Genomic DNA, 230686 nt, shown 5'->3' with positions numbered 1-230686 from the left:
GCCCACGACGAACTCCGACGTCTGGGCCACGGCCCCGGAGGAGTCGCGCTGGGCGGTGCTGGCCCGCAGCTGGCTGGAGATGGAGCGGATGCCCGGCCTCGTCGGTGCCCGCGACGCCACCGACAAGCCGATCACCGCGCTGTCCGACGGGCCGCGCAGCCTGACCGCGCCGCGGGACCGGTACCGGGTGCTGCAGACCCTCGCCGACCTCCCCGCGGGCACCGCGATCGGCTCGGCCGAGGACCTGGCGCGGGTGCTGGCGTGGGCCGCGCCGCGCCGGGGCGGGCGGCTGCGGGACGAGACGGTGGCCTGGAACGTCGCGGAGGCGACCACGATCGGCGTCGTGGCCCTGGACGCGATCACCACGGCCGGGCGGGTGCTGCTCGACCCGGTGACCCGCGACGCCCGCCACCCGACCGAGGCGGCGGCCGCGCTGCACGCGGCCCTCCCGACCCCGGTCGAGGAGATCCTGCTGCAGGCCGACCTCACCGCCGTCGCACCCGGGCGGCTCGCCGTGGACCTCGCGCAGGAGCTGGCGGTGCTGGCCGACGTCGAGTCCGCGGGCGGCGCGACGGTCTACCGGTTCACCGAGCGGAGCCTGCGCCGCGCGCTGGACGCCGGCCGCACCGCCGAGGACATCCGCGCCTTCCTCGAGGCCCGTTCCCGCACCCCCGTCCCGCAGACCCTGACCTACCTGGTCGACGACGTCGCCCGCCGGCACGGACGGCTCCGCGGCGGGGCGGTCGCCAGCTTCGTGCGCTCCGACGACGAGGTGCTGCTCTCCGAGGTGCTGGCCCACCCCGGCGCCGGGGAGCTGGGGCTGCGCCGGATCGCGCCCACGGTCGTGGTGAGCGCGGTGCCGCTGGCCGAGGTGCTGGACGGGCTGCGCGCCGCCGGGTTCAGCCCGGCCGCGGAGGACGCGGCGGGCGCCGTGGTCGAGCTCGGCGGGAAGGGCAGGCGGACCGAGGTGCGCCGGCGCGGACGGCGGGGGGCCGGCTACGCCGCCCGCGAGACCGTGTCCCCCGTGGCCGTCGCGGGCAACGGGGCCGAGGGCGGTGGGGCGAACGGTGCCGACGGGCAGCCCGACCGGACCGACGAGCTGGTGGAGCGGCTGCGGGCCGGGGACGCCCTGGCCGGTGTGCGGCACAGCGTGGCCGGGTCCCGGGAACCGACGGGGGCCACCGGCAACCTCGCGTCGCTGCAGGCGGCGGCGCGGGAGGGCCGCACGGTCTGGATCGGTTACGTCGACGCCCACGGCGTCGCCGGGGACCGCGTACTGGCCCCCACCTCGGTGGGGGGCGGGGTCGTCGAGGGCCGGGACGCGTTCGACGGCGAGCTCCGCCGGATCCAGCTGCACCGGATCACGTCGATCGCGCCGGTGGACATGCGCGAGTCCGGCTGACCGGCGGAGCCGGGGCTCAGCGGGCGCCGGCGGCCATCCGCTGGTGCATGGCGTGCTGGACCAGCGCGATCAGCGTCTCCTTGGTCGACTGCCGCTGACGGGCGTCGCACACCACCATCGGGATCGCCGGGTCGATCGACATCGCCTCGCGGACGTCCTCCAGGCCGTGCTGCAGGTGCCCGTCGAAGGCGTTGACGCCCACCACGTAGGGCAGACCGCGGTCCTCGAAGAAGTCGATCGCGGCGAACGAGTCGGCCAGCCGCCGGGTGTCCACCAGCACGACGGCACCGATCGCGCCGCGCACCAGGTCGTCCCACATGAACCAGAACCGCTGCTGGCCGGGCGTGCCGAACAGGTAGAGCACCAGGTCGGAGTCCAGCGAGACGCGGCCGAAGTCCATCGCGACCGTCGTCGAACGCTTGTGGGGCGTGGCCGTGAGGTCGTCGTGCGACGAGCTCGCCTCGGTCATCACCGCCTCGGTGGTCAGCGGCATGATCTCCGAGACCGACCCGACGAACGTGGTCTTGCCGACGCCGAAGCCACCGGCCACCACGATCTTGGCGGACATCGTCGCGGTACGGGCAGGCCCGGCGGGCCCGGCCGGACCGGCCGGGCCGCTCATGGGCTGGGGCGGCTGTGGCCTAGAGCCGACGGAGTCCACTCAACACCCTTTCCATCAGTGCGAGATCCGGCACGTCACCGGGGGTGCTCGCGGTCTGGTGAACGGTCACCGTGCCGCTCGAGGCCATGTCCCCGAGCAGCACCCGGGCCACGCCCAGGGGGAGCGACAGCAACGCCGCGACCTCGGCCACCGAGCGGGTCTGCTCGAGCAGGAGGTCGGCGACGGAGCGGTGCTCCATCGGCAGCCGTTCCAGCTGGCTACGGGCCCGGTTGCTGACCGAGACGAGGGTCTCGACCGCCAGCTCGTAGCCCGACTTGGTCCGGCCGCGCGTCCACGCGTAGGGACGCACGAAGGCGGCCCCACCACCGGTGGCCGGAGGGGGCGGCGCCGCTGCCGCCGGGGGTTCGACGGGAGCGGGCTGCTGCGCGGCGTCCCGCTCGGACGGTGTGAGCGGCATGCCGTACGCCGCCGATCCGCTGATCGGACCGGTCACCTCGGCCGGCGCGGGCGGGGGTGCCGGTGACGGCTGCCGATCGGCCGCCGGATCGGGCGGGGTCGGCTCGTCCTCGGGCCGGGAGCGCCCCCACCGGCGCTTCTTCGGCTTGCGCTTGGAGTCCAGGCTGAAACCGTTCATGACGTCGGCGAAGGTCGGCTCGGGGCCCGCGTCGCCCGGGTCCTGGGTCATCGGATCTCACCCGCTCTGGTCGATCCTCGGATGGGGTGCATGACGGTATCGGCTGCGGCAACCGGCGCGGTGTGTTCGCCGCCGGTGGTGTTCCGCACGCCCGGATCAGGGCCCGAACGAGCCCTGGAGCTCGGCGCGCAGCTCGGGGGTGAGCAGCTGGCCGACCCGGTCGACGAGCAGCGTCATCTCGTAACCGACCAGGCCGATGTCGCAGCTCGGCGAGGCGAGCACGGCCAGGCAGGACCCGTCGCTGATGGACATCAGCAGCACGATCCCACGGTCCATCTCGACGACGGTCTGGACCACGCCGCCGGCGTCGAAGCAGCGTGCCGCGCCCTGGGTCAGGCTGACGAGGCCGGACGCGACCGCGGCCAGCTGGTCGGCGCGGTCCCGCGGGAGGCGGTCCGACGAGGTCAGCAGCAACCCGTCGGCCGACACCACGATCGCGTGCGCGACGCCCGGGACGCGCTCGGCGAAGTTGGTGACCAGCCAGCCGAAACGGCTCTGGCTCGGCTGTGCCTGCGGTGCCCTCACTGGTTCTCCTCCGGGTCGGACTGGTTCGAACGGTCGGCGGACGGCTCGGGGACGCCGTCCGCGGTGGTACGGGAGGTGCGCTGCCTGCCGGCGGCGCTCTCCCGGCCCTGCCGCACGCCCTGCTGGTAGCTGGCGAGCCGGCCGCGCACGGTCTCGGCGTCGCGTGGCTCCCCGGACGGCGACGGGCTGAGCACGGTGGATCCTGCCGCACTGCCCGGGAGCAGCCGCGCCCGCGGGCGCCGCTTGGGCAGTCCGGCCGATGTCAACTCGTCCGGACGGTCGCCACCGGCCTCCTCGCCGACGGCCTCGCGGGCCTGCCGCCACACGTCGTCGGCGGGCGAGGTGAAGTCCTGGTCCTGCCCGGTGCCGGTCGCCACCGCGGAGCCGGTCGGCGAGGCCGCCTGCCCGGCCGGGGCCCCGGCCTGGGCGGGTCCGCCGTCCTGCCAGCGGACCGGCACCGAGCGGTTCGACCGGAACCAGGCCGACGCGATGTCGTCGAAGATCGGCGTCGTCTGGCCCATGTCGAACTCGGGGTTGCCGCGGGCCGACTCCACCCCACCGGGGCGGCGCAGCTGACCGCGGTCCCCCTCGACCGGGACCTTCGGGGCGAACAGCTCGTCCTGGCCCTGGTTACCGGGCGCACCGGCGCCGGGGACACCGGCCCGGGCGGGACCGCCCGCGGCCCCGCGGGGCGGCACCTGCCGCTTGGGCAGCGGAGCCGGTCCGCCGGTCGGGACCGGGGTCCCGTTCGGGCCGGGTGCCTGCGTGCCGGGTGCCTGCGTGCCGGGTGCCTGTGTGCCGGGTGCCTGCGGGGCGGCCGGCGCCTGCCCGCCGGGGATCCGCCGGGGCAGGCCGGAGTCCGGGCGGTCGGTGTCCCGGCGCTCGGTGGTCCGGCGCTGGGTGTCCCGGTGGTCGGTGTCCGGGCGGTCGTCCGCGGGCGTGGACGGCCCGCGCACCGGTCCGCGGCCGCCCGGCATCACCGGACGCCGGCCGGGGCTCGGCCGGCCGCCGTTCGTGCGCGACGCCGGCGGCCCGCCCATCGGCTCGCGGCCGGTGGGCCGGACCGTGGGGAAGGCGGCGGTCGCCGTGTCGTCGGTGTCGCCGTCCGTGCCGTCGCGCGGTGTGTCCGGGGCGGTCGTGCCGAGCCGGTCGCCGGTCTCGGCCGCGGTGCGGGGCTCGGCTGCGGTGCCGGCCTCGGGCGCGGTCTCGCGGCCGGTGCCGGTGGCTGTGTGGCCGGTGCCGGTGTGGCTGGTGCGGTCGGCGCCCGCCCCGACGGTGCTGATCCCACCGGTCTCTCCGGTGGCACCGGCTTCCCCGTTCGCCCCGGCCGGCTCGGCGCTCCCGGCCCCGGTGGGCTGCTCCGCACCATCGGTCCGGGTCGTGCCGGGCCGGGTGGCCGAGGTCGCCGCAGCGCCGCCCCGGTCCGCGTCGGCACCGGCGGTCTGGGCGCCGGTTGTGCCGGCACCGGTTGTGTCGGTACGAGCCGTGTCGGTGCCGGTTGTGTCGCTCGCGGCGGTGCCGGTCGAGGACACGCCGGTCGAGGGCGTGCTGGTCGACGAGGTGCCGGTCGCGTCCGTGCCGGTGCGGGTGGCCGGGGTCTGCTCCGTGTCGCCCCGGCTCGTGACGGCACCGGCCGCGGCGGCTCCGGCGAGGGCGGCCGCCCCCGCGGCCGCGGCCGTGCCGGCGCCGCTCGTCGTGGTACCGGCCTCGTCCGCGGTCGTCCCGGTGGGTGCTGCGGTCCCGGTCGCGGAGCTGTCCGGGGTGCCTGCACCGGGGCGGTCCCCGGCGGTGGCGGGGCGGTCGGGGGCCTCGCTCGAGCCCGAGCCCGTGCCCGTGCCCGGGTGATCGTCCGGCGTCGCACCGGTCGACACGGCACCGGTCGTCCCGGCGTCGGCCGGCGCGCTACCGGCGCTCGCGGCGGTCTCGGCGGTCTCGGGGGCGGCGGTGGTCCCGGCGGCGTCGCCGGCCGCAGCGGTCTCGATGCCGGCGCCGAACGCGGTCGACCGACCGGACCCGGCGGCCGGCACGGCCCCGGTCCCGGAGCCTGCTCCGGCCCGGGTGCCTGCGGCGGACCCGTTGGTCGTAGCGGAGTCCGGGGTCCGCGCATCGGCGAACGACCGCCGCGGAGCCCCGGGGGCGTCGGTGTCGGCGGCGGCGTCCGCGTCGGTCCGGGACCGGGCAGCCGGGTCCGTGCCGGACTCCCGGTCGGCACGGCCCGCGCCGGGCCCGCCTGCCGTGTCGCCGCCTGCCGTGTCACCGCCTGCTGTGTCGCCGGCTGCCGTGTCTCCGCCTGCCGTGGTGTCGCGGTCCGCCGTGGTGTCGTCGACCGCGGCATCGATGACGACGGTGTCGTCCAGCTCGCGGTCGGCGGGCGGGGCCTGGCGTCCGGTACCGGCCTCCGGGGCCGTCCCGGGGTCGGTGGACGCGGCGGCGGCCGCTCCGGCCGCGGCTGCGCCGGCGAGCCCCAGCGCGGCAGCGGCTCCGGCGCCGGCGGTCCCGGAGCGGGGGTCGGTCGCGGGACCGGTGTCGGTGTCCTCGGCGGCGGGCTCGTCGGAGCCGTCGCCCGCGGGAGCGGACGACCCGGGCGGGGCCCGGAACGCGTCCGGCCCCTCCGGCGGGCCGCCGGCGGCCGGGGCGTCGGTGCCGGTGTCGGCCGGTCCGCTCCCGGTGCCGGCCGCGGCCGAGCCGCTCTCCTCCGGCGGGGTGAAGACGTCGGCCGGGGTACGGCCGTCCGGGGTCTCCCCGTCGCGGGACGGCGCGAACGCCTGCAGGCCGTGCGGGGCGACTCCGTTCGCCGACGCTTCCTGTCCGTCCGGCGCATCGCCGGCGGCGTTCCGGCGGAGCGACGAGCCGGGCTTGCGGGTCGGCAGTGCCGCCGAGGAACCGTTGCGCGCACCACCGGTGACGGTCGTGCCGGTCTCGAACGTGGGCGTCAGCGGGCCGTCGGAGCCGGCCACCAGCGACGGCAGCGAGCTGCGGTCGGCGCCGTTCGTCGCTGCCGGGGCGGGTGCACCGCCGTGCGCCGCCGCGGGCGCCTCGGGGCCGGCCGGACCGCTCGGGGCGCCGGGCCGGCGCTGCGGGAGCCCGGCCTGGCCCCGGGGCGGACCGGCGGGACCGCCGCCGTCGCGGCGCTGCTCGGGCAGCTGGGCGGACGGGACGAGCTCCACGGGAACGGTCACCGAGGCGTTCAGCCCGCCGGTGCCGCCGCCACCCACCGCGGACGCCAGCCGGACGCCGACCCGGTGCCGGGCGGCCAGTCGGCCGACCACGAACAGGCCCATGCGCCGCGATGCGGACACGTCGACCTCGGCCGGGCCGGCGAGCCGCTGGTTGGCGTCGACCAGCTCGGTGTCGGTCATGCCGACACCGCGGTCGGAGATCTCGATGAGCAGCGACTCGTCGGCGGTCCGGGTCGTCGACATGACGACCTGCGAGTCCGGCGGCGAGAAGTTGGTCGCGTTGTCCAGCAGCTCGGCCAGCAGGTGGACGAGGTCGTTCGCGGCCCGGCCGGCGATCGTCGCCGTCGGCGGGGTCTGCACGACCACCCGCTGGTACTGCTCGACCTCGGACACCGCGGCCCGGAGCACGTCGACGACCTGCACCGGCGCCACGTTCCGCTTGGCGAGGTCGGTACCGGCGAGGACCAGCAGGTTCTCGCTGTTGCGCCGCATACGGGTCGCGAGGTGGTCCAGCTGGAACAGGTTGGACAGCTGGTCCGGGTCCTGCTCGTTGCTCTCCAGCTGCTCGATCAGCTGCAGCTGGCGCTCGACCAGGGCCTGGGAGCGCCGGGAGAGGTTGACGAACATGCTGTTGACGTTCTGCTGCAGCGCGGCCTGGTCGGCCGCCAGGCGGATCGCCTGGCCGTGCACGGCGTCGAACGCCCGGGCCACCTCGCCGATCTCGTCGCGGCTGTCCAGCGGCACCGGTTCGACCAGCGCGTTGGGCGCCTCACCGGACCGCATCGACTGCACGGCCGCGGGCAGCTTGCGCTCCGCGACCTCCAGCGCCGAGCTGCGCAGCAGGCGCAGCGAGCGGACCATCTGCCGGCCCAGCAGCAGGATGATGCCGCCGGTGAGCAGCAGCGTCAGCATCAGCAGCACCGAGTTCAGGCCCGCGGTGTTGCCCGCCTCCTCGGCGGCCGCGGCCCGGCCGTCGGTGAACGCCTGCTCGGCGGCCTGCGTCGACTGCTCCACGGCCTGCGCCGAGCGGTCGACGGCGCCGTTCCAAGCCGCCGGGTCGACCGGTGGCGCCCCGCCGCCCGCGGCCAGCGCCTGGTCCCGCAGGGCGTTGCGCTCGGCGTCCGCCGCCGGGGCGGCGAGGTCGCCGAAGGCCTCGGTCTGCTCCGGGGTCAGTGACGACCGGAAGTCGCCCGCAGCGGCCTGGAAGGCCGCCTCGGCGCCGGTCACCTGCGCGCGCTGGGCCTCGTCCAGCCGACCGGCGGCGATCGCCCCGTTGAGCACGGTGCGCTGGAGCTCGAGCGCCTCCTGGGCGTTGGCGCCGGCCCCGAGCGCGGAGGTCAGACCCGCGGTGTCGGCGGTCTGCAGCCGCCCGACCAGCGCACGGTCCAGGCCGAGCGTGCGCTCGACGACGGTGGTGTAGCGGGAGGTCACGTCCGTGACCGGGGCCGGGCCGTCGGACTGCGCCCGGATCGCCGGCAGCTCACCCAGCGTCGTCTCCGCCTGCCGGCGGGCGTTCGCGAGCTCCGGCGCCTGCTCCTCGGCCGCGTCGAGCTGCGCGGTGGTGTCCCGCAGCGCGGTGTCGGTCTCCGCCTGCGCGCGGTCGACGGCCGCCCGGTCGCCGGAGCGGTTGCCCCCGACGAAGGTGACGGTGGCGTTCCGCTCGGCCTGCAGCGCGCCGGTCAACGCCCCGATCTGGCGGTGGACGTCGACGAGGCTGCTGCCCCGCCCGAGCTCCTCGGCGACGTTGGCCTGGTCGACGACCCGCAGGGCGCCGATGCTCAGGGCAAGGACCGTCGGCACGAGACCGACGACCGCCAGCTTGGCGACCAGGCTCCAGTTCCGCGGGTCGAGTCGCTCCGAGAGGGTGCTCGGGCGTTCCGTGCTGGTCACGGTGGTCACGGCGAGGTCTCCCTGTCGGTCTCCGGTCCGGGCACGGGCGGCACGGCGGGCCCAGCAGGCACGGTCGCTCCCGGGTGTTCCCGGCGGGCGGCGGGCGGTCGGCCCGGCCGTGTGGCGTCGAGGAGGGGGAGCATCAGCTGGTCCGGTGCGCCTTTCGGGGTCACGACGGACCCGTTCGACCACTCCGCGCCGACACGGGGCGACGGTTGCCGCATCCCGGGGGAGCCGGGCGGATATGATCGTGCTGGGTCCCGTCTGTGCGTGACGGACGGCTCAGGAGTCTAGCCCCCGGAACGGGCATGTCCCGAGTGGCGTAGCGGCCCTCACGTCGCAGTCACGTGACGTGACGCACCTCGACCGCTCGTCTCCGTCCATCGTCCGGCGGACCCGTCCGGCACAGCTCACCGGCGTCGAAGGGATTCGTTCCGTGACCGACGGTCCTCTGATCGTGCAATCCGACAAGACCCTTCTGCTGGAGGTCGACCATCCCGACGCCGCGCAGGCGCGCGCCGGGATCGCCCCGTTCGCCGAGCTCGAGCGCGCGCCCGAGCACGTCCACACCTACCGGGTGACGCCGCTGGCGCTGTGGAACGCGCGTGCCGCGGGGCACGACGCGGAGCAGGTCGTCGACGCGCTCGTGCGCTGGTCCCGCTATCCCGTGCCGCAGCCCCTGCTCGTCGACGTCGTCGACACCATGGGCCGCTACGGACGGCTGCAGCTGTCCAACCATCCCGCGCACGGGCTCGTGCTCACCGCGGTGGACCGCGCGGTGCTCGAGGAGGTCCTGCGGCAGAAGAAGATCACGCCCATGCTCGGGGCGCGGATCGACGACGACACCGTCATCGTCCACCCGTCCGAGCGCGGAAGGCTCAAGCAGGCACTGCTCAAGGTCGGCTGGCCGGCCGAGGATCTCGCCGGCTACGTCGACGGCGAGGCGCACCCGATCGAGCTCGAGCAGGACGGCTGGTCGCTGCGGGACTACCAGCAGCAGGCCGTCGACGGGTTCTGGGAGGGCGGTTCGGGCGTCGTCGTGCTGCCCTGCGGCGCCGGGAAGACGCTCGTCGGCGCCGCCGCGATGGCCCGCGCCGGGGCCACCACGCTGATCCTGGTGACCAACACCGTCTCCGCGCACCAGTGGAAGCGCGAGCTGATCGCCCGCACGTCGCTGACCGAGGACGAGATCGGCGAGTACTCGGGCGAGCGCAAGGAGATCCGCCCGGTCACGATCGCGACCTACCAGGTCGTCACCCGCCGGACCAAGGGCGAGTACAAGCACCTGGAGCTGTTCGACTCCCGGGACTGGGGCCTGGTCATCTACGACGAGGTCCACCTGCTGCCCGCGCCGGTGTTCCGGATGACCGCGGACCTGCAGTCCCGGCGCCGGCTCGGCCTGACCGCGACCCTGGTCCGCGAGGACGGCCGCGAGGGCGACGTGTTCTCGCTGATCGGCCCGAAGCGCTTCGACGCCCCGTGGCGCGACATCGAGGCCCAGGGCTGGATCGCACCGGCCGAGTGCGTCGAGGTCCGGGTGACCCTGACCGACGGCGAGCGGATGACCTACGCGACGGCGGAGTCCGAGGAGCGCTACCGGGCGGCGGCGACGGCCCGCACCAAGCTGAACGTGGTCCGCGCGATCCTGGACCGGCACGCGGGTGAGCAGACCCTGGTGATCGGCGCCTACCTGGAGCAGCTCGAGGAGCTGGGGGAGAAGCTCGACGCCCCGGTCGTGCAGGGCTCCACCCGCAACAAGGAGCGGGAGAAGCTGTTCGAGGCCTTCCGCAACGGCGAGATCGACCGGCTGGTCGTGTCGAAGGTCGCGAACTTCTCCGTCGACCTGCCCGAGGCGACGGTCGCGGTGCAGGTCAGCGGCACGTTCGGGTCCCGCCAGGAGGAGGCCCAGCGGCTCGGGCGGCTGCTGCGGCCCAAGTCCGACGGGCGGCAGGCGCACTTCTACTCGGTCGTCTCGCGCGACACCGTCGACACCGACTACGCGGCGCACCGGCAGCGGTTCCTCGCCGAGCAGGGCTACGCCTACCGGATCGTCGACGCCGACGACCTGCTCGGCCCGGCGCTGCCCGACGCCGGGTGAGCGGCCGGGCCCGCCGGCGGCCGGCCGGTGTGCCGGTCACCTGATCCGGGCTCCGGCCCCGCACGGCACCGGTTCGGCGGGCACACTGGACGCCGTTGACGCCGCCCGGGGAGGGACGCATGACGACCGCCGCGTGGGTCCTCGTCGCCGTGGTCGTGTGGGTGCTGCTCGGCCTGGCCGTGGCCCTCGTCCTGGGCCGGGTGGTGCGGATGCGGGACCGGCAGGTCCCAGGCCGGCAGGCCCGGGCGGACGGTGACTCCGAGCCGGGGGCCCAACAGGGCCAGGACACCGGGGAACCCCCGGTGCGCCGACCGCGCCGGCCGTGATCGACCCCTGACCCCGGCCCCGGGCGGGTTCGGGGTCGCTCTCCGGGCCGATCCCGAGGTTCCCGGGTGGTTCGGGCGCCACTGTTGATGCATGGACATCGCAGCGCAGAACACCACCACTTCCTCTTCCACCGGTCCGGCCGCGGGCGCCGCCGGCGCGTACGACCCCACCGCCCAGGACGCCGTGGGGGCCGGCGGAACCACCGGTGCGCCCGAGGCGGCCGGCAGTCCGGGGACGTCCGGTTCCGCGGGGGGCGCGGCCGCCGGGCTGGGCGATCGGCTCGCCGCGTACCGGATGCGGCGCAGCACCACCGACAAGATGCTCGGCGGGGTGTGCGGCGGGCTGGCCCGGGACCTCGGGGCCGACGTGGCCCTGCTCCGGGTGATCGTGCTGGTGCTCACCCTGGTCACCGGCGGCGCCGCCGCCCTGGTCTACCTGGCCGCCTGGCTGGTCGCCCCGGCCGAGTGACGGCCGGGTGACGGCGGGCCCGGCCGCGCCCACCGGCGGACCGGCCGCGGGCGCACCGCCACTCACGAGGGGGAGTGGCGGCGCGCACCCGTGGTCACCCGGTGCGGTGCGCGGTGCGGACATGCCGCGGGGGCGGCACCGGCGAACCGGTACCGCCCCCGCGGGTGGTGCTGGGTGGCTGGGAGCCGACCCCTGATCAGGAGATCAGAAGTCCATGCCGCCCATGCCGCCGGTCGGGTCGGCGGGGGCGCCGCCGCCCTTCTCCGGCTTGTCGGCGATGACCGCCTCGGTGGTGAGGAACAGGGCCGCGATCGAGGCCGCGTTCTGCAGCGCCGAGCGGGTCACCTTGGCCGGGTCGATGATGCCCGCGGCGACCAGGTCCTTGTACTCGCCGGTGGCGGCGTCGAGGCCCTCACCGGTGGGCAGGTTGCGGACCTTCTCCGCCACGACGCCGCCCTCGAGGCCGGCGTTGATGGCGATCTGCTTGAGCGGGGCCTCCAGCGCGACCTTGACGATGTTCGCGCCGGTGGCCTCGTCACCGTCCAGGCCGAGGCCCTCGAACAGGCCCGCACCGGCCTGGATCAGGGCGACGCCGCCGCCGGCGACGATGCCCTCCTCGACGGCCGCCTTCGCGTTGCGGACGGCGTCCTCGATGCGGTGCTTGCGCTCCTTGAGCTCGACCTCGGTGGCCGCGCCGGCCTTGATGACGGCGACGCCGCCGGCCAGCTTGGCGAGGCGCTCCTGGAGCTTCTCGCGGTCGTAGTCGGAGTCGGTGCGCTCGATCTCGGCGCGGATCTGGTTGACCCGGCCGGCGATCTGCTCGTTGTCCCCGGCGCCGTCGACGATGGTGGTCTCGTCCTTGGTCACCACGACCTTGCGGGCGGTGCCCAGCAGGGACATGTCGGCGTTCTCCAGCTTGAGGCCGACCTTCTCCGAGATCACCTCGCCGCCGGTCAGGATCGCCATGTCGGCGAGCATCGCCTCGCGGCGGTCACCGAAGCCCGGGGCCTTGATGGCGACGGACTTGAAGGTGCCACGGATCTTGTTGACGACCAGGGTGGCCAGCGCCTCGCCCTCGACGTCCTCCGAGATGATCGCGAGCGGCTTGCCCGACTGCATGACCTTCTCCAGCAGCGGGAGCAGGTCCTTGACGGTCGAGATCTTGGAGGAGACGAGCAGGACGTACGGGTCCTCGAGCTCGACCTCCATCCGCTCGGCGTCGGTGACGAAGTACGGCGAGATGTAGCCCTTGTCGAAGCGCATGCCCTCGGTGAGCTCGAGCTCGAGCCCGAAGGTCTGCGACTCCTCGACGGTGATGACGCCTTCCTTGCCGACCTTGTCCATCGACTCGGCGATGAGCTCGCCGATCTGCTTGTCGGCGGCGGAGATCGACGCGGTGGCCGCGATCTGCTCCTTGGTCTCGACCTCCTTGGCGCTCTTCAGCAGCGCCTGGGAGACGGCCTCGGTGGCCTTCTCGATGCCCCGCTTGAGCGACATCGGGTTCGCGCCGGCGGCCACGTTGCGCAGGCCCTCACGGACCAGCGCCTGGGCCAGCACGGTGGCGGTGGTGGTGCCGTCACCGGCGATGTCGTCGGTCTTCTTGGCGACCTCCTTCACCAGCTCGGCGCCGATCTTCTCCCAGGAGTCCTCGAGCTCGATCTCCTTGGCGATCGACACGCCGTCGTTGGTGATGGTCGGCGCGCCCCACTTCTTCTCCAGCACGACGTTGCGGCCACGCGGGCCCAGCGTCACCTTGACGGCGTCGGCGAGGGTGTTCATGCCCCGCTCCAGGCCGCGGCGGGCCTCCTCGTCGAACGCGATCTGCTTCGCCATGGGGTGTTGCCCTCCGATAGAGGTGAGTCGAGAGATCGGATGCGGTGCCCGCGACGGACGGTCGGCTACCCTGCGCCGACCTCACCGACCCGACCTGGCACTCCACGGACACGAGTGCCAGTGGATGCTGAGCCCGTTTCTAGCACTCGCCCGTATCGAGTGCAAGCTGGTGGGGCAGGGGCCGGACGGCGACGGCGCCCGGGCAGGATGGTGGCATGAGTACCTGGTCGGAGGCCGGTCCGCGCACCGTCGAGCAGCATGCCGCGGCGGTGGCCGCGCTCCTGGGGCCGACCGGTACCGAGACCGTACCCCTGGCCGACGCGAGCGGGCGGGTGCTGGCCGAGGACCTGAGCGCCGGGGTGGCGCTGCCGCCGTTCGACAACTCGGCCATGGACGGTTACGCGGTCCGCGCCGCCGAGCTCGCCGGTGCCTCGGAGTCGGCGCCGGTGGAGCTCCCGGTGGCCGCGGACCTGCCGGCCGGCCGCACCGACGTGCCCGCGCTGGAGCCGGGCACCGTGGCGCGGATCATGACCGGCGCCCCGGTCCCCGAGGGGGCCGACGCGATCGTCCCGGTCGAGCGGACCGACGCCGGCACCGAGCGGGTCCGGATCACCGCGGCGCCGGAGCCGGGTGCCTTCGTGCGCCGGGCCGGGGAGGACACGACGGCCGGTGCCGTGCTGCTCACCGCGGGGACGGTCCTGGGTGCCCCGCAGATCGGCCTGGCGGCCGCGGTGGGACGCCCGGTGCTGCCGGTTCGCCGCCGCCCGCACGTCCTGGTGCTCTCGACCGGCTCCGAGCTCGTCGCGCCCGGCGAGCCACTACAGCCCGGCCAGATCTACGAGTCGAACGGGACGATGCTGGCCGTCGCCGTCCGCGAGGCGGGGGCGACCGCGGAGCTGCTCTCCTTCGTGCCCGACGACGTCGAGCGGTTCCGGGCGGTGCTCGCCGACCGCGCCTCCGGAACCGGCCCCGACCGTCCCGACCTCGTGCTGACCTCCGGCGGCGTCAGTGCCGGCGCCTACGAGGTCGTCAAGGACGCGATGACCGGGCACGGCGTCGAGTTCGGCAAGGTCGCGATGCAACCGGGCGGGCCGCAGGGCTGCGGGCGGCTCGACCTGGGCGGGACGAGCGTGGCGGTGGCGACGCTGCCGGGCAACCCGGTCAGCTCGCTGGTGTCGTTCGAGGCGTTCGTCCGCCCGGCACTGCGTGCCGCCATGGGCCACCCGGCGCCGGCGCGTCCGGTCGTCTCCGCCCGGCTGGCGGGCGAGCTGTCGTCGCCGGCCGGGAAGCGCCAGTTCCGCCGGGGTGTGCTCGACGCGACCACCGGGACGGTGGCCGAGGTCGGCACCGCCGGATCGCACCTGATCGCGGCGCTGGCCCGGGCCGACTGCCTGATCGACCTCCCCGCGGCGACCACGTCGGTGGCCGACGGCGAGCCGGTCGCCGTCTGGTTGCTGGACACCTGAGCCGGGTGCGGGACGACGTCCTGCTGCGGTGAGCGGTGCCACCCGGTCTCCGCGCCGGAAGCGTTGCGCGACAGTGTTATCACTCGCACGGCGCCCGGCTGGGCCGAAAGTGTGACCTGTTTCATAGGCAATGGGGGCAACGAACTCACCCCGCGCGACGTCTATCCCGGTGCGCGTTCGGCCGAACGAGGTAGATCACGGTCGACATCCGTTGTGATCTGGACTGCCGGACGCCGGGGAGGAATACTTCAGTTCGCGAGGGGGTAGACCCTTCGCAGCACAGGACCCACCGCCCGTCGCTGGGGAGCGGACGAGCGGTTCCACGGCCGGGGTCGTCGTCTCGGGGGACGACGGCCCCGGCCCTTTGCGTGGGTGGGGTCGTGCTCTCCCCGGCCGCCGATCCGCCTCGGCGTGAGGCGGTGATCGTGCCAGGCCCTGCCGCCGGATCCGCGAACGAGGTGTTCACCGGCGTGTCCCGGTCGTCCCGCCGGTGGTGCGGGCCGGGTCCCCGCGTAGCGTGGCGTTCCCCAACCGGAGCATCAGGAGTCCACGACCCGTCATGGCCCAAGGAACCGGGACCTCGCCGACCCACATCGCCCGTCTGGTCCGGGACGCGATCCCGCCCATGCACCCGGGAGGGCGGCCGATCGTGGCCGGAGTCGCGCTCGCCGCGGCCGGGCTCCGCGCCGTCAGCGGCCGCGGCACGCTGCCCGGCCTGCTGGCCACCGCGGCCACGGCACTGTTCTTCCGGGACCCGACGCGGACCCCGCCGCTGCGTACCGATGCCGTCCTGGCCCCGGCCGACGGCACGGTCGCGAGCGTCACCGAGGCCGTCCCGCCTGCCGAGCTGGACCTGCCGCGTGAGCCGCACACCCGCGTCTCGGTGTTCCTCACGGTGCTCGACGTGCACGTCCAGTGGGTGCCGGTGGACGGCCGGGTCGCCGCCGTGCGCTACCTGCCCGGGACGTTTCTGTCGGCCGATCTCGACAAGGCCAGCGAGGACAACGAACGCAACGCGCTCACCTTCGTCCGCCCGGACGGCGTGCGCGTCGGCGTGGTGCAGATCGCCGGGCTGCTGGCCCGCCGGATCGTGTGCCCGCTGGCCGGCGGAGACGAGGTCGCCGCGGGTGAGCGGTTCGGGCTGATCCGTTTCGGGTCCCGTGTCGACACCTACCTGCCCCCCGGTACCGAGGCGCTGGTCCGGCCCGGGCAGCGCACGGTCGGTGCGGAGACGGTGCTCGGCGTCGCCCCGGTGCGGGCGGGGGCCTGACGGGATGGGGATCGGCCGTCCGGCCAACGGGTATCCCGCCGGTGTGCGGCTGCTGCCCAACGCGGTCACCGTCCTCAACCTGTGCGCCGGGCTCTCGGCCGTCTACTTCGCCCTGCAGGGGCGCTTCGACCTCGCGATCGGCGCGGTCCTCGCGGCCGCGCTGTGCGACGCCCTCGACGGCGGCCTGGCCCGGCTGCTGGACGCCTCCAGCCGGATCGGTGCCGAGCTGGACTCGCTGGCCGACCTGGTGTCGTTCGGGGTCGCGCCGGCACTGGTGATCTACATCTGGGCGTTCGAGGACACCCGGGCCGGCTGGATCGTCGCGCTCGTCTTCGCGGTGTGCATGGCGCTGCGGCTGGCCCGGTTCAACACCCTGATCGACGACGACAGCGCGCCGCCGTTCGCCCGCGAGTTCTTCGTCGGCGTCCCGGCCCCCGCCGCCGCGATGACCGCCGGCATCCCGCTGTACCTGTGGCTGCACTTCGGCGAGGGCTGGTGGTCGGCCGACCCGCTCGTCGGGGTCTGGGCACTGTTCACCGCCGGGCTGATGGTGAGCCGGGTCCCGACCGTGTCGCTGAAGACGGTCCGGGTGCCGCAACGCGCGATCGCCCCGCTGCTGGTGGGGGTCGCGGTGATCGTCGCGGTGCTCCTGACGGTGCCGTTCCTGGGCGTCACGATCGCCGCGGTCGGGTACCTGCTGCTGCTGCCCTACACCGCCTACCGCTACCGCTGGCTGGCGCGCCACCCCGAGGCGTGGGACGTCCCGGGACGGCAGCGCCGTGCCGTCGCCCGGGCCGCCCGCTCGGCCCGGCGGCTGGGTCTGCGCCCGCCGCTGCGCCGCCGGGTCGCCGGCCGGGCCGGTGCCATGGCGCGCGGGGTGCGTCGGCGGCTGGACCCCGAGGGTGCCGCCCGGCGGGAGAACGCCGCCAACGGGCGGGCCGTGCGCGGCCCGGGAGTCGCCCCCGCCCCCCGCGGCTCGGGCCGGCGGTTGGGCCTGCGCCGCCGCTGACGCTCGCCGAGCCCGCGAACGCTCGCCGGACCCGCCGCTGACGCTCACCGAGCCCCGAGAGCTCGCCGGACCCGGCGCAGACGCTCACCGAGCCCGGAAACGCTCGCGGAACCGGGGAACGCTCACGGGATCGGGTGAGCGTTGCCGGGTCCGGTGAGCGTCGCCGGATTCGGTGAGCGTCTGCGCCGGCCGCGGGGAGGAGGTGCCGGGGCACACGGCCCGGGGGTGGGTCCCGTGCCCATGGCTCGGGCCGGCGGTGGGGCCTGTGCCGTCACTGATGCTTGCCGAGTCCGGGAACGCTCGCGGAGCCCGAGAACGCTCGCGGAACCGGGGAACGCTCGCGGGATCGGGTGAGCGTTGCCCGGATCGGGTGAGCGTCGCCGGATCCGGTGAGCGTCTGCGCCGGGACGCGGGGAGGGCCCCGGGGCGCGGCCCGGATAGCGTGGCGCCGTGGGAGATCCCTCGCTGACCCTGCTCGCCCGCCTGGCCCCGGCGGCCTCCGACGCCCGGCGCGGGGTGATCCGGTTGCATCCCGAGGTGCTCGCCGGGCTCGGCCTGCGTTCCTGGGACGCGGTCACGCTCACCGGGGCCCGGGTGACGGCGGCGCTCGCGGTCGCCGGCGACGGTACGACCCCGCACGGGCAGGCCCGGCTCGACGACGTGACCCTGTCCAACGCCGGGCTGACCGACGGGGCGACGGTCGTCGTCGCGCCGGCGTCCGTGTCCGCGGCCCGGGAGGTCCGGCTCCTGGGGTCCCGGCTGGCGACCGTCACGGTCAGCCCGGAGACACTGCGGCTGGCGCTGATGGGCAAGGTCCTCGTCCGCGGCGACGCCGTGTCGCTGCTCCCCCAGGACATCGAGCCGCCGCCCGGCTCGGACGTCGGTTCGGTGCGCCGCGCACTGGCCGCCGCGGTGGGCGGGGCGTGGACCTCGGAGCTGCTGACCGTCGCCGTCGCGGCCCCGGATGGCGGGCCCGTGGTCGTGCAGCCGTCCACAGTGGTCGGCTGGGAGGGCGGCACCGACACCGGGACGGTGGCCCCCGTGCCGGCGCGGGCCGGTTCCGGGGCTGCACCGGGCGGCGGTGCCGGGGCGCCGGACGGGGCCGGTGGGACCCACCGGCCCGGTTCGCCGGCCGGTCGCGGCCCGGCCGGATTCGTCGGCAGCCCCGGTGCAGGCGCCGCCGGCCCGGCCGGGGACGGCGGAGGCCTCCCGGGACCCGGGACGGCGCCGGATGCGGTCCGCGGTGCGGAGCAGTGTGCGCCGGGGACGGGACCGGGGTCGGGGGAGGCCGCCGCCGACCCACCGCCCGCGCTCGAGGACCTGGCCGCGGGAGAGCCGGTGGCCCGACGGCTCCTCGACTGGCTCGAGCTGATGTTCCGGCGTCCCGAGCTCCTGACCCGCCTCGGCGGGAGCGCCCGGCTCGGGGTGCTCGTCACCGGGCCCGAGGGCGCGGGCAAGGCGACACTGGTGCGCAGCGCGGCCGCGGCCGCCGGGGTGCGCTGCGTGGAGCTCGTCGCACCGGCGGTGGCCGCCGTGGAACCGGCGGCCGCCGCGGAGCGGGTCCGGGCCGCGATCGCCGAGGCCCGCTGCACCCCGGACGACCCGGCGGTGCTGCTGGTCCACGACGCCGACGCGCTCCTCCCGGCGTCGAACCCGCCGCCGCTGGCGACCCTGGTGCTCGACGAGCTGCGGGCCGCCACCGCGCCCGGCGGGCCGGCGCTCGTGGTCACCAGCGCCGCGCCGGAGGCGCTCGACCCGCGGCTGCGGGCGCCCGACCTCGTCGACCGTGAGCTCGCCGTCCCGCTGCCGGACACCGCGACCCGGCGCGCCCTGCTGGAGCGGCTGCTGTCGGGCGTCCCGCGGGCCGGTGACGTCGACCTCGGGGTGATCGCGGCCCGGACTCCGGGCTTCGTCGTGGCCGATCTGGCCGCGGTCCGGCGGGAGGCGGCGATCGCCGCCGCGTTGCGCGGTGGCGAGGCCGGGGCCGAGCAGGTCTGTCAGCAGGACCTGCTCGACGCGGTCGGGTCGGTCCGCCCGATCTCGCTCTCCGGTGGCGGCACGCTGAGCCACGGGGGCCTCACGCTCGCCGACGTTGGCGACATGGCCGAGGTCAAGCAGTCGCTCACCGAGGCGGTGCTGTGGCCGCTGCGCCACCCGGACTCGTTCGCCCGGCTCGGTGTGGACGCGCCCCGCGGCGTGCTCCTGTACGGCCCGCCCGGCGGGGGCAAGACCTTCCTGCTGCGCGCGCTGGCCGGTTCCGGGGACCTCAACGTGTTCGCGGTGAAGGGCGCCGAGCTGCTCGACAAGTACGTCGGCGAGTCCGAGCGTGCGGTCCGGGAGCTGTTCCGGCGGGCGGCCGAGGCCGCGCCCGCGCTGATCTTCCTGGATGAGGTGGACGCGCTCGCCCCGCGCCGCGGCGGCTCGACCGACGCCGGTGTCGCCGACCGGGTGGTCGCCGCGCTGCTCACCGAGCTGGACGGGGCGACGCCGCTGCGGGAGGTCGTCGTGGTGGGGGCCACCAACCGGCCCGAGCTGATCGACCCGGCGTTGCTGCGGCCGGGCCGGCTGGAGCGGCTGGTGTTCGTCCCACCGCCGGACGCCGAGGCCCGAGCGGACATCCTGCGTGCGGCCGGGCGTGACGTCCCGCTGGCCGACGACGTCGACCTCGACGCGCTCGCGTCCGATCTGGACGGCTACTCGGCCGCCGACTGCGCGGCGCTGCTGCGCGAGGCGGCGCTGACCGCGATGCGGGAGTCGCTCGATGCGGGCGAGGTGACGGCCGCGCACGTCACGACGGCCCGGGAGACGGTGCGGCCGTCGCTGGACCCGGCGCAGGCCGCCGAGCTGGAGGCCTACGCGGCGCGCCGCACCGGCTGAGTGCTGGAAGGACGACGGCCCCGGACGGATGCTGTCCGTCCGGGGCCGTCGGCGCGCCGGGGAGCGGGGTCGGGTCAGGCCGCCGAGAAGTCCTGCGTGACGATCACGATCATGCCGGGGGTCGCGTCCTGGATGCCCTCGAACCGGGGCTCCACGCGCATGCCGAACTTCTTCCCGACCTCCTCCGCGGCGGCCTTCTCCGGCGTGCCCTCGCGGTAGTAGACGGTCGAGGTCGGGATGACGCCCTCGGCGTAGTTCTGCACCTGGGACACGTCCCAGCCGCTGGTCCGGAACCGGCCGGCCGCCTTCTCGGCGAGGCCGCGGATCGTCGAGTTGTTGTAGATCCGCACGGCCGGACGGGCGGCGGTGTCGGCCGATCCCTCGCCGGCCGCGGCCCCCTCGGAGCCTCCGGGCGCGGCCGCCTGGGGCGGCGCCGGTACGGCCGGGCCCACTCCCTCGTAGCCGGGGGAACCCGGGGTCCCGGGCGCGCCCGGGGTGAACGGGGAGGCGTCCGCGCCGGGGGCACCCGGGGTGCCCGGTGCGCCGGGGGTGTCCGGGGAACCCGGCGCACCCGGGGCGCCGGGCGTTCCGGGAGCAGCGCCCTCCTGGCCCGGAGCCGGTGCGGCACCGTCCGCGCCGGGGGCGGGCGGTGCCTCGCCCGCACCGGGGGGCGGGGCACCGTTCTCGCCGCCGGGGTTCGGCTCGGCCGAGGCCGGCGGCGGGGCGGCCTGGGAGCTCTCGTCACCGTTGGCGAGGCCGGACAGGCCGACGATGCCGGCGACCGCGCCGGCACCGATCAGGGCGATGCCGGCGATCTTCAGCGGCGACGGTCCGCCGGATGCGGGTGCGGTCATCGTGACCTCCGGATGAGGCTCGAGCTGCGGATCACGGCTGTCTGTCGTCCGGTTCGCTCAGGGCTCGATGCCCAGGCGGCGGGCGGCGCGGGTGCGCTGCCGGCTGGAACGCAGCCGGCGCAGGCGCTTGACCAGCAGCGGGTCGACAGCCAACGCCTCCGGCTTGTCGACCAGTGCGTTGAGCACCTGGTAGTAGCGGGTGGCGGACATGTCGAACAGCTCGCGGATCGCCTGCTCCTTGGCTCCCGCGTACTTCCACCACTGGGCCTCGAACGCGAGGATCTCGCGCTCGCGGCGGTCGAGGTCGCGCGAGGGGGCGGCGGAGCGCCGGTGCGCACCGCGGTGTTCCGACAGGGACCCAGCGGACTCCATCACGCTCCTCGAGCGGCCGACGAACTCGACCGGCGGCCCTGGTCGGGGCGTTGCCGGCCCGAATGACACGTCTGTCATTCGCGGCTCGGATTGAACCACACCGGACCGACAGGAACCGGGTGCGACGCGCCTGATGAGGAGGAACGGTGCGGGCACCGTACCCTGCAAGGGTGACGGTTCTGCGCATCCGGATGGTCGGCGACCCCGTCCTGCACCGCCCCACCCGGCCCGTCGAGCGGGTGGACGACGAGCTCCGCACCCTCGTGGCCGACATGTTCGAGACGATGGCTGCCGCGCACGGCGTCGGCCTCGCCGCGAACCAGGTCGGTGTCGACCTGCGGCTGTTCGTCTACGACTGCCCCGACGAGGAGGCCCGCGTCATGCGTCGCGGGCACGTGCTCGACCCGGTGCTGGAGACCAGCGAGCGGCCCGAGGTCATGCCGCACCCGGACGACGACCAGGAGGGCTGCCTGTCGGTCCCCGGCGAGAACTTCCCGACCGGGCGCGCCGAGTGGGCCCGGGTCACCGGGACCGACCTCGACGGCAACCGGGTCGAGATCGAGGGCAAGGGGTACTTCGCGCGCTGCCTGCAGCACGAGACCGACCACCTCGACGGCCACCTCTACCTGGACCGGCTCATCGGCCGGAACCAGCGGGCGGCGCGCAAGATGCTCAAGCACAACGGCTGGGGCGGCGCGGAGGACTCGTGGGACCCGGCGACGACCGCCGCCGAGGACGTGCCGCGGGACTGAGCGGCGGGGGTGGCCCCTCGACCGAGGGGATGAGGCGCGGCTGCTCTGAACCGTACCTCCGGCTGATGCCGGTGACCCGGTCACAACGGCATCGTGGATCCCATGCTGCTGACGATCCTGGCCGTCGCCCCGGTGCTCGCCGTCCTGCTCGTGATGGCCGCCCAACCGCTGTTCGAGATCTGGGACGCCCGCGCGTCCGAGCGGGCCGCCCGGTCCGGAGCGGACGACCACCGCGCTGCGACGGAGCCCGCGCCGGAGCCGGTGTGGCCGGGCCCGACGGCCTACCCGGAGTCGCCGGGGCACGTCGCCGCGGCCCTGCGCATCCCGGCGCCGCGTCGGCCGCTCCCGGTCCGCGGCGCCCCGGCGACCCACTGAGCCCGCCGAGCCCGCCGAGCCCGCTGAGCCGCCGAGCCCGCTGAGCCCGCCGAGCCGACTGAGCCCGCTGAGCCGACTGAGCCGACTGAGCCCGCTCAGCCGACCAGCCGGTTCTCCCACGCCCACGCGGCGATCTCGACCCGGTTCCGAGCGTCCAGCTTGGACCCGATGTTGCCCAGGTGGGTCTTGACGGTGGAGAGCGAGACGAACAGGTCCCCGGCGATCTCGTGGTTGGTCCGGCCGCGCGCGACCGCGCGGACGACCTCCAGCTCGCGCGCGGACAGCCCGACCGGGTCCACCGGCCGGGCCGGTTCGGGCTCGGTGAGCCGTTCCAGCAGTCGCACCGTGATCGACGGGGAGACGAGCGCGTCGCCCGCGGCCGCGGCCCGCACGGCCTCCACCAGCAGCCGCGGGCCGGCGTCCTTGAGCAGGAACCCGCAGGCCCCGGAGCGCAGCGCCCCGTAGACGTACTCGTCGAGGTCGAACGTCGTCACCACGACGATCCGCGGCGGCGACGGGTCCGCCGCCAGCGTCCGGGTGGCCTCGATACCGTCGGTGCCGGGCATCCGGATGTCCATGAGCACCACGTCCGGGCGCAGCTCGCGGGCCAGCGCGATCGCGTCGTCGCCGGTCCCGGCCTCGCCCAGCACCTCGATGCCGTCCTCGGCGGAGAGGATCAGCCGGAAGCCGGTGCGGACCATCTCCTGGTCGTCGGCCAGCACGACACCGATGCTCACCGCGCCCCGCCCAGCGGCAGCTCCACCTGAACCAGCCACGCACCCGGGCCGTCCGGCCCGACCTGCAGCGTCCCGCCGAGCGCGCCGACCCGCTCCGCCATCCCCGCCAGGCCGAACCCGCCCCGGCCGAGCGCGGACGGCCGCCGGTCGGGCGCGCCGCCCTCGTTGCGCACGCTCACCCCGAGCGCCCCCTCCCGCCTGTGTAATCCGATGTGGACCGATGTCGCGTCCGGTGCGTGCCGGTGCACGTTGGTCAGAGCCTCCTGCACGACCCGGTACGCCGTCGCGCCGACCCCCGGTGGCAGGTCGTCGAGGCCGGGCCCGCGGTCGAGCGTGGTCCGTGCCCGGGCCGGGTCGAACCGGTCCACGAGCTCGTCCACATCGGATGGCCCGTGGGTGACGGCGCGACCCGCCTCCTCGCCGCCGCGCAGCACCCCGACCATCCGGCGCATCCCGGCCAGCGCCTCGGCCCCGGCGCGCTCGATCGACTCCAGCGCCGGACCGGCCTCCTCGGGACGGGTGCGGGCGACGGTGACGGCGGCCTGCGCGGCCACGACGATGCCCGTCACGTGGTGCGCGACGACGTCGTGCAGCTCACGGGCGAGCTCGAGGCGCTCGGCGGAGCGGGCCTGCGCCAGCCGGGCCTCGCGCCGCACCCGGACCTCGCGCAGCACGGCGGCGATCGCGACGGTGGACGCCCAGCCCAGCCCGGCGAGTGCAACGGCGATGTTCCGGTCGACCGCGCCGACGGGGAACCGCAGTGCGGGCAGGCCGACGATCACCACGAACGCGCAGGCGGCGGCCACGACGGCCGTCCCGCCCGCGGCGAGGCGGACCGTCGCGACGGTGACCACCGCCAGCGCGAAGAGCTCGGTCAGCGACACCACGGGAGGCCCGCCGGTGACCACCGCCGTCAGCGAGAGCAGCGCGGAGAGCACTGCCGCGGCGGTCATCACCGCACCCGCGGGCCTGCGGTACCGGGCCAGGACGACGGCCGCCACCAGCGCGCCGGCGACCGGGCCGGACCAGGGGAAACCCAGGGGGCCGGCCAGGCCGGGCCCGGCGAGCACGTCGATCCCGAGCCAGAACAGGTAGGCGAACACCTCGCAGGTGAACAGCAGCGCCCGCGGCCGGGCGGCGGGCCGCGCCCCGTCCCGGGGGACGACGGCGGTCGGTCCGGACATGGCGCTCACCCTAGGGCGGAGATCGGCGGGCCGGCCTCGGCCGGAAGTACGACCCGGGTACGGCCGGGGACCGTCCCGTGGTCCGATGCGCCGGGGCCGGTACGCGCGGCACCGTCATGACCGTGCTCGATGTGCTGATGAACATCGCGGCCGTCATCGGCGGCGTGGTGCTGTTCCTGATGTTGCTGACCATCGCGGCGCTGCCGCTGCTGCAGGAGTGGGGGGAGCAGCGGTGACGGCGCCACGGGTCGCGGCGGCCGCGATCGGCCTGGTCCGCGCCTACGGCGAGGGCCGCGGGGCGGTCCGGGCCCTGGACGGGGTCACGCTGTGGCTCCCGGCCGGCCGGTTCACCGCGGTGATGGGCCCGTCGGGATCCGGCAAGTCCACCCTGCTGCACTGCCTGGCGGGTCTGGACCGCCCGACCGCGGGGCAGGTCCTGCTCGGGGACACCGACCTCGGCGCGCTCGGCGAGGCCGCCCGCACCGCCGTGCGGCGGGACCGGATCGGGTTCGTGTTCCAGGACGGCAACCTGCTGGGGCACCTGAGCGCCGGGGAGAACATCGATCTCGCGGCGTCGCTGGCCGGTCGACGCCCGGACCGCGGGTGGCGGACGGAGCTGGTCGACCGGCTCGGGATCGGCGACCGGTTGCGGCACCTGCCGGGGGAGCTGTCCGGCGGCCAGCGGCAGCGGGTCGCCGTGGCCCGGGCGCTGCTCGGGCGGCCGGAGATCGTCGTCGCCGACGAGCCGACCGGTGCGCTGGACACCGAGTCCGGCCGGGAGCTGCTGGGCCTGCTGCGCGGCTGCGTCGACGACTACGGCCAGACCGTCGTCATGGTCACCCACGACCCGCTGGCCGCCTCGGTGTCCGACCAGGTGCTGCTGCTGCGCGACGGGACCGCCGCGGGCCGGCTCGCCGACCCGACGCCCGGCACCGTCCTCTCCGCACTCGGCGAGCTGGGCACCGGTGGGCGGCGCCCGGCGCCGGTGCCGTCGTGAGGGCGCTGAACCCGGCGACCCGCGCGGCCGTCGCCGGGATCCGCCGGAACCCCCGGCAGACGGTGCTGACCGGGCTCGCGGTGCTGGTCGCGACGGTGTTCTCGACCGGGTCGGTGGTGTTCACCGACACCCTGCGCGAGGCGCTGCTCGCCGGTGCCCCCGATCCGGAGTCGGTGTCCGCCACGGTGGCCTCGGTGCTGGCCGGGCTGTCGGTGTTCGTCGGGCTCGCCCTGATCGCCGCGACCGTGGTGGTCGGCTCGACGTTCCGGATCGTGCTCGCCCGCCGCGGCCGGGAGCTCGCGTTGCTGCGCTGTGTCGGTGCGAGCCGCAGCCAGGTGACCCGCTCGGTGCTGGCCGAGGCGGCCGTGACCGGACTGGTGGCGGGCGTCGGCGGAGCAGTGGTCGCCGTGGTGGCGGGGCACCTGACGATCGCGGTGCTGCAGATGTCCGGTGTGGACGTTCCGGGGCCGGTGCTGCAGCCGGCCGGGCCGGTGGGCTGCGTGCTGCTCGCCGTCGTCGCGACGGTCGTCGCTGCGGTGCCGTCCGCGCTCGCCGCGGGCCGGGTGCCCCCGGTCGTCGCGCTGGGCGAGGCCGACGGCGCCGAGGCGCGCGGACCGGACGCCCGGCGACGGGTGCCGCTCGCGGTGATGCTCGTCGTCGCGACGGTCGCGGTCGGCGCCCGTGGCCTGGCCGTCCCGGACGCGCTGGGGGCGCTGGGGCTGGTGGCGCTCAGCGGGATGGTCCTGTTCGCCGCGCTGGTGGTGGCCGGGCCGCTCCTGGTGGCGGCCGCCGCGACGGCGCTCCGGCCGCTCGCGGCACGCTCCGCCCCGGCGCGGCTGGCCGTCGCGAACGCCCGCCGGGTGTCCCGGCGCACCGCTGCGACGACGACCGTCCTGGCCCTCGGCGTCGGGCTCACCGCCGCGCTGCTGGTCGGCATCGAGGGCGCGAGCGCGGACGCCAGGGCCTCGATCGAGCGCAACTATCCGGCCGAGGTCCTGGTCCTGCCCGACGACCGCGCGACCGCACCCGACCGGACGGAGCGCCAGGCCGTGGCGGACGCCGCTGCGGCGCGGCTGGCCGAGCGACCCGAGCTGCGGGTCCGCACCGACGGGACCGAGGTGCTCGTCGACCCGGCACCGGGCGCCGATCCGCAGGCGGTCCGGGACGCGGTCGCGTCGGCCGGCGACGGTGCCGGCACCCAGGTGATCTGGACGGCGGAGCGACGGGCGGAGACCGAGCAGGTGCTCGGGACCGTCCGGGCCGTCAGCACCGGACTGGTCGGGGTGACGCTGGTCGTCGCCGTGCTCGGGATGGGGGTCACGCTCGCGCTGTCGTTGCACGAACGGACCCGCGAGATCGCGTTGCTGCGCGCGCTGGGCCTGACCCGGTCCGGCGCGCGGTACGCCGTCGCCGCGGAGGCGGCGATCGCCGGGCTGGTGGGGGCCGTGCCCGGCGTCGTGCTCGGAGCGGGCTACGGCGTGCTCGGCCTGCTCGCGGTCGGCATCCCCGTACCGACGCCACCGGCCGGGCAGCTGGCCGGGCTCGGGACCGGCATCGTCGTGGTCGCGGTGCTCGCCGCCGCCGCCTCGATGCGGCGGGTCGGCCGGGTGGCGCCCGCGCACGGGCTCGCCACGGGCTGACCCGGGACCGCCGGTGCCGCCCGCACGAGGGGGCGGGCGCGCACCGGCGCCGGTCAGGCCGCCTTCGGCTCGAGCAGGAACACCGGGATGGTCCGGGAGGTCTTCTCCCGGTACTCGGCGTAGGGCGGGAAGGCCGCGACCGAGCGGTCCCACCACTCCTGGCGCTCGGTGCCGGAGATCTCACGGGCGACGTAGGTGCCGGTCCGCGTCCCGTCCTGCACCGACACCTCGGGGTGCGCGAGCACGTTGTGGTACCAGGCCGGGTGCTCGGGGGCGCCGCCCTTCGAGGCGATCATCGCGTAGGCGCCGTCGTGCTCGACGCGCATGACCGGCACGTACCGCTTCTTACCGGAGCGCGCGCCGGTCGTCGTGACCAGGACGATCGCGCGGTCCAGCACCGTCACGCCGTCGGTCGTCCCGGCCTCGAGGATCTTCTCCGTCTGCTCGCGGACCCAGTCGGTCGGGCTCAGCTCAGCGTTCTGCGTCATGCCGGTGGACAACCCGGCACCCGCCGTGATCATTCCGCGCGTGCGGGTGAGAACCGTCGAGGGGCTGGCCCCCGGCGCCCGGCGGCGCCTACGGTGCGGGTGCACGATCAACTGAACACGCGGGAGCTCCGTCGCGCGGGGCTGAGAGGGCGACACACCGATCCACGGTCGCCGACCGCAGAACCGGCCGGGTAATGCCGGCGAGGGAGGACTGTCGTCATGACGGCTGCACCGGAACACGCGCGTCCGCAGGTCACCACCGGCCCGATCGCGGGTTCGGCGAAGGCCCACCTCGAGGGATCGGAGGGCCTGCGGGTCCCGGTCCGGCGGATCGCGCTGAGCAACGGCGAGCACCACGACGTCTACGACACCTCCGGCCCCTACACCGACGACTCCGTGGTGATCGACGTCCGCGCGGGACTGCCCGCGCTGCGCGCACCGTGGATCGCCGGCCGGGAGCCGGGGACCCAGCTGTCGTACGCCCGGACCGGGGAGATCACCCCGGAGATGCGCTGGATCGCCGTGCGGGAGCAGTGCGACGCCGAGCTGGTCCGCGCCGAGGTCGCCCGTGGCCGCGCGGTGATCCCGGCGAACGTCCACCACCCCGAGGCCGAACCGATGATCATCGGGAAGCGCTTCCTCACCAAGGTCAACGCCAACATCGGCAACTCCGCGGTGTCGTCCTCGATCGAGGAGGAGGTGGAGAAGATGGTGTGGGCGACCCGGTGGGGCGCCGACACCGTGATGGACCTGTCCACCGGGCGTGACATCCACACCACCCGCGAGCGGATCCTGCGGAACTCGCCGGTCCCGGTCGGCACCGTGCCCATCTACCAGGCGCTGGAGAAGGTGGACTCGGACCCGGCGCGGCTGTCCTGGGAGATCTACCGGGACACCGTGGTCGAGCAGTGCGAGCAGGGCGTCGACTACATGACGGTGCACGCCGGGGTGCTGCTGCGGCACGTCCCGCTGACCGTGAAGCGGGTGACCGGGATCGTCTCCCGGGGCGGGTCGATCATGGCTGCGTGGTGCCTGGCGCACCACCGGGAGTCGTTCCTGTACACGCACTTCGCCGAGCTGTGCGCGATCCTGCGCCGCTACGACGTCACCGTCTCCCTCGGCGACGGGCTGCGCCCGGGCTCGATCGCCGACGCCAACGACGAGGCCCAGCTCGCCGAGCTCGCGGTGCTCGGCGAGCTGACCGGGATCGCGAAGGCGCACGACGTCCAGGTGATGATCGAGGGCCCCGGCCACGTCCCGCTGGACAAGATCGTCGAGAACGTGCGGCTGGAGGAGGAGTGGTGCGACGAGGCGCCCTTCTACACCCTCGGCCCGCTCGCCACCGACATCGCGCCGGGCTACGACCACATCACCTCGGCGATCGGCGCCGCCCGGATCGCCGAGGCCGGTACCGCGATGCTCTGTTACGTCACGCCCAAGGAGCATCTGGGCCTGCCGAACCGCGACGACGTCAAGGTCGGCGTGATCAGCTACAAGATCGCTGCGCACGCCGCGGACCTGGCCAAGGGGCACCCGCACGCCCAGGCCCGCGACGACGCGTTGTCCCAGGCCCGGTTCGAGTTCCGCTGGCGCGACCAGTTCGCGCTCTCACTCGACCCGGACACCGCGCAGGCCTACCACGACGAGACGCTGCCGGCCGAGCCCGCGAAGACCGCGCACTTCTGTTCGATGTGCGGCCCGAAGTTCTGCTCGATGAAGATCACCCAGGACGTCCGGGACTACGCCGAGCAGCACGGGCTCACCAGCGTCGAGGCGATCGAGGCGGGGATGGAGGAGAAGGCCGGGGAGTTCCGTGACGAGGGCGGCCGGGTGTACCTGCCGATCTCGGCGTCGGACACCGCCGGGGACTGACCGGCGCGGGAGCGTCAGAGCAGCGCGTCGAGGTCCAGGTCGAGGGGAACGGCTGCGCGGCGGTGTGCCGGCCGGTGACGACGCCGCCGTCCGCGTAGCCGAACTCCCCGGCCGAGTGGCAGGCGAGCAGGGTCACCGGGTCCGCCACCGCGGGCTCGGAGGGCTGTGCGCTCGTGGACGACCTCCTCGGGCACACAGTGTTCTCGGGCACACAGTGTTCCACGCACCCCCGACGATCCGGCTGTCGCGACAGCCGGCGGGACGAGCGGATACCGTCCTCGCCGGAGGACGACGACACGCACGACGCGGGAGCTCGCCGGGGAGCGGGCTGAGAGGGCGGCTGGGTACGGCCGGGCGGAGCGCCCGGCACGGGCCGGCGTCGCCGACCGCGGAACCGGCCGGGTAATGCCGGCCAGGGAGGACGACACCATGCCCGATCCCACCGTCGGCACCACCCCGCCGCGGGTCATGACGATCGCCGGCACCGACTCCGGCGGCGGCGCCGGGATCGCCGCCGACCTGCGCGCGTTCGCCGCGTGCGGGGTGCACGGCTGCCTCGCCGTGTGCGCGGTGACCGTGCAGAACACGGTCGGCGTCACCGGCGTCCACACCATCGGGGTCGACACGATCGCGGGCCAGATCGGCACCGTCGCGTCCGACATCGGGCTGCAGGCCGCGAAGACCGGGATGCTGGCGAACGCCGAGATCATCGCCGCGGTCGCGGCGGCGTGCGACGACAACGGCATCGGCGTCGGCCGCGCCACCCCGCTCGTCGTCGACCCGGTCGCCGCGTCCATGCACGGCGACCCGCTGCTGGCGACCGAGGCCCTCGACGCCTACCGGTACACGCTGTTCCCGCGGGCCACCGTCGTCACCCCGAACCTGGACGAGATCCGGCTCCTGGTCGGTCACGACGTCCGGGACCGCGACGGTCAGTACGCCGCGGCGACGGCGCTGCACGCGCTGGGCCCGCGGGCGGTGCTGGTCAAGGGCGGTCACCTGCCGGACGGTGCCGGTGGGGCGGACGGCTGCCTGGACCTGCTCCACGACGGCGAGACGTTCGTCGAGCTGCCCGGGCCGCGGTTCGACACCGGCAACACCCACGGCGGGGGCGACTCGCTCGCCGCGGCGATCGCCTCCGGGCTGGCCCGCGGCCTGTCCCTCACCGACGCCGTCCGGTTCGGCAAGCGCTACATCGTCGAGTCGGTCCGGCACTCCTACCCGCTCGGGGCCGGGCACGGGCCCGTCTCCCCACTGTGGGCGGTCCGGCCGTGGTGGGACGAGCCCGCCCCCTAGCCGCGAGCCGTCCGCCGCCGGGTCGGCTCTCCGGATACTCGGACATCCGCGCGACGTGGTCGCCGCGTCTGCGGGACAACGCCATCGCCCGGCGGGTAAGGGTGCCCTGACCTGCGGATCGACATGCCACGGAGGCCTCGCCGCTGTCGGTGGCCGCGTATACGCTCGCGCCCGATGAGCATCTTGGGTACCCGCGTCGTTCGCACCGAGGATCCGGTCTTCCTCACGCGCGGCGCGACCTACACCGACGACCTGACCGACGAGCGGCTGACCGGGGCGTTGCACCTGACGCTCGTCCGCTCGCCCCTGGCCCACGCCGAGATCACCTCCATCGACACCTCGGCGGCGCTGGAGTCGCCCGGTGTCGTCGCGGTGGTCACCGGCGCCGACCTCGACATCGCGCCCGCGCTGCTGTTCCCCGGCGCGAACAAGGCGATGACCCGGCAGTTCCTGGCGTCCGACCGGGTCCGCTTCGTCGGCGAGCCGGTGGCCGCGGTGCTGACCGAGGAGTTCTACCAGGGCGAGGACGCCGCCGAGCTGGTCGACGTGGAGTACGAGCCGCTGACCGCGGTGATCGACCCGCTCGAGGCGGTGCGCGACGAGACCCTGCTGTTCCCCGAGGCCGGCACGAACACCGCCGCCGCCTACGGCCACGGGACCGAGCCGGACCCGTCCTGGTTCGACGGCTGCGAGGCCGTCGTCACCCAGGACATCGTGAACCAGCGCCTCGCCGCCGCCCCGCTGGAGACCCGCGCCGCGAGCGCGTTCTGGGAGGGCGACCGGGTCACGATCTACCTGTCCAACCAGAACGCCCAGGGCGGGCGGGACGAGATCGCCGGCTGGCTGGGCCTGGACAAGGACAAGGTCCGGGTCGTCCTGCCCGACGTCGGTGGCGGTTTCGGTGCCAAGATCGGCTCGGACCCGGAGTTCGCGCTCGTGGCGTGGCTGGCCCGCCGGCAGGGCCGCCCGGTGCGCTGGAACGAGTCCCGCTCGGAGAACATGACCGGGATGGTGCAGGGCCGCGCCCAGCGCCAGACCGTCACGATCGGCGGCACCCGCGAGGGCCGGGTGACCCACTACCGGCTCGACGTCGTGCAGGACCTGGGCGCCTACCCGCGCCTGGGCACCGCGTTGCCGGTGTTCACCCGGATGATGGCGCCCGGCACCTACGACATCGAGAACGTCGAGTCGCGGGCCCGCGCCGTGGTCACCAACACCACGTCGGTCGCGGCCTACCGCGGCGCAGGCCGTCCGGAGGCGACCGCGGCGATCGAGCGGGCGATGGACCTGTTCGCCGCCGAGATCGGCAAGGACCCGGCCGAGGTGCGCAGGCTCAACGTCGTCGCCCCGGACAAGTTCCCGTTCCAGACCAAGGGCGGCGCCGAGTACGACTCCGGTGAGTACGCCAAGGCGCTCGACCTGGCGCTGACCGAGGCGGGCTACGAGCGGCTGCGGGCCGAGCAGAAGGCGCGCCGCGAGCGCGGCGACGTCCGCCAGCTCGGCATCGGCGTCTCATCCTATGTGGAGATCACCGGTGGCGGGGCGTACGCCGAGAACGCCTCGGTCGAGGTGCACGACGACGGCTCGGTGACCGTGCTGACCGGTACGTCCCCGCACGGCCAGGGGCACGCCACGGCCTGGGCGATGCTGGCCTCGGACCAGCTCGGCGTCCCGCTGGAGAAGGTCACCGTCAAGCACGGGGACACCGACCTGGTGCCGCAGGGCGGCGGCACGATGGGCTCGCGCAGCCTGCAGACCGGCGGCGTCGCGGTGCACCAGGCCTCGGCCGAGCTGATCGACCTGGCCAAGCAGCGCGCCGCCGACCTGCTCGAGGCGAGCGTCGACGACCTGGAGCTCGACCCGGCGAACGCGGCGATCACGGTCAAGGGCGTGCCCGGCGCGAAGAGCGTGACCCTGGCCGAGCTGGCCGCCGCGGAGCCGCTCAAGGTGGACACCACCTGGGACGGCGAGAAGCCGACCTTCCCGTTCGGCGCGCACGTCTGCGTGGTCGAGGTCGACACCGAGTCCGGCAAGGTCACCGTCGAGCGGATCGTCGCCGTCGACGACGCCGGCCCGATCCTCAACCCGCTGCTGTGCGAGGGCCAGCGGCACGGCGGCATCGCCCAGGGCATCGCCCAGGCGCTGCTCGAGGAGGTGCTCTTCGACGAGGAGGGCCAGCCGCTCACCGGCACCTTCGCCGACTACGGCATCCCCTCGGCGGCCGAGCTCCCGAGCTTCGACCTGGTCGAGATGACCACGCCCACCCCGATCAACCCGATGGGGTACAAGGGCATCGGAGAGGCCGGGACGATCGGGTCCACCCCCGCCACCCAGAGCGCCGTCATCGACGCGCTGTCCCACCTCGGCATCACCCACATCGACATGCCCCTGACCCCGCTGCGGGTCTGGGAGGCCATCCACTCCGCTGCGGAGGGAAGCAAGTGAAGGTAGAGATCACCGTCAACGGCGAGGCGACCAGCGCCGACGTCGAGCCCCGGCAGCTGCTCGCGCACTACGTGCGCGACACCGTCGGGCTGAAGGCCACCAACATCGGCTGCGACACGACCTCCTGCGGCGCCTGCACGGTGCTGCTCGACGGCGAGGCCGTGAAGTCCTGCACCGTGCTCTCGGTGCAGGCCGACCAGCAGTCGGTCACCACGATGGAGGGGCTCGACGGCGCGGCCGACGGGCGCCCGGAGCACCCGGTCACCGCCGCGTTCCACGCCGAGCACGGCCTGCAGTGCGGCTTCTGCACCCCGGGCATGGTCATGTCCGCGGTGTCGCTGATCAACCATGACGACGAACTCGACGAGCGGAAGGTCCGCGAGGGCCTGGAGGGCAACCTCTGCCGCTGCACCGGATACCACAACATCGTCCGCGCGGTGCTCGTCGCGGCCGGCAAGGACCCGGACGCCGCGCAGCAGGCGGAGGCCGAGTCCGACGCGCTGCGCACCGCGCCCGGCTTCTCCCGTGGGGAGGGCGCATGATCCCCCTCGCCTTCGACTACGCCCGCCCGGACACCCTCGACGACGCGATCGCGCTGCTCGCCGAGAAGGGCGAGGACGCCAGCGTCCTCGCCGGCGGCCACTCGCTGATCCCGGTCATGAAGGTCCGGCTCGGCGCGCCCGAGTTCCTGATCGACATCGGCCGGCTGCCGGAGCTGTCCTACATCCGGCTCGACGAGGCCGCCGGGGAGGTCGCGATCGGTGCCGGGACCAAGCACCGCGACGTGGTGAACTCCGAACTGCTCGCGGCGGAGGTCCCGCTGCTGCCGGCCGTCGCGCGCACGGTCGGCGACCCGCAGATCCGGGCCCGCGGCACCCTCGGCGGCACGCTGGCGCACGCCGACCCGGCCGCCGACCTGCCCGCCGCGGTGCTCGCGCTGGACGGCACGGTCGTGCTGCAGGGCCCGCGCGGGAAGCGCTCGGTGCCGATCGGCGAGTTCTACACCGGAGTGTTCACCAGCGTCCGCGAGCCGGACGAGCTGATCGTCGAGATCCGGATCCCGCGCTGCGGCGACCGGGGCTGGGCGTACGAGAAGTTCACCCGGCGCTCGAACGACTGGGGCATCGTCGGCGTCGCCGTGTCCGGTGACCGGATCGGCCTGGTCAACATGGGCTCGACCGCGCTGCGGGCCACGGCGACCGAGCAGGCGCTGGCCGAGGGCCGCCCGATCGCCGAGGCGGCCGCGCTCGCCGCCGAGGGGACCGAGCCGCCGTCGGACACGCACGGCACCCCCGAGTACCGCACGCACCTGGTGCAGGTGCTGACCCGCCGCGCCCTGGAGACGGCGCACGGCCAGCGCTGACCCGCCGCCACAGGAAGTCCCGGGGGCGGGCCGTCAGACCAGGCCCGCCTCCTGGGCGGCGATGGCCGCCTGGGTGCGGGAGCGCAGCCCCAGCTTCGCCAGCACCCGCGACACGTGCGTCTTCGTCGTCGCCTCGGAGATCACCAGCTCCGTCGAGAGCTCCGCATTGGACAGCCCGCGGCCGAGCCCGCCGAGCACGTCCCGCTCCCGCGCGGTGAGCTGGTCGAGCCCCGGAACCGACGACGGCTGCGGGGCCCCGGCGTAGCGGGAGATCACCCGGCGGGTCACCTCCGGGGCGAGGACGCCGTCCCCGCGGGCGACCGCGCGGACCCCGTCCTGCAGCCGGGTCGCGTCCACCGACTTCAGCAGGAACCCGCTCGCCCCCGCGGCGAGCGCGCCGTCGACCAGCTCGTCCAGGTCGAACGTCGTCAGCACCAGCACCTGGGCCGAGCCCTCGTCGAGGATGCGGCGGGTCGCCTCGATCCCGTCGATGCCGGGCATCCGGATGTCCATGAGCACCACGTCCGGCCGGTGCTCGGTGGCCGCGCGCACGGCGTCCAGCCCGTCCCCGGCCTCGGCGACGACCTCGATGTCCGGTACCGACCCGAGGATGAGCACCAGCCCGGTCCGTACCGCCTCCTGGTCGTCCGCGACGACCACCCGCACCCGTTCCACGTCCGACATCCCAGCACGCGGCGCCGGCGCCCGCGTCCCTCGAAGGATGCAGGCGCCCGGTGCTCAGCCCGCGGCCGGGACCGGGGTGGCCGGGTCGCCGTCGAGCGCGGCGGTGAACCGGGGCACGGCCTCCTCGAGGGCCTTGGGCAGGCTGAGCACCGAGCCGAACGACAGGGTGCCGTTCAGCGTGCTGAGCTCGGGCATCAGCACGGTCCGGCCCTCCTCGACCACGCGCAGGCCCTGGGCCACCGGGTCGGTGGTGAAGCGTTGCTGCGCCTGGTCGCCGTACAGCCCGACGAGCAGCAGGTCGGCCTCCAACAGCGAGAGCCGCTCGCGGCTGAGCATCTGCGGCGCGCGCTCCGGGCCGGTGAAGATCGCCTCGGCGGCCGGCGGCATGGTGAGCCCGAGGTCGACGAGGAACCGGGGCGCGGGGCCCTCGGCGTAGAGGTAGTAGGAGCCGTCCTCGAGCACGGTGGCCAGCAGGGCGGTCTTCCCGGCGAACTCGGGGTGCTCGGCCCGCGTCGCGGCGAACTGCCCCTCCACCTCGCGGGTCAGCTCGGCGGCGCGCTCGGGCTGCCCGAGCGCGGCCCCGGTCATCTCCATGATCTTCTGCCAGGGCGCGCCGTAGTCGGCGAACTCGCCCGGCTGCGCGACGGTCGGCGCGATCCGGGACAGCTGGTCGTAGTCGGCCTGGGTGAGGCCGCCGCTCGGCGCGAGCACGACGTCCGGGGCCAGCCGCGCGATCTGCTCGAAGTCGATCTCCTCGACCGGCAGCACCTCGGGCACCGTCCCGCCGGCCCGCTCCTGCGCCCACGGCCACAGGGCGCCGGGGTGGCCGCCGAACCACTCGCGGACACCGACCGGCACGGTGCCCAGCGCGATCGCGTAGTCCTGGTCGGTGAGCCCGAGGGTGACCACCCGGGCCGGGGTACCGCTGACCTCGGTGCTGCCGAACTTGTGCGCGATCGTGCGTGCACCGGCGCCCGACCCGTCGTCCGCACCGGAACCGCCGCCGCCGGCACACCCCGCGAGCAGGGCGGCGAGGCCGAGGCCTCCGGCGGCGCGCAGCAGGGTGCGCCGTTCGATGGGCAGGGACACGAGGGGCCTCCGCGGGGCTGGGTGCCGGTGGACACCGGAGAAGTTAGCCAACCCTCAGCTCCGGCTCAACGTTTGTGATCAGTCCCTCCGGCGGGCTCGCTGACGGGCAGCCGCGCCCGGACCGTCCAGCCGTCGCCGTCCGGGCCCGCGTCGAGCGTCCCGCCGACGGCGGCCGCCCGCTCGGCCAGCCCGGCCAGCCCCGTCCCGGCCCGCGCACCGGGCGCCTGGGCGGCCGGCCGGGAACCGGCACCGTTGGTCACCTCGATCCGCAGCGGGTCCCCGGTGCCGTCGGTCGCCAGCCGCACCCGCACCGCCGCGCCGGGCGCGTGCTTGATCGCGTTGGTCAGCGACTCCTGGACGATGCGGTAGCCGGCCAGCTCGACCGGGGCCGGCAGCCCGGTCCCGGCTGCGCGGTCGTCGTCGAGCCGCACGGTGAGCCCGGCCCGACGGGCGTCCTCGACCAGGGCGTCCAGTTCGGACAGCCGGGCGGGTGCGGTCGGCGGGTCGGTCGTGTCCGCGTCGCGCAGCAGCCCGATCATCGTGCGCATCTCGCCGAGCGCGGCCACCCCGGACTCGCGGACGGTGGCGAGTACCCGGCGCACCAGCTCGGGGTCGGCGCCGGGCTGCAGCGCGGCCTCGGACTGCAGGGCGATCGCCGACAGCCGGCCCGCGACGACGTCGTGCAGGTCGCGGGCCATCCGGGCCCGCTCGGCGGCGATCGCGGCGTCCCGGTCCCGGGCCGCGACCCGGGCGGCCTCCTCGGCGCGGGCCCGCTCGGCGACGGCGAGGTCGCGGTGCCGGCGGACCTCGGTGCCCCACAGCAGCGGGATCCCGATGATCAGGACGAGGTTGAGCAGGTGCAGCGCGGCGATCCGGGTCCCCTGCAGGGCGAGCGAGACCAGCGCCAGCCCGGCGATGGCCACCCCGGCCGTGACGGAGACGATCCGTGCGGTGCGCCGCGGCGGGTACACCACCGCGCAGTAGAGCAGGTCGGTGACCACGGCGATGGTGCCGATGTCGGTCCGTCCGAGCCAGAACGGTCCCGCGAGCAGCGCGAGGGTCCCGATGAGCAGTCCGGTCGGGGCGTGCCGCCGCCGCAGCAGGGCACCGGAGCACCCGACGGCCAGCACCACCAGCGCGGCAGCGGTGCCGGGCGCGTCGGGGGAGCGCCACCACGTGATCTGCAGCTCGGGCAGCACCTGCAGGACCAGCACGCCGAAGGCGAACCAGGCCACCGCCGCCCCTGCGTCCCGCCACGGCGACGCCTCGTCGCGGTGGGCCAGGAAGGAGATCACGGGCCCATCCCAGCACGGGTGGCCGCCCGCTGCGTCCGACGAAGGAGGTACGACCGGATCGGTCGTGCGCCGGACGCCCGCGGGCCCGGGAGTCGGCAGGCTCTGCTGCCATGGGGGATTCACTGCTCGCCGAGCCGCTGCTGTGGCTGATCGGCGCATCCGAGATCGGGTTCTGGATATTCATGGTGGCCGGGCTGGCCGCGCGGTACGTGCTGCGCCGGGAGCGGCTCGGTGCCGCGCTGCTGCTCGGGGTGCCGCTGATGGACGTCGTGCTGATCGTCGCCTCGACCGTGGACCTGGCCGGTGGCGGGGAACCGAACCGGGTGCACGGACTGGCGGCGGTCTACCTGGGGCTCACCGTCGCGTTCGGACACTCGCTGGTGCGCTGGGCCGACGTCCGGTTCGCCCACCGGTTCGCGGGCGGGCCGGCGCCGGTGAAGCCGCCGCGGGGCGGGCCGGCACGGACCCGCTACGAGTGGCGCGAGTTCGGCAAGGTCGTGGTGGCGTGGGGGATCGCCGCCGCGGTCCTGGTGCTGCTGACCGTGGTCGGTGGCCGGGAGTTCCCGGGCCCCGCGCAGTGGCCCGCCGACCCGATGTGGTCGTGGCTGGGCACGGTGTCGGTGGTCGCCGGGATCTGGTTCGTCGTCGGACCACTGTGGGCCACCGTGCTCCCCGGCTCGGCGGACTCCGGCCGGGAGCGCACCCGTGTCTGAGCGCCGCCTGTCCGCACCCGACGTCCTGCGCGGCATCGCGATCGCCGGCACGCTCGCCACCAACATCTGGCTGTTCGCCGACCCCGGTGGACCGGCCGCGGCCCTGACCGGGTTCGCCGGCGGCTGGTGGGTCGACGACGTGCTGCGCGCGGCGGCGAACGGGAAGTTCCTCGCGCTGCTCACCCTGATGTTCGGGATCGGCATGGAGCTGCAGTACCGCTCCGCGGTGCGGCGCGGGATGCGCTGGCCCGGGCGCTACCTGGCGCGGGCGGCGATTCTGTTCGCCGAGGGGTTGCTGCACTACGTGCTGGTGTTCGAGTTCGACGTGCTCATGGGCTACGCGGTCGCATCGGTGCTGGTCGCATGGCTGATCGGGCGGTCGCGTGCGGTGCGGGTGACGGCCGGCGCGGTGGCCGGCGGGTTCGTGCTGCTGGTGGTCGGCGCGCTCACCCTGGCGACGAGCGGGCTCTCCGGGGACGACGTGCCGCTGCCGGGATACCCGCCGACCTGGACCGGGCAGGTGTGGGAGCGGCTCACCCAGCCGCTGCTGTACCGGATCGAGCTCGTGATGATCGTCCCGTCCGGGATCGTGCTCTTCCTGGCCGGCTCGGCCCTGCTGCGCGCCGGGGTGTTCGACGAGCGCGGCGCGCGGCTGCGCCGGATCCTGATGGCCGTCGGTGCGCTCGGCGCCGTGCTGAACGTGGCGACGGCGCTCGCCGGCCCGGACTGGTTCGTCGTCGAGCGCTACCTGGTCGCCCCGCTGGTCGCGGCCGGGCTGCTGGGGCTGGTCACGGAGCTGGTGCTGCGCCTGCGCGGACCGGCCGGGCCGGTGCGGCGCGGCGCCACCGCGGTCGGCCGGACCGCGATGACCTGCTACGTCGGGCAGAACGTGGTCTCGGCGGTGTTGTTCCACGCCTGGGGATTCGGCCTGGCCGGGGCGCTCACCACCCTCGCCCCGCCGGCCCGCACGGCGGTGGTCGTCGCGGTCTGGGCCCTGATCATGGTGGGGTCGGCGCTCGCGGCGTCGTGGTGGCTGCGCCGGCACACCCGCGGCCCGCTGGAGGCGCTCACGCACGCGATCCTCGACCGGGTCCCCGCGAGGGCGACCGGCGCCGGTGCCGAGCCGGTCAGGGATCGATCACCAGCCAGCCACCGTGGAACCCGGTGACCGTGAACGGCCGCCCGGTGCGCTCGCCGATCCGGTGCAGGACACCGGTGTCGAAGACCCGCACGTGCCCCCAGGCGGGGTTCGGCTCGTCCTCGAACGGGACCGCGACGACCACCCGCCGCCGTGCCAGCCGCAGCATCTCCGCGACGACCGCCTCGCCCTCGGCGGCGGGCAGGTGCTCGATCAGGTGCACGGCGAACACGGTGTCGGTGCAGTCGTCGGGCAGGGCGACCGCGCGGGCGTCGGCCACCTGGGTCGCCAGGCCGGCGCCGAGCTGCGGGGCCATCCGGGTCAGCAGCTCGACCGTGCCGGCGCAGCTGTCGGTGGCGGTCACCCGGTGCCCGTCGCGGGCCAGCTGCAGCGACAGGAACCCGAAGCAGCAGCCCAGCTCGAGCACGTCGTCTCCGGCGACGAGCGAGCGGGCCCGGGCGTGCACCGGCGCCATCTCGGCGTTGGTGCCGCCCGGCTCGGGCTCGCCCGCCAGCGCGTCGAGGGTGTTGCGGTAGAAGGCGAGCCAGGCGTCGTCGGGGTTCGCGGGATCCTTCGCCGCGCCCGCGACGCAGGCGACGAACGCCTCCTCGAACCGGTCCGGCGCCAGCAGCCCGGGGCGGACGAGGGTGCGGTCCAGCCAGCCGGCGAGGTCGTTGCTGAGCCGGTCGGTTCCGATCACGGGCGCTCCTGGGACGGGTGGGGGCGAGCCCCCGACGGTAGAGGACGGGGCTCAGGGATCGGGCAGCTGCAGCAGGCCCAGCCGCAGCGCGGCGACCACTGCGGACGTCCGGTCGTCGACCTGCAGCTTCTCGAAGACCCGGATCAAATGGCTCTTCACGGTCGCCTCGCCGATGGCCAGCTCGCGGGCGATCTGCGGGTTGGACGCCCCGCGGGCCACCCCGTGCAGCACCTGTTCCTCCCGGGCGGTCAGCGCGGGCGGGCGCGGGGCACGGACGGCGCGCGCCAGCCGGTCGGCGGCCTCCGGCCCGAGCACCGTCGCCCCGGCGGCCGCGGCGCGCACCCCGGCCACCAGCTGCTCGGACGGGGTGTCCTTGAGCAGGTAGCCGACCGCGCCCGCCTCGATCGCGCGCAGCACGTCGGCGTCGGTGTCGAAGGTCGTGAGCACCAGCACCCGGGCCGCCCCGGCCGCCACGATGTCGGCGGTGGCCTCCAGCCCGGAGCGGCCGGGCAGGCGCAGGTCCATCAGGACGACGTCGGGCCGGTGCTCCCGGGCGAGGCGCACCGCGGCCTCGGCGTCGCCCGCCTCACCGGCCACCACGACACCGGCCGCGGCCAGCACGCTGCGCAGGCCCTCCCGGACCACCGGGTGGTCGTCGACGAGGAGCACGACCGGCCCGGTCACGGGTGGCCCCCGGCGGGCTCGGCCGTCTCCCGCGAGGCCGTCTCCGGCGGGTCCGCCGCCTCCGGGGCCGTCTCCTGGGGAGCCCGGGCCTCCGTGCCGGGAGCGTCCGGGGCGGTGTCGGGGATCCAGGCGATCACCCGGCACCCGGCTCCGGGAGCGCTGAGCACGGTGAGCGTGCCGCCGAGCTCGGTGGCACGCCCGTGCATCCCGTTCACCCCGAACCGGCCGTCCCGCTCCGCGGCCGGGTCGAAACCGCGGCCGTCGTCGCGGATCTCCAGCCGGGTCCCGCCCTCGGCCCGGCGCAGCGTGACCGCGACCGCCGAGGCCGCGGCGTGCCGGCGCACGTTGGCCAGCGCCTCCTGGGCGATCCGCAGCAGCGCGATCTCCCGCTCCGGGGTGCACCGGCCCGGCCCGGGCGGGTCCCAGCCCGCGGTGTCGAGGGTCGCCCCGGCCCCCGCAGCTCCGGAGCGGTCGGCCTCGGACCCATCAGCCCCGCCCCCCACAGCCCCGGCCCGCATGGCCTCCCCGCACCGGGCGACCAGCCGGGACAGCGCCACCGGCAGCGGGTCGCCGGCCGGCGGGGCGGGGGGTGCGGCGCGCACCAGGGCCCGGGTCTCGGCCAGGTTCTCCCGGGCCGTCCGCTCGGCCAGGTCCAGGTGCCGCCGGGCCGCCGCCGGGTCCCGGTCGATCTCCCCGGCGGCCGCGCGGACCAGCAGGGTGAGGCTGGTGAACCCCTGGGCCAGGGTGTCGTGGATGTCGCGCGCCATCCGTTCGCGTTCGGCCAGCGCCCCCGCCTCCCGGTGCGCGGCGGCGAGCTCGCAGCGGGTCCGTTCCAGCTCGGCGAGCAGCGCCGCGCGCCGGTCGCTCTGCGCCGCGATCGAGGTGATCCACAGTCCGAGCAGGACGGCGGACAGGGCCGCCCCGCCGTAGAGCGCCAGGTAGCCGGGTCCGGGGGCGGCGCCGGAGAGCAGCATCCCGATCGCGGTCACCGCGGCGACCAGGCCCACGGTGACGACCACCGCCGCGCGGGTCCCGAGCAACCGCCACACCATCGGGAACAGCACGAACAGCATGACCGAGCCGACCGGGGTCAGCGCGAACAGTGCCACCGTGGCGGGCACCGTGACCGCCAGGTACGCCGCGCCCAGCCGGGACGGGGCGTCCCGCATCGCCGGTGGTGCCAGCAGGGCGTGCACCAGCCCGATCACGGCGAGCAGCGCCGTCCCCGCCACGGTCGGGGCGTCCGGATTGGTGACCACCAGGGCGGCGGTCACCAGCACGAACAGGGCGAACGCGGCGTGCCAGGCCGGTTCGAGGCGTTCCCACACGTGCGGGTCGGACCCGGTCATGTGCGCATGATCCATCGCCCGGTGGCCCGGCCGGCTCCACCGATCGGTGGAGGCCGGGACCGGACGGTCGCCGGTGCCGCGGGTGCGGGCGCCTCGGCCAGGCTCCGGGCATGCAGCAGAACGCACGCTCCGCCCCGACCGTCGCCGTCGTCGTGTCCATGGTGTTCGGACTCGTGGTCGCGTTGCTCGCGGTCCTCGGCAGCAGCTGGCTGACGGTCGTCGCGCTCGTCGGGGGCGTGCTCGTGGGCGTGATGTGGGCCGTGCTCGGCCTGACCGGGGCGGGGCGGAGCAGGGAGCCCCGCCCCTGACCCGCCGGTCACCGGCCGATGAGCTCACCGGCCATCTCGTTCGTCGTCGTCTCCAGGCCGGACAGGTCGCGCACGACCCGCACCCGGTCGCAGTGCTCGGCGTAGGCCGGTAGATCGCACCGGCCCAGCCCCCACGAGTACCGGGGCTCCGGCGTCAGCCAGATCGTCTCCCGGGCCCGCCGGGTGATCTCGACGAACGCCTCCATGTTCGGGTCGTTGCCGTTGCCCCGGCCGTCACCGAGCACGAGCACCGTGGTCCGCCGGGTGACGGCCGAGCCGTGGTCCTCCAGGAACTGCCCGAAGGCGAGCCCGTAGTTCGAGTTGGCGTCGACGTCGAGCTGGTCGCCGCCGAAGATCAGCCCGAGGGCGTGCTCGACCGGGTGGTCGGCGAACAGGTCGGTCACCTCGACCAGGTCGGCGACGAACGCGAACGAGCGCACCTGGCCGAACAGGTCCTGCAGCCCGTGCACCAGGTGCAGGGTGAACCGGGCGGTGGCCCGCACCGACAGCGAGACGTCGGCCAGCACCACCAGGCGCGGCTTGTCCTCCTGCCGCTGCACGGTCACCGGGGTGAACGGCACGCCGTCGTAGCGCATGTTCCGGCGCATGGTGCGTGCCGAGTCGATCCGCCCGCGCGGGGACACCCGGCGCCGGTGGGTCAGCGCGCCGTGCAGCGACTTCGCGAGGCGGCGCAGCGAGTCCTCCAGCTGCATCCGCTCGGCCTCCGAGGCGCGGTCCACCTCGGCAGCACGCTCGGCGTCGTCGTGCCCCTCGACGATCCGCTGCTCGATCTCGAGCAGCTTCTCCAGGTGCGCCTTGAGCAGCTCGGGGAGGTTCTCCAGCACCCCGGTCAGCCTGCGGCGCAGGGCCGCGGCGTCGTCCTCGGTGCCCTGCTGCTCGGCGAGCGCGTCCTCCTCGGAGTTGAGCCAGCCCAGCAGCGCGTCCTGCTGGGCCACCGACAGGTCCGCGTCGACTTTGGTGCCCTGGGTCTGGGCGATGTCGCCGGGTGCGCCGCCGCCGGAGAACCGGTCGGTCTCGATCTGCACCCGCTGCCCGTCGGTGACGTCGTCGGTCTGCTCCTGGGAGAGCACGATCTCGTCGGTCATCGAGGCCATGTCGATCTTGTTGGCCTCCTGGTGCAGGTTGTACTGCTCGGCCAGGTCCTCCGGGTCGAAGTAGTCGCGGATGTCGGCCGGTGCGCCGTGGTCGTGACCCTCCTGCGGGGTCTCGGACGGCTCCTCGGAGAGCGTGAAGTTCTCCAGCGGGGTGTCGTCGGACATGTCGCCGTGTCCGTGCCCGTGGCCGTGCCCCGTCTCGGACCCGCCGACCTTGACCAGGGAGAAGAACAGGTCGAAGACCTCGTCGTAGGTCGCCTCGTCGCGCCGGTCCTTCACCAGTGCGACGCGCAGGGCCTCCTTGAGCAGCGACCGGTCGGCGAGCACCCCGGGCTGGGCGGCACAGGCCATGGCGTCCAGTGCCTCCGAGACCGAGATGCGGACCGACCGGATCCGCAGGAGCCGGACGAAGCGGTGGATGCTCGCCTCCACAGCGAACCTCCTCGGTGTCGGGGGCGGTCTACAGCGGGCGCCTGCGGGCGCCGAACGACCGGGCGCCCTGGCCCGGCGTCACCGAACGGATCGACGGGGAGACCTTGCCGGCGGCGGCCGAGTTGCCGTAGCCGTCGGCGTGCCGGCCGGGCCGGTCCTTGGCCGCCCGCCTGGCACGGCCGTCGACGTCGCCGTCGTCGGGGTCGCCCCCGGCCGGACGTGAGCTGCGCGCGGGCGGGTCGTCGTCCTGCGGGCGGTCGTGGGTGTGGCCGCCCTCGTGCCCGTGGTCGTGTCCGTGCTCATGGCCGTGCTCATGTCCGTGACCATGACCGTGGCCGTGCTCCTCCACGACGGCGTTCGGGTCGACCAGGTGCGGGATCGCCTCGAGGGCCTTGCGCACGTCCTTGTCGTACTTGACCACCACCGACACGGTGTCGGAGAGGATTCGCGGGTCGAGCTCGTCGACACCGAGCACCGCCAGCGTGCGGGCCCAGTCGATCGTCTCGGAGATCGACGGTGCCTTGCGCAGCTCCAGCTCGCGCAGGCCCCGGACGACGGCGACGAGCTCCTCGGCCACCTGGTCGGCCAGCCCGGTCTTCTTCGACCGCACGATCTCCAGCTCGCGCTGGGCCGAGGGGTAGTCCAGGAACAGGTGAAGGCAGCGGCGCTTCAGGGCGGCCGCGAGGTCGCGGGTGTTGTTCGAGGTCAGCAGCACGTACGGGCGGTGCTTGGCGACGAACGTCCCCACCTCGGGGACGGAGATCTGGTACTCGCCCAGCGTCTCGAGCAGCACGGCCTCGAGCGCCTCGTCGGCCCGGTCGACCTCGTCGATGAGCAGCACGCACGGCTCGTCGGAGCGGATGGCCTCCAGCAGCGGGCGTGGGGCCAGGAAGCGCTCGGAGAAGAACACGCTCTCCTGCGCCCCGACGCGCTCCACGGCGGTGGCGAGGTCCGGGGCGTCCTCCACGACCTGCCCGATCTTCTCGCGCAGGATCTGGGTGTACATGAGCTGCTTGCCGTAGTCCCACTCGTAGAGGGCCTTGGTCTCGTCCTGGCCCTCGTAGCACTGCAGCCGCAGGAACCGGCGGCCGGTCACCAGCGCGAGCATCTTCGCCAGCTCGGTCTTGCCGACACCGGCCGGTCCCTCCAGCAGCAGCGGCTTGTCGAGCCGGGTGAGCAGGAAGACGGTCGTCGCCAGCCGGGTGTCGGCGATGTAGCCGTGCTCGCGCAGGGCCGTGACGACCTCGTCGACGGACTCGAACGGCCCGGCGTGGGCGACGGCGTCCGCCGCGACCTCGGCCTGGGACGGGGTGCGCTCAGCGCTGGGAACTGCCTCGGGCACGTGGAATCTCCTTCACGGAGGGGGCACCGGCGGTGGTGCGTCGGGGCGCGCACCCGACGGGCCCACCCCGTCCGAGTGTCCCCGGAACGGCGTGGGCCCGCTGGGTGCGAACGGGGGCGGCTAGCCGGTCGATCAGGTCAGGAGGTCGTCCAGGTCGCCGTTGATGGAGTGCTCGACGACCGGGCGGACGGTCTCGAACGTGCACTCCTTCGGGTTGCCCGGGGTGCAGGCGTCGCCGAGGACGTGGTGGGTGATCCGGTCGACGTCGGCGGCGTCACCGATGATCCGCGGCGAGTTCTCGTAGTACTTCGTCGGTCCCTGGCCGAGCCGGTTCTTCGAGTAGCTGTCCTGGGTGACGTCGGCGAAGCGCTCCGGGATGCCGACGTCGCGCAGCAGCCGGATCGACGCGGCGAGCGCCGCGTCGGCGGCCTGCGGCTTGGTCATCCCGTGGGTGTCGACGCCCATCGCCTCGGCGATGTCGGCGAACCGCTCGTAGCAGACCGGCATGTTGAACGCCCACACGCGCGGCAGCGCGATGGCGTTGTTCAGGCCGTGGTGGGTGTCGTAGAACGCCGACACCGCGTGCGAGATCGAGTGGATGATGCCGAGACCACCGGAGTTGAAGGCCTGGGCGGCGATGTACTGGGCGTACATCATGCCTTCGCGCCCGGGCAGGTCCTGCCCGTTCCACACCGCCTGGCGCAGGTTCTGCGCGGTCAGCTTCACCGCGTGCAGCGCGTTGCCCAGCGACGGCTCGAAGTTCAGCCGCGAGGTGTAGGGCTCCGAGGCGTGCGCGAGCACGTCGAAACCGCACTGGGCGGTGAAGTCGATCGGGCAGTCGTAGTAGAGGACCGGGTCGTCGATCGCCAGCGAGGTCACCGACGCGTCGTCGAACGCCACGTACTTGTGCGGGTTGTCCGGGTCGGTCGTGGTGTCGGTGATCACGTAGGCCCAGGAGGTCTCCGAGCCGGTGCCGGCCGTGGTGGAGACCGCGATGTGCGGCGGGTTGGCCGGGTTCTCCGACTTGTTGAAGCCCTCGAACTCGTTGACGTTGCGGCCGTCGTGGGCGACCGAGACCCGCGCGCCCTTGCAGGCGTCGTGCGAGGAACCGCCGCCGATCGAGACGAACGAGTCGCAGCTGTTCTGCTGGTAGAGGCCCACAGCGTCCATGACGTTGTAGTCCTTGGGGTTGGACTCGACCTGGTCGTACACGACGACCTCGAGACCGTGGTACTTCATCGACTCGACGATCTTGTGGACGATGTCGGTCCCGCGCAGGCCCGAGGTCATGACCAGCGTCTTCTTGAAGCCCATCTTCAGGGCCTCCGGACCGATCATCTCGTGCGCACCGGGACCCATCAGCGCCCGCGGGAACGGGTGGAACTCCTTGATGGGGAACGGCTTGAGCAGTTCGTCTACCTGCATGTCAGCCCTTTCGTCAGCCGGCCGGTGGGGTCGAGCACGGACGGTAGGACGGCTGTGGCCGTCCGCACAGGGGTGATCGCGATTACTGCTCGGGCGTCCGGGCAGGAAGCCCCTACGAACGGAGGGGGCGGGGTGAGGTCCGAGCGGGCCGGCCCGGTCCACGGCGCGTCGCGACCCCTGGCCGTTCCCGCACAGCTGATCTAGGGTCGGTGGTGCCGACGGTTCGTGCCGGCCCCGAGGGGCGCGGCACGAGGCAACTGGGAACCCGGTGCGAATCCGGGACTGCCCCGCAGCGGTGAGTGGGAACGACCGCCGTCATGAGCACTGGGAGAGATCCCGGGAAGCGACGGCCAGTAGGACTGTGAGTGGAAAGCGCGGTCGGAGCCGCGAAAACCACTCACGGGCGCCGGAGGCGCCCATGCCCACGAGTCCGAATACCTGCCGCCGGTGTGCGTGCCGACCGGCGCGCACCGATCCGTGGCCTCGAGGGCGGGCCGAGCGGACATCCGGGCACGCGTGTGCCCGCCGATGCCGTGCGACCCCCCTCGTCACGCCCGCGGATCACCACCGCGCTCGCGAGGAGAGAGGGCCGTGACGATCACATCCGAATCGGGCACTGCAAGCACCGTTCTGGGGTACCCCCGCATCGGGCCGGACCGGGAGCTCAAGCGCGCCACCGAGGCGTTCTGGGCCGGCCGGAGCAGCGCGTCCGCGCTGCACGAGGTCGCCGCCGGGCTGCGCCGGGAGACCTGGACCGGGCTGCGTGACGCCGGACTCGGCCAGGTCCCGGGCAACACGTTCTCGTTCTACGACCACGTACTCGACACCGCGCTCGCCGTCGGCGCCGTACCGGCACGCTTCGCCGGAGAAACCGATCATCTGGAGCGGTTGTTCGCGATGGCCCGCGGGCGCCCCGGTGCCCCGGCCTGCGAGATGACCAAGTGGTTCGACACCAACTACCACTACCTGGTCCCCGAGCTCGCCCCGGACACACCGCTGGCGCCGTCGTCGCGCAAGGCGCTCGAGGAGTTCCGGGAGGCGCTGCGCTCGGACGTGCTCACCCGGCCGGTCCTGGTGGGGCCGGTGACCTTCCTGCTGCTGTCCAAGCCGGCCGAGGGCGCCCCGGACGGCTTCCGGCCGCTGGACCTGCTCGGCCCGCTGGTCGAGGTCTACCGCGACCTGCTGGCCGAGCTCGCCGACGCCGGCGCCGAGTGGGTCCAGCTCGACGAGCCCGCGTTCGCCGCGGACCGGACCGAGGAGGAGATCGCGGCGCTGCGCAAGGCCTACGACCGGCTCAGCGCGGCGCCCCGCCGGCCGAAGCTCCTGGTCGCCTCGTACTTCGGTGAGCTGGGCCCGGCGCTGCCGGTGCTCGCCTCGACCGGGGTCGAGGGCCTGGCGCTGGACCTGGTCGCCGGGCGGTCCGACCTCGACGGCATCGAGTCGGTCGAGGGGATCGGCCGCAAGCAGGTGCTGGCCGGCGTCGTCGACGGCCGCAACGTCTGGCGCACCGACATGGACGACGCGCTGGCCACCGCGTCCCGGCTCGTCGGTGTCGCGGCGCGGGTGGAGATCTCGACCTCCTGCTCGCTGCTGCACGTGCCCTACGACCTGGCGGCCGAGCAGAACCTGCCGGCCGACGTCGTCGACATGCTCGCGTTCGCGCGGCAGAAGGTCGACGAGGTGGTGCTGCTGGGCCGGGCGCTGCACGAGGGGCGCGCGGCGGTGGCGGCCGAGTTCGACACCGCGAGGGCCACCCGGGAGCGGGTGGCGGCGGCGTCGCGGCGCAACGAGTCCGTCCGGTCGCGGCTCACCGCGCTGGGCGCCGACCACTACGGGCGCGGTGCCGGTGACGTCCGGGCGAAGGCGCAGCGCGAGGCGCTCGGCCTGCCCGACGTCCCGACGACGACGATCGGCTCGTTCCCGCAGACCCCGGAGATCCGCAAGGACCGTGCGGCGCACCGCAGCGGCCGGATCGACGACGCCGAGTACACCGGCCGGATGCGCCGGGAGATCGCCCGGGTGATCGAGCTCCAGGAGGGCATCGGCCTGGACGTGCTCGTGCACGGCGAACCCGAGCGCAACGACATGGTCCAGTACTTCGCCGAGAACCTGGACGGCTTCGCCACGACCGAGTTCGGCTGGGTGCAGTCCTACGGCTCGCGCTGCGTGCGCCCGCCGATCCTGCACTCGGACGTGTCCCGGCCCGAACCGATCACGGTGGAGTGGGCGCGCTACGCGCAGTCGTTGTCGACCGCCTACGTCAAGGGCATGCTGACCGGCCCGGTCACGATCCTGGCCTGGTCGTTCGTCCGCGACGACCAGCCGCTCGGCGACACCGCGCGGCAGGTCGGGCTGGCACTGCGGGACGAGGTCGTGGACCTGGAGGCCTCCGGCATCCGGATCATCCAGGTGGACGAGCCCGCGCTGCGCGAGCTGCTGCCGCTGCACGAGCGCGACCGGCAGGCCTACCTGGACTGGGCGGTGGACTCGTTCCGGATGGCCGTCGGCGGGGTCGCCGATACCACCCAGATCCACACCCACCTGTGCTACTCGGAGTTCGGCGAGGTCGTCGGGGCCATCGACGGCCTGGACGCCGACGTCACCACGGTGGAGGCGGCGCGGTCCCGGATGGAGGTGCTCGCCGACCTCGGTCCCGGCGTCCCGCGCGGGCTCGGGCCGGGTGTCTACGACGTCCACTCGCCCGAGGTGCCCGGCGCCGACCAGCTCACCGACCAGCTCACCGAGGCGCTGCGGCACATCGGCTCCGAACGGCTCTGGGCGAACCCGGACTGCGGGCTCAAGACCCGGGGCGAGACCGAGACCGTCGAGGCGCTGACCCACCTGGTCGCCGCCGCGCGGCGCGTCCGGGAGACGACGGTGGGCACCGGCTGACGACCGGCCGCGCACCGCCCGACCCACCGGCTCCGATGCCGGTGCGCTCCCGCGGCGTCGACCGGACCGGCCGTCACGGTGGACGCCGCGGGGGCATCCCTCACGTTCTGTTGATTGAACACCTGCTCAGATGTAGTCATACGGAGTGATCACGAGACGACGCCGTACCGGAGTCCCGGCCGTCCTGCTGGCCGTGGTGGCCCTGCTCGTGGCGGGCTGCGGCGGCACCGGCGGTACGCCGGACGCCGAGGGTGAGCTGGCGGTGGCCCTGCAGTTCCCGCCGCGGGCCGACTACGCCTTCGAGGCCGACGACGGTGCCCGCCTGCAGAGCCTGGGCGTCGCCGAGACGCTGACCACGGTGGACGACCAGGCCCGGCCGGCGCCGATGCTCGCCACGTCCTGGGAGCAGCAGGGCGACTCGTGGCGGTTCACCCTGCGCGAGGGCGTCACGTTCCACGACGGCACCCCGCTCACCCCGGAGGCGGTCGTCACCGCGCTGAGCCACATCGCCGGCGTCGAGGCGCCGCCCCGGGCGATCCGCGACATCGGGTTCGCGATCGAGGCGGACGGGCCGGACGCCGTCCGGATCACCACCGACGAGCCGGACCCGATCATGCCGCTGCGCATGTCCAGCGGGAACCTCGGGATCCTGGCCCCGGCCGCCTACGCCGGCGGCGGCGCACCCGACTACCTGCGCAGCGCGACCGGACCGTTCGTGTTCACCGAGGCGAACGGCACCGAGTCCGCGGTGCTCGTGCGCAACGAGGAGTACTGGGGCGAGAAGGCCGGCGCGGCCCGGATCACCGTCCGCTACGTCGAGGACCCGCAGGCCCGGGCGCTCGCGGTGCAGGCCGGGGACCTCCAGTTCGCCGAGGGCCTGCCGCAGGCCCAGCTCGAGCAGGTCCGTTCGGCCGGGGCCGAGGTCGTCGAGTACCCGAACGCGCGCACCGTGCCGTTGCAGCTCAACCAGGCCCGTCCGCCGTTCGCCGACGAGCGGGTGCGGCAGGCCGTCACCGCGGCGATCGACCGGCCGGTGCTGGCCGAGCAGGTGCTCGCCGGCGGTGCCGCACCTGCGGCCGATCTGTTCGGCGCCGCGGTCCCGTGGGGAGCAAGCGCTCCGCCGCCCGGCGCCGACGTCGAGAAGGCGAGGCAGCTGCTCGCCGAGGCCGGGTACGGGCCGGAGAAGCCGCTGACCGTGCAGCTGTGGACGTTCCCGAACCGCCCGGAGCTGCCCACCCTCGCGAACGCGATCCAGGCGATGCTCGCCGAGGCCGGGATCCGGGTGGAGATCACCGTCGGCGACTACCAGGCGCAGGAGCCCGAGGTGCTGGCCGGGAACTACGACATGTACCTCAACTCGCGCAGCTACCTGTCCGACTTCCCGGACGCGGCGAGCACGCTGACCTCGGACTACACCTGTGGTGGCAGCTACGCCATCGACCAGTACTGCAACCCGGCCTACGATGCGCTGATCGCGAAGCTGAACGGCACCGTGGACCCCGACGAGCGGCAGCGGATGTTCACCGAGGCGGCCGGCATGCTGACCGCCGACGCCGTCGGCGTGATGCTGGTGCACCCGCTCAACACCGCGGTGCTGCGCGGGGCCACCGGGTTCACCCCCGACCCGCTGCAGATCGCACCGATCCTCCCGCAGCTGACGCCGTCCGGGTGACCCGCGGGTGACCGCGCTGCTCCTGCGCCGGCTGCTGGTCGTACCGCCGGTCCTGCTCGCCGCCTCGGTGCTGGTGTTCGCGCTGCCCCGGATGGTCGGCGTGGATCCGGCCCGTGCGGTCCTGCGGGCGCGCACGGCCGAGGCGGTGCCGGACCCGGCGACCGAGGCCCGGGTGCGGGCCGAGCTGGGCCTCGACGCCCCGGCGGTGGAGCAGTACCTGCGCTGGCTGGGGGCGCTGCTGCGCGGCGACCTCGGCCACGGCTACGTCTCGCAGAACCCGGTGGCGGCCGAGGTGGGCTCCGCCGCCGCGGTGTCCGGCCTGCTCACCGTGCTGGCGCTCGCGCTGGCCGCGGTCCTCGGGGTGCCCGCCGGCGCGTACGCGGCCCGACGCCCCGGCGGGCGGCTGGACCGGTTCCTCGGGGCGGGCACGATCGCCGGGGTCGCGGTGCCGGAGTTCGTCCTGGCGCCCTGCCTGGTGCTGGTGTTCGCGGTCGGACTCGGCGTGCTGCCCGCGGTGGGCTGGGGCGATCCCGCGCACCTGGTGCTCCCGGTGCTGGTGCTCGCCGCCTACCCGGCGGCGCTGGCCGCGCAGCTGGTGCGGGCCGAGACCGCCGGGGTGCTGGCCCGCCCGCACGTGCTGCTCGCCCGGGCGAAGGGACTGGGGGAGCACGCGGTGCTGTGGCGGCACGGCGCGCGGCTGGCGACGACGTCGGTGACCGCGCTGGCCGGGATGTTCGTCTCCGGCCTGCTCGGCGGCGCGGTCGTGGTGGAGGTGGTCTTCGGGATCCCCGGCCTGGGCCGGACCCTGCACCGGGCCGTCGAGGCGCAGGACCTCCCGGTGGTGCAGGCCGGGACGCTGCTGGTGGTCGCCGTCGCGGTGCTCGCCGGGGTGCTGGTCGAGGTCCTCGCGACCGCGCTGGACCCGGTGCAGCGCGGCGCGGAGCGGGCGCGGTGAGCGTGTCCAGCGGCGCCGCGCACGGGCGGCGCCCGCCGGTGACCCGGCCGCGCACCGGACGGACACCCCCTCGGGCGGTGGCCGCCGCGGGCGTGGTCCTCGTGGTCCTCACGTTCCTGGTGATCTGCCCGCTGCTGGTGGCCGACCCGGACCGGGCCGACTTCGCGGGGCTGCTGGCCGGCCCGTCGGCGGGGCACCCGCTGGGCACCGACCAGCTGGGCCGGGACCTGCTCGCCCGGCTGGTCCACGGTGGACGGCTGACGATCGGGCTGAGCCTGTTCGCCGTGCTGGTCACCGGCGCCGCGGGGGTCTCGGTGGGGATGGCGGCCGCGGCGACCGGTGCGTTCGGCCGGGTCGTGATGCGGTTCGTCGACGTGCTCGCGGCGATCCCGGTGGTCCTGTTCGGACTGGTGGCGGCGGTGGCGCTGGGGCCGGGCGCGGCGTCGCTGCTGGTGGCGGTCACCGCGATCGCCTGGACGCCGTTCGCCCGCCAGGCCTACCTGCTGACCCTGGCCGAGCGCGACCGCGAGTACGTCACCGCGGCGGTCTCGCTCGGCGCGGGCCCGGTCCGGGTGCTGGCCGGCCACGTCGGGCGCAACGTGCTGCCGCCGCTGGCCGCGCACGCCTGTGTGCGCTTCGCGAGCACACTGCTGACCGTGTCCGGGCTGTCGTTCCTCGGCCTCGGCGTGCAGCCGCCGACCGCCGAGTGGGGAGCCATGGTCGCCGAGGGCCGCGAGTACCTGTTCACCGCGCCGCACGTGGTGCTGGTGCCCTCGGTCGCCGTCGTGCTGACCGCCGGGACCGCACTGTGGTGCGGGCGGCGCTGGGAACGGGCGGGTGCCCGATGAGCGACGTGCCCGGCCGGTGTACCGGGCCCGGAGGAGGGAGAGTGCTGTCATGGACGCCGTCATGGATGCCGTCGCGGAGCTGGTGACCGGACATTTGGCCGACCCGGACGCCGGCTGGAGCATGGGCGCCCCGGGGGCGATCGCCGAGTTCGTCCGGCTCCCGGACGAGCCGGTGCGGACCGGACCCGGCACCCTCGTCACCGACCGGGGCGGGATCCGGCTCGACCCGCCCGCCGGCACCCGGGCACTCGCCTACCGCACGCCGGTCGGCCCGGAGGACCACTGGAACCACGCGGTCGCGCTGTGCCTGCCCACCGGCGCGGCGCGGCGTGCGGCCCGCACCGTGGTGACCGGACTCGGGCCGGACCGGGGCGCGCTGCGCGCCGCCGACCGGGACGCCGAGCTCGTCGACCTCGGGATCGGGACGTCCACGGTGGACGTCTGCATCCGTACCGCCGACCCGGAGCTGCTCGCCCTCCTGCGCGCCGCGCAGGGGCGCCCGCAGGACGCGGAGCTCAACGCCGCGGTGGTCGCGGCCGGCCCGCACCGGGTGTTCACGACCGCGGTCGGCCGGGTCGAGGTCTACGCCCCGATCCCGCCGCCGGACGGGCGCTCACCGGACGGCCCGCACACCCACCTGCTCCCGCACGTGCTGCGGGCCGGGCGCACGCACGCCGCGACCGTCCCGGTGCCGAAGGGGTACCTGCCGTGCGCGCACCTACCCGGCACACCCGCTGACCGACCTGACGGGGCGCCCGGCGCCGTTCGACCCGGAGCGCCTGGCCGCCTTCGACCGGCTCCTGGAGCGGTTCGGGGACCCGGCCCAGCGGGAGATCACCGCGCGGGTGGACGCCGCCGTCGCGGCCGGTCACGGGCCGGACGGGCCGGCGGCGGGCGCCGTGCGTCCGGACGGGCCGGCGGGTCGCGCCGCGCAGGCGGTGGCCCTGCGCGTGCTCGCCCACCGGGGCGCGGACCCGGCCGTGCTCGCCGCCTGGCGGGGCCGGGCGGCTCCCGGGCCCGACCTGCTCGACCCGGACGGCGACCGCAACGGCGGGTGAGCGGCCCGCGGTCACGCGATGCCGGCGTAGCCCTCCTGCCCGCGCGCGCGGCGGTGCTCCACGCCGTCGAGCACCAGGGCGACCTTGTCCAGCACGTGGTGACGCGGATCGGTCATCAGGCCGCGCACCTCGGCCCGGACCGGTTCGTCGATCGTGGCCAGGTAGGCGCGGGCGGGCTCGGACAGGTCGCCGGGGCCGCCGTCCGGCCCGCGCACCCACCGGGTCTGCCGGATCCCGTCCGCCACGGTGTCGAGCACCGCGTCGGTGACCCGCACCGCGGCCGTGGGGCCGAAGCCCGCGTGCTGCAGGGTCGCGACGATCCGCCCGGCCCGGTCCCCGGCGACCGCGCCCAGGTCGGCGTCCAGGTCGCGGATCAGCCCGGAGCAGCCCAGCAGCAGGTCGAACGCGAGCCCGGCCTCGGCCTCGAGGAACGCCCGCCAGCCCCGGCCCGGATCCGGCAGCGGGGTGCGCGCCAGCACCAGCGCGACCGCTGCCGAGGCGATCTCGGTCAGGCCGTCGACGTAGCGGTAGAGGGTCCCGGGCGCGACGCCCAGGTGCTCGGCGACCGCGCCGACCGAGAGGCGGTCGACACCGACCGCGACCGCGGCCTCGACGATCTCCTGCCGGGTCAGGCGCGGCTTGGGGCCCGGCCGGCCCGACCGTGCGTGCGGTGTGGTCGGCACCGGGACACCGTACGTCGGCGACGATTGCGAACGTTGTTCAGGGATAGCTAAGGTTCACCTCATCTCTGGTGTGGACGAGGAGTTCCCGTGACGCAGCCCCTGCCCCCGTACGTGCTCGGCCGAGTGGTGCAGGTCGAGCGACCCACCCCGCGGCTGCGCCGGATCACCTGTGAGTCCGAGGGCTGGCGCGGCGCGCGGTCGATCGCCCCGGACCAGCAGGTGAAGCTGTTCTTCGCCCGGGACGGCGGCGTCCCCGAGATCCCGGGTGCGCCGGAGGACGGCAGCGGTGTCGCCGGCTGGTACGCCCGCTACCTCGCCGTGCCGGAGGAACGCAGGCCCTGGATGCGGTCGTACACGGTGCGCGCGCTGGACCCCGGCCGCGGCCGGATGGTGATCGATTTCGTGCTGCACGGCGACGGCGAGCACGGCGGCAGCGGCCACGGTGACAGCGAGCCCGGCGACAGCGGCCACGGTGACGGGGCCGCGCCCGCGAGCCGGTGGGCGGCGCGCGCGGCCGTCGGGGACGTCGTCGGGGTGCTGGGGCCCGCGGTCGCCGGGTACCGGGCGCCGTCCGGGCAGCCGGTCCGCCTGTTCGCCGGCGACGAGACCGCGCTCCCGGCGATCGCGGCGTCGCTGGAGGCCCTCCCGGCCGGGGTCCGTGCGGTCGTGGTGGTCGAGGTCGCCGACGCCGCCGAGGAGCAGGTCCTGACCTCGGACGCGGAGCTCACCGTGCACTGGGTGCACCGGCCGGGCTCGCTGCTCGACGCCGTGCGCGCGGTGCAGCTCCCGGGCGCTGTGGAGGGGGCCGAGGGTGCGGTGTTCGCCTGGGTGGCGGGGGAGGCGTCCGCGGTGCGGGCGGTGCGCCGGCACCTGGTCGGCGAGCGCGGCCTGGACAAGCGCGCGGTGTCGTTCACCGGCTACTGGCGACGGGACATGACCCAGGACGAGGCACCCACGGAGCAGGACATCGCTGATGCGGCCGAGCAGATGGAGGTATCGGACTACGCCGGGTGACGGTGTCGCGATGATCTCAGTCATCAATTCAGATGACGCTACCTCTTGTTAAGGCGAGGCTAACTTCATAGGTTCGTCGCAACAGCGAGGAACCTCTGGAAGGGGCCCGAATGTCGGGTAGATCATCTGTGCGCGCGTTGTCGGCCGCGCTGCTCGCCGTCCTCCTGGGACTGGTGACGGCCTGCGGGTCGGGAGCCGGCGAGGGTGGGGGCGGTGAGGCCGCCGGTACGCGGACCATCACCACCGACAAGGGTCCGCTGGAGGTCCCGGCCGATCCGCAGCGCATCGTCGTGCTCTCCGGCGGCCTCGCCGGGTACCTCTACGCGCTCGAGAAGCCGCCGGTCGCGACCGACACCCGCGTCCTCGGCATCACGAACTTCGACGGGGGGTTCCCGCCGGCCTGGGCCGAGCCGGCCCGCGCCGCCGGTACCGAGCAGCTGCCCGCGGGCGACTCGCTCTCCATCGAGGCCGTCGCGGCCGCGCAGCCGGACCTGATCATCGGTGGCGGCCAGGGCATCACCGCGGTGCAGGCCGCCGAGGCCTACGACCGCCTCGCCGAGATCGCGCCGACCGTGCTGGTCCCGCGCACCCTCACCGCCTGGCAGGACCAGCTGGGCGCCGTCGCCGACGCGGTGAACGCGACCGACGCCGTCGCGCCGCTGCTGGAGCGCTACCAGGACCGGGTCGAGCAGGTGAAGTCCGCGATCACGCTCCCGGAGGGCGAGTTCGTCTACATCGGATCGTTCGCCTCGGACAAGACCTACCTGGTCCCGGGCGACGCGGCGCTGCCCGCACTCGGCAAGGACGTCGGGATCAACCCGGTCGACGTCGTCGCCCGCGCCCCCGACGCCCGGCTGGCCAGCACCGGCGACACCCTGGAGATCAGCCCCGAGCTGCTGGGCGAGATCGCGGACGCGCCGAACGCGATCGTGGCCAACGCCGGCGGCCGGTCGGTCGAGGAGCTGAGGAAGGACCCGAACTACGCCCAGCTGCCCTCGTTCCGGTCCGGGAACGTGTGGGAGGTCCCCGCGGCCAGCTACCGGCCCGACTTCGACGGGGCGATGGCGACACTGGATCTGTACGAGCAGACGTTCGCCGGTCAGACCGGATGACCGCGGCCCCGAGGGTCGCGCTGGTCACCGGCGCGGCCCGGGGCATCGGCGCGGCGGTGGCGGCGGCGCTGGCGGCCGACGGCCGCCCGGTGGTCCTGCTCGACCGTGACCCCGCGGTGCGGGACGCGGCCGCGGGGCTCGGCCCGCCCGGCGGGCCCGCGGCCCGGGGGCTCGTCGCCGACGTCACCGACGCCGATGCCGTCGAGGCGGCCGTCGCCGAGGCGGAGGCCGCGCTCGGCCCGCTGGGTCTGCTGGTGAACGCGGCCGGGGTGCTGCGCACCGGGACCGTCCTGGACGCGGGTGCCGACGACCTCGCCGCCTGCCTCGCCGTCAACACCACCGGGGTGTGGAACACCGGCCGGGCCGCCGGGCGGCGGATGTACGAGCGCGGTGACGGCGCCATCGTCACCGTGGCCTCGGACGCGTCGCGGACCCCGCGGGCCGGGATGGCCGCCTACGCCGCGTCCAAGGCGGCGTCGGTGTCGCTGACCCGCACCCTGGGCCTGGAGCTCGCCCCCCACGTGCGGTGCAACGTCGTGTGCCCCGGCGCGACCGACACCGCCATGCAGCGGGACCTGTGGCCGGACCCGGCCGACGACGACGGCGCCGCCGCCGTCGTGGCCGGGGCACCGGAGCGCTACCGGCTCGGGATCCCGCTCGGCCGCATCGCCGACCCCACGGACGTGGCGGCGGCGGTCCTGTTCCTCGCGGGCGACGGTGCCCGGCACATCACGATGCAGTCCCTGACCGTCGACGGTGGTGCGAGTCTCGGCCTCTGACCGGCCGAGACACCGACCCGCGCCGCCCGGCGGCAACCGGAAGGAAACGTCAGGTGTCCAGCCCTGCTCCCGTACGTCCCCGCCCGGAGCACCTCCCGGGTGACCTGCTCGCCGCCTATCTGCCCGGCTCGTTCTTCCACCGCTCGCCGCGCGGCACCCTGCTCGCCGACGGCGTGCACACGGTGGTGCCGGGCGGGACCGGCTGCCCGGGTGACGCGGCCGCGGCCACGCTCGCCGCGGCCCGCGAGGCCGGGCACCCGGACCCGGTGGTGGTCGGCGCGATCGGGTTCGCCCCGGACGCGCCGCGCAGCCTGCTCGTCCCCGCGCTGGTCCGCCGGGCCGCGCCGGCCACGACCCCGGAACCACCGGTGCGGGTGCCGGAGCCGCCCGGCGGGGCGTGGTCCGTGCGGCACGAACCCGCCCCCCAGGTCTACGCCGACGGGGTCCGCCGGGCGCTCGAGCTGATCGACGCCGGTGGGCTGGAGAAGGTGGTGCTGGCCCGCGCGCTGGAGCTGACCTCGCAGGACCCGGTGTCGGTGCCGGACCTGCTCACCCGGCTCGTGCTGGCCGACCCGGGGGCCTACGCGTTCGCCGCCGACGTCACCGCGGCCGGGGACCCGGCGCCGCGCACGCTGGTCGGGGCCAGCCCCGAGCTACTGGTGTCGCGGGAGGGCGACACCGTGGTGGCGAACCCGCTCGCCGGGTCGCGGCCCCGCTCCGGGGACGCGGCCGAGAACGAGGCCCGGATCGCCGAGCTGCGGGCGTCGGCCAAGGACCGCGCCGAGCACGCCATGGTGGCCGACCAGGTGGCCGGGGTGCTGCGCCGGTTCTGCACCGAGGTCGACGCCCCGGACGGGCCGGACGTGATCGGCACCCCGACCATGTGGCACCTGTCCAGCCGGATCACCGGCCGGCTCGCCGACCCGTCGGTGAGCGCGCTGCACCTGGCCCACGCGCTGCACCCGACACCGGCCGTCTGCGGGGTCCCGGTGCCGGCCGCCCGGGACGCCATCCGGGCCATCGAACCGGCCGACCGCCGCTACTACAGCGGGATGACCGGCTGGGTCGACGCCGACGGCGACGGCGAGTGGGTCCTGGCCATCCGCGGCGCGGAGGTCTGCGAGCGCACCGTGCGGCTGTTCGCCGGAGCCGGTGTCGTCGCCGGGTCCGACCCGGAGGCGGAGGTCGCCGAGACCCGGGCCAAGTTCCGGACCCTGCTGCGGGCGATCGCGGTGGAGGCGGTCGCATGAACGGCCCCGAGCACACCCCCTGGCCGCCGGAGGTCGCCGCGCGCTACCGGGCGGCCGGGCACTGGCACGGCCGCAGCTTCGGCAGCTGGCTGTCGCTGCTGGCCGCCGCCTACCCGGAGCGCACCGCCGTCGTCGGGCGGACGGGCGAGACCGAGCACCGCTGGAGCTTCGCCGAGCTGGACCGGCGGGCGCACCGGCTGGCCGCGGGCCTGCACGGACTCGGCGTGCGGGCCGGGGACAACGTGGTGCTGCAACTGCCCAACGTGCCCGAGTTCCTGCCGGTGGTGCTCGCGCTGTTCCGGGCCGGTGCCCGTCCGGTGTTCGCGCTGCCCGCGCACCGCGACACCGAGCTGCGCCACGTCGCCGAGTGGTCGCAGGCGACCGCGGTGCTCACCGTGGACACCCACGCCCGCTACGACCACGGCGCGCTCGCCCGCGCGACCGCCGACGCGGTCTCCTCGGTGCGCGAGGTGATCGTGCTCGACACCGGTGCCGGGGGCAGCACGGCGAACACCGTCCCGCTGTCCGGGCTCGACGCCGAGCCGCTGGAGCTGCCCGACCCGGACCCGGAGGGGCTGGCGTTCCTGCAGCTCTCCGGCGGGTCGACCGGGCTGCCGAAGCTGATCCCGCGGACCCACGACGACTACCTCTACAGCGTGCGGGAGAGCGCCCGGATCTGCGGGCTGCGCCCGGACAGCGTCTACCTGGCCGCGCTGCCGGTGGCGCACAACTTCCCGCTCAGCTCGCCCGGTGTGTTCGGTGCGCTGCACGCCGGTGCCGCCTCGGTGCTGGCCCCCGCGCCGGACCCGGCGACCGCGTTCGCGCTGGTGGAGCGGGAGCGCGTGACGGTCACCGGGCTGGTCCCGCCGCTGGCCGCGGCGTGGGCCGATGCGGCCGGGCGCACCGCGCACGACCTGTCCAGCCTGGAGGTCGTGCTGGTCGGCGGCGCGAAGTGCGGCCCGGAGCTGGCCGGACGGATCGGGCCGGCGCTGGGCTGCCGGCTGCAGCAGGTCTTCGGGATGGCCGAGGGCCTGGTCAACTACACCCGCCTGGACGACCCGGACGAGCTGGTGCTCACCACCCAGGGCCGGCCGATCTCACCGGACGACGAGGTCCGGGTCGTCGACCCCGACGACCCGGCGGCGCCGTCGACGGCCGAGGTGGAGCCGGGCCGGGCGGGGGCCCTGCTGACCCGCGGCCCCTACACGATCCGCGGCTACTACCGGGCGGCCGAGCACAACGCCACCACCTTCACCACCGACGGCTTCTACCGGACCGGGGACCTGGTCCGCCGTACCCCGACCGGGCACCTGGAGGTCGTCGGCCGGGTGAAGGAGCAGGTCAACCGGGGTGGGGAGAAGGTGGCCCCGACCGAGGTCGAGGACCACCTGATGGCCCACCCGGACGTCCTGGACGCGGCCGTGATCGGTGTCCCGGACACCTACCTCGGTGAGCGGACCTGCGCCTACGTGGTGCCCCGGCCCGGCGGTGAGACGCCCGCGGGGTCGGTGCTGCGCCGGTTCGTCCGCGAGCGCGGGGTGGCGGCGTTCAAGATCCCCGACCTGATCGAGATCGTGCCCGACTTCCCGGTGACGGGGGTCGGCAAGACCAGCAAGCGCGAACTGCGCGACGCGCTGCGTGCGCGTGCCACGGAGGAGAGGTGAGCGAGATGTCCCTGCCCAGGATCGAGCCCTATTCGCTGCCGGAGCCCACCGAGCGACCGTCCGGCCGGGTCGACTGGCGGCCCGACCCCGCCCGGGCGGCCCTGCTGGTGCACGACATGCAGCGCTACTTCCTCGCGCCGTACGCGGGGTCGCCGATCCCGGACGTCGTCGGGAACATCGCGGCACTGCTCGCCGCCTGCCGCGACAACGGCGTGCCGGTGTTCTACACCGCCCAGCCGGGCCGGCAGGACCCCGCCGACCGGGGCCTGCTCACCGACTTCTGGGGTGACGGGATCGGCGCGGTGATCGACGACGACCCCACCGCCGCCGACGTCGTCGACGCGCTCGCGCCGCGGCCGGGCGAGGCGGTCCTGACCAAGTGGCGCTACAGCGCGTTCCAGCGCAGCACGTTCGCCGAGCAGCTCGCCTCGAGCGGGCGCACCCAGCTGCTGGTCACCGGCATCTACGCCCACATCGGGTGCCAGGCCACCGCGGTGGAGGCGTTCATGCGCGACGTCGCCCCGTTCCTGGTCGCCGACGCCGTCGCCGACTTCTCCCGGCACCACCACGACGCCGCGTGCGAGTACGTCGCCCAGCGCTGCGGTGTGGTGACCGGCACCGCGGACGTCCTCGAGGCGTTCGCCGGCGCCCCGGTAGGGGTGGGCGGATGAGCACGCTGACCCCGGAGCGGATCCGTGCCGACGTCGCCGAGCTGCTCGACTGCCCCCCGGACGGGATCGACCCGGAGGAGGACCTGCTCGACCGCGGGCTGGACTCGGTCCGGATCATGAGCCTCGTCGAACGCTGGCGCGATGCCGGCGCGGCCGGGCTGGAGTTCCCGGACCTGGCCGAGGAACCGGTGCTGCGGCACTGGATCGAACTCGTGCGAAAGGGAGAGACGTGAGCCGAGAAGATCGCAGCGACGTCGCGGGGAACCTGGCCGTCGCCTACGGGAAGCGGACCGGCGCGACGAAGGTGCCGTACCCGATCCTGCTCCGCGAGGTGGAGGTGGTGCGGACCGTCGCGGTGGGGCCGTCGCTGGTACGGCTCACCCTCGGTGGGCCCGGCCTGGCCGGTTTCCACAGCCACTGCGAGGAGGAGCACGTCCGGCTGGTGTTCCCCGGGACCGACGGCGTGCTGCGCCTGCCCGAGCCGGACGGCGACATGCTGAACTGGCCCCGGCCGCGTCCGGTGTCGCGGGAGTACACCGTCCGCAGGCACGACCCCGAGCAGGGTGAGCTCGACATCGACCTGGTGCTGCACGACGGCGGGCTGGCCGCCGACTGGGTGCGCACGGTGGCGAAGGGCGAGCGGATCCACGTGGCCGGCCCGCCCGGCGGGCTCGCGATCCCGCGCGGCTACGACCGCTACCTGCTCGCCGGGGACCTGACCGCGCTCCCGGCGATCGCACGGATCCTCGAGCGGCTGCCCGACGACGCCCGCGGCTGGGCGTTCGTGGAGGTCGCCGACGCCACCGAGGAGCTGCCGCTGACCGCCCCGGAGGGGATCGAGATCCGCTGGGTGCACCGGGGTGGCGAGCAGGCCGGGTACTCCGCGGTGCTCGAGCGTGCGGTGACGGCCGTCCGGCCGCCGGCGGACGCCCGGGTCTTCGCCTGGGTGGCCGGTGAGGCGACGTCGATCAAGCCGGTGCGCCGCTGGCTGCGCGACGAGCTCGGGCTCGGCCCGGAGGACCGCGACGTCACCGGCTACTGGAAGCGCGGGGTGGCCGACTTCGACGACCACGGCGACGACGACCACGAGCACGACCACGGCGAGCACGACCACGAGGGCCACGGGCACGGCCACGGGCACTGAGACGGACAGCTGACACGGGCAGCTGACACGGGCGAGCAAGGGAGAGCGGTGCGCACGGCGACCGTCCGGACCGGGCAGACCAACGGAGCCGCTGCGTCGGCTCCCGCAGAGCAGGCAGGGGACACCGCGGCCGCGGTGCTGGAGCTGACCGGGGCCCAGCTGGGCATCTGGAACGCGCAGCGGCTGGAGCCGGACTCGCCGTACTACGTCGTCGGTGACGTCCTGGAGATCTCCGGTCCGTCCGCTGTGGACGTCCCCGCGCTCTGCGCGGCGATCCGGGACACCGCAGGCGAGGCGGAGACGCTGCGGCTGCGCGTGACGTCCACTCCGGACGGACCGCGGCAGTGGGTGGACCCCGCCGCGGTGCCGCTGCCGCCCGTGGTGGACCTGCGCGACGCGACCGACCCGCAGGCCGCGGCCCACGAGCTCGTCGCGGCCGAGCGGGCCCGGATCGCCGCGGAGTGCCGGGACATGGTCGACCGCCCGCTGTTCCACCCGGTGGTCGCGGTGCTCGACGAGCGCACCGTGTGGTATCTGCAGCTCGGCCACCACCTGGTGTTCGACGGGTACTCGGCGACGATGCTGTGCCGGCGGATCGGGGCCCGCTACACCGCCGCCGTCCGGGGCGAGGAGCCGCCGCGCTGCCCGTTCCGGCCGTTCGCCGACCTCGTCGCCGCCGACCTCGAGTACCGGGCCGGTGAACGGTCCGAGGTGGACCGGGCGTTCTGGCGCGACCTGCTCACGCCGATGCCGGAACCATCCACTGTCGACGGCCCTGCCGCGGGCCCCGTCGACGGCCCCGCCACCGATACGGTCTCCGCGCGCCGCGAGCTGGGGCCGGAGGTGGTGGCACGGCTGAAGGCGGTGGCCGACGAGGCCGGGGTCACCTGGGGTGAGCTGGTCATCGCCGGGTACGCGGCGTTCCTGCACCGCCTGACCCACCGCACCGATGTGGTGTTCGCGCTCCCGCTGATGTGCCGCGTCGGGTCGGCGGCGCTGCGCACCCCGGCGATGATGGTCAACGTGCTGCCGCTGCGCCTCGACGTGCGGCCCACCGACCGGCTCGACGAGCTGGGCCGGCGCACCGCGGCCGCCCTGCGCGAGGTCCGCGCCCACCAGCGGCACCGCGGCGAGGACCTGCCGCGCGAGCTGCCCGGGGCCGGGGAGCTGCTGCACGGGCGCGGGATCAACCTGAAGGCGTTCGACTTCGCCGTCGAGCTGGGCGACGCGACCGGCGTGCTGGTCAACGTGGCCGGCGGCCCGCCGGAGGACCTCGGCCTGACCGCCACCCCCACCGCCGGCGGCGGCCTGCTGCTCGGCTTCGAGACCGATGCCCGGACCAACGACGCGGCGACCGTGCGGCGGCGGCTGGACACGGTCGCCGACCTGCTCACCGCGCTCGCCGCCCCGGAGCCGCCCGCGGTCGGCGCCGTCGAGCTGCTCGACCGGGCCGAGCGGGACCGGGTGCTGGCGGCCCTGGACCGCCCGGCGCCGGCCGGCACGCCGAAGGACCTGCCCGAGCTGCTCGACGACCTCGCCGCGCACCCGGCCCGGCCGGCGTTGGTCCACGAGGGCACCCGGATCGCCGCGGGCGAGCTGGTCGGCCGGGTCCGGGAGCTGGCCGCGGCGCTGCGCGGCCGCGGCGTCGGCACCGGTGACGTGGTGGCGGTGTCGCTGCCCCGCGAACCGGTGCTGGTGATCGCGCTGCTCGCGGTGCTCGACGCGGGCGCCGCGTTCCTGGTGCTCGACCCGGCGCACCCGCCGCAGCGCCGCCGGGAGCTGCTCGACGACGCCCGCCCGGTCCTGCTGCTCGCCACCGGCGACACCCTCGCCGACCTGTCCGGCGCTGCACCCTGTGGCTCCGCACCGTCGGGCGCTGCACCGCCCGCCACCGCACCGTCCGGGCCTGAACCGTCCGGCCCCGCACCGTCCGGCCCCGCACCGTCCGGCGCTGCACCGTCCGGTTCCGTCCCCGCCGTGCTCGACCCGACCGGACCGCTGCCGGCCGGGCCCGCGGCGTCCGGGCCGCTCGACCCGGACCGTCCCGCCTACGTGCTCTACACCTCCGGCTCCACCGGCCGCCCGAAGGGCGTGCTCGCCCGGGCGGGCGGGCTGGCCGCACTGGTGCACCACCACCGCGGCACGCTGGTCGCCGCGGCCGAGCGGGCCGCCGGGCCCGACCTGCGGGCCGCGCACACCTACTCGTTCGCCTTCGACGCCGCGCTCGACCAGCTGACCTGGCTGCTCGCCGGGCACGAGCTGCACCTCTACGGCACCGACCTGGTCCGCGACGGCGACGGCCTGGCCGCCGCCCTGCGCGCGGACCGGATCGACGTCGTCGACACCACGCCGTCGCTGGCGGGACCGCTGCTCGACGCCGGACTGCTCGACGACACCGGACTGCTCGACGACACCGGGCGCTCCGGGCACAGACCGGCGGTGCTGATCCTCGGCGGCGAGGCGACCCCGGCACCGCTGTGGCGGCGGATCGCCGCGTCCGGCATCACGGCGTACAACGTGTACGGACCCACCGAGACCACGGTGGACGCCACGCTCGCCCCGATCACCGGCGAGCAGCCCACGATCGGGTTCCCGCTGGCCGGTACCCGCGCCTACCTGCTCGACGCCGCCCTGCAGCCGGTCGCCGAGGGCGAGCCCGGCGAGCTGTACCTGGCCGGGCCGCACCTCGCGCTCGGCTACCGGGACCGGCCGGGGACGACCGCCGAACGGTTCGTCGCCGACCCGTTCCACACCGGACGGATGTACCGCACCGGTGACCGGGCCCGGCTCACCCCGGACGGGCTGGCGTTCCTCGGCCGCGACGACGGCCAGGTCAAGATCCGCGGCTACCGGGTCGAGCTGGGCGAGGTGGAGACCGAGCTGGCGGCCGTGCCGGGAGTCGGCACGGCCGCGGTGACGGTGCGGACCGAGGCCGGCCGGGACCGGCTGATCGGCTACGTGACCGGCGACGTCACCCCGGACGGCGTGCGGGAGACGATGGCGGCGCGGCTGCCCGGGCACCTGGTGCCGTCGGCGGTGCTGGTGCTCGACGCGCTCCCGACCACGGTCAACGGGAAGCTGGACCGGGCCGCGCTGCCGGCCCCGGCGCCGTCGTCGTCCGGGCGGTCGCCGGGCACCGATGCCGAGCACGCGCTGCACGACGTGGTCGCCGGCGTCCTCGGCGCCGACCGGGTCGACGTCGACGACGACTTCCTGTCCCTCGGCGGCGACTCGATCTCCGCGATCGCCGTCGGCAGCCGGCTGCGCGAGGCCGGGCTGGAGCTGCGCCCGCGGGACCTGCTGGCCCGGCGCAGCCTCGCCGCACTCGCCGCCGGCGCGACCCCGGCCGCCGCGCCGGAACCGGCCGGCCCGGCCGACGACCCGGCCGGTCCCGTGCCGGCGCCGCCGATCGTGCGCGGCCTGCTCGACCCGAACCCGGACCCGGCCACGATCGCCGGGTACGCGCAGTGGACGGCGCTGCGCATCGACACCCCGCTCGCCGTCGAGGACCTGACCGCCGCGGTCCGGGCGCTGCTGGAGCGCCACGACGCCCTGCGGCTGCGGGTGGGGGCCCCGTCCGGCCCCGCGCCGGCCGCGCTCGAGGTCCTCCCGGCCGGCGCCGTGGTGGTCCGTCCGGCGGCCGGGGTGGTCCGCGAGACCGTCACCGGCCCGCTCACCGCGGACCGGGTCACCGCACTGGCCGAGGCCCTGGCCGACGAGCTCGACCCGTCCGCCGCCGACCTGCTGCGGGTGCTGCTGGCGCGCACCGGGCCCGGCGAGCCGGACCGGCTGCTGCTCGTCGTGCACCACCTCGCCGCCGACGGCGTCTCCTGGCGGATCCTGCTGCCCGACCTGCACCGGGCCTGCCGGGCCGCGGCCGCCGGGCAGGAGCCCGCGCTGCCCCGCAGCGGCGCGTCCTGGCGGCGGCACGCGACCCTGCTCGACGAGCAGGGCCGGGCCGGTGCCCGCCGCGCCGAGCTGCCGTACTGGCGATCCGCGCTGGCCGCGTCCGCCCGGATCGCCGACCGGACGCTGGACCCGGTGCGCGACACCGTCGGCACCGACCGGCACGAGGTCACCGAGCTGTCGGACGCCGAGACCGCCGCACTGGTGGGCCGCCTGCCCGCGGCCTACCGGGCCGGGGCCGACGAGGTGCTGCTCGCCGCGCTCGCACTGGCGCTGCGCGTCGTCGCGGGCCGGGACGGGCGCCCGGACGCCGTCACGGTGAGCACCGAGGGCCACGGCCGCGAGGCCACCGGCGCCGACGTGGGTGGGACGGTCGGCTGGTTCACCGTCGAGCACCCGGTCCGGCTGCCCGTGGGCGAGGTCGGCGGCCCGGACGCGCTGGCCGACGCCCTGGCCGGTGGGCCCGCCGCCGGGCGGCTGCTGCGCGCGGTGAAGGAGGCCGCCCGCGCGGTGCCCGGCGACGGCTCCGGCTACGGCGTGCTCCGCCGGCTGGACCCGGAGACCCGCGACGAGCTGGCCGCCACCGCGCCGCCGGACGTGCTGCTCAACTACCTCGGCCGGTTCGCCGCCTCCCCCGGCGAGGGGTGGCGGATGCCGGAGGGCTCGGCGTTCGCGGTGACCGAGCCGCCCGGCAAGGCGCTCGAGCAGCTGCTGGCACTGAACTGCTTCCTGCACGACGGCCCCGGGGGCGAGCGGCTCGCCGTGGAGTGGACCGCGGCCGGCGCGGCGCTCGGCCCGGACCGGGTGGCCGCGGTGCAGCGGGCGTTCGGCGACGCCGTCGCCGCCCTGAGCGCCCACGCCGAGCGGCTCGGCCCGGACGGCGGCGGGCTCACCCCGTCCGACGTGCCGCTGGTCCGGCTCGACCAGGCCGGCCTCGACGAGCTGCAGCGTGGTGGCCCGCTCGCCGACGTGCTCCCGGCGACCGCGCTGCAGGCCGGGCTGTCGTTCCACAGCATGGCCATGGCCGAGGGCGACACCGACGTCTACGTCGTCCAGGCGGTCGTGACCCTGGCCGGCGAGGTGGACCCCGAACGGATGCGGGCGGCCGCGGCGGAGCTGCTGCGCCGCTACCCGTCGCTGCGGATCCACCTGGCCGCGCTCGCCGACGGGCAGGTCGTGCAGGTCGTGCCGTCCGGTGTGGACCTCGACTGGCGGTTCGCCGACCTCACCGGCGAGCCGGAGCGGTTCGCGCAGGTGGCGGCCGCGGAGCAGGCCCGCACGTTCGATCCCGCCCGCCCGCCGCTGATCCGGTTCCTGCTGGCCCGGCTCGGTCCCGGCGACCACCGGCTGGCGATCACCAACCACCACGCGCTGCTCGACGGCTGGTCGATGCCGCTGGTCGGGCGGGCGCTGCTGGGCATCCACGCCGAGCTCGGCGGCGCCGACCCGGTCCCGCCGCCGCCCCCGGTGGCCGACCACTTCCGGTGGCTCGCCGGACGCGACCACGACGCCGGGCGGCGCGCCTGGCAGGACCTGCTCGACGGCGTCGAGGAGGGCACCCGGCTCGCCCCGGCCGCGTCCGGGACCGCGGTGGCCCGCCCGCAGCGGCACCGGGTCGAGCTCGGCGCGGAGTTCAGCGCGGCGCTGCGCCGCTTCGCCCGCGACCGCGGCGTCACGCTCACCGCGGTGCTGCACACCGCGTGGGGGCTCGTGCTCGGCCGCGCCACCGGCCGCCGCGACGTGCTGTTCGGCCAGCCCGTGTCCGGCCGGCCCGCCGAGGTGCCCGGGGTCGAGCGGATGGTCGGCCAGCTCGGCAACACGGTGCCGGTGCGGGTGCGCTGGGCGCCCGGTGACACCGCGGCCGCCGTGCTCGCGTCGGTGCACGACCGGGCCGTCGCGCTGTCCGAGCACCATCACGTCGGGCTGCCCGAGGTGCAGCGCGCGGCCGGGGTCGGCGACCTGTTCGACACCATGCTGGTGATGGAGAACTTCCCCGCCGCGGAGCGCAGCCCCGCCGGCGGGGCGGGGGCCGGCCCGGGCGAGGGGCCGGTGCTGACCGCCGTCGAGATCGCCGACGCGACGCACTACCCGCTGACCGTCGTCGTGATCCCGGAGGACGCGATCGTCCTCGGCCTGGGCTACCAGCCCGCCGCGCTGGACCGCTCGACGGTGACCGCGCTCGGCGACGCGCTGCACACCGTGCTGCACGAACTCGTCGCCGACCCGCAGCGGCCCGCGGCCCGGCTCCCGCTGCTCGACGCCGACCGGCACGCCGCTGCGCTCGCCGCCGCCGACGGCGGTGCGCCGTGCACCGAGCCGCTGCTGGAGCGGTTCGCCCGGATCGCGGCCGCCCGCGCCGCGCACCCGGCCGTGCAGTGCCGGGACCGGGTGCTGAGCTACGCCGAGCTGGGCCGGCGCTCCGACGACCTCGCCCGGGCGCTGGTCGCGGCCGGGGTGCGCCCCGAGCAGCCGGTCGCGGTGCTGCTGGAGCGCGACGTCGAGATGGCCGTCGCGATCCTCGGCATCCTGCGGGCGGGCGCGGCCTACCTCCCGCTGGACCCGGCCTACCCGCCGGCCCGGCTGGCCACGATGGTCGCCGACACCGCACCGGCCGCGGTGCTGACCGTCGCCGCGACCGACGACGTCGGGGAGCTGCCCGAGCTGGTCGGGCTGCCCCGGCTGCGGCTCGATCGCGACACTCCCGACCCCGGCACCCCCGACCCCGGGGCGGTGGCGCTGCCCGGGCCGGACCCGGACCGGCTCGCGTACATCATCTTCACCTCCGGGACCACCGGGCGTCCCAAGCCGGTCGGGGTGACCCACCGCGGGCTGCCCGACCTGGTCACGCTGCAGGAGGACGTCTTCGGGATCACCCCCGGCGACCGGGTGCTGCACTTCGCCTCCACCAGCTTCGACGTCGCGTTCTTCCAGACCGTGATGGCGCTGCTGACCGGCGGGACCTCGGTGATCGCCCCGGCGGAGGTGCGGGACTCGGCCGAGGCGCTGCTCGACCACATCGAGCGGCAGCGGGTCACCGTGGTGAACCTGCTGCCCTCGTTCCTCGCGGCCATGCCGGAGGACCGGCCGCTGGACCCGTCGATCACCCTGCTGGTCGGCGCCGAGCGGCTGGACCCGGCGACCGCCGCCCGCTGGGGCGAGCGGCGCGGGCTGGTCAACTGCTACGGCCCCACCGAGGCCACGATCAACGCGGTCGCCTGGCGGCACGACCCGGACGACCCGGGCCCGCTGCCGATCGGCCGCCCGGACGCCGGCACCCGGGCCTACGTGCTCGACGCCGGCCTCACCCCGGTCGGCCCGGGCCGCGACGGCGAGCTGTACCTGGGCGGGCCCGGCCTGGCCCGCGGCTACCTGGGCCGGCCGGGTGCCACGGCGGCGTCGTTCGTGGCGGACCCGTTCGGCCCGCTTGGCGAGCGGATGTACCGCACCGGCGACCGGGTCCGGCTGCGCCCGGACGGGCAGCTGGTGTTCCTCGGCCGCACCGACGACCAGGTCAAGATCCGCGGGTTCCGGGTGGAACCCGGCGAGGTCGAGGCCGCGCTGGCCGGGCTGGACGGGGTGCGTGCGGCCGCCGTCGTCGTCCGGGACGGGCGGCTGGCCGGGTACGCGGTCCCGGAGACCGGCGCCCCGGCCGACCCGGAGCGCTGGCGGGCCGCGCTGGCCGCGGCGCTGCCGGCCCACCTGGTCCCGTCGTCGGTGACGGCGCTGCCGCGGCTGCCGCTGACCCCCGCCGGGAAGCTCGACCGGGCCGCGCTGCCCGCCCCGGCCGCGGCCGGCGCCGGACCGGCCCGGGAGCCCGCGACCGAGGCCGAACGGGCGCTGCTCGACGTGCTGCGCGAGGTCCTCGGCGCGGGTACGAGCGGCCCGGACGCGAGTGGCCCGGCCCCGATCGGCCTGGACGACGACTTCCTCGAGGCGGGTGGCGACAGCATCGTCTCGCTGCAGGTGATCTCCCGGGCCCGCCGGGCCGGGTGGCTGCTCAGCGCCCGCGATGTGTTCGACGGCGGTTCGGCCGCCGGGATGGCGGCCCGGGCGGTCCCGGCCGGTGAGGTGCCGGTCGGCCCGGCCGACGCGGGCCCGGTCAGCGGCGACGTCCCGCTGACCCCGGTGATGCGGGACTTGTTGCGCCGTGGCGGTCCCGGCCGGCCGGGCGACCCGACGGCGGGGTACTGCCAGTGGGTCGAGACCGTCGTGCCCGCCGGCGGGCACGAGGACCTCTGGCGGCGCGTGCTCGACGCCCTGCTCGAGCGCCACGACGTGCTGCGTGCCCGGCTCGTGGAACCCGGGGCCGGAGCCGAGCCGGTGCTCCGGGTGCCCGCACCGGGCGCCGTCACCGGCGCGGACGTGCTCGTGCGGACCGGGCTGGCCCCCGGGGACGATCCGCGACGGGTCGCCGACCGCAGGATCGCCGCCGCCCGGGCGGCGCTCGACCCGTACCGGGGCCCGCTGGTGCGCGCGGAGTGGCTGGACGCCGGCCCGGACCGGCCCGGCCGGCTGGTGCTGCTCGCACACCACCTCGTCGTGGACCCGGTGTCCTGGCGGGTGCTGCTCGAGGACCTGGCACGGACCTACCGGGCCGTCGGGGACGGCGAACCGGCGGCGGTGCCACCGCTCGGCCGGACCTGGGTGGGCTGGGTGCGGGATCTGCACGCCGCGACCGACGGCCGCCGCGACGAGCTCGCGCACTGGCGGGCGGTGACCGCGGTCGCCGACCCCGGGTGGGGTGAGTGCTCGCTGGATCCGGCCCGGGACACCGCGAGGACCGCGCGGACCCACGAGATCCACCTCGACCCGGTGACCACGGCTGCGGTGCTCACGACGCTGCCGGCGGCCTGCGGGACGACGCCGGACGCGGTACTGCTCACCGCGATCGCGCGCGCCACGCACCGCTGGCGGGGCCGCAGCGGTGAGCCGGAGCTTCTGGTGGACCTGCAGGGGCACGGCCGCCCCGCCACCGGACCCGGCGGCAGCGACCCGGTCGACCTGTCCCGGACCGTCGGATGGTTCACGACCGTCGCCCCGATCGTGGTGCGGCCGGGAGCAGCAGGGCCCGCCGCGGTCGGCGAGCAGCTGCGGGCGGGCGGGGACGCTCTGGGCTACGGCCTGCTCCGCGACGCCCCGGACCGCCCGCTGGGCGACGTCGTCCGGCCGCGGGTCACGGTCAACTACCTCGGCCGGTTCGCCGCGCCGAGCGGCGGGGACCGGGTGTGGGCCACGCCGTCCGACGCCGGACCGCTCGGCTCGGGGGAGCCCGCCGCGATGCCGTTCCCGCACGAGCTGGCGGTGAACGCCCTGGCCCGCAGCGGCCCGGACACCCGCGAGGCGACCCTCGCCGTCCGGTTCACCTGGCCCGCCGCCCTGTTCGACGAGGACCGGATCAGCGCGCTCGGGGAGCTCGTCCGGTCCGAGCTGGCGGCGCTCGCCGCGGACGCGGACGGGGAACGGTGAGCGACGCCGCGCGTCCGGAGGCGCCGGACCGGATCGACGCCCCGCTGGTGCGGGCCGCGTTCGTGCTGGTGCTGGGCACGTTCATGGCCACACTGGACGCGACGATCGTCGCGGTCGGGGTCAGCACGCTGGCGACCGAGTTCGACGCGACCCCGGTGGAGATCCAGTGGGTGAGCACCGCCTACCTGCTGGCGGTGGTCACGGCCGTGCCGACATCGGGCTGGCTGGTCGACCGCTTCGGCGGGCGCCGGACCTGGATCGTCGCGGTGCTCGCCTTCGTCGTGGCGTCGGCGCTGTGCGCGCTGGCCTGGTCGCTGGCCTCGCTGGTGGCGTTCCGGGTGCTGCAGGGCCTGGCCGGGGGGCTGCTCCCGCCGACCGGGCAGGCGGTGCTGGCGCGGCTCGCCGGGCCGTCGCGGATCGGCCGGGTGATCAGCATCGTGGCCGTGGTCCCGCTGCTGTCACCGGTGCTCGGCCCGCTCGCCGGGGGTGCCGTCCTCGGCGTCGCGAGCTGGCCGTGGCTGTTCTACGTCAACCTGCCGATCGGGATCGCCGCGGCGGTGCTGGCGCTGCTGCTCGTCCCGGCCGACACCGCCGCCGCACGCGGGGCGGCGTTCGACGTCCGCGGCGCGCTGCTGCTCTCGCCCGGCCTGGCCGTGCTGGTGCTCGGCCTGACCGAGGTCGAGCGCACCGGGGGCGCGCTGCCGGGGGTGCCGATCAGCCTGGCCGGGGTGGCGATGCTGGTGCTGTTCGTGGTGCACGGTCTGCGGACCCGGGGCACCCCGCTGATCGACCCGCGGCTGTTCGCCCGCAGCCCGTTCGGCCCGGCCGCGCTCGCGCTGGTGATCCTGGGGCTGTCGGTGTTCGGCGCGACCTTCCTGCTGCCGCTGTACCTGCAGACCGGCCGCGGGCTCGACGCGTGGGAGACCGGCCTGCTGCTGGCCCCGCAGGGCGTCGGCGCGCTCGCCGGGTCGCTGCTGGTGAACCGGCTGGTCGACCGGATCTCGCCGCGGAACCTGGTGCTCACCGGGATCGGCCTGGTGGCGCTGGGCACCGTGGTGTTCACCCAGCTCGCCCACGACCCGCCGGACACCCTGGTCGCGGTGTCCCTGCTGGTCCGCGGCGCGGGCGGGGCCCTGATCGGGGCGCCGGTGATGGCACTGGTCTACCGCACGATGGCCAAGGAGATGATCCCGCGGGCGGCGAGCGCGCTGAACCTGCTCAACACGCTCGGCGGCTCGGTCGGCACGGCGCTGGTCGCGGTGATCCTGCAGTCCCGGCTGTCCGTGCTCGGCCAGGACGCGAGCGCCGCCGCATTCGGCCAGACGTTCTGGTGGGTGCTCGGGTTCTGCCTGCTGGCGCTGGCCGGCGCGACCCGGCTGCCCGGGGTCGGACCGGCCGCCCGGCCGGGCGCCGGTCCGGCCCGGTGAACACGGCCGCCCGCTCACGGTGACAGGGGGCGGCTCGCCGCCCGCACCGTCCAGCGGTCCGGGCCGCCGCGCAGGTCGGTGACGGTCAGCGGGCCGGCGTCGACGCGCCAGAACCCGGACGGCGGAGCCCCGATGACGTGCACGACGGCGGCCCGGGCCACGACCGGCCCGCAGACGGCCAGCGTGTGCCCACCCGGCCGAGCGGAGAGCCATGTCGCCGTCCGCCGGATCAGCTCCTGCAGCGACTCCCCGCCGTGCGGCGCGGCCGCCGGGTCGTCGAGCCAGGCACGCAGCGCGCCGGGTTCCGCCGCGGCGACCGCGTCCAGGTCGCGTCCGGCCCAGCGGCCGGCGTCCCAGCCCCGCAGGGCGGGGTCCGGCACCGTGTCGAGGCCGAGCGCCGCGCAGGTCCCGGCGCAGGCCCGGTCCGGGGCGTGACGGAGTTCTCCGGCGCGGGGGACGTGGTCGCGGGCGGCTGCCGCGGCGGCGGTTCCGCGCCGTGTGGGCGGTTCGTCCACGGGAAACGCGGCCGATCGCGTCGCGGCGGTCTCGGCGTGCACCACGAGCGTGACGCGGGTGGAGACCCTGCTCACTTGACTCCCTCCCGGGGTGGGCGCAGCATTCCTCCGCGCATCTGTTCAGGTGTGCGTATCGTGCCGTGAGGAGCTGATCATGACTCAGGCCGCCGTTCCCGCACCCGGCGCCGTCCCCGCCCCGATCCCGCTGCGGGAGATCGCGCCGTGGGCGCTGTTCGCCGGGGTGGTCGCGCTCGTGCTGCTCTACCTCGTCGGCTTCGACCAGGGCGTGACCACGCTCGTGCCCGGTGAGGCGATCCACGAGTTCGTGCACGACGGCCGGCACCTGCTCGGCTTCCCCTGCCACTGAGAACGCGGGGAACGTCACGATGATGAGGACGTTGCTGGTCCGCGGGATGCTCGCGGGCCTGGTGGCCGGGTTGGTCGCCTTCGTGTTCGCCCGGGTGTTCGGCGAGCCCGCCCTCGACGGCGGGATCGCGTTCGAGGAGGCGATGGCGCACGCGGCCGGCGAGCACGACCACGGGGAGCTGGTGAGTCGCGGGGTGCAGGCCTCGCTCGGGCTCGGGGTCGCCTACGTCGTCTACGGCATCGCCGTCGGCGGGTTCGTCGCGCTGGCCTACGCGGTCGCGCGCGGCCGGCTCGGGCCGCTGGGCGCACGCGGGACCGCGGTCGTGGTCACGCTGCTCGGGTTCGTCGCCGCGATCCTGGTGCCGCTGGTCAAGTACCCGGCGAACCCGCCGGCGTCCACCGAGGACGACACCATCGGCAGCCGGACGGGACTCTACCTGCTGTTCGTGCTGATCTCCGTGGCGCTCGCGGTGGCGGCGGTCGTGCTCGCCCGGCGGCTGGCCGGGCGGACGGGCTGGTGGAACGCCGTGCTCGCCGCGACCGTCGGCTACCTCGTCGTGGTGCTGGTCGTCGGGTCGCTGCTGCCGGCCGTCGCCGAGACCCCCGCCGAGTTCCCGGCCGCGGTGCTCTACGACTTCCGGATCGCTGCGCTCGGTGCGCACGCGGTCCTCTGGGGTGTGCTGGCCGCGGTGTTCGGCACGCTGGTCGGCAGCCGGTCGAGCGCGCCGTCCGGTGCGGCCGACCGCGCGGCCGTCGGCTGAGTTGCGGTCCTCGCGGGAATGATCCTGGCCTCCGGCAACGGGCCCGACCGAGGGGGAGGGGGCCCCACCGCGATCGTCGGCCTACCGCGGACCGCGGTCGCGGCGGCGAAGGAGGCTGTCGACGTCGCGTTCGGGGCGACCCTCGGTGAGGGGGTGCGCTTCGAACGGCACGCGTTCCAGGCACTGTTCGCCACGCCGGACCAGGCGGAGGGGATGGCCGCGTTCCTGGAGGAGCGCACACCGGACTACGGCCCACGCTGATCCCGAGTCTCCTGCAACTCATGGGCAGGAGCCGCGTGGATGCTCTTGAAATGAGGTGTCGCCTGTGGTCCCGTTCAGGTGGACGACTCGGGAGGGCAACGGGTGCTGCGCGCCTTCCGCGGACTGACCGCGCCCAGCCGGATGCTGGTCGTGAACCAGCTCGGCATCAACCTGGGCTTCTACCTCGTCCTCCCGTTCCTCGCCGTGCACATGGCGGACCTGGGCTTCGCGGCGGCGACGATCGGCCTGGTCCTGGCCCTGCGCGTGCTGTCCCAGCAGGGCCTGTTCCTGGTCGGGGGCTCCGCGGCGGACCGCCTCGGCTGCCGTCCGATGATCCTGCTCGGTTGCGCGCTGCGGATCGTCGCGTTCGGACTGTTCGTGGTGGTCGACGAGCTGCCGGGGCTGATCGCCGCAGCGGCCCTGACCGGGCTCGCGGGCGCGTTCTTCAACCCGGCGGTGCGCGCATACCTGATGCACGAGGCCGGTGACCGTCGGGCCGAGGTCTTCTCCGTGTTCAACGTGTTCGGCCACGTCGGCACGCTGACCGGGCCACTGCTCGGCGCGGCGCTCCTGGCCGTGGACTTCCGCCTCGTCGCGGGCGTCGCGTGCGCGGTCTTCACGGTGCTGACCGTGGCGCAGTTGTTCGCGCTGCCCGGCCGGCCGGTCATCCCGCAGGACCGCGGCGTGCTGGGCAGCTGGGGCGAGGTCGCGGGGAATCGTCGCTTCCTGCTGTTCGCGCTCGGCGGCGCCGGCTACTTCGCCCTGTTCAACCAGCTCTACCTGGCCTTCCCGGTGGAGGCACAACGCGTGTCCGGGGTCGCCGGCGCGGTCAGCGCGGTGTTCGTCATCTCGACGCTGATCGGGATCGCCGGGCAGGTCCGGATCACCGAGTGGTGCCGCGCCCGGTGGACCGACGGCCGGTCGATGGCGGCCGGCCTGGCGCTGATGGGGGCCGGCTTCGTCCCGATCGGGCTGTCTGCACCGTTCCTCGCCACCGCTCCGGCGGGCGAGTGGACGCCCGCGGGCCTGCTCACCGTCGCACCGGTGCTGGTCGGGACGGCCGTGTTCACCGTCGGGCAGGCGATGACCAACCCGTTCTCGCTGGCCCTGCTGCCCCGGGTCGGGAGCGAGCAGCTCGTCGGGACCTACTACGGGTACTTCTACCTGGTCTCGGCCGTCGTCGTCGCGATCACCCACACCGCGGTCGGCGACCTGCTCGACCGTTTCCCGGACGGGCCCGGGCGCTGGGTGCCGTTCGCGGTGCTGCTCGCCATCGGGCTCGCGGGCGCCGCCGTCGTCGGCTGGATGCAACGTACCGGGCGACTCGAACCCCGTCCCGCCCACGCCCCGTGAGGAACCCACCATGCAGATGACCCGCCGTGCGGTGCTCGGCACCGCACTCGCCGCGATCCCCGCGCTGGCCGCCTGCGGCGGCGGGCCCGGCGGCTCGGGCGGGCCGCTGCGGGCAGCGTTCCCCGGTGGTGGCTCGCGCGAGTCGCTGGACCCGCACGTGGTGCCGCAGTTCGTGGACCAGGCCCGCGCGAAGGCCTGTTTCGACACGCTCACCGGCTGGTCGCAGGACATGACGGCGGAGCCCCGGCTGGCCGAGTCGGTCGAGCCGGACGCGACCGGTGCGCGCTGGCGGATCCGGCTGCGCGAGGCCACCTGGCACGACGGGCGTCCGCTCACCCCCGACGACGTCCTGTACACGTTCCGCCGGATCGCCGATCCGGCCACCACCGGCTCGGCCGCGGCACTGTTCTCCGGTGTCGACCACACGGCCGGCCGCGCCGCAGGGCCCCGCGACGTGGAGATCGTGCTCGGCGCGCCGGACTTCACGTTCCCGCTGTGGCTGGGCGCCCCCGGTACCGAGATCGTCCCGGCGGGCACCACCACCTTCGACGCACCGGTCGGGACGGGGCCGTTCCGGTTCGTCTCCTTCGCCCCCGGCGGGTCCGCCCGCTACGCCCGCAACGACGCCTACTGGGACGGCCCGCCGCCGTCGCCGGAGTTGGAGTTCGTCCCGATCGACGACGAACAGGCCCGGCTCGGCGCACTGCTGTCCGGTCAGGTCGCCTACGCCCACGACCTGCGCCCGGCGAGCGCCCGCCAGATCGAGGAGCAGGGCGATCGGGCGGCGCTGCTGCGGGCCCCGCAGTCGACCACCCAGTTCCTCAACCTGCGCATCGACCGGCCGCCGTTCGCCGACCCGCGGCTGCGCGAGGCCGTCCGGCTCGGCATCGACCGCGAGGCGCTGGTCCGGATCGTGCTGCTGGGCACCGGGCAGGTGGGCAACGACATGTTCGGCGGGGCGGACCTGCAGTACTACCCGGCCGACGTACCGCAGGCGACCCGCGACGTCGAGCGGGCCCGCGAGCTGGTCCGCGACGCCGGGGCCGAGAACACCGCGGTCGAGCTGCAGACATCGGGCAGCGACCCCAACTTCGCACCCGCGGCGAACCTGGTCGCCGAGCAGCTGGCCGAGATCGGCCTGCGGGCCACCCCGCGGATGCTCGACTCCGCCACCTACTTCACCACCGTGCGCGAGTCCGGGGTCGCCTCCTTCACCCGCACCGGCACGCTGCCGATCCCGGACTACATCGGACGCCGCAGGCTGTCCTCGGCGGACAACAGCAACTACACCGGCTACCGCAGCCCCGAGATCGACCGGCTCTACGCCGAGGCCGTGGTGCACCCGGACGAGCCGGCCCGGGCGGCGAACCTCGAGCGCATCCAGACGATGCTGCGCGCGGACTCCGGCGCCCTGGTGTGGGCCACCAGTGACTGGAACGTCGGCGTGGCCGCCGGCCTCACCGGCATCGAGGCCGCCCGCCCGAACAGTCACCTGTGGGGACGGTTCGACAAGGCTGTCGTCGGGTGAGCGCACCGCCGGCAGCGGCGCGGACTCCCGTCCTGCGCAGGCGACGGTCGTTCGCCGTACGGGTCGCGGTCGCCGCGGCCCAGCTGGCCGCCGCCACGGTGATGATCTTCGTGCTGACGACGTCGCTCCCCGGCGAGACCGCGGAGATCGTGCTGGGGCCGGACGCGACCGACGAGCAGGTGCGGGAGCTGTCGGTGCAGCTCGGCACGGACCGGCCCGCCGTCGAGCGATTCGTCGACTGGGCGGGCGGCGCGCTGAGCGGTGACCTCGCCGAGTCGCTGGTGACCGGCCGCCCGGTTCTCGACGAGATCGCCGACCGGTTCGGCTCGACGCTGCTGCTCACCGGATCGTCGTTGCTGGTCACGATCCCGCTCGCGGTGGTGGTCGGGGTGCTCGCGGGCCGTCGCCCGGGCAGCGGCGCCGACCGGGTGTCGACGACGACGGTGTCGGCGTTGCAGGCGGCACCGCAGTTCGCCGTCGGCCTGCTGCTGGTCGCGCTGTTCTCGTTGCAGCTCGGGTGGCTCCCGGCCACGGCGGGCGGCGGGGCCCTGCTCACCCCGGCGGTGCTGGTGCTGCCGGTCGTCGTGCTCGTCGCCTCCCAACTGGGCTGGCTGTCCCGCCAGGTCCGCCAGGGCGTGCTGCAGACCGACCGGTCCCCGCACGTCACCCACCTGCGCCGGCTCGGCCTCCCGGAGCGGGTCGTGGTGTGGCGGCACGTGCTGCCCGGCGGCGTGACACCGTCGCTGCAGCAGCTGGCCCGGATCGTCGAGGGGACGCTCGGCGGGGTCGTGGTGGTGGAGTCGCTGTTCGCGCTGCCCGGGATCGGGGCCGGGGTGGTCGAGGCGGTGCAGAACCGGGACCTGCCGCTGGTGCAGGGGTACGCGGTGCTCGCCGCCGTCGTCACGATCGGGCTGAACCTGCTGGTGGACCTGCTCACCGCCCGGCTCACGCCGGTCCGGGATGAGTCGCCGTGAGGACCGGGGCCCTCGGGACCGCGCTGGCCGGTGTGCCGCTGGCCTGCGCCGTGCTCGGCCCGCTGCTCACGCCGCTGCTGTCCGTCGGCGAGGCCGCCCCGGCGCTGGCGCCGCCGGGGCCCGACCATCTGCTGGGCACCGACGCGCTCGGCAGGGACGTGCTCGTCCTGGCACTGACCGGTGGGACCACCGTCGTCGGACTGACCATCGGGGCCCTGCTGCTGTCCTACCTGGTCGCCATGCCGCTCGGCCTGGTCCTCGCCGCGACCCGGCGACGCTGGGCGGCGACGCTCACCCAGCGGGTGCTCGACGTGCTGCTGGTCCTGCCGTCGCTGGTGGTTCTGCTGGTGCTGGCAGGGACCGGACGCCGCGGCGTGGGCTGGCTGCTCGCGGCGACCGCGCTGCTGCAGCTGCCCGCGATCGTGCGGCTGGTCCGTAGCGCGGCCGGGGCGCCGTCGCGGCGGGTCGCGCTGGAGACGATGGCGCAGAGCGGCGAGCCGTGGTGGCGGATCCACCTGGTCGAGACCGGCCGGTTCGTCACGGGCCCGGTCCTGGTGGACGCGGGTACCCGCGCGGTCATGGTGCTCGGGCTGCTGGCGAGCGCGAGCTTCCTCGGTGTGGGGCTGCCACCGGACACGGTGGACTGGGCCGTGGTGATCGAGCAGAACTCGGCGTCGTTGTTCCTCGCCCCGGCCGCGCTGCTGGTTCCGGCGGCACTCCTGGTCGCCCTGGCCGCCGGGGTGAACCTGCTGGTCGACCGGGTCGCGGACCGGACGGGGGCCGTGTCGTGAGCGGGGTGATGGCGGTGCGCGGACTCGGCGCCAGGACCGCCGACGGCGCCGTCCTGCTCGACGGGATCGACCTCGACCTGCCCGCGGGACGGGTGCTGGCGGTGGTCGGCCCGTCCGGTGCGGGCAAGTCCACCCTGGGCCTGGCCCTGCTCGGCGAGGCCGGCGGGCAGGTGCTGCTCGACGGGTCGGTGCGGGTACGGGACACCGAACTCATCGGGCTCCCCACGCGCGCGTTGCGGCGCGCCAGAGCCGGACGGGTGGGCCACCTGCCTCAGCATCCGGGCGTCGTGCTCGACCCGGTCCGCCGCACCGGGCCGGTGCTCGACGAGCTGGCCGCGACCGTGCACGGCCGCGGGCGCCGCCACCGGGCGGCCCGCGCCGCGGCCGTCACCGAGGCGGTGGAACGTGCCGGGCTGGGCGCCGAGCCGGGGCTCACCCGCAGGTTCCCGCACCAACTCTCCGGCGGCCAGCAGCAACGGATGGCGCTGGCGCTCGTCACCGCACCGGACGTCGTCGTGCTGGACGAACCCACCACCGGGCTGGACCCGACGACCACCGCCGAGGTGGTCGAACGGCTGGGCGCCCTCGCCCGCACCGGAACGGCGCTGGTACTGCTCACCCACGACCTGGACACCGCGCGCGTGCTCGCCGACGACGTGCTGGAGCTCGACGGCGGCCGACCGGTCCGCCGCGGGCCCGCGCGCGAACTCCTCGGACCGCCCTCACCGGAGCCCGAGCCGGTCCGGCGCCCGGCCGGTGCACCGCTGCTCGAGGTGACAGAGCTGTCGGTGCGCACCGCGGGCGGACAGCTCCTGCTGTCCGGTGTGGACCTGTCCGTGGAACGGGGTGGCTGCCTGGCCGTTGTCGGGCCGTCCGGGGCGGGCAAGACCACGCTCGGGCGGGCGCTGGCCGGCCTCGCCCCCAGCGACGGCCGGGTCCGGGTCGACGGCCGTGCTGCCGCCGGAAACCACCGCGCCGTCCAGTACGTGCACCAGGACTCCCGGTCGTCCTTCCTCGACCACCGCCCGGTGCTCGACCAGGTCGCCCGCCCGGCCGAGCTGCTGCGCGGCCTGCCCCGGGACGCGGCCCGGACCGAGGCGAGCGCGCTGCTCGACCGGCTCGGCCTCGCCTGCGAGGACGCCCGGCGGCGACCGGCCGGCCTGTCCGGCGGCCAGCTACAGCGGGCCTCGACGGCCAGGGCGTTACTCGCCCGGCCCGCGGTCCTGGTGGCCGACGAGGCCACGACGGCACTCGACGACCGGCACCGGGCGCTGCTGCTCGCCGAGCTCGCGCGCCGCCGCGACGAGCACGGCCTCGTCGTCGTCCTGATCAGCCACGACCCGTCCACCGTGGCCTCGGCCGACCGGGTACTGACCCTGGCGGGCGGCCGGGTCGTGCCCGGGCAACCGGGGTCTCGTCCAGGTGCGGACGGCCCGGCGGCTGAAACAGGTAGAGCAGGGCCCGGCGGTCGCGCCCGGAGTGGTTCGGGCCCGAGGAGTGCAGCATCAACGTCGGGAAGACAATGACGTCCCCGGGCGCTGCGTCCACGGTGACGGCTGCGGCGTCGCCGGCCCTCGGCCCCTCGCCGTCCGGGCGGGGACCGCCGCGGTGGCTGCCGGGGACCAGCCGGAGCGCGCCGTTGCCCGCGTCGGCGTCGTCGAGGAACACCATGGCCGTGACCGCCTCGGCGCCCGCCCGCGCACCGAGGAACGCTGCCAGGAACGAATGGTCCTGGTGCCAGATGTAGCCCGAGCCGACCCCGGCCCGCTTGTAGCTGATCTTGGACGTGAGCAGGGCGACGCCGTCCGTGCCGAGCAGGGTGGCCGCGGGCCCGGTCAGCCGCGGATCGGTCGCGCACGCGGCCAGACGGTCGTCGAGATGAGCCACCGGGCGCAGGTTGCGCACCACCTCGCCACCGGCCTCCCAGTGCACCGACGTGCCGGGCCCGCCACGCAGTGCAACGGTGCCGACGATCCGGTTCCCGGCAGCCGAGGTCCGTTCGTGGTCGGGTTCGGCCGCCGCGGCGACCGCGACCGCCGCCTCGATACCGGCCCGCAGACCGTCCACCTCGACTCCGTCGAAGACGTTGCGCAGCACCAGGCAGCCGTCGGCCTCCATCAGAGACGCTCCACCGATCCGTCGACGCCGGACCTCGGATGCTCACCTGCATCGCGACCGACGACATCACCGGCTGCCCGGGTCATCGGCGGATCGCTACCAGCATCCGCCGGTCGAAGGTCTGGGTGAGCGTCCCGACCTCGGCGAACCCGGCGTCGCGCAGCGCCCGCTCCCAGGCCGGAAGGGTCGAGCCTCCGCCGGCCCGACCGGCGAAACGCCGCTCCCGCTCGGCGAATCCGTCGGCGAGCGCCGGTTCGGCGGCGAGCGCGTCCCACCAGGCGCGGAAGTCCTCCCCCGTGGCGAGGCGCCGCTCGGTGTGCTCCTCGCGCAACCTGCGGGTCAGCTCCGCCAGCCGCGGGGCCGCCGGGTCGGCGAGCAGGGTGTCGACGTCGACGAAGACCCCGCCCGGGCGCAGCACCCCGGCGATCCGCCCGGCCAGCGCGGGCAGCGCATCCTCGGTCAGCCAGTGCAGTCCGGTCGCGGACACCGCGGCGTCGAACGGACCGCCGACCCGGTCCACCCACCCCGGCCCCGACAGGTCGGCGTCCACCCACCGGGCGCGGTCACCGCAGGTGCGGCGGGCGAGGTCGAGCATCACCGGGTCGACGTCGACGCCGACGATCTCCGCCCCGGGGAACCGCTGCGCGGCCCTGGCTGCGAGCGAGCCCGGCCCGCAGGCGAGGTCGAGCAGCCGCCCCGGGGCCGCGTCGAGCCCGGTCAGGACGTCGAGCACGAGCCCGAACAGCTTCTCGCGGTCGGGGATGTAGCGCTCCTGCTGGGCGTCCCACCGGCGCAGCCAGTGCTCGGCGTCGAGATCGGGGATGACGGACACCGGCTCCTCCTGCATTCAGGTTGCATCTGCCACCCCGACGCTAATCCGTTCGCGGGCCGCCGGGAACCAGGGGGCGGCCGGGGAGGGTGATGTTCCGGACATCCGGCACGGGTGGCGCCGCCACCGTCCGATGACATATGAACACCTCGTCAATTTTCGGTGTGTTGCCGAACGACGAGGAGCTGCGATGTCCGTCCGGTCCGTCATCCGCCGGTCGTTGCCCGTTGCCGTGCTGTCCGCCGCGGCGGTGGCCCTCTCCGCCTGCGGCGGCCCGCCCGCCCCGGAGGTCGCGGCGGACACCGAGGGCGCGGTCACCGAGGTGAACTGCGGGATCGAGGTCACGGTCCCGGCGCCCCGGAACGGATCTATGCCCTCTACCAGCCGGCGATCGAGATGGTCCACGCGCTGGGACTGTCCGACCGGCTCGTGGGCACCGCGTTCCTCGACGCGCAGGTGGTCGAGCCGTATGCGGCCGCCCAGCAGGGCAAGCCCTACACCGCGGACCTCCCGCAGCGCGAGGCACTGCTGGCGGCGAACCCGGACTTCGTGCTGGCCGGGTACAACAACGTCTTCACCACCACCGGGGACGAGTCGATCAGTACCCGGGCCGACCTGGCCGCCCTCGGTGTGCAGAGCTGGATCAACGCTCCGCTGTGCCCGTCGGCGGACGGGCTGTCCGACGAGGCGATCGACCCGGCCCAGGTGTCCATGGAGACGGTCTACGCCGACCTGCGCTCGCTCGGCCGGGTGCTGGGTGCGCAGCAGCGCTCCGAGGAGCTGGTCGCCGAGCTGCAGGCAAAGGTGGCAACCGTGCAGGAGCGGGTGGCAGGCAAGGAGAGGCCGCAGGTGGCGATCCTGCTCAACGACGACGACGGCAGCTACCGCGTCGCGTCCGGCATCGACTTCGGGACGCGCGTCCTGGAGATGGCCGGTGCCGAGAACGCGTTCGGAGACCTGACCGAACGGCGGCACGTCGCCGTGTCCAAGGAGGAGCTGATCGCGCGGGACCCGGACGTCATCCTCACCTCGACCTGTTGTGACGCCTCCTACACCGTCGCCGACGGCGAGCCGGACGTGCAGCAGATCCGGGCCGATCCCGCGCTGGCCGGCAGCACGGCCGTCCGGGAGGGCCGGGTGTACCCGTTCCTGTTCGCCGACCGGGCGGCAGGGATCCGCGCCCCCTACGCCGCGGAGCGGGTCGCCGATCTCGTCCATCCGGAGTGACCGTCGCTCTGCGGCCGCGTGCCGCCGCGCCCTGGGCGCTGCCCGGCGCCGTCGTCCTGGTCGTCGCGGGGACGGTGCTGTCGATGAAGGTCGGGGCCCGCCCGCTGTCCTGGGCCGAGCTGTCCGACGGGCTGCTGCACTTCTCCGGGGCTCCGTCGGACTTCGTGGTCCGTCACGTCCGGCTGCCGCGCACACTGTGCGGCCTGCTGGCCGGGGCCTGCCTGGGGTTGGCCGGGACGGTCGCCCAGGGCATCACCCGCAACCCCCTGGCGGGTCCGGACACGCTCGGCGTGAACGCCGGTGCCGCCGCGGCGATGATCGCGGTGATGACCGCCGGGATCGGCTCGCTGGCCGGCCACGTCTGGTTCGGTTTCCTCGGCGGCGCCGTCGCGGCACTGACCGTGTACGCCATCGGCGGATCCGGCCGCGACGGGGCGACACCGGTCAAGCTGGCGCTCGCCGGCGCCGCGGTGTCGGCGTTGCTCACCGCCGTCACCTCGGCGTTCGTGCTGCTGGACCGGGACCTGTTCGCCCGCTACCGCTACTGGATCATCGGCTCGCTCGCGCGGGCCGAGCTGCCCACGGTCGGGCAGGCGCTCCCGTTCGCCGTCGCCGGGATCGTTCTCGCGGTCCTGCTCGTCCGGCGGCTCGACGCGGTCGCGCTCGGTGAGGACGCTTCCCGCAGCCTCGGCGCCCGCCCTGGCCCCACCCGCGCGGCCGGGCTCGTCGCCGTCGTGGTCCTGGCCGGTACGGCGACCGCGCTGGCGGGCCCGGTCGTGTTCGTCGGGCTGGTCGCGCCGCACGCCGCACGGGCGCTGGTCGGTACCGCACACCGGTGGGTGCTGCCGCTGTCGGCGCTGCTCGCGGCGGGACTGGTCCTGATCGCGGACGTGGCGGGCCGTGTGGTGATCGCCCCGGAAGAGATCCACATCGGTGTGACCGCGGCGCTGCTCGGCGGGCCGGTGTTCCTGCACCTGGTCCGGACCCGGAAGGTGGCCGCGCTGTGACCGCGACCCTGGTCGTGCGACGCGGACCGGTGTCGGCCCGGATCGGTGTCCGGGGGCTGGTCCTGGCGACGGCGACGTGGACGGCCGCGGTCGCCGTGGGCATGGCGGCGATCACGATCGGCGAGTACCCGCTGCCCCTCGCGACCGTGCTCGACACCCTCGCCGGGAACGGCAGCCTGATCACCTACGACATCGTCGTCACCCACCGGCTGCCGCGGTCGCTGACCGGTCTCCTGGTGGGAGCCGCGTTCGGCGTCGCCGGGTGCGTGCTGCAGCGTCTCGCGCGCAACCCGCTGGTCAGCCCGGACGTGATCGGCATCAACGCGGGAGCCTCGGCGGGCGCCGTCGTGATGATCATCGGGTTCGGCGCCTCGGCGGCCTGGGTGACCGGGGGTGCGCTCGCCGGGGCCGTGATCGCCGCGCTGACGGTGTACGCCGTCGCGTGGCGGGGCGGCTTCTCCGGCTACCGGCTCGTGCTGGTCGGGATCGGCGTGGCCGCGATGCTGGGTTCGGCGGCGACGTTCCTGCTCAGCCGTGCGGAGATCAACGCGGCGTACGCGGCGGCGGTGTGGCTGGTCGGTAGCCTGTCCGGCCGGACCTGGCCGGACGTCGTGCCGGTCGCGGTGGGGCTGGGCCTGCTGCTCCCCGTCGTGCTCGCGCTGGTGCGACGGCTGCAGGTCCTCGAGCTCGGTGACGATCTCGCCCGGTCGCTGTCGCCGCGCGTCGGACGAGCCCGGGCCGTGCTGCTGGCCTGTGCGGTCGGCCTGTCCGCCCTGGCCACGGCCTCGGCGGGGCCGGTCGGCTTCGTCGCTCTCGTCGCCCCGCAGATCGTGCGCCGGGTGCTCGCCGAGCGCAGCCCCGGTCTGGTGGCCTCGGCCGGGACCGGGGCACTCGTGGTCGTCGCGGCCGACCTCCTCGCACGCACCGCGTTCGCGCCGCGCGAGCTGCCGGTCGGGGTCGTCACCGCCGTGGTCGGCGCCCCCGTACTCATCGCGCTACTGGTGCGCGGCAACCGGATCGGAGCGAGCGGATGACGCTGTCCGGCGAGAACCTCGCCCTCGGCTACACCCCGGGGACGCTGGTGGTCGACGACCAGTCGGTCACGATCCCGGCGGCCCGGGTCACCGTGATCGTCGGCCCGAACGCCTGCGGGAAGTCGACCCTGCTGCGGGGGCTCGCCGGGCTGATGCGCCCGTCCTCGGGGCGCGTCCTGCTCGACGGCTCCGAGATCGCGCGACTGCCCGCGACCGAGCTGGCGCGCCGGCTCGGGATGCTCCCGCAGCAGCCGAGCACCCCGGACGGCATCACCGTCGCCGACCTCGTCGGACGCGGGCGGCATCCGCACCAGCGCTGGTTCCGGCAGTGGTCGGCCGACGACGAGGCCGCGGTGTCCGCGGCGCTGCACGCCACGGGAACGGCCGAGCTGGCCGACCGGCCGGTCGCGGAGCTGTCCGGAGGGCAGCGGCAGCGGGCCTGGATCGCGCTCGTACTCGCGCAGGGCCCGGGGACGATGCTGCTCGACGAGCCCACCACGTTCCTCGACCTCGCCCACCAGCTCGACGTGCTCGACCTGCTGCGCGCCGTCAACGCCGAGCAGCGCCGCACGATCGTGATGGTCCTGCACGACCTGGAGCTCGCCGCCCGCTACGCCGACCACCTGATCGCGATGCGCGACGGGCGGATCGTCGCCGAGGGGGCACCGTCCGCCGTCGTCACCGAGGAGCTGGTGGCGTCGGTGTTCGGCGTTGACGCGCTCGTGACACCGGACCCGCTCACCGGGACACCGCTGGTGCTGCCGCGCCCGGGTGCGCGCCGCCACGCGGACGCCGCTGGACTCCGCGATCAAGAAATATGACGATATGTTCAGACAAACTGGAATTATTGCGTCGCGGATCGGTGTCCGGCACTCGCCGGACGTGATCGGGCGACCTGGACTGGAGGGTTCGTGATCCCCTGTCGTACCGCGGCACGGCTGCTCGCGGCCGTGATCGCCGTCCTGCTGACCGCCGGATGTGTGCAGACGACCGGCGGCGGCGACGCCGCGGGTGCGGGGCCGCTGTCGCTGACGGTCGCGACCGGGTTCTCGATCGATGACCTCGATCCCCTGGAGAACGGCTTCTGGGGCGTCGAGTTCGGTTACGTCGAGCTCCTCATGCGCCCCGAGCGGGGTGGCGAGCCGACGCCGTGGGTACTGGAGGACCTCACCTCCACCGGCCCGACGACCTGGCGATTGACGCTTCCCGAGGACGTGTCGTTCGTCAACGGCCGGGCCCTCGACGGGGCCGCACTGGCCGAGCTGATCACGTTCCAGCTCGCCGAGAACGCCTCGCTCGGCGCGGCGTTGCCCGGTGCGACCGCGGCGGCGAGCGGCCCGCTCGAGGTCACGCTGACGACCTCGCGGCCCACGCCGAGTGTCCCGGCGATTCTCGCGGACGAGGCGATGGTCCCGATGTACGACGTCGCCGCCTACCGTGCCCACCGCGAGTCCGGAGCCCCGGCGTCGGAGTTGATCGGTGCCGGCATCTACACGGGTCCGTTCGTGGTCGACTCGCTCGACGGAGCGTCCGCCGAGCTGTCACCGCGCGGCGACCACCGCGACGGGCCGCCCGCGCTGGCGGACCTGAGCATCAAGTTCGTCCCCGAGGCATCGGCCCGGATCCAGGCGGTGCAGGCCGGTGAGGCCGACATCGCGCTGTATCCGCCGACCGCGACCGCGCCGACGCTGCAGGGGCGCGACGATGCCTTCTTCGTCACCGGCGAGCCGACCGGGCCGACGTTCCAGTTCGTGCTCAACCAGCACGAGGCGCCGTTCGACGACGAGCGGGTCCGGCGAGCCGTCTACGCCGCGGCGGACTACCGGGCGATCGCCGAGGACGTCATGAACGGGCTCTACCTCCCCGCCACCGGCCTCTACATCGAGTCCCAGCCGTGGGCGGAGAAGACCCAGGTCACGGATGTCGCGGCCGCCGGGCGGCTGCTCGACGAGGCCGGCTGGACCCGCGCCGGGGACGGGCCCCGCACCCGCGACGGTGCCCACCTGCGCTTCTCGGTGCTGACCTACCCTCAGCAGCCGGACTCCGACGTCATCGCCCTCGCGCTGCAGGCGCAGCTGGCCGAGCTGGGCGTCGGGGTCGACATCCGGCAGGTGCCCGACCTCGACGACGCCATGGAGCCGGACACCGGGTGGAACGCCGCGGTCGCCGGCAACGGGTTCCTCTCCTACGGAGGCGACTACGTGAGTCCGCTGAACCGCTACGTCCGCAGCGACGGCGAGCGCAACCACAGCGGTATCGCCGATCCGGAGCTCGACGCCCTGATCGACCAGGTCGCCGTCGAACTGGACACCACGGCCCGCGACGACCTGCTGCGCCGCATCCAGCACCGGATCGCCGACCGGGGCCACCTCGCCTACGTCGGGCTGCGCAAGCCCGGTGTCATCACCGCGCCGCCCTGGCGCGGCTACGAGATCGTGGGCTCGAACCTGTGGGTCGCGCACGACACGGCTCCGACCGGCTGAGCGGTGTCCGCCGTCGTCCGCCGCCTCGGCCAGGCGGTGATCACCCTTGCCGCGGCCGGTGCCCTGGTGTTCGGCATGCTCGCCGTGACCCCGGGCGACTCCGCCCAGCGGGTGCTCACCGCCCGCGGCGTGCAGGAACCGACGCCCGCCGCGGTCGCCGCGGTCCGCGCCGAGCTGCGGCTCGACGACCCCCTGCCGGTCCGGTTCGGGCGGTGGGCAGGCGACGCCGTACGGGGCGATCTCGGCGTGTCGTGGCTGACCGGGCGACCCGTCAGCGCCGAGTTCGCCGAACGGCTGCCCGCGACCCTGCGGCTCACCGCGGCCGCACTCGCGCTGGCGGTCGGGCTCGCGCTGGTGCTCGGCACCGCCGCCGCGCTCGGGGCGGGCCGGTGGCCCGACACACTGTCCCGGACGATCGCGCTCGTCTTCCTGGTCGTGCCGAGCTTCGTGCTGGGCGTGGTCCTGCTCGACGTCCTGGTGGTCCGGGCCGGTCTCGGTCGGGTGATCGCCGACGGCACCTGGGCGACCGTGTTCCTGCCGGCCCTGGTCCTCGCCCTCGGCTCGGTCGCCACCTGGTCGCGGGTGCTGCGTACCAGCCTGCTCGAGGCCGGATCCGCAGCGCACCTGCGGGTGGCCGCCGCGCGCGGCACGAGCCGGACCCGGCGGCTGCTGGTGCACCAGATGCCGAACGCGATCGCTCCGTTCCTGACCATGGTCGGGCTCGGTACCGCCTCGCTGATCGGTGGTGCCGCGATCGTGGAGAGCGTGTTCACCTGGCCGGGGGTCGGCCGGTTCACCGTGGAGGCGATCAACGCCCGGGACATGCCGGTGATCGTCGGGTTCACGATGGTCGCGGTCGTCGCGTACGTGGTGGCGAGCCTGGTGATCGACCTGGTGTGCGCGTGGATCGATCCCCGGCTGCGGGAGCCGCGATGACCGGGGCCGGCATCCTCACCCGCGCCGCCGACACGGCCGGGCACCGGCACGTCGACCGCGGGGTGCTGCGCGCGTTGCGCGCACGACCGGCCGCGCGGGTGGGGTTCGTGTTCGCCGCGGTGCTGCTGCTCGCCGCCGTCGCCGGGCCGTGGGTGCTGCCCGATCCCGATCTGCCCGACTACACCCGCCAGCTCGCACCGCCGTCCGCGCAGAACCTGCTCGGCACCGACCAGTCCGGTCGGGACCTGCTGGCCCGCAGCGTCGCCGGCGCGCGCAGCTCGCTCGGCGCGGCCGTGGTGGTGATGGCGCTCTCGGCACTGATCGGACTGGTGCTGGGCACGATCGCCGGTGCGGTCGGCGGGACGGCGGACGCGGTGCTGACCCGGATCACCGACGTGCTCCTCGGCCTGCCCACGCTGGTGCTCACCCTCGCCGTCGTCGGCGTGCTGGGCCCCGGATTCGCGAACCTGCTCCTCGCGATGGCGGTGACCAGCTGGGCAGGCCTGGCCCGGATCGCGCGCAGTGCCGCGCTGGGCGCCTGGCAGCGACCGGATGTCATCGCCGCCCGGATGGCCGGCATCGGACCGGCGCGGGCCGTTCTGGGACATGTCCTTCCCGGCGTCACGGCACACGTGTCGGTCGCCGCGACCCTGGGTCTGGGCGAGGCGGTGCTGGCGCTGGGCGGGCTGTCGTTCCTGGGGTTGGGTGCGCAGCCACCCACAGCGGAGTGGGGGACGATGCTCGCCGCCGGTCGCGAGACGTTCGCCCACGCCCCCTGGCAGCTGGTCGGACCCGGCGTCGGGCTGGTACTGGCCGTCGCCGCCGCGACGCTGATCGGCGATGCGTTGCGCGACGTCACGGACCCGGAGCGACGCCGGTGACCGCCCCTCGAGCCATGCCGGCACTGTCGGTGAAGGACCTCACGGTCACCTACGCCGACGGGTACACCGCCCTCCGCGACATCGACCTGGAGATCCCGGCCGGCGAGCGCTGGGCCGTCGTGGGTCGCTCCGGCAGCGGCAAGACCACGCTGGTCCGCGCGGTGCTCGGTGTGCTCCCGGCGGGTGCGACGGCGACCGGGAGCATCCGGGTCGACGGTCAGGAGATCCTCGGCCTGTCCGAGTCGCAGCTGAGTGCACTTCGCGGTCGTGCGGTCGGGTACGTACCCCAGGATCCGTACGCCGCCTGCGACCCACTGCGGACGGTCGAGCACCATGTCGCCCAGGCGTGGCGGGCGCACCGGCTCACCCCGCCGCCGGGCCGGATCGTCACCGACCTGGAGGGCGTCGGGATCGACGATGCCGCGCGCCGCGCCGGCCGCCACCCGCACACCTGGTCCGGTGGAATGCTGCAGCGCGCGACGATCGTCGCCGCGACCGCGCACGCTCCGCCGCTGACCCTGGCCGACGAACCCACCAGCGCACTCGACGCCGAGCTCGCCGACGACGTGCTGCGCCTCGTCCGCGCGCGCAGCGGGGCCCTGCTGCTGGTCAGCCATGACCTGACGCTGGTGGCCCGGCACGCCGTCCAGGTCCTCGTGCTGGCCGACGGCCGGGTGACCGAGCGCGGACCGGCCGCCAGGCTGCTGGCCGCCCCCTCCGCACCGTCGACCATCGAGATGCTCGACGCCGGAGCCCCGACGCCACGGCGAGCGCCCACCGGCACGTCCGGCCCGGTGCTGCTCCGCGCCCGCGACCTGGTCCGCCGCTACGGCGCCACGACCGCCGTGGACCGCGTGTCGGTCACGCTGCGGGCCGGCGAGGTGCTCGGGATCGTGGGCCGGTCGGGGTCCGGGAAGTCCACGCTGGCCCGGCTGCTGGCCGGGATGGAGAGTCCGGACGCCGGTACCGTCGTCCTCGGTGATGGCGGTCGGCCTCGGCCGGGTTTCGTCATGCCGGTCTTCCAGGACCCGGTGGCCTCGCTGAACCGGCGGTGGCCGTTGTGGCGCACGCTGACCGAACCACTACGTGCCCGCGGGGAGCGGTTGCGCCGCGCCGCGGCGGAGCGGGCCGCGACGGACATGCTGCAGCGGGTCGGCCTGGACGGGGTCGACCCGGCCCGGCGGCCGGCGACCCTGTCGGTGGGGCAGGCACAGCGGGTGGCGATCGCTCGCGCGCTGGCCGCCCGGCCCGGCCTGCTCGTCGCCGACGAGCCCACCGCCGCACTCGACGTGGCCACCACCGCGGCGATCACCGGGCTCCTGCGTGAGCTCGCCGACGACGGCACCGCGGTGGTCGTCGTGACCCACGACCGGGAACGGATCACCGGCTACGCCGATCACGTACTCGCCCTGCGTGCAGGGCGCGCCGAGGAGTACCCACTCGTGGACAGGAGTACCGCAGTTGACTGAGTCGTCCCTCCGTGCCCTCGTGCTCGTCGCCCGGCCGACACCGTCCGGAGTGGACGAACGCTCGCTGGCCCGGCTGGCCGCCGACGTGGCGGGTCGGGTCGGCGCTACCGTGCGGATCGCCCACCTGGACCAGCTGGACCCCTCGATCCCCGCAGTACTCGACGAGCTGGTCGGCGCCGGCGTCGACGACGTGTTGTGCGTGCCGCTGGCCGTGCCCGCGGACCGCTACCTGCGGACGTGGATCGGCCGGGCGGTCGCGCACTGGCGCTCCGTCGCGGCCGAGCCGTGCGAGGTGCGGATCGCGCCCGGGCTGACCGACGTCGCTGTCGACGCCGTTGCCGGGCTGGCCACCGCCGAGGGAGAACCGATCACCGCGTCCCCGGCCGGGTTCACCAGCCCCGCCTGGTCGGTGCTCGACGTGCCGCAGCGGCACCTGTTCGTCTGCCGGGGGCCACGGTGCCTGGTGTACGGGGCCGGGGCCACCCACCGGGCCATGGCGGCGGCCGCACGCGGGACCGGCACGCAGGTGACCCCGTGCGGGTGCCTGGGTCCGTGCAACCTCGGCCCGCTGGTCGTCGACGGGGGCACCTGGCACACCCAGGTCGGGACCGCCGAGGCCGACAGGCTCGTCTCCGGGGAGGGGCTCGACACGGCATCGACCGGGCGGCACGGGCACCGGTAGTCGACAGTTCCGGGCTGCTTGTGACGAGATGTGCCGTGGAACTCAGCGAAACGCGCGCACGATGTCGTCGAACTCCAGCATGTGTTGGACCGGGTCCGACTCGTGTGCGGCCCGCCGGACCTCGCCGTAGAGAGCACCGATATGCCGGACCACGGCGTCGCGTGCACTGGCTGCGTCCCGGTTCCGCACAGCTCGAAGGATGTCCCGGTGTCCCGGGTCGAACCTTTCGTCGGCGCGTTCGAGCATCAGTGTCTCCCGTCGGAACTCGCGCAGTCCCGGCACGAGGCTTGCGTACATCGAGTTCAGGAGCTCGTTGTGCGCCGCATCAATCAGGGCTTGGTGAACCCGCTCGTCGGTACCGACCAGCTCGTCGGGATCGCCCCGCCGACGAGCTGCCTCGTGTTCCCGGCAGCGTGCAGCCATCGCATCCATGTCCGAGCCGGAGGCACGTAGACACGCCAGCGACGCAGCGGCCGTCTCGATACCGAGTCGGACCTCGAGCAGCTCCGCTGCGGCAGGGCCTGCCGTCGTGCTGAACTCGACGAAGCGGGGCGAGGGCGATGGCGCCGCCGCCGGGTCCCGTACGAAAGTGCCTCGTCCTCGGACGACCTCGAGGACGCCCAGGGTGCCGAGCGTGCGGATGGCTTCGCGCAGCGACGTGCGTCCGACTTCCAGTTGCCGAGCCAGCTCCGGTTCGGACGGAAGTTTGTCGCCGGGGCGGAGTGTCCCGGCGTTGATCTCTGCGGTGATCAACTCTGCGATCACCTCCGGCACCGGTCGGCGCCCCACCAACGGTGTGGCCTGGCCCTGACCGAGTCCCGCGCTGCTCCTCGTCACGCTCTCATTCTTGCATGCCTGTTGACTGATGTCAGACATCTGCTTAATGTCGACGCCACTCGAGTGAAGCGAATCGCGACCCGCGTTCGGCCGAGGTGGCAGAGCGCGGACGGCACAGCCCTTCCGGTCGGGCTTCGGCCCCCGACGCGCCCCGTGGAGGCGTCATGGTTGGCGAGACCACCCACCGCAAGACCACTGCTCGTAAGGTGACCGTCGCGAGCCTGGTCGGGACCACTATCGAGTGGTACGAGTTCTTCATCTACGGGACGGCGGCCGCACTGGTCTTTCCCGCGCTGTTCTTTCCATCGGAAGATCCACTCGTCGGGATTCTGGTCTCACTCTCGACGTTCGCCGTCGCGTTCCTGGCGCGTCCGATCGGCGGTGTCGTATTCGGGCATCTCGGTGACCGGGTCGGCCGAAAGGCGACACTGGTCCTGACGCTGATGCTGATGGGCGGCGCGACCTTCGCGATCGGTCTGCTGCCCACCTACCACAGCGTTGGTGTGGCGGCACCCGTCCTGCTCGTCGCGCTCCGAGTGATTCAGGGATTGTCGTTGGGTGGGGAGTACGGTGGGTCCGTCCTGATGGCGGTCGAGCATTCCCGCGGTAGGCGACGAGGATTCTTCGGGTCGGTCGTGAACATGGGGGCCCCGGCAGGGCTGCTCTTGGCCAATGGGGTCTACCTCGGCCTGTCCGTCCTGTCCGAGGACGCCTTCCTCTCCTGGGGATGGCGGGTTCCCTTCCTGCTGAGCGTCATACTCCTGGTGGTCGGTACCGTGATCAGGCTCCGGCTCAGCGAGAGCCCCGAATTCGCGGGCGCGGACTCCGCTTCTGCGCCGCGTACGCCGTTCATGACGGTGATAGCCAGTCACCTCGGCCCCGCTCTGCTGATGATGCTCGCCTACGCGTCCGCCGGTGTCACCTTCTACATCGGCACGGTCTTCTCGCTCAGTTTCGGCACTACGACGCTCGGGATCGAGCGCGATCTCCTGCTTCTCCTGGTCGTGGTGGGGAACCTCGTGGCGATCGTCGGACTGCCCTTCTTCGGTTGGCTCTCCGATCATACGAACCGACGCGCCATATTCATTGCAGGAATCCTCGGCATGGGGGTGCTGGCATGGCCGTGGTTCGGGGCGCTCGCCAGCGGGTCGATCGGCTGGATGGTGCTCGGATTTTCCGCCTTGTTCATCCCCTATGCGGCCACCTACGGAACGATGGCCGCGTTCTTCGCGCACGTGTTTCCGCCGGCGGTGCGCTTCACCGGGATGTCGCTGGGCTACACGCTCGGGACGGTCGTGAGCAGTGCCATCGCCCCGCTGGTCGCTACCGGACTGCTCGGGATGACCGGGTCCTGGACTGCAATCGCGATCTACATGAGTGCTACCGCCGCCATCTCCGCGGTCGCGGCGTTCTTCCTGTCGGAGCGATTCGCGCCTTCCGACATGCTGCGCAGCGGCAGCACCGGCCGGGCGGGCGCGCGCCAGGATGCCCACTGATCTCCGACGCACAGGGAGTGGAACCATGCCCACATCGCTGACCTTCGGCGCACCCATATCGGTCCATCCCGACGTCGACCCGCTCGACGACCTTCAGTGGGCCGATGCGCAGCCCGACATCGACGCCGCCTGGCTGATCGACCATCTCCAGGGCTGGTACCCGCGCGGAACGCGGAGAGGGGCTCTGGCCGATCCGCATCGCCTGCTCGAACCGTTCAGCGTTCTTGCAGCCGGAGCCGCACAGACTCGACGCGTCTCCCTCGGTGTGGCCGTGACGGACCCGCTCCGCCGCACGGCTGTGGCACTCGCACAGGCGGCCAGCAGCATCAGTTGGCTCGGCCGTCGTCCGATGAAGCTGGGAGTCGGCGTCGGGGACCCTGGGCAGCTCCGCCCCTTCGGCGTCCATCCCGGCGTGGAAAGGACGGGTCGGCTCGGCTACTTCCGACCGGCACTGCAGCAACTCGACGGTTTCCGGCGTCCGCCGGAGACGGGCCCTGACCTGGCATTGGCCATCGACGCTCCGTACGAGTTGCACGTTGCAGCGCACGGTCCGCGGATGCTCGAACTCACCGCAGCTCACGCAGACGGTTGGATACCGAGCAGTCTCAGCCCTGCCGACTACGCGGACCGGCTCACCACTCTTCGTCGTCATGCGGTTGATTCCGGACGCGATCCCGAGGAGATCACCCCCACCCTCTTTGTCTGGTCCGCTCTGGGGTCCACCCGCGAAGAGTCGGAACGCTTGCTTCGGCACCCATCGGTACGAGCCGTAGCGCTTTTCCGTGGACGTGCTGCGTTCGAGCGTCACGGGGCCACCTATCCGCTGCCCCATGGCTACATCCCCGACGAGATTCGACCGGAGCAGGCGGACTCTCTGCTCGAATCCATTCCGGACGCTGTCGTTGCGGACGCCGTTCTCCACGGTTCACCCGAGGACGTCCGCGAGACTCTCGAGAGATATCGCGAAGCGGGTTGTGAGCACGTCATCTGCCACGACATCGGCCGGTTCGTCGACCCGGACGGCACCGCCCGTTTCCGCGAAGGGCTTCTCGCCGTGACCAAGAGTTGATCAAGAACGGGGTCCTCGTCACACCGCTCGAGCCTCCGGGACCAGCGCACGGCACGGGCAACCCGGCCGGCGGGTCACCCGGCCGCGGCCGCGGCGGCGGCCAGCGCCGCGACCCGGGCGGTCGACCTGCCGCGTCGGCGGCACAGCACCCAGCGGACCGGGGGTGCGCCGGCCGTGAACGGCACCATCGCCAGCGTGGGGCGGGCGAAGTAGTCGGCGGCGTGGGCGGCCAGCGGGCACACGCCCTCGCCGGCGGCGACCCTGGCCAGCAGGTCCAGCAGGGTCGCCGCGACCGGCTCGGGCTCCCGCCGGTACGGCGCCGCCCGCCGCCCGGCGCGGAACACGGTCTCGTGGTCCAGGTCGTCGAGCGTGATCTCGGCCCGCCCGGCCAGCCGGTGCTCCCTCGACACCGCGAGCACCACCGGCTCGGTGTACACGGCGGGCCCCTGGTGGAGGTCGTGCTCCTCGACGGGCGCGTTCGTGACGGCGACGTCCACCTCCCCGCTGCGCAGCAGGTCGAGCGGGTCGGTGAACCCGGTCTCCCGGAAGACCAGCTCGATGCCCGGGTTCTGCGCGCGGAAGCGACCGAACACCGGGGCCGCCAGCTCCGCGACGGCGGGCGCTTCCAGTCCGACGGAGAGGGTGCCCGCGATCCCGCGCCCGGCCGCGACCGCGGCGGCGATCCCGCGCTCGATGCGGTCGTGCCCGGCCCGGACGTCGGCGTAGAGCGCGGCTCCGACCGCGGTCAGGGCGACCCGGCGGCTGGTCCGGTCGAACAGGGTCACGCCGAACCGGCGCTCGAGTGCCTTGACGGCGTGGCTGACCCGGGCCTGGGAGATGAGCAGCCGCTCGGCCGTCCGTCCGAAGTGGAGTTCCTCGGCGAGCGTCAGGAAGATCTCGATCTCGCGGCGCTCCATGACACCCAGGTTATCGGCCGGTGCGGGATCCGTCGTTGTTCGGCCTGGTCGATCGGCCGATGCTCGGTACATGACCGATTACCTCGTTCCCGGCGACTCCGGATACGACGCCGAGCGCACCGGCTACAACCTCGCGGTCGAGCACAAGCCGGCCGTGATCGTCTCGGCGACCGGTGTCGCCGACGTCGTCGCGGCCGTCCGCCACGCCACCGCGCACGGGCTCGGGGTGGCCGTGCAGGCCACCGGGCACGGCCCGTCCCGGCCCGCCGACGGGCAGCTCCTGATCACCACCGCGCGGATGGACGGCATCACCGTGGACCCCGTCGCCCGCACGGCGCGGCTCGAGGCGGGCGTCCGCGGTGGCGCGCTGGTGGCGGCGGCCGCCGAGCACGGCCTGGCGCCGGTGAACGGCTCGGCGCCGGACGTCGGCGCCGTGTCCTACCACCTGGGCGGCGGGCTCGGGATCCTCGGCCGCAGCCTCGGGTGGGCCGTGGACCACGTGCGGGCGATCGAGGTCGTCACGGCGGACGGCACGCTGCGCCGGGCCACCGCCACCGAGCACCCGGAGCTGTTCTGGGCCCTGCGCGGCGGCGGCAAGGGCACGCTCGGCGTGGTCGTCGCGCTCGAGATCGCGCTGCACGAGCAGCCCCGGCTCTACGGCGGCGGCATGCACGTCGCCGCGGACACCGCGGAACGGGCGGTGGCGACCTGGGCCCGCTGGACCCGCGCGGTGCCCGAGACGATGAACTCCTCGGTGCTGCTGATCCGGATTCCGGACCTGCCCGCGCTGCCGGAGGTCCTGCGCGGCCGCTACGTCGCGCACCTGCGGTTCGCCTTCACCGGCAGCGCCGCCGAGGGGGAGCAGTGGGTCCGTCCGTTCCGGGAGCTCGGGCCGCTGACCGACACGGTCGCGGAGATGCCCTACGCCGCGGTCGGGTCGATCCACGCCGAACCCACTACGCCGGTGCCGTTCCACGCGCGCAACCTCGTGCTGCGCTCGCTGGACCCCGGCGCCGTCGCGGCGCTGCTGCGGCACGCCGGTCCGGGCGCGGACGCGCCGTACCTGGTGGAGCTGCGCCATGTCGGCGGCGCGCTGGCCCGCCCCGGTGCGGTGTCGAGCGCGCTCGCCCGGCGCGACGGCGAGTTCGTGCTCTACGCCGGGGGCGTGGCCGAGGGCGCCCGGGTCCCCCGGCTGCGGACCGCACTCGACCGGCTCGGTTCCGCGATGGCGCCCTGGTCCACCGGCGGGGTCTGCGTGAACTTCCTGTCCGGCCCGGACGTGACCGCCGGCGAGCTGGCGTCCGGCTACCTCCCCGGCGACGTCGAGCGGCTGGCGGCCCTCAAGCGTGCCGTCGACCCGGACGACGTGTTCCGGACCCACCACGGCCGGGCCTGACGGCAGCACCGAACCGGCGGGCGGCGCGGGGCAGGCCGACAGGACCACGAGCGGGCAGTCCGCCGTGGGGTGGTCCAGCACGGTCGCGGTGACACCGTAGACCTCGCCGATGCGTTCCGGGGTGAGCACCTCGGCAGGGCTCCCGGTCGCCACGGCGCGGCCGCCGTCGAGCAGGCACAGGCGGTCGCAGTACCGCGCGGCCAGGTTCAGGTCGTGCAACGCGACGAGCGCGGGCAGGCCCAGCTCGCGGACCAGGCCCAGCAGCTCGAGCTGGTGGCGGACGTCGAGGTGGTTGGTCGGCTCGTCCATCACCAGCAGGGACGGCCGCCCGACCAGGGCCCGGGCCACCAGCGCGCGTTGCCGTTCACCGCCGGACAGGGTGCCGAAGCGGCGCCCGGCCAGTCCGGTCAGGTCGAGCAGTTCCAGGCCGGCGTCGACCAGGGCGTGGTCGACCGGCTCGTCCGCGGCCAGCGGGCGCTTGTGCGGGGAGCGCCCCATCGCCACCACCTCACGCACGGTCAGCGGGAAGTCGGTGGGCATGTCCTGCACGACCACCCCGACCCGCTGCGCGACCCACCGGACCGGGCGGTCGCGGATCTCGGTGCCGTCGACCAGCACCGTCCCGGAGGCCGGCGTGTTGACCCGGTACACGGTGCGCAGCAGCGAGGACTTGCCACTGCCGTTGGGGCCGAGCAGGCCGACGACCTCGCCGGGCCCCACGGTCAGCGACACCCCGCCGACCAGCGTCGCCCGCCCGGCGGTGACGTGGACGTCGCGGATCTCGAGCGGGGTCACCGGGGGTCCTCCCGGCGTCCGTCGCGGCGCAGCAGCCACACGAAGAACGGCCCGCCGACCAGCGCGGTGACGATCCCGACCGGCAGCTCCTCGGGGATCATCACGGTCCGCGCGACCAGGTCGGCCAGCACGGTGAACACCGCGCCGACCAGGACCGCGACCGGGAGCCCGCGCCGGTGCCCGGAGCCGACCATGAACCGCACCACGTGCGGGAGCATCAGCCCGACGAAGCCGATCACCCCGCTGACCGCGACCGTCACGCCGACCAGCACCGCGACGACCACGAACATCACCTGCCGGAACCGGTGGACGTCCAGCCCCAGCGCGCCGGCGCTCTCGTCACCGGCGAGCAGCAGGTCCAGGTCCCGGGAGCGGCTCAGCAACAGGCCCAGCCCCGCCACCAGCACCACGGCGGGCACCACCAGCAGGCTCCAGCGTGCGCCACCGAACCCGCCGAGGGTCCAGAACAGCACCTGCGAGGCCAGCGTCGGGCTCGGCGCGGTCAGCACCAGCAGGCTGGTCAGCGCGGACAGCACCGATCCGACCGCGACACCGCCGAGGATCAGCCGCAGCACGGTGATCCGCCCACCGGAACGGGCGATGGCCAGGACGACGGCGAGGGTGGCGAGTGCCCCGGCGAACGCGGCCACGTTGAGCGTCAGCGCGCCCGCGCCGAGCAGCCCGAACCGCATGACGACGACCGCGCCGGTCGCCGCCCCGGACGACACCCCGATCACGCCGGGCCCGGCCAGCGGGTTGCGGACCACGGCCTGCAGCACCATCCCGGCCACGGTCAGCGCGGCGCCGACCAGCGCCGCGAGCAGCACCCGGGGCAGCCGGGTGTCGGCGACGATGAGGTCCTGCGCGCGGGTCCAGTCCGGGGCGGGGACCAGGGCGGTGCCGCCGAGCCGGTGGGCGAGGATCCGCCAGGTCTGCGACCAGGGCACCGACACCGACCCGACCATCAGCGCCAGGCCCGCGGCGACGACCAGCAGCCCGACCAGCCCGGACACGACCAGCGGCATCGGCAGCCGGCCGCCGTCCTGCGGGGGCCGCCGCCCGGCCGGGAGGTCGGGGACGACGCCGTCCGGCCGCAGGGCCGCGACGAGCTCGGCGCGCCGGCTCACCGGAACCGGTCGGGATGCAGGTCGCGGGCGAGCTGCTCGACGGCGTCGACCGACCGCGGGCCCGGCTGGGCCTCCGACAGCGCCACCGTCGGGAAGGCGTTCGCGGCCAGCGCGGGGACGTCGGCGATGGCCGGGGTGGCCCGCAGCGTCGCGATCTTCGACTCGACGCTGGGCTCCAGGTAGTCGTAGATCAGCACGACGGCGGGGGCGCGCTGGGCGACCTGCTCCCAGGAGACCTGCGGCCAGCGCTCGTCGACGTCGGCGAACACGTTGCGCCCGCCGGCCCGCTCGATCATCTCGGTGAGGATCGCCGCGCCGCCGGCGGTCCGCGGGGAGTCCGCCCCGCTGTTGTAGACGAATACCGGGACCGGTTCGACCGTGCCGAGCCGCTCGGCGACCGCGTCGAGCCGCCCGCGCATGTCCGCGACGCTCGCCCCGGCCCGCTCCGGCACGCCGAAGATCTCACCGATCCGCAGCGTCTCGCCGAACAGGTCCTCGAAGCCGGAGCGGCCCCCGCTGCACGACTCGGGGTTCAGGTGGGTGTCGATGCCGAGCTCGGCGAGCCGGGGCCGGGTGTGCCCGTTCGACTCGGAGAAGCCGTCCGGATAGCCGGAGTAGACGAAGTCCGGCTCGGCCGCGACCAGCTGTTCCAGCGACGGCTGGCCCGGTGCGAGCACCGGCACCGAGGCGTAGGCCTCGGCGTAGCGCTCGCCGATCGGCCGGTTCTTCAGGTACGACGTGCCGACCATCGAGTCCGCGAGGCCGAGCTCGAGCATCAGCTCGGTGGCGTTGGAGGTCAGGGTCACGGCGCGCGCGGGCGGGGCCTCGTAGGTCGTCGTGACCCCGCAGTTGTCGTCGACGACGGGGAAGCCCTCGGCCGTGCCACCGGCTTCCGGGGCGTCCTGGACGGCGGCACCGCAGCCGGTGAGCAGGAACGTCGCGGCGACGACGGCGGCGACGAGACGTGGTCGGATCACCCGATCAATCTATGAAAGTCTGCTCAGGTGTCCAGTATGTCCTGGGGTGTCCTCTCCCACGCGGCCGGCCCGCGGGACCCGGCGTCGGAACTGGACGACACCGTCCGGCTGGCCGTGCTCGCCGAGGAGCTGGGGTTCTCCTCGTTCTGGATCGCCCAGCACCATGTCGGCGCGCAGCAGGGGCACGCGTCCTCGCCGCTGGTCGTGCTGGCCGCGGTCGCCGCCCGGACCGCGCGGATCCGGCTGGGCACCGCCGTCGTCGTCGGGGCGGTGGAGCACCCGGTGCGCCTCGCGGAGGACGCGGCCACCCTCGACCTGCTCAGCGGCGGCCGGCTGGAGCTGGGGCTGGGAGCCGGCTCCGACCCGGGCGTGCTCGAGGCGTTCGGGGTGGACCCGGCGCGCCGGCACGTGCGGCTGGCCGAGGTGCTCGACGTGCTGACCGGGGACGCCGGCATCCTTCGGGCCGCGCCCGGCCTGCGCGACCGGATGTGGCTGGCGACCTCGTCGCCGCAGGGTGCCGCGACGGCCGCGCGGCGCGGTCTGGGGCTGCTCTCCGGGCGCCGTTCCGGGCCCGCCGGGCCGGACGACCACCGCGCCGCCGGGGTGATCGCGCGGTTCCGCGCGGCGGGCGGTGGGCGGGTCGGGCTGTCCCGCCCGGTCGTCCCGGCGGAGTCGCGGACGGCCGCACACGCGCTGCTCGCCCCGCACGTCGCCCGCGGTGGCCGCGACCCGCAGGTCTGGCTCGGCGCCGGCAACGTCTACGCGGGGGCCGACGACGAGGTGCTCGGCGGACTCGCCGCTGATCCCTGTCTCGGCCACGCGAGCGAGCTGCTCTGCCACGTGCAGCCGGCTCGGCTCACCCTCGCCGAGTGGGCGCCGCTGCTGCGCCGGCTGGCGGGCCTGTCCCGCGCACCGACCTTCCGCGATGGCGCACCCCTGACGAAGTCAGCGGGCTAACCACGTTTCGGTCGGGTGCGACTACGGACCTGGTGATAACGGCGTTAGGCGTATTGCTACGTCCTCGGTTCCTGGTTAGCGTCGCGGGCGTCATCCGATCCGGTGCCGCGGTGCCGTGGGGCGGGTGGCGGCGGACGAGGAGGTCCGGTCGGCCGGGCGCATACCGGTCCGGGTGCCGACCGGCGACGTGCGACGACGCTGTGGTCGTCGCGAACCGGAAGGGGCTGACCGTGTCGGCTGCACTGCGTGGACTCGAGGGCAAGAACGTCCTGATCACCGGAGCGGCGAAGGGGCAGGGGCTGAGCCACGCCCTCGCCTTCGCCGAGGCCGGTGCGGACGTCGCCGCCCTCGACATCACCGATCCGATCCCCGACATCTACCCGCTGGCGACCGCGCAGATGCTCGAGGACACCGTGCGCGAGATCGAGGGCCGGGGCCGCCGGGCGATCCCGCTGCCGTGCGACATCCGCGACGAGTCGCAGGTCGAGGCGAACGTGGCCAAGGCGCTGGACTTCTTCGACGGCCGCATCGACGTGCTCGTGTGCAACGCCGGTGTCGCCGCGCTCGACACGATCCAGGGCATGCGCTCCCACGTGCTGGACGCGGTGGTCGACACGATCGTCAAGGGCCACGCGTACGTGGCCAAGTACGTGGTGCCGAACATGATCGGCCGCCGCGCCGGAAAGATCATCAACATCTCCTCGGGGGTGACCGGAGCCGGGCACGCCCAGCTGTCGCACTACGTCGCCGCGAAGCACGCCCTCCAGGGCCTGACCTCGGCCTGGGCCTTCGAGCTCGCGGAGTTCGACATCAACGTCAACTGCATCGCCCCGGCCACGATCAGGCCCGGTGACGGGCAGGGTTCCGGGATGGTGTGGGGTCTCGCCGGCGAGGCCGGCATGGCGCCCGACGAGGCCTACGAGATGTTCTCCGCGGCGGGCAACATGCCGGGCCCGAAGTGGCGGACGGAGGTGGCGCACATCACCGACGCGGTGCTGTTCCTGGCGTCGGACAACGCCGACCAGATCACCGGGCACGTGCTGCGCGTCGACGCGGGCATGGGCGCCAAGTAGCCGCCCCGGCCCGGTCGCGCTCGACCGCACGGCTGCACCTCGTGCTGTCCGTGCTCGTGCCGTCCGGGCCGGGCAGCACCGCCGGGCGGTGTGGTTCGCCTTCGCCGCCCAGGCCGTCGTCGACACGGCGCTCGCGGCCCGCTACCAGGAGCTGTGGGGCCGCACCCGGGCCGGCCTGGCGGACCGGATCGCCCGGCGCCGGGTGGACGAGCTCCTCACCACGCTGCGCGGCTGACGCGCGGGCGCCCGGCCGTCAGTCCCACTCCAGCGAGCCGCCGCTGCGGTACTCGGTCACCCGCGTCTCGAAGAAGTTCTTCTCCTTGCGCAGGTCCATCGCCTCGCTCATCCACGGGAACGGGTTCTCGGCCTGCCCGAACAGCGGCGCCAGCCCGATCTGCTCGGCCCGGCGGTCGGTGATGAACCGCAGGTACTGCTCGCAGGTCTGCGCGGTCAGGCCGAGCATCCCGCGGGGCATGGTGTCGTGGGCGTAGGCGACCTCCAGCTCGCACGCCTCGTGCAGCATCGCGCGGATCTCGAGGATGAACCCGTCGGTCCACAGGTGCGGATTCTCGATCTTGATCTGGTTGATGCAGTCGATGCCGAAGTTCAGGTGGATGGACTCGTCGCGCAGGATGTACTGGTACTGCTCGGCGACGCCGACCATCTTGTTCCGCCGGCCCAGCGCCAGGATCTGCGCGAACCCGGTGTAGAACCACATGCCCTCGAAGACCACGTAGAACGCGATCAGGTCGCGCAGGAACGCCCGGTCGTTCTCCGGGGTTCCGGTGTGGAAGTCCGGATCGGACAGTGCCTGGGTCCAGCGCAGCGCCCAGGAGTCCTTCTCGGTGATCGACGGGATCGTCCGGTAGGCGTTGAACAGCTCACCCTCGTCGAGCCCGAGCGACTCGCAGACGTACTGGAAGGTGTGCGTGTGCACGGCCTCCTCGAACGACTGGCGCAGCAGGTACTGCCGGCACTCGGGGTTGGTGAGGTGCCGGTAGACCGCGAGCACGATGTTGTTGGCGACCAGCGACTCCGCGGTGGCGAAGAAGCCCAGGTTGCGGGTGAGCATCAGCCGCTCGTCGTCGGTGAGCCCGTCCGGGGAGCGCCACAGCGCGATGTCGGCCTGCATGGCGACCTCGGTCGGCATCCAGTGGTTGGCGCAGCCGGCCAGGTACTTCTCCCACGCCCAGTGGTACTTGAGCGGCAGGAGCTGGTTGACGTCGGACCGGGCGTTGATCATGCGCTTGTCGTCGGCGTCGATCGGGGCGGCGCCGCGCTCGATCTCGCCGAGCCCGGTCGTGTCGGTGTCGTTCCCCGCCGGGTGGTTCCCCGCCCGAGCGTTGTCCACCGGATTGTTGTCCACTGTGGTCACTGGCAGGCCTCGCAGTCGGGGTCGTCGATCGAGCAGGCGGCGGCGGTGGGGTCCGCGGCCGGGGAGGCGGCCGGTGCGGGGCTGCTCGGCACGCCCGTCAGCCGTCCGTCGGTCCCCTGGAGCGTGGACTTCTCCACCGACGTCGCCGCCCGCGTCCGCAGGTAGTAGGTCGTCTTCAACCCGCTGCGCCAGGCCAGCCGGTACAGCTCGTCGAGCTTGCGTCCGCTCGGACCGGCCAGGTACAGGTTCAGCGACTGGGCCTGGTCGAGCCACTTCTGCCGGCGCGCGGCCGCCTCCACCAGCCGGCGCGGCTCGATCTCGAACGCGGTCGCGTAGAGCTCCTTGAGATCGCCGGGCACGCGGTCGATATCGGCCAGCGAGCCGTCGAAGTACTTCAGGTCCGCGACCATCACCTCGTCCCACAGGCCGCGCTCCTTGAGGTCGCGGACCAGGTGCGGGTTCACCACGGTGAAGTCACCGGACATGTTGGACTTCACGTACAGGTTGAGGTGGATCGGCTCGATCGACTGCCCGACGCCGCAGATGTTGGAGATCGTCGCCGTCGGGGCGATCGCCAGCACGTTGGAGTTGCGCATCCCCTGGCTGCGGACCCGCTCCCGCAGCGCGTCCCAGTCCAGGGTGGACGACCGGTCGATCTCCAGCTCACCGGCGCCGCGGGCGTCGGCGAGGTGCTGCAGCGAGTCGATCGGCAGGATCCCCCGGCTCCACAGCGACCCGTCGAACGTGGCGTAGCTGCCCCGCTCGGCCGCCAGGTCCGACGACGCCGCGATCGCATGGAAGCTGAGCGCCTCGGCGCTGACGTCGGCGAACTCCACCGCCGCGTCACTGCCGGGCGCGATGCGCTGGGTGAACAGCGCGTCGGAGAAGCCCATCATCCCCAGGCCGACCGGGCGGTGGCGCAGGTTGGACCGGCGGGCCTCCGGGATCGTGTAGAAGTTGATGTCGACGACGTTGTCCAGCATGCGGACCGCGGTGGTGACCGTGCGGCGCAGCTTGTCGGCGTCCAACCCCTCCGGGCCGACGTGGGCGGCCAGGTTGACCGAGCCGAGGTTGCAGACCGCGACCTCGCCGTCCTCCCCGGCGCGGGTGTTCAGCGTGATCTCGGTGCACAGGTTCGACGAGTGCACCACCCCGGCGTGCTGCTGCGGGCTGCGCAGGTTGCACGGGTCCTTGAACGTGATCCACGGGTGCCCGGTCTCGAACAGCATGGTCAGCATCCGCCGCCACAGCTCCACCGCGCGCACGGTGCGGTGCACCCGGATCTCGCCCCGCTGCGCTGCGGCCTCGTACTCCTGGTACCGCTCGGCGAACGCGTTCCCGTAGAGGTCGTGCAGGTCGGGCACCTCGTCCGGGGAGAACAGTGTCCAGGTGGCGTCGGCCTGCACCCGGCGCAGGAACTCGTCGGGCACCCAGTTCGCGGTGTTCATGTCGTGGGTGCGCCGGCGGTCGTCGCCGGTGTTCTTGCGCAGGTCGAGGAACTCCTCGACGTCGATGTGCCAGGTCTCGAGGTAGGCGCACGCGGCGCCCTTGCGCTTGCCGCCCTGGTTGACCGCGACCGCGGTGTCGCCGGCGATCTTCAGGAACGGCACGACGCCCTGCGAGACGCCGTTGGTGCCGCGGATGTGCGCGCCGAGGCCGCGGACCGGGGTCCAGTCGTTGCCCAGCCCGCCGGAGTACTTCGCGAGCAGCGCGTTGTTCCGGTAGCCACCGAAGATCGACTCGAGGTCGTCGTCGACGGTGGTGAGGAAGCACGACGACAGCTGCGGCCGGGTGGTGCCCGAGTTGAACAGCGTCGGCGTGGAGGCCATGAAGTCGAACGAGCTCAGCAGCTCGTAGAACTCGATCGCCCGGGCCTCCCGGTCGTCCTCGCGCAGGGCCAGCCCCATGGCCACCCGCAGGAAGAACGCCTGCGGCAGCTCGAAGCGGGTGCCGCGCTCGTGCAGCAGGTAGCGGTCGTAGAGGGTCTGCAGCCCGAGGAAGCCGATCTCCAGGTCCCGCTCCGGGCGCAGCGCGGCGGTGACCCGGTCCAGGTCGAACGTCGCGAGCTCGGGGTCGACCAGCCCGATGTCGATCGCCCGGCGCAGGTAGTCGCGGGTGTAGGCCGGGTAGCCGGCGGCCATCGTGGCCTGGTCGGGGGTCTCGGGCGCCCCGGCCAGGTGGGACACGGCCTCGGCGCGCAGCCGGTCGAGCAGCAGCCGGGAGGCGACCAGGGAGTAGTTCGGTTCCCGCTCGACGAGCGTCCGGGCCGCCATGACCAGGGCCTGGGACAGCTCGTCGGCGGTGATGCCGTCGTAGACGGTGCGGTCCAGTTCGGACAACACCGGCGCGGCCGTGACGTCGTCGATCCCGGCGAGTGCCTCGGCGAGCACGGTCTCGACGCGGGCGCGGTCCAGCGGGGCCCGGGTGCCGTCGGGCGCGGTGACGCGCACGTCCGGGCCGGAGCCGGCCTCCCGGTCGTCGCCACCCGTGCTCCGGGCCTGCGCGTGTTCCTCGCGGTAGAGCACGTAGGAACGTGCCACCCGGTGGTGCTCGCCGCGCATCAGGGCGAGCTCGACCTGGTCCTGGATCTGCTCGACGTGCACGACCGGGGCCGGGTGGCGGTGCAGTGCGGCGACGACCTGGTCGGTCAGCTCGCCGACGAGGTGGTGCAGCCGCGACGAGTGCGCGGCGTCCCCCGCGGTGCCCTCGACGGCGAGGAATGCCTTGGTCATCGCCACCGTGATCTTGGAGGCGTCGAACGCGGTCTCGGTGCCGTCGCGCCGGATGACGCGCAGGCCGGTCGTGGCCGCGCCGTGCGCCGGCGCGGGGGGAGCGGTGGATGCGGTCACGGGTCTCTCTCCTCGCGAGTCGCCGTCGGTCCGTGACCCGCGCGCGGAGGAGGCGGTGACAGGCCGACGCCGTGCGCGACCCACCACACCCTGGCGCCCGCCCGCGGGGCCCCGGAGCTGCACGCACCGGCGGTGCGCGCACCGGTGGCAGGTCTTCGGACTCACGGGCATGGGCGCCTCCGGCGCCCGTGAGTGCTTTTCGCGGTCAGGACCGCGGTTTCCACTCACAAGCCTAGTAACCGTCGCTTCCCGGGAGACGGGCTCCCAGTGCTCGTGACGGCGGTCGTTCCCGTTCACCGCTGCGGGGCAGTCCCGGACTCGCACCGGGTTCCCTCTTGCCTCACCGGCCCGTGCGGGACCGGTGAACCACCAGCACGGCGAACACTACATGTTGGGTTGCCACACGTTCGATACCCCCAATTCTGCCCGTGAGTGCTTTTCGCGGTCAGGACCGCGAAAAGCACTCACGGGCAGCGGAGCTGCACCTCGGCGCGGAACCGGGCGGGATCGAGCCGGCCCGCTCCCTCGGGCAGGGCGCCCAGCAGGCCGGCGGGGGAGCGGTCGAGCTCGGCGCGGTTCGAGCGCTCCACCTCCGACGGCGCGGCCGGCCAGGAACCGATCACCAGCCCGGCGAGCGCGATCCCGCGTCGGGTCAGGGCCTCCGTCGTGAGCGCCGTGTGGTTGAGCGTGCCCAGCCCGCTGCGGCAGACCACGACCGCCGGGGCGGACAGGGCGGCGGCGAGGTCGGCGAGCGTGCGGCCGTGCCCGTCCAGCTCGACGAGCAGCCCGCCCGCGCCCTCGACCAGGACGTGGTCGTGGTCCGCGGCGAGGTCCGCGACGCGGGCCACGTGCTCGGCGAGCTCGGGCAGGGTGGTCCCGGCCCGCCGCGCGGCCGCGACCGGGGCCATCGGGTGCGCCAGCCGGATCCCCTCCACCGCGGTCGTGACACCCGCCAGTTCGCGGACGACGTCGACGTCGCCCCGGCCGTCGTCCAGACCGGCCTGGGTGGGCTTGTACACCGCCACCGTCTCCCCGCGCGCGATCACACCCGCCGCCAGGGCCGCCGTGACGACCGTCTTGCCGACCCCGGTGTCGGTGCCGGTCACGGCCAGGACGCTCACCCGGGTGCCCCGGCGAGGGCGGCGGTGGACGCGGCGGCGAGGGCGGCGGCGTGGTGCGCGGCATCGGCGGCCCGGTCCGGGTCGAGGGTGGCCCGGGCGACGAGCCGCAGCCGGGACACACCGTCGGGCACGCTCGGCGGCCGGAAGCAGCCGACGACCACGCCGTCGTCGAACAGCCGGGCGGCGGCGTCGACGGCGGCCTCCGGGGCGCCCACCGGCAGCGACTGCACCGCTCCCGGGGCGTGCTCGACACCCGCCGCGCCGGCGATGGCCCGGGCGACCCCGTGCAGGGCCGCGACCCGCTCCGGCTCGCGGCGCACGATCCGGCAGGCCTGTGCGGCCGCCGCCGCGGCGGCCGGGGCCAGCGCGGTGTCGAACAGGAACGTCCGGGCCGTGTCGACCAGGTGCGCGCGCAGCGCCGGCGGCCCGAGCACCGCCCCGCCCTGCGCGCCGAGCGCCTTCGACAGCGTCGCGGTCAGCACGACGTGCTCGGCGCCGGCGAGCCCGGCGGCGTGGACCGCGCCCCGGCCGTGCCCGGCGACGCCCACGCCGTGGGCCTCGTCGACGACCAGCAGTGCGTCGTGCTCGGCGCACAGGGCGGCGATCCGGTCGAGGTCGGCGGCGTCGCCGAGCACCGAGTACAGCGACTCGACCACCACGACCGCGCGCGGCTGGGTGCGCTCGCGCAGCAGCCGCTCGAGCGCGGCGAGGTCGGCGTGCGGGCAGATCGCCACCGGCGACCGTGCGAGCCGGGCGCCGTCGACCAGCGAGGCGTGCGCGTGGGCGTCGGAGACGAACAGCGTGTCCGGGTCGCCGAGCGCGGTGAGCAGGCCGACGTTGGCGGTGTAGCCGCTGGAGAAGGCCAGGCAGGCGGGCTGCCCGGTCAGGCGGGCGAGCTCGGCCTCCAGCTCGGCGTGCCCGGCGGTGGTCCCGGTGACGACGCGGGACGCCCGGGCGCCGGTGCCGAACCGCCCGACCGCCGCGACGGCGGCCTCCCGCACCCGCGGGTCGTCGGCCAGGCCCAGGTAGTCGTTCGAGGCCAGGTCCAGCAGGCCTGGCCGGGACTGCGGGTTGCGCCGCACGTCGGTGGCCCGCACGATCCCGGCCCGGGCCCGGCCCTCCGCTGCCCGGGCGAGCCAGTCGGCCATGGCGGTCACCGGTGCACCTGCGCGATCGCGCCCGTGACGGCCGCCCCGATCGCGGCGATCTCGTCCGGACCGGTGATGTAGGGCGGCATCGTGTAGACGAGGTTGCGGAACGGGCGCACCCAGACGCCCCGCTCCAGGGCCGCCCGGGTCACCGCGCCGACGTCGACCGGGCCGGTCAGCTCCACCACCCCGACCGCTCCCAGCACCCGGACCTCGCGCACCGCGGGCAGCTCCGCGGCCGGGGCGAGCGCCGTGGACAGCTCGCGGCCGATCTCCGCGACCCGGTCGGTGACCGCGGGGGTGAGCAGTGACAGCGAGGCGGCCGCGACCGCACAGGCCAGCGGGTTGGCCATGAACGTCGGGCCGTGCAGCAGCGCCCGCTGCGGGGAGCGGGTGACGGCCTCGGCGACCCGCCCGCTGCACAGCACCGCGGCGAGCGTGAGGTAGCCGCCGGTCAGCGCCTTGCCCAGGCACAGCACGTCCGGTTCGACGCCGGCGTGCTCGACCGCGAACGGTGCGCCGGTCCGCCCGAAGCCGGTGGCGATCTCGTCGGCGACCAGCAGCACGTCGTGCCGGTCGGCGATCCGGCGCAGCGCGGCGAGGCAGCGCGGCGGGTAGACGTGCATCCCGCCCGCGCCCTGCAAGACCGGTTCGACGACGATCGCCGCCACCGTGTCCGCATGCGCCGCGACCAGCTCCTCGGCCTCGGTGATCCAGGCGTCGACCGCCGGGTCCGCCTCCGGCAGGAGCTTGCCGTGGTCGGTCCGCGCGGCGGGCGGGCGCGGCAGGAACAGCTGGTCGGAGACGAGCCCGGGGAACAGCGCGTGCATCCCGTCGACCGGGTCGCACACGCCCATCGCGCCGGTGGTGTCACCGTGGTAGCCGCCGCGCACCGCGACGAACCGCCGTCGGCCGGGGTGCCCGGTCGCGGCCTGGTACTGGACGGCGAGCTTCAGCGCGACCTCCACCGACACCGAGCCGGAGTCGGCCAGGAACACGTGCTGCAGCCGCGCGGGGGTGACCCGGACCAGCTCCTCGGCGAGCCGGACGGCCGGTTCGTGGGTCAGCCCGCCGAACATGACGTGGCTGAACCGGTCGGCCTGGTCGTGGATCGCGGCGTCGAGCACCGGGTGCCGGTAGCCGTGGACGGCACACCACCACGAGCTCATCGCGTCGATCGCCGAGAAGCGGGTCCCGTCGGTTGCCTCCAGGTCCAGCCGGGTCCCGGACGCGTCGTGGACGGCGTAGGGGGAGGGGCCGTCGAGCGGGGCGTAGGGGTGCCAGAGCAGGCCGCGGTCGCGTTCCAGAAGACCGGTCATGCGTTGGGTGCCTGGGTCGTGCCGGCGCCGCGCAGCCGGAGCGCGGTGGCGGAGCGGTCGGCAGCGGGGCCGGAGTCGGTGGCGGGGTCGGCAGCGGGGCCGGAGCCGGAATCGGCGCCGAGGACGGTGAACCCGGCGTCGGCGATCATCTGCAGGTCCTGCTCGGCGGCCTGACCCTCACTGGTGAGGTAGTCGCCGAGGAACAGCGAGTTCGCCACGTGCAGCGCCAGCGGCTGCAGCGACCGCAGGTGCTGCTCGCGCCCACCGGCCATGCGCACCTCGGTCGCCGGGGCGACCATCCGGGCCAGCGCCAGGATGCGCAGGCAGCGCAGCGGGTCCAGCAGCCAGGTGCCGGCCAGCGGGGTGCCCTCGAACGGCATCAGGAAGTTGACCGGGACCGAGTCGCTGCCGACCTCGCGCAGCGCGAACAGGGCGTCGACGAGCTCGTCGTCGGACTCGCCCATGCCCACGATCAGCCCGGAGCAGGGCGAGAGCCCGGCAGCGCGGGCCTTGGCCACGGTGTCGACGCGGTCGTCGAAGGTGTGGGTCGAGCAGATCTCCTCGTAGCGCGACTCGGCGGTGTTGAGGTTGTGGTTGTAGGCGTCGACGCCGGCCGCGCGCAGCCGCTCGGCCTGCCCGTCGCGCAGCAGCCCGAGGCAGGCGCAGACCTCGACGCCGGGGTGCTCGTCGCGCAGCTCCTCGACGATCGTCGCGACCCGCTCGACGTCGCGGTCGCCGGGCCCGCGCCCGCTCGCGACCAGGCAGACCCGGGACGCGCCGCCGCGGATCCCGGCGCTCGCCTCGCGGACGGCGTCGGCGGTCGGCAGCCAGGAGTAGGTGAGGATCTCCGCGGTCGAGCCGAGCCGCTGCGAGCAGTAGCCGCAGTCCTCCGGGCACAGCCCCGACCGCAGGTTCACCAGGTAGTTGACCTTGACCTGGTCGCCGAAGTGCGCGCGGCGCAGCCGGCTCGCGGCGGCGACCAGGTGCAGGACCTCCTCGTCGGGCGTGGCGAGGACGTCGAGGGCCTCACCGCGGTCGAGCGGGGCGCCGTCGAGCAGCCGGTCCACGATCACGTCATAGGTTTTGAACACCGTTCAAACGGTAGGCGGACGACGATCGCTCCGGCAAGACCCCCGATCGGATCGGTGCTGCCGGGGTCGGCGCTGCGACACTGATCGAGTGGGGCTCACCCGGGAGCGGATCGTCGACGCCGCCTACACCGTGCTGGACGAGCAGGGCCTGAGCGGGCTCTCGATGCGCCGGGTGGCCCAGGACCTGGACGTCCGTCCGGGTGCGCTCTACTACCACGTGGCGAACAAGCAGGAGCTGCTCGCCGAGGTGGCGACCCGGATCCTCGGTGACGGTCCGACCGCGCCGGACGCCCGCAGCGCCGCCGGTGAGCTGCGCGACGCGCTGCGGCGGGTCCGCGACGGCGCGGAGGTCGTCTCGTTCGTGCTGGCGTTCCGGCCGGAGGGGCTGGCACCGAGCCGCACGTTCCCGGAGCTGTTCGCCGACCGGCTCGGGCCGCGGCAGGCGCGCTGGGCCGCCCGCACCCTGGTGCACTACGTCCTGGGGGCGGTCGCCGAGGAGCAGAACCGGGCCGAGCTGGTCCGCACCGGGATCGTGGCCGACGAGCCGGGGCACGCCGTGGAGGCGGAGGAGGCCTTCCGGTTCGGGCTCGACGCCGTGCTGCAGGGGCTGGAGAGTGCCCCGGCACTCGGGCCCGGCGGTGCGGGCCGTGACCGCGGAGCAGAGCGGTGCGGCGCCCGGGCGCCGGGTTCGTGACGTCGACCGGGGTTGCGTGCGTGCTGTCAGCCGGCGACGACGCGTGCGGAGACGTCGGGCAGTTCTCCGAAGCGGGCACGATCATCGGTGGTGAGAACGAGGCGGCCGGTCGCTCGCGCCGTCGCCGCGATGATCAGATCGTGTGCGCCCCGCTTGTCGCCCGTGGTGCGGACGTGGGCCAGCAGTGCTGCGTGGTGCTCGGCGACGGTTCGATCGTAGTCGTGGACGGGCAGTACCTGAAGAATGTCGTCGAGGAACATGCGTTGGGCCGCGGCCCGTCCGGGGTCGGCATCGAGCAACGTCCCGGTGAGGTACTCGGCTACGGCGATCGCCGGCAGGGCCACGTCGTCGGTGTCCGCGAGCGCGGCCATGTCGAGCCGACCACGAACCCCGGCGATGACGACCCCGGTGTCGAGGATCAGGCGTACCACGGGTCGGTGTCCCACTCGGCCGGGGCCGTGTCACGTGCTGCACGCACCCGGGCGTCGAACGCGTCGTCCACTGCCCGTTCTCCCTGCCAGCGCTCGAACACCGCTCGCAGGGCGGCTCCGTTGGCGCGAGGCGCCGGCGCGATCACGGCGACCCGCTGACCGGCACGGGTGACCACGATCGTCTCACCGTGCTCGGCGGAGTCCAGCACCGCCGAGAAGTTCCGAGAGGCCTCGGATGCCGTCATCTCACGCACGGACTCAGATTATCTGAATCCGAGAATCGCCTCCAGGTGCAGGTTGGTCCGGGACGAGGGGGTGCTCAGCCCAGGCGGGCCCGGGCGAAGTTCGCCCAGGCGAACGTGTTGGGCCGGGCCGGGGCGATCCCGGACACGCCCGCGGCGACGCCGACGTTCCAGTCCCGCACGCCCCAGACGAGCCCGCCGGAGTGGGCGCGGAGGCGCTGCAGGACCCGGTGGAACGACTCCGTGCGGGCTGCCTCGTCGGCGGTGCCGGTGGCGGCGTAGTAGAGCCTGTCGATCTCGGGGTCGCGGTAGCCGGTGAAGTCGTAGGTCGGGGTGGAGGTCAGCATCCGGCGTCCGATGTAGTCCGGGATCGGCAGCGACCCGGTGCTGTTCTGGGAGAACACGCCCTGCTTGCGGATCGTCGAGAAGTAGTTCTCCGACGGCAGCGCCCGCGCGGTCACCCGCAGCCCCACCTCGGCCAGCTGCCGGGCGACGACCGCGGTGGCGGCGTCGAAGTTGGGGTCGGCCCCGCTGGTCTGCAGCTCCACCGCCAGCCCCTGCGCGCCGGCCTCGGTGACCAGCGCGCGGGCGCGCTCGACGTCCCGCACGACCTGGGGTTCGTCCGGGTAGTAGCGCAGGCCCTGGCCGAACATGTCGTTGCCGACCCGGCCGCGCCCGAGCAGCGCGACCCGCACCAGCTCGTCGCGGTCGATGCCGAGCCGCACGGCCTCGCGCAGCCGGGCGTCGTCGAACGGCGGGCGGTCCACCCGCAGCACGAGGAACTGGTGGGCCGACGCCGGCGCCGACAGCGCCGCGACCCGGTCGTCGCCGTCGAGCCGGGCGGCCCCGGCGGGGGTGAGGTCGTGGGCATAGGCGACCTGGCCGGACAGCAGTGCGCCGATCCGTGCCTCCTCGTCGTCCACCGGGAGGAACTCCAGCTCGCCGGTCGCCGGCCGGCCGTCCCAGTGGCCGTCGAACGCGGTGTAGAGCGCCGGGCCGCCCGGGGTGAACGAGGTGAACCGGAACGGTCCGGTGCCCACCGGTGCGTCGAAGCCGGTCGCGTTCTGCTGGACGATCTCGGTGCCGGGTGCGCCCCAGGCCAGCGGGAACAGGAAGTTCGGCCGGTTCAGGACGAGTTCCAGCTCGGTCGGCGAGACCGCTCGGGAGGCGGTGAGGTCGAGGTCGCGGAACAGCGCGGCGGCGATCGCGGTGGTGGCCGGGTCGGTGATCCGGCGGAACGAGTAGAGGACGTCGTCGGCGGTGAGCGTCCGGCCGTCGTGGAACGGGGCGGGACGCAGCCGGATCCGCCAGCGCCGCCCGGCGGCGTCGCTCTCCCAGGACTCGGCGAGCCGCGGCTGCGGGGTCATGTCCTGTGACCAGCCGGTGAGCGTGTCGAAGCAGGCCTTCGCCCGGGCCTGGTCCACGTAGAGCGGCAGCACGTGCGGGTCGAGCGACTCCCGGGACCCGCCTGCGGCGAAGGCGACCCGCAACCGGTCCCCGCCGGAGCCCGGCCCGGTGCCGCACCCGGCGAGGGCGAGCCCGGCGGCGCCGAGGCCCGCGGCGGCCAGGAACCCGCGTCGGCTCAGCGCGGCGCTCACCCGGCCGCCCGCGCCGCGTCCGACGCCTGCGCGCCGGGGACGAACACGTGCTCGTCGAGTGCCGCGGGCCGCTCCGCCACGCCCGGCCCGCCGGCGCGCACCCATCCGGCGACCGCGTCGGCGGCGGTCGCGTCGAGCACCCGGCGCAGCCAGACCGGCCGGGCGCCGGCCCGCCGGGCGGACGGCACCGGGCCGACCACGACGACGTCGGAATCGGTGCACGGGCCCAGGCAGTCGCTGGTCCGCAGCCGGGCGTGGCCGTCGGTACCGGTGGTGAGTCGCTCGAGGAGGGCGGCGTGGTCGACGCCGGGGTGCTTCCGGCCGGAGCCGCAGCAACACCCCCGGCAGACCGTGACGGCGGGGAGCGCGGACATGATCGTGACACTACGTCATGACTGAAGACCTGTTCAGGTGATGAGCACGACCGTACCTCCGGGGTCGGGGGCGACCCGCCCGCCGGCGAGCGCGAGCACCCAGTTGGCGGTGGCCACCACGGCCGGGTCGTGGCTGATCAGGACCACCGCCAGGCCGTCCTCCCGGCGGGCGCGGTCCAGCTCGCCCAGCAGTAGCCGGCGGTGCTCGCCGTCGAGCGCCGAGGTCGCCTCGTCGGCGACCAGCACCGCGGGCCGCGCGAGCAGCGCCCGGGCCACCGACGCGCGCTGCAGCTGCCCGCCGGACAGCTCGCCCGGGCGCCGGGCCGCGGTCCCGGAATCCAGACCGAGCCGCGCCAGCACGGTCCTCGCCGCGGCCCGGGCGTCGGCGCGGGGGAGCCGGCGCAGCAGCTCGGCCGGCCGGGCGACCTGGTCGAGGACGGGCCGGTGGTCGAGGAACGCCGACCGGCAGTCCTGGTGCACGTACTGGACGGCCCGGCGCCCGGTCACGGGGCTGCCGCCGACCCGGACCTCTCCGGTGCACGGCGCGAGCCCGGCGATCGCCCGGCCGAGGGTGGTCTTGCCGGCACCGGACGGTCCGACGACGGCGAGCAGGCCGCCCCGCGAGACCGTCAGGTCCACATCGGAGAGGAGCAGGGCCCCGGCCGGGGTGGACACCGACAGGCCCGTCACCGCCAGCAGCACGTCCCCGCCCGGACGATGTTCCCGGCCGGTGCCGGTGGCGGCCGGTGCGAGCAGCTCGGCCGCCGTGCCGCGGCGGAGCACCCGGCCGGCGTGGAGCTCGACGACCTCGTCGGCGAGCGCCGCGGCGGTGCCGGTGTCGTGGGTGAGCAGCACCAGTGCCGTCCCGGCGCGGGCGACGGCCGCCAGCCGCTCGACGACGGCGCCGGTGGTGTCCGGGTCCAGGCCGGTGGTCGGCTCGTCCAGCACGACGACGTCCGGGCCGGTGACCAGTGTCTGCGCCAGCGCCATCCGCTGCTGCTGACCGCCGGAGAGCTGGTGCGGGAACCGGCGGGCCAGCTCCGGTTCCCCGCCGAGCCCGGCCAGTTCGAGGGCCCCGGCCACCGCCGCGGCCCGGGCCTGCCGGTGTGTCCGGCCGCGTCCGTGCACGGTCGCGGCGAGCTCGTCGAGCACCGGTCCGGTGCGGCGCACCGGGTCCAGCACGACGCCCGGATGCTGCGGCAGGTGCCCCACCCGGCCGGCGCGGGCCCGGCGCAGCGCCGGGAGGGGCCGGCCGAGCAGCTCGGTGCCGTCCATCCGGCCCGGGCCCTGCAGCTGTACCGGGCCCTGCACCTGCACGGAGCCGGTGAGGTGGAGCCCGGGCGCCGCCTCGCCGAGCAGGGCCAGCCCGAGGGTGGACTTCCCCGCCCCGGACGCGCCGACCACCGCCAGGACCTGCCCGGGCGCCAGGTCGAGGTCGACGCCGTCGAGCAGCACGGCCCCGCCGGGGGTGCGGGCGCCCAGGCCGCGGACGGTGAGCACGCCGGTCACACCACCGCCCCCGTCCGGTCGGCGACCCGGTCGACCAGCAGGTTCGTCCCCGCGGCCAGCGCCACCAGCAGGGTCGCGGGGACCAGCAGGGCCGCCGGGGCCAGGAACAGCGCCGCCGAGTTCTGCTCGATCACCACCGCCCAGTCCACCGTGTCCGGCGGCAGCCCGACACCGAGGAAGCTCGCGCTGGCCAGCAGCCCGAGCACCATGACGCCGCGGGTGCCGGCGTCGACCAGGACCGGCCCGCCGACGAATCGGCCCGTCTCCACCAGGTGGATCCGCCACCACGGCTCGCCGCTGAGCCACATCGTCTCCAGCGCGACCCGCCGGGCCGGTGCGGCGGCCGCCGCGCGGACCAGCCGGACGACCGCGGGCAGCTGCAGCACCGCCGTCGCCACCAGCAGCCAGCCGACCCCGCGCCGGCCGGTCCCCGCCAGTACGAGCAGCACCAGCAGTGACGGCAGCACCAGCAGCACGTCGAGCACCCGCTGGGTGGCGCTCGCGGCCCACCGCCGGGTGGTCGCGGCGAGCACCAGACCGAGCGGCACCCCGACCAGGTAGGCCAGCGCCAGGGCCCCCAGGGTCAGCGCGACGACGGTCGTCCCCCCGGTCAGGGCCAGTGCCAGCACGTCGCGGCCCAGCGCGTCGGTGCCCAGCGGGTGGCCCGGGCCCGGTGGCAGCAGCGCACCGGATCCGGCGGCCGGCAGCAGCGGGGCGAGGAACGGGCCGAGGAGTGCGCACGCCAGCGGCACCCCGGCCAGCACGGCCCCGAGCGTCCCGCGCCTCACCGGGCGTCCTCCCGGACCGGGGTGAGCCGGGCGGTGAGCAGGTCGACGAGCAGGTTCAGCATGATCGTGACGACCGCGGCGAGCAGCGCGTAGCCCTGCACCAGCGGCAGGTCCCGGCTCTGCACGGCCTCGACGACGCCCGCCCCGACCCCGGGCAGCGCGAACAGCGACTCCACCACCACGACCCCGCCGAGCGTCCCCTCGGTGATCCGGGCCAGCTGCTGCAGCGACGGCGCGACCCCACCGGGCAGCACGTGCCGCCACAGCACGACCGGCTCGCTCAGCCCGAGCCGGCGCAGGTGCGTGACGTGCGGGGACCGGTCGGTCTGCAGCACCCCCTGCCGGACCTGGCGGGACAGCCACCCCAGCTGGGAGGCGACGAGCACCGCGACCGGCAGGACCAGCACGGCCGGGGTGAGCAGGGCCCCGCCGCCCGCCGTCGCCGGGAGCCACCCGAGCTGCAACGAGAACAGCGCGACCAGCAGCAGGCCGAGGGCGAACTGGGGTGCGGCCTGCAACGCCGAGACGGTCGCGGTCGACACCCGGTCGGCCGGGCTGCCGGGGCGACGCCCGGCGACGGTGCCGGCCAGCACGGCCAACGGGACCGCGACCAGCAGCGTGAGCCCGGTGAGCAGTGCGGTGCTCCCGAACCGGTCGGCGATCTCGTCGAGCACCGTGCGCCCGGTCACCAGCGACGAGCCCAGGTCGCCGGTGACCGCCCCGCCGGCCCACTCCGCGAACCGCACACCGGGCGGGCGGTCGGTGCCGAGCCGGGCGGCCAGCTCCCGGACCTGCTCGTCGGTGGCGTCCGGGCCGAGCACGACCTCGGCCGTCCCGCCCGGCAGCAGCGTGGTCAGCACGAAGATCGCCACCGTGGCGGCGGCCAGCTGGGCGAGCGCGACGACCGCACGCACGGTCACGCTCCGCCCTCGCCGCACGACACCTCCGCTTCCACCTGAACATCTGCACAGGAACACAGGCCGCGGGTGCGTTCAAGAGAGCCCGCTCACCGGGACCTCCGGCTCTCGCCGGACCGGTGCCCGGACCGGCACACTCGCCGTGCCGGCCGGCCGCGGCCGGCGACGACCTGAGGAGGAGCGGATGAGCGAGGCCGGGGACGCGGCGATCGTCGTCGGGGTGGACGGGTCGGAGTCGGCGGCCGAGGCGGTGCGCTGGGCGGCCCGCGAAGCAGGACGGCGGTCCGCCCCGCTGCGCCTGGTCGGCGTACTGGACTGGTCGGCGTTCCGTCCCATGGCGGGGATGGCCGACCTCGACCACCACAACCGTGATCGGCTGCGCGAGCACATCGGGGAACTGCTGCACAGTGCCGCCGCGGAGGCGCACGGCGTGGCCCCGGACGTCACCGTGGCCCACGTCGTCCGGAACGGGTCGGTGCCGGAGGGCCTGCTGGCCGAGGCCGAGACCGCGCAGCTGCTGGTGGTCGGCAGCCGGGGCCGCGGCGGGTTCAGCGGCCTGGTGGCCGGATCGACGTCCCGCGCGGTGTGCGCGCTGTCCCCGTGCCCGGTGGTCGTCGTCCGCGGTGAGGGCGAGCACGACGGCCCGGTGGTGGCCGCCTACGACGGCTCTCCGGTCGCGGCGAACGCGCTGGGGTTCGCCGTCGACGCGGCGGTGAGCCGGGGCGCGACCCTGCGTGTGGTGCAGGCGTGGACGCACGACACCGCCGAGTCGTGGATCATGGACCTGGTCCCGTGGGACCGGGTGGAGTCCGAGGTCGCCGCCGACCTGGAGAAGGCGGTCGCGCCCTGGCGGGAGCGTCACCCGGACCTGCGGATCGAGACCGAGCTGCCGCACTCGCACCCGATCCCCGCGCTGGCCAAGGCGGCCCAGGGGGCCCGGCTCGTCGTCGTGGGGTCCCGGGGCCGTGGCGCCCTGGCCGGGCTGCTGCTCGGGTCGGTCAGCCAGTCGGTGCTGCACCGGGTCGACTGCCCGGTCGCCGTGGTGACCGAGCACGGCGCGGAGTCCGCAGGCTGATCCTGCTGCGGCCCGGCCGGGTCAGCCCCACCGCACCCGGTGGAAGCGGGCCCAGGTGCCGGTGTCCGGGCGGGCCGGCTCGACCCCGGTCAGGTCCGCGGAGATCCCGACGTGCTCGTCGCCGACCGACCAGGCGGTGGCCTCGGGGCGCAGCAGCAGCTGCGCCCGGCGCAGGGCCTCGTCGCGGGCCCGCTCGTCCGGGGTGCCGGCGGCGGTGGTGAGCAACCGGCCCAGGTCGTCCGCAGCGTCCACGGTGCCGGCCTCGCCGGTGTGGCTCGCGAAGCCCACGCCGTCGGTGCCGCCGGCACGCGCGTCGCCCGCCCCGGCCTCCGCGTCCGCCCCGGCGGCGCGGTCGCGCGCGGTCGCCCGCAGGTGCAGCGGGATCGGGTTCGCGGGGACCCGGCGGAACCGGAGCCCGGGCGTCGGGTCGGCGTCCGGCGCGTCGGCCTCGTGGGGCTCGGGGCGCAGCCCGATCGCCTCCAGCTGCTCGCCGACGATCGTCGCCGCCGGCTGGGACAGCGGGTCGAACGGGTCGAGCACGAGCGGCACCGTCGCTCCGTCCGCGCCGGCCGCCGTGACCAGCTCGCGGGCCCGGACGACGTCGCGCGCGACGGGCGGCAGGTCGTCCGGGTGCCGGTCGAGCCCCGGGCCGAACAGGTCGTCGCCGGGGCTGCCCAGGTCCAGCAGGACCGTGCGCACCAGCTCGTCCCGGCCGATGCCGATCCGGACGGCCTCGCGCAGCCGCGGGTCCGCGAGCGGCTCGCCGACGAAGTCCAGGAACCGGGTCGCCGAGCCCGGCGCGGAGACCACCCTGGTCCCGGTCCGGCCGAGGATGCGGCGCACGCTGTGCGGGAACAGGTCGTGGACCCAGGCGACGTGCCCGTCGAGCAGCGACTGGTAGCGGTTCTCCTCGGCGTCGTCGACCAGGAACGCCAGCTCGGCCGACGGTGCCGCGCCCAGCCAGTGCGCGTCGTGGCGGGCCAGCACGGCCGGGTCGTCGCCCGCGGTGCGGAACCCGCCGGTGCCCACCGGGGCGTCGCCGCGGCCGTCGCGCACGATCCCGGTCCCCGGCGCGCCCAGGACCAGCGGGAACAGGAAGTCCGGGGTGTCCAGGACGATCTCCAGCTCGGTCGCCGAGAGCGCCCGGCTGGCCGAGAGGTCCACATGGGACAGCAACGGCGCGGCGGTCGCGCCGGTCGCCGGGGCGAGGATCCGCCGCCACGACGCCAGCACGTCGGCCGCGGTGATCGGCCGCCCGTCGTGCGCGATCGCCTCCCGCAGCCGGACCCGCCACCGCGTCCCGGTCCGGTCCGGCCCCACCGACGCGGCCAGGTGCGGTTCCGGGCGCATGTCCTGCCCCCACACGAGCAGGGTGTCGGCGACGGCCGCGGCGCGGGCCCGGTCCACCGGGCGCCACACGAGGTGCGGGTCCGGCGTCCCGAGCGGGCCGGTCCCGGCGAACGCCACGGTCAGCCGGGGTTCCGCGGCGTCGGCCGGGGCCCCGCACGCGGCCAGTGCCGGGATCCCGGCCAGCGCCGCGGCGGCACCGGTGGCGCGCAGGAAGGCCCGTCGGCTCAAGGACACCCGACCAGGGTGCCGGACGGGTCCGCACGCGCCGACGTGGGCCGCGTGCGGACCCGGCCGGACGGTCAGGGCCGCGCGGGGAGGGGCGGGTGCGCTCTCACCGCAGGAGCTCCGCGGCCCGGGCGACCACCGGGTCGAGGTCGGCCCCGGCCGCGGCCTCGGTCCGGAACGCGGTGATCATCGAGGGTGCCCAGAACTTGCGCAGGTGCGCCGCGATCGTCTGCGCGGCCTGCTCGGGTGGCTCGCCCGCGAACTGCCGGGCGATCTCGTGCGCCATCCGCACCTCGGGGGTGACGGTGGCCGGTTCGGGTGCTGCGGACATCGTCACTCACCCGCTCCCACACCGACCGGGGCGAGTGTGGAGGTCGCGGTGCCGGCCCGGGTCGTGTCGGCCCGCAAGGCCGGCGCGACCTGCACGGCGGTGACCTTGTACTCCGGGCAGTTCGTCGCCCAGTCGGAGTTCTCGGTGGTGACGACGTTGGCCCCGGACTCGGGATGGTGGAACGTGGTGTAGACGACCCCGACCGGCATCCGGTCGGAGATCCGGGCGTGCAGCCGCGTCGTCCCGACCCGGGAGGCGACCTCGACCAGGGCGCCGTCGGTGATCCCGCGGTCCTCGGCGTCGTGCGGGTGGATCTCCAGGACGTCCTCGGCGTGCCAGGACGAGTTCGCCGTGCGCCGGGTCTGGGCGCCGACGTTGTACTGGCTGAGGATGCGGCCGGTGGTCAGGATCAGCGGGTAGCGGCGGGTGCTGCGTTCGAGGGTCGGGACGTAGACGGTCTTCATCAGCCGGCCCTTGCCCCGCACGAAGCTGCCGACGTGCATGGTCGGGGTCCCCAGCGGGGCGGCCTCGTTGCAGGGCCACTGCACGGACCCGACCCGGTCGAGGTGGGCGAAGCTGACCCCGGCGAAGGTCGGTGTCGTCGCGGCGATCTCGTCCATGATGTCGGCCGAGCGCTCCCAGTTCATGGCGAAGCCCATCCGGGCGGCGATCTCGGCGACGACCTGCCACTCGTGCTTGCCGGTCCGCGGCGGCATGGTGGGGCGCACCCGGTTGATCCGCCGCTCGGCGTTGGTGAAGGTGCCGTCCTTCTCCAGGAACGAGGTGCCGGGCAGGAAGATGTGGGCGAAGCGGGCGGTCTCGTTGAGGAACAGGTCCTGCACGACCAGGCAGTCCAGCGCGCTCAGGGCGGCTTCGACGTGGTGGGTGTTGGGGTCGGACTGGGCGATGTCCTCGCCCTGGACGAACAGCCCGCGGAAGGTCCCGTCGACCGCCGCGTCGAACATGTTCGGGATGCGCAGGCCCGGGTCGGGGTCGAGGGTGGTGCCCCACAGGGACTCGTAGATCTCGCGCACGGACTCGGTGCCGATGTGGCGGTAGCCGGGCAGCTCGTGCGGGAACGAGCCCATGTCGCACGAGCCCTGCACGTTGTTCTGCCCGCGCAGCGGGTTGACCCCCACGCCCTCGCGGCCGACGTTGCCGGTGAGCATCGCCAGGTTGGCCAGGCCCATCACCATCGTCGAGCCCTGCGAGTGCTCGGTGACGCCCAGCCCGTAGTAGATCGCGGAGCTGCCGCCGGTGGCGAACAGCCGGGCCGCGGCCCGGATCCGGTCGGCGTCGACGCCGATGACCTCCTCCAGCGCCTCGGGCGCGTTCTCCGGGCCGCGGATGAACTCGAGGTACTCGTCCTGGCCCTCGCAGCGCGCGTCGAGGAACTCCTGGTCGACCAGGCCCTCGGTGACCACGGTGTGCGCCATCGCGTTGATCAGCGCGACGTTGCTGCCGGGCTGCAGCGGCAGGTGGTGCTCGGCCTCGACGTGCGGTGAGCGCACCAGGTCGATGCGTCGCGGGTCGGCCACGATCAGCTTCGCGCCGGCGCGCAGCCGGCGCTTCATCCGCGAGGCGAAGACCGGGTGGGCGTCGGTCGGGTTCGCGCCGATCACCATGATCACGTCGCTGTGCTCGACCGAGGAGAAGGTCTGGGTGCCCGCCGAGGTACCGAAGGTCTGGTTCAGCCCGTAGCCGGTCGGGGAGTGGCAGACCCGCGCGCAGGTGTCGACGTTGTTGTTGCCGAACGCGCCGCGGACCATCTTCTGGACCGCGTAGACCTCCTCGTTCGTCGTCCGCGAGGAGGTGATGCCCCCGATCGCCCCCGGACCGTGCTCCGAGCGCAGCGCGGAGAACCGCCGGGCGACCTCGGTGAGCGCCTCCTCCCAGCCGACCGGGCGCCACTCGTCGTCGATGGAGTCGCGCATCATCGGCGAGAGCTGCCGGTCGGGGTGGTCGGCATAGCCGAACGCGAACCGGCCCTTGACGCAGCTGTGGCCCTCGTTGGCGCCGCCGTCCTTGTGGGGCACCATCCGCACGAGCTGGTCCCCGCGCAGCTCGGCCTTGAACGAGCAGCCGACGCCGCAGTACGCGCACGTGGTCAGCACGGTGCGGTCGGGCATGCCGAGGTCGACGACGGTCTTCTCCTGCAGCGTCGAGGTCGGGCACGCCTGCACGCACGCACCGCAGGAGACGCACTCGCTGGACATGAAGTCGGCCGACCCGCCGGGCGCGACCTTGCTGTCGAACCCGCGGCCCTCGATGGTCAGCGCGAACGTGCCCTGCACCTCGTCGCAGGCCCGCACGCACCGCGAGCACGAGATGCACTTGCTCGGGTCGAAGTCGAAGTACGGGTTGGAGGTGTCCTTCTCCTCCTTCAGATGATTCTTGCCCTCGTGGCCGTAGCGGACCTCGCGCAGCCCGACGACACCGGCCATGTCCTGCAGCTCGCAGTCGCCGTTGGCCGGGCAGGTCAGGCAGTCCAGCGGGTGGTCGGAGATGTAGAGCTCCATGACGCCGCGGCGCAGGTCGGCGAGCTCGGGGGTCTGGGTGGTGACCTTCATGCCGTCCGTGCAGGGCGTCGTGCAGCTCGCCGGGGTGCCGCGCGCGCCCTCGATGTCGACCACGCACAGCCGGCAGGAGCCGAACGGCTCCAGGTTGTCCGACGCGCACAGCTTGGGGATCGCGATCCCCGCCTCGGCGGCCGCGCGCAGCACCGACGTCCCGGCGGGGACCTCGACGGCGTGGCCGTCGACCTCGACCGTGACCGTGGTCTCCGACGTGCGGGCCGGCGTTCCGAAGTCCGGTTCCTTCAGCAGGCTCATCGCTGCACCTCTCCGGCCATCAGCGCGGCGTTGCGCGCGGCGGTCTCCGCTGCGAACTTGTCCGGGACCGGCAGGCCGGCGGTGTCGGCCGGTGGCCGGTCGAAGTCCTCGGGGAAGTGCTGCAGCGCGCTCTGCACCGGCATCGGTGTCAGCCCGCCCATGGCGCACAGCGACCCCTTGGTCATCGTGGTGCACAGGTCGTCGAGCACCAGCAGGTTCCGCTCCCGGTCGACCCCACCGATGATCTTGTCGATCGTCTCGACACCGCGCACCGAGCCGATCCGGCAGGGCGTGCACTTGCCGCACGACTCCACCGCGCAGAACTCCATCGCGAACCGCGCCTGCCGGGCCATGTCGACCGTCTCGTCGAACACCACCAGGCCGCCGTGCCCGACCATCGCGTCCGCGGCGGCGAACGCTTCGTAGTCCATCGGCAGGTCGAACCGGTCCACCGGCAGGTAGGCCCCGAGCGGGCCGCCGACCTGGACCGCGCGCACCGGGCGGCCCGACGCGCTGCCCCCGCCGTAGCCCTCGACCAGCTCGCCGAGCGTGATGCCGAACCCGGTCTCCACGATCCCGCCCCGGCGGACGTTGCCCGCGAGCTGGAAGACCTGGGTGCCGCGGGACCGCTCGACGCCCAGGTCCTGGTAGGACGCCGGGCCCTCGGCCAGGATCATCGGCACGGTCCCCAGGGTCAGCACGTTGTTGACCACGGTGGGCCTGCCGAACAGCCCGGCGAGCGCGGGGATCGGCGGCTTGGACCGCACCAGCCCGCGCCTGCCCTCGAGGCTCTCCAGCATCGAGGTCTCCTCGCCGCAGATGTAGGCGCCCGCGCCCACCCGCACGAACAGGTCGAAGCCCAGCCCGCTGCCGAGGACCCCCGCCCCGAGACAGCCGTGCGCGTAGGCGACGTCGATCGCCTGCCGCATGATCCGGACGGCGTCGGGATACTCCGAGCGCAGGTAGATGTAGCCCTCGGTCGCGCCCACCGCGTACGCGGCGATGGTCATCCCCTCGATCAGGGTGAACGGGTCGCCCTCCATCAGCATCCGGTCGGCGAACGTGCCCGAGTCCCCCTCGTCGGCGTTCGCGCAGACGAACTTGAGGTCGCTCCCGGCGTCGTGCACGGTCTTCCACTTGATGCCGGCCGGGAACCCGGCACCGCCGCGCCCGCGCAGCCCCGACTCGGTGACCGCGTCGACGACGGCGGCGGGCGTCATCGTCAGGGCCCGCTCCAGGCCGGCGAAACCGCCGTGCGCGCGGTAGTCGGCGATGTCGAGCGGGTCGGTCACCCCGACCCGCCGGAACGTCACCCGGTGCTGCGAAGCCAGCCAGTCGATGTCGTCGGTGCGGCCGTGGCAGCCCTGGGTGGGTGCCCCGTCCAGCATCCCGGCCGCCACCAGCGCCGCCACGTCGCCCGCCTGCACCGGGCCGTAGGCGATCCGCCCGGCGGCGGTCTCGACCTCGACCAGCGGCTCGAGCCACAGCATGCCGCGCGAACCGTTGCGCACCAGCTGGATCTCCCGCCCGGCCGCGGCGGCGGCCGCGACCAGCTCGTCGGCGACCTCGTCGGCACCCACCGAGCGGGCCGCGGAGTCCGCGGGCACGTACACCCGTTGCACGCGGCCTCGTTGCGCGCGGCTCACCGCTGCGCTCCCGCGGGGCGCGCACCACCGGTACGCGCGCCGACCAGGACGTCCAACCGGTCCGGGCCGACCCGTCCGTGCAGCCGCCCGTCGACGCTGACCGCCGGGCCCAGCGCGCAGTTGCCGAAGCAGAAGATCTGTTCCAGCTCGACCGTGCCGTCCGCGCTGCGGGTGTCGACCTCCACCCCGAGCGTCGACGTGGCGTGGGCGACCAGCGCCTCGGCGCCCACCGCCTGGCAGGCCTCGCCCCGGCAGATCTGCACGACGCGTTCGGCGGCGGGTTCCCGGCGGAAGTCCTTGTAGAAGGTGGCCACGCCGTGCACCTCGGCCTCGGAGAGGTTCAGTACCTCGGCGATCACCGTGGTGTCCTCGTGCGTGAGGTACCCGACCTCGGCGACGACACGGTGCAGGATCGGCATCAGCGCCCCCCGCTCGCCCTTCAGGCTCGCGGCGATCTCCCGCACGACGGTGGAACGTTCAACTTCGTGAGTCGACCACGACATGCATACAGTATGTTGTCTGCGATCGAGTGTGGCAACAGTCTCCCCGGGAAACGGCGCGGCGGCCGGCTCAGGTGATCGTGGGCGCGCTGAACCCGTCCGGGCCGGGGGCGTACGGCTGCACCGACCGCACCGCGGTCGCCGGGATCGCGCCGTAGGCGTGCGGGAACCGCATCGCGTCCGGGTCGCCCGGCACGCCCGGTTCCCAGCGCACCTCGATGCCGGCCGCGGCGATCGCGGCCGGATCGAGCACGAGCAGCTGCAGGTCGGTCCGGCCCGCGAACAGGCGCTGGGCGGGCAGCGCGACCTGGTCGGGCGTGGAGAGGTGGACGAAGCCGGCCTCCTCGAGCGAGGGCGGCGCGATCTCGCCCAGCAGCTCGTACGAGGTGCGTTCGGCGGGGGTGCACAGGTGCAGCAGGACCGGCACGCCGGCGTCGGCGCCGGCCCGGTCGGAGGTGGTCGCGGGGGAGCTGTCGTTCGTCATGGGGTCAGCATGCCGCCCGTCCGAACGGACGGGCGTGGGCAGAGGACCTTGATTTCCGGCACCGGGTGCCAATAGCGTCGCCACCGCTGCCACCGCCGGCCGGCGGGGCGGCACATCACCTCTCTCGCCGAGAGTGACCCAGCGGAGGTAGCCCATGAGCGAGCACACGAACGAGGAGAACCTGGTCGAGGAGACCCTCGTCGAGGAGGTCTCCATCGACGGTATGTGCGGTGTCTACTAAGGCCGTCGACACCACGGTGCCGAGCACGAGCTCGGACGGGGCCGCGGGGTCGTTCGACCCCGCGGCGCCGTACCGCATCAGCGAGAGCGTCTCGCTGCGCCCGGAGCCGTTCGGCGCCCTGGTGTACGACTTCGTGACCCGCAAGCTGTCGTTCCTGAAGACCCCCGAACTGGTCGAGGTCGTGAAGGGCCTCGAGCACCACCCGGACGCCCGGGCCGCCGTCGAGGCCGCCGGTGTCCCCGAGGCCCAGCACGAGGCCTACCTGAAGGCCCTGGCGGGACTGCTGCGCTCCGGCACGATCGTCGCCCGGTAGAGCCCCCGCCGACCACCACAGCGTTGAATCCGAGGTGCCCGTGAAGCTGGTCGATCACTTCCAGTACGGCCTGAACTCGCCCATCTGCCTGACCTGGGAACTCACCTACGCGTGCAACCTCGCGTGCGTGCACTGCCTGTCCAGCTCGGGACGGCGTGACCCGCGCGAGCTGACCACCGCCGAGGCCAAGGCGGTGATCGACGAGCTGCAGCGGATGCAGGTCTTCTACATCAACATCGGCGGTGGCGAGCCGACCGTGCGCCCGGACTTCTGGGAGCTGCTGGACTACGCCATCGCCCACGACGTCGGGGTCAAGTTCTCCACCAACGGCGTCAAGCTGGACAAGGCCCGGGCCGCGCAGCTCGCGGCGACCGACTACGTCGACATCCAGATCTCGATGGATGGTGCGACGCCCGAGGTCAACGACTACGTCCGTGGCCCCGGCTCGTTCGACACCGCGATCACCGCGCTGGAGAACCTGGCCGAGGCCGGCTTCGAGAAGCCGAAGATCTCGGTCGTGATGACCCGGGAGAACGTCGACCAGCTCGACGAGTTCAAGGCGATCGCCGACAAGTACGGCGCCCAGCTGCGGATCACCCGGCTGCGCCCGTCCGGGCGGGGTGCCGACGTCTGGGACGAGCTGCACCCGACCCAGGCCCAGCAGAAGCAGCTCTACGACTGGCTGGTCGCGCACGGCGACCAGGTCCTGACCGGGGACTCGTTCTTCCACCTCTCCGCCTACGGCGATGCCCTGCCCGGGCTGAACCTGTGCGGCGCGGGCCGGGTGGTCTGCCTGATCGACCCGGTCGGTGACGTCTACGCCTGCCCGTTCGCCATCCACGAGAACTTCCTGGCCGGCAACGTCCGCGACGAGGGCGGCTTCAAGGAGGTCTGGGAGCACTCCGAGCTGTTCACCGAGCTGCGCCAGCCGCAGACGGGTGGGGCGTGCGCGTCCTGCGACTTCTTCGACTCCTGCCAGGGCGGCTGCATGGCCGCCAAGTTCTTCACCGGGCTGCCGCTGGACGGCCCGGACCCCGAGTGCGTGCGGGGCTTCGGCGAGCAGATGCTCGCCGACCGCGACGACGAGACCGTGATCCCGAAGTCCGACGTGGACCACTCGCGGTCGGCGCCGCGCAACTCCCGCGCGCCGAAGCAGCCGACGATGCTGTCCCTGGCCCCGCCGCCGCGCCGGCCGGACCGGGCGTGCGACGAGAGCCCCCTGGCCGGGTTCTCGCCGACGGCGGAGCAGGTTCCGGCCCCGGTCGCGGGGAGCTGACACGAACCTCCTGACGGGGCCCGTCGACCTGCGTGGTCGGCGGGCCCCGTCGCGTGTCCTGTTCGGGCCGCACGAGACGAACCTCGGCAACGCGGCCCGCGAGATCACCGACGACCACGTCGCCTACTACGCCGCGCGTGCCGCGGGCGGGGCCGGGCTGGTCGTGGTCGAGTCGGCCTCGGTGCACGCCTCGGACCATCCGTACGCCTACGCGCCCGCTGCGTTCCCGGTCGCGGGCCCCGCCGGCCCCGCCGGCCCCGCCGGTCCCGGCGGTCCTGCCGGCCCCGCCGGCCCCGCCGGCCCCGCCGGTCCCGGCGGTCCTGCCGGCCCCGCCCTCCCCGTCACGCGCCGCTCGGCGCCCGCCGGCCCTGCCCCGCGCCGCTCGGCGCCCGCCGTCCCCGTTACGCGCCGCTCGGCGCACCCCCTCTCCGCCCCGCGCCGCTCGGCGCCCGCTCTCCCCGCCGAGATGCAGTCCAGCGCGATATGTGGATCTCCACGGGACGCTGGGCTGCATCTCGGCGAGGTTCGTCCGGAGGCGGACGGCCGCACGCGCACCGCGGAGGACCGGGTCCCGGCCGCTGCGGGCTGGGCCGCGGTGGCCGAGGCCTGCCGCCCGCACGGGACGCTGGTGCTGGCCGGGCTGGCGCACGCCGGTGGCCAGGGCAGCACGGCGCACTCCCGGCACCCGCTGTGGGGGCCGTCGCCCGTGCCCGACGTCGTGTCCCGGGAGACCCCGGTCGCGATGGGCCCCGGCGAGATCGGCGCGATCGTCACCGCCTTCGCCGATGCCGCGCGATCGGCTGTGGACAGCGGTGTGGACGGGGTGGAGATCTCCGCCGGGCAGCACTCGCTGCTGCGCCAGTTCTGCTCCGGCCTGACCAACCACCGCGAGGACCGGTACGGCACCGACCGGTCGTCGCTGCTGTGCGAGGTGCTGGGCGCGGTCCGGGACGCGATCGGGCCCAGTCCGCTGCTGGCGCTGCGGCTCTGCGTCGACGAGCTCGCTCCGTGGGCGGGCATCCGGCCCGACGACGGCGTCGCCCTGGCCCGGGCGGTCGCGCCGATGGTCGACCTGCTCGTCCCGGTCGTCGGCAGTGCCCTGTCGGTCGGGTCGACGCGGCCGGACCTGCACACGCCCGAGGCGTTCCTGCGGGAGCGATGCGCCGAGGTGCGCAGCGCAGTGGCGGGTGCGGCACCCGTCGTGCTCGCCGGGAGCGTCGCCTCGGTGTCGATCGCCTCCGACGCGCTGACCTGCGGGGACGCTGATCTCGTCGAGATGACGAGAGCGCAGATCGCCGATCCCCGGCTGGTGGCGCTGGCCCGCGCCGGGACGCCGGAGCGCATCCGGCCGTGCCTGCTGACCAACGCCCTGGCCGCCGCCCGGGACCCGCGCAACCCGGTCGTCGGGGACGAGCTGGAGCCGCGGTCCGGGCACGAACGGGCCGAGCCGGACCCGGCTGCGGGGCGACCCGGCCGCGGGTCGGGCACACCGGGCACCCACGCCCAGGGCGGCTGGTCGCCCGAGGACTGGTCGCCCGAGGACCGGTTGCCCGAGCACGGGCCCCCCGAGCACTGGCCGCGCGAGGACAGGCCGCGCGAGGACGGGATGCCCGAGTACGGGCCGCTCGAGAATCGGCCGCCCGAGCACCGGCTGCTCGATCACCGGCAGCCCGAGCACGGGCTGCTCGAGGACCGGCCGCCCGGGGATCGCTGTGCCGGGCCGGTTCCTGTGCTCGTGGTCGGGGGCGGACCGGCCGGGCTGGAGGCGGCCCGGACCCTTGCCCTGCGCGGGCACCCGGTGACCGTGCACGAGCGGGCGGACCGCCTCGGTGGGGCGCTGCACGCGGCGGCCGCCGTACCCGGCCGCAGCCGGCTCGGGCTGCCGGTCGCGTGGTGGGAACGCGAGCTCGCCCGGCTCGGGGCCCGGGTCGAGCTGGGCTCCGAGCCGGACGCCGCCGCCCTCGCCGTCGCCGAGGCCCGTGGCGAGACGGTCCTGCTCGCCACCGGGTCCCGGCGCGCACCGGTGCGGTACGCCGCGGACGTGCCCGTCCTGCCGGCCGCCGAGCTGTTCGCCGCGGTCGCCGACCGGGGGCGCGCGGTGGGGGGTGGGCGCTCCGGCGTCGCACACGCACTCGGTGCCACCGGGGTCGCGGCTGGTGCGGCCGTGCTGGTCCGTGACCCGCTCGGCGACTGGACCGGGCCGGGGGCCGCGGAGCTGCTGGCCGCGGCCGGGTACGCGGTCACGCTGTCGACCCCCGACGCGGTGGCCGGGCACCAGCTCGGCCGGTGCGGTGACATGGCACCGGCGAACGCCCGGCTCGAACGTGCGGGCGTGGTGCGCGCCCTGTTCACCGACCTGCGCCGGGTCGCGGGCGGGGTCGCCGAGCTGGCCGACGTGCACACCGGCGCGGTCACGGAGGTGCCGTGTGCCGTCGTCGTCGACTGCGGGGCCCGGCTGCCGGACCGGACGCTGCCCGACGCCCCCGGCCGCCCGAGCGCGGGCGATCGGGTGGCACCGCGGACGCTGGCCGAGGCGGTCCGGGAGGGCCGCCGTGCCGCGCTGCGCATCGCCGGCGCGCTCCTGGCGGCGGGGTCATCGGGGCCGGAAGGGCCGGACGGCGGGCGGCCCTCCTCCGGTGCCGATCCGGTCCCCGGGCCCGCCGGTCGTGCTGCGGTGGGTTCGGCTCGCCCGGGCGCTGCGTCGGTGGCCGGGGCGGTGACACCGTCGCGGGAGGCGCGTGCACGTCCGGCGACCGGAGGCGCCGCGGGCCTCACCGACCCCGTGCGGCTCGGTCGCCACACGCTGCGGAACCGGATCGTGTTCACCGCGCACCTGACCGGATTCGCCGAGGACGGGCTGCCGGGTGAGCGGCACGCGGCCTACTACGCGGCGCGGGCGGCCGGCGGTGCCGGGCTGGTGATCACCGAGGAGCACGCCGTGCACCCGCACGACCGGCCGTACGAGCGGTTGATCCGCGGGCACGACCCGGCCGTGCTGCCCGGCTACCGCCGGATCACCGACGCGGTGCGCGGCCACGGCGCCGTCGTCCTCGCCCAGCTCAACCACAACGGCGCGCAGGGGTCCGGGATGTACTCGCGGGAGGCCGTCGTCGGGCCCTCGGCACTGCCCGACCCGATGTTCCGCGAGGTCCCGGCCGAGCTGGACGCCGCGGGCATCGCCGGGATCGTCGCCGGGTTCGCCGACGTCGCGGCCCGCTGCGTGGCCGGTGGTTTCGACGGCGTCGAGCTGCAGTGCTCGCACGCGTCGCTGCTGCGGCTGTTCCTCTCCCCGGCGACCAACCGGCGGACCGACGCCTGGGGCGGCGACCGCGCGCGCCGGGCCCGGCTGGTGCTCGACGTCGTCGCCGCCGTCCGCGCGGCGATCGGCCCGGAGCCGGTGCTGGGCCTGCGGATCGGTGTCGACGAGCGGGTCCCCGGCGGCATCACCCCGGACGACGGCGCCGACCTCGCCCGCCGGCTCGTCGCGACCGGCGCGGTCGACCACCTCAACACCTCGATCGGCGTCGCGACCTCGACCCTGCACCTGATCGAACCGTCGATGCACACGCCCGCCGGGTACGCCGGGCACCTCGCCGCGAGGCTGCGCCGCGCCGTCCGGGACGCCGGCTCGGACATCCCGGTCATCGGGGTCGGGCGGTTCACCACGCCCGGCGAGGCCGCCGCGGCGCTGGAACGTGGCGAGTGCGACCTGGTCGGTGTCGCCCGCGGACAGATCGCGGACCCGGAGTTCGCGGCGAAGGCCGCGGCCGGACGCCCGGTGCGCCGCTGCGTCGGGTGCAACCAGGACTGCATCGGCCGGGTCGGGCTCAACCTGCCGCTGCAGTGCGCGGTCAACCCCGCCGCGGGCCGGGAACGGCTGCTGGTCGCCGGCGCGCAGGTGCCGCTGCGCCGGGGCTCTGCTCTGCTTACCCCGGCGCACCACCCCGGAGCAGCGACCTCCGGAGCAGCGAATCCCGGAGCAGCGAATCCCGGAGCAGCGAACCCCGCGGCAGCGAGCCCCGGAGCAGCGAATCCCGGAGCGGCGAATCCCGGGGCAGCGGATTCCGGGGCGGCGGCTTCCGGAGTGGCGGCTTCCGGAGTGGCGAGTTCCGCGGCGGCGAGTCCCGGCGCGCGGGCCGCGGGCGGGCGGCGCACCGTTCTCGTCGTCGGCGCCGGACCGGCCGGGCTGTCCGCGGCCGCGTCCCTCGCCGCCCGCGGCGACCGGGTGCTGCTCGCCGAGCGCGCCGCCGGCCCCGGCGGCCGGCTCGCGCTCGCCGCGGGCGCGCCCGGCCGGGCCGAGCTGGGGCACGTCGTGACCGACCTGCTGCGCGCGGCACGGGAGGCCGGCGCGACGCTCCGGTTCGGACTCGCCGTGGACCCCGAGGTCGTCGCCGCGCAGCAGCCCGACGCCGTCGTCCTCGCCACCGGGGCCGCGTCGGCGGCCCCGCACTGGGACCCGGACGGCCTCACCGTCCCGGTCGACGACGTCCTGGCCGGGACCCGCCTCCCGGACGGGCCGGTGCTGGTCGTCGACGAGCTCGGGTTCCACCAGGCCACCTCGACCGCGGAGCTGCTCGCCGCCCGCGGGCACGACGTCGAGATCGTCACCCCGGCGCTGGTCGTCGGCCAGGACCTCGGGCTGACCCTCGACCGCGAGGGCTTCCGCCGCCGGGCGCACGCGGCGGGCATCCGGTGTTCGACCGACCGCGCCGTGCTGCGGGTGGTGCGTCCCGGTGAGCAGAGCAGAGCCGGGCGGATCGGGGTGCAGCTGCTGCACCACCCGACCGGCCGGGTCGAGCACCGTGAGGTGGCGGCCGTCGTCACCGCCCTGCCCGCGGTGCCGCGTGGAAGACTGTGGACCGAGCTGGTCGGCTCGCACCCGCGGGTGCACCGGATCGGGGACGCGCTGGCCCCGCGCCGGATGGACTCCGCGATCCGGGAAGGAGCAGCTGTCTTGACCTGAAGTCAGGTCCAGTTCCTAGCGTCGACGCCATGGATACCGAACCCGTGATCGCCACCGAGCGTGCCGGACCCCGCGCGTGGGCCGGCCTGGCCGTGCTCGCCCTGCCGCTGCTCGTCCTCGCCCTGGACGTCAGCGTGCTCTACCTCGCCGCGCCCGCGCTGACCGCCGACCTGCAGCCCTCGGCCACCCAACAGTTGTGGATCCTCGACATCTACGGGTTCCTGATCGCCGGGTTCCTCATCACGATGGGCGCGCTCGGCGACCGGATCGGACGCCGGCGGCTGCTGCTGATCGGGGCGGCGGCGTTCGCCGCAGCCTCGGTGCTCGCCGCGTTCGCGCCCACCGCCGGGCTGCTCGTCGCGGCCCGCGCGCTGCTCGGCGTGGCGGGTGCGACGCTGATGCCCTCCACCCTCGGCCTGATCTCGACGATGTTCCCCGACCCCGCACAGCGGCGGTTCGCCGTCGCGGTGTGGATGACGACGTTCTCGGCCGGTGTCGCGCTCGGTCCGCTGATCGGCGGCATCGTGCTCGAGACCTACTGGTGGGGCGCGGTCGTCCTGCTCGGCGTCCCGGCGATGCTGCTGCTCCTGGTGCTCGGGCCGTGGCTGCTGCCGGAGGAGACCGGGACCGGCGGCGGGCGCCCCGACCTGCTCAGCGTCGGGCTCTCGCTCGCCGCGATGCTCCCGCTCGTCCTCGCCGTGAAGAACCTCGCCGCCCACGGCCCGGACGGCGGGGTGCTCGTCGCCGCCGTCGTCGGTGCCCTGGCCGGGGTGCTGTTCGTCCGCCGCCAGCGCCGGCTCGCGGACCCCCTGCTCGACGTCACGCTGTTCACCCGGCCCGCGTTCACGGCGGCGGTGTCCGTGCTGCTGATCGGGCTGGTCGCGGTCAACGGCCTGTTCTTCCTGCTGCCGCAGTACCTGCAGCTGGTGGCAGGGGCGTCCGCGCTGACCGCCGGGATCTGGATGCTGCCGCTCGCCGCGGTCACCGTCGTGGGGTCGCTGCTCACCCCGGTGCTGACCCGGTGGCTGCGGGTGTCCACCGTGGTCGCCGGGGCCGCGGCGCTGGCCGTGCTCGGCTCGTTGCTCGTCGGGCTGGTCGGTGCGGGATCCGGCCCGGTCGCGCTCGTCGCGCTGATCACCGGCACCGTGCTCGGGCTGAGCCCGATCGGCGTCCTGGCCACCGACCTGGTCCTCGGGTCGGTCCCGAGTGCCCGGGCCGGCGCCGCCGCGTCGATCTCGGAGACGGCCGGTGAGCTGGGTGTGGCCCTGGGCGTCGCGATCACCGGCAGCGTCCTCACCGCCGTCTACACCGGACGGCTGGTGCCGCCGGCCGGGCTCAGCGGGGACGCCGTCGAGCGGGCGGGGGAGGGTCTGGCCGGCGCGGTCGCGGTCGCCGGGGAGGTGCCGGCCGAAGTCGCGGGCCCGCTGCTCGCCTCGGCCCGGGCCGCGTTCAGCGCCGGCGTCGGCGCGGTCGGGCTGGTCGGGGCGGTCCTGCTGACCGGGGCCGTCGCGCTGGCGCTGACCGCGCTGCGCCGGGCCGGGGGCTGACGGGGCAGGCTGTAGCGGTGATCCTCGCCGACCTCACCTGGACCGATCTGGCCGACCCGGCGGGCCGGCCGCGCACCGTCGTCGTCCCGATCGGGTCGACCGAGCAGCACGGCCCGCACCTGCCGCTGGGCACCGACACCGCCGTCGCCTCGGCGGTCGGGTCCGCCCTGCACGACGCCGACCCGGCGCTGGTGCTGGCCCCGGCGCTGCCCTACGGCGCGGCCGGGGAGCACGAGGGGTTCCCCGGCACCGTGTCCATCGGGGAGCAGGCGCTGCACACCGTGCTGGTCGAGTACGGCCGGTCCGCCTGCCGGTGGGCGTCGCGGCTGGTGCTGCTCAACGGCCACGGCGGCAACGTCGCGGCGCTGTCGTCCGCGGTGGGCCTGCTGCGCGAGGAGGGGCGCGACGCCGGCTGGCTGTCCTGCGTCGCCGACGTGGCGGGGGTGCCGCTGGACGCGCACGCCGGGCGCTACGAGACCTCGCTGCTGACCCACCTGCACCCGGAGCGGGTCCGGGCGGAGCGTGCCGCCGCGGGCGAGACCCGGCCGATCCGCGAGATCATCGACGCGTTGCGCAGCGACGGGATCGCAGGCCTGAGCCCGAACGGAGTGCTGGGCGACCCGGCCGGGGCGTCCGCGGCCGAGGGACGGGCCCTGCTCGACGCGATCGTGGCGGGGGCGGGGGCGGCGATCGCGGCCTGGGACCCGTCGCCGCGGACCGGACGGCTGCGCGTCCCGGCCGGGTGACCCGGCACGTCGTCCCCGGGGTCAGGAGTGCACGAGCAGCGGGACGAGCTGTTCGGCGGGCGTCAGCGAGCCGTGCTGCCCCGGGAACGTCGACAGGTACGGCTCGGCCTCCCGGCGGACCACGGCGGCCGTCCCGCGCAGCGCGACGACGACGTCGCCGATCCGGTCCCGCACCCGGTCCGGCACGGGGCCGAACCAGCTCCCGTCCACCGCCTCGTCGCGGGACACCACCCAGGCGTCGTCGCCGAGGGTGGAGCGCCAGGCCGCCAGGACGTCGTCGGTCGCGCCCGGGTGGACGTAGACGTGCCGGGCCCGCGGGTCACCGCCGAGCAGTGCGACGCCGTCCTGCAACACCGGTTCGGCATCGGCGTCGGTGATCCGGTCGACGGTGACCATGCCGTGGTCGCCGGTGACGGCCAGCAGCGTGCCGGCGGGCAGCGCCTCGAGGAGCATCCCGAGCAGCGTGTCGATCTGGCGGAGCTGCCAGCGCCAGGCCGGCGAGCCGGGGCCGTGCAGATGGCCCAGCTTGTCCAGGTCGGCGTGGTAGGCGTAGACCAGCCGCGGCCCGGGGCCGTCCGCCCCGGAGAGGATCTCCACGGCGAGATCGCCGAGGGCGGCCACCCCGCGGTACCGGCCGCCGCGCAGGCCGGACCGGGTCAGCCCGGACGTCCGGAACTCCAGCGGTGACACCGACCGCACCTCGACCCCGGCCGCGGCGGCCCGTTCCAGGACCGTGGGCTCCGGCTGGACCTGTTCGGGGACGAGCACGTCCCGCAGGTCCCGGCGCCCGGACGACCAGCCGAGCGCGTCGAGCAGCTCGCCGTCCACCCGGAACCGCAGGCCCAGCGTGCCGTGTGAACCCGGGGGCAGCCCGGTGCCGAGCGAGGTGAGGCTGATCGGGGTGGTCGAGGGGAAGCCGACCGTCAGCGGCCCGGCGTCGGCGAGCCCGGCCAGCACCGGGGCGTCCGCGGCGTGCGCGTGGAGCAGTTCGTGGCCCAGCCCGTCGATCAGCAGCAGTACCGCGGCCTGGGCCGGCGGGAGTGTGAACGCGGGCGGGCGGTCGTCGAGCGGGGCGCCGATCGCGTGCAGCAGCGACGGCAGGACGTCGGCCAGCGTCGCGGTGCCGTAGCGGGGAAGGAGATCCGGCATGACGACGAGTGTGCGTCGGCGGGCCGGATCCGCGCACCGCCGGTGGGAGTGGGGTGGGCGACGCGGAGTCGACCCGCGGCCGCGCCGGATGGAACGCTCGGGCGGTGACCGCCCCCGACACACGTCCCGACCACCCGGACCGTCCGGCCCGCCCGCCGCAGCCCGGGGGTCCGGAGCGCGGCGCACCGGTTGCGGCGCAGGGCGGCCCAGCCGGACGGAGCTGTGATCCTGCCGAACGAAGCGGCGATCCCGCCGAACGAAGCGGCGATCCCACAGCCCGGGGGCCCGCCGACCGGCGGCTCCCGGACGGGTTCCGGGTCCTGCTCGACCGGCGCACCCGGCGGATCGACGACGGCGCGGCCCTGCTCGGCGGCGCGCCGCCCCGGCTGGTCCACCTGTCGGCGACGGCGCGGGCCCTGCTGCCCCCGCCCGGGCGGCCGCTGGTGGTGGAGGGCCCGGTGCACCGCGCGCTGGCCCGCACGCTGCTCGACGCGGGGCTGGCCCACCCGGTCCCGGGTGCGGCGGCGTCCGCCCGGCCGGAGCAGGTGACGGTGGTGGTCCCGGTCAAGGACCGCCCGCTGGACCGGCTCCTGGCGGCCCTCGGCCCCGTCTGCGGGCCCGACGGCGACGGTGCCGTACCCGGACGGCTGGGCGGCCTCGTCGTCGTCGACGACGGGTCGGAACGGCCGGAACCGTTGCGGCGCAGCGTCGAGGGGGCCGGGGGCAGGATCCTGCGGCACGAGCACCCGCAGGGGCCGGCCGCGGCTCGCAACGCCGGGCTCGCCGCCGCGCGCACGCCGTACGTGGTGTTCCTCGACTCCGACGTGGTGCCCGGGCCGGGCTGGCTGGAACCGCTGCTCGCGCACCTGGCCGACCCGGCGGTCGGGCTGGTCGCCCCGCGGATCATCGCCCTGGACTCCGAGCACGGGACCGGGCTGCGCGGGACGGTCGGGCGCTACGAGGCGGTGCGGTCCTCCTTGGACCTCGGGACGGATCCGGCGCTGGTCGTGCCGCGCTCGCGGGTGGCGTACGTGCCGAGCGCGGCCGTGCTCGTGCGGGTCGACGCCGTGTCGGCGGTGGGGGGCGGCGCCTTCGACGCCGGGATGCACGTCGCCGAGGACGTCGACCTGGTCCTGCGGCTGCACGCCGCCGGCTGGGCGATGCGCTTCGAGCCCACCGCGCGGGTCGCCCACGACCACCGCACCCGGCCGGGGGAGTGGTTGCGCCGCAAGGCTTTCTACGGGACCGGTGCCGCACCGCTGGCGCAGCGGCACCCGGGAGCGGTGCCGCCGGTGGTGCTGTCGCCGTGGACGGCGGCGGTGTGCCTGCTGCTGCTCGCACAGCGCCGCGGCGCGACCGCGGTCGCCGGGGTGGTCTCCGTGGTCGCCACGGAACGGTTGTCGCGCAAGCTGACCCGGCTGGAGCACCCGCGGCGCAGCGCCGCCCGGCTCACCACGCTCGGGCTGGCCGGCGCGCTGTGGCAGACGGCGTCGGCGCTGACCCGCCACTTCTGGCCGGTCGCCGCGGTGGCGTGCGTCGTCTCGTCCCGGGCCCGGCGCGCGGTCGCGATCGCGGCACTGGCCGAGGGGCTGGCGGACTGGTGGTCGCACCGCGACCGCGACCCGCGGGTGCGCGTCCCCGTCGTCGTCCACCTGGTCGCGCACCGGCTCGACGACCTCGCCTACGGCGCCGGACTGTGGTGGGGCGCCTGGCGGCACCGCACGTCGGCCCCGCTGCGCCCGGCCGGGCCTGGCCGTCGGCGCTGATGCAGGTTAGGCTGCCCTGACTCGCGGGCCCGCGACCACTCCATCCGGGTTGGTCTGAACGGGTGATTCGTGTTGTCTCGTGGATCCGTTTCTGCGGTCGCGTTCGGTGATCTACTCCGCGGCTGCGACTCTCCTCGGGCGGTGTTCCCGGTCACGGGCATGCCGCCCGCGTACCCGCGGCGAGGGTCGATCGCCGTTCTCCTTGCACCCCTGGAAGATCGGGAGTGTGATGTGGGCGTCGCCACAGGACTGTGGCGGCTCTCGAGGCGCGCCGCCGCGGTCGCGACCGCGATCCGGTGCTCCTCGGGCGATGTCCCCGGTAGATCCCGCGCGGCCCGAGCGCGTGGTCGCGTACGAGGAGTGAGAGTTCATGACAGAGGTCCGGGTCACCGTCGACGGCGTGAACTACGCCGACGACGTCGAGCCCCGCATGTTGCTCGCGCAGTACCTGAGGGAGACGCTGGGCAAGACGGGGACACTGATCGGCTGCGACACCAGCAACTGTGGTGCCTGCACCGTGAGTCTGAACGGGCAGAGCGTGAAGTCCTGCTCGGTCCTCGCGGTCCAGGCCGACGGCGCCGAGGTCACCACCATCGAGGGCCTGGCCCGCGACGGCACGCTGCACCCGGTGCAGGAGGCGTTCCGCGAGTGCCACGGCCTGCAGTGCGGCTACTGCACGCCGGGCATGATCATGGCTGCGGTCGACCTGCTCGGGGACAACCCCGACCCCACCGAGCAGGAGGTCCGGGAGGGCATCGAGGGCAACCTCTGCCGCTGCACCGGCTACCAGAACATCGTGCGCGCCGTCCAGAGCGCGGCGAAGACCATGAAGCCCGGTGCGGCCCAGCCCACCGAGCAGGCCGCCCCGGTCGCCGGGGGAGGGAACTGAGTTGACGACCACCGCCGAGCCCACCACCGAGATCGGCAGGGCGCGGGTCCGCAAGGAGGACCAGCGCCTCATCACCGGCCGCTCCCGCTACACCGACTCCATCACCCCGTCGGGCACCGTCCACATCGCCGTCGTCCGCTCCACGATCGCGCGCGCGACGATCAACTCGATCGACAAGTCCGAGGCCGAGAAGGCGCCGGGCGTCTTCGGCGTGTACACCGCCGCCGACCTGGGCGCCGAGGAGGTCGGCCTGCCCTGCGCGTGGCCGATCACCCCGGACCAGAAGGCCCCGCAGCGTCCGGTCCTCGCGAACGGCCGGGTGAACTTCTCGGGTGAGGGCGTCGCCGTCGTCGTCGCGCGCTCGGCCGCCGCGGCCCGGGACGCCGTCGAGCTCGTCGACGTCGACTACGAGCCCCTCGACCCGGTCCTCGACATGGAGGCCGCGGCTCAGGACGGTGCCGAGCTGGTCCATCCGGACCTGGGCTCCAACGTCTCCGCGACCTGGGTGTTCGACTCGGCCGCGGCCGGCACCGGTGGCGACGTCAGCGAGGCGATCAAGGCCGCCGAGGCCGACGACGACCAGATCGTCGTCCGCCGCCGGTTCCGCCAGCAGCGCCTGATCCCGGCGTTCATGGAGCCCCGCTCCTGCGTCGTCGACCCGACCGGCGAGCAGCTGACCATCTGGGCCGCGACCCAGGTGCCGCACATCCTGCGCACCATGACCACGGTGACCCTCGGGGTGCCCGAGTCCAAGCTGCGCGTGATCGCCCCGGACGTCGGCGGCGGTTTCGGCGGCAAGATCGGTGTGCTGCCCGAGGAGATGCTCTGCGTGCTGCTGGCGCAGAAGCTGGGCAAGCCGGTCAAGTGGACCGAGACCCGCAGCGAGTGCATGCTCACCGCGCACCACGGCCGGGACCAGATCCAGGACCTGGTGATGGCGGTCCGCAAGGACGGCACGATCACCGGCTTCGACGTCCACCTCTACGCCGACATGGGCGCCTACCTCGGGCTGGTCGGGCCGGGCGTGCCGATCCTGGGCGCGTTCATGTTCAACGCCATCTACAAGATGCCGGCGCTGCGGTTCACCTGCTCCAACGTCTTCACCAACAAGACGCTGACCGACGCCTACCGCGGCGCGGGCCGTCCGGAGGCCACCTTCGCCATCGAGCGGATGATGGACGAGGTCGCCGTCGAGCTCGGCCGGGACCCGGTGGAGCTGCGCGAGCAGAACTGGATCAAGCACGACGAGTTCCCGTACGACACGGTCGTGGGCCTGACCTACGACACCGGCAACTACGAGCAGGCCACGCAGCGCGCGATGGAGCTGTTCGACTACGCCGGTCTGCGCCGCGAGCAGGAGGAGCGCCGGCGCTCGGGCGACCCGGTGCAGCTGGGCATCGGCATCTCGACGTTCACCGAGATGTGCGGGCTCGCCCCGTCGCGGGTCCTCGGCTCGCTGGACTACGGCGCCGGCGGCTGGGAGGCCGCGAACGTCCGGATGCTGGCCACCGGCAAGGTCGAGGTCACCACCGGAGCGTCCGCCCACGGCCAGGGCCACGAGACCGCGTTCTCCCAGATCGTCGCGGACAAGCTCGGTGTCGGGTTCGACGACGTCGAGATCCTGCACGGCGACACCCAGGTGGCGCCGAAGGGCCTGGACACCTACGGCTCCCGGTCGCTGGTCGTCGGCGGCATCGCGATCGTCAACGCCGCCGAGAAGGTGATCGAGAAGGCGAAGAAGATCGCCGCGCACCTGCTCGAGGCCTCCGAGGACGACATCGAGTTCGCGAACGGCCAGTTCACCGTCCGGGGCACCGACAAGGGCAAGGCGATCCAGGAGATCGCGTTCGCCGCGTTCATGGCGCACGACTACCCGGAGGGCATGGAGCCCTCGCTGGACTCCGACGCCGTGTTCGACCCGGAGAACTTCTCCTTCCCGCACGGCACGCACCTGTGCGCGATGGAGGTCGACACCGACACCGGCCGGGTGAACCTGCGCCGCTACGTCTGCGTCGACGACATCGGCAACGTGATCAACCCGCTGATCGTCGAGGGCCAGGTGCACGGCGGGCTCGCCCAGGGCATCGCGCAGGCGCTGTTCGAGGAGGCGAACTACGACGAGTCGGGCACCCTGGTGAACGCCACGTTCGTCGACTACACCCTGCCGTCGGCGGCCGACCTGCCCAGCTTCACCACCGAGACGGTCTCGACCCCGTCGACGACCAACCCGCTCGGGGTCAAGGGCGTCGGTGAGGCCGGGACCATCGCCTCCACCCCGGCGATCGTCAACGGCGTGCTCGACGCGGTGCGCCACCTCGGCGTCACCGAGATCGAGATGCCGACGACGTCGCAGCGGGTCTGGCGCGCGCTGCAGGTCGCGAAGGGCCACCAGGCCCAGCAGACCCCGAGCGACACCCATTCCCCGGGCGCAGGCCTGGGATCCATCGATCCGAACAACCCCAAGGGGGAGGTCCAGTGATCCCGGCGAAGTTCGACTACGTCCGGCCGTCGTCGGTCGAGGAGGCCGTCAGCGCGCTGCAGCAGGCCGGTGAGGACGCCAAGATCCTCGCCGGCGGGCAGAGCCTGCTGCCGGTGCTCCGGCTGCGCATGGCCGCCCCGAGCACGGTCATCGACCTGGGCGGGATCCCGGAGCTCAAGCGGATCGGCGAGGACGACCAGTACGTCATGGTCGGCGCGATGGCCACGCACCACGAGGTCATGCGCAACGACCTGATCAAGCAGCACGTCGAGCTGATCTCCCAGGCCACCGAGACGGTCGCCGACCCGCAGGTCCGCCACCGCGGCACCCTGGGCGGCGCGCTCGCGCACGCCGACCCGGCCGGTGACCTCGGGGCGGCCGCGCTGGCCCTGGACGCCGAGTTCGTCATCCTCGGTTCCGGCGGCACCCGCCTGGTCCCGGCGGCGGAGTTCTTCCAGGACTACTTCACGACCGCCATCGGCGAGGGCGAGATCCTCACCATGATCCGGTTCCCGAAGTACACCGGCTGGAAGACCCACTACGAGAAGTTCAACCGGGTCGCCCAGGCGTGGTCCATGGTCGCCGTCGCCGTCGCGCTCAAGGTGGACGGCGGCAGCATCTCCGAGGCCCGCATCGGCCTGACGAACATGGGCAACGTGCCGATCCGGGCCACCGGCGTCGAGCGGGCCCTGGTCGGCCAGGCGGCCGGTCCGGATGTCGCGAAGGCGGCCGCCGAACACGCGACCGAGGGCACCTCGGCTCCGAGTGACGCGGACGCCGCAGCCGACTACCGTGAGCACCTGGCGAAGGTGCTCACCGGCCGCGCGGTCCTGGCCGCAGCCGGCTGAGGGCCGACGAGCACTCCGAAGGGGCGTCTGTCCGGGAACCTCTCGGACAGGCGCCCCTGTCGTTTCCGCCCCTGACGAGGAGCAGTGAGAGAAGATGCAGCTGGAGAACAAGTTCACGATCGAGGCGCCGATCGAGGACGCCTGGAAGGCACTGAACGACCCGGAGCTCATCGCGCCGTGCTTCCCCGGGGCGACCCTGACCGAGTACGAGGGTGACTCGTTCCAGGGCACCGTGAAGGTCAAGCTCGGCCCGATCTCCTTGACCTACAAGGGCAAGGGCACCTACGTCGAGCGCGACGACGCCAACCACAAGGTCGTCATCGACGCGTCCGGCCGGGACGCGCGGGGCAACGGGACCGCGAAGGCCGTCGTGACCGGGACGATGGTCGCCGACGGGCCGGACAAGACCTCGGTGACCATGGTCACCGACATGACCGTGACCGGGCGTCCGGCGCAGTTCGGCCGGGGCGTCATCTCCGACGTCGCCGACAAGATCATCGGCCAGTTCTCCTCCTGCGTCGCGGACAAGCTGACCGGCCCGGGCACGACCGGGGCGGCGGACTCCAACGGCGCCGGCCCGAAGCACGCGGCCGACCAGACGAGCCCGCTGCCGGCCGTCCCGCCGGCGCCGGGCGAGACCGCGACGAGCACCCCGGCCCCGGCCGCCCGGCAGCCGCAGAGCAGCCCGGTCGAGGCCATCGACCTGCTCGACTCGGCCGGTGCGCCGGTGCTCAAGCGGTTCGGCCCGGTGCTGGGCGGCCTGGCCGCACTCACCCTGCTGTTCGTGGTCCTCAAGCGGCTGCGCGGCGGCACGGAGGGCAAGGCCGCGAAGAAGGCCGAGAAGATCGCGCGCAAGGCCGACAAGGCCGTCCGGAAGGAGAAGCCGGCGAAGCAGGAGAAGCTGGCGAAGAAGGCCGCGAAGGCCGCCAAGAAGGACTGAGGCCGCGAAGCAGCCCTGGGATCCGGGCTGCACGGCACGCCTCTCCCCAGCCCGGCGCGGGCCGGTTCCTCCCCGGAGGAACCGGCCCGCGCGGCGTTTCGGGGGACGGGCAGGATGGGCGGATGCGCAGCGGACGGGGCAACGGGCTGACCGATGTGGACGGGCTGCGGGTCGGGCACGCCGCACTCGAGGGCCCCGGGGCGCGCAGCGGTACGACCGTGGTGCTCGCCCCGCCCGGTGGCGCGGTCGCCGGGGTGGACGTGCGCGGGGCCGCGCCCGGGACCCGCGAGACCGACCTGCTCGCCCCGACCGCCACCGTCGCGCGGGTGCACGCGATCACGCTGTCCGGCGGGAGCGCGTACGGCCTCGACGCGGCGTCCGGGGTGATGGCCCGGCTGGAACGCGCCGGTGAGGGCGTCGCGATGCCGGGGGTCGTGGTCCCCATCGTCCCGGCCGCGGTGGTGTTCGACCTGGGCCGCGGTGGTGACCCGGCCGCGCGGCCGACCGCGGCGACCGGTGCGGCCGCCTACGACGCCGCCCACGACGGCCCGGTCGAGCAGGGCTCGGTCGGGGCCGGGACGGGCGCGGTGTCCGGTGGGCTGCGGGGCGGGATCGGGACGGCGTCGGTGGTGCTGGACGGCGGGACGACGGTCGCCGCGCTGGTCGTGCTCAACTCCGCGGGCACGGCCGTCGACCCGCGTACCGGCGAGGTCCTGGGCGCCCGGCACGGGCTGCCGGGCGAGTTCCCCGACGCCGTCGCGCCGGCGCAGCGGGTCGCCGACCTCTACGGGAGGCACGTCAACCCGCTCGGCACGGCGACGACGCTGGTGGTCGTCGGCACCGATGCGACCCTGGACAAGGTGGGCTGCACGCGGCTCGCGGCGATGGCACACGACGGGCTGGCCCGCGCCATCCACCCGGTGCACACCCTGCGTGACGGCGACTGCGCGTTCGGCCTGGCCACCGGCACCGCTCCGGCGCCGGACACGGACGGGACCTACGAGCTGCAGTCGGCCGCGGCCGACGTCACCGCCCGGGCCGTGGCGCACGCCGTGCTGGCGGCCGAGGCCGCGCCGGACCGGCCGTCGTACTCGTCGCTGGTGGCCGGCTGAGCGCGGACCGGCGCCGGGTCAGGGCCGCGCGCCCGCGGTGTCCCGGCGGCGGTCGAGGCCGGCCAGGAACTCCTGCACCTCGCGGGCGACGCGCTCCCGTGCCTCGAACTGGGCCCAGTGCCCGCAGCCGGGCAGCGTGACCAGCCGGGCGTCCGGCATCGCGGCGGCCGCGCGGCGCGAGTCGCCCGGATCGACCATCGGGTCGTCGGCGCCGTGCAGGAACAGGGCCGGGACGGTGATCCGCCCGACCACCGGCTGCAGGTCGTTGCGCATCGCCCGCGGTCCGAGCGTCGCCTGGTTGTACCGCGCGTAGCCCATGCCCGCCCGGGGCCGGCGCGCCTCCCGCACGAACTCGTCCACCACCTCGGCGGGCAGGCCCTCGGGGTTGCGCACCATCCGGCGGAGCGCCGAGCGGGCGAACCGGTTGGCGATCCGGGCGAGCGGGACGAGCACCGGGTCGGGCAGCTGCGCGGCCAGCCACGACGAGAACTGCAGTGCCCGGTTGCCGAGCAGCGGGGTCAGTCCGCCGGGCGCGACGAGCACCAGCGCCTCGACCAGGTCCGGCCGGCGCAGGGCGAGCTGCAGCGCCACGTCGCCACCCATCGAGATCCCGCCGACGACGACGCGTCGCAGCCCGAGCCGGTCCGCGACCCCGGCGACGACGTCGGCGAGGGCGTCCGGCCCGCCCACCGGCGCGACCCCGGTGCTGCCGCCGAATCCCGGCAGGTCCGGCGCGACCACCGGGCGGCCGGGCCCGAAGGTGGAGTACGCCTCGTACCAGGAGATCGCGGCGCTGTCGGTCCCACCGCCGTGGACCAGCAGCAACGGGATGCCCGGCGGGGCCGGGTCGGCGACCGAGTACAGGACGCGCAGCGGCCCGTGACCGAGGTCGAGGGTCCGCTCGGTGGAGCCGGCGGGCGTGAGGGCCATGACGACCTGCCTCCACCCGCACGGCGGGCATCGGTGACGGGATGACCGGATCAGTATATCCGGTCACGACGGGGGCCGGTGGTGTCGTCGGGCGCGCGGGCCGCCGAACTACAGTCGTCGGGGTGTCGACCATCAGCCCGGACGAGGGAGTGGCGCGCCGGCTGAAGGCGCTGGCCTGCACGGCGCCGCTGCACGACCTCGACGCCCGCAAGGGCCGTCTGGAGTGGGACGCCGTCGGCTACCAGATGGCCGAGATCGGGCTGCAGGCGATCGACCAGGTCACCCTCGCCATGGACTTCGACCACGGTGCCGACCACGGCGAGGTCGTGCGGCGGCTGCTGCCCTTCGTCGGTGCCCAGGTGCCGCACGCCCCGCGCGAGGAGCACGCCCGGGTGGCCCAGTGGGTGATCGACAACCTGGTCAACGTGGGCAGCATCGACCGCGGGTTCGCCGTGGAGTACGGCGGGTCCGACGCCGAGGGCAACTACGTGCGCCGCCGGTTCGACTTCAAGCTGCTGGTCGAGGTCGCCGCGCCGGACGGCGGCGTGTACCTGCGTGCCTCCGACGAGGCGATCAACGTGCTGGTCGGGGCGCTGGACACCGACGTCGAGTCCGCACAGGAGGCGGCCGAGACCAAGCTGGAGACCCTGATCGTGCGGGGCAGGCTCGGGGACGCCCGGCTCGCCGCCGAGCAGGCCCGCTACCGCACCGTGCAGTACGCCGAGTCGTTGCGCCGCAAGCTCGAGGCCACCCGGCGCGACGTCCGGTCGGTGGACTGGCTCGACGCCGTCCCGGCGCTGCTCAACGAGGCCCTGACCCACATCGAGGCCCGCTACCGGGCCGAGACGATGATCAAGGCGAACATCGCCGACGCCCGCGACGAGGCCACCGAGCCCGGGCGCCGCCGGCAGGCCGCGGAGCTGGTCGAGGTCGTCGACGACTGCATCCAGCGGCACACCCAGCTGCAGGCCCGGTTGCAGGAGGCCGGGGCCGCGTTCCGCGCCGAGCAGGACCGCCAGCAGTTCTCGGGCCGGCCGCAGCGCCCGTCGGTCGACGTGTTCGGGCAGCTGCTGCGGCCGTCGCTGGGGCTCACCGTGAGCGCGGCGCACGACCCGGTGGCGGCGTTCTTCACGGCCGGGACCGGGGTGTCGAACCCGGTGGTGCCCAGCCTGGGCGGGCTGGTGGAGACGCTGCTGACCCCGCCGACCGACCGCGACCCGTTCGGTTCCGAGGTCCCCGAACCGGAGCTGGCCCCGCAGCCCGCCGAGCGCTTCGGCGCGGACACCTGGGCGGCCACCGACGACGTCCTGCCCCGGGCCGGGCGGGACGGAGACACTGCCTCGGTGCGGCTCTCCGATGCGCTCGCGCGGGCCCGGACGGCGGGGGAGGACCTGCCGCAGCTGGTCGCGCTGCGCGCGGTGCACGCCGTCGGGACGGCGATCGGGACGGCCCGCACCCAGGGCGACCCGTCGGTGCTGATCGCCGTCGACGACGGCACCGTGCTCGCCGACCCCGAGTTCGGTGGCGCGGACCTGCTGCTGGCGGTCGCCGGCGTCACCGCCGGACGTGTCACCGCCGGACGTGTCACTGCCGGGCGTGTCACCGGCGGGCGTGTCACCGGCGATCGAGGGACGAGCGAGGAGTGAGCGGGCATGAGTGACGCGGAGGCCGCGGCCCGGCTCGTCGCGTTCGGCATGCGGCCCAAGGCGTTGCCCGGCCGCGATCCCGACTACGCCGACCTGGTGCGCCGCTACCGCGAGGACGACGACTACCGCGACACCGTGCAGCGGGTGGCGTCCGGGCTCGGGCTGGTGGTGCTGGCCGTCGACAGCGCGCCCGGCATCGTGCTGGCCGCGACCGAGGGCTCGGTGTTCGAGATCCGGATGGACTCCTACGCCCGCCGCACGGCGCTGGCGAACCGGCAGGCGGACAAGGTGCTGCACGGCATCGCCCACCTCGCCGTGGCCGCGCTGGCGTTCCCCCGCCCCGACGACCTCGGCGACGACTCCTACGTCGGGCGGGTCTCGGTGGAGCTCGTCGACGGCGCGGTCCGCGAGGCGTGCCGGGTCCTCGACGAGCGGGCGGCGGGGCCGGCCGACCCCGAGTCGGACGCGCCGCAGCTCGAGGAGGTCTGGCGGGTCTGGCAGCGCCGTCCCGAGGCCACGGCGACCAAGGACGGCCGGGCCGGGGAGTCCACCACCCGCGGCATCGTCGGCAAGGCCCTGCGGTTCCTCGCCGACCAGGGCTTCCTCGTCCCCGTCGGCGCCGAGGGCGCCTACCGGACGACACCTCGCTACCAGGTGCAGGTCCGCGAACTGGCCGCGCAGCGCACGTTCGACGAGCTGCTCTCGCTGAACGTGCTCCCCGCCGGCAGCGCGACCCCGTCGCTCGTGAGTGGCGATCGCGGTCCTGATGACGACAACCACTCACGAGCCGGAGGCGGCGCGGATGTATGAGCTCGCCCGGGTCCGGCTGTTCTCGGTCGGGCCGACCGCGGCCCGCTTCCAGGACGTCACGCTCGACCTGCGGGGCATCGGCCGTCCGATCGAGGCCGCGGTGCAGGAGGACCTGTTCGCGCCGGACACGCTCGACCGCAGCACCCCGCGGCGGCCCTCCCCGGCCTCGGTGCTGTTCCTGGAGAACGGCGGTGGCAAGTCCGTCCTGCTCAAGCTGATCTTCTCGGTGCTGCTGCCGGGGCGCCGTCAGGTCGTCGGCACGACCAGCACGACCGTGCTGGAGAACTTCGTGCTCGCCGAGGACGTCGCGCACGTGGTCTGCGAGTGGGTGCACGTCGGGACGGGTGCACTGCTGGTGACCGGCAAGGCGTCCGAGTGGCGCGGGCACGTGGCGTCGTCGGACCCGGAGAAACTGGCCGACGCCTGGTACGCGTTCCGGCCGGTGCCCGGGTACGGGATGGACGAGCTGCCGTTCACCCACGAGCGCAAGCGGATCACCCTCGCGGCGTTCAAGGACCGGCTGCACACCGCGCACCGCGACCACCCCGGGACCGAGCTGGTCTGGGAGACCGGGCACCGGGACTGGACGCGGCACCTGGTCGACCTCGGCCTGGACCCCGAGCTGTTCCGCTACCAGCGGGCGATGAACGCCGGTGAGGGCGAGGCCGCGGAGGCGTTCTCGTTCTCCAGCGACGAGGCGTTCGTCGACTTCCTGCTGCGCGCGGTGCTCGACCCGACCGAACCGCAGAACGTGGCCGAGCTCGTCGCCGGCTACGCCGACCGGCTCGCCCAGCGCGAGGAGCTGGAGTCCGAGCGCGAGTTCGTCGACGGGACGCTGTCGCTGCTGGAACCGATGGTCTCCGCGGAGGAGGCCGCCGCCACGGCCCGCGAGGCCGAGACGGCGGCCCGGGACGCGTTGCGCACGACCGCGTCGCAGATCGCGGCCCGCCGGATCGCCGAGCAGACCCGGTCCCGCACGACCGAGGGCGAGGCCGAGCAGGCGGTCGAGGCCGAGCAGACCGCCGCCCGGGCGTCCGAACGGCTGCAGGAGACCGTCGACGAGCTGCGCCGGCTGACCGCGGGCCTGACCGTCGAGGCGGCCCAGCGGGTCGCCGACGCGGCCACCCGGGAACGGGACGAGACCGCGGCCGTCTCCACCGCCCGCGACGCCGTCGAACCGGTGCTCGCCCACCGGGTCGCCGCGGCCGAGGCCGCCCGGCTGCGCGCCCGGGTCGACGAGGAGGAGCAGAAGGCCCGCCCGGCGCTGCAGGCCCGCCAGGACGCCGCCCGCGAGCTGTCCGCGGCGCTGCTGCGGACCGCGGCCGAGGCCGACGACGCCGCGGCGGTGGCGGAGGAGACCCGCTCCGCCGCCGAGGACCGCGCCGGCGCGGCCCACCGGGAGCAGGTCGAGCGCACCGCGGACGCCGTCCGGGCCGAGAGCGCGGCGTCCCAGGCCCGGGACTCGCTCACCGACCTGGACCGGCGGATCGAGGCGGCGGTCGTCGCCGGGCACCTTCCGGCCGGGTCCGGCCCCGGCGACGTCGAGGCCGCGGCGGACGCCGCCGACACCGCGGCCGGTGCGGCCACGGCCGCGCTGGCCGAGGCCGACACCACCGCCGCCACGATCCGCGACGAGCGCCGCGCCGCCGAGACCCGGCGCACCGCGGCCCAGGAGGAAGCGGCCGGCGCCCGCGCCGCGGCGGCGACCGCCGAGACCGCCCGGGACGCGGCCGGGGCGCAGAGCGAGGAACTCGCCGCGGAGCCCCGGCCGGCCGAGCTGCTCGGGGTGGACACCGTCCGCCCGGACGCCGACGCGGCGCTGGTCGTCGAGACCCTCACCGCCGCGATCCGCGCCGCGGAGCGGGAACGGACCGTGCTGCTCGGCGACCAGCGCCGCGACGAGCGCGCGTTGCACGCCCTCGGCGACGGCGGGCTGCTCCCCGACCCACCGGAGATCGAGTCGGTGCTCGAGGTACTCGAGAAGGCGGGGATCACCGCCTGGTCCGGTCGCCGCTACCTGGCGATGCTCCCGGCGGGCGACCGCGGAGGTGTGCTCGAACGGCTGCCGCACCTGGCCGGCGGGGTGCTGCTCAACGACGCCGGTGACGCCGCGCGGGCCCGCGCGGTGCTCGACGACGCCCGGCTGCTGCCCGCCTGCCTGGTCGCGGTCGGGGCCACGGCCGCGCTGAACGCCGACACCGCTGCCGCGCCGGGCATCGAGCTGGTCGTCCCGCCGAACCCGGCGTTGCACGACGAGGACGCCGCCGAGCAGGTCCGGGTCCGCCTGGCGGCGGAGACCGCCGAGCGCGCCGACCGGCTCGCGATGCTCGAGTCCACCCTGGACGACGACCGGCGGCTGCGGGACCGGTTCGCCGCGCTGCGGGACCGCCGGCCGACGCTCGACGAGCTCGCCGGTGCCGCGGCGGACGCGGTCCGTGCCCGCGACGAGGCGGTCGGTGCGCACTCCGCGACCGTCGCCGAGGTCGTGGCGCTCGACGAGCGCGCCGACCGGCTCACCACCGACCGGCCCGGGCTGGAACGGACCGTGGCCGAGACCCGCCGCCGGGCCGAGGCGCTCGCGGCGCTGCGCGGGGAGCTCGAGCGCCGCCCGGGGCTGGAGGAGCGGGAGCGGACCGGCACCGCCGACGCCACCCGGCTGCGGACCGAGGCCGACGCGGCCGGTGCGGCCGCCGAGCAGGCAGGGCGGGAGGCCGCGGCCGCCCAGCAGACCCGGGACCGGCAGCGCAGCATCGCCGCGAACGCCCGCGACGAGGCGGCGGCCCTGCCCGTGGACGGGGCACCGACGCCGGAGGAGTCGAAGGGGGCACCGACGCCGGAGGAGTCGAAGTGGACACCGACGCCGGAGGAGTCGAAGAGGACACCGACGCCGGAGGAGTCGAAGAGAACACCGGCGTCGGAGGAGTCGCCGGACCCGCAGTCCGCCCCGGACACCCCGCTGCCGGAACTGCGCGACGCGTTCCAGCGGGCCCGCGACGCCTACGCCTCGGCCGCCGTCGACACCGACCTGCGCGGGTCGCTCGAACGCGCCGAGGCCGACGCCGCCGCGAAGCGGGTGACGGTCGACGGGCTGCCCCGGTCGGTGGTGGAGGCGGCGACGGCGTTCCTGCACACCCCCGACGGCGCCGACGCCGCGAGCCGGCGGGCCGCCGCCGAGCAGGCCCGCTCGGCCTACGCCGACGCCGAGCGCCGCCGCGCCGACGCCGCCACCGAGCTGGCCGTGGCCCGCAAGGAGCTGGAGCGGTTCGGGACCGACGAGCGGCCGATCGACCCGTACGAGGCCCCCCGCGATGCCGAGCACGGCCGCGAGCTGGTGGCCCGGGCCGCGGCGGATCTGGACGCGGCCGGCACGACGCTGGAACGGGCCCGCCGGGTCCGGCAGGCCGCGGAGGAGGCGCACCGCACCGCGGCCGAGCTCGCCCGCGGGTTCGGCCATGTCGTCGACGGGCTCGAGGAGACCCCGGAACCGGGCGGTGTGCCGTTCGAGGGGGACGTCGACGACGCCGTCGCCGGGCTGAAGCAGCACCAGGCCCGCCTGCGGGAGGCGGCCGCCGACCGGTCCCGCGCCGAGCGGAAGGTGCAGGCCGGGGTGGACGCGGTCGCCCGCTTCGCCCAGGATCCGCGGTTCGCGACGCTGTCGTCGCCGGTGCACCGGCACATCGGCGGGGTCGACCGCTCCGAGATGCCCGCCCTGGCTCGGGAGTGGATCGAGGCCCTGCGTCCGCGGCTGCGCTCGCTCGACGACGACCTGGGCAACATCGACCGGCACCGCTCCGGAATCGTGACCCGGCTGTCCGGGATGGTCGGTGAGGCCCTGCGGACGGTGCGGCTCGCCCAGAAGCTCTCGCAGCTGCCCGACGGTCTCGGCGACTGGTCCGGCCAGCAGTTCCTGCGGATCCGGTTCGAGGAGCTCGACGACGCCGCGCTGCGGCACGAGCTCGGTGTCGTCGTCGACCGCACCGCCGAGGCGGCGGCCGGCTCGTCGCGCTCCCGGGACCGGCGCGACGGCATGTCGATGCTGCTGCGCGGGGTCCGGGCGGCCATGCCGAAGGGCGTGCGGGTGGAGATGCTCAAGCCCGACGCCGTGCTGCGCACCGAGCGGTTGCGGGTCTCGTCGATCAAGGACGTGTTCTCCGGTGGGCAGCAGCTGACCGCGGCGATCGTCCTGTACTGCACGATGGCGGCGCTGCGGGCGCACCAGCGCGGGCACGGCCGCCGGGGGCACTCCGGCGTGCTGTTCCTGGACAACCCGATCGGTCGGGCCTCGGCGGGGTACCTGCTGGAGCTGCAGTTCGGTGTCGCGCAGGCGCTCGGGGTTCAGCTCGTCTACACCACGGGCCTGTTCGACGCCGGCGCGCTCTCCGGGTTCCCGCTACTGATCCGGCTGCGCAACGACGCCGACCTGCGCGCCGGGCGGAAGTACCTGTCGGTCGACGAGCGCGTCGCGCACTCGGTCCCGGACCGCGCGGAGGGTGGCGGCCGGATCAGCGCGACCCGCGTCTACCGGCGTCCGGAGGCGCTCCCCGACACCCGGTCGGCCGGCACCGCGGGCGAGGGGGCGGAGACGTCTGGTGTGGACGACGGCGGCGCCGGGGCGGTCGCGGTCGAATCGTCCGATGCCGGTAGCGGGGTCGGTCGGACCGGCGGGTCCGACGTCGACGGGGTCGCTGTGGCTACGACCGCTGCGGTGTCTGATGCCGTCGGGTCCGATGTCGACCCGGCCGGTGCCGACCAGACCGACGCGGACACGACCGACGCGGATACGGCCGACGCGGACACGGCCGACGCGGACACGACCGGTGCGGACACGACGGGTGCGGACACGACCGGTGCGGACGCTGCCGACGCGGGCACGACCGGTGCGGCCGCTGCCGACGCGGGCGCTGCCGACGCGGACACTGCCGACGTGGGCGCTGCCGGTTTCGACGCTGCTGGTGCAGACGGTGCCGATCGTGCCGGTGCCGACGCGGACTCAGCGGGTGAAGACACGGCCGACGCCGACGCTGCCGGTGTGGACACGGCCGACGCGGACGCCGCCGGTTCCGATGCTTCCGGAGCAGACGCCGCCGGAGCAGACGCCGCCGGTGTCGGCGGTCCCGAGGTTGCCGATTCCGGCACGGACGGTGTCGAGGCGGATGCTGCTGACGGCGCCCATCGGCCCTCCACAGCGGACAGCGGATCGTGACCGCGCCCGGCGCCCGCGAGCTCGTGGCGCTCCTGCGCGCGACCGGCCGGACCCGGATCGACCGGGCCGGGTTGTGGCGGGCGTTCACCGAGGCGGTGCCGTCGGCGCACGGGTCGGTCGACGCCCGGCGGTTGCTCGCCGACGCGATCGCCGAGCTGGCCGCGGCGGGCGAGCTCGTCCCCTCGCGGGCGGCCGACGACGGCACCCCGCCGCTGCCCCGGTCGGTGAAGCTGACCCGTCCGGCGGCTGCGTCCGACAGGGCAGGGTCCGCCGGGACGGGGGCCGCCGAGCCGTGGCATCCCGAACTCGCGGCCGCGGCCGGGGTGCGCGCGCCGTCGGAGACGGTGCGGCTGGTCAACCGGTGGCTGTTCGCCGGCGGCACCCGGGCCGAGGTCGTGCCGTTGCGGGAACGGGCGCTGGAGATCACCGGCGACGAGAAGGCGTTCGACGCCGGGCTGCCCGCACCGCTGACGCCGGAGATCCTGCGGGCGGTGCGGGTGCGGCTGCCGCTGCACCGCGAACCGGTGGGCGAGGGCCCGGTGCTGCTGGTGGTGGAGAACGCCGACACCGTGCACTCCCTGGTGCGGGCGTTGCGCCCCGACCCCGGCCCGGTCGGCGCGGTGGCCTGGGGCGCCGGCACTGCGTTCACGTCCTCGGTGCTGTCCCTGGCGGACGCCCCGCCCGTGGCGATCCGCTACTTCGGTGACCTCGACGCCGCGGGTCTGCGGATCCCCGCCCGGGCGTCGGTGCTGGGGGAGGCGGAGGGGCTGCCACCGGTCCGCCCGGCGACCGGGCTGTACCGGGCGTTGCTCGAGCACGGCCGCCCGGCCCCGGCCGGCGCCGCCGATCATTCCGATGTGGACTGGCTGGAGCCGGCGCAGCGCGGGCCGGTCCGGGATCTGTTCGCCGCCGGGCAGCGGCTCGCCCAGGAGGCCGTCGGGCGGCGGGTGCTCGTGGCGGACCGGGACTGGCGCGCCGGCCTCGAGGTCGGCTGACCCCGGTCGGCCCCGGCCGTCGTGGTGACGGCCGGGGCGCCGGTCAGCCGATCCGACACCCGCCCGGCCCCGGTGCCGGAAGCGGATGCCGAGAGGGGATGCCGGGTGGGTCCGCTACGAGCCCGAGCCGGACCGGCGGCCGAGCTGGACCCGGAGGCCGGACATCCGGCGTGTGCGGGAGCGGGTACGTCGGGACGGGGGAGCCGATCGCCGGGGCGGATCAGTCGTCGTCGCGGTCGTCCCGGTCGTCGTCATCGCGGTCGTCGTGGTCGATGTCGTGGTCGAGGACCTCGCCGGTGGCGGCGTCGACGTCCACGTCGTGCTCGGCCGCCCCGTTGCGGATCTCGATCTCCCAGTGGTCGCGGTCGTCGCGGTCGTCCCGGTCATCGGCGTCGTCGCGGTCGTCGTCGGCACGGTCGAACTCGACCTCGACGATCTGCCCGCCGCCGGCCCGCTCGAGGGCGATCCGCTCGGCGGTGGCGCGGTCGACGATCGGCTGCGGGGCTCCGGCCTGCTGCGGCGCGGCCGCGGGCTGCGCCTCGGCCGACATCGATGCCGGGTTCACGGCGACCGTCGGCTCGTCACCGCCGAGTGCCAGGGCGGTCCCGCCGCCGACGAGCAGCAGGCCGGTGGCGGCGAGGGCGGCGACGGTGATCGGGCTACGCATCGTGGATCTTCCTCCGTGTCGTTCCGGTGCTCCGGGGCTGTCCCGGTGACAGGTACGACGATGCCGTCGCGCGCCCCAAGGCCGCGCTGCGTGATCCCTAAGGCAACGTTAGGACCTGCGGAAACGGTGTGATCGTGGTCGCACCCGGCGCCCCGGCGCCCCGGCGGGGACGGCACCGCTGCCGCACAGGTCCGGTGGGCGCCGCACAGGACCGGGCCGGTGCGGCGGCACCGGAACCTGTGCGGTGTGGGTGCGGGGAGTGCTCCTCACGCGGGGGCGGCGAGCTCCAGCTCGACGTGCAGGCCGCCGGTGGGCGGGCTGTGCAGGGTCAGCCGGCCGCCGCCCTGGTCGGCGGTGCGCCGGGCGATGTCGAGGCCGAGGCCGGTCGAGCCGCCGCCGCTGACCCCGCGCGAGGTCGGGTCGGCGCCCGGTGGCAGGCCCGGGCCCCGGTCGGACACGACCAGGCGCGCGCCGCCGCCGGAACGGCCGGTCAGCTCGACGCCGAACGCCGTGCCGTCCGGGGTGTGGGCGAAGACGTTGCCCAGCAACGCGTCCACGCAGGCCTCCAGGTCGCCGGGCGCGCAGCCCACCGGCAGCGGTCCCTCGGCGAGGTCCAGGGTCATCGCGCGGTCGGTGTCCTCGGCGAGCACCTGCCAGAACTCGACCCGTTCCCGCACGACCGCCGCCGCGTCCGCCGAGCGGCCCTCTCCGCCGCGCCGCCGGGCCTGCTCGATCGCCCCGGTGACGGCCCGCTGCACACCGTCCACACCGGACGAGATGCGGACGGCGTCGTCCGGGTCGCGCAGCGCCTCGGCGTCCAGGCGCAGCGCGGTGAGCGGGGTGCGGACCCGGTGCGCGAGGTCGGCGACGTTCTCCCGTTCCTCGCGCAGCAGCTCCGAGATCCGGCCGGCGAGCCCGTTGAGCGCGCCGGCGACGATGCCGAGCTCGGCCGGGGCGTCCGGGTCCGCGCGCGCGGCGAGGTCCCCGCGGGCCAGCCGCTCCGAGACCCCGGACAGGTCGGTGGTGGCGTCGACCAGGGAGCGGGCCAGCCGGTCGGCCAGCAGCAGCGCCCCCGCCAGCAGCACGACCGAGAGCCCGGCCAGCAGCAACCAGGACCGGGTCACGCCCCGGGTGAGCTCGTCGTCGGGGACGAACACCCGGATGACGCCGTTGCCGGCGGCCGCGCCCTGCACCGAGAACACCATCTCCCGCCCGCCCGGGGCGTCGGTCGAGGCGCTCACGCCGCGCAGGCCCAGCTCGACCAGGCTGCTGCGCGGCGCGGGCGCGCCCAGCACGGTGCCGTCGGCGAGGATCACCGAGACGTCGGCCGGATCGCGCTCGTCGGCCAGCTCGACGGTCGGCTGCATGGTGTTGCGGTCGGCGGTCGCGACGACCGGGGTCAGGCTCTGCGCCTGCGCGGTCGCGGCGGTCAGGGCGGTGTCCTCGGCGACGGTGCGGATCAGGGCGGCCAGCGGCACCGCGAACGCGACCAGCACCAGCAGCACCGTGGCCCCGACGAGCGCGAGGATCCGGCGGCGCATCAGGCCCCGTCCGTGCCGGCCGGGTCCGTGCCGGTCGGGTCGGGGGCGGACAGGCGCACCCCGACCCCGCGCACCGAGTGCAGGTAGCGGGGCTGCTGCGCGGTCTCACCCAGCTTGCGGCGCAGCCACGACAGGTGGACGTCGACGGTCTTGTCGGCGCCGCCGTAGGGCTGCTGCCACACCTCGGTGACCAGCTCCCGCTTGCTGACGACCTGGTCGGCGCGGGCGGCGAGGTGGTGCAGCAGGTCGAACTCGCGCGGGGTCAGCTCCAGGTCGGCGCCGTCGAGCTGCGCGCGCCGCGACCGCGGGTCCACCGAGAGCCCGCCGACGACGACGGTCGGATCCGGCGTGCCGTCCCCGAGCCGGCGCAGGACGGCGCGGATGCGGGCGTCGAGCTGGGCGGCGGCGAACGGTTTGACCAGGTAGTCGTCGGCGCCGGCGTCGAGCACCGCGACGATCTCGGACTCGTCGTCCCGGGCGGTCGCGACGATCACCGGAACCGTGCTCGCGCCGCGCAGCATCCGCAGCATGGTGGTGCCGTCCATGTCCGGCAGGCCGAGGTCGAGCACGACGAGGTCGGGGCGCTTCCCGACGGCCGCCTCGAGACCGGCCATCGCGGTGGGAGCGGAGTCCACCGCGTGCCCGCGCTCCCCGAGCCCCCGGATCAGGGCGCCGCGGATGGCGGGGTCGTCCTCGACGATCAGGATCTGGGCCACGACGCCGAACCTATCCGCGCGCCCGGGCGCGCGGGCGTTCCTGGGTGTCGCTTGTGTCCCCTTTAGGGCTGCGTTAACCGTCCCTCGGGGCATCCTGGAGGGTGTGAACCGACCGAGCAAGCGCACCACCCGCACCGGGCTCCTGGCCGGCCTGTGGGTCGCCGCCGCGGCCGGCGCCCTGCTGCTGGGCCTGACCGCGGTCGGTCAGATCGGCAGCGGCCTGGCCGGGGGCGACCCGGTGCCGCCGATGGCGGCCGAGGAGGTCGAGGCGTCGCTGGCCCGGCACGCCGCGGACCCGGCGCAGGCCCCGGCCGCACCGTCGCCTGCCCCACAGAGCCCCGCGTCGCAACCCGCGCCGGCGGCGGAGCCGTCACCGACCGGGGTGGTACCGGCCGGGCGGGCCGGGTCGGTCCTCGCCCGCTGCGAGGGGGACGTGCCGCGGGTGGTGTCGGTGAACCCGGCCCAGGGCTTCGAGCGCGAGGATGATGATGATCTCGCCCCGGGGCAGGTGCTCCTCGACGGTGACGACCTCGACGTCCGCGTCACGCTGAGCTGCGCGAACGGCACGCCGTCGGGCGAGGTGACGACCGTGGTGGAGGACTGAGGACCGAGGACTGAGGACTGAGGACCTACCCGTGCCGGCTCAGCTCGTGGAAGAACCCGTCGATCACCGTCTGCTCGCCGGAGCGGACGACCTCGTCGTGCACGTACCGCCCGAGGGCGAGGTCCAGCACGCCGAGCCCGAACGGCGAGAACACCACGGTCCGGTCGGCCGGCGGGGTGAGCCGCCCGGCCAGCACGTCGTCCAGCGTCCCGTCCAGGAAGTCCCGGTTGCCGGTGCGCTGCTCGGCCAGGTGCGGTGAGGTGTCGGCCTTGAGGCAGTGCTCGACGTCGTCGACGACGTTCGCCGACGCGAGCAGGATCTCCGGCGCGAGGTCGCGCAGCGACACGTTGAGCACCAGCGGGGCGTGGCCGAACCAGCCCGGGTCGTGCAGGTACGGCTGGGCGGCGACGGTGGCGAGGACGACGAGGTCGCTGGCGCGCACGAGCGACTCGGCGTCGTCGTGGGTCCGGATCCGGCCGGTCGTGCCGGAGCGTTCCAGGTACCCGAGGAAGCCCTCGGCGCTGCCGGCGGCCAGGTCGTGCACCCCGATCTCGTCGAACGTCCAGCCGGTCCCGGCCAGGAACGTGTGGATGTAGCGCGCGATCAACCCGGTGCCGACGAACCCGACGCGGGCCGGGCGGGCCCGGCCGGCCGAGAGCGCCTCCGCGGCCAGCGCGGCCGATGCGGCGGTCCGCGAGGCACTGATGATCGAGCTCTCCAGTACGGCGAACGGGTAGCCGGTCACCGGGTCGTTGAGGATCAGCACGGCGGACGCCCGCGGCAGCCCGGCGTCGACGTTGCCCGGGAAGCTGGAGATCCACTTCAGGCCGTCGGTCGGGGCCGGGCCGCCGATCGAGGCGGGCAGCGCGATGATCCGGGAGCTCGGCCGGTCCGGGAACCGCAGGAAGTACGACGGCGGGTTGACCGTGTCCCCGGCACCGTGCAGCCGGTAGGTGTCCGCGACCAGGTCGACGACCTCGCGCTCCCGGCCCTGCAGCACCCGTCGCACCTGACCGCCGGTGATCACGGTGAACGGCGGGACGGAGGCCGCCACCGGTACCGCGGCCCCGGCCGCGCGCACGTCGGTCATCGCAGGTCACCGGCCCGCATCGGGTCACCCAGCCCGACCAGCACCTCGCGCTCCCCCTGGTAGGGGTCCCGGCCGTGTGCGGTCGCGATGTTGTCGACGAGCAGCAGGTCACCGGCCTGCCAGGGCTCGCGCAGGGTGTGCTGCTCGTAGGTCTCGGTGAGCAGGTCGACGACGTCGCGGCCGATCGGCTCGCCGTTGCCGAACCGGGTCGTGAACGGCAGCCCGTCCGGTCCGTAGACGTCGATCAGGTACTCCCGCACCTCCGGCTCCATCGTCCACTCGTTCAGGAAGGCGATCTGGTTGAACCAGCACCGCCTGCCGGTCACCGGGTGGGTCACGACGGCGCGGCGGTGCTGGCGGGTCCACAGGCCACCGTCGGGCTGCCAGGCGAACTCGATCGCGTTCGCCCGGCAGTAGGCCTCGACGGCGCCGCGGTCGTCGGTGCCGAAGGAGTCGGCGACCGAGGCCCCGATCTCGGCGTTGTAGCTGCGCACCAGCTGCCAGCCCTCCCGCGCGAAGCGGTCCACCAGCGCGGGGGGCAGGGCGGCGAACACCTGCGCGGAGTCGGCCACGCCGGTCGTGCCCCCACCGTCGGGGGCGACCAGGCAGGCGAAGAGCATGAGGCCCGGGAACTCCCCGGCGTAGCTGAGCTCGTGGTGCATGCACATCTGCTGGGCCGCCGGCCAGGCCGAGGACGAGTAGACGCCGTCGGCGTAGGACGAGCGCGCGGCGAACGCCTCCCGCTCGGCCATCAGGCCGTCGGCCAGCCCGCGGAAGACGCCCTCGACGTCGGCCGGGTTCGCGAGCCCGAAGCCGCGGACCAGCACGGCGCCGTGCTCGAGGACCAGGCCGCGCAGCGCGGCCCGGAACTCGTCCCAGCCCATGCCGCGCACGGCGTCGGCCGGGAGCAGCGGTGGCCGGCCCGGGCGGATCTCGGCGGTGAGCCGGGCGGACGGGACGGAGGGGGTGGACATGGGGTTCTCCTGTCGTCGGGCGGGTTCGGTCAGACCGTGCGGCCGGTGTCCGCGGCGGCCTCCACCCGGCCGTCGACGACGGCGGCCAGGTCGGCGAGGACGGGGTGGCGGGCGATGTCGGCCAGCGACACCGCCCGGTCCAGCCCGACCACCACCCGGACCGCGGACAGCGACGTGCCGCCGAGGTCGAAGAAGTGGTCCCGGCGGCCGACCCGGCCGGCCGGGAGGTCGAGGACCCGGGCGACGACGCGGGCGATGCGCTGCTCGGTCGGGCCCACCGGCGCCTCGAACCCGTCGGCGGGTGCCGGGGGTTCCGCGGTACCGGGCCCGGCGGCCAGCGCGGTGAGCGCCTTCGTGTCGATCTTGCTGTTGGCGGTGAGCGGCAGGGCGTCGCGGTGGTGGAACTCCGAGGGGACCATGTAGGCGGGCAGCGACGCCGACAGCCGCTCGCGCAGCAGCCCCTCCTCGATCGGCGCGGCCGCCGCGTAGAACGCGACCAGGTGGGCGTTCCCGCCGGTCCGCTCGGCGACGACCACCGCGGCGTCGCGGACCCCCGGCACGCGGGCGAGGGTGTTCTCGACCTCGCCGATCTCGATGCGGAACCCACGGATCTTGACCTGGGTGTCGCGGCGGCCGAGGAACTCCAGGGTGCCGTCGGGCAGCCAGCGGCCGCGGTCACCGCTGCGGTACAGACGCCGGTCCGGCCGGTACGGGTCGGTGGTGAACGCCGCCCGGGTGCGCTCCGGGTCGCCGATGTAGCCGCGGCCCACGCACACCCCGGAGCAGACGATCTCCCCGGGCGCGCCGAGCGGGACCGGCAGCAGGTCCTCGTCGACGACCCGGACCGAGGTGTTGCGCACCGGACGGCCCAGCGGGACGCGTCCGTGCTCCGGCAGCCGTTCCAGCACGGCGTGCGTGATGTCGTCCGAGGTCTCGGTCAGGCCGTAGGCGTTGACCAGCCGCACGCCCGGCCGGGCGGTGAAGAACCGCGCCGCCGACTCGGCCTTGAGCGCCTCGCCGGTGGTCGACACCGTGTGCAGGTCCGGCAGCGGGTGCGGGTGGGCGTCCAGGTAGGACAGCACGACCTCGAGGTAGGACGGGACGACCTGGACCACGTTCACCCGCGCCGCGGCGAGCCGGTCGACGTAGCGGGCCACATCGAGGATCAGGTCCTGGGGGACCAGCACGGTCCGCCCGCCCACCAGCAGGGCCGCGACCAGCTGCCACAGCGAGATGTCGAAGCACTGCGGCGCGGTCTGGGCGACGGCCTGCCCCTCGCCGATGCCCAGGTCCTCGATCTTGGCGAGCAGGTGGTTGAGCATCCCGGCGTGCTCGCACATGGCGCCCTTCGGCACGCCGGTCGACCCGGAGGTGAAGTAGAGGTAGGCGAGCCGGTCCGGCCCGACGACGAGGCCGAGATCGGTGCCGGGCAGCGCGGCCAGGCCCGGGTCGTCGACGTCGACGGTGCGGATCCCGGGCAGCGAGATCAGCGCCCCGTCCAGGTGCGCCCGGCTCGCCGGCTCGGTCAGCACCAGCCGGCACCCGGCCCGGGACAGCGTGGTGGTGATCCGCTCGGCCGGGAAGTGCGGTTCGATCGGCAGGTAGGCCCCGCCTGCCTTGAACACGGCGAGCACCGCCGCCATCCACTCCAGGTTCCGTTCGGTCACCACGGCGACCGGGCCCTCCGGTGTGAGCCCGCGGTCGAGCAGTGCTCGGGCCAGCCGGTTCGCCCGGGTGTTGAGCTCACGGTAGGTCCACCGCCGGTCGCCGAGCTCGGCCGCGACGGCGTCCGGGTGCGCGGCCACCCGCTGCTCGAACAGCTCGTGGAACCGGTACGGCGGCAGCTCGCGGTCCGGGCCGTCGCGCCCGGTCACCTGGTGGTGCAGCTCCGCGTCGTCGAGCAGGTGCCCCTGCGCGGGCGGGGCGTCCGGGTCGGCGGCGAGCGCGGCCAGCGCGGCGAGGTGGTACCCGGCGATCCGGGCGGCGCAACCGGCGTCGACGACGTCGGTGCGGTGCCGCAGCCGCAGCACCGCGCCCCCGGTGGCGGACCCGGCATCGGCCCCGGCCGGCTGGACGAGCCCGACGGTCAGCACGACGTCACCGGCCGGGGCGCCGCCGTCACCGGCCGGGTCGAGCACGGTCTCGAACCCGGCCCCGTCGGCGCCCGGGCGCCCGGCCGCGGTCACGAGCTCGCGCCAGGTCGCGACGCCGGTGTCGAGCCGGCGGGCCTCCGGGGCCGCGCCGGCCCGGGGCCGGAACCCGGTGACGATCACCGGCTCGCCGCAGAGCGCGGCGAGCACCCGGGCGTGCGCGGCCAGCAGCGCCGCCCCGGCCTCGACACCGTCCAGGCCCGTGAGCACGCCGGGTGGCAGCACGGTGTCGTACACGGCGGTGTCCTGCACGGCGGTCCCGCCGACGGGCTCGGTGGACCAGCGCGGGATCCGGGTGACCGACGGGGTCGGGGGCGTGGGCCGGCCGGTCGCCGGTCGGGGCGGTCGGGTCTGCTGCGGCTTCATCGGCGGGTCCTCTTCACAGAAGGTGGGAACGGTGGGCCGGACCGTCATGCGGCCGGCAGGGCGGGAACGACGGGTGGTGCCGCCGGGGCGACGGCGGCGGGGGCGTACCGGTCGGCGTGGATCTCGCCGGCCGGGTTGCCGCCCCAGCAGGCCCCGGCGGGCACCTGCTCGCCCTTCATGAGGAAGGAGTCGGCGGCGAGCACCGCGCCGTCGCCGACGTGCACGCCGTAGTGCACGAACGCGGCGACCCCGAGCGTCACGCCGGCCCCGAGCACCGTGCGGTCGGACTTGAACGCGCCGTCCTCCTGCGAGTGGCACTGGACGATGCTCCCGGCGTTGAGCGTGCAGTCGTCGCCGATGGCGGTGAACGACCGCTCGGTGAGGAAGCAGCCGTCGTCGAACACCCGCCGGCCGATCCGGACGCCCAGCAGGCGCCACAGCACGGACTTGAACGGGGTGCCGTCGAACAGCGGGAAGTAGGACTCGGACGGGACCTTCCAGGCGCGCTCGTGCTGCCAGAACGCGCGGTCGTAGATCGAGCAGCCGTCCGGGGCGACGATCTGCAGGTGTTCGGTGGCCCGCTCGACGAGCACGTAGAAGGTGACCGTGAACAGCAGCGTCGCGGCGGGCAGCGGCAGGAACGCCCAGACGCCGACGGTGCGGGAGAGCTCCCACGCCCCGGTCGTCAGCAGCAGCGTGCCGACGAGGTGCAGCCAGCGGGTCAGCAGCCGCAGCCCGATGCTGGCCGCGTTGTGCAGGTCCTTGCCGGCCAGCCGGCGGCGCAGCTCGTCCGGCGGCAGCTCCAGCCCGGTGTCGCGCTCCACCGAGCGGGGGATCTCGAAGCTGGGCGAGCCGAGCAGCCCCACGCCGGAGCGGACCGGCCCGTCGATCGGGACCAGCACCTTGGTCGCCAGCAGGCAGTCGTCCCCGGTCCGCCCCTGCGCCGGGTAGGCGATGTTGTTGCCGAGAAAGTTCCCGGCGCCGATCGACACCGGCGACACCCGGAACGACGAGGCGGAGTAGTCGGCGCTGAGCATCGACAGCCCGTCCGCGACGACCGTCCCGTGGCCGACCGAGCACACGTACGGGTTCTCGTGGCGGACCGCCATCCCGAAGTTCGACCCGGTCTGCACGACCGGGGTGAGCCGGTAACCGACCCACCGCAGGTAGTCGACGATGAACGAGGAGTCCCCGAACAGCTCGGTCAGGGTCTTCCGGTTCGTCGTGCGGGCGATCACCCGGTGTGCCCAGTAGGCCGTGCCGTAGAGCCGGTACACCCGGTCGGTGCGCACCAGCGGCCGCAGCAGCCGCCCCACGGTGCCGGTCCCCAGCAGGCCGAGCACGGTCCCGGCGGCGAACAGCACCGCCGAGGCGGTCAGCACCTCGCCGTAGAACGCGGCGTCGGTGAACGCCGGCACGCCGGTGTCGACCAGCGCGGCCAGCTGCGGGACGTGCGTGAGCAGCAGGAACGCCGCCCCGAGGCCGAGCGGGCCTGCGATCGCGACCAGGTTGACCAGCTGCACCGTGGCGAACACCGCCCGCCGCAGCGGCGGACAGGCCGCCGGCGCGACGACGCGGTACCCGGTGTCGGTCGGCTGCGCCGGTGAGCCGTGCCTGCGGGCACCCGCGGGGACCGACTGACCGGCGTGCAACGACGACGTGTGCCCGAGCTCGCCGCCGTCGCCGATCGAGGTCCCGATGTCGAGCACGGTCTTCTCGCCGACGTACACGTCGCGGCCGAGGGTGACCGGCCCCGTCTGGAGGACGCCGTCGTGCACCCGGTAGCCGGACAGGAACGCGTCCTTGCGCACGATCGTGCCGTCCCCGATCGTGATCAGGTCGGTGCACACCGGTACGTGCCGGGTCAGCACGGTGACGCCGCGGCCCACCCGTGCGCCGAGCGCCCGCAGGTAGAGCACGAACAGCGGGGACCCGGCGAACAGCGCCAGCGGGTTCGCCCGCACCAGCGCCCGCGCCATCCAGAACCGCAGGTAGGCCAGGCTCCAGACGCGGATCTGCTGCGGCCGCCAACGGCCGATGATGATCCACTTGAGGGCGATCGGCAGCAGGCACAGCGCGAGGAAGCCGCCCCCGGCGACGGCGACCGCCCGCAGGTAGAGCTCGAGCAGACCGGCCCCGGCCAGCGCCCATTCCAGGCCCCGGTAGAGCACGAGCATCGGCAGCGCCGAGTACAGCAGGAAGGTGAGCGCCTGCAGGGCGCCGCACAGCGCGTGCCGTGGGGTGCCGACCGGTTCCGACAGCGGGACGGGGACGACCGCGTCCGGCAGCGGCGCCCCGTTCCCCCCGGCCGCGCCCGGCCCGGCCTCGCCCGCCCGACCGCCGGTCGTCGCGCCGCCGGCCACCCCGAGCCCGGTCGCGAGCGCGCGGACGGTGCTGTACCGGTAGACGTCCTTGATCGACACCGGGGGCAGGTCCACCCGCTTGCGCAGCGCCGCGCAGAACCGGGCCATGCTCATCGAGTCGGCGCCGAGGTCGTCGAAGAAGTGCTGGTCCGGCCCGACCTCGGTGTCCAGCACCTGCGCCAGTGCCTCGAGCAGGCTCCGCTCGGCCGGGCTGGACCCGTCGTCGGCGAGCGCCGCCGCCAGCGCCCGCAGCGTCGGGTACCGGTAGACGTCCTTCATCGACACCGGGGGCAGGTCCGCGCGCTTGCGCGCCGCGGCGCAGAACCGGGCCATGCTCATCGAGTCGGCGCCGAGGTCGTCGAAGAAGTGCTGGTCCGGCGCGGCCGGTGCGCCGAGGACGTCGGCCAGCACCTCGGCCAGCGCCGCGGCCGGGCCGGTGGGGAGCGCGTGCCCCGCAGTGCTCACAGTGCTTGCAGCGCCCGCAGTGGCCGTAGCGACCGCCGGTGCGGTGACCGGCGCGGCCGGTGCGGCCGCCGGTGCCGGGGCCAGGGCGGTGCCGGGCCCGTACCGCTGCTGCTCGCGGTCCCGGCCGTCGACCCGGCCCAGGTACTCGAGCTCGCCGTCGGTGTTCACCCGGCCCAGGTCCCCGGTCCGGTAGATCCGGCCCGAGGGGTTGCCGGGGATGCCGAGGAAGTCGCGGATGAAGACCTGCTCGGTGAGGTCGTCGTGGTTGAGGTAGCCGCAGGCCAGCCCGATCCCGGCGATCCCGATCTCGCCGGTGTGCCCGTGCGGCAGCGCCCGGTACGGGTCGGACACGTCGAGCACGACGGTGCTGTAGGTCGGCAGCGGGATCCCGATCGTGACCGGGCCGACCGGCCGGACCTGCGACCAGGTCGCGGTCACGGTCGCCTCGGTCGGGCCGTAGACGTTGAGGAACCGCCTGCCCGGGCGGCACCAGCGACGCAGCGCCTCCGGGCGGCCGTCCTTGCCGCAGACCAGCAGGAAGCGCAGGCCGGGCAGGTCGGCGTCGAGAGTGTCGAGCACGTGCGGCACGGTGCAGAGCGCGGTGACCCGGTGCGCCGCGAGGAACCCGCCCAGCGCCGGGCCCAGCAGACCCGGCCCGGGCGGGCGCGGCACGAGGGTGGCGCCGCTGACCCACGGCACCCAGATCTCCTCGACGGCGAAGTCGAACGCGAGCGCCATCCCCTGGTAGACCCGGTCCTCGGGCCGGATGCCGTAGGTCTCGGCCGCGACCTTGACGAAGTTGCAGATGCTCGGGTGGTCGATCGCGACGCCCTCGGGGCGGCCGGAGACCGAGGCGTAGCTGATGTAGGCCAGCGGGTTGTCGCCCACGCCCCGCTCGGCGTCGATCAGCCGGCGGCCGTCGAGCTCGTCGACCAGGGGAGCGACCACGTCGAGGTGCACCAGTTCGGCGCCGGTCGCGGCCAGCAGGTCGATCCGGTCGACCCGCTGCTGCAGGTGCGACAGCGCGAGCACGGTCCGGACCCGGGCGTCCTCCACGATGTAGACCAGCCGCCCGGTGGGGGCGGTGACGTCCAGCGCGACGTAGGTGGCACCGACCTTGAGCACGGCCAGCATCGCGACGTAGGCGTGCGCCGGCACGTCGATCAGCAGCGCGACCCGGTCCCCGGCGCGGATCCCGCGCAGCCGCAGGTAGCGGGCCAGCCGGTTGGCGCGGGAGTCGAGCTCGTCGTAGGTCAGGGACAGCTCGGGGGAGTCGACGGCGAGCCGGTCCGGGCGGCCGTAGCGGCGCACCCAGTCGCAGCGCTGCTCGAACAGGTGGTCCAGGCGCTCGTCCCGGCGGACCCGCCGGCCCTGGGCCTGCTCCCGGTCGACCAGCACGAGTTCGGACACCGCCGGGCCACCCGGGGCGGAGGGTCCGGCGTGCAGCGGCACCTGGCCTCCTCCGGGGGACGGGAGGACCCCGGCCGGCACCTCCCGGTCGTCGACGCAGGCGCGAAGGCTGGCACCGGTGTCCGCACCGGTCAACGCCGTACCGGGGCCGTCCGGGGCGCGATAGCCAGTTCTGACGACGGGTGATCGGTGAACGGTCGGTGCGGCCATGACGCTCCTCGCCGGTGTTCGCCGGTGTGCGCTGCCGGCGGGCTGCCGGTGCCCGTCGAGCATCCGCCGCCGGGCGCCCGCGGGGAGCCGGGCGGACCCCACGGCCGGGTCGTGTGGCCACCCGGGGGTTGACCCCACCCGGGGACGGGGGCGGCCTCCGCGGGAGCGGGTGCGGACACGATCGAGCGGGAGGCCGCCGGCCGCGACCGTTGACGGCAGTCGCAACGAGCGAGGAGGCGGTCCCGATGTCGGTCATCACCGGTCCCCAGCAGTTCAACCAGGACGACCTGTACGTCGACCTGTTCCCGACCCTCGGGCACGCGCTGTACCTCAAGTGCGAGGGCTTCAACTTCGCCGGTTCGGTCAAGCTCAAGGCAGCCACGGCGATGGTCGAGGCCGCCGAGCGGGACGGCATCCTGCGGCCGGGGTCGTTCCTGGTCGAGTCCTCCTCCGGGAACCTGGGCGTGGCGCTCAGCATGATCGCCGCGAACCGGGGCTACCGGTTCGTGTGCGTCACCGACGCCCGCTGCAACCTGGCGACCCGCCGGCTGATGGAGTCGCTGGGCACCGAGGTGCACGTGATCACCGAGCCGGACCCGGAGCTGGGCCTGCTCGGCGCCCGCAAGAACCACGTCCGCGAGCTGTGCGAGTCCGACGAGCGCTTCGTGTGGCTGAACCAGTACGAGAACCCGAACGCCTGGAAGGCCCACCACGCGACCACCGGGCCGGCGATCGCGGCCGAGTTCCCGGACGTCGACGTGGTCTTCGTCGGTGCCGGCACCTGCGGCACGCTGATGGGTGTCGCCCGGTACTTCCGGGAGAACGCCCCGCACGTCCGCATCGTCGCCGTCGACAGCGTCGGCTCGGTGACCTTCGGCGGCCCGGCGGCGCGGCGGATGATCCCCGGCCTGGGCAGCGGCGACCGGCCGCCCCAGCTCGACGAGTCCGTCGTCGACGACGTCGTGCTGGTCGAGGAGGCCGACACCGTCCGGACCTGCCACCGGTTGGCCCGCACCGGTTTCCTGTTCGGCGGCTCCACCGGCACCGTGGTCAGCGGGGCGGCCGCCTGGCTGGCCGAGCACGGCACGCCCGGGATGACCTGTGTCGCGCTGGCCCCCGACCTGGGCGAGCGCTACCTGGACACGATCTACCAGCCGCACTGGGTCGAGGACCTCTACGGCGCGGACGTCCTCGACGACGCGTTCGCCGCAGCCTGATCAGCCCGAGCAGTCCGGTCATTCCGGCCGGGCGGATCAGCCGGCGAGCAGCCGCTCGCAGGTCCGGACCAGCACCGCCGCCGCGGCCCGCACGGCCCCGGTCGACGCGGGGTTCCCGGCGAGGCGCTGCCACCGCGCCAGCTCGTGCCCGGCGGCCCGGTGCACCTCGCCGGGCGCCGCGCCGGGCGGGAGCCCGAGCCGGGCCGCCGGATCGGCCCCGCACCCGCCGAGCAGCCGTTCGGCGGACTCGCGCAGGTCACCGGCCAGCGCCCCGCCGGGACCGTGCAGCGCCGCCACGAGCTCGGCCTCGACCAGCTCGTACGCCTCGGCCCGCACCCGTTCGACCCGGTAGCGCAGCGGCTCCGCCCCGGGAGGTGACGGCTGCGCGGTCCGCAGCACCTCCTCCAGCGCCGCCAGCGCGGACCGGGCCGCGAGCACGCCGTCGTGCCCGGCCGCCGGCGGGACCCGGTCGAGGGTCGCGGCGGCACCGGCGAGCGCCGCGGAGTGCGGGGTGCCGGCGTAGACCTCGGCACCGGTACCCAGCAGCTCGCGGACCTGCTCGCGGACCCCGCCCGGCGCGGGCCGGCGGGGCCCGCCCGGGTCCGGGGCGGTCCGGTCGCCGGCGCCGGCGGGTGTGACGGCCGGGAGTCCGACGGTCGTGCCGTCCACTGCCTGCCCATCGGCTGCCTGCTCGCCGGTCGCCTGCCCGTCGGCTGCCTGCCGGTCGGCTGCCTGCCGGTCGGCTGCCTGCCGGTCGGCTGTTCGAGCGCCGGCCGTTTGCCCGCCGGCCGTTTGCCCGCTGGCTGTCTGCGCGCCGGCCGTGCTCCCGAGCGCGGTGTCGCCGGCCGCCACGGCCACGGCCACGGCCGCGGTCGCCGCCGTGGCGCCGACGTCGCCCGAGGGCAGCGGCAGCGACCACAGCACCGTCGTCCCCGCACCGGGGGCGGAGCGCACCGCGACCGTCCCGCCGACGGCGACCAGGCGCACCGTGAGGTTGCGCAGGCCCCGGCCCCGTGCCGGGGGCGTGCCCGGTCCCGGGTCCGGGACGAAGCCGGGGCCCTCGTCGCGGACCGTCATCGTCAGCGTGGCGTCCCGCTCGGCGATACGGACCGTCACCGGGGCGCCTGCGGCGTGCTTGCGGGCGTTGTTCACGGCCTCCAGGCAGCAGAAGTACGCGGTGTCGGCGATCTCGTCGGGGTAGCGCCGGTCCGGGGGCACGCCGTCGTGCTCGATCGTCACCGGCGGCTCGGAGCCGGCCAGGGTGTCCTGCAGGACCGCGACGAGGCCCTGCCCGGCCAGCACCGCCGAGGAGACCCCGCCGACGGTCTCGGCCAGCACCGCCTCGGCGCCGTCGACCTGCGCCAGCAGCGTGTCCAGCCGGTCCCGGGCCTGCTCGTGCTCCCCGGCCGAGACCAGGTGCTCGACCAGGCCGAGGCTCAGCCCGAGGCTCACCAGGTGGTGCTGGGCGCCGTCGTGCAGGTCCCGCTCGACGCGGCGGCGCTCGGCGTCCATCCGGGCGACCGCGTCCCGCCGGGCCGCCGCGATCCGCTCGCCGTGCGCCAGCGCGGCCCGCAGCTGACGCTCCAGCTCGATGGCCGAGCGGTTCGCGTGCAGCACCACGCCCAGGCTGTCGGCGATGTCGGGCAGCAGGTTCCGCCAGTCGCCCCGCAGGCCCTGCGCCGCCTCCCGGTCCACCGCGATCTCGCCCAGCTCCTCCTCGCCCTGCCGGACGGGCACCCGCACGAGCGCGTCGCCGTCCGCGGCCCGGCCGGCCTGCGGGTCCGACCAGGTGTAGGTGCGGTCGCGCAGCCCGGTCCGGTACACGGTCAGCCGGCACGTGGTGGCGCCCAGACCCCGGCCGACGCCCTCGGCCACCCGGTCCAGGTCCGGTGCGTCACTCGCCGGAGCGTGCGACAGCGCGGTCACCCCGGCCAGCACGCTGTACGGGGTCGGGCGGGTCCCGTGCAGCAACCGGTCGGCGAACGCCTCGGTCCACAGGTACAGCGGGCGGAACGCCACGGCCACCGGCAGCCCGGCCAGCGCGACGGCGCCCACCGGGCCCGCGCCGGCGGCGCTCAGCACCGCGACCAGCGCCGCGAGGGTCCCGCCGGCGACGGCCGCCACCAGCGTGACGGCCAGGGCCCGGCCGAACACGTGCTGCGCCGTCCGCACCCGGGGGCCGGATCCCGACGCCAGCAGCGCCGCCGCCCCGAGCGCCGTCGCGGCCACCCGGGCGAACCAGAACAGCAGCGCGACCGGCGGCCCGCCCGGTTCGAGGGTCAGGCCCGGGCGGTCGAGCGCGACCAGCAGCGCGGTGACCAGCATCAGCACCACCGCGATCACCAGCGTCGCCGCCGACGCGCACAGCAGCAGCCGGACCCGGGCCCGCGACGCGGAGTCCGCCCCGGCGCGCAGCCGGGCCCGCAACGCGACCAGCCCGGTCGTCGGCAGCAGGAACCCGAAGAACACCACGCAGCCGGTCGCCGCCCCGGCCACGGCGGTGCCGGCGACCCCGAGGACGGCTGCCGCGGCAGCCGTCGCGGCGGCCGCCCCGCCCCACCGGCCGGGCCCGGGCGAGGGGAACAGCAGCATCGCCGCGACGGCGGCGGCGCAGGCCACGGCGGTGAGCAGCAGCCGCGGGAGCGGCCCGGCCGCCGCGTCGAGCAACGCCGCGACCTGCAGGTCGAACGCCGCCGCCGTGGCCGTCGCGGCGACCGCGGCCAGGCGCAGCGACCACGACCGGCCGCCCGCGTACAGCAGGACGACCGCGAGCAGCAGCCCCAGCGCGCTGCACGCGTGGTCGAGCAGGGCCCGGGCCATCGGCTCGGTGCCGGGGACGGGGGCCGGCGGAGCGGTCACGGCCCGGATCCGGCCGCGGACACGGTGCCGGCCGGATCGACCAGCGGCTCGAGACGCTCCGGCAGCCTGCCGTGCACGACGACCGCGCCGTCGTCGGTGCCGAGGTCGACCGTGCCGCCGAGCGCGTGCAGCCGTTCGACGTCGATCGCCAGGGCGTCGCCGAGCGTCGCGGCGTCGGCCCCGGGCGCGGGGTCCTCGACCCGGACCGACAGTCGTCCACCGCCGAGGGCCAGCCGGACCAGCAGCTCCGGGCCAGCGGGCCGGGCGGCCAGGTGCTGCGCCGCCGCCGCGGCCAGGTAGTAGATGCCCGACTCGATCTCCCAGGCGAGCCGCCGGTCCACCGCCGACTCCAGGCGCACCGGGCGGGGCAGGTCGGCGACCAGCTCCTCCAACGCCGCGGCCGGGCCCTGGTCGCGCAGCACCGACGGGTAGACCCCGCGGGCGATCGAGCGGAACCGTTCCAGCAGCTCCTCCAGCGCGGTCCGGGTGTGGGCCAGCCCGGCACGGACCTCCTCGGGCGGGGTCCCGGCGGCCAGCGCGTCGCGGGCGCCGCGGAGCCCGTCCCGCAGCGTGACCAGCCGGCCGGCGGTCGCGTGCGACAGCTCCCCGACCAGGCGGCGGCGCTCGACGTCGCGGGCCCGGCCCAGCCGCTCCCGGGACCGCTGCAGCTCGTCGGCCAGCTCGTCCGCGCGCCGGACCCGCCGTTCCAGCTCGACGCCGTGCTGCACCTCGCGCAGCAGCGCACCGGCGCCGTGCGCGAGGTCGCGCAGCAGGCGGCGGTCGTCCTCGGTGACGGCGGCCCCGGCCTTCCCGATCGCCAGCGCGGCACGCAGCTGCTCGCCGTCCAGCACGGGGACGACGTGGTCGGTGTCCGGGCGGGCGAGGAGCACGGCCATCCCGGGGACGGAGAGCTCGCCGTCGTCGGTCCCGCCCCGACCGGCACCGTCGCCCCGGACCGCGCCCGGCGGGTGGACGGCGGTCGCGACGAGCCGGTCCTCGACCGCCAGCCACACCACGGCGCGGTGTGCCCCGGTGCCCTCGGCGATCGCCTCGGCCAGGCCGGGCAGCGCCGCCGGCAGGGTCCCGGCCCGGATCCGGGCGGTGGCCCGGGCCAGTGCCGAGTACGGCGTCCCGGTGCGGTGCGGGTCCAGCCGGCGCGCCCAGCGGTCCAGCCGCGGCAGCGCCGCCGCGGTCGCGAGCGCGGCCACCGCGGCGGCCGCGAACGGGAACAGCACGGCGACCGGCCCGGCCCAGGCCCGCGCACCGACGACGCCGACGACCAGCACGAACACCGCCAGCACCCCGGCCGTGACGGTCAGCGGGCGCACGACACGCGCCGCCAGGGCGGCTCCGGTCCTCCCGGCTCGACCCATCTCCACCACCCGCCCCGGATCCGAGCAGCGCAACGGTACGGCGACCCGGCCCCGGCCGGTACCGGTCAGCCGGCGTCCTGCGAGCGGAGGTAGGTCAGCACCGCGAGCACCCGCCGGTGCTGCTGGGTGGTCTCGGTGGTCAGCCCGAGCTTGCCGAAGATGTTCGCGATGTGCTTCTCGACGGCCTTGGGCGTCACGTAGAGCTGGGCCGCGATGCCGGTGTTCGACCTGCCCTCGGCCATCACCCGCAGCACGTCGAGCTCGCGTTCGGTGAGCACGCCGAGCGCGTTGCGGCGGTCGCCGCGCGGGCGCTCGACCAGCCGCTTGGCCAGCACCGGCTCGATCACGATCTCGCCGTCGTGGATCCGGTCGAGCGTGTCGGTCAGGACCTCGACGCTGCCGACCTTCTCCTTGAGCCGGTAGCCGATCGCGTCGGTCCCGATGTCGAGGATCCGCATCAGGTAGTGCGACTCCGCGTAGTGCGACAGGAACAGCAGGCCCATCGACGGGTACAGGGCCCGCAGCCGCTCGGCGGTGACCAGGCCGCCGTCGGGCTCCGGGGGCATCCGGATGTCGAGGACCGCGACGTCGGCGTGCACCCCGGTCAGCATCGCGACCAGCTCGTCGCCGCCCGCCGCGCAGCCGACGACCTCGTGCCCCGCGGCACGCAGCAGCATCTGCAGACCCTCCCGGAACAGGGCGCCGTCCTCGGCCAGCGCTACCCGCACGGGAACCTCGCCGTGATCGTCACCGGGTCGCCCCCGCCGACACCGACGCTCCCGCCCAGCGGCTCGGCACCCTCGCGGAAGTGCGCCGCGTGCGCCCGGGGAACGCCGTGCACCCGGAGCAGCAGGTCGGCGCCGTCCCGGTGGGCGGCGACGGTGATCCGCCCGGCCGGGCGGGCGGCCAGGCTCGCCGCGACGGCGAAGTAGGCGGCGCCCTCGGCGGTCGCCCCGAACCGGTTGTCCGGCACGTCGAGGGTGACGCCGACCCCGCGGCGGTCGGCCTCCTCACGCAGCGCCGGCCCGAGCCCGGCCTCGTCGAGCAGCGGCGGGTAGAGCGCGGCCGCGATCCCACGCAGTTCCTGGAGCACGGCGTGCAGCTCGTCCTGCATCCCGTCGACGGCCGCGTGCAGCTCCACGTCGTCCTCGGGGAGCCGGCAGCGGACGAGGCCCAGCCGCAGCGCGAGCGCCGAGACCCGTAGCGCCGCACCGTCGTGCAGACGGCGTTCCAGCCCGCGCCGCTGGGACCACTGCGACCATCCGGTCACGCGACCGGGCCCCGGCGGGGGCACGGCGTCCCCGTCCCGGCATGCGGGATCGACCGTCATCGGTCGAGCGTGCCGCCGCGCGCGGCGGCACGGAAGCGGGTGGGCCCCACCCGGTGGTAGGGACGGCACCCTTGTGCCCGGGTCGGGGGCGTGGGATGTAACGACACGACGGCTGTGGCGAGTGCCAAGTCGTCGGCGTGTCGTTCCGGCCGGGGCAGGTCCCGGCGGGCGGCGCGCGTCCCGCACCGGGAGGTGGGTCGGTGGGCTACAGCCTGGGAGTCGATCTCGGAACGACGTTCGTCGCCGCCGCGGTCGCGCACGCGTCCCGGGTGGAGATGTTCACCCTGGGCGACCGGAGCGTCGTGTCCCCGGCCGCCGTCTACGCGCGGGCCGACGGCGAGCTGGTCACCGGCGACGCCGCCGTCCGCCGGGCGGTCAGCCACCCCGACCGGGTCTCCCGCGAGTTCAAGCGCCGCCTCGGCGACCCCACCCCGGTGATCCTCGGCGGCGCGGCGTTCGGGGTGTCGACGCTGCTCGGTGCCGTGCTCGGCGACGTCGTCGCCCGGGTCGGCGACACCGAGGGCCGGGGGCCCGACCGTCTGGTGCTCACCCACCCCGCCAACTGGGGGCCGTACCGGCGCGAGCTCTTCGACGAGGTGCCGGAGGCCGCCGGGCTGCCCACCGGCAGCACGACGGTGCAGCGCGCGGTCACCGAACCCGAGGCGGCCGCCGCCCACTACGCCGCGTCGCGCAGCCTCGGCGAGGGCGACACCGTCGCCGTCTACGACCTGGGTGGCGGCACATTCGACGCCACGGTGCTGCGCAACCACCACGACGGCATCGAGATCCTCGGGACGCCGGAGGGCATCGAACGGCTCGGCGGGGTGGACTTCGACGAGGCGATCCTGTCGTTCGTCAACTTCCAGGCGGGCGGTGCGCTGACCGAGCTCGATCTCGGCGACACGCAGACGTCGGTGGCGATGGCGCGGCTGCGCCAGGACTGCGTGCTGGCCAAGGAGGCCCTGTCGGTCGACACCGAGACGACGATCCCGGTGTTCCTGCCGCAGCGGCACTTCGACGTCCGGCTCACCCTGGACGAGTTCGAGGACATGATCCGGGCCCAGATCGAGTCGACGATCGGTGCGCTCACCCGCACCCTGCAGTCGGCCCGGGTGGAGCCGGCGGACCTCAGCGCGGTGCTGCTGGTCGGCGGCTCGTCACGGATCCCGCTGGTCGCCCGGATGCTCTCCGAGGCGCTCGGGCGGCCGATCGTGATCGACACCCACCCGAAGTACGCGGTCGCGCTGGGGGCCGCGGAGCTGGCCCGGGCGGGCGCGGGGGAGGAGGGCGCGGCCGGAGCGCCGTCGGCGAACGGGCACGCCGTGGGGGTCGCGGGCGCCGGGTCCGCACGGCCCGGCGCGAGCAGGTCCAGGACACCGGGATCCGACGCAACGAGATCCGGCGCGGCCGGGTCCGGGGCGGTGGGGACGGGACCGTCGGAGGCCGGGGCTCCGGGTGCGGGGCGGTCGGGGGCGGCCTCACCGCCCGGGCCGGCCGGTGCCGGACCGCCGGGGTCGGCGACGCCGGGGACCGCCTCGTCCGAGGGGCCGCGTGCCACGACCCCGTCCGCGCCGGCCGCCCCCGGAGCGCTGCCCCGTCCGGCGAGCTCCGCCGGCTCATCGCTGTCGGGTGCCGGACCACGGGAGCCCGGGGCTCCGGGGCCCGCGATCCCGGGTGACAGGTCGGCGGACCCCGCGGCGGGGGCCGCCGGGGCGGCGGCACTGTCGGGCTCTACGGGCTCTACGGGCTCTGCCGGCTCTGCGGGCTCCGCGGTCCGCCCGGCCGCCGCGGCGAGCGGTCTGCCCCGCCCACCCGGCGGGCCGGAGGGGTCGTCGGCGCAGGCCCCGGCCGGGCTCCCGCGCCCGCCCGGGGCCGAGTCCGCCGGGATGCCGCGGCCGCCCGCGGCCGGTGCCGCGGGCGCGGTGGGCGCAGCCGGGTCGGCACCGCCCGGCGCCACGGCGCGGTCCGCGGCACCGGCCGCGGGGTCGCAGGAGTCCACCGGATGGCCCGTGCCGGATCCGGGGGCGCGAGGAAGCGACACCGGATCGCCGGGTGCCGGGCAGGCACCCGGCGCCTCGGCCCGCTCCGCGGGGGCGCGGGGGGCCACCGGGTGGCCGACGCACGGATCCGGCGCCGAGCCGTCGGGAACGACCGGTCGGACCGGCGCACCGGACCGGGTGTCCGGGGGCGACGGAGCGTCCGCACCGACCGGCGGCCCCGGCGCTCCGGGGGGCAGGTCCCGGCGCTCGGGGTTCCTGCCGTCCGGCCGGGGAGCGGGTGCGGGGGAGACCCTCGCCGCCGGTACCGCCGCCGGCGCGCACGACGCGGTGGGCGGGGCCGACGCGGCCAGGGCCCGCGCGGCGTCGTCGTCGGCGGCCGCACCGCCGTCGTCCGAGGGGCCGGGCACTCCGCCACCGGAACGACCGACGGTGGCCGGCCCGCCCCCACCGCCGCCGCGGGGCGACGGCCGCCGTGGCCGCAGCCGGCTGCTCGCCATCGCGGTCGTCGCGGTGCTGGCGCTCGGCGCCGGTGCGGTCTACCTGGTCACCGGCGGGTACGGCCTCCTCGTCGGGGACGGCATCGCCCAGCCCAGCGCGGTCGAGCCGCCCGCCGAGGAGGGGGTCGCCGTCGCGGTGCCGATTCCGACCCTCGGCCAGGCCGTGCCGGCCGGAGCGACGTCCGGGTTCGTCGCGGTGTCCCCGAACGGCAGGCTCGCCTACGTGGCGAACCGCGCCGCGGGCGTCGTCACCGTGATCGACACCTCGGTCAACCGGGTCACGGCCACGATCCGCGTGCCGGCCGGGCCGCCGCAGTACGTGGCCTTCGCACCGGACGGCGGGCACGTCTACGTCAGCGTGTTCGACGAGGCGCGCACGATCGCCGCCGTCGCGGTCCTCGACACGACCACGAACTCGGTCGTCGCGACCGTGCCGGTGCAGACCCGCCCGTTCGCGCTGGCGGTCACCCCGGACGGCAGCAAGGTCTACGTGCCCAACCACGACTCGGGCACGGTCTCGGTGATCGACACGGCCACGAACGAGGTCACCGCGGACATCCGGGTGGCGCCGAACCCGCACTGGGTGGCGATCTCCCCGGACGGCAGCCGGTTCTACACCGCGAACCACGAGTCGAACCTGATCAGCGTGCTCGACACCGCGAACGACGGCGTCGTCGCCGAGGTCCCGGTCGGCACGAGCCCGCACAGTGTCGCGGTCAACCCGTCCCGGCCGCTGGTCGCCAACGTCAACTACGACGCCGCCTCGGTCTCGTTCACCGACACCACGACCGACACGGTGGTCGCGACCGTCCCCGTCGGGGTGAACCCGCAGGCGATCGCCTGGTCACCGGACGGCCGGTTCGCCTACACCGCGAACGTCACCGACGACACCGTCTCGGTGATCAGTGCCGACACCTACACGGTGACGGCGACCCTCCCGGTCGGGGACGGCCCGACCAGCGTCGCGGTGCTGCCGAACGGCAAGCAGGCCTACGTCAGCAACCTCAACGACGGCACGCTGAGCGTCCTCGACATCGCCGGTTGACCGCCCCACGACGGTCACCCGTCCTGGAGCGGGGCGCGCGGAAGCTCCTCGGCTGTCGATCACCGGGCACCTGCCCGGCACACCCGGCCACGCCGCCGCCCGGGCAGAGCGAGAACGCGCTGATCGACGAGTGCGGTGCGGCTGAGGTGCGCCCTTCTGCCGTCTGTCGGGCGAGAACGCGCTGATCGACAGGTGCGGGGCGGTCGAGATGCACGTCAGCGCCCCGCGCAGGACGGTCGCGCGATGATCGACGGGCGCGGGGCAGTCGAGGTGCACGCTTCTGCCCTCTGCGGGGCAGTTGCGTGTTGATCGACGAGCGCCGGCGGGTGAGATGCACGTTCGTGCGCCCCGTGGCGCTCGGGCAGGGAAGCACCCCGGTCGATCAGCACGCTTCCGGCCCCGGCCGGGGCGAGATCGTGCTGATCGAGACGGGACCGGAGCGGGCGGGAGCCGGAGGCTCAGCCCCCGGCGAACGGCGGCAGCACGTCCAGCGTGGCGGCCCCGCCGAGGGCGGCGGAGCGGTCGCGCACCGCGACCTCGTCGAGCAGGAAGCTGCAGCGCTCCAGCACGCGTCCCAGCTCGGCGCCGTGCGCGGCACCGAGCGCGGCGACGGCGTCGGCGACGGTCGCGCCCTCGGGGATCGCGACGGTCTCCTCCGCCGTGCCCGCGGCGGCCTTGGCGGCGGCGAAGTAACGCACGGTCAGGGTGCGGGTGGCCGTGTCGACGGCACCGGTCGTCATGGGAAGGCTCATCCTCCGATCGCGCTCATCGGGCGCGCGGGTTGCAGGAATCCGGGGTCGTCGATGCCGTGGCCGGCCTTCTTGCCCCACATGGCGTCGCGCCAGACGTCGGCGATCTCGGTGTCGGACGCGCCGCCGCGCAGCATCGCCCGCAGGTCGGTCTCGCCGGTGGCGAACAGGCAGGTGCGGACCTGGCCGTCGGCGGTGAGCCGCGTCCGGTCGCAGGAGCCGCAGAACGGCCGCGTCACCGAGGCGATCACCCCGACGACGTCCGGCCCGCCGTTGACGAGGAACTTCTCCGCCGGCGCCCCGCCGCGGTCCTCGTCGGACGGGGTCAGCACGAACCGCTGCTCGAGCCGGTCCAGGATCTCCTCGGCGGTGATCATCTCCGAGCGGCGCCAGCCGTGCTGGGCGTCGAGCGGCATCTGCTCGATGAAGCGCAGCTGGTAGCCGTGCTCGAGCGCGAACGCGAGCAGGTCGGCCGCCTCGTCGTCGTTCACCCCGCGCAGCAGCACCGCGTTGATCTTCACCGGGCGCATGCCCGCGGCGTGTGCGGCGGCCATCCCGTCGGTCACGTCCTGCAGCCGGTCCCGCCGGGTGATCTCGGCGAACCGCTCCGGGCGCAGGGTGTCCATCGAGACGTTGAGCCGGTCCACCCCGGCCGCGGCGAGGGCCTCCGCACGCCGGGCGAGGCCGATGCCGTTGGTGGTCAGCGAGATGTCCGGGCGCGGCTGCAGCGCCGAGGCCGCGGACAGCACGTTCTCCAGGCCCTTGCGCAGCATCGGCTCGCCACCGGTGAAGCGCAGCTCCTCGATACCGAGCTCGTGCACGGCGATCGCGATCAGCCGGTTCAGCTCGTCGTCGGTGAGCTGCTCCTCGCGCGGCATCCAGTCCAGGCCCTCGGCGGGCATGCAGTAGGTGCAGCGCAGGTTGCAGCGGTCGGTGAGCGAGATCCGCAGGTCCGTCGCCACCCGGCCGAACCCGTCGATCAGACGCGGATCGCCGGGCCGGGCCGGGTCCCGGGACGGGCCGCCGCGCAGGGACGGCAGGCCGAGCTCCGTGGTCATGGACGCGAGGCTAACCCTCTCCGTCGCGCCCGGCCACGACGGATTCTCCCAGCTCAGCGGCATGATCCGCACCCGCGGGGGTCACTCCGGCGACGCCGTCGCAGATGCGGAACTAGTCACCGTGTACCTAGTCGAAAGGACAGGTACGCGGTGACTACCGACGGCTGAGACCGACGGCTGGGACCGGCTACCGGTGCGCCTTGAGCTCCTGGCGGGCGACCGAGCGGATGTGCACCTCGTCCGGGCCGTCGGCGAAGCGCAGCGCGCGGGCCCAGGCGTAGAAGTAGGCCAGCGGGAAGTCGTCGCTCATCGCCCCGCCGCCGTGCACCTGCATCGCGCGGTCGATCACCGTGCACGCCATCCGCGGCACGACGACCTTGATCGCCGCGATCTCGGTGGCCGCGCCCCTGGCGCCGTGGTTGTCGATCAGCCAGGCGGTCTTGAGCGTGAGCAGCCGGGCCTGCTCGATCTCCATCCGGGACAGCGCGATCTGCTCGCGGACGACGCCCTGCTCGGCCAGCGGCTTCCCGAACGCGACCCGGGCCTGCGCGCGCTCCACCATCAGCGACAGCGCCCGCTCGGCCATCCCGATCAGCCGCATGCAGTGGTGGATGCGCCCCGGGCCGAGCCGGGCCTGAGCGATGGCGAACCCGCCGCCCTCCTCGCCGAGCAGGTTCGACGCCGGCACCCGCACGCCGTCCAGGCGCAGCTCGGAGTGGCCGTGCTGGTCCTGGTAGCCGAACGTCGGCAGGTGCCGGACGATCTCCAGCCCCGGCGTGTCGCGGGGGACCAGGATCATCGACTGCTGCCGGTGGGGGGAGGCGTCCGGATCGGTCTTGCCCATGATGATGAAGATCCGGCAGCGCTCGTCGGCGGCACCGGAGATCCACCACTTGCGGCCGTCGATGACGTAGTCGTCGCCGTCGCGGCGGATCCGGGTCTCGATGTTGGTCGCGTCCGAGGACGCCACGTCGGGCTCGGTCATCGCGAACGCCGACCGGATCTCCCCGGCCAGCAGCGGCTCCAGCCACTGCTGCTTCTGCTCGTCGGTGCCGAACAGGTGCAGCGTCTCCATGTTCCCGGTGTCCGGGGCCTGGCAGTTGATCGCCTCGGGGCCGATCACCGGCGACCAGCCCGATACCTCGGCGACGGGTGCGTACTCCAGGTTCGACAGGCCCGAGATCGCCGGCAGGAACAGGTTCCACAGCCCGCGTTCGCGGGCCTCGCTCTTCAGCGACTCGACCACCGGCGGCAGGTCCCACTCCTGCGGGGTGCCGCGCCGCTCGGCCCGGAAGGCGTCGTACTCCGCCTCGGCGGGCAGGACCTTCTCGTCGAGGAAGGCGCGCATCCGCGCGGTGTAGTCGGTCGCCACGGCACTGGGTGCGAAGTCCACGCCGACGATCAGACCACACCCCGCTCCGGTGCGGCACGGGACGGCTGCGCGGGCGGACGGCCGGGGGAGCCGGTGGATCTGCGTGACATCCGGCGTGGCCCGACCGCAGGCGCGACCCTAGTATCCGGGTCGTGCCGCACTTCAGGATCTCCGAGGCCGCGCGGCTGCTCGGCGTCAGCGACGACACCGTCCGCCGGTGGGTGGATGCGGGGACGCTGCCGGTGCAGGCGGACGCGTCCAACCGCAAGGTCATCGACGGGGCCTCGCTGGCCGAGTTCGCCCGCGAGCACGCCACCGCCCCGCCCGATCCCTCCGTGGTCCAGCGTTCGGCCCGCAACCGGATGGTCGGCCTGGTCACCTCGGTCGTCGCCGACACGGTGATGGCGCAGGTGGAGATGCAGTGCGGCCCGCACCGGGTGGTGTCGCTGATGAGCAGTGAGGCCGTGCGCGACCTCGGCCTCGAACCCGGCGCGCTCGCCGTGGCGGTGATCAAGTCGACGAACGTCGTGGTCGAGACGCCGGGCGGCCATCTGTGACGACCGCCCGGACGACGGGGCCGCGGTCGGCGAGCCCGGCCCGGCCGCCGCGCCGGGAGGGGGTCGCCGACCGGCACGGCACCGGGGTCGGCCTGCCGGGCTGGATGTGGGTCCCGGCCGGGATCGGGTTCCTGCTGGTGGCGCTGCCCGTGGCCGGCCTGCTCTGGGAGGCCGACTGGGCGGCGATGCCGCAGCTGCTGACCAGCGACGCGGCGCTGTCGGCGCTGCGCCTGTCGCTGCTCACCGCGGCCGTGTCGACCACGCTCTGCCTGCTGCTCGGCGGCCCGCTCGCCGTCGTACTGGCCCGCGGGCGGCTCAACCGGTGGCCCGGCGCGCTGCGCGCGATCCGCTCGGTCGTGCTGCTGCCGCTGGTGTTGCCGCCGGTCGTCGGCGGGCTCTCCCTGCTGTTCCTGCTCGGTGCGAACGGGCTGGTCGGCTCCGGTCTGGACGCCGCGTTCGGGATCTTCATCCCGTTCACGACGGTCGCGGTGATCCTGGCCCAGACCTTCGTCGCGATGCCGTTCCTGATCGTGTCCCTGGAGGGTGCGCTGCGGACGGCGGGGGAGCGCTACGAGGCGACGGCGGCGACCCTCGGGGCGTCCCCGGGGCTGGCCTTCCGCCGGGTGACGCTGCCGCTGGTGCTGCCCGGGCTGGCGTCCGGCCTGGTGCTGGCCTTCGCCCGCTGCATGGGCGAGTTCGGCGCGACGATCGCGTTCGCCGGCAGCCTCGAGGGCACCACCCGGACCCTGCCGCTGCTGGTCTACCTGCAGGGGGAGACCGACGTCGCCGGGGCCGTCGCGCTGTCGCTGCTGCTGGTGGTGGTCTCGCTGGTCGTCATCGTGGTGGGCAGGCCCCGCGGTCTGGACGGCCGCGGGTGAGCGGGGTCGAGCTCACCGCCCGCCTCGAGCGGGCCGGTTTCGCGCTGGACGTGGATCTCTCGGTCGCCGAGGGCGAGGTCGTCGCCGTCCTCGGGCCGAACGGCGCGGGCAAGTCGACCCTGCTCGGCATCCTGTCCGGCCTGCTCCGCCCGGACGACGGGCGGCTGCGGGTCGCCGGGCGGCCCCTGCTCGACACCGCCGACGGCACGTTCGTCCCCCCGCACCGGCGCGGGATCGGCCTGCTCGCCCAGGAGGCGTTGCTGTTCCCGCACCTGTCCGCGCTGGCCAACGTGGCCTTCGGGCCGCGCGCGCAGGGCGCCGGGCGGGGTGCGGCCGAGGAGCGGGCCCGCGGGCTGCTGGCCGCCGTCGGCGCGGCGGAGCTCGCGGACCGGCGCCCGGCCCAGCTCTCCGGCGGGCAGCAGCGGCGGGTCGCGCTGGCCCGCGCGCTCGCCCCGGAGCCCGGGTTGCTGCTGCTCGACGAGCCGCTCGCCGCGCTGGACGTCGACGCCACCCCCGCGATGCGCACCCTGCTGCGCCGGGTGATCGCGGACGCGAAGCAGACGGCGCTGCTGGTCACCCACGACGCGCTCGACGCGCTGGTGCTCGCCGACCGGGTCGTCGTGCTCGACCGGGGCCGGATCGTGGAGCAGGGGCCGGCCCGCGAGGTGCTCGCGCGGCCGCGCAGCCCGTTCTCGGCCCGGATCGCCGGCCTGGACCTGGTGCCCGGGACCGCGGACGGCACCGGCCTGCGGACCGCCGACGGTGTCGAGCTGCACGGGCACGCCGTCGAGGTGGTGACCGGCGAGGCCGCGGTGGCGGTGTTTCCGCCGTCGGCGGTGTCCGTGCACGCCGAACGCCCCGAGGGCAGCCCGCGCAACGTGTTCCGGGTCCGGGTGGCGGCGCTGGAACCGCGCGGCGACACCGTGCGGGTGCGGGCCGCGGCGCCGGCGAGCGGCCCGGACTGGGTGGACGGGCTCGCCGCGGACGTCACCCCCGCCGCCGTCGCCGACCTGGGTGTCGAGCCGGGCCACGCGATGTGGTTCGCGGTGAAGGCGACCGAGGTGGCCGTGCACGGGATGAAGTGAGGCCTGGAAACACACTGTCACCCCATCGGTCACAGAAGTCACCCGAGCCACCATCGTGTCTCTCGCACCATTCGCCACAGCCGCATAGCGTCGCGTTCCGTGAACCCGTCGCGTTCCCGTGCCGCCCTGTCGGTCATCGCCGCCGTGCTGGTGACGGGGCTCGGTGTCCCGCTCGCGCCCGTCGCCCTCGCGGCGGAGAGCGTGCCGGGGGCGCCCACCGGATACCTGGTCCAGACGGCGTCGGCCGGCCAGACCCGGGCCGCGGCCGAGGCCGTGGGTGCCGAGCCGACCGCCACGTTCGACAGCGTGGTGCACGGGTTCGCCGCCCCGCTGGACCCCGCGCAGGCCGCCGAGCTGCGCGGGCGGCCCGGCGTCGTCGGGGTCGAGGAGGACCGGACGATCACGCCGCTCGACCCGCAGGCCGTCCACCAGGACGCACCGTCCGGCCGGGCGCAGGCCGAGCAGGCGCCGGGCAACTGGGGCCTCGACCGGATCGACCAGCCGGACCTGCCGCTCGACGGGCAGTACCGGCACAGCGCGGACGGCTCCGGGGTCGACGTGTTCGTGCTCGACACCGGTGTGGACGCGCGGCACCCGCAGTTCGGCGGCCGGGCCGAGCTCGTGGCGAACACGATCGACGACCGCGACGAGGACTGCGACGGGCACGGCACGGTCGTCGCCGGGATCGCCGCGGCGAAGGACCACGGCGTCGCGCCCGGGGCGAACATCCGCTCGGTGAAGGTCCTGGACTGCCACGGCACCGGCACCCTGTCGTCGCTGCTCGCCGGCATCGACTGGGTGGTGCAGCACAAGCGGGGCCCGTCGGTCGCGGTCATGTCGTGGAGCTACGGGAACTCGCCGATGCTGCAGCAGGCGGTGCAGCGGATGATCGACGGCGGGGTGTTCGCCGCGTCCTCGGCGGGCAACACCGGCGGCGACGACTGCTCCGCACTGCCGCGCGCGGTCAGCGGGGTGCTGGTCGTCGCGAACTCCACGATCGAGGACCGGCGGGCCTCGAACTCCTCGACCGGGTCGTGCGTGTCGCTCTACGCCCCCGGCAGCCGGATCGTCTCGCCGGTGCCCGGCGGCGGCACCGCCTCCTACAGCGGCACCTCGATGGCGGCGCCGTTCGCGGCCGGGGTCGCGGCCCTCTACAAGCAGGCCCGTGGCGACCAGCCGTCGGGGACGGTGAAGAAGTGGCTGATCGACAACGCGGTCGGCGGACGGATCGACGGCGGGGGCACCGGCGGGACGCCGAACCGGTTGCTGCAGACCGGCGGTCTGTAGGCGGCACGGCACCGGACGGGGCCGGGCAGGCCGCTACGGTCCCGGCATGTCCGGAGCCGATCTCGACGACCTCGTCGCCCGGTACCTGGTGCCGGGGACCCCGCAGTGCCCGACGTACCGGGACGACACCGAGTGGCACCCGATCGTCGACGGGGTCGAGTACTTCGCCGAGCTGCGCGCGCTGTTCGACCGGGCCGGTCCGGGCGACACCGTCCTGATCACCGGGCTGAACCTGGAGCCGGGGATGGACCTCACCGGCGCCGAGCCCGGGACCGACGGCTACGAGTCCCTCGCCGACCGGCTGGCCCGGCTGGCGGAGTCCGGGGTGGACGTGCGGGTGCTGCTGACCGCGGCGGTGTTCTCCGGGTCGGTGCCCGGCGTGGCGATCGGCCCCTTCCGGGCGAACGCGTTCGCGGTGCGCGAGCTGCGCCGCCGCCCGGCGCTGCACGGCCGGGTGCTGCTGGACTGGTCCGGCTCCGGGATCGGCTGCCACCACCAGAAGGTGGTGCTGGCCCACGTCGGTGGCGAGCTGACCGCCTTCGTCGGTGGCCTGGACCTGTCCTCGGACCGCTACGACGCCGAGCCGCACGACCGGCTCTCGGTCGGCACCGAGCGCTGGGGCTGGCACGACGGCGCCGTCCGGCTCCGGGGGCCGGCGGCGGCCCGGGTCTGGGAGCTCTACCGGGGGCGCTGGGCCGAGACGGTGACGCTGCCGCCGCGCCGGTTCATGGTGACGCCGGTGACCTGGGCGGAGATGAACCCCGGGCCGTTCCCGCCCGCACTGGCGCCCGCCCCGCCCGCCCCGCCGCGGCCCGCGCCGGGCACCGCGGTGCAGGTCCTGCGGTCGCTGCGGCCGTGGAAGATCGACCACTTCGGGACGCTGTACCGGCGGCACTGGACGGTGCTGCCCCGCTACGGCGTGCAGGAGGTGTTCCACGCGCTCGCCGCCGCGATCCGCGCCGCGCGGCACTACATCTACCTGGAGGACCAGTACTTCTACGAGGTCCCCGGCGGGCGCCGCGCGTTCCGGCTCTACGGCCTGCTGCGCGAGGCCGCCGCCCGCGGGGTGCGGATCGTGCTGGTCTGCTCGGGGCGCAAGGACCCGGTCGAGGCCGGGGTCAACAAGCTGCGGCGCAAGGTCACCGGCGACGTCCAGCGCGACGTGATCGACAAGCTGGCGCCCGCCGACCGCGGCAACGTGATCATGCACCGGATCGAGGACCTCACGGTGCACACCAAGCTGATGCTGGTCGACGACGTCTTCGCCGCCGTCGGCTCGGCGAACTTCTTCTCCCGCTCCATGCGCGGCACCGACACCGAGCTGAACACCGCGCTGGTCACCAGCGGCGACACGGTGCGCGACCTGCGGGTCCGGCTGTGGGCCGAGCACCTGCGGACCGAGCTGACCGACGAGTTGCGGCCGTACCTGGAGGACCTGGACCTGGCGATCGGGATGTGGCGGCCGCAGTGGCTGCCGCCGGACGCCCCGGCGGGGACCTGGCGGGTGCCCGGCTATCCGGCCGGCTTCGCCCCGGCCGAACGCGTGCTGGTCCCGGTCGGGCCGTGGCCGGAGCCGTCGCCGAAACCGCTGCAACGCGCCGCGCGCGGCGCGGCCCGCGGTGCGGCGCGGGTGGCGGAGTCCGGGAAGCGGGCCGGACGGCGGCTGGGCTCGTCCTGATCCGCCGGGGTCGCTGACTCACCCTGCCGCCGCCTCTTCTTTCGGAGGTGTTGGCAGCACGCGCCGGACGGGGCGAGGATGTGGTCTCGATCGCACGATCACTGTCGAGGAGAACAACGTCGTGACCTCCCCCGCCGCCGGAACCCCGGTCGTCCCTTCGTACGCCTCCGGGACCTCGGACACCCCGCTGCTCGGCGACACGATCGGCGCCAACTTCGACCGCACCGCTGCCGCGTTCGGCGACAACGACGCGCTGGTCGAGGTGTCGACCGGCCGCCGCTGGACCTACGCCCAGCTGCGCGAGGACGTCGAGAAGCTCGCCGGCGGCCTGCTCGCGGCCGGTGTGGAGACCGGGGACCGGCTCGGCATCTGGGCGCCGAACATGGCCGAGTGGACCCTGGTCCAGTACGCCACCGCCAAGATCGGCGTCGTCCTGGTCAACATCAACCCGTCCTACCGGACCCACGAGCTGGAGTTCGTGCTCAAGCAGGCCGGGATCTCGACGCTGGTCGCGGCGAGTGCGTTCAAGACCTCGGACTACGAGGCGATGATCGGCGAGGTCCGCGGGAACTGCCCGGACCTGCAGCGCGTCGTGATCATCGGCTCGGCGGAGTGGGACGCACTGGCCGCGGGCGGGGCGGAGACGGACCGGGTGGCCGGGATCCAGGCCTCGCTCACCGCGGACGACCCGATCAACATCCAGTACACGTCCGGGACGACCGGGTTCCCCAAGGGCGCGACGCTGTCGCACCACAACATCCTCAACAACGGCTACTACGTCGGCCGGCTGTGCGGGTACACCGCCGACGACCGGGTCTGCATCCCGGTGCCCTTCTACCACTGCTTCGGCATGGTCATGGGCAACCTCGGCTGCACCACCAACGGCGCCACCATGGTCATCCCGGCCCAGGGCTTCGACCCGAAGGCGACGCTGAAGGCCGTCGAGCAGGAGCGCTGCACCTCGCTGTACGGCGTGCCGACGATGTTCATCGCCGAGCTCAACGACCCGGAGTTCGAGTCCTACGACCTGTCCAGCCTGCGTACCGGGATCATGGCCGGGTCGCCGTGCCCGGTCGAGGTGATGAAGCAGGTCGTCGAGCGGATGGGCATGGCCGAGGTGACGATCTGCTACGGCATGACCGAGACCTCTCCGGTCTCCACCCAGACCCGGGTGGACGACTCGCTGGACCTGCGGGTCTCCACGGTCGGCCGGGTGCACCCGCACCTGGAGATCAAGGTCGTCGACCCGGAGACCGGCAGGACGGTCCCGCGCGGCGAGCCCGGTGAGTTCTGCACCCGCGGCTACTCGGTGATGCTCGGCTACTGGAACCAGCCGGACAAGACCGCCGAGGTGATCGACCGGGCCCGCTGGATGCACACCGGCGACCTCGCCGTCATGGACGACGAGGGCTACGTCAACATCACCGGCCGGATCAAGGACATGGTGATCCGCGGCGGCGAGAACGTGTACCCGCGCGAGATCGAGGAGTTCCTCTACACCCACCCGGACGTCCTCGACGCCCAGGTCATCGGCGTCCCGGACCCCCGCTACGGCGAGGAGCTGTGCGCCTGGGTCATCCTGCGCGAGGGTGCCGCGGAGCTGACCGCGGAGTCGCTGCGCGAGTTCGCCACCGGCAAGCTCGCGCACTACAAGATCCCTCGCTACGTGCTGACGGTCGAGGAGTTCCCGATGACGGTCACCGGCAAGGTCCGCAAGATCGAGATGCGGGAGCGTTCGCTCGGGCTGCTCGGCCTCGACGACGCCGTCCGGAACGCCTGACCGCGACCGCTGTCACGCGGTACCATGGCGACGACGCGTCCGGGGCCTCCGGCTCTCCGGGCGCGTTTGTCGTGCACGGATGTTTGTCGTGCACGGATGGTCGGAACGACGAGCCAGTCGCAGCAGCACAGCAGCAGAAGCAGCGCAGGAATCGAGGAGCACGGTGCCCACCGGCAGGGTGAAGTGGTACGACGCGGAGAAGGGCTTCGGCTTCCTCTCCCAGGACGGCGGTGAGGACGTCTACGTGCGCAAGGCGGCCCTGCCGTCCGGCGTGGAGGCGCTCAAGTCCGGTCAGCGCGTCGAGTTCGGCATGGCCGAGGGCCGTCGGGGCCCCCAGGCACTGTCCGTGCGCGTGGTCGAGAAGCAGGCGTCCGCGGTGGAGAACACCCGGCGCCCCGCCGAGGAACTGCACGGCCTGATCGAGGACATGATGCGGCTGCTGGACAACAAGGTCCAGCCGGCGTTGCGGCACGGACGCTACCCCGACCGGAAGACGTGCAAGCTGGCCGCCGACGTGGTGCGCGCCGTCGCCCGGGACCTCGACGGCTGACCCGCCCGAAATGCCCGGGCCCGGCCGGGCGTTGACCCGGTCGTGCGCCTGTCGTTGCTGGACCGCTCGCGGACCCGGGCCGGGGAACCGGACTCGGCCGCGCTGCGGCACACCGTCGACCGGGCCCGGCGGGCGGAACGGCTCGGCTACCACCGGTTCTGGGTGGCCGAGCACCACGCCGTGCCCGGGATCGCCTCCGGCAGCCCGCCGGTGCTGATGGCGTCGGTCGCGGCGGCGACCGGCACCATCCGGGTCGGCTCCGGCGGCGTGATGCTGCCCAACCACCAGCCGCTGGTCGTCGCCGAGCAGGCCGCGATGCTCGACGCGCTCCATCCGGGGCGCATCGACCTGGGGATCGGGCGGACGCCGGGCTTCACCGCACCGGTCCGCCGGGCCCTGCGGGCAGGCGCGTCGGACGACGCGGCGTTCCGGGCCGCGATCGACGAGCTGCGCTCCCATCTCGAGGGCACCGCGCCGGTCACCGCCCGGCCCCGCCCCGACCGGCCGATCCCGCTGTTCCTGCTGGCCACCGGTGCGGGCCTGGACCTGGCCGGGGAGCTGGGGCTGCCGGCCGTGGTCGGCGGGCCGGTGCTCGACGACCGGGCCGCCCTCGACCGCTACCGCGCCCGCGCCGGGGACGCCGCGCGGCTGCTGGTGTCCGCCGACGTCCTGGTGGGCCACCCCGACCTGGCGCTGTCCGAGGCCTGGGCACTGGCCGCGGCCCGGACGACCGGTGCGTTCCCGCCGCTGGAACCACCGGACCCGGACCGGGCCCTGACCCGCCGTCAGCGCGAGATCGTGGCGGCGGCCCGCGCCCGCACCATCGCCGGCGACCCGGACACCGTCGCCGAGGGACTCGACGACCTGGTGGAGCGCACCGGGGCCGACGAGCTGCTGGTCACCGCGTCGACCTGGGACCGCGACGCCCTCGCCGACTCCGACGCGGCACTGGCCCGGCTGCTGCTGGGGGCCCCGGCCGTCCCGTGAGTCAGGGTTGCGGCTGCTCGCCGACCAGCACCCAGGTCGCGCGGACCGGGAACTGCAGCTGCTGGGTCTGCGGGTCGATCGCCGGGGCCGGGCCGAAGAGCTGCACCTGGGCGGTGACCAGCTGATCCGTCGGCTCGGGCAGGTTCAGCGTGAACTCGGTGCGCGAGTCCGCCGTGGCGATCTCGCTGCGCTGCTGGACCGGTTCCGGGTCGTCGCCGCGGGTGAACGCGTAGGCCACCTGCCAGGGGCCGGACGACACCTCCTCGGGCACCGCGATCCGGATCGGGGTGCCCGGCGCGACCGCGGCCGTGACCCGCGCGTTCGGGTCGTCGGTGCAGTCCTCCATCGCGTTGTCGCAGAACTGCGTCGGGGCAGCGGTCAGCGCGTTCCCGGCGATCTCGAAGGTGACCGTCGGTGGGGCGCTCGAGCACCCAGTGAGCAGGACGGCGGCCACGGCGAGCAACCCGGCGAGCGCCCGGGCGGACCGTCGGCGGCAGGTGATCACACCGCCAGCCTACGGACCCCGCCGGCCGGGTCAGCGCGCCGTGGGCGCCGGCGCGGGCGGTGCGGCGCGGGGCCCGAGGCCCGGGACCAGCGTCGCGCCCCGCCGGATCGCCCCCGCCTGCGCACCGAACACCGCGACCACACCGGCGACGATCACGAACCCGGTGCGGAACGTGTCGTGCGGCGCCAGCACGCCGATCGCGCCGCCCAGCACCCAGGCCAGCTGCAGCACCGTCTCCGAGCGCCCGAACGCCGACGCCCGGGCGTGCTCGGGCAGGTCCCGCTGGACCACCGCGTCCAGGCACACCTTCGCCAGGGCGCTCGCCGTGGACGCCACCAGCGCCGCGACCACGGCGGCCGGGACGCCGGGCAGCAGCGCCGCACCGGCCGCGGCCAGCAGGGCGGCCCCCGCGGCCGTCAGCACCACCGGTTCGACCGAGCCGAACCGGCTGCGGGCGCCGACGGCGTTGCCGAGGAACAGCCCCGCCCCGGCCGCGGCGCCGACCAGGCCGATCACGATCACCTGGCGGGCCGGGTCGCCGTCCGGGGCGTGCTCGGTGCCCGACTTCACCACGAACGCGACGAACAGCGTCAGGAAACCGGTCAGCACGCGGACCGCGCTGGTGCCCCACAACGCGACCAGCACCGACCGGGTGGCGGGGACCTTCGGCCGGGCCGACCCGCGGCGCGCCGCCGGTACCGCAGCCGGGACCTCGCCGGTCGTGGACTCGACCCACCGCGGGATGCGCAGGCACAGCACCGCGCCCACGAGGCCGAGCGCCGCCGTCCAGTACAGGGCGCCGGCGGAGCCGAAGGTCCACGCGGCACCCGCGGCCACCGCACCGGCGACCCCTCCCGCGGCCATGCCGAACGTCGTCAGCCGGGAGTTCGTGGTCGCCAGGGTGATCGACGACGGCAGCACCCGCGGGGTCACCGCGGCCTTGAGCACCAGGAACGACTTGCTCAGCACCATGATCCCGAGCGCCGCCGGGTACAGCAGCCAGGTGTCGAGCTGGAACACCAGGACCACGGCCAGGGCGCTGCGCCCGGCACAGGACACCGCCATCGCGATCCGCCTGCCCCGCTGCAGCCGGTCCAGCGCCGGACCGATGACCGGCGCGACCAGCGCGAACGGGGCGACGGTGATCGCCAGGTAGAGCGCGACGTTGGCCGTCGACTCCGCGGTCGCGGCCGCGAAGAACAGCGTGTTCGCCAGGGCGACGGCCACCGCGGCGTCGAGCGCGTAGGTGAGCATCGTGGCGTAGGTGAGCGCGGTGAGCCCCGAGCGGTCCGCACCGTCGGCCGTGGCGGCCCGCCGGAACAGCGCGACCGCCCGCCCGCTCAGCTCCCGGGTGCGGTGCACGGCCACCCGGGTGACGGTCAGCTTCCGCGGCCCCGGCTGTTCCGGCTGCTCCGTGTGCCCTGCCTGCCCTGACTGCCCAGCCTGCCCCGACTGCCCTGCCTGCCCGGTCCGCCCGGCCCGGTCCGGGGCGGGTTCCTCCCCGCTCACGGGCCGCTCGCGGCGCAGCGTCGCGTCCGAGGCGATCGGAGTGGTCCGTGCGCCCGGAGGGGTCGGCCGGGACCGCCCGGTGGGGTCGCCGCGGTGCGACGGCCCGGCCGCGCGGGTCCGGCGGCGCCGGAACGGGTTGCCTGCCACGGGTTCATTGTGCCGAGCGGGACCGACAGTTCCGAGGGCAACCGGCAGGGCCGAGGGCAACCGGCACAGCCGACCGACACAACCGAGGGGAGCGGGCAGCGCCGGAACCCGGTCAGGCCCCGGGCAGCCGTACCCGGTAGGTCGCGGGCCACAGCTTCCCGGTCAGCAGGTACTCGTCGCCGGTGACGTGCGCGATGCCGTTCAGCACGTCGGCACCCGATCGCCGGGCCGGGTCCAGCAGCCCCGCGGCGTCGACGACGAGGTCGACCACCCCGGTCGCCGGGTCGATCCGCACGATCCGGTCGGTCTGCCACACGTTCGCCCACACCCGGCCGCCGACGCACTCCAGCTCGTTCAGCTCGCTCAGCGGCTCGCCGTCCAGGGTGACCGCGACCGAGCCGGTCCCGGCCAGGTCGGCCGGCTCGTGGAAGTACAGCCGGTCGGTGCCGTCGGACCGCACGACCCGGCCCGGCGCGCTCCCGTCCCCGGAGCCGGTGTGGCAGAGCCCCCAGCCCTCGCCGTCGACCGGGACCTCGCGGCGCGGCCGCAGGGTCGCCCGGTCCCACTCGATCGCCACCCCGTCCTTCCACGTCAGCTGCCAGATCCGGTCGTCGAGGACCGTGATCCCCTCCCCGAAGTACGACGGCGGCAGCGGGGTCGCCGCCCGGACGGCCCCGGTCACCGGGTCCAGGGCGCGGATCTCGGACTCGCCGACCCGGCCGGTGCCCTCGTAGAGGGTGCCGTCGTGCAGCTCGAGGCCCTGGCTGAACGCGGCCGGGTCGTGCGGCAGCTCGGCGAGCACCTCCGGCCGGACCACGGGGACGTCACCGGTCCCGGACGCCGGTGCGGCGGTGCCACAGGCGGCCAGCACGACGGGGAGCAGGAGCAGCAGTGCGACGGGACGGCCTCGGGCGCGGGTGGGCACCGGCCCAGGATGCCCGGGGCCGGGTGGCACACTGGTGAGGTGACTGCTGGTGAGGAGACGGCCTCCACCGAGGGGCCCGCTGCGCCCGAGCCGCGCCCGGCACCGTCCCAGCTGTTCGACGCGGTGGAGACCGCACGCTCGGCCGCGGCCGACGAGGCCGCCGACGAGCTGGGCGGGTCCGCCGCCGTCGCCGCCGTGGGCGAGTACCTGGGCGCCACCGCCGAGGACGACGGCTCGGTCACCCATTCGTTCGCCGCCGAGCTGGCCGGCTACCGCGGCTGGCGCTGGGCGATCACGGTGGCCAGCGCGGGCGAGGACGCGCCGGTCACCGTCTCGGAGTCGGTGCTGCTGCCCGGGGCGACCGCGCTCGTCGCGCCCGACTGGGTGCCGTGGGACCAGCGGGTCCGGCCCGACGACTTCAAGCCGGGCGACCTGCTGCCGACCCCGGCCGACGACCCGCGCCTGGTCCCCGGCTACCTCGACTCCGGCGACCCGGCGGTCGACGAGCTCGCCCGCGAGGCCGGGCTGGGCCGCGAGCGCGTGCTCTCCGCCGAGGGTCGTCGCGCCGCCGCCGAGCGCTGGCAGCACGGCGAGCGCGGGCCCGCCGCCGACCTCGCCCGCTCCGCGCCGGCGTCCTGCGGGACCTGCGGGTTCCTGGTGCCGCTGGCCGGCGCGCTGCGCGGTGCGTTCGGGGTGTGTGCCAACGGCTCGGCCCCGGCGGACGGCCAGGTCGTCGCGGTCGGGTTCGGCTGCGGCGCGCACTCGTCGGTGGGCGAGCCGTCCGGATCCCCGGTGTACGTCTCCGCCCTGGTCTACGACGACGGCGTGGACCTCGAGCCGGTCGGCGCGGGGTCCTGAGCACCCCCGACCCCTTCGGCACCGCGGCGCTGCGCGAGGGCGTGCTCGCGGCGTGGTCGTCGTCGCCGACCCGGTTCCGGGAGGACGTCAACACCGAGGACGACCTGCGCGGCGGCGGCTACGCCGGCACCTGGGTCGTCGAGCTGCTGCAGAACGCGGCCGACGCCGCCGTCGCCGCAGGGGTGCCCGGCCGGGTGCACGCCCGCGTGCACGACGGCGAGCTGCGGATCGCGAACACCGGGGCGCCGCTGGACGCCGCCGGGGTCGCCGCCCTGGCCGCGCTGCGGGCCTCGGCGAAGCGGGACGCCGCCGGTGCGACGGGGCGGTTCGGCGTCGGCTTCGCGGCCGTGCCGGCCGTCAGCTCCGAACCCCGCCTGGTGACGGCCGCGGGTGCGGTCGCGTTCTCCGCGTCCCGGACGGCCGCCGAGGTGGCCGCGCTGGGCGGCGCGGCGGCCGAGGAGCTGGCCCGGGACCCGCGGGTACCGGTGCTGCGGCTGGTCTGGCCGGTCGAGGAGGAACCACCGCCCGCCGGATACGCGACCGAGGTGCGGCTGCGCCCGGACTCCGCCGACCCGCACGCCCTGCTCGACGAGCTCGCGCGCAGCTGTGGCGACCTGCTGCTCGCCCTGCCCGGGCTGGAACGGGTCACCGCCGGGGCGGACGTGATCACCCGCACCGACCTCGGCGGCGGCCGGGTCCGGATCGACGACACCGCGTGGCTCGTGGCGGGCGGCGCGGGGGTCCGCTGGGCGCTCCCTCACGAGAACGACCGTCCGGCCCCGTTCGCCGCCGACGCCGGGGAGGTGCTGCACGCCCCGACCCCGAGCGCCGAGCAGCTGTCGCTGCCGGCCCGGCTGATCGCGCCGTTCCCGCTCGACCCCGACCGGCGGCGGATCCGGCCCGACGACCCGGCCACCGCCGAGCTGGTCACCGCGGCCGCCCGGGCCTACGCCGAGCTGGTCCGGGCGGTCGCGCCGGAGCACCGCACGGCGCTGGTCCCGGAGCCGGCGTTCCCGCGGTCCCCGCTGGACGGGTGGCTGCGCGAGGCGATCGGCGCCGAGCTCGCCCGCACCGCCTGGCTGCCCGCGGGCACCGGCGGTGCGGACCTCGCCCCGGACCGCGCCGAGTGGCTCGACCTCGGCGGCGCGGCCGGTGACACCCACGGCCCCGACGGCACGGCCGGGCTCCCCGGGCTGCTCGCCGCGGCCGACCCGGCCTTCGAGCGGCTCGTCGCGTCCGGGGTCGTCCCACCGCCCGGGCTGGACGTCGGCCGGGTCGGCCCGGCCGACCTCGCCGAGCGGCTCACCGGCGTCGACGCCGACCCGTCCTGGTGGCGGCAGGTCTACGCCGCGCTGGCCCCGGCCGTCGACACCGTCCCGGGGCTGGCCGCCGAGCTCGGTGCGCTGCCCGTCCCGCTCGCCGACGGGCGCCTGGTCCCGGGGCCGGCGTCGGTGCTCGTCGCCGGCGAGGACGCCCCGCTGGTCCCGGAGCTGCGCTTCGCGCACCCGGACGCGGTGCACCCGCTGCTGCGCCGGCTCGGTGCCGCCGAGGCCGACGCCGGGACGCTGCTCGCCGAGCCCGCGCTGCACGAGGCCGTCGCCCGGTCCGTCGACGACGCCGAGGCCGGGCTGGACACCGTCCCGCTGGCCCGCGCCGTGCTGGCGCTGCTCGACGCCCCCTCGGCGGCACCGGACAACCGCTTCGGGGCACTCGCCCTCACCGACGAGGAGGGCAGGCCGGCCCGGGCCGACGAGCTCGTCCTGCCCACCGCGGCCGTGCGCGGGCTCCTCGACCCGGACGCGCCGGTCGGGGTCCTGGGTGCCGAGTGGCGCGATGCCGGGACCGACGCCCTGGTCGCGGCCGGGGTGCTGGACCGGTTCACCGTCGTGGCGTTCGACCCCCGGGTGCTGCACGACGGTGACGTCTACGAGAGCGGTCTCGACACGCTCGACGAGAGCCCGGCCGTCCGCGACCTCGACCTCGTCGACGACGACCGGTGGCCGGAGGCGCTGGCCCTGCTGGCGGCGGACCGGGAGACCCGGGCCGCGATGCTCACCGGCTACACCGCGTGGTGGCTCGGGCGGAATGTGCGCATCGGCGGCCGGCTGCCGTCGACCTGGCGGCTGCGGTCGGCGTCGTCGCTGGCCGGGCTGTACGACCCGGTCCCGGACCTGGCCGGTGTCGACGAGACCGTGCTCGCCGCGATCGGGGTGCGCGCGGGGATCGAGCTGAGCGGGCCGGACGAGGCCGTGGAACTGCTCGACCGGCTCGCCGACCCGGACCGCCCGGTGACCGGGGACGTCGCCGGAGCCGCGCACACCGCGCTCGCCGCCGCCTGCACCGGCGGGGTGCTGAGCCTCGACGACCTGGACCCGCCCGGGCACGTCCGGGTGCTGACCGGTGCGGTCGCGCCGGCCGACCACGCCGTCGTCCTCGACGCGCCGTGGGTGCTGCCCGCGCTCGGCGACACCCCCGCCGTCCCGGGCGGGGACGACCCGGACACCGTCGCCGAGCTCCTCGACCTCCCGCTCGCGTCCGACCGGGTCACCGGAACGGTCCGCGGCGGCGGCCGGACCGTGATGTGGACCACACTTCCGGAGGTGGTGCTGGCCTGCCGTGCGGTCGGTGCCGCACCCCCGCAGGGCGCGCTGCAGGTGCACGACGAGCTGGTCGTCGACCTCGACGGCGGCGGGTCCGTCACCGTCGCGGCCTGGCCGGGCACCGACGGTGCCTGGCACGCGGCGGACCCGCTGCGGGCGCTGGTGGCCGCACTGGCCGCCGAGCGGCGTGCCAGGATGATCCCGTGACATCCGACGGCTCGATCGGGCTGCCGCGCCGGGTCGCAGTGCTCTCCGTGCACACGTCCCCCACCGAGCAGCCCGGCACCGGCGACGCCGGCGGCATGAACGTCTACGTCGCCCAGACCGCGATCAGGATGGCCCGCCGCGGCGTCGAGGTCGAGATCTTCACCCGCGCCACGTCGTCGGACCAGCCCCCCTCGGTGGAGCTCGCACCGGGGGCGACCGTGCGGTTCGTGGCGGCCGGCCCGTTCGAGGGCCTCGGCAAGCACGACCTGCCCAGCCAGCTGTGCGCGTTCACCGCCGGTGTCCTGCGGGCGGAGGCCCGGCACGACCCCGGCTGGTACGACGTCGTCCACTCGCACTACTGGCTCTCCGGCCAGGTCGGGTGGCTGGCCCGGGACCGCTGGGGGGTGCCGCTGGTGCACACCGCGCACACCCTGGCCCGGGTCAAGAACGCCGCGCTCGCTGCAGGGGACACCCCGGAACCGCGGGTACGGGTGATCGGCGAGGACCAGGTCGTCGCCGAGGCGGACCGGCTCGTCGCGAACACCGAGATCGAGTCGAAGCAGCTGATCGACCTCTACGACGCGGACCCGCGCCGCACCGTCACGATCCCGCCCGGGGTCGACACCGACCGGTTCCGGCCGGGCGACCGGGCGGCCGCACGCGCCACGCTGGGCCTGCGGCCCGACTCGGTCGTGCTGGCGTTCGTCGGGCGGATCCAGCGGCTCAAGGCCCCGGACGTGCTGCTGCGCGCCGCCGCCGAGCTGCTCACCCGGGCACCGTCGCTGCGTGACCGGCTGGTGGTGCTGGTCGCGGGTGGCCCGTCCGGGTCCGGGCTGGCCGAACCGACGTCGCTGCAGGAGCTGGCCGCCGAGCTCGGGATCACCGACGTCGTCCGGTTCCTGCCGCCGCGCGGCGGCGACGAGCTGGTGACGGTCTACCGGGCGGCCGACGTCGTCGCAGTCCCCAGCCACAACGAGTCGTTCGGCCTGGTCGCGCTGGAGGCGCAGGCCTGCGGGACGCCGGTCGTCGCGACCCGGGTGGGTGGGCTGCCGGTCGCGGTCGCGGAGGGCCGGTCCGGGCTGCTGGTGACCGGGCACGACATCTCCGACTGGGCCGACGCGCTCGGGGAGCTGGCGCTGGACCCGGACCGCCGCGAGCGGATGGCCGCGGTCGCCGCGACGCACGCCCACCACTTCTCCTGGGACCGCAGCACCGACGCCCTGCTGGGCGCCTACGACGAGGCCCGGGCCGAGTTCCGCGCCCGGGTGCAGGGGTGAGGACATGAGCGAGCACGGCACTGATCCGGAGAGCCTGGACACCGTCGTCGGCGGCGCGCTCCGTGACGCCGGGGTCGAGCACGTGCACCGCGGGCCGGGCCAGTGGCTGGTGACGCTGCCGGGGGAGGCCCGGCTGCAGACCCAGACCTGGCTGCTCGTGCGCGAGCAGACGATGGGCGTGCAGGCCTTCGTCTGCCGCAAGCCCGACGAGAACCTCGAGGGCGTCTACCGGTTCATGCTGCTGCGCAACGCCAAGCTCTACGGCGTGCACTACTGCCTGGACCGCGTCGGCGACATCCACCTGGTCGGGCGGGTGCCGCTGCACGCGATCACCGCCGACGAGATCGACCGGCTGCTCGGGCAGGTGCTCCAGGCCGCCGACGGCGACTTCAACACCTTCCTCGAGCTCGGGTTCGCCTCCTCGATCCGCCGCGAGCACGCCTGGCGGACCTCGCACGGCGAGTCCACGGCGAACCTGCAGGCGTTCGAGCACCTCTTCTCGTGACCCGCGAGTAACTTCTCCCCCCGTGGGCGGGCGCCGCCCGTCGGGGTGGGCATAGCATGACGGCGACACCGCGGGTGGTCCCCGCCGCCCCGCCCCCCGATGGCCCCTCGCGAAGGAGCGACGCCTTGTCGATGCGCAGCCCGTACCCCGACGTCGACATCCCCGACGTCTCGCTGACCGAGTTCCTGTTCGCCGACGGGTTCGGCGACCGCGCGGACGCGCCCGCGCTCGTGGACGGGACGACCGGTGACCAGCTGACCTACGCCGAACTCCACGGCCTGATCGAGAAGATCGCCGGTGGGCTGGCCGCACGCGGGATCGGCAAGGGTGACGTCGTCGCCCTGTTCGCACCGAACCTGCCGCAGTGGGCGGCGCTGTTCCACGGCATCCTGCGCGCCAACGGCATCGTGACCAGCGCGAACTCGATGTACACGGCGGGCGAGCTGGCCCACCAGCTCACCGACTCCGGCGCGAAGATGCTCATCACCGTCTCGCCGTTCCTGGACCGTGCCGTGCCCGGCGCGAAGGAGGCGGGGCTGTCCGAGGACGTGGTGCTGACCATCGACCGGACCGAGGGCCACGACTCGCTCGCCGACCTCGTCGCCTCCGGTGCGCCCGCCCCCGAGCGCACGACGACGGCGACCGACACCGCGGTGCTGCCCTACTCGTCGGGGACCACCGGCCTGGCCAAGGGTGTGGTCCTCACCCACCGCAACCTCGTCGCGAACCTCTGCCAGATCGCGCCGATGGGCGACGTGACGTCCGAGACGAAGATCATGGCGTTCCTGCCGTTCTTCCACATCTACGGCATGACCGTGATGATGAACCAGGGCCTGCACCAGCGCGCCACCGTCGTCACGATGCCGAAGTTCGACCTCGAGCAGTTCCTGACGATCACCCAGGACCTGCGGGTCGACCGGCTCTACATCGCCCCGCCGGTCGCGGTGGCGCTGGCCAAGCACCCGATCGTCGACCAGTACGACCTGTCCTGCATCGACGTCATCTTCTCCGGTGCCGCCCCGCTGGACGGCGAGCTCGGCCGGGCCGTGGCGAAGCGGCTGAACTGCACCGTGCTGCAGGGCTACGGGATGACCGAGTCGTCCCCGGTCAGCCACTGCATGCCCGACGACCGCGGCGACCTCGACCTCAACTCGTCCGGCTTCGCGCTGCCCAACATCGAGTGCAAGCTGGTCGACCCGGAGACCGGCCGGGAGGTCGGCGTCGGTGAGCGCGGCGAGCTGTGGATGAGGGGCCCGAACATCATGGTCGGGTACCTGAACAACTCCGACGCCACCGACGCCACCAAGGACGCCGAGGGCTACCTGCACACCGGGGACATCGCCGTCGTCGACGACGAGGGCGTCTACTCGATCGTCGACCGGGTCAAGGAACTGATCAAGTACAAGGGCTACCAGGTGCCGCCGGCCGAGCTGGAGGCGCTGCTGCTCACCCACGACAAGGTCGCCGACGTCGCGGTGATCGGGGTGCGCGACGCCGACGGCGAGGAGGTCCCGAAGGCGTTCGTGGTCAAGCAGGCCGCGGGCCAGGACCTGACCGAGGACGAGGTCATGGCCTTCGTGACCGAGCGGGTCGCACCGCACAAGAAGGTGCGCGTGGTCGAGTTCATCGAGCAGATCCCGAAGTCGGCCTCGGGCAAGATCCTGCGCAAGGACCTGCGGGCCCAGGAGAACGCCACGGCCTGACCCACACGACCGGCCGGGACGGCGTCGTGAACTGCTGAAACGCGGGGACGGCGCCGTCTTGTCGTCTGTGGGGGTGCGGGGCGGTACGGGGTCGTGCGGCAGTGTCCACGGGACATGTACGGAACGATCACGGGCGCTCGCCTCCACTGTGGATGCTGGGAGATCATGAGTCGAGCAGCCCCGAGATCCGGTCGTTGTAGGTGTCCTGCTGATCGGCGAGACACTTGGCGTAGACCGTGAGCAGCACCTTGACCGAGTTGCCCGCCCGGGCGGCGACCTCGGTGGGCGGGACCCCGGCGGCGAGCCAGCTGGACAGCGCGGCGTGTCGCAGGTCGTAGGGGCGGCGTGCGAGCGGGGACGCCTCCTGCACGGGGCTCAGACCGATGGCCCGGGCGTCGGCCCAGATCCGGGAGTACACCGACCACGGGATGCTCCCGCCGCTCTCGGTGGCCACGAACAGGCGGCCGTCCGGCGCCGGTGGGAACTCCGCGATGTGGTCACGGAGGATCGTCACAAGGTCCGGCGGGATCGGGACCGGGCGGACCTCCTCGGCGCTTCGGCGTTTCAGCGGGCGGTCCTGGTGCCGGGCACCGGGCGGGGCGTAGTAGGAGGCACTGACCTCGGTGCGCGATCCGACGAGCAAGAGCCGACCCCAGCCGTCGGGCGGGAGGTCGAGGTCGGTCGTCCGGAGGTTCTGTGCCTCGCCGGGGCGCAGGCCGCCGTAGTAGAGGCAGGCGAAGAACGCGTGCAGGCGGGCGCCACGGTTCCGATCGCGCCGGCGTCGGCCCTGCACGTAGGTGACGGCCGCGAGGAGCTGCCGGGCCTGGGCCGGGTTGACCACGACGCGCGGGTCCACGACCTGCGGGCCGGTGTGTCGGGCGAGGTGTCGACGGCCGGTGAGCGGGTTCGTGTCGGTCCAGCCTGAGGCGCGGGCGAACTCCACGGCCCGGTGCAGGACGGCCCGGCGCTTGTCCCACGTCGCCGTGGTCACGGAGCGGCCGGTGACCGATTTTCCGAGCCCGAGCAACAGCTCCGATGCGGCGATCTCGTCAGCCAGTTCGTTGATCGGTCGGGACGCTCGGGCAAGCCAGGTCGCAACGGCCCGATCCGCAGGGGATAGCTCGATCCGTCGTTGCGGGACGGGGAGCAGCCGGGTCGACAACAGACGTTGCGCAACTTCACGATCCGGGACGTGGTCGAGTTGCCGAACGAACAGCGGGACGGCGGCGGCGAGATTCGTGACGGCGCCCTTACGGGTGTTGGGCGGGGCGTCGCTCGTCCACAGCCAGTCCACGTATGCCGTCGCGACCTCCAGCAGAGTGCGGGAGTTGCGCTGCCGGGCCAGCGACACCGGGAGACCACTGGCGATCTCGAACGCCTCTCCGGCCCGCTGAGCCCGCAGGAGGTCCGAGCGGAACGACTCGGCGAGACGCTTGGTGGCGTACCACTCCGAGTGTTCACGATTGTCGGTCTTCCACCGGACCCCGTAGCGACGTCGACCTGCATGCCTGACGACAGCCCAGATGTTGACCCGGTAGGTAGCCGTCATGCGGCCCGCCCATGCTCACGCAGACCCTCCAACCAGTCGAGCAGATCACCCCTCCGAACTCGGAGGTGGCCGTTCGGGAGCCGGAAACAGGGCGGCGCGGCCTTCTTCTCCCGCCACTCGTAGAACGTGTCCCGCGAGACTCCACCGAGCAGTTCGAGAACCTGGCGAACGCTGAGCAGTTCGTCGCGGTCGATCTTCTGCATCATGCCGCTGCTCCCTCGGTTGCCGAACGGTCGTCGGGTGGCGCGTCGCTGGTGGCAAGGACGGCGGCGTCGTAGTCGGCGCGCCATCGGGAGCGTTGGTTGATCGCGTGCAGCAGCAACACCGTGCGGGGCGGCACGTCGGTGTCCCCGGGTGCGGTGGTTTCCCAGGTGAACGGGCCGTCGTCGACGGCGTAGGCAGGCTTGACCCCGGCCCGGCCGAGGAGTTGCCGAACGAACGCTGTCCGCTCGGCCCGGTGGTCGCTCAGGGACTTGTTGGACCACTTGCGGGAGACCAGGACGCGGCGGCCGGCGATGCCGAGGTGTTCGGGCTTGTGTGCTTTGCCCTTGCAATGCCCGGGCACCGTGCCGGGTCGGACGCCCTTGGGTTCGATCCCGTAGAGCAGCCAGATCGGGCACCGGGGCGAGCACGGCGTGACGGCCAGTTCGGCGGCCAGGCGGCGGGCGTGCTCGCGTTGGCGGGTGGTGGCGGTGTCGTTGAGGCCGGCGGCCTGTCCGACGGACTTGGTGAGGTATTTGGTCAGGTAGCCGATATGTCGTCCGGCTTCTTCGGTGCCGCCGAGGATGCCCTTGACGTGGACCTGTGGCCCGAACACCACCGTGTGCGCGGGCGTGGTCAGGGTGTCGGGGTCGGTGGCCTCGTCCCACGTCAGCAGCGGCGCGCGAGTCTCCGGGTCGACGAACGCCTTGTGGCGGTTGTCCCACCGCGGCAGCACATCGCCGCTGTAGACGATCTCGTCGTGGGGCGGCCACCACACCTGGTGATACGTCGCCGCCGTGATCGCCCGCAGCTCCGAGCGGGGGATCGTGCCGCGGATGGCGGCGTGGAAGTGCGGCGCCCCGCGCTTCTGCGGTTCGACGGTGCCAAAGTACTGCACGTCCCAGCCGACACAGCGGCGGGCGTTCTGCCAGAACCGGTCCAGCAGCTTCGGGAAGTGGATCGCGTCCCGGGCCGCGCGCCGGTAGTCGTACGAGTCCGGATCGATCGCGGCGCCGTGCTTGTCCACTCGCCCGTAGGTGTCGAGGGTGAGCGTGAGGAAGGTCGAGGGCCGGTACTTCCCGCCGAACACGCGCCCCACGGTGCGGTCCTCCACCGGCCGGCGGGGCAGGTTCGGCGCGTCCTGCCGACGCCGGGTCGAGCGGCGCACGGTCTGCGGCCCGGGATCGAGCGGGGCGAGCCGCCCCCGGACACCGAGAGCGCGTAACTCCTGGTCGATCTCGATGACGGTCTCGCGGATCTCGTCGCAGGCTTCCTCGTCGCCGGTGGTGCGGGCGTCGGTGTAGGCAGCGTGCAGGTCGGCCCGGGTGGCCATGAGGTCGTTCTGGGCGCCGGTCGGGTCCGCGGGCTTGCTGATCGGTTCGTCCTCGAGGTGCCAGCCCTCCCGGCACTGCACCATCCGCAGCCGACGGGCCTTGTCCGCACACGGGCGGCACTGGTCATCCCGCGTCGAGCCGCACGGCACGGGGACGACGTCGACGCGGCCGCTGCTCTGGTCGATCCGGCGCATCGCCAGCGGCCGGACACAGACGCCGTGATCTTCGGCGAGCTGGGTGGCGACGTCGTTGGACAGCGCGAGCATGGCTTTCTGGGCGCGGGTGAGCTGGTCCTGGTCGATCGGCTCGGCTGTGGTCTCCGGGTTGATCATGCGGCACCTCCGGCGGCGTGCTGGTCGGTGTCGGGTCGGAAGGGCAGCACCGGCGCCGACGGTCGGGCCGGGTCGGGGGTGGTGGTGACGAACTGCTCCAGGGCTTTGATGGCGTTGTCGGGGACCCAGGCGGCGCGGATGCGGAGGGGTTCGCGGATGCCTTCGCCGAACAGGTAGCCGACGCCGGGCTCGGACTCGCCGATGCGGTTCGCCCAGGCACCCCTGTCGTAGGCCTGGTCGCCCAGGACCATGCCGACGTGGCTCTTGCTGGCCACGCGTAGGCAGATGCGGCGGGGGAACAGTTCCCGGACGGGGACGGTCTCCTTTGTGGGTTCCTGGACGTAGCCGCGGACCGCGTACCCGAGTGCGCGGCCTTGGGTGGTGAGCAGGGCGATGCGTTCGGTGATGGCTTCGCGGGTTTTGCGGTCGCCGACGTAGCGGATCAGGGCGCCGATCTCGTCGAACTCCACCAGCTCCAGCGGTGTGTCCTTCGTGATCGGGACCAGGCGCACGCTGCCGGCGTGTTCGCGTTTGCGGGCCTCCATGCCGTCGATGAGCTCGTCGAGCAGTTCGAGGGCGTCTTTGGAGGTGACGGCGTAGCGGTGGAACAGGCGGCGCCCGTAGGCCAGCTCCATGCCCTTTGGGTCGATCCCGTTCACGCGCACCAGGCGGTCGCGGATCGCGGGTGCGATCGCCATGAGCGGTGCCCACATCAGTGAGCCCTTCCCGGCGCCGGTGGCGCCGCCGACGAGGGTGTGGCTGCCGCGCAGGGACTGGCGCCACTCGGTGCCGTACTCGGTGGCCCCGGACACGACCCGGTCCAGATCCACGGCGTCGCCGGTGAGGCCGGTCATCGCAGCGAGGTCGGGAGCAGCAACCACACCGGAGAGTAGGTTGCGGCGTTGGAAGTCGATGGACACTTCGTTGGGTGCCAGTTCGCGGACCTGGCAGCGGTTGACCCCGCGGGCCACCGCCAGGGTGCGGGCGGCGGCGTCGAAATCCTCCGGGGTCTGCCCGGGCACGAGCCGGACCTTGACTGCGTCCCAAGACGGGCCCGAGCGGACGCCAAGGATGCGCGGGATCTGGTCGCGGCGGGTGCGGGCCCGGGGTGCGGTGGCGGTGCGGCGCAGCGGGTTGACCTGGATGACCGTGGCCCCGGCTCGGTCGGGGACTGTCAGGTCGCAGGATCGCAGCCAGCGTGGCATCCGGAGCGCGTAGACGGTCCAGCGTTGCCACCAGGAGCGCAGGTGTCTCCCGGCGCGAGTGTCGAACGAGGGCAGCGACACCAGCCGCCACACCCCGAGCACCACGGCCACGACCGCGGCCGTCAGGAGCAGCGAGGGCCAGCCCCACCACCAGCACCAGGCCGCGGCTCCGGTGGTGGTGAGGGTGGTGCGCCAGTGGCGGAGCATCCAGCCGGCGGCGATGTAGGCGCCTTTGATCAGGAACCAGGCCGCGACGAACACGACCGCGACCGTGGCGAGAGCCTCCAGGACGCGGGCGAGGTAGTGCCCAACCTGGTGCAGCAGGTAGAGCCCGACGGCGGTGCCGCCGCCGAGGAGGACGAGGGTTCCGGTGGTGGTCATCGACGGCCTCCCTTCCGGCGCGGGGTGCGGACGGTGGTGAGTGGGACCAGGGCGAGCTGGTCGAGGTGATCGCCGCAGCGGCGACGTCGTGGGTCCGGGCGGTCGTGCAGCGGGGTCCGGCAGACCTCGCAGCGGGCCGGACGGTCGGGCTTAGCAGTCATGCGACGTCGCCCCCGACCAGCGGGGCGGTGATGGTCAGGCCGGCGCGGTGCAGGACCCGGCGCTCGCCGGGGGTGGTGCCGCCGACGACACCGAAGCGGTGGGCAGGCTCTTCGGTGGCGAGGGCGTCGGCCAGACACTCGGCCCGGACCGGGCAGCCCCGGCACACTCGACGCGGGGTCTCGACCGAGGTGGGGCGGTTGTCGACCGGGAAGAACAGCTCGGCGTCGAGCCCGAGGCACGCGGCGTTGTCACGCCACCGGTGACCGGCGGCCGTAGTGGTGGGGACGAGGTGCAGCAGCGGCAGCCGGGCCGCCCGCGGGCTCACCGGATACTCCCAGCGGGGGAGCTGGGCGCTGGAGGCTCGTCGGGCAGGCCCAGCTCGTGCCAGTTCGACATGGCCCCGGCCACGTCCGAGGTGGGCCGTGCCTCGATCAGTGCCTGCCAGTCGTCGGCTGTGTCGGTCCAGAACCGGGCCTCCCGGTCGGCCGAGCATCCGGCCTCGACCACGGCCTGGACGTAGACCAGCGGGATGTGGTGTTGGCGGACGGTGTCGCGTTCGAGGACGGCGAACCAGCGGGCCCGGCGGGCGTACAGCTTCGAGAGCCGACGGGACCGCGCGGCATGGGCGTGCAGGTCCTCCACCGGGGCCGGGGCGGTGTCGGCGATCGCATCGGTGACCCGGCGCAGGCCGGCCTTGACCAGGCGACTGACCGGGACCACCATCCCGGCGCTACCGGGGGCGGGTGGTGCAGAGGGCGTGTTCATCTAGGGTCGGTGTCCTTCCGAACTCTGTGCCTGGCTACGGCGAGGGGTGAGGGAGATCCGGAGGGAAGCCCGTTGCCGCGGGCTTCCCTCCACCTACGAGCAGTGGCCGGAAAAATGCTGGTCAGGCCGCCTCCTGGCTCTTCTGGCTCGACGCCGGCCGCTGGTGGGCCGGAGCGCGCATCCCGGCCGCACGGAAGCTGAAGGCCACACGCGGCCGGCTCCCGTTCTCCTGCACATACGGCGTGACGGTCAGCCCGTCGAACTCCACCGGGCGAAACGGCACCCCGGCCGCAGCCTCCGGCGGCACCGGCTGATGAGTGGCGGCGATCTTCACCGTCACCGTCTTATCCGCCCGCCGCGCCTCCGGATCGGCATCGAGCACCGACACCGACCACACCGGCAAACCGGACTCCTTGTCGTTCTGCTGCACCGGCCGCCCCGGAGTGGACTTATCGAAGTCCCGCACCGGCTCGACCTCCGACACGACGAACGCGCCGTGCGGGAACACATCGCCCATCGCGACGGGGAACTTGTTCTTGATCGCCATGTTGCTTCTCCTCGGGTTGAGCGGCGGGCCATCGGTCCGCCGAGGTCAGCCCGGCAAGGCGGTCTTATCCGCCCCTACAGAGGACTAACTAGACCTACAATGAGGCGAACTAGTCCGCTTGTCAAGGACTAGCAAGTCCTCCGAGGATGGGCACTGTGGAAATGGGCGAAGTGATCCGCCGACGCCGAGCGGATCTCGGCATGTCGCAGGCCGACCTGGCGCGCGTGGCCGGCGTCGACACCCGGCAGGTCCGCCGCTACGAAGCCGGCGAGCAACAACCCCTGCTGTCGGTAGCCCTGACCATCGCCGACGCGCTCGGCGTTTCGGTGACCGAGCTGGCCGGACGCACCCCAGGGCGGGTCACGCTGACCGGCGACTGGTGGGCGTCCTGGCAGACCACCCGCGATGGGGTCGAGAAGGTCGCGACCCAGCCCGTACACATGCGCCAGGAGGGCGACCTGGTCCACATCGCCGCCACCCAACGGGGACTCAGCCAGGACGAGGGCGGCTACCTGTGGACCGGCGAGCTACGCCTGTGGGACAACCAGGTCCTCACAGGGTGGTATGCCGCCGCCGACGGCGCCGTCCGCTCGAAGGGGACGATGTTTCTCGCCATGCACCCGCACGGCATCGAGTTCACCGGCCGGTGGGTCGGGCTCGGCTACGACGACCAGGTCATGACCGGATGGGCCACGATGGGCAAGACCCGAGACGACTCCGAACAGAGCATGACCGGCCTCATCGCCGCACGAGGGATCACACCGTGAGCGCTTGCAACGACGTCGAACTGTGCGAAGTCGTGATCACCGCACCCGATCCGGACTGGTTGCGCAACTTCACCCGCAGCCTCGTCTCCGAGCGGCTCGCGTCCAACGTGCACAACTTCGCGCCCGTTCAGTCGACCTACCGCTGGTCCGGCGAGGTTCACGATCGGACCGAAGGCCGTGCAGCCCTCCACACCCGCCGGAGCCTCATCCCGGCCATCGTCGAGCGGGCGACGGATGCGCACCCCTATGACGTTCCCAGTATCAGCGCGCGCCCGATCCACGACGGCAGCCCAACCTATCTCGCCTGGATCGGTGAGCAGACCGAGCCGTAGTAGGCGGCACTGGCCGGTTCGCATCGAGGTTCCGCGCGCGGTCGCCGCCAGGGGTGACTGTAGTGTGACCCGGCCAGGTCGGGGCAAGAAATCTGTCGCCGAGTGATCGATGCTGAAGGACGATCGCTGTGGAGGTGATCGCAGCGATGTCTGCCCTTAGCGACAACCAGGTCTCTCGCTTCATCCAGGATGGCTTCGTCCACGTACCGGGCGCGTTTCCTCGTCCAGTGGCCGACGAGTGCCGTGCGGTTCTATGGCACAAGACCGGTCTGAACCCCGACGATCCCCGTACGTGGACGCAGCCGGTCGTGCGGATCGACAGCTGCGTCGAGGAACCGTTCGTGTGCGCGGCCAACACAGCGACACTGCACGGTGCCTACGACCAGCTTGTCGGGACGGGACGTTGGGTCGCCCCACCAGGACTGGGGACCTTTCCCATCCGGTTCCCACACCCGGACGATCCGGGTGACGCGGGTTGGCACCTGGATGCCAGTTTCGCCGACGATCAGGGCAAGGGGAGGGTAAACCTGCGCTCGCGGGGCCGCGCGCTGTTGATGCTGTTCCTGTTCTCCGACATCGGCCCGGACGATGCCCCGACTCGGATCCGCATCGGCTCGCATCGGGACGTGGTGCCGTTGCTGGCACCGAGCGGCGACGCCGGTCGGGAGTGGATGGCGTTGTGCCAGGAGGCCGGGCGAGCCTCCCAGCACCGACCGAAAACGCTCGCCACAGGACGGGCTGGTGATGTGTACCTGTGCCACCCGTTCCTGATCCACGGTGCCCAGCCCCACCACGGAAGCGGCGTCCGCTTCATCGCCCAACCACCGCTGGAGCCGACAGGCGACCTCGACTTCGCCCGCGACGAAGGGGACTCTTCCCCGGTCGAGATCGCCGTGCGACATGGGCTGGACCAGGACAGCCTGTCAACAGATCTTGAAGAGTGACCCTTCTGGGGTCGGCGGGTTCTAACGCCAGCGGGTCGGGTTTCAGGATCCGTCGACAACGGCTGCGGCCGGCGCGGCAACCAACATGGGCGACCCTGCGCTCGACTCCGGGTTCGGCCGGATGTCGGCTGGCGACGGTCAGGCAACGATGCGGACACGACCGACCAGCAGATTTCGTTGCCGTCCTCCTGTTCGAGCCGACATCGCTGGCCGCGACCTACCGGCCGCTCTACCACGAGGACGTGGTCGTGCTCCGCGCTCCATCACTCGCTGACGCGCAGTCCGAAGCGGAACACTACGGCCAGTGTGCGGATGCTTACTACGAGAACGGCGCGGGCGAGACGATCACGAGTCGCCTCCTGCAGGTCGTCGACGTGGCTCCTGGGCTCAACGACGACCTGACCACGACGGCCGATCTCCTACAGCCGCCACTTTCGCGACATCACGGCATACCGGCAGTTCGAACCCCAGCCCAATGGTGACTCCGCTGTGACCGAATGCAAGCTGCCCTCGCGGAGCCGTCGGAGACGGCCTAACCACCGAAACGCCGCTGACCGACGGGGAGACGGTTCCCACTGGTCAGCGCCGTTTCAGTGCCTGTATTATGGCGGCCTGCTCGGTCTCCCAGAAAATCTTGTCGGTCTGGTATGTAGTCGCCACGACATCTCAGAGGCCCGGATGCCGGTCCCATTGGGCTCTACTGCGACGTTTGAGTCGCTGTGTTCTGTCGGGCCACCACCCACCAGCGACCGTCGTGCTTGACGAGGACGTAGAGCGCGATCATCGCGGGAGCGGTTGTGGTGCGCCGTCCATCCTCGATGGCCCATGCGTGCTTGTGGGCGACAGCGACGTCGGGCCGGATGAATAGCAGGTCGGCGAGCTCGTAGTCCGCGATCTCGTTGCGTAAGGGCCCCCGAGGCCGGCGCGGCTCGTGACCAATGCCGCGTCCCGGTCGGCGGTGTGCATCCCGACCACGTTCACCGTCGACGCGTTGCCAGCGAGCGGACTGGTGAGCAGATCTGCATCGTTGCTGTTGAAACCGCGTTCGATGTCGGCGATCAGTGCGGTGATGGCAGCTCGGTCGTCGGAGTGGTCGGTGCTTTGGTCCTCGATGATGGGGATGTCCATGACGACAGTGTCATAGCTGAACATAACTTGAGGTCAAGACAGATTCCTGACCTCCTCGCTGATGACACCCTGCAGAGCTGGACCGCTGTCGTAGACAACACCCCGATTGGGCAGGTCACCCTGACCAATGCTGGTCCGGTCGACGACGCTGTCCGGGTGTGGGTCGAGAAGACTGGCAAGTCACCGGCTGGACTCGCGATCGTCGTCCGACTCTTCGTCGACCCCGCCTATCGCTCTTCCGGGGTGGGACGTCGCCTGGTGACCACAGCGCTCGAACACGCCCACCAGAGTGGGTGCACCGTTGCGTTGGATGTCATGTCCAAGGATAAGGCCGCGATCCGGCTCTACGAACGACTCGGTGCCGACTGCATCGGCAAAGTCGTCCACCATCACAACGACGGACTCACCGAACCTGCCGTCGTCTTCGGGTTCCCACGGTCTGGCTCCGAGTAGCCGCTCAGGGCGGTGGGGTGACGAGTGCTGTGATAGCAGTCTGTGTGCGGAGGTGGACCATCACTCCTAGGAAGCTCGACGCGGGGCTTCGAGCATCAGAACGAGAGCGGCGATGCCGTGCGCGGCCGGGAAGCGCAAGAGCCGGCGGGAAACCACGATCGAGTTCCGCGTGACACCCGCTGACGATCAGTGCGTGCCGTTGGCCGATGGAATCCGGGGTATCCGGGTGGGCGGTGGTCGTGCGGCACCGGGATGCGGCCATCCGGATGATCTGTGCTCGCCGCCAGGTGATCGGATTCCTCCAAGCTGGCGCGCCGCGTGTTTGCCATGATCGCGACATGACCGTCACAGGACTGAGCCCCTATCTGTACTACGGCGACCCGGCCGCGGCCCTCGACTGGCTTTCTCGCCATCTCGGCTTCGGTCCCGATAAGCGCTGGACCACTCCCGACGGAGAGATCATGGAGGCCGAGATCGAGCTTGGCGGCGGTACCCGGGTCGCGATCGGAGGTCGGGCACCGATCGAGGGCGAGGGCGCTGGCCTTCTGCTGATCGTGCACGTCGATGATGTCGACGCCCACTACGAGTACATCCGCACTAGCGGTGTCGCGATCGACCCGCCACGAGATGAGCCGTACGGTCCGCGAGCCATCGATGTGACTGATCCTTGGGGTTACCGCTGGCACTTCTGGCAGGGCGAACCGTTCCCGCCAGCCGGATAGTCAGCAGCCGGGCACATGCGGTGGACCGCCGACGGCGAGGGACCATCGTTCGAGCTATGGGCCGTCGAGCACGGCCATCTCGCTCGGATCCACGAACAAACCGAGCGAGAGCGGCAGGGGTGTCAGGCGTCGTGTGCGCTGAGTTCGTCCAGGCGCGGCGGGTCGAGGAGCGTCCGCAGGTCCTTCACGGCGGTCGGCAGGTCACGTGTGCCGGCTCCGAGGAGTTCGTGAGCCGCGTCGAGCCCGGCGCCGTCGACGAGGCGCTTCTCGTTGAGGACCCATTCGCCTCGTCCGGCTTTGATCGCGTGCGCAGCCTGCACAGTGGCGCGCGCCATCATTCCCCACGCCAGAACATGATCTTCGCGTTCGGCGTACTGCTCAGCGAACAGCAGCGAGAACGCAGCGTTCCACCGCCATCTCGCCTCGGCTGCGCTGCGCAGGGCCGCCGGGTAGTCGACTTCGGGTAGCTGGCCGGCCAGAACACGGTTCACGCTGATCTCGCCCAGCGGTGTGTAGGTGGGCAGACCGGCGAGGTGGCCTTCGACATTGTCGATCTCGAATCGGCCCTGTTCGGCCTCGGCGTGCCAGCCGTCGATGACCTCAAGATCGCGCAGCAGCACGTCGACGGGTTGCTCGTCGACGGAGATCCAGGCTCCGCCGTTGATGATCCGTCCCCAGCCACCGGGCTGTACCACGTGTCCGTCGAAGCCCAGATCGCTGAGGAGCCGGGCGTCGAAGCTGCCGCGGTAGTAGACGCCGATGTCCCAGTCGCTGTCCGGCCGGTGGGTGCCACGGGCCCGGCTGCCGCCGAGTGACACGGCAACGACACCGGGAAGATCAGCAAGCTTTGGTACGAGTATGTCGGTAACTGACACGCCGCCAATCTTCGGTCGACTGTCAAGCACGTTCTCCCCGGGCTGCCTCGTGACCGTGCAGGTCAACCGCGCCTTCATAGAGACAACCCGCAACGCGGGTTCGGGGGCATCCCCGAGGTCCCAGACGGCCGCGCCCCTCAGACTCGCGACATGAGCGATCGCACCGACATGTCGAGCACCGCTGAGCAGATCTGGGAGATCCGTTTTGGCGTCTACTGCGGCCCGGAACAGGCGCGGGAGCTCGTCGACCGCATCCAACTCCTCCTCTGCCCCGACCCCCTCCATGCATCGCCCTGCCCGATCCCGTGGAGCTCGGCCCATTGGTCACTCGACGACGAGGAGGCCGCCGAGCAGTACCCCGAGATCCTGGAGCAGGTGCGCATCGAACACGGGCCGCGCAGCAGACCGCACGCGGAGTGAGACGAGCACGACGGTGAAAGGCCGCGGACGACGTACGGCAACCAGACTCGGCGAACCCCCGCGCTCGATTCCGGGTTCGGCCGGATGCCAGCCGGCGATGGCCAGGCGACGATGCGGACATGACCGGCCAGCAGATGTTCGTTGCCGTCCTCCTGTTCGAGTCGACATCGTCGGCCGCGAGCTACCGGCCGCTCTACCGTGAGGACGTGGTCGTGCTCTGGGCTCCATCACTCGTCGACGCGCGGTCCGAAGCGGAACGACATGGCCGCCGTGCGGAGACCTCCTACGGGAACGGCGTGGGTGAGACGATCACGAATCGCCTTCTGCACGTCGTCGACGTGGCTCCTGGGCTCAACGACGACCTGACCACGACGGCCGACCTCTACAGCCGCCACTTCCGCGACATCACCGCATACCGGCAGTTCGAACCCCAGCTCGACGGCGACCCGCTCTGACCACACGCCCGAATGCGTGGCCCGTGACCTCGAGCGACGGCAGGGGCCGAGACGCCGCCGCCGGGACCGGCTGCCGGCCGCCAGGGTCGTGCGTTTGTGTCACGTCGGTGTCTGCGCCCGCGATTGCCGAATCCGCCTCTTGAAGATCAAGGCGCCGCCTCCGGCGGCGCGGGGCCGGCCACGCCGGCCCCGTCGCTCGCTCACTACACCTCCGGCCCGTTCGCGGCGCCGGGGCCGGCTACCCGGCCCCCAGCCACGGAGAGGCGCCCGGATCCACGAGGCGATCGACGACGAGCACCAGGGCGACGAGCAGCAACCGCACGAGGACGTCAGGACGACGGAGCGTCACGGGATGCTGCCCCTCGGCCGGTGAGTGTCCACGCCGCAGAGACGGCCACCAGGGCGCCTACGGCGTCGCTACGCGATGGCGCAGGCGCCACCCTGGTCCCCGCCTCTACGACGAGCAGGCGGCCAGGACGAGGGGAAGCCGGGAGAATGGCAGCGGGATCAACTCACGGGTCACAGCTGCGACGGCGGGGATGATCACCTGTCAACGGGGATCAAGCAAACAGAACTCGTTGCCCTCTGGATCACGCATCACGATGCAGGCCGCGTCCTCCGGCTGACCGACGTCGGCCCTGGCGGCGCCACGAGCGACGAGCGCATCGATCGTCTCGCTCTGATCATCCGCGTACAGGTCGAGGTGCAGTCGATTCTTGATCTGCTTGGCCTCGGGCACCGAGAGGAAGAACAGAGACGCGGACTGTCGCTCGGGCTGGCGTACCTCCACACCCGCAGGGAGCCAGTCCACCACCTCCCAGTCGAGCGTCTGCGCCCACCACTGCGCGATAGACGACGGGTCGAGAGCGTCGACGGTCAGCGCCTCCCAGCGAATTGCCATGAATCGGACTTTACGCCACCTAGCGATTATGGCCCACGATCTCGCACAGGCATGCGTCGCGCGCCCACGAGCAGGAGCTGGCCGCAAGCGACGGAACCATGACGGAACAGCCCACCGGTTCACGCCGACCGTTCGCGCATCTTCCCAGCTCCCGCCCCTGGTCGTGCTGTCTGGGCTAGCGCTCCAAGAAGGCACTCGGTCCAGCCGCGGACGATACGCGGACGCGGGACCGTGGTCGGTGGCTCCGCCGCATGTCAGAGGAGGTTTGGTAGCTCTCTGTAAATCCGATCGCGCTCACCAGGAAAGTGGACGCTGCGGAACCATTCCCGGTCTTCGGTGCGACCTCACACAAGCTCGATATCCCCTGTGGCTTGGTCGTGGGCAACGCTGGCCGCGGTGTGCTCTCTCGGCGATATCGTCAAGCGCTGGACTCTGCTTCCTCGCGATGGCTCTGTTCGTCGCGTAGTGCCTTGCGTCGCTCGCGTTCGCGGTAGCCGTAGGCGGCCTCCCAGATCGAGTCCTCGCTCTCGAAACCCGACCCCACCGCGCCGGCCACGGTGGCTGCGGCGGTTACGAGGAGGATGACGATCATGTATTGACCGACACCCGGGTTGGGGCCGACGTACTGGCCGAACACCGCTGGAGTGAGCACGACCACCGCCGCAACCAGGTTGACCACGTACAACGCGGCGTACATGCAACCGACACCGATGGCCAGGGTGAGCACGGTGGACGCGTTGAACAACACCGCCTGCTCCCGTTCGCCGGCGGGCCTGTCCCTGGTCTGTTCCCACAGGCGGTGATACGCGATCAGCCAGCCGACCATCACGACCACCGACCCGAGCACCGCAGCCACTAGTTGCAGCACGGACATGGTGACAGCCAGTTCCCAGACCGTGGTGCTGATCAGATAAAAGGCGCTGAAGGCGAACGCCCCGACCAGCGGCCCGGTCAGGCCGAACACCAGCCGCCACGGGCGGTTGTCCCGGACCATGCCGATCAGCAGTCGGGCACCGCCTCGGGAGGCCACCACCCGCACGTCGACATTGTCAAGCGTCGGAGTGACCCGTCGGAACTGGCCGGCCAGCGCGGGCAAACGCCGCCGCCGGTGCTGCGCAGAGTCCTCGCTCGGGGTTCCTTGCCCACGCAGGTCGGCGATCAGCTGCGCGACGACACCCCGTACCCGTCGCCGCAGCGCCATCGCGCCGAACGCCGGCAGGGACACGACAATCACCCGGCGCCGGTTGCTGACATCGGCCACGATGGGCTGCTTGCCGTCTCGAAGCGGGAGATCCGTCACGCAGACCGCGATATCCCAACCGTGCTCGCGCATCCGGTCAGTGGCGACGTCCATCATCGCGGTGTGCCGACTGTCGCTGGGTGGCAACTGGTCTCGCTGCACCTCGACCCGCCAACACTCCTCGCTCAACTGCTCGGACAGCAGGTCCGGTAGGTCCTCGCGGAGCTGCTGTGCAACCTCGGTGGGCGTGGACACCGGATCGGCGATGACACCCACAGTCACCGGCTGTTGCTCGCTACCTCGCTCGACCACTGCTCCACTCCTCATCCCCCGCCTCTGCCCTCGAAGTAGCCAAGCGACTACCCGTCTCGACCCAAGCTCAACCGCTGCGCGAGCAGCCTCCACACGACAACGGACCTTTACGGCACGCCGTCGGAGGTAGCCAGCTCTAGTCGTGATATCGACTCGGGTCGAGGACCACACCGTCCAGTCGTCGCGTCGTTTACGGGACCTGTACGGAACGTCGTTGTCCGTGGCCGATCGCTGTAGTTGCGTTCCTGCTGCTCAGGCTGCCAGTCGCCCCTTCTCCTCAAGATCCTGCGCAAGGACCTGCGGGCCCAGGAGAACGCCACGGCCTGACCTCCGGCGACCGGGCAGCGGCCGACCGGGGAGGCGACGGGGTGAGCGGTCGGCGCCGGCCCGGCCCCACGATGGCCCCGACGACGGGGCGGCACGTCGCTCAGCGGTGCTCGGCGACGCCCCGCTCGTGACCGGCGGCCTCGTCGCGTTCGGCCGCAGCCCGGTCTGCCCCGGCGGCCTGCCGGTGGGCGTCGCCGCGTTCCCGGTCGCCGGACTCGTCGAGGAAGTCGGCGAACCGCTCGTGAGCCGCTGCCGCCAGGCGATGACGCTCGGCCGCACGGAGGTAGGCGAGACCGAGCGTCGCGTCGGCCGACCGCTGCCGCGCTCGAGCATCACGTACCTGCGCCGACGTCGAGCCCGTGCGCGTCGACGCCGTGATCGCCGTGGCGCGCGCTCGCAGTGCGCTGATGCGGTCGGCGATCTCGGCCTGCCGTCGCTCGTGGGCACCGATCGGGCCCGAGCCGGCCCCTGTGTGGTCGGCCGCGGCCAACTGATCATCGGTCACATCTGCTCCCGGGTCGGTGCCCCTGGCCACGACGCTACGCGCCCGGCGGCGGCTCCGGTGCCTCTCGGGAGGTGTAGCCGGTTGCCGGGCGGGTAGGAGGCTCGGACGGGAGGTGCGGGCAGCCGGCAGTCGTCCGGCGTGACGAAGGGAGCACGACCATCGAGCCGGCCGTGGACCCCGGGGAGCGGCTCGCCGAGATGGCCGAGCAGATCGGCGCGGCGATGCACCAGACCGCCCAGGTGCGGGAGACGCTGGCCCAGCGGTACGCCCGGATGGCGGATCATTGCACCGGTCCGGCCGCCGTCGACTACCGCCGTCGCGCAGACCGTCTGGTCGAGCTCGCGCGACGCGCGCGCTGCTTCGCCGAGCAGGAGCTCGCCACCGCCGAACGGAGCCGGTCGAGGCGCTGACCCTGGCACCATTGTCCGCGGAGCGCATCGACCATCCGGTTCGCGAGCAGATCTCGCCGCGTCCTTGTTGCCGATCAACCATCGGCTGAGAATCGGCTGCCCGGACGGTGCTCCAGGAGTCAGCAGCGGTCCAGAAGACGGCGGCCCACAGGACAGCGGTCCCGGGAGGCGGCGATCCAGGAGGCGACCCTGTGGCGCGGGTGACGGTGCGGACCGGGAAGCGGCAGTGACCGGTGCAGCAGCGGACGGGCGGGGACCCGACACCGGCCGGGCGCCCGATGCGAGCCGGGACACAGCATGCAACCACCGGCCCGAGGCACTCCCCGACGATGCCCGGATCCTCGTCGTCGACCGGCACGAACTCGTCGGCTGGGCACTCGCACGCAGCCTGCAGGCCGCCGACGAACCGGCCACGTTCTATCCGGCCCGGCAGATCCCCGCCGTCCTCGACCTGGCGCGGCGTACCGGACCGGGACTGATGCTCCTGGAGCTGCACCTGGGCCGGGACAGCGCGGGCACCGTGATCGACGCGATGGACGTGGTGTCCTCGATGCGGGACCACGGGTGGCGGGTGGTCCTGCTCACCGGGGCGGCGCCGGCCGAGGCGGTGGGGGCCGCGCTGGCCGGCGGTGTGTTCGGGTGGATACCGAAGACCACTCCGTTCGGCGAGCTGCTCGCCCTGATCGATGCCGCGCGGCGCGGCGCCCCGGTCACGTCCGCCGAGCACCGGGCGGCCTTCATCGACCGGTACCGGACGTGGGCCGCCGTGCACCAGCAGCACCGTGTCCGGCTGGCCACCCTGACCACGCGGGAGCGCACGATCCTGCGCGGCCTCGCCGACGGCCGTCGCGCCGTGGCCCTCGCCGACGACCACGTCGTGTCGGTCAGCACGGTCCGCAACCAGATCCGTGCGATCCTGGGCAAGCTCGAGGTCCACTCGCAGGTCGAGGCCGTCGCACTCTTCCGCGGGGCCGAACTCCTGCCGTCGTTGCCGAACCCGCCCCGGGCCCTCGACCAGGGCTGAGCAACCCGGCCCGGCCCCGCCGCTACCGCACCTCCCGGCCCGCGGCCCGCGCTACGGGGAGGGCGGACCGGACCCGGCCGGCGTCGTCGGCCCCCGCCCCGGCGCCGACGACGGTCAGTGCGGCGTCGACGGTGGGGAAGGTCCGGAGGTGTCCGAGCCGGGAACGCAGCGAGACCGACGCGGTGGTCAGCCCGACGGGGTGGCCGGCCAGGGCGAACTCGATCCCGTGCCGCGCGCAGGCGTAACGCGCGTGCTGCAGGGCCTGCGGACCGCCGCGTTCAAGAGCCTCGATGCCCGAGACGTCGACGATCACGGCGTCGAGCCGGTTGTGACCGCTGCGGGACATCGTCAGCTGCGAGTCGAGCAACCGCAGCAGCCGTGCTCCGCTGCCCGAGTTCAGGACACCGTGCACACGAAGGAGCCGGGTGCCCGGAGCGGGGGACTCGATCGCCAGCTGGGTCGGGCCGGTGGTGCGGGGGCCACTGTCCGGCCCCGAGGGTGCAAGAGTCATCGACGTTCTCCCGTGCCGAGCGGCCGGGCGCGCTGCAGCGAGCGTGCGCGGCCGGAAGAGGACGTTGAGCTGCTGTTCCACCCAACACGGTGCCGCTGCCGGACTACCCCGGCGGACGAGCCCGGAAACCCGGCCGGGGCGTCAGCGGGTCTCGTCGACCACCCAGGCCAGGTACCCGGCGCTGCCGCCGGTGATCGGGGTCGCGATGATCTCCGGCTCGTCGTAGGAGTGCCGTTCGGCCAGGTGGGCGGTGAGCGCGGCGACGCGGTCGGCAGCGGTCTTGATCTCCACCCGCCACTCCGGCTCGGTCTGGACCGCCCCCTCCCAGCGGAACACGCTGGTGATCGGTCCGAGGACCTGCGCGCAGGCCCCCAGCCGGGCCTGGACGGCGCCGGCGGCCAGTTCCCGGGCGGCAGCCTCGCTGTCGGTGGTCGTGAGGACGACGACGTGCTCGCTCATGCCCCGGATTGTCGGACGTGGCTCACCGGTCCCGCACGTGGCCGGCGTGGCGCGGGCGCGCGGCGACCGTCTGTCCCCAGGGGTTCCACATGGGGATCACCTGTGGACAACTCGGTCGTGGGCGGCGGCGGGGCACGCCTGCGGGGGCCGGGCGCGTGCCTCGCCTACGGTGGACCGAGCACCGGCAGACCTCGGGGGCGGCACATGAGTGGGCGGACGCTGGTCCGCGGCGACGGGACGCCGCTGTGGCAGCAGCTGCTGGCCGACCTGCGCCGCCGGCTCGAGGACGGCGAGTTCGACGCCGCGCTCCCCGGCGAGTTCGCGCTCGCCGCGGAGTACGGGGTCAGCCGCTACACCGTCCGCGAGGCGCTGCGGCGGATGCGCGAGGACGGCGCGGTCGTCGCCGGCCGGGGCCGGGTCGCCCGTCCGGCGGGACCGGGTGGGCGGGCCGGCGACATCGAGCAGCCGCTGGACGAGCCGTACTCGCTCTACGTCGCCGTCGAGGCCGCCGGCCGGACCCAGCGCAGCGTCGTGCGGACCTTCGAGGTCCGGGCCGACGGCGTGATCGCGACCCGGATGGGCCTGGAGGAGTCGACGCCGCTGGTCCACCTCGAACGGCTGCGGCTCGCCGACGGCGAACCGCTCGCCGTCGACCGGGTGTGGCTTCCGGAGGCCGTGGCGGCCCCGCTGCTCGATGTCGACTTCACGCACACCGGCCTGTACCCGGAGTACCGCCGCCGCTGCGGGATCCGGGTCGACGGCGGCGACGAGAACATCCGGGCGGTGATCCCCGGTCGCGGCGAGCAGGAGCTGCTCGGGATCGGCGCCGACGTCGCGGTGCTGTCGATCGAGCGGCTCGGGCTGTCCGGTGACCGGCCCGTGGAGTGGCGGCACACCCTGGTGCGCGGCGACCGGTTCTCGGTCACCGCCCGGTTCTCGGCCCACGCCGGCTACCGGGTGGACCTGGCCGAGTCGGGCACGGACACGCCGACCCCGCCGCGGGTGTCGACCCCGTAGCGCTCGATCTCGGCCGGCAGGTCGAGCCGCTCGGTCCGCATCCCGGTGTCCGCACCGAGCAGTGCGGCCGGGACCAGCCAGCAGACCTCGAACTCCAGGCCGTCCGGGTCGTGGGCGTAGAGCGCCTTGGTGGAGCCGTGGTCGGAGGCGCCGACCAGGGCGCCGGCGTCCTGCAGCGCGTGGCGGATCCGGTCCAGCTCGCCGAGCGTGTCCACCTCCCAGGCCAGGTGGTAGAGCCCGACGGTCGCCCGGCCGGCCTGCGAGGCGCCGGCCCGCTCGCCGACCCCGAACAGGGCGAGGTCGTGGTCGTTCGCCGAGTCCGGGGCCTGCAGGAACGCCCCGCGCCCGCCCGGGATCTCGGCGACCGTGCGGAAGCCGAGCGTGTCGGCGTAGAACGCGACGCTGCGGGCGACGTCGCGGACGTAGAGGACCGCGTGGTTGAGGCGCTGGACGGGCATCACGGCTCCCGGACTCGGCATATGGTTGAACGTTCAACTCAGGCTACCCGCGTGTGCGTGCGAGTTCAATGACATGCGAGTTCAGCGACATGCGGGTTCAGCGACATGCGGGTTCAACGACATGCCGGTTCGGTTCAGCGGGACACCAGCCAGGTGAGGACGACGGCGGAGCGGGTGTGGTCGACGCTGCCGGCCATCCGCAGCCGCTCGAGCGCGTCCTCCAGTGAGCGGACGTCACGCGAGCGCAGCAGCACCATGGCGTCGGCCTCCCCGGTGACCGTGCCCGCGGTGACGACCTCCGGGACCGCGGAGAGCATCCGCTGCAGCTCGCCCGGGGCGACCGTGCCGCGGCAGAACAGCTCCACGTAGGCCTCGACGCGCGGCTCGCGCTCGGCGTCCGGGTCGACCTGCACGGTGAACCCGGTGATCACCCCGCGCGCCCGGAGCCGGTCCACCCGCCGCCGCACCGCCGAGGCCGAGAGTCCGACCTGCTCGCCCAGCTCGGCCCAGCCGGCCCGGCCGTCGATCCGGAGCAGGTCCAGCAGGCGCCGGTCGGTCGCGTCGATCCCGTCCACGGCACCGGATGCTAGAACCGTGCGCGGAAAGGGTCCATGACGCGCGGATCGTGCGCTGAGATCCGGGAAACGCACGAGGTGTGCGCGGCACCATGGGGGCATGCTGCCTGTGAGTGGAAACCGCGGTCCCGACCACGAAAAGCGCTCACAGGCCCCGAAACTCCTCATGTGCCGCCCCGACCACTTCACGGTCAGCTACCGGATCAACCCCTGGATGCGGCCCGACCAGCCGACCGACAACGCGCTGGCGCTGCGCCAGTGGTCGAACCTGCACGCCGCCTACCGCGACCTCGGGTTCGACGTGCGGCTGATCGACCCGCTGCCCGGCCTGCCGGACATGGTGTACGCCGCGAACGGCGGCACCGTCGTCGACGGCATCGCCCTCACCGCACGGTTCCGCTACGCGGAGCGGGCCGCCGAGGGGCCCGCCTACGCGGCGTGGTTCCGCGCGGCCGGCCTCGCGGTCCACGAGGCGGACGCGGTCAACGAGGGCGAGGGCGACCTGCTGCTCGTCGGCGACACGATCTACGCCGGCAGCGGGTTCCGGACCGACCCGGCCGCGCACGCCGAGGCCGCCCGCGTCCTCGGCCGCGAGGTGGTGGGCCTGCGACTGGTCGACCCGCGCTACTACCACCTCGACACCGCGTTCGCCGTCCTCGACCCGGCGGGCGGTCCGGGCTCGGTGGCCTACCTGCCCGCGGCGTTCGACGACGCCTCGCAGGAGGAGCTGCGGTTCCGCTTCCCGGACGCCGTGATCGTCTCGGAGGAGGACGCCGCGGTCCTGGGCCTCAACTGCTTCTCCGACGGGCACACCGTCGTGCACGCCCCACAGGCCGAGAAGTTCGCCGCGGACCTCGCCGAGCGCGGGTTCGGCACCGTCGGCGTCGACACCGGCGAGCTCCGCCGCGGCGGCGGCGGGATCAAGTGCTGCACCCTCGAACTGCGGGAGGCGCCATGACCACCACCCTGCCCGGCGGGTTCGACCTGGCCGAGCGCCACGGCGTCCGGAACTACGCGCCGCTGCCGGTCGTGCTGAGCCACGGCGACGGCGCCTGGGTGAGCGACGTCGACGGCAAGCGCTACCTCGACGCGCTCGCCGGCTACTCCGCGCTCAACTTCGGCCACCGCCACCCGGCGCTGGTCGAGGCCGCGCACCGGCAGCTCGACACGCTCACGCTGACCGCCCGGGCGTTCCACAACGACCGGCTGCCCGCGTTCCAGCGCGACCTCGCCGAGCTCACCGCCACCGAGGCCGTCCTGCCCATGAACACCGGTGCCGAGGCCGTCGAGTCCGCGATCAAGGTCGCCCGGGCCTGGGGCTACCGGGTCCGCGGGATCCGGCCCGGAGCGGCCCGGATCCTCGTCGCCGGGGGCAACTTCCACGGCCGTACGACGACCGTCGTCTCCTTCTCCGACGACCCGGTCGCCCGCGACGACTTCGGCCCCTTCACCCCCGGCTTCGACCGCGTCCCCTACGGCGACGCCGCCGCGCTCGAGGCCGCGCTCACCGGGTCGGCCCGTGCGGACGAGACCGTCGCGGTGCTGCTCGAGCCCGTGCAGGGGGAGGCGGGCGTGATCGTGCCGCCGGACGGGTACCTGCGCACGGTCCGCCAGCTCACCGCCCGCCACGACGTGCTGCTGATCTGCGACGAGATCCAGTCCGGGCTCGGCCGGGCCGGCGCGACCCTGTGCACGGACCTGGCCGGGGTCCGGGCCGACCTCTACACCCTCGGCAAGGCGCTCGGCGGCGGGATCCTGCCGGTCAGCGCCGTGGTGGGCCGCCGCGACGTGCTCGGCGTGCTGCGCCCCGGTGAGCACGGCTCGACCTTCGGCGGGAACCCGCTCGCGGCCGCCGTCGGGTCGGCGGTGTGCGCGCTGCTCGGCACCGGGCAGTACCAGGCCGCGGCCCGCGACCTGGGGGCGTACCTGGGGGAGCGGCTGCGGGCGCTGCCCGGGCTGACCGCGGTCCGCGGCGCGGGCCTGTGGTTCGGCTGCGACGTCGACCCGCGGCTCGGCACCGCCCGCGACGTGTGCGTGGAGCTGGCCCGGCGCGGCGTGCTGGCCAAGGAGACGCACGGCGTGACCGTGCGTCTCTCGCCGCCGCTGGTGATCACCCGCGAGGAGCTCGACGTGCTGGTCGCCACGTTCGGCGAGGTACTGCGAGACCTGGGCACGCACTGACTGGCAGGCTGTGGCGCATGCCGACCCTCGTACTGCTGCGCCACGGCCAGAGCACCTGGAACGCGAAGAACCTGTTCACCGGGTGGGTGGACGTCCCGCTCTCCGAGCAGGGCGAGCAGGAGGCCCGCCGCGGCGGTGAGCTGCTGCGCGAGTCCGGGGTGGCCCCCGAGGTCGTGCACACCTCGCTGCTGCGCCGTGCCATCTCCACCGCGAACATCGCGCTCGACGCCGCCGACCGGCACTGGATCCCGGTGAAGCGCGACTGGCGCCTCAACGAGCGCCACTACGGCGCCCTGCAGGGCAAGGACAAGAAGCAGACCCTGGAGGCGTACGGCGAGGAGCAGTTCATGCTCTGGCGCCGCTCGTACGACACCCCGCCGCCCCCGATCGAGAAGGGGAGCGAGTTCTCCCAGGACGCCGACCCCCGTTACGCCGGGATCGACGCGCCGCTGACCGAGTGCCTCGCCGACGTCGTCGCGCGCTTCCTGCCGTACTGGGAGCAGGCGGTCGTCCCCGACCTGCGCGACGGCCGGACGGTGCTGCTCGCCGCGCACGGCAACTCGCTGCGCGCGCTGGTGAAGTATCTCGACGGCATCTCCGACGCCGACATCGCCGGACTCAACATCCCGACCGGCATCCCGCTGCTCTACGACCTCGACGACGACCTGCGGCCCACGACCCCGGGCGGGCGCTACCTCGACCCGACCGCGGCCGAGGAGGCCATCGCCGGGGTGGCGAACCAGGGGCGCTGACCCGGTCGGGGCAGCGCGGCCCGCCGTGCGTGAACCGCTGGTGAACGGGGGCCGAACACTGTCGCGCGAGCGGGTCGCGGGCGTCACCATCCGGGGTTCCGCGCTGGCCAGGGGGCACCCCCGCTTGCCTACGATGCAGCCGTGAGCACGCTCGCGTGGCTGATCGCGGCCGTCGCGCTCGGCCTGGGCCTGCTGGCCGGGGTCGCGCTGGCACGACGGCCGTGGTCCGGCCGCCCCACCCGCGGCACGTCCGGCGCCGCGACCGACCGGCAGACCGCCGGGGGACCCACCCTCGGTGATCTGCTGCACCGCACGTTCCGGCAGTCCGCCTCGGGGCTGGCCGTGGTCGGCGCCGGGGGCGAGGTGCTGCTGCACAACCGGCGGGCTGCCGCGCTCGGCGCCGTCACCGCCGAGCGGCTCGATCCGCGTGCCTGGGCCGCCTGCCAGCGGGTGCAGGCCGGCGACCGGCTCCTCGAGGTCGACCTGTCGCCGCTGGAGCGCACGCCCCGCGGGCCGGTCGCGGTGCAGGCGACGGTCCGCCCCCTCGGTGAGGGGTTCGCGCTGGTCGAGGCCGTCGACACCTCCGAGGTGGCGCGCCTGGAGGCCACCCGGCGCGACTTCGTCGCCAACGTCAGCCACGAGCTCAAGACCCCGGTCGGCGCGGTCGCGTTGCTGGCCGAGGCGCTGCTCGACACCCTCGACGGGGTGGAGCCCACACCCGGGACCGAGGCCGATGCCGCCGAGGTCCGCCGGTTCGGCGAGAAGCTCCTGCGCGAGGCGACCCGGATGGGCAACCTCGTGGCCGAGCTGATCGCCCTGTCCCGGCTCACCGGCGCCGAACGGCTGCCGGAGCTGGCCGCCGTCGACGTCGACGACGTGGTCGGCGAGGCGCTCGCCCGCAGCCGCAACTCCGCCGAGTCGCACGGCGTCGAGATCATCGCCGACGAGCCGTCCGGCCTGGTCGTCGACGGCGACCGGACCCTCCTGGTCACCGCACTCGCGAACCTGGTCGAGAACGCGGTCGCCTACTCGCCCGCCGACTCCTCGGTGTCGCTGAGCCGCCGCGAGGTGGACGGCTCGGTCGAGATCGCCGTGACCGACCGCGGGATCGGCATCGCCCCGGAACACCAGGAGCGGGTCTTCGAGCGGTTCTTCCGGGTCGACCCGGCCCGCTCCCGCGCGACCGGCGGCACCGGGCTCGGCCTCGCGATCGTCAAGCACGTCTGCGCGAACCACGGTGGCGAGGTGCGGCTGTGGAGCCGCCCCGGCACCGGATCGACGTTCACCATGCGCCTCCCCGCCCGGCTGGGTATCGGGAGCGCAGGGGACACCGCCGTGAGCGGCTCCCCCGAGACCGCCGGAACCGGAGGATGAGATGACCAGGGTGCTGATCGTGGAGGACGAGGAGTCCTTCGCCGACCCGCTCGCGTTCATGCTGCGCAAGGAGGGGTTCACCGCGGCCGTCGCGACGAACGGCAACGACGCGCTGTCGGAGTTCGACCGCAACGGCGCCGACATCGTGCTGCTCGACCTGATGCTGCCCGGCATGAGCGGCACCGACGTCTGCAAGGCCCTGCGCTCCCGCTCCGCCGTCCCGGTGATCATGGTGACCGCCCGGGACAGCGAGATCGACAAGGTGGTCGGGCTGGAGCTCGGCGCGGACGACTACGTGACCAAGCCCTACTCGGCACGCGAGCTGATCGCCCGGGTCCGCGCGGTGCTGCGCCGCGGCGGCGAGGGGGCGGCCGAGGCCGAGGGCGGCGCGGGCGTGCTGGAGGCCGGTCCGGTCCGCATGGACGTCGAGCGGCACGTCGTGTCGGTCGGCGGCGACGACGTCGCCCTCCCGCTCAAGGAGTTCGACCTGCTCGAGTACCTGCTCCGCAACGTCGGGCGGGTGCTCACCCGGGCCCAGCTGATCGACCGGGTGTGGGGCGCGGACTACGTCGGCGACACGAAGACCCTCGACGTCCACGTGAAGCGGCTGCGGTCCAAGGTGGAGGACGATCCGTCCAATCCGAAGCACCTGGTCACGGTGCGCGGGCTCGGCTACAAGTTCGATGTCTGAGCGGCGTCCACGCACACGATCATCGACTGTGGCCCCGTGGTCGCCGGACCGTCGATAACGGGTCGGTAACCTGTCCGGGTGCGACTGGCCGTCCTCGACGTGGGCTCCAACACCGTTCATCTGCAGGTGGTGGACGCGCACCGCGGTGCGTACCCGCAGCCCATGACCTCCGACAAGGACGTGCTCCGGCTCGCCGAGTACCTCGACGACGAGGGCGCGTTGAGCGCCGACGGCGTCAAGGCGTTGCTGGAGAGCGTGCACCGGGCCCGCGAGATCGCCCGGGGGGCCGGCTGCGACGACCTCATGGCGTTCGCGACCTCGGCGCTGCGGGACGCGGGCAACTCGGCCGACGTGCTGGCGCAGGTGCGGCAGGAGACCGGGGTGGCCCTCGAGGTGCTGCCCGGGGAGGACGAGGCGTGCTGGACGTTCCTCGCCGTCCGGCGGTGGTGCGGCTGGTCGGCGGGGCGCCTGCTGGTGCTCGACATCGGTGGCGGCTCGCTGGAGATGGCCGTCGGCCGGGACGAGACGCCGGAGGTGGCCGCGTCGGTGGCGCTGGGCGCCGGGCGGCTGACCCGCGAGGCGTTCACCGCCGACCCGCCCCCGCGCGCGGAGGTGACCCGGCTGACCGAGCGCGTCCGTGACGAGCTCGCCCCGGTGGCCGAGCGGCTGCGCGCCGCCGGGCCGCCGGACCGCGTGGTCGGCACGTCGAAGACCTTCCGGACGCTGGCCCGGCTCGCCGGTGCGGCACCGTCCGGCGCGGGCCCGCGGGTGCACCGCACGCTGACCCGGCAGAGCCTGCGGCAGCTGGCGGAGTTCGTGATCCGGATGTCCGGGCCGGACCTCGCCGAGCTGGACGGGGTCAGCCCGAGCCGGGCGCACCAGCTGGTCGCCGGCACCGTCGTCGCCGGGGCGGCGATGGACGCGCTCGGCATCGCCGAACTCGACATCTGTCCGTGGGCACTGCGCGAGGGCGTGATGTTGCGCCGCTTCGACATGCTCGACGGAGCGAACGGGGACGACCGCTCGGCGCAGATTTCCGCGGCCGGGCTTGGACCCTTGACAACACACAGGGCACGGTGGTCGTGATGAGTGTGGACAGCCCAGAGCCGCGCCAGCGGACGGTCGCCGAGCTGCTGGCCGCCAACGGCGGCTCCCAGACCGGTCGGCGCCGTCGGCGGCGCGCCGCGGAGGACGGCGACGACGCCGGTGGCGCGCCGCAGCCCGGCCGCGCTGCACCGGAGCCGGCGGCCGGCCCGGCCGCGGCGCGCGGGCCGGCCACCGCGGAGCGGGTGCGCCCGCCGGCCCCGGCGAACGGGTGGGCCGGCGGCGGCGCACCGCAGGACGACCGGCCGGGCCAGGCCGAGCACCCGTCCTTCCCGTCCCGCCGGCCGGAGCCGGCCGGAGCCCGCGGCGGGGTGAACGGCCGCCCGTGGGACGCGGGCACCCCGAACGGCGCCCCGGCCGACGGAGCGCCCGGCACCGGAACCCCGGCGAACGGGGCCCCCGCGAACGGATCCCCCGCGAACGGATCCCCGGCGAACGGTGCCCCGCCGCAGGGGTACGGCCCCCGGGCGTTCGCACCGCACGGGCGCCCCGGGCCTGCGGCGCCGAACGGGTACCCGGGGCACGGCCCCGACGGTCCCCACGGCGCCGGCGGCCCCTACGGCACGGGCGGGGCGGACGAGATCCCGACCAGCCGGCTGGGTGCCCGCCGCCCGGCGGGTCCGGACGACGGCGGCCCGCCGACCCAGATCGGCGCTCCGCCGCTGGAGGACCACGACGGTGGCCCGCCGACCCAGATCGGCGCCCCGCCGCTGGAGGACCACGACGACGGTCCGCCCACCCAGGTCGGTGCCCCGCCGGTACCGGACGGTGGCCCGCCGACCGGCGCCTACGACCCGTACGGCGGCACCGCGTACGACGGCGCCCCCTACGACAACGCCCCGTACGGCGACTGGTACGGCGACAGTGCGCACGGAGACGACCCGTACGGTGCGAATTCCTACGGTGAGAACCCGTACGGGGAGGACCGGGCCGACGGTGGCCGGACCGCCGTGCTCGCGCCGGCCGGGCCGGGCCCCGGGGGCCGAGCCGCCGAGGACTGGGCCGCCGAGGACCGGGCCGCCGAGGACTGGGCCGCCGAGGACCGGGCCGCCGAGGATCACGAGGGGATCGACGACCCCGCCGCGGACGCGGCCACCGAGGACGAGGCCGAGCCGCCCGCCGGGCTGGAGGACGCCGCGTCCGCCGGTGCCGCGGGCACCGGACAGGCGTGGGCGGTCGTGATCGCGCAGTGGATCGGCGGTGCCGTCGCCGGCGCCGCGATCTGGGTGCTGTTCCGCTACCTCTGGTTCTCGCTCCCGATCGTGGCGCTGGCCCTGGCCGTGGTGCTCACGGTCGGTCTGGTGCTCGGGGTGCGCGCCCTGCTGCGCAACGACGATCTCAAGACCACGTTGTTCGCGGTCCTGGTCGGGTTACTCTTGACGGTGTCCCCGGCGATTCTGGTGCTCCTGGACCGGTAACGATGAGCGACGGCATGACGACTCCACGTCCTGTGACGCCGTCGCCATCCGTGCCCGCAGCCGCCGCCCCGCGGGGCGTGCCGATCGCGTTGTCGACCGCCTCGGTCTACCCCGAGGGCGTCGCGGCCGGGTTCGAGATCGCCGCCGAGCTCGGTTACGACGGTGTCGAGCTCATGATCTGGACCGATCCGGTCAGCCAGGATCCGCGGGCGGTCGAGCGGCTCGCGCACCGGTACGGCGTGCCGATCCTCGCCGTGCACGCGCCCTGCCTGGCCGTGACCCAGCGGGTGTGGGGCGCCGACCCGGTGCACCGGCTGCGCCGCACCGTGGAGGTCGCCGCCCGGCTCGGCGCCGGGACCGTCGTCGTCCACCCGCCGTTCCGCTGGCAGCGCCGCTACGCCGACGTGTTCGCCGACGAGGTGAGCCGCGCCCGCGAGCACCACGACGTGACGCTGCCGGTCGAGAACATGTTCCCGGTCAAGCGCGGCGCGCTCCGGACCGTGCCCTACGCACTCGGCCACGACCCGACCGAGGTCGGGTTCGGCGCCTACACCCTCGACCTGTCGCACACCGCCGCCGCGGGTGTCGACGCACTGGAGCTCATGGCGCGGATGGGCGAGCAGCTCACCCACCTGCACCTGACCGACGGCTCCGGCGCCCCGCGGGACGAGCACCTGGTCCCGGGCCGCGGTGACCAGCCCTGTGCCGAGGTGTGCCAGGCGCTGGCCGACGGGCCGTTCGCCCGCAACGGCGGCACCGTCGTCCTCGAGGTCTCCACCCGTCGCTGCCGCACCCGGCAGGAACGGCTCGGCCTGCTCGCCGAGTCGCTGGTGTTCGCCCGCCTGCACCTGGTGGCGACCGCCGGCGCGCCCGCCGCCGCCGGCGCACGGTGACCCAGATCATCGGGACGTCCTCTACCCGCAGGTAACCTGTGCGCATGAGCAGCACGACGATCCGCACCGGGCGTCCGTTCGCCGACGCGCACGTCCTCGACGATCTCGGCGAGGGCCGGTTCCGCGCCGCGCTCGACGAGGTCTGGGCGGTCGGCCCGAAGGCGTTCGGCGGGCTGCTCATGGTGCTGATGGCCAAGGCGGGGATGACCCACCTGGGGGCCCTGGACGCACCCGCCACCGACCCGCTGGCCGTCTCCGCGGACTTCCTGCGCGCCCCCGATCTGCGCCCGGTCGAGCTGGAGGCGGCCCCGCTCAAGATCGGCCGCACGATCTCCTCGGTCGCGGTGCGGTTGCTGCAGGACGGGCGGCCGATGCTGCACTCGACGATCACCGCGGGCGTACTGCCCGAGGGGGAGCCGCGCTGGGCGACCCCGACCGCGCTGGCCCCGGAGCCGGGTGCGGACACGGTCGACCCGGCCGCGGCCGAGGGCGGTGCCCGGGGGCTGGCGACGGCGTGCGAGCTGCGCTACCCGCCGGACGCGCTGCCGTTCCTGCGCGGCGAGACCGGGCCGCCGGAGATCACGGGCTGGGTGCGGCCCCGCGGCGAGGACCCGGACGTGCTGTTCGCGCTGCTCTCCGGCGACATCCTGCCGCCGACCGTGTTCAACCTCGGGGGCACGCAGGGCTGGGCGCCGACCGTGCAGCTCACCGCCCTGCTGCGGGCGCGCCCCGCCCCGGGCTGGCTGCGGGTGCAGTCCCGCTCGCACACCGTGTCCGGCACCGGGTCCTCCGCCACCCAGGGCCCGTCCTCCGCTGCCCAGTGCCACTTCTCCGCCGCCCAGTGCCACTTCGATGAGGACGTGACCGTGGTCGACGCGGCCGGGCGGACGGTCTGCCAGGCCCGCCAGCTCGCCCTCGCTCCGCTGCGGGGGTAGCGGCTTCCTAGGCTGCTCCCCATGTCACGGATCGCGGTACTGGGCGGGGGACGGATCGGCGAGGCGCTGCTCGGCGGGCTGCTGGCGGCCGGGCGGGACCCCGGCGAGCTGGTGGTCGCGGAGAAGGCCGCGGAACGGGCCGGGGAGCTGTCGGCCCGGCTCGGGATCACCGCCACGACACCGGCCGGCGCGGTGCGCGGGGCCGGGACGGTCGTCGTCGCGGTGAAGCCGGGGGACGTCGTGGCGCTGCTCGGCGAGGTCGCCGAGGCGTTCGAGCCGGGCACCCTGGTGGTCTCGCTGTGCGCCGGGCTGCCGACGTCGCTGTTCGAGGGCGCGCTCCCGGCGGGCACGCCGGTCGTGCGGGTCATGCCGAACACCCCGATGTTGCTGGGCGCCGCGATGTGCGCGATCTCCCCGGGTGTGCACGCGACCGACGAGCACCTCGCCGAGGCCGAGGCGCTGCTGGCCACGGTCGGGTCGGTGCTGCGGATCGACGAGGCGAAGCAGGACGCCGCGACCGCGGTCTCCGGGTCCGGACCGGCGTACTTCTTCCTGCTCGCCGAGGCCATGATCGAGGCCGGGGTGGGGCTCGGGCTGACCCGGCCGGCGGCGACCGAGCTGACCGTGCAGACCGCACTGGGCGCGGCCCGGATGCTGCGCGAGACGGGCGAGCACCCGGCGGTGCTGCGCGAGAACGTCACCTCGCCCGCCGGGACGACCGCGGCCGCGCTGCGCGCACTGGAGCGGAACGGGCTGCGCTCGGCCGTCGCCGACGCGGTCACCGCGGCCCACGACCGCTCGGTGGAGCTGGGCCGGTCGTAGCGGTCACCGGCAGGGCCGCCGGCGAGGCCGGGTCACCGACCGGCCACCCTCCGTCGTCGCCCGGTCAGCGCATCGGATGACCGCACGTCGCCCGGACGCGCCGGACCGTGCCACGATCGGGCCACCCCTCTGGCGGACCGACCGTCACACCAGTCCCGGTAGACTGCACACGCACCCCCCACTACCGGGCACGCGGGGCCCGTACCGGGGGAGGAAGGCGGTGCCCGATGGTGGCGGAACGTCCCGAACCCTTACGGCCGGCCCAGGTCCAGTTCCTGACGGTCGCCGAGGTGGCCTCGATGATGCGGGTCTCGAAGATGACGGTGTACCGCCTGGTGCACTCCGGGGAACTGCCGGCGGCCCGGGTCGGCCGCTCGTTCCGGGTGCCGCAGCGCGCCGTCGAGGACTACCTGCGCAACGCCTACTTCGACGTCGGCTAGCGGACGCGGTCCCCGTCCGGTGGCCGGTTCGGGGTCCCCGGTAGACTGACGCACCGGCTGACGACACCCACCGGTCGCACGCCCCGCGCCGTCGGCACGGTGTGGGCGGCCCGCATCGAGGCCACCCGGTGGACCGGTCGCGGGCGATCTGCGTCGACACAGGAGGAGCACCCCATGGGCTCGGTCATCAAGAAGCGCCGCAAGCGGATGT

194 protein-coding genes, 3 pseudogenes and 2 riboswitches (2 of these 199 running past the window's edge) are annotated in these 230686 nt (G+C 74.7%); of the genes and pseudogenes, 116 read left to right on the top strand and 81 right to left on the bottom strand.

What is annotated here, in order from left to right:
- Positions 1–1402, top strand: partial view of a helicase-associated domain-containing protein gene (locus BM093_RS01820; RefSeq protein ID WP_245773232.1) — the 3' portion only. It extends 947 nt beyond the left edge of the window; 1402 of the gene's 2349 nt are visible here — the last part of the coding sequence; the start codon falls outside the window, past its left edge; the stop codon is at positions 1400–1402.
- A 16-nt stretch (positions 1403–1418) separates the two neighbouring features.
- Here the strand turns inward: BM093_RS01820 and BM093_RS01815 are convergent, their stop codons facing one another.
- The 4 genes from BM093_RS01815 to BM093_RS37795 form a co-directional block, all read right to left on the bottom strand.
- Complete coding sequence (locus BM093_RS01815) at positions 1419–1970, bottom strand: GTP-binding protein (RefSeq protein ID WP_093336595.1); 552 nt, start codon at positions 1968–1970, stop codon at positions 1419–1421.
- 73 nt (positions 1971–2043) lie between these two features.
- Entirely contained in the window at positions 2044–2709 is a 666-nt protein-coding gene (locus BM093_RS01810; protein WP_245773231.1) for a DUF742 domain-containing protein, read from the bottom strand.
- Positions 2710–2814: 105 nt separating this feature from the next.
- Positions 2815–3243, bottom strand: a complete 429-nt coding sequence (locus BM093_RS01805) for a roadblock/LC7 domain-containing protein (RefSeq protein ID WP_093336104.1) — start codon at positions 3241–3243, stop codon at positions 2815–2817.
- Entirely contained in the window at positions 3240–8321 is a 5082-nt protein-coding gene (locus BM093_RS37795; protein WP_177238214.1) for a sensor histidine kinase, read from the bottom strand. Before BM093_RS37795 ends, BM093_RS01805 begins: the two co-directional genes overlap by 4 nt.
- 427 nt (positions 8322–8748) lie before the next feature.
- Here BM093_RS37795 and BM093_RS01795 point away from each other — a divergent pair, with 427 nt between their 5' ends.
- The 3 genes from BM093_RS01795 to BM093_RS36930 all read left to right on the top strand — a co-directional run bounded on the left by BM093_RS01795 (position 8749) and on the right by BM093_RS36930 (position 11205).
- Positions 8749–10410 carry a DNA repair helicase XPB gene (locus BM093_RS01795; RefSeq protein ID WP_093336592.1) on the top strand — a complete coding sequence of 554 codons (1662 nt, stop codon included), beginning with the start codon at positions 8749–8751 and terminating at the stop codon, positions 10408–10410.
- Positions 10411–10529: 119 nt separating this feature from the next.
- Complete coding sequence (locus BM093_RS01790; RefSeq protein ID WP_093336098.1) at positions 10530–10736, top strand: hypothetical protein; 207 nt, start codon at positions 10530–10532, stop codon at positions 10734–10736.
- Between the two features lie 91 nt (positions 10737–10827).
- The gene (locus tag BM093_RS36930; RefSeq protein ID WP_245773230.1) at positions 10828–11205 is read left to right on the top strand and encodes a PspC domain-containing protein; all 378 of its coding nucleotides are present in this window, start codon (positions 10828–10830) and stop codon (positions 11203–11205) included.
- 204 nt (positions 11206–11409) lie between these two features.
- Here the strand turns inward: BM093_RS36930 and groL are convergent, their stop codons facing one another.
- Positions 11410–13038, bottom strand: coding sequence for a chaperonin GroEL (groL, locus tag BM093_RS01780; RefSeq protein ID WP_093336096.1), 1629 nt, complete (start codon positions 13036–13038; stop codon positions 11410–11412).
- A gap of 215 nt (positions 13039–13253) precedes the next feature.
- On the opposite strand from groL, the gene moeA reads away from it, so the two are divergent.
- From moeA to BM093_RS01760, 4 genes are all read left to right on the top strand, one after another.
- Entirely contained in the window at positions 13254–14504 is a 1251-nt protein-coding gene (gene moeA, locus BM093_RS01775) for a molybdopterin molybdotransferase MoeA (protein ID WP_093336093.1), read from the top strand.
- A gap of 559 nt (positions 14505–15063) precedes the next feature.
- Positions 15064–15774 (top strand): phosphatidylserine decarboxylase, encoded by a 711-nt coding sequence (locus tag BM093_RS01770; RefSeq protein ID WP_093336090.1) that lies wholly within the window; start codon positions 15064–15066, stop codon positions 15772–15774.
- Positions 15775–15817: 43 nt separating this feature from the next.
- Positions 15818–16783, top strand: a complete 966-nt coding sequence (pssA, locus tag BM093_RS01765) for a CDP-diacylglycerol--serine O-phosphatidyltransferase (RefSeq protein ID WP_425439089.1) — start codon at positions 15818–15820, stop codon at positions 16781–16783.
- Positions 16784–17233: 450 nt separating this feature from the next.
- Positions 17234–19660: an AAA family ATPase gene (locus BM093_RS01760; protein WP_093336085.1), complete on the top strand. Its 2427-nt coding sequence runs from the start codon at positions 17234–17236 to the stop codon at positions 19658–19660.
- Positions 19661–19734: 74 nt separating this feature from the next.
- On the opposite strand, the gene BM093_RS01755 is transcribed toward BM093_RS01760, so the two are convergent.
- Positions 19735–20514 (bottom strand): LytR C-terminal domain-containing protein, encoded by a 780-nt coding sequence (locus BM093_RS01755; protein WP_093336082.1) that lies wholly within the window; start codon positions 20512–20514, stop codon positions 19735–19737.
- A gap of 57 nt (positions 20515–20571) precedes the next feature.
- Complete coding sequence (napA, locus tag BM093_RS01750; RefSeq protein WP_093336079.1) at positions 20572–20886, bottom strand: nucleoid-associated protein NapA; 315 nt, start codon at positions 20884–20886, stop codon at positions 20572–20574.
- A gap of 170 nt (positions 20887–21056) precedes the next feature.
- Between napA and BM093_RS01745 the strand changes: the two genes are divergently transcribed.
- Positions 21057–21638: a peptide deformylase gene (locus BM093_RS01745; protein ID WP_093336076.1), complete on the top strand. Its 582-nt coding sequence runs from the start codon at positions 21057–21059 to the stop codon at positions 21636–21638.
- 102 nt (positions 21639–21740) lie between these two features.
- Positions 21741–22013: a hypothetical protein gene (locus BM093_RS01740; protein ID WP_093336074.1), complete on the top strand. Its 273-nt coding sequence runs from the start codon at positions 21741–21743 to the stop codon at positions 22011–22013.
- 95 nt (positions 22014–22108) lie between these two features.
- On the opposite strand, the gene BM093_RS01735 is transcribed toward BM093_RS01740, so the two are convergent.
- Both BM093_RS01735 and BM093_RS01730 read right to left on the bottom strand, forming a co-directional pair.
- Entirely contained in the window at positions 22109–22750 is a 642-nt protein-coding gene (locus tag BM093_RS01735) for a response regulator (RefSeq protein WP_093336071.1), read from the bottom strand.
- The gene (locus BM093_RS01730; RefSeq protein ID WP_093336069.1) at positions 22747–23934 is read right to left on the bottom strand and encodes a sensor histidine kinase; all 1188 of its coding nucleotides are present in this window, start codon (positions 23932–23934) and stop codon (positions 22747–22749) included. Before BM093_RS01730 ends, BM093_RS01735 begins: the two co-directional genes overlap by 4 nt.
- Positions 23935–24166: 232 nt before the next feature.
- Between BM093_RS01730 and BM093_RS01725 the strand changes: the two genes are divergently transcribed.
- Positions 24167–24931: an ABC transporter ATP-binding protein gene (locus BM093_RS01725; protein WP_093336066.1), complete on the top strand. Its 765-nt coding sequence runs from the start codon at positions 24167–24169 to the stop codon at positions 24929–24931.
- Complete coding sequence (locus BM093_RS01720) at positions 24928–26571, top strand: FtsX-like permease family protein (protein WP_093336060.1); 1644 nt, start codon at positions 24928–24930, stop codon at positions 26569–26571. The genes BM093_RS01725 and BM093_RS01720 overlap by 4 nt, the downstream gene beginning before the upstream one ends.
- A 53-nt stretch (positions 26572–26624) precedes the next feature.
- Here BM093_RS01720 and BM093_RS01715 read toward each other — a convergent pair whose 3' ends face one another.
- Positions 26625–27059 carry a nitroreductase family deazaflavin-dependent oxidoreductase gene (locus tag BM093_RS01715; RefSeq protein ID WP_093336587.1) on the bottom strand — a complete coding sequence of 145 codons (435 nt, stop codon included), beginning with the start codon at positions 27057–27059 and terminating at the stop codon, positions 26625–26627.
- A 219-nt stretch (positions 27060–27278) separates the two neighbouring features.
- Between BM093_RS01715 and thiC the strand changes: the two genes are divergently transcribed.
- The 5 genes from thiC to BM093_RS01690 all read left to right on the top strand — a co-directional run bounded on the left by thiC (position 27279) and on the right by BM093_RS01690 (position 34035).
- Positions 27279–28931 (top strand): phosphomethylpyrimidine synthase ThiC, encoded by a 1653-nt coding sequence (gene thiC / locus BM093_RS01710; protein ID WP_093336057.1) that lies wholly within the window; start codon positions 27279–27281, stop codon positions 28929–28931.
- 429 nt (positions 28932–29360) lie between these two features.
- Complete coding sequence (gene thiD / locus BM093_RS01705; RefSeq protein WP_093336054.1) at positions 29361–30227, top strand: bifunctional hydroxymethylpyrimidine kinase/phosphomethylpyrimidine kinase; 867 nt, start codon at positions 29361–29363, stop codon at positions 30225–30227.
- 174 nt (positions 30228–30401) lie between these two features.
- Entirely contained in the window at positions 30402–32672 is a 2271-nt protein-coding gene (locus BM093_RS01700) for a xanthine dehydrogenase family protein molybdopterin-binding subunit (protein ID WP_093336051.1), read from the top strand.
- Positions 32669–33214, top strand: a complete 546-nt coding sequence (locus BM093_RS01695; protein WP_093336048.1) for a (2Fe-2S)-binding protein — start codon at positions 32669–32671, stop codon at positions 33212–33214. Before BM093_RS01700 ends, BM093_RS01695 begins: the two co-directional genes overlap by 4 nt.
- Positions 33211–34035, top strand: a complete 825-nt coding sequence (locus BM093_RS01690; protein WP_093336045.1) for an FAD binding domain-containing protein — start codon at positions 33211–33213, stop codon at positions 34033–34035. The genes BM093_RS01695 and BM093_RS01690 overlap by 4 nt, the downstream gene beginning before the upstream one ends.
- A 33-nt stretch (positions 34036–34068) precedes the next feature.
- Here BM093_RS01690 and BM093_RS01685 read toward each other — a convergent pair whose 3' ends face one another.
- From BM093_RS01685 to BM093_RS01675, 3 genes are all read right to left on the bottom strand, one after another.
- Positions 34069–34719 carry a response regulator gene (locus BM093_RS01685; RefSeq protein ID WP_093336042.1) on the bottom strand — a complete coding sequence of 217 codons (651 nt, stop codon included), beginning with the start codon at positions 34717–34719 and terminating at the stop codon, positions 34069–34071.
- 54 nt (positions 34720–34773) lie between these two features.
- On the bottom strand, positions 34774–35808 hold the full coding sequence (locus BM093_RS01680) for an ABC transporter substrate-binding protein (protein ID WP_093336039.1): 1035 nt from the start codon (positions 35806–35808) through the stop codon (positions 34774–34776).
- Positions 35809–35873: 65 nt separating this feature from the next.
- A complete protein-coding gene (locus BM093_RS01675) occupies positions 35874–37103 on the bottom strand; it encodes a sensor histidine kinase (protein WP_177238213.1) in 1230 nt (409 codons plus the stop codon).
- A 110-nt stretch (positions 37104–37213) separates the two neighbouring features.
- On the opposite strand from BM093_RS01675, the gene BM093_RS01670 reads away from it, so the two are divergent.
- Entirely contained in the window at positions 37214–37816 is a 603-nt protein-coding gene (locus BM093_RS01670) for a hypothetical protein (RefSeq protein WP_093336585.1), read from the top strand.
- Positions 37809–38984, top strand: a complete 1176-nt coding sequence (locus BM093_RS01665; protein WP_093336033.1) for a DUF418 domain-containing protein — start codon at positions 37809–37811, stop codon at positions 38982–38984. Before BM093_RS01670 ends, BM093_RS01665 begins: the two co-directional genes overlap by 8 nt.
- Here BM093_RS01665 and mftM read toward each other — a convergent pair.
- The 3 genes from mftM to BM093_RS01650 are packed head-to-tail and all read right to left on the bottom strand — an operon-like array spanning position 38944 to position 41687.
- Positions 38944–39654, bottom strand: a complete 711-nt coding sequence (mftM, locus tag BM093_RS01660; protein ID WP_093336030.1) for a mycofactocin oligosaccharide methyltransferase MftM — start codon at positions 39652–39654, stop codon at positions 38944–38946. The genes BM093_RS01665 and mftM overlap by 41 nt on opposite strands.
- 51 nt (positions 39655–39705) lie before the next feature.
- Positions 39706–40338 (bottom strand): response regulator, encoded by a 633-nt coding sequence (locus tag BM093_RS01655; protein WP_218162619.1) that lies wholly within the window; start codon positions 40336–40338, stop codon positions 39706–39708.
- A complete protein-coding gene (locus tag BM093_RS01650; RefSeq protein ID WP_177238212.1) occupies positions 40335–41687 on the bottom strand; it encodes a sensor histidine kinase in 1353 nt (450 codons plus the stop codon). Before BM093_RS01650 ends, BM093_RS01655 begins: the two co-directional genes overlap by 4 nt.
- Before the next feature lie 110 nt (positions 41688–41797).
- On the opposite strand from BM093_RS01650, the gene BM093_RS35710 reads away from it, so the two are divergent.
- A complete protein-coding gene (locus BM093_RS35710; RefSeq protein WP_093336025.1) occupies positions 41798–41995 on the top strand; it encodes a hypothetical protein in 198 nt (65 codons plus the stop codon).
- Between the two features lie 8 nt (positions 41996–42003).
- On the opposite strand, the gene BM093_RS01640 is transcribed toward BM093_RS35710, so the two are convergent.
- From BM093_RS01640 to mdo, 3 genes are all read right to left on the bottom strand, one after another.
- On the bottom strand, positions 42004–43542 hold the full coding sequence (locus tag BM093_RS01640; protein ID WP_093336021.1) for a VWA domain-containing protein: 1539 nt from the start codon (positions 43540–43542) through the stop codon (positions 42004–42006).
- A 28-nt stretch (positions 43543–43570) separates the two neighbouring features.
- Positions 43571–44884, bottom strand: coding sequence for an AAA family ATPase (locus BM093_RS01635; protein WP_093336018.1), 1314 nt, complete (start codon positions 44882–44884; stop codon positions 43571–43573).
- 132 nt (positions 44885–45016) lie between these two features.
- Complete coding sequence (mdo, locus tag BM093_RS01630; RefSeq protein WP_093336015.1) at positions 45017–46309, bottom strand: NDMA-dependent methanol dehydrogenase; 1293 nt, start codon at positions 46307–46309, stop codon at positions 45017–45019.
- A gap of 202 nt (positions 46310–46511) precedes the next feature.
- A riboswitch (cobalamin riboswitch) is annotated at positions 46512–46769 on the top strand.
- Between the two features lie 131 nt (positions 46770–46900).
- Here mdo and metE point away from each other — a divergent pair.
- The 6 genes and pseudogenes from metE (at position 46901) to BM093_RS01600 (ending at position 53734) form a co-directional block, all read left to right on the top strand.
- A complete protein-coding gene (gene metE, locus BM093_RS01625) occupies positions 46901–49201 on the top strand; it encodes a 5-methyltetrahydropteroyltriglutamate--homocysteine S-methyltransferase (protein ID WP_425439088.1) in 2301 nt (766 codons plus the stop codon).
- 145 nt (positions 49202–49346) lie between these two features.
- Positions 49347–50873, top strand: coding sequence for an ABC transporter substrate-binding protein (locus BM093_RS01620; protein WP_093336012.1), 1527 nt, complete (start codon positions 49347–49349; stop codon positions 50871–50873).
- A 7-nt stretch (positions 50874–50880) separates the two neighbouring features.
- A complete protein-coding gene (locus tag BM093_RS01615; RefSeq protein WP_093336009.1) occupies positions 50881–51828 on the top strand; it encodes an ABC transporter permease in 948 nt (315 codons plus the stop codon).
- Positions 51825–52676, top strand: coding sequence for an ABC transporter permease (locus BM093_RS01610; RefSeq protein WP_143105217.1), 852 nt, complete (start codon positions 51825–51827; stop codon positions 52674–52676). The genes BM093_RS01615 and BM093_RS01610 overlap by 4 nt, the downstream gene beginning before the upstream one ends.
- A gap of 49 nt (positions 52677–52725) precedes the next feature.
- Positions 52726–53421, top strand: a pseudogene (locus tag BM093_RS38285) (DUF6925 family protein); the annotation flags it as partial.
- A complete protein-coding gene (locus BM093_RS01600) occupies positions 53411–53734 on the top strand; it encodes a DUF6925 family protein (RefSeq protein WP_425439095.1) in 324 nt (107 codons plus the stop codon). The pseudogene BM093_RS38285 and the gene BM093_RS01600, both read left to right, overlap by 11 nt.
- An 11-nt stretch (positions 53735–53745) precedes the next feature.
- On the opposite strand, the gene BM093_RS01595 is transcribed toward BM093_RS01600, so the two are convergent.
- Complete coding sequence (locus BM093_RS01595; protein WP_093335999.1) at positions 53746–54417, bottom strand: TetR/AcrR family transcriptional regulator; 672 nt, start codon at positions 54415–54417, stop codon at positions 53746–53748.
- An 87-nt stretch (positions 54418–54504) separates the two neighbouring features.
- On the opposite strand from BM093_RS01595, the gene BM093_RS01590 reads away from it, so the two are divergent.
- The 10 genes from BM093_RS01590 to BM093_RS01545 all read left to right on the top strand — a co-directional run bounded on the left by BM093_RS01590 (position 54505) and on the right by BM093_RS01545 (position 72850).
- The gene (locus BM093_RS01590) at positions 54505–55431 is read left to right on the top strand and encodes a siderophore-interacting protein (protein ID WP_093335996.1); all 927 of its coding nucleotides are present in this window, start codon (positions 54505–54507) and stop codon (positions 55429–55431) included.
- A 128-nt stretch (positions 55432–55559) separates the two neighbouring features.
- On the top strand, positions 55560–56543 hold the full coding sequence (locus tag BM093_RS01585) for an ABC transporter substrate-binding protein (protein ID WP_245773229.1): 984 nt from the start codon (positions 55560–55562) through the stop codon (positions 56541–56543).
- Complete coding sequence (locus tag BM093_RS01580; protein WP_093335990.1) at positions 56540–57322, top strand: SDR family oxidoreductase; 783 nt, start codon at positions 56540–56542, stop codon at positions 57320–57322. Before BM093_RS01585 ends, BM093_RS01580 begins: the two co-directional genes overlap by 4 nt.
- A 53-nt stretch (positions 57323–57375) precedes the next feature.
- Positions 57376–58572, top strand: a complete 1197-nt coding sequence (locus BM093_RS01575; RefSeq protein ID WP_093335987.1) for an isochorismate synthase — start codon at positions 57376–57378, stop codon at positions 58570–58572.
- Positions 58569–60236: a (2,3-dihydroxybenzoyl)adenylate synthase gene (locus BM093_RS01570; RefSeq protein ID WP_093335984.1), complete on the top strand. Its 1668-nt coding sequence runs from the start codon at positions 58569–58571 to the stop codon at positions 60234–60236. Before BM093_RS01575 ends, BM093_RS01570 begins: the two co-directional genes overlap by 4 nt.
- A 5-nt stretch (positions 60237–60241) precedes the next feature.
- Positions 60242–60907 (top strand): isochorismatase family protein, encoded by a 666-nt coding sequence (locus BM093_RS01565; RefSeq protein ID WP_093336575.1) that lies wholly within the window; start codon positions 60242–60244, stop codon positions 60905–60907.
- Positions 60904–61140 carry a phosphopantetheine-binding protein gene (locus BM093_RS01560; protein WP_093335981.1) on the top strand — a complete coding sequence of 79 codons (237 nt, stop codon included), beginning with the start codon at positions 60904–60906 and terminating at the stop codon, positions 61138–61140. The genes BM093_RS01565 and BM093_RS01560 overlap by 4 nt, the downstream gene beginning before the upstream one ends.
- 32 nt (positions 61141–61172) lie before the next feature.
- Entirely contained in the window at positions 61173–62051 is an 879-nt protein-coding gene (locus BM093_RS01555) for a siderophore-interacting protein (protein WP_245773256.1), read from the top strand.
- Positions 62052–62099: 48 nt separating this feature from the next.
- Positions 62100–71423 (top strand): non-ribosomal peptide synthetase, encoded by a 9324-nt coding sequence (locus BM093_RS01550; RefSeq protein ID WP_218162618.1) that lies wholly within the window; start codon positions 62100–62102, stop codon positions 71421–71423.
- Positions 71420–72850 (top strand): DHA2 family efflux MFS transporter permease subunit, encoded by a 1431-nt coding sequence (locus BM093_RS01545; RefSeq protein WP_093335975.1) that lies wholly within the window; start codon positions 71420–71422, stop codon positions 72848–72850. Before BM093_RS01550 ends, BM093_RS01545 begins: the two co-directional genes overlap by 4 nt.
- Positions 72851–72864: 14 nt before the next feature.
- Here the strand turns inward: BM093_RS01545 and BM093_RS01540 are convergent, their stop codons facing one another.
- Entirely contained in the window at positions 72865–73440 is a 576-nt protein-coding gene (locus tag BM093_RS01540; protein ID WP_093335971.1) for a histidine phosphatase family protein, read from the bottom strand.
- 79 nt (positions 73441–73519) lie between these two features.
- Between BM093_RS01540 and BM093_RS01535 the strand changes: the two genes are divergently transcribed.
- The 8 genes from BM093_RS01535 to BM093_RS01500 all read left to right on the top strand — a co-directional run bounded on the left by BM093_RS01535 (position 73520) and on the right by BM093_RS01500 (position 80925).
- On the top strand, positions 73520–73732 hold the full coding sequence (locus BM093_RS01535) for a CbtB domain-containing protein (protein WP_093335969.1): 213 nt from the start codon (positions 73520–73522) through the stop codon (positions 73730–73732).
- A 19-nt stretch (positions 73733–73751) separates the two neighbouring features.
- Entirely contained in the window at positions 73752–74492 is a 741-nt protein-coding gene (locus tag BM093_RS01530) for a CbtA family protein (protein WP_093335967.1), read from the top strand.
- Between the two features lie 18 nt (positions 74493–74510).
- The gene (locus BM093_RS01525; RefSeq protein WP_093335965.1) at positions 74511–74753 is read left to right on the top strand and encodes a Clp protease/crotonase-like domain-containing protein; all 243 of its coding nucleotides are present in this window, start codon (positions 74511–74513) and stop codon (positions 74751–74753) included.
- A gap of 78 nt (positions 74754–74831) precedes the next feature.
- Positions 74832–76106: an MFS transporter gene (locus BM093_RS01520; protein WP_218162617.1), complete on the top strand. Its 1275-nt coding sequence runs from the start codon at positions 74832–74834 to the stop codon at positions 76104–76106.
- Positions 76107–76116: 10 nt separating this feature from the next.
- Positions 76117–77634 (top strand): ABC transporter substrate-binding protein, encoded by a 1518-nt coding sequence (locus tag BM093_RS01515; RefSeq protein WP_093335963.1) that lies wholly within the window; start codon positions 76117–76119, stop codon positions 77632–77634.
- The gene (locus BM093_RS01510) at positions 77631–78608 is read left to right on the top strand and encodes an ABC transporter permease (protein ID WP_245773228.1); all 978 of its coding nucleotides are present in this window, start codon (positions 77631–77633) and stop codon (positions 78606–78608) included. Before BM093_RS01515 ends, BM093_RS01510 begins: the two co-directional genes overlap by 4 nt.
- Positions 78605–79399, top strand: a complete 795-nt coding sequence (locus BM093_RS01505; protein WP_093335961.1) for an ABC transporter permease subunit — start codon at positions 78605–78607, stop codon at positions 79397–79399. The genes BM093_RS01510 and BM093_RS01505 overlap by 4 nt, the downstream gene beginning before the upstream one ends.
- Complete coding sequence (locus BM093_RS01500; RefSeq protein ID WP_245773227.1) at positions 79396–80925, top strand: ABC transporter ATP-binding protein; 1530 nt, start codon at positions 79396–79398, stop codon at positions 80923–80925. The genes BM093_RS01505 and BM093_RS01500 overlap by 4 nt, the downstream gene beginning before the upstream one ends.
- On the opposite strand, the pseudogene BM093_RS36925 reads toward BM093_RS01500, so the two are convergent.
- Together BM093_RS36925 and BM093_RS01490 are read right to left on the bottom strand one after the other, a co-directional pair.
- Positions 80918–81517 (bottom strand): annotated as a pseudogene (locus BM093_RS36925) (phytanoyl-CoA dioxygenase family protein); the annotation flags it as partial. The gene BM093_RS01500 and the pseudogene BM093_RS36925 overlap by 8 nt on opposite strands.
- Before the next feature lie 82 nt (positions 81518–81599).
- Positions 81600–82349 (bottom strand): class I SAM-dependent methyltransferase, encoded by a 750-nt coding sequence (locus BM093_RS01490; RefSeq protein ID WP_218162616.1) that lies wholly within the window; start codon positions 82347–82349, stop codon positions 81600–81602.
- A gap of 393 nt (positions 82350–82742) precedes the next feature.
- On the opposite strand from BM093_RS01490, the gene BM093_RS01485 reads away from it, so the two are divergent.
- The 9 genes from BM093_RS01485 to BM093_RS01445 all read left to right on the top strand — a co-directional run bounded on the left by BM093_RS01485 (position 82743) and on the right by BM093_RS01445 (position 92065).
- The gene (locus BM093_RS01485) at positions 82743–83573 is read left to right on the top strand and encodes an ABC transporter substrate-binding protein (protein WP_245773226.1); all 831 of its coding nucleotides are present in this window, start codon (positions 82743–82745) and stop codon (positions 83571–83573) included.
- A complete protein-coding gene (locus BM093_RS01480; protein ID WP_093335955.1) occupies positions 83570–84580 on the top strand; it encodes a FecCD family ABC transporter permease in 1011 nt (336 codons plus the stop codon). Before BM093_RS01485 ends, BM093_RS01480 begins: the two co-directional genes overlap by 4 nt.
- On the top strand, positions 84577–85614 hold the full coding sequence (locus tag BM093_RS01475; protein WP_093335952.1) for a FecCD family ABC transporter permease: 1038 nt from the start codon (positions 84577–84579) through the stop codon (positions 85612–85614). Before BM093_RS01480 ends, BM093_RS01475 begins: the two co-directional genes overlap by 4 nt.
- A complete protein-coding gene (locus BM093_RS01470; protein ID WP_093335950.1) occupies positions 85611–86435 on the top strand; it encodes an ABC transporter ATP-binding protein in 825 nt (274 codons plus the stop codon). The genes BM093_RS01475 and BM093_RS01470 overlap by 4 nt, the downstream gene beginning before the upstream one ends.
- Before the next feature lie 90 nt (positions 86436–86525).
- Positions 86526–88097 carry an ABC transporter substrate-binding protein gene (locus BM093_RS01465; RefSeq protein ID WP_093335948.1) on the top strand — a complete coding sequence of 524 codons (1572 nt, stop codon included), beginning with the start codon at positions 86526–86528 and terminating at the stop codon, positions 88095–88097.
- A 3-nt stretch (positions 88098–88100) separates the two neighbouring features.
- A complete protein-coding gene (locus BM093_RS01460) occupies positions 88101–89033 on the top strand; it encodes an ABC transporter permease (protein WP_218162615.1) in 933 nt (310 codons plus the stop codon).
- Entirely contained in the window at positions 89030–89914 is an 885-nt protein-coding gene (locus tag BM093_RS01455) for an ABC transporter permease (RefSeq protein ID WP_093335945.1), read from the top strand. Before BM093_RS01460 ends, BM093_RS01455 begins: the two co-directional genes overlap by 4 nt.
- Positions 89911–91383, top strand: a complete 1473-nt coding sequence (locus BM093_RS01450; protein ID WP_245773225.1) for an ABC transporter ATP-binding protein — start codon at positions 89911–89913, stop codon at positions 91381–91383. Before BM093_RS01455 ends, BM093_RS01450 begins: the two co-directional genes overlap by 4 nt.
- On the top strand, positions 91376–92065 hold the full coding sequence (locus BM093_RS01445; RefSeq protein ID WP_093335939.1) for a (2Fe-2S) ferredoxin domain-containing protein: 690 nt from the start codon (positions 91376–91378) through the stop codon (positions 92063–92065). Before BM093_RS01450 ends, BM093_RS01445 begins: the two co-directional genes overlap by 8 nt.
- Before the next feature lie 42 nt (positions 92066–92107).
- Here the strand turns inward: BM093_RS01445 and BM093_RS01440 are convergent, their stop codons facing one another.
- Positions 92108–92830, bottom strand: coding sequence for a FadR/GntR family transcriptional regulator (locus BM093_RS01440; RefSeq protein WP_177238210.1), 723 nt, complete (start codon positions 92828–92830; stop codon positions 92108–92110).
- 236 nt (positions 92831–93066) lie between these two features.
- Between BM093_RS01440 and BM093_RS01435 the strand changes: the two genes are divergently transcribed.
- Together BM093_RS01435 and BM093_RS01430 are read left to right on the top strand one after the other, a co-directional pair.
- Positions 93067–94398 (top strand): MFS transporter, encoded by a 1332-nt coding sequence (locus BM093_RS01435; RefSeq protein WP_093335933.1) that lies wholly within the window; start codon positions 93067–93069, stop codon positions 94396–94398.
- 25 nt (positions 94399–94423) lie between these two features.
- Positions 94424–95467: an LLM class flavin-dependent oxidoreductase gene (locus BM093_RS01430; RefSeq protein WP_177238209.1), complete on the top strand. Its 1044-nt coding sequence runs from the start codon at positions 94424–94426 to the stop codon at positions 95465–95467.
- 74 nt (positions 95468–95541) lie between these two features.
- Here the strand turns inward: BM093_RS01430 and BM093_RS01425 are convergent, their stop codons facing one another.
- Positions 95542–96384, bottom strand: coding sequence for a LysR family transcriptional regulator (locus tag BM093_RS01425; RefSeq protein ID WP_093335927.1), 843 nt, complete (start codon positions 96382–96384; stop codon positions 95542–95544).
- A gap of 70 nt (positions 96385–96454) precedes the next feature.
- On the opposite strand from BM093_RS01425, the gene BM093_RS01420 reads away from it, so the two are divergent.
- Complete coding sequence (locus tag BM093_RS01420) at positions 96455–97780, top strand: FAD-binding oxidoreductase (RefSeq protein ID WP_093335925.1); 1326 nt, start codon at positions 96455–96457, stop codon at positions 97778–97780.
- 303 nt (positions 97781–98083) lie between these two features.
- Here BM093_RS01420 and BM093_RS36920 read toward each other — a convergent pair.
- The 3 genes and pseudogenes from BM093_RS36920 to BM093_RS01405 all read right to left on the bottom strand — a co-directional run.
- Positions 98084–98512, bottom strand: a pseudogene (locus BM093_RS36920) (ABC transporter ATP-binding protein); the annotation flags it as partial.
- A 59-nt stretch (positions 98513–98571) separates the two neighbouring features.
- Entirely contained in the window at positions 98572–99702 is a 1131-nt protein-coding gene (locus tag BM093_RS01410) for a FecCD family ABC transporter permease (protein WP_093335923.1), read from the bottom strand.
- Positions 99699–100679, bottom strand: coding sequence for an ABC transporter substrate-binding protein (locus BM093_RS01405; protein WP_245773224.1), 981 nt, complete (start codon positions 100677–100679; stop codon positions 99699–99701). Before BM093_RS01405 ends, BM093_RS01410 begins: the two co-directional genes overlap by 4 nt.
- A gap of 36 nt (positions 100680–100715) precedes the next feature.
- Between BM093_RS01405 and BM093_RS01400 the strand changes: the two genes are divergently transcribed.
- From BM093_RS01400 to BM093_RS35705, 3 genes are all read left to right on the top strand, one after another.
- Positions 100716–101636 carry an LLM class flavin-dependent oxidoreductase gene (locus tag BM093_RS01400; RefSeq protein WP_093335920.1) on the top strand — a complete coding sequence of 307 codons (921 nt, stop codon included), beginning with the start codon at positions 100716–100718 and terminating at the stop codon, positions 101634–101636.
- A gap of 230 nt (positions 101637–101866) precedes the next feature.
- On the top strand, positions 101867–102709 hold the full coding sequence (locus BM093_RS01395) for an SDR family NAD(P)-dependent oxidoreductase (protein WP_093336556.1): 843 nt from the start codon (positions 101867–101869) through the stop codon (positions 102707–102709).
- A gap of 88 nt (positions 102710–102797) precedes the next feature.
- Positions 102798–102944: a hypothetical protein gene (locus BM093_RS35705; protein ID WP_177238208.1), complete on the top strand. Its 147-nt coding sequence runs from the start codon at positions 102798–102800 to the stop codon at positions 102942–102944.
- Between the two features lie 18 nt (positions 102945–102962).
- Here the strand turns inward: BM093_RS35705 and BM093_RS01390 are convergent, their stop codons facing one another.
- The 6 genes from BM093_RS01390 to bioB all read right to left on the bottom strand — a co-directional run bounded on the left by BM093_RS01390 (position 102963) and on the right by bioB (position 111612).
- A complete protein-coding gene (locus BM093_RS01390) occupies positions 102963–104060 on the bottom strand; it encodes a ribonucleotide-diphosphate reductase subunit beta (RefSeq protein WP_093336553.1) in 1098 nt (365 codons plus the stop codon).
- 20 nt (positions 104061–104080) lie between these two features.
- Positions 104081–106933, bottom strand: a complete 2853-nt coding sequence (locus BM093_RS01385; RefSeq protein WP_093335917.1) for a ribonucleoside-diphosphate reductase subunit alpha — start codon at positions 106931–106933, stop codon at positions 104081–104083.
- Between the two features lie 129 nt (positions 106934–107062).
- Positions 107063–107319: riboswitch (cobalamin riboswitch) on the bottom strand.
- 78 nt (positions 107320–107397) lie between these two features.
- Positions 107398–108039: a dethiobiotin synthase gene (bioD, locus tag BM093_RS01380; RefSeq protein WP_093336550.1), complete on the bottom strand. Its 642-nt coding sequence runs from the start codon at positions 108037–108039 to the stop codon at positions 107398–107400.
- Between the two features lie 11 nt (positions 108040–108050).
- Positions 108051–109202, bottom strand: coding sequence for an 8-amino-7-oxononanoate synthase (locus BM093_RS01375; RefSeq protein WP_093336546.1), 1152 nt, complete (start codon positions 109200–109202; stop codon positions 108051–108053).
- A gap of 5 nt (positions 109203–109207) precedes the next feature.
- Positions 109208–110521 (bottom strand): adenosylmethionine--8-amino-7-oxononanoate transaminase, encoded by a 1314-nt coding sequence (gene bioA, locus BM093_RS01370; RefSeq protein ID WP_093335914.1) that lies wholly within the window; start codon positions 110519–110521, stop codon positions 109208–109210.
- Positions 110518–111612, bottom strand: coding sequence for a biotin synthase BioB (bioB, locus tag BM093_RS01365; protein WP_093335912.1), 1095 nt, complete (start codon positions 111610–111612; stop codon positions 110518–110520). Before bioB ends, bioA begins: the two co-directional genes overlap by 4 nt.
- A gap of 88 nt (positions 111613–111700) precedes the next feature.
- Here bioB and BM093_RS01360 point away from each other — a divergent pair, with 88 nt between their 5' ends.
- On the top strand, positions 111701–112306 hold the full coding sequence (locus tag BM093_RS01360) for a TetR family transcriptional regulator (protein WP_093335910.1): 606 nt from the start codon (positions 111701–111703) through the stop codon (positions 112304–112306).
- Positions 112307–112332: 26 nt separating this feature from the next.
- Here BM093_RS01360 and BM093_RS01355 read toward each other — a convergent pair whose 3' ends face one another.
- The 7 genes from BM093_RS01355 to BM093_RS01325 form a co-directional block, all read right to left on the bottom strand.
- On the bottom strand, positions 112333–112737 hold the full coding sequence (locus tag BM093_RS01355) for a PIN domain-containing protein (RefSeq protein WP_093335907.1): 405 nt from the start codon (positions 112735–112737) through the stop codon (positions 112333–112335).
- Entirely contained in the window at positions 112725–112982 is a 258-nt protein-coding gene (locus tag BM093_RS01350) for a type II toxin-antitoxin system Phd/YefM family antitoxin (RefSeq protein ID WP_093335904.1), read from the bottom strand. Before BM093_RS01350 ends, BM093_RS01355 begins: the two co-directional genes overlap by 13 nt.
- Positions 112983–113056: 74 nt before the next feature.
- Complete coding sequence (locus tag BM093_RS01345; RefSeq protein ID WP_342742951.1) at positions 113057–114577, bottom strand: ABC transporter substrate-binding protein; 1521 nt, start codon at positions 114575–114577, stop codon at positions 113057–113059.
- Complete coding sequence (locus tag BM093_RS01340) at positions 114574–114951, bottom strand: hypothetical protein (protein WP_093335898.1); 378 nt, start codon at positions 114949–114951, stop codon at positions 114574–114576. The genes BM093_RS01345 and BM093_RS01340 overlap by 4 nt, the downstream gene beginning before the upstream one ends.
- A gap of 33 nt (positions 114952–114984) precedes the next feature.
- On the bottom strand, positions 114985–116460 hold the full coding sequence (locus BM093_RS01335; RefSeq protein WP_245773222.1) for an ABC transporter ATP-binding protein: 1476 nt from the start codon (positions 116458–116460) through the stop codon (positions 114985–114987).
- On the bottom strand, positions 116457–117248 hold the full coding sequence (locus BM093_RS01330; protein WP_093335895.1) for an ABC transporter permease subunit: 792 nt from the start codon (positions 117246–117248) through the stop codon (positions 116457–116459). The genes BM093_RS01335 and BM093_RS01330 overlap by 4 nt, the downstream gene beginning before the upstream one ends.
- Positions 117245–118168 (bottom strand): ABC transporter permease, encoded by a 924-nt coding sequence (locus BM093_RS01325; protein WP_245773221.1) that lies wholly within the window; start codon positions 118166–118168, stop codon positions 117245–117247. Before BM093_RS01325 ends, BM093_RS01330 begins: the two co-directional genes overlap by 4 nt.
- A gap of 181 nt (positions 118169–118349) precedes the next feature.
- Between BM093_RS01325 and BM093_RS01320 the strand changes: the two genes are divergently transcribed.
- A complete protein-coding gene (locus BM093_RS01320; protein WP_093335890.1) occupies positions 118350–119240 on the top strand; it encodes a universal stress protein in 891 nt (296 codons plus the stop codon).
- Between the two features lie 21 nt (positions 119241–119261).
- Here BM093_RS01320 and BM093_RS01315 read toward each other — a convergent pair whose 3' ends face one another.
- From BM093_RS01315 to BM093_RS01290, 6 genes are all read right to left on the bottom strand, one after another.
- Positions 119262–120824, bottom strand: a complete 1563-nt coding sequence (locus BM093_RS01315; RefSeq protein WP_093335888.1) for an ABC transporter substrate-binding protein — start codon at positions 120822–120824, stop codon at positions 119262–119264.
- Between the two features lie 97 nt (positions 120825–120921).
- A complete protein-coding gene (locus BM093_RS01310; protein WP_093335885.1) occupies positions 120922–121146 on the bottom strand; it encodes a formate dehydrogenase subunit delta in 225 nt (74 codons plus the stop codon).
- 2 nt (positions 121147–121148) lie between these two features.
- Entirely contained in the window at positions 121149–123977 is a 2829-nt protein-coding gene (fdhF, locus tag BM093_RS01305) for a formate dehydrogenase subunit alpha (protein ID WP_093335883.1), read from the bottom strand.
- A complete protein-coding gene (locus BM093_RS01300) occupies positions 123974–125599 on the bottom strand; it encodes a formate dehydrogenase beta subunit (protein WP_093335881.1) in 1626 nt (541 codons plus the stop codon). Before BM093_RS01300 ends, fdhF begins: the two co-directional genes overlap by 4 nt.
- Before the next feature lie 20 nt (positions 125600–125619).
- Positions 125620–126126: an NAD(P)H-dependent oxidoreductase subunit E gene (locus BM093_RS01295; RefSeq protein WP_093335878.1), complete on the bottom strand. Its 507-nt coding sequence runs from the start codon at positions 126124–126126 to the stop codon at positions 125620–125622.
- Between the two features lie 67 nt (positions 126127–126193).
- Positions 126194–126607: a DUF952 domain-containing protein gene (locus BM093_RS01290; RefSeq protein ID WP_093335876.1), complete on the bottom strand. Its 414-nt coding sequence runs from the start codon at positions 126605–126607 to the stop codon at positions 126194–126196.
- A gap of 154 nt (positions 126608–126761) precedes the next feature.
- On the opposite strand from BM093_RS01290, the gene mftA reads away from it, so the two are divergent.
- The 6 genes from mftA (at position 126762) to mftE (ending at position 135693) form a co-directional block, all read left to right on the top strand.
- Complete coding sequence (gene mftA, locus BM093_RS01285; RefSeq protein ID WP_093335874.1) at positions 126762–126848, top strand: mycofactocin precursor MftA; 87 nt, start codon at positions 126762–126764, stop codon at positions 126846–126848.
- Positions 126838–127161 carry a mycofactocin biosynthesis chaperone MftB gene (gene mftB, locus BM093_RS01280; protein ID WP_093335872.1) on the top strand — a complete coding sequence of 108 codons (324 nt, stop codon included), beginning with the start codon at positions 126838–126840 and terminating at the stop codon, positions 127159–127161. Before mftA ends, mftB begins: the two co-directional genes overlap by 11 nt.
- Before the next feature lie 40 nt (positions 127162–127201).
- A complete protein-coding gene (gene mftC, locus BM093_RS01275; RefSeq protein WP_093335870.1) occupies positions 127202–128437 on the top strand; it encodes a mycofactocin radical SAM maturase in 1236 nt (411 codons plus the stop codon).
- Positions 128438–128903: 466 nt separating this feature from the next.
- Complete coding sequence (locus BM093_RS36495; protein WP_218162614.1) at positions 128904–133400, top strand: oxidoreductase; 4497 nt, start codon at positions 128904–128906, stop codon at positions 133398–133400.
- Positions 133401–133429: 29 nt separating this feature from the next.
- Positions 133430–134947: an MFS transporter gene (locus tag BM093_RS01255; protein WP_093335868.1), complete on the top strand. Its 1518-nt coding sequence runs from the start codon at positions 133430–133432 to the stop codon at positions 134945–134947.
- Positions 134948–134964: 17 nt separating this feature from the next.
- Positions 134965–135693 carry a mycofactocin biosynthesis peptidyl-dipeptidase MftE gene (gene mftE, locus BM093_RS01250; protein ID WP_093335865.1) on the top strand — a complete coding sequence of 243 codons (729 nt, stop codon included), beginning with the start codon at positions 134965–134967 and terminating at the stop codon, positions 135691–135693.
- 21 nt (positions 135694–135714) lie between these two features.
- Here mftE and BM093_RS01245 read toward each other — a convergent pair whose 3' ends face one another.
- Positions 135715–136842, bottom strand: a complete 1128-nt coding sequence (locus tag BM093_RS01245; RefSeq protein WP_093335862.1) for an alkaline phosphatase family protein — start codon at positions 136840–136842, stop codon at positions 135715–135717.
- A gap of 104 nt (positions 136843–136946) precedes the next feature.
- Here BM093_RS01245 and mftF point away from each other — a divergent pair, with 104 nt between their 5' ends.
- The 6 genes from mftF to BM093_RS01215 all read left to right on the top strand — a co-directional run bounded on the left by mftF (position 136947) and on the right by BM093_RS01215 (position 144876).
- Positions 136947–138608: a mycofactocin biosynthesis glycosyltransferase MftF gene (mftF, locus tag BM093_RS01240; RefSeq protein ID WP_245773220.1), complete on the top strand. Its 1662-nt coding sequence runs from the start codon at positions 136947–136949 to the stop codon at positions 138606–138608.
- 370 nt (positions 138609–138978) lie between these two features.
- Positions 138979–139497, top strand: a complete 519-nt coding sequence (locus BM093_RS01235) for a (2Fe-2S)-binding protein (protein WP_093335859.1) — start codon at positions 138979–138981, stop codon at positions 139495–139497.
- Position 139498: 1 nt separating this feature from the next.
- The gene (locus BM093_RS01230) at positions 139499–141976 is read left to right on the top strand and encodes a xanthine dehydrogenase family protein molybdopterin-binding subunit (protein WP_093335856.1); all 2478 of its coding nucleotides are present in this window, start codon (positions 139499–139501) and stop codon (positions 141974–141976) included.
- Positions 141973–142824 carry an FAD binding domain-containing protein gene (locus BM093_RS01225; RefSeq protein ID WP_093335853.1) on the top strand — a complete coding sequence of 284 codons (852 nt, stop codon included), beginning with the start codon at positions 141973–141975 and terminating at the stop codon, positions 142822–142824. The genes BM093_RS01230 and BM093_RS01225 overlap by 4 nt, the downstream gene beginning before the upstream one ends.
- Positions 142825–142918: 94 nt before the next feature.
- Positions 142919–143764, top strand: a complete 846-nt coding sequence (locus tag BM093_RS01220) for an SRPBCC family protein (RefSeq protein WP_093335850.1) — start codon at positions 142919–142921, stop codon at positions 143762–143764.
- Positions 143765–143886: 122 nt separating this feature from the next.
- Positions 143887–144876, top strand: coding sequence for a P1 family peptidase (locus BM093_RS01215; RefSeq protein WP_093335847.1), 990 nt, complete (start codon positions 143887–143889; stop codon positions 144874–144876).
- 18 nt (positions 144877–144894) lie between these two features.
- On the opposite strand, the gene BM093_RS01210 is transcribed toward BM093_RS01215, so the two are convergent.
- Positions 144895–145806, bottom strand: coding sequence for an alpha/beta fold hydrolase (locus tag BM093_RS01210; protein WP_093335845.1), 912 nt, complete (start codon positions 145804–145806; stop codon positions 144895–144897).
- A 122-nt stretch (positions 145807–145928) separates the two neighbouring features.
- On the opposite strand from BM093_RS01210, the gene BM093_RS01205 reads away from it, so the two are divergent.
- Genes BM093_RS01205 through BM093_RS01190 form a run of 4 tightly spaced genes read left to right on the top strand, consistent with a single transcriptional unit; the run spans position 145929 to position 154460 of the window.
- Positions 145929–147452 (top strand): serine/threonine-protein kinase, encoded by a 1524-nt coding sequence (locus BM093_RS01205; RefSeq protein ID WP_245773219.1) that lies wholly within the window; start codon positions 145929–145931, stop codon positions 147450–147452.
- Between the two features lie 6 nt (positions 147453–147458).
- Positions 147459–148262, top strand: a complete 804-nt coding sequence (locus BM093_RS01200) for a hypothetical protein (RefSeq protein WP_245773218.1) — start codon at positions 147459–147461, stop codon at positions 148260–148262.
- The gene (locus tag BM093_RS01195; protein ID WP_143105216.1) at positions 148219–153465 is read left to right on the top strand and encodes a coiled-coil domain-containing protein; all 5247 of its coding nucleotides are present in this window, start codon (positions 148219–148221) and stop codon (positions 153463–153465) included. Before BM093_RS01200 ends, BM093_RS01195 begins: the two co-directional genes overlap by 44 nt.
- Positions 153462–154460, top strand: coding sequence for a Wadjet anti-phage system protein JetD domain-containing protein (locus tag BM093_RS01190; RefSeq protein WP_093335839.1), 999 nt, complete (start codon positions 153462–153464; stop codon positions 154458–154460). Before BM093_RS01195 ends, BM093_RS01190 begins: the two co-directional genes overlap by 4 nt.
- Before the next feature lie 220 nt (positions 154461–154680).
- Here the strand turns inward: BM093_RS01190 and BM093_RS01185 are convergent, their stop codons facing one another.
- The 3 genes from BM093_RS01185 to BM093_RS01175 form a co-directional block, all read right to left on the bottom strand.
- A complete protein-coding gene (locus tag BM093_RS01185) occupies positions 154681–155127 on the bottom strand; it encodes a PepSY domain-containing protein (protein WP_093335837.1) in 447 nt (148 codons plus the stop codon).
- A 266-nt stretch (positions 155128–155393) separates the two neighbouring features.
- Positions 155394–156668 (bottom strand): HAMP domain-containing sensor histidine kinase, encoded by a 1275-nt coding sequence (locus BM093_RS01180; RefSeq protein WP_093335834.1) that lies wholly within the window; start codon positions 156666–156668, stop codon positions 155394–155396.
- Positions 156668–157384 (bottom strand): response regulator transcription factor, encoded by a 717-nt coding sequence (locus BM093_RS01175; RefSeq protein ID WP_093335831.1) that lies wholly within the window; start codon positions 157382–157384, stop codon positions 156668–156670. Before BM093_RS01175 ends, BM093_RS01180 begins: the two co-directional genes overlap by 1 nt.
- A gap of 103 nt (positions 157385–157487) precedes the next feature.
- Between BM093_RS01175 and BM093_RS01170 the strand changes: the two genes are divergently transcribed.
- Positions 157488–157988, top strand: a complete 501-nt coding sequence (locus BM093_RS01170; protein ID WP_093335828.1) for a hypothetical protein — start codon at positions 157488–157490, stop codon at positions 157986–157988.
- Positions 157989–158013: 25 nt separating this feature from the next.
- Here the strand turns inward: BM093_RS01170 and sbnB are convergent, their stop codons facing one another.
- Genes sbnB through BM093_RS01155 form a run of 4 tightly spaced genes read right to left on the bottom strand, consistent with a single transcriptional unit; the run spans position 158014 to position 166848 of the window.
- Positions 158014–159078: a 2,3-diaminopropionate biosynthesis protein SbnB gene (gene sbnB / locus BM093_RS01165; protein ID WP_093335825.1), complete on the bottom strand. Its 1065-nt coding sequence runs from the start codon at positions 159076–159078 to the stop codon at positions 158014–158016.
- Positions 159075–160052, bottom strand: coding sequence for a TauD/TfdA family dioxygenase (locus BM093_RS35700; protein WP_177238206.1), 978 nt, complete (start codon positions 160050–160052; stop codon positions 159075–159077). The genes sbnB and BM093_RS35700 overlap by 4 nt, the downstream gene beginning before the upstream one ends.
- 29 nt (positions 160053–160081) lie before the next feature.
- Positions 160082–162568 carry a non-ribosomal peptide synthetase gene (locus BM093_RS34940; protein WP_177238197.1) on the bottom strand — a complete coding sequence of 829 codons (2487 nt, stop codon included), beginning with the start codon at positions 162566–162568 and terminating at the stop codon, positions 160082–160084.
- Between the two features lie 44 nt (positions 162569–162612).
- Entirely contained in the window at positions 162613–166848 is a 4236-nt protein-coding gene (locus BM093_RS01155; protein ID WP_177238205.1) for a Pls/PosA family non-ribosomal peptide synthetase, read from the bottom strand.
- A gap of 413 nt (positions 166849–167261) precedes the next feature.
- Between BM093_RS01155 and sbnA the strand changes: the two genes are divergently transcribed.
- A complete protein-coding gene (gene sbnA, locus BM093_RS01150) occupies positions 167262–168233 on the top strand; it encodes a 2,3-diaminopropionate biosynthesis protein SbnA (protein ID WP_093335820.1) in 972 nt (323 codons plus the stop codon).
- A 36-nt stretch (positions 168234–168269) separates the two neighbouring features.
- Here sbnA and BM093_RS01145 read toward each other — a convergent pair whose 3' ends face one another.
- The 4 genes from BM093_RS01145 to BM093_RS01130 form a co-directional block, all read right to left on the bottom strand.
- Positions 168270–171092, bottom strand: coding sequence for a sensor histidine kinase (locus BM093_RS01145; protein ID WP_093335817.1), 2823 nt, complete (start codon positions 171090–171092; stop codon positions 168270–168272).
- Positions 171089–172420 (bottom strand): sensor histidine kinase, encoded by a 1332-nt coding sequence (locus tag BM093_RS01140; protein WP_093335814.1) that lies wholly within the window; start codon positions 172418–172420, stop codon positions 171089–171091. Before BM093_RS01140 ends, BM093_RS01145 begins: the two co-directional genes overlap by 4 nt.
- A 110-nt stretch (positions 172421–172530) precedes the next feature.
- Positions 172531–173193 carry a response regulator transcription factor gene (locus BM093_RS01135; RefSeq protein WP_093335809.1) on the bottom strand — a complete coding sequence of 221 codons (663 nt, stop codon included), beginning with the start codon at positions 173191–173193 and terminating at the stop codon, positions 172531–172533.
- Positions 173184–173795, bottom strand: coding sequence for a sensor histidine kinase (locus BM093_RS01130; RefSeq protein WP_093335806.1), 612 nt, complete (start codon positions 173793–173795; stop codon positions 173184–173186). The genes BM093_RS01135 and BM093_RS01130 overlap by 10 nt, the downstream gene beginning before the upstream one ends.
- 200 nt (positions 173796–173995) lie before the next feature.
- Between BM093_RS01130 and BM093_RS01125 the strand changes: the two genes are divergently transcribed.
- Complete coding sequence (locus tag BM093_RS01125; protein WP_093335803.1) at positions 173996–177337, top strand: Hsp70 family protein; 3342 nt, start codon at positions 173996–173998, stop codon at positions 177335–177337.
- Between the two features lie 458 nt (positions 177338–177795).
- Here the strand turns inward: BM093_RS01125 and BM093_RS01120 are convergent, their stop codons facing one another.
- The 3 genes from BM093_RS01120 to BM093_RS01110 form a co-directional block, all read right to left on the bottom strand.
- Positions 177796–178077 (bottom strand): MoaD/ThiS family protein, encoded by a 282-nt coding sequence (locus tag BM093_RS01120; RefSeq protein WP_093335800.1) that lies wholly within the window; start codon positions 178075–178077, stop codon positions 177796–177798.
- A gap of 8 nt (positions 178078–178085) precedes the next feature.
- Positions 178086–179144 carry a GTP 3',8-cyclase MoaA gene (gene moaA / locus BM093_RS01115; protein ID WP_093335797.1) on the bottom strand — a complete coding sequence of 353 codons (1059 nt, stop codon included), beginning with the start codon at positions 179142–179144 and terminating at the stop codon, positions 178086–178088.
- Positions 179145–179331: 187 nt separating this feature from the next.
- The gene (locus BM093_RS01110) at positions 179332–180537 is read right to left on the bottom strand and encodes an acyl-CoA dehydrogenase family protein (RefSeq protein WP_093335794.1); all 1206 of its coding nucleotides are present in this window, start codon (positions 180535–180537) and stop codon (positions 179332–179334) included.
- 131 nt (positions 180538–180668) lie between these two features.
- Here BM093_RS01110 and BM093_RS01105 point away from each other — a divergent pair, with 131 nt between their 5' ends.
- The 8 genes from BM093_RS01105 to BM093_RS01070 all read left to right on the top strand — a co-directional run bounded on the left by BM093_RS01105 (position 180669) and on the right by BM093_RS01070 (position 189318).
- A complete protein-coding gene (locus tag BM093_RS01105; RefSeq protein ID WP_093335791.1) occupies positions 180669–181073 on the top strand; it encodes a TOBE domain-containing protein in 405 nt (134 codons plus the stop codon).
- A gap of 104 nt (positions 181074–181177) precedes the next feature.
- Positions 181178–181951, top strand: coding sequence for an ABC transporter permease (locus tag BM093_RS01100; protein WP_093336535.1), 774 nt, complete (start codon positions 181178–181180; stop codon positions 181949–181951).
- The gene (locus BM093_RS01095) at positions 181948–183036 is read left to right on the top strand and encodes a sulfate/molybdate ABC transporter ATP-binding protein (protein ID WP_093335787.1); all 1089 of its coding nucleotides are present in this window, start codon (positions 181948–181950) and stop codon (positions 183034–183036) included. Before BM093_RS01100 ends, BM093_RS01095 begins: the two co-directional genes overlap by 4 nt.
- A 99-nt stretch (positions 183037–183135) precedes the next feature.
- Complete coding sequence (locus tag BM093_RS01090; RefSeq protein WP_093335785.1) at positions 183136–184323, top strand: S8 family peptidase; 1188 nt, start codon at positions 183136–183138, stop codon at positions 184321–184323.
- 46 nt (positions 184324–184369) lie between these two features.
- Positions 184370–186001 (top strand): phospholipase D-like domain-containing protein, encoded by a 1632-nt coding sequence (locus BM093_RS01085; protein WP_093335782.1) that lies wholly within the window; start codon positions 184370–184372, stop codon positions 185999–186001.
- Between the two features lie 121 nt (positions 186002–186122).
- Entirely contained in the window at positions 186123–187781 is a 1659-nt protein-coding gene (locus tag BM093_RS01080; RefSeq protein WP_093335779.1) for an AMP-binding protein, read from the top strand.
- 163 nt (positions 187782–187944) lie between these two features.
- Positions 187945–188331, top strand: coding sequence for a cold-shock protein (locus tag BM093_RS01075; protein WP_093335776.1), 387 nt, complete (start codon positions 187945–187947; stop codon positions 188329–188331).
- A gap of 42 nt (positions 188332–188373) precedes the next feature.
- Positions 188374–189318, top strand: coding sequence for an MsnO8 family LLM class oxidoreductase (locus BM093_RS01070; RefSeq protein ID WP_093335773.1), 945 nt, complete (start codon positions 188374–188376; stop codon positions 189316–189318).
- Position 189319: 1 nt separating this feature from the next.
- Here the strand turns inward: BM093_RS01070 and BM093_RS01065 are convergent, their stop codons facing one another.
- The 3 genes from BM093_RS01065 to BM093_RS01055 all read right to left on the bottom strand — a co-directional run bounded on the left by BM093_RS01065 (position 189320) and on the right by BM093_RS01055 (position 192404).
- The gene (locus tag BM093_RS01065) at positions 189320–189823 is read right to left on the bottom strand and encodes a DUF2771 family protein (RefSeq protein WP_093335770.1); all 504 of its coding nucleotides are present in this window, start codon (positions 189821–189823) and stop codon (positions 189320–189322) included.
- A gap of 30 nt (positions 189824–189853) precedes the next feature.
- Positions 189854–191191 (bottom strand): MFS transporter, encoded by a 1338-nt coding sequence (locus BM093_RS01060; protein ID WP_245773217.1) that lies wholly within the window; start codon positions 191189–191191, stop codon positions 189854–189856.
- Between the two features lie 400 nt (positions 191192–191591).
- Positions 191592–192404: a glutaminyl-peptide cyclotransferase gene (locus BM093_RS01055; RefSeq protein ID WP_093335764.1), complete on the bottom strand. Its 813-nt coding sequence runs from the start codon at positions 192402–192404 to the stop codon at positions 191592–191594.
- Between the two features lie 39 nt (positions 192405–192443).
- On the opposite strand from BM093_RS01055, the gene BM093_RS01050 reads away from it, so the two are divergent.
- The 5 genes from BM093_RS01050 (at position 192444) to BM093_RS01030 (ending at position 199554) form a co-directional block, all read left to right on the top strand.
- Positions 192444–193262 carry a DUF3027 domain-containing protein gene (locus BM093_RS01050; protein WP_245773216.1) on the top strand — a complete coding sequence of 273 codons (819 nt, stop codon included), beginning with the start codon at positions 192444–192446 and terminating at the stop codon, positions 193260–193262.
- Between the two features lie 41 nt (positions 193263–193303).
- Positions 193304–196069 (top strand): sacsin N-terminal ATP-binding-like domain-containing protein, encoded by a 2766-nt coding sequence (locus tag BM093_RS01045; RefSeq protein WP_093335758.1) that lies wholly within the window; start codon positions 193304–193306, stop codon positions 196067–196069.
- Positions 196066–197346, top strand: a complete 1281-nt coding sequence (mshA, locus tag BM093_RS01040; protein WP_093335755.1) for a D-inositol-3-phosphate glycosyltransferase — start codon at positions 196066–196068, stop codon at positions 197344–197346. Before BM093_RS01045 ends, mshA begins: the two co-directional genes overlap by 4 nt.
- Positions 197347–197350: 4 nt before the next feature.
- Complete coding sequence (locus BM093_RS01035; protein WP_093335753.1) at positions 197351–197851, top strand: type III secretion system chaperone family protein; 501 nt, start codon at positions 197351–197353, stop codon at positions 197849–197851.
- 131 nt (positions 197852–197982) lie between these two features.
- Positions 197983–199554 carry an AMP-binding protein gene (locus tag BM093_RS01030; RefSeq protein WP_218162613.1) on the top strand — a complete coding sequence of 524 codons (1572 nt, stop codon included), beginning with the start codon at positions 197983–197985 and terminating at the stop codon, positions 199552–199554.
- A 163-nt stretch (positions 199555–199717) separates the two neighbouring features.
- Here the strand turns inward: BM093_RS01030 and BM093_RS01025 are convergent, their stop codons facing one another.
- The 7 genes from BM093_RS01025 to BM093_RS01000 form a co-directional block, all read right to left on the bottom strand.
- Positions 199718–201103: a tyrosine-type recombinase/integrase gene (locus BM093_RS01025; protein WP_093335747.1), complete on the bottom strand. Its 1386-nt coding sequence runs from the start codon at positions 201101–201103 to the stop codon at positions 199718–199720.
- Positions 201100–201309, bottom strand: coding sequence for a helix-turn-helix transcriptional regulator (locus tag BM093_RS01020; RefSeq protein WP_093335744.1), 210 nt, complete (start codon positions 201307–201309; stop codon positions 201100–201102). Before BM093_RS01020 ends, BM093_RS01025 begins: the two co-directional genes overlap by 4 nt.
- The gene (locus BM093_RS01015) at positions 201306–202970 is read right to left on the bottom strand and encodes a replication initiator (RefSeq protein ID WP_093335742.1); all 1665 of its coding nucleotides are present in this window, start codon (positions 202968–202970) and stop codon (positions 201306–201308) included. The genes BM093_RS01020 and BM093_RS01015 overlap by 4 nt, the downstream gene beginning before the upstream one ends.
- A complete protein-coding gene (locus BM093_RS01010; RefSeq protein WP_093335739.1) occupies positions 202967–204556 on the bottom strand; it encodes an FtsK/SpoIIIE domain-containing protein in 1590 nt (529 codons plus the stop codon). Before BM093_RS01010 ends, BM093_RS01015 begins: the two co-directional genes overlap by 4 nt.
- 157 nt (positions 204557–204713) lie before the next feature.
- Positions 204714–205043 carry a WhiB family transcriptional regulator gene (locus tag BM093_RS01005; RefSeq protein ID WP_245773215.1) on the bottom strand — a complete coding sequence of 110 codons (330 nt, stop codon included), beginning with the start codon at positions 205041–205043 and terminating at the stop codon, positions 204714–204716.
- On the bottom strand, positions 205040–205483 hold the full coding sequence (locus BM093_RS36910; RefSeq protein WP_245773214.1) for a hypothetical protein: 444 nt from the start codon (positions 205481–205483) through the stop codon (positions 205040–205042). The genes BM093_RS01005 and BM093_RS36910 overlap by 4 nt, the downstream gene beginning before the upstream one ends.
- A 121-nt stretch (positions 205484–205604) precedes the next feature.
- Positions 205605–206030 (bottom strand): plasmid replication, integration and excision activator, encoded by a 426-nt coding sequence (locus BM093_RS01000; RefSeq protein ID WP_093335733.1) that lies wholly within the window; start codon positions 206028–206030, stop codon positions 205605–205607.
- Between the two features lie 146 nt (positions 206031–206176).
- Here BM093_RS01000 and BM093_RS00995 point away from each other — a divergent pair, with 146 nt between their 5' ends.
- From BM093_RS00995 to BM093_RS00970, 6 genes are all read left to right on the top strand, one after another.
- Positions 206177–206797 carry a helix-turn-helix transcriptional regulator gene (locus BM093_RS00995; protein ID WP_281248686.1) on the top strand — a complete coding sequence of 207 codons (621 nt, stop codon included), beginning with the start codon at positions 206177–206179 and terminating at the stop codon, positions 206795–206797.
- Positions 206794–207129: a divalent-cation tolerance protein CutA gene (cutA, locus tag BM093_RS00990; protein ID WP_218162611.1), complete on the top strand. Its 336-nt coding sequence runs from the start codon at positions 206794–206796 to the stop codon at positions 207127–207129. Before BM093_RS00995 ends, cutA (BM093_RS00990) begins: the two co-directional genes overlap by 4 nt.
- Positions 207130–207257: 128 nt before the next feature.
- On the top strand, positions 207258–208073 hold the full coding sequence (locus tag BM093_RS00985; protein ID WP_245773212.1) for a phytanoyl-CoA dioxygenase family protein: 816 nt from the start codon (positions 207258–207260) through the stop codon (positions 208071–208073).
- Positions 208070–208555 carry a DUF4288 domain-containing protein gene (locus BM093_RS38280; RefSeq protein ID WP_093335725.1) on the top strand — a complete coding sequence of 162 codons (486 nt, stop codon included), beginning with the start codon at positions 208070–208072 and terminating at the stop codon, positions 208553–208555. Before BM093_RS00985 ends, BM093_RS38280 begins: the two co-directional genes overlap by 4 nt.
- A 478-nt stretch (positions 208556–209033) precedes the next feature.
- Positions 209034–209654 (top strand): GNAT family N-acetyltransferase, encoded by a 621-nt coding sequence (locus tag BM093_RS00975; RefSeq protein WP_093335722.1) that lies wholly within the window; start codon positions 209034–209036, stop codon positions 209652–209654.
- 206 nt (positions 209655–209860) lie between these two features.
- Positions 209861–210376 carry a VOC family protein gene (locus BM093_RS00970; protein ID WP_093335720.1) on the top strand — a complete coding sequence of 172 codons (516 nt, stop codon included), beginning with the start codon at positions 209861–209863 and terminating at the stop codon, positions 210374–210376.
- A 122-nt stretch (positions 210377–210498) separates the two neighbouring features.
- Here the strand turns inward: BM093_RS00970 and BM093_RS00965 are convergent, their stop codons facing one another.
- Entirely contained in the window at positions 210499–211329 is an 831-nt protein-coding gene (locus BM093_RS00965; protein WP_093335717.1) for a nucleotidyltransferase domain-containing protein, read from the bottom strand.
- A gap of 72 nt (positions 211330–211401) precedes the next feature.
- Between BM093_RS00965 and BM093_RS00960 the strand changes: the two genes are divergently transcribed.
- A complete protein-coding gene (locus BM093_RS00960) occupies positions 211402–211671 on the top strand; it encodes a hypothetical protein (RefSeq protein ID WP_245773211.1) in 270 nt (89 codons plus the stop codon).
- Positions 211672–211790: 119 nt separating this feature from the next.
- Positions 211791–212126, top strand: a complete 336-nt coding sequence (locus tag BM093_RS00955) for a DUF4288 domain-containing protein (RefSeq protein ID WP_093335714.1) — start codon at positions 211791–211793, stop codon at positions 212124–212126.
- A gap of 550 nt (positions 212127–212676) precedes the next feature.
- On the opposite strand, the gene BM093_RS00950 is transcribed toward BM093_RS00955, so the two are convergent.
- The 3 genes from BM093_RS00950 to BM093_RS00940 form a co-directional block, all read right to left on the bottom strand.
- Positions 212677–213027, bottom strand: a complete 351-nt coding sequence (locus tag BM093_RS00950) for a VOC family protein (protein WP_093335709.1) — start codon at positions 213025–213027, stop codon at positions 212677–212679.
- A 418-nt stretch (positions 213028–213445) separates the two neighbouring features.
- Positions 213446–214579: a GtrA domain-containing protein gene (locus BM093_RS00945; protein WP_245773210.1), complete on the bottom strand. Its 1134-nt coding sequence runs from the start codon at positions 214577–214579 to the stop codon at positions 213446–213448.
- 427 nt (positions 214580–215006) lie between these two features.
- Positions 215007–215411 (bottom strand): hypothetical protein, encoded by a 405-nt coding sequence (locus tag BM093_RS00940; RefSeq protein ID WP_093335703.1) that lies wholly within the window; start codon positions 215409–215411, stop codon positions 215007–215009.
- Between the two features lie 170 nt (positions 215412–215581).
- On the opposite strand from BM093_RS00940, the gene BM093_RS00935 reads away from it, so the two are divergent.
- Complete coding sequence (locus BM093_RS00935) at positions 215582–215821, top strand: hypothetical protein (RefSeq protein WP_093335701.1); 240 nt, start codon at positions 215582–215584, stop codon at positions 215819–215821.
- 226 nt (positions 215822–216047) lie between these two features.
- On the top strand, positions 216048–216845 hold the full coding sequence (locus tag BM093_RS00930) for a LuxR C-terminal-related transcriptional regulator (protein ID WP_093335698.1): 798 nt from the start codon (positions 216048–216050) through the stop codon (positions 216843–216845).
- Between the two features lie 22 nt (positions 216846–216867).
- Here BM093_RS00930 and BM093_RS00925 read toward each other — a convergent pair whose 3' ends face one another.
- Together BM093_RS00925 and cutA (BM093_RS00920) are read right to left on the bottom strand one after the other, a co-directional pair.
- The gene (locus BM093_RS00925) at positions 216868–217356 is read right to left on the bottom strand and encodes an STAS domain-containing protein (RefSeq protein WP_143105214.1); all 489 of its coding nucleotides are present in this window, start codon (positions 217354–217356) and stop codon (positions 216868–216870) included.
- 141 nt (positions 217357–217497) lie between these two features.
- The gene (cutA, locus tag BM093_RS00920) at positions 217498–217815 is read right to left on the bottom strand and encodes a divalent-cation tolerance protein CutA (RefSeq protein ID WP_093335692.1); all 318 of its coding nucleotides are present in this window, start codon (positions 217813–217815) and stop codon (positions 217498–217500) included.
- 204 nt (positions 217816–218019) lie between these two features.
- Between cutA (BM093_RS00920) and BM093_RS00915 the strand changes: the two genes are divergently transcribed.
- The gene (locus tag BM093_RS00915; RefSeq protein ID WP_093335690.1) at positions 218020–218832 is read left to right on the top strand and encodes a GntR family transcriptional regulator; all 813 of its coding nucleotides are present in this window, start codon (positions 218020–218022) and stop codon (positions 218830–218832) included.
- On the opposite strand, the gene BM093_RS00910 is transcribed toward BM093_RS00915, so the two are convergent.
- Positions 218766–219290 (bottom strand): VOC family protein, encoded by a 525-nt coding sequence (locus BM093_RS00910; RefSeq protein ID WP_093335687.1) that lies wholly within the window; start codon positions 219288–219290, stop codon positions 218766–218768. The genes BM093_RS00915 and BM093_RS00910 overlap by 67 nt on opposite strands.
- 134 nt (positions 219291–219424) lie before the next feature.
- Positions 219425–219865: an Lrp/AsnC family transcriptional regulator gene (locus BM093_RS00905; RefSeq protein WP_177238204.1), complete on the bottom strand. Its 441-nt coding sequence runs from the start codon at positions 219863–219865 to the stop codon at positions 219425–219427.
- 166 nt (positions 219866–220031) lie between these two features.
- Here BM093_RS00905 and ddaH point away from each other — a divergent pair, with 166 nt between their 5' ends.
- From ddaH to BM093_RS00845, 12 genes are all read left to right on the top strand, one after another.
- Complete coding sequence (gene ddaH / locus BM093_RS00900) at positions 220032–220823, top strand: dimethylargininase (protein WP_218162629.1); 792 nt, start codon at positions 220032–220034, stop codon at positions 220821–220823.
- Positions 220820–222046 (top strand): ornithine--oxo-acid transaminase, encoded by a 1227-nt coding sequence (rocD, locus tag BM093_RS00895; protein ID WP_093335683.1) that lies wholly within the window; start codon positions 220820–220822, stop codon positions 222044–222046. Before ddaH ends, rocD begins: the two co-directional genes overlap by 4 nt.
- A 17-nt stretch (positions 222047–222063) precedes the next feature.
- A complete protein-coding gene (locus BM093_RS00890; protein ID WP_425439087.1) occupies positions 222064–222798 on the top strand; it encodes a phosphoglyceromutase in 735 nt (244 codons plus the stop codon).
- 141 nt (positions 222799–222939) lie between these two features.
- Positions 222940–224172, top strand: coding sequence for a sensor histidine kinase (locus BM093_RS00885; RefSeq protein WP_245773209.1), 1233 nt, complete (start codon positions 222940–222942; stop codon positions 224170–224172).
- A 1-nt stretch (position 224173) separates the two neighbouring features.
- The gene (locus BM093_RS00880) at positions 224174–224863 is read left to right on the top strand and encodes a response regulator transcription factor (RefSeq protein ID WP_093335681.1); all 690 of its coding nucleotides are present in this window, start codon (positions 224174–224176) and stop codon (positions 224861–224863) included.
- Between the two features lie 78 nt (positions 224864–224941).
- A complete protein-coding gene (locus tag BM093_RS00875) occupies positions 224942–225949 on the top strand; it encodes a Ppx/GppA phosphatase family protein (RefSeq protein ID WP_093335679.1) in 1008 nt (335 codons plus the stop codon).
- Positions 225949–227385, top strand: coding sequence for a hypothetical protein (locus tag BM093_RS00870; RefSeq protein ID WP_143105213.1), 1437 nt, complete (start codon positions 225949–225951; stop codon positions 227383–227385). The genes BM093_RS00875 and BM093_RS00870 overlap by 1 nt, the downstream gene beginning before the upstream one ends.
- Positions 227386–227435: 50 nt before the next feature.
- The gene (locus BM093_RS00865; protein WP_218162610.1) at positions 227436–228278 is read left to right on the top strand and encodes a sugar phosphate isomerase/epimerase family protein; all 843 of its coding nucleotides are present in this window, start codon (positions 227436–227438) and stop codon (positions 228276–228278) included.
- Positions 228279–228322: 44 nt separating this feature from the next.
- Complete coding sequence (locus BM093_RS00860) at positions 228323–229213, top strand: thioesterase family protein (RefSeq protein WP_093335668.1); 891 nt, start codon at positions 228323–228325, stop codon at positions 229211–229213.
- Between the two features lie 21 nt (positions 229214–229234).
- Complete coding sequence (proC, locus tag BM093_RS00855) at positions 229235–230035, top strand: pyrroline-5-carboxylate reductase (RefSeq protein WP_093335665.1); 801 nt, start codon at positions 229235–229237, stop codon at positions 230033–230035.
- Positions 230036–230262: 227 nt separating this feature from the next.
- The gene (locus BM093_RS00850; RefSeq protein WP_093335662.1) at positions 230263–230475 is read left to right on the top strand and encodes a helix-turn-helix domain-containing protein; all 213 of its coding nucleotides are present in this window, start codon (positions 230263–230265) and stop codon (positions 230473–230475) included.
- 174 nt (positions 230476–230649) lie between these two features.
- Positions 230650–230686 carry the 5' end (the start) of a 30S ribosomal protein bS22 gene (locus BM093_RS00845; protein WP_010241351.1) on the top strand. It continues 65 nt past the right edge of the window, so only the first 37 of its 102 coding nucleotides appear in the window; it begins with the start codon at positions 230650–230652; its stop codon lies beyond the right edge, outside the window.

It is taken from the genome of Pseudonocardia ammonioxydans (genome assembly GCF_900115005.1).
Taxonomy (GTDB): domain Bacteria; phylum Actinomycetota; class Actinomycetes; order Mycobacteriales; family Pseudonocardiaceae; genus Pseudonocardia; species Pseudonocardia ammonioxydans.
Note: the sequence above shows the minus strand (reverse complement) of the source record. Positions and strands in the feature narration are given on the sequence as shown.

Coding starts and splice junctions, on each gene's coding strand:
- moaA (WP_093335797.1), bottom strand. CDS start 179,144: ATGACCACGGAGCTCGGCCTGCCGTCCCTGCGCGGCGGCCCGTCCCGG.
- BM093_RS00955 (WP_093335714.1), top strand. CDS start 211,791: ATGACCGGCCAGCAGATGTTCGTTGCCGTCCTCCTGTTCGAGTCGACA.
- BM093_RS01245 (WP_093335862.1), bottom strand. CDS start 136,842: ATGCCGGATCTCCTTCCCCGCTACGGCACCGCGACGCTGGCCGACGTC.
- BM093_RS36910 (WP_245773214.1), bottom strand. CDS start 205,483: ATGAACACGCCCTCTGCACCACCCGCCCCCGGTAGCGCCGGGATGGTG.
- BM093_RS01790 (WP_093336098.1), top strand. CDS start 10,530: ATGACGACCGCCGCGTGGGTCCTCGTCGCCGTGGTCGTGTGGGTGCTG.
- proC (WP_093335665.1), top strand. CDS start 229,235: ATGTCACGGATCGCGGTACTGGGCGGGGGACGGATCGGCGAGGCGCTG.
- thiD (WP_093336054.1), top strand. CDS start 29,361: ATGCCCGATCCCACCGTCGGCACCACCCCGCCGCGGGTCATGACGATC.
- thiC (WP_093336057.1), top strand. CDS start 27,279: ATGACGGCTGCACCGGAACACGCGCGTCCGCAGGTCACCACCGGCCCG.
- BM093_RS34940 (WP_177238197.1), bottom strand. CDS start 162,568: ATGAAGCCGCAGCAGACCCGACCGCCCCGACCGGCGACCGGCCGGCCC.
- BM093_RS00860 (WP_093335668.1), top strand. CDS start 228,323: ATGAGCAGCACGACGATCCGCACCGGGCGTCCGTTCGCCGACGCGCAC.
- cutA (WP_093335692.1), bottom strand. CDS start 217,815: ATGAGCGAGCACGTCGTCGTCCTCACGACCACCGACAGCGAGGCTGCC.
- BM093_RS01400 (WP_093335920.1), top strand. CDS start 100,716: ATGTCCTGGGGTGTCCTCTCCCACGCGGCCGGCCCGCGGGACCCGGCG.
- BM093_RS01200 (WP_245773218.1), top strand. CDS start 147,459: ATGAGTGACGCGGAGGCCGCGGCCCGGCTCGTCGCGTTCGGCATGCGG.
- BM093_RS01215 (WP_093335847.1), top strand. CDS start 143,887: ATGCGCAGCGGACGGGGCAACGGGCTGACCGATGTGGACGGGCTGCGG.
- BM093_RS01810 (WP_245773231.1), bottom strand. CDS start 2,709: ATGACCCAGGACCCGGGCGACGCGGGCCCCGAGCCGACCTTCGCCGAC.
- napA (WP_093336079.1), bottom strand. CDS start 20,886: ATGGAGTCCGCTGGGTCCCTGTCGGAACACCGCGGTGCGCACCGGCGC.
- BM093_RS00965 (WP_093335717.1), bottom strand. CDS start 211,329: ATGAAGGCGCGGTTGACCTGCACGGTCACGAGGCAGCCCGGGGAGAAC.
- BM093_RS01185 (WP_093335837.1), bottom strand. CDS start 155,127: ATGCGTAGCCCGATCACCGTCGCCGCCCTCGCCGCCACCGGCCTGCTG.
- BM093_RS01035 (WP_093335753.1), top strand. CDS start 197,351: ATGAGCGAGCACGGCACTGATCCGGAGAGCCTGGACACCGTCGTCGGC.
- BM093_RS01000 (WP_093335733.1), bottom strand. CDS start 206,030: ATGGCGATCAAGAACAAGTTCCCCGTCGCGATGGGCGATGTGTTCCCG.
- BM093_RS01485 (WP_245773226.1), top strand. CDS start 82,743: ATGGTCCACGCGCTGGGACTGTCCGACCGGCTCGTGGGCACCGCGTTC.
- BM093_RS01010 (WP_093335739.1), bottom strand. CDS start 204,556: ATGACCACCACCGGAACCCTCGTCCTCCTCGGCGGCGGCACCGCCGTC.
- BM093_RS01685 (WP_093336042.1), bottom strand. CDS start 34,719: ATGTCGGACGTGGAACGGGTGCGGGTGGTCGTCGCGGACGACCAGGAG.
- BM093_RS01100 (WP_093336535.1), top strand. CDS start 181,178: ATGTGGGTCCCGGCCGGGATCGGGTTCCTGCTGGTGGCGCTGCCCGTG.
- BM093_RS00960 (WP_245773211.1), top strand. CDS start 211,402: ATGAGCGATCGCACCGACATGTCGAGCACCGCTGAGCAGATCTGGGAG.
- groL (WP_093336096.1), bottom strand. CDS start 13,038: ATGGCGAAGCAGATCGCGTTCGACGAGGAGGCCCGCCGCGGCCTGGAG.
- BM093_RS00970 (WP_093335720.1), top strand. CDS start 209,861: ATGGAATCCGGGGTATCCGGGTGGGCGGTGGTCGTGCGGCACCGGGAT.
- moeA (WP_093336093.1), top strand. CDS start 13,254: ATGAGTACCTGGTCGGAGGCCGGTCCGCGCACCGTCGAGCAGCATGCC.
- bioA (WP_093335914.1), bottom strand. CDS start 110,521: ATGACCGGTCTTCTGGAACGCGACCGCGGCCTGCTCTGGCACCCCTAC.
- BM093_RS01740 (WP_093336074.1), top strand. CDS start 21,741: ATGCTGCTGACGATCCTGGCCGTCGCCCCGGTGCTCGCCGTCCTGCTC.
- BM093_RS01515 (WP_093335963.1), top strand. CDS start 76,117: ATGCAGATGACCCGCCGTGCGGTGCTCGGCACCGCACTCGCCGCGATC.
- BM093_RS01670 (WP_093336585.1), top strand. CDS start 37,214: ATGGGGGATTCACTGCTCGCCGAGCCGCTGCTGTGGCTGATCGGCGCA.
- BM093_RS00910 (WP_093335687.1), bottom strand. CDS start 219,290: ATGCCCGTCCAGCGCCTCAACCACGCGGTCCTCTACGTCCGCGACGTC.
- BM093_RS36930 (WP_245773230.1), top strand. CDS start 10,828: ATGGACATCGCAGCGCAGAACACCACCACTTCCTCTTCCACCGGTCCG.
- BM093_RS00870 (WP_143105213.1), top strand. CDS start 225,949: ATGAGTGTGGACAGCCCAGAGCCGCGCCAGCGGACGGTCGCCGAGCTG.
- BM093_RS01320 (WP_093335890.1), top strand. CDS start 118,350: ATGAGCGAGGCCGGGGACGCGGCGATCGTCGTCGGGGTGGACGGGTCG.
- BM093_RS01770 (WP_093336090.1), top strand. CDS start 15,064: ATGGCCCAAGGAACCGGGACCTCGCCGACCCACATCGCCCGTCTGGTC.
- BM093_RS01130 (WP_093335806.1), bottom strand. CDS start 173,795: ATGACGGTCGATCCCGCATGCCGGGACGGGGACGCCGTGCCCCCGCCG.
- BM093_RS35710 (WP_093336025.1), top strand. CDS start 41,798: ATGCAGCAGAACGCACGCTCCGCCCCGACCGTCGCCGTCGTCGTGTCC.
- mdo (WP_093336015.1), bottom strand. CDS start 46,309: ATGCAGGTAGACGAACTGCTCAAGCCGTTCCCCATCAAGGAGTTCCAC.
- BM093_RS01715 (WP_093336587.1), bottom strand. CDS start 27,059: ATGACGCAGAACGCTGAGCTGAGCCCGACCGACTGGGTCCGCGAGCAG.
- BM093_RS01310 (WP_093335885.1), bottom strand. CDS start 121,146: ATGTCCGCAGCACCCGAACCGGCCACCGTCACCCCCGAGGTGCGGATG.
- sbnB (WP_093335825.1), bottom strand. CDS start 159,078: ATGACCGACGTGCGCGCGGCCGGGGCCGCGGTACCGGTGGCGGCCTCC.
- BM093_RS01560 (WP_093335981.1), top strand. CDS start 60,904: ATGAGCACGCTGACCCCGGAGCGGATCCGTGCCGACGTCGCCGAGCTG.
- BM093_RS01290 (WP_093335876.1), bottom strand. CDS start 126,607: ATGACGAACGACAGCTCCCCCGCGACCACCTCCGACCGGGCCGGCGCC.
- BM093_RS01815 (WP_093336595.1), bottom strand. CDS start 1,970: ATGTCCGCCAAGATCGTGGTGGCCGGTGGCTTCGGCGTCGGCAAGACC.
- BM093_RS01420 (WP_093335925.1), top strand. CDS start 96,455: ATGACCGATTACCTCGTTCCCGGCGACTCCGGATACGACGCCGAGCGC.
- BM093_RS01455 (WP_093335945.1), top strand. CDS start 89,030: ATGACCGGGGCCGGCATCCTCACCCGCGCCGCCGACACGGCCGGGCAC.
- BM093_RS01470 (WP_093335950.1), top strand. CDS start 85,611: ATGACGCTGTCCGGCGAGAACCTCGCCCTCGGCTACACCCCGGGGACG.
- BM093_RS01295 (WP_093335878.1), bottom strand. CDS start 126,126: ATGTCGTGGTCGACTCACGAAGTTGAACGTTCCACCGTCGTGCGGGAG.
- BM093_RS01340 (WP_093335898.1), bottom strand. CDS start 114,951: ATGTCCGCGCTCCCCGCCGTCACGGTCTGCCGGGGGTGTTGCTGCGGC.
- BM093_RS01535 (WP_093335969.1), top strand. CDS start 73,520: ATGACTCAGGCCGCCGTTCCCGCACCCGGCGCCGTCCCCGCCCCGATC.
- BM093_RS01565 (WP_093336575.1), top strand. CDS start 60,242: ATGTCCCTGCCCAGGATCGAGCCCTATTCGCTGCCGGAGCCCACCGAG.
- sbnA (WP_093335820.1), top strand. CDS start 167,262: ATGTCGGTCATCACCGGTCCCCAGCAGTTCAACCAGGACGACCTGTAC.
- BM093_RS35700 (WP_177238206.1), bottom strand. CDS start 160,052: ATGTCCACCCCCTCCGTCCCGTCCGCCCGGCTCACCGCCGAGATCCGC.
- BM093_RS01195 (WP_143105216.1), top strand. CDS start 148,219: ATGACGACAACCACTCACGAGCCGGAGGCGGCGCGGATGTATGAGCTC.
- BM093_RS01255 (WP_093335868.1), top strand. CDS start 133,430: ATGGATACCGAACCCGTGATCGCCACCGAGCGTGCCGGACCCCGCGCG.
- BM093_RS01375 (WP_093336546.1), bottom strand. CDS start 109,202: ATGGCCGACTGGCTCGCCCGGGCAGCGGAGGGCCGGGCCCGGGCCGGG.
- BM093_RS01755 (WP_093336082.1), bottom strand. CDS start 20,514: ATGACCGCACCCGCATCCGGCGGACCGTCGCCGCTGAAGATCGCCGGC.
- BM093_RS00890 (WP_425439087.1), top strand. CDS start 222,064: ATGCCGACCCTCGTACTGCTGCGCCACGGCCAGAGCACCTGGAACGCG.
- mftA (WP_093335874.1), top strand. CDS start 126,762: ATGAGCGAGCACACGAACGAGGAGAACCTGGTCGAGGAGACCCTCGTC.
- BM093_RS01235 (WP_093335859.1), top strand. CDS start 138,979: ATGACAGAGGTCCGGGTCACCGTCGACGGCGTGAACTACGCCGACGAC.
- BM093_RS01025 (WP_093335747.1), bottom strand. CDS start 201,103: ATGACGGCTACCTACCGGGTCAACATCTGGGCTGTCGTCAGGCATGCA.
- BM093_RS01085 (WP_093335782.1), top strand. CDS start 184,370: ATGTCCGGAGCCGATCTCGACGACCTCGTCGCCCGGTACCTGGTGCCG.
- BM093_RS01730 (WP_093336069.1), bottom strand. CDS start 23,934: ATGTCCGGACCGACCGCCGTCGTCCCCCGGGACGGGGCGCGGCCCGCC.
- BM093_RS01350 (WP_093335904.1), bottom strand. CDS start 112,982: ATGACGGCATCCGAGGCCTCTCGGAACTTCTCGGCGGTGCTGGACTCC.
- BM093_RS01525 (WP_093335965.1), top strand. CDS start 74,511: ATGATCCTGGCCTCCGGCAACGGGCCCGACCGAGGGGGAGGGGGCCCC.
- BM093_RS01425 (WP_093335927.1), bottom strand. CDS start 96,384: ATGGAGCGCCGCGAGATCGAGATCTTCCTGACGCTCGCCGAGGAACTC.
- BM093_RS36495 (WP_218162614.1), top strand. CDS start 128,904: ATGCAGTCCAGCGCGATATGTGGATCTCCACGGGACGCTGGGCTGCAT.
- BM093_RS01030 (WP_218162613.1), top strand. CDS start 197,983: ATGCGCAGCCCGTACCCCGACGTCGACATCCCCGACGTCTCGCTGACC.
- BM093_RS01690 (WP_093336045.1), top strand. CDS start 33,211: ATGATCCCCCTCGCCTTCGACTACGCCCGCCCGGACACCCTCGACGAC.
- BM093_RS01015 (WP_093335742.1), bottom strand. CDS start 202,970: ATGATCAACCCGGAGACCACAGCCGAGCCGATCGACCAGGACCAGCTC.
- BM093_RS01180 (WP_093335834.1), bottom strand. CDS start 156,668: ATGCGCCGCCGGATCCTCGCGCTCGTCGGGGCCACGGTGCTGCTGGTG.
- BM093_RS01435 (WP_093335933.1), top strand. CDS start 93,067: ATGGTTGGCGAGACCACCCACCGCAAGACCACTGCTCGTAAGGTGACC.
- BM093_RS01210 (WP_093335845.1), bottom strand. CDS start 145,806: ATGGCCCTCACGCCCGCCGGCTCCACCGAGCGGACCCTCGACCTCGGT.
- BM093_RS00915 (WP_093335690.1), top strand. CDS start 218,020: ATGAGTGGGCGGACGCTGGTCCGCGGCGACGGGACGCCGCTGTGGCAG.
- BM093_RS01220 (WP_093335850.1), top strand. CDS start 142,919: ATGCAGCTGGAGAACAAGTTCACGATCGAGGCGCCGATCGAGGACGCC.
- BM093_RS01020 (WP_093335744.1), bottom strand. CDS start 201,309: ATGATGCAGAAGATCGACCGCGACGAACTGCTCAGCGTTCGCCAGGTT.
- BM093_RS00850 (WP_093335662.1), top strand. CDS start 230,263: ATGGTGGCGGAACGTCCCGAACCCTTACGGCCGGCCCAGGTCCAGTTC.
- BM093_RS00995 (WP_281248686.1), top strand. CDS start 206,177: ATGGGCACTGTGGAAATGGGCGAAGTGATCCGCCGACGCCGAGCGGAT.
- BM093_RS01120 (WP_093335800.1), bottom strand. CDS start 178,077: ATGACGACCGGTGCCGTCGACACGGCCACCCGCACCCTGACCGTGCGT.
- BM093_RS00925 (WP_143105214.1), bottom strand. CDS start 217,356: ATGACTCTTGCACCCTCGGGGCCGGACAGTGGCCCCCGCACCACCGGC.
- rocD (WP_093335683.1), top strand. CDS start 220,820: ATGACCACCACCCTGCCCGGCGGGTTCGACCTGGCCGAGCGCCACGGC.
- BM093_RS01580 (WP_093335990.1), top strand. CDS start 56,540: ATGACCGCGGCCCCGAGGGTCGCGCTGGTCACCGGCGCGGCCCGGGGC.
- BM093_RS01530 (WP_093335967.1), top strand. CDS start 73,752: ATGATGAGGACGTTGCTGGTCCGCGGGATGCTCGCGGGCCTGGTGGCC.
- BM093_RS01570 (WP_093335984.1), top strand. CDS start 58,569: ATGAACGGCCCCGAGCACACCCCCTGGCCGCCGGAGGTCGCCGCGCGC.
- BM093_RS01650 (WP_177238212.1), bottom strand. CDS start 41,687: ATGACCGGGTCCGACCCGCACGTGTGGGAACGCCTCGAACCGGCCTGG.
- BM093_RS01430 (WP_177238209.1), top strand. CDS start 94,424: ATGCCCACATCGCTGACCTTCGGCGCACCCATATCGGTCCATCCCGAC.
- BM093_RS00880 (WP_093335681.1), top strand. CDS start 224,174: ATGACCAGGGTGCTGATCGTGGAGGACGAGGAGTCCTTCGCCGACCCG.
- fdhF (WP_093335883.1), bottom strand. CDS start 123,977: ATGAGCCTGCTGAAGGAACCGGACTTCGGAACGCCGGCCCGCACGTCG.
- BM093_RS01700 (WP_093336051.1), top strand. CDS start 30,402: ATGAGCATCTTGGGTACCCGCGTCGTTCGCACCGAGGATCCGGTCTTC.
- ddaH (WP_218162629.1), top strand. CDS start 220,032: ATGTGCCGCCCCGACCACTTCACGGTCAGCTACCGGATCAACCCCTGG.
- BM093_RS00950 (WP_093335709.1), bottom strand. CDS start 213,027: ATGGCAATTCGCTGGGAGGCGCTGACCGTCGACGCTCTCGACCCGTCG.